Source organism: Corynebacterium renale, assembly GCF_002563965.1.
Classification (GTDB): domain Bacteria; phylum Actinomycetota; class Actinomycetes; order Mycobacteriales; family Mycobacteriaceae; genus Corynebacterium; species Corynebacterium renale.
Genome location: NZ_PDJF01000001.1, coordinates 1,436,316 through 1,667,001, shown reverse-complemented (window position 1 = coordinate 1,667,001; position 230,686 = coordinate 1,436,316). Strand labels below are relative to the sequence as shown.

General features: G+C 57.6%; 219 protein-coding genes, 3 tRNA genes and 1 other RNA gene (2 of these 223 only partly in view). 64 read left to right on the top strand and 159 right to left on the bottom strand.

The window, feature by feature from the left end; all coding sequences use genetic code 11:
* The 5 genes from ATK06_RS07795 to rimM all read right to left on the bottom strand — a co-directional run.
* Positions 1-82, bottom strand: the 5' portion of a protein-coding gene (locus tag ATK06_RS07795) for an IS30 family transposase (protein ID WP_048379854.1). The gene continues 1,559 nt to the left of window position 1, outside the view; 82 of the gene's 1,641 nt are visible here — the first part of the coding sequence; it begins with the start codon at positions 80-82; its stop codon lies beyond the left edge, outside the window.
* A gap of 106 nt (positions 83-188) precedes the next feature.
* Positions 189-623 carry a cupin domain-containing protein gene (locus ATK06_RS07790; protein ID WP_048379278.1) on the bottom strand — a complete coding sequence of 145 codons (435 nt, stop codon included), beginning with the start codon at positions 621-623 and terminating at the stop codon, positions 189-191.
* Between the two features lie 154 nt (positions 624-777).
* Positions 778-2,163, bottom strand: coding sequence for an anaerobic C4-dicarboxylate transporter (locus tag ATK06_RS07785; protein ID WP_098389140.1), 1,386 nt, complete (start codon positions 2,161-2,163; stop codon positions 778-780).
* A 250-nt stretch (positions 2,164-2,413) separates the two neighbouring features.
* Entirely contained in the window at positions 2,414-3,259 is an 846-nt protein-coding gene (gene trmD, locus ATK06_RS07780) for a tRNA (guanosine(37)-N1)-methyltransferase TrmD (protein ID WP_048379279.1), read from the bottom strand.
* Between the two features lie 18 nt (positions 3,260-3,277).
* Entirely contained in the window at positions 3,278-3,784 is a 507-nt protein-coding gene (rimM, locus tag ATK06_RS07775; protein ID WP_098389139.1) for a ribosome maturation factor RimM, read from the bottom strand.
* Positions 3,785-3,882: 98 nt separating this feature from the next.
* On the opposite strand from rimM, the gene ATK06_RS07770 reads away from it, so the two are divergent.
* Positions 3,883-4,218, top strand: coding sequence for a hypothetical protein (locus tag ATK06_RS07770; RefSeq protein WP_145980656.1), 336 nt, complete (start codon positions 3,883-3,885; stop codon positions 4,216-4,218).
* 52 nt (positions 4,219-4,270) lie between these two features.
* Here ATK06_RS07770 and rpsP read toward each other — a convergent pair whose 3' ends face one another.
* The 13 genes from rpsP to gdhA form a co-directional block, all read right to left on the bottom strand.
* Positions 4,271-4,804: a 30S ribosomal protein S16 gene (gene rpsP, locus ATK06_RS07765; RefSeq protein WP_048379283.1), complete on the bottom strand. Its 534-nt coding sequence runs from the start codon at positions 4,802-4,804 to the stop codon at positions 4,271-4,273.
* 273 nt (positions 4,805-5,077) lie between these two features.
* A complete protein-coding gene (gene ffh, locus ATK06_RS07760; RefSeq protein ID WP_048379285.1) occupies positions 5,078-6,667 on the bottom strand; it encodes a signal recognition particle protein in 1,590 nt (529 codons plus the stop codon).
* Positions 6,668-6,842: 175 nt separating this feature from the next.
* Complete coding sequence (locus ATK06_RS07755; RefSeq protein WP_048379287.1) at positions 6,843-7,181, bottom strand: P-II family nitrogen regulator; 339 nt, start codon at positions 7,179-7,181, stop codon at positions 6,843-6,845.
* 113 nt (positions 7,182-7,294) lie between these two features.
* Positions 7,295-8,980 (bottom strand): signal recognition particle-docking protein FtsY, encoded by a 1,686-nt coding sequence (gene ftsY, locus ATK06_RS07750; RefSeq protein WP_048379289.1) that lies wholly within the window; start codon positions 8,978-8,980, stop codon positions 7,295-7,297.
* 42 nt (positions 8,981-9,022) lie between these two features.
* The gene (locus ATK06_RS07745) at positions 9,023-12,514 is read right to left on the bottom strand and encodes a hypothetical protein (protein ID WP_098389137.1); all 3,492 of its coding nucleotides are present in this window, start codon (positions 12,512-12,514) and stop codon (positions 9,023-9,025) included.
* A 155-nt stretch (positions 12,515-12,669) separates the two neighbouring features.
* Positions 12,670-16,161, bottom strand: coding sequence for a chromosome segregation protein SMC (gene smc / locus ATK06_RS07740; protein ID WP_048379292.1), 3,492 nt, complete (start codon positions 16,159-16,161; stop codon positions 12,670-12,672).
* Between the two features lie 19 nt (positions 16,162-16,180).
* Positions 16,181-16,459, bottom strand: coding sequence for an acylphosphatase (locus tag ATK06_RS07735; protein ID WP_048379294.1), 279 nt, complete (start codon positions 16,457-16,459; stop codon positions 16,181-16,183).
* The gene (locus tag ATK06_RS07730) at positions 16,460-17,983 is read right to left on the bottom strand and encodes an alanine/glycine:cation symporter family protein (protein WP_048379296.1); all 1,524 of its coding nucleotides are present in this window, start codon (positions 17,981-17,983) and stop codon (positions 16,460-16,462) included. It lies immediately after the preceding gene.
* Between the two features lie 87 nt (positions 17,984-18,070).
* On the bottom strand, positions 18,071-18,937 hold the full coding sequence (gene mutM, locus ATK06_RS07725) for a bifunctional DNA-formamidopyrimidine glycosylase/DNA-(apurinic or apyrimidinic site) lyase (protein WP_048379298.1): 867 nt from the start codon (positions 18,935-18,937) through the stop codon (positions 18,071-18,073).
* A complete protein-coding gene (rnc, locus tag ATK06_RS07720) occupies positions 18,930-19,769 on the bottom strand; it encodes a ribonuclease III (protein WP_408608310.1) in 840 nt (279 codons plus the stop codon). Before rnc ends, mutM begins: the two co-directional genes overlap by 8 nt.
* On the bottom strand, positions 19,766-20,314 hold the full coding sequence (locus ATK06_RS07715; RefSeq protein WP_098389135.1) for a YceD family protein: 549 nt from the start codon (positions 20,312-20,314) through the stop codon (positions 19,766-19,768). Before ATK06_RS07715 ends, rnc begins: the two co-directional genes overlap by 4 nt.
* A gap of 116 nt (positions 20,315-20,430) precedes the next feature.
* The gene (locus tag ATK06_RS07710; RefSeq protein WP_048379656.1) at positions 20,431-21,174 is read right to left on the bottom strand and encodes a DivIVA domain-containing protein; all 744 of its coding nucleotides are present in this window, start codon (positions 21,172-21,174) and stop codon (positions 20,431-20,433) included.
* Between the two features lie 153 nt (positions 21,175-21,327).
* Positions 21,328-22,671 carry an NADP-specific glutamate dehydrogenase gene (gene gdhA / locus ATK06_RS07705; protein ID WP_098389134.1) on the bottom strand — a complete coding sequence of 448 codons (1,344 nt, stop codon included), beginning with the start codon at positions 22,669-22,671 and terminating at the stop codon, positions 21,328-21,330.
* A gap of 218 nt (positions 22,672-22,889) precedes the next feature.
* On the opposite strand from gdhA, the gene ATK06_RS07700 reads away from it, so the two are divergent.
* Positions 22,890-24,002 carry a glycerate kinase gene (locus tag ATK06_RS07700; RefSeq protein ID WP_048379658.1) on the top strand — a complete coding sequence of 371 codons (1,113 nt, stop codon included), beginning with the start codon at positions 22,890-22,892 and terminating at the stop codon, positions 24,000-24,002.
* On the opposite strand, the gene ATK06_RS07695 is transcribed toward ATK06_RS07700, so the two are convergent.
* Positions 23,999-24,442, bottom strand: coding sequence for a hypothetical protein (locus ATK06_RS07695; protein ID WP_231913515.1), 444 nt, complete (start codon positions 24,440-24,442; stop codon positions 23,999-24,001). The two genes, ATK06_RS07700 and ATK06_RS07695, sit on opposite strands and share 4 nt — an antisense overlap.
* On the opposite strand from ATK06_RS07695, the gene ATK06_RS07690 reads away from it, so the two are divergent.
* Complete coding sequence (locus ATK06_RS07690) at positions 24,441-25,691, top strand: amidohydrolase (protein ID WP_098389133.1); 1,251 nt, start codon at positions 24,441-24,443, stop codon at positions 25,689-25,691. The two genes, ATK06_RS07695 and ATK06_RS07690, sit on opposite strands and share 2 nt — an antisense overlap.
* A gap of 81 nt (positions 25,692-25,772) precedes the next feature.
* Here ATK06_RS07690 and pyk read toward each other — a convergent pair whose 3' ends face one another.
* The 16 genes from pyk to ATK06_RS07610 all read right to left on the bottom strand — a co-directional run bounded on the left by pyk (position 25,773) and on the right by ATK06_RS07610 (position 39,589).
* Positions 25,773-27,227, bottom strand: coding sequence for a pyruvate kinase (gene pyk, locus ATK06_RS07685; protein WP_098389132.1), 1,455 nt, complete (start codon positions 27,225-27,227; stop codon positions 25,773-25,775).
* An 80-nt stretch (positions 27,228-27,307) separates the two neighbouring features.
* The gene (lgt, locus tag ATK06_RS07680) at positions 27,308-28,201 is read right to left on the bottom strand and encodes a prolipoprotein diacylglyceryl transferase (protein WP_048379662.1); all 894 of its coding nucleotides are present in this window, start codon (positions 28,199-28,201) and stop codon (positions 27,308-27,310) included.
* A gap of 68 nt (positions 28,202-28,269) precedes the next feature.
* Positions 28,270-28,986 (bottom strand): hypothetical protein, encoded by a 717-nt coding sequence (locus ATK06_RS11115; RefSeq protein WP_111704145.1) that lies wholly within the window; start codon positions 28,984-28,986, stop codon positions 28,270-28,272.
* Positions 28,987-29,071: 85 nt separating this feature from the next.
* Positions 29,072-29,719 (bottom strand): TIGR02234 family membrane protein, encoded by a 648-nt coding sequence (locus ATK06_RS07670; protein ID WP_231913516.1) that lies wholly within the window; start codon positions 29,717-29,719, stop codon positions 29,072-29,074.
* Positions 29,712-30,086, bottom strand: a complete 375-nt coding sequence (hisI, locus tag ATK06_RS07665) for a phosphoribosyl-AMP cyclohydrolase (RefSeq protein WP_048379304.1) — start codon at positions 30,084-30,086, stop codon at positions 29,712-29,714. The genes ATK06_RS07670 and hisI overlap by 8 nt, the downstream gene beginning before the upstream one ends.
* A complete protein-coding gene (gene hisF, locus ATK06_RS07660; protein WP_048379306.1) occupies positions 30,083-30,862 on the bottom strand; it encodes an imidazole glycerol phosphate synthase subunit HisF in 780 nt (259 codons plus the stop codon). Before hisF ends, hisI begins: the two co-directional genes overlap by 4 nt.
* Before the next feature lie 84 nt (positions 30,863-30,946).
* Positions 30,947-31,714 (bottom strand): inositol monophosphatase family protein, encoded by a 768-nt coding sequence (locus ATK06_RS07655; protein ID WP_053072615.1) that lies wholly within the window; start codon positions 31,712-31,714, stop codon positions 30,947-30,949.
* Positions 31,715-31,719: 5 nt separating this feature from the next.
* Entirely contained in the window at positions 31,720-32,463 is a 744-nt protein-coding gene (priA, locus tag ATK06_RS07650) for a bifunctional 1-(5-phosphoribosyl)-5-((5-phosphoribosylamino)methylideneamino)imidazole-4-carboxamide isomerase/phosphoribosylanthranilate isomerase PriA (RefSeq protein ID WP_048379308.1), read from the bottom strand.
* A gap of 63 nt (positions 32,464-32,526) precedes the next feature.
* Positions 32,527-33,168: an imidazole glycerol phosphate synthase subunit HisH gene (hisH, locus tag ATK06_RS07645; RefSeq protein WP_048379310.1), complete on the bottom strand. Its 642-nt coding sequence runs from the start codon at positions 33,166-33,168 to the stop codon at positions 32,527-32,529.
* Between the two features lie 48 nt (positions 33,169-33,216).
* Positions 33,217-34,641, bottom strand: a complete 1,425-nt coding sequence (locus ATK06_RS07640; protein WP_098389129.1) for an MFS transporter — start codon at positions 34,639-34,641, stop codon at positions 33,217-33,219.
* A 1-nt stretch (position 34,642) separates the two neighbouring features.
* The gene (locus ATK06_RS07635; protein ID WP_048379312.1) at positions 34,643-34,855 is read right to left on the bottom strand and encodes a hypothetical protein; all 213 of its coding nucleotides are present in this window, start codon (positions 34,853-34,855) and stop codon (positions 34,643-34,645) included.
* Positions 34,856-35,028: 173 nt separating this feature from the next.
* The gene (gene hisB / locus ATK06_RS07630; protein WP_048379313.1) at positions 35,029-35,631 is read right to left on the bottom strand and encodes an imidazoleglycerol-phosphate dehydratase HisB; all 603 of its coding nucleotides are present in this window, start codon (positions 35,629-35,631) and stop codon (positions 35,029-35,031) included.
* A gap of 16 nt (positions 35,632-35,647) precedes the next feature.
* Positions 35,648-36,757 (bottom strand): histidinol-phosphate transaminase, encoded by a 1,110-nt coding sequence (locus ATK06_RS07625; RefSeq protein ID WP_098389427.1) that lies wholly within the window; start codon positions 36,755-36,757, stop codon positions 35,648-35,650.
* A 35-nt stretch (positions 36,758-36,792) separates the two neighbouring features.
* Complete coding sequence (gene hisD, locus ATK06_RS07620) at positions 36,793-38,103, bottom strand: histidinol dehydrogenase (protein ID WP_098389128.1); 1,311 nt, start codon at positions 38,101-38,103, stop codon at positions 36,793-36,795.
* Between the two features lie 158 nt (positions 38,104-38,261).
* On the bottom strand, positions 38,262-38,843 hold the full coding sequence (locus ATK06_RS07615) for a hypothetical protein (RefSeq protein ID WP_143341410.1): 582 nt from the start codon (positions 38,841-38,843) through the stop codon (positions 38,262-38,264).
* A 95-nt stretch (positions 38,844-38,938) separates the two neighbouring features.
* Positions 38,939-39,589, bottom strand: a complete 651-nt coding sequence (locus ATK06_RS07610) for a hypothetical protein (RefSeq protein ID WP_053072619.1) — start codon at positions 39,587-39,589, stop codon at positions 38,939-38,941.
* A gap of 171 nt (positions 39,590-39,760) precedes the next feature.
* On the opposite strand from ATK06_RS07610, the gene ATK06_RS07605 reads away from it, so the two are divergent.
* The 5 genes from ATK06_RS07605 to ATK06_RS11260 all read left to right on the top strand — a co-directional run bounded on the left by ATK06_RS07605 (position 39,761) and on the right by ATK06_RS11260 (position 43,873).
* Positions 39,761-40,291 carry a TetR family transcriptional regulator gene (locus ATK06_RS07605; RefSeq protein ID WP_048379318.1) on the top strand — a complete coding sequence of 177 codons (531 nt, stop codon included), beginning with the start codon at positions 39,761-39,763 and terminating at the stop codon, positions 40,289-40,291.
* Between the two features lie 162 nt (positions 40,292-40,453).
* Positions 40,454-41,920, top strand: a complete 1,467-nt coding sequence (locus tag ATK06_RS07600) for an exonuclease domain-containing protein (protein ID WP_048379319.1) — start codon at positions 40,454-40,456, stop codon at positions 41,918-41,920.
* Between the two features lie 102 nt (positions 41,921-42,022).
* Positions 42,023-42,637, top strand: coding sequence for a hypothetical protein (locus ATK06_RS11110; RefSeq protein WP_143341409.1), 615 nt, complete (start codon positions 42,023-42,025; stop codon positions 42,635-42,637).
* 24 nt (positions 42,638-42,661) lie between these two features.
* The gene (locus tag ATK06_RS07595; protein WP_098389127.1) at positions 42,662-43,666 is read left to right on the top strand and encodes a GTP pyrophosphokinase; all 1,005 of its coding nucleotides are present in this window, start codon (positions 42,662-42,664) and stop codon (positions 43,664-43,666) included.
* A 69-nt stretch (positions 43,667-43,735) separates the two neighbouring features.
* Positions 43,736-43,873, top strand: coding sequence for a hypothetical protein (locus ATK06_RS11260; protein ID WP_169916275.1), 138 nt, complete (start codon positions 43,736-43,738; stop codon positions 43,871-43,873).
* Positions 43,874-43,928: 55 nt separating this feature from the next.
* On the opposite strand, the gene ATK06_RS07590 is transcribed toward ATK06_RS11260, so the two are convergent.
* Genes ATK06_RS07590 through ATK06_RS07570 form a run of 5 tightly spaced genes read right to left on the bottom strand, consistent with a single transcriptional unit; the run spans position 43,929 to position 46,607 of the window.
* Positions 43,929-44,327, bottom strand: a complete 399-nt coding sequence (locus tag ATK06_RS07590) for an RNA-binding S4 domain-containing protein (protein ID WP_048379321.1) — start codon at positions 44,325-44,327, stop codon at positions 43,929-43,931.
* A 3-nt stretch (positions 44,328-44,330) separates the two neighbouring features.
* Positions 44,331-44,570, bottom strand: a complete 240-nt coding sequence (locus tag ATK06_RS07585) for a hypothetical protein (protein WP_048379323.1) — start codon at positions 44,568-44,570, stop codon at positions 44,331-44,333.
* 5 nt (positions 44,571-44,575) lie between these two features.
* Positions 44,576-45,223 carry a YigZ family protein gene (locus ATK06_RS07580; protein ID WP_048379325.1) on the bottom strand — a complete coding sequence of 216 codons (648 nt, stop codon included), beginning with the start codon at positions 45,221-45,223 and terminating at the stop codon, positions 44,576-44,578.
* Positions 45,220-45,456 carry a HypC/HybG/HupF family hydrogenase formation chaperone gene (locus ATK06_RS07575; protein ID WP_048379327.1) on the bottom strand — a complete coding sequence of 79 codons (237 nt, stop codon included), beginning with the start codon at positions 45,454-45,456 and terminating at the stop codon, positions 45,220-45,222. The genes ATK06_RS07580 and ATK06_RS07575 overlap by 4 nt, the downstream gene beginning before the upstream one ends.
* Positions 45,447-46,607, bottom strand: a complete 1,161-nt coding sequence (locus tag ATK06_RS07570) for a hypothetical protein (RefSeq protein WP_048379330.1) — start codon at positions 46,605-46,607, stop codon at positions 45,447-45,449. The genes ATK06_RS07575 and ATK06_RS07570 overlap by 10 nt, the downstream gene beginning before the upstream one ends.
* A 37-nt stretch (positions 46,608-46,644) precedes the next feature.
* Between ATK06_RS07570 and ATK06_RS07565 the strand changes: the two genes are divergently transcribed.
* Positions 46,645-46,989, top strand: a complete 345-nt coding sequence (locus tag ATK06_RS07565) for a hydrogenase maturation nickel metallochaperone HypA/HybF (RefSeq protein ID WP_048379332.1) — start codon at positions 46,645-46,647, stop codon at positions 46,987-46,989.
* A 13-nt stretch (positions 46,990-47,002) separates the two neighbouring features.
* On the opposite strand, the gene ATK06_RS07560 is transcribed toward ATK06_RS07565, so the two are convergent.
* From ATK06_RS07560 to ATK06_RS07535, 6 genes are all read right to left on the bottom strand, one after another.
* A complete protein-coding gene (locus tag ATK06_RS07560; RefSeq protein WP_048379334.1) occupies positions 47,003-47,500 on the bottom strand; it encodes a hydrogenase maturation protease in 498 nt (165 codons plus the stop codon).
* Between the two features lie 3 nt (positions 47,501-47,503).
* Positions 47,504-48,697, bottom strand: a complete 1,194-nt coding sequence (cybH, locus tag ATK06_RS07555) for a Ni/Fe-hydrogenase, b-type cytochrome subunit (RefSeq protein ID WP_098389126.1) — start codon at positions 48,695-48,697, stop codon at positions 47,504-47,506.
* Complete coding sequence (locus ATK06_RS07550) at positions 48,694-50,448, bottom strand: nickel-dependent hydrogenase large subunit (protein ID WP_048379336.1); 1,755 nt, start codon at positions 50,446-50,448, stop codon at positions 48,694-48,696. The genes cybH and ATK06_RS07550 overlap by 4 nt, the downstream gene beginning before the upstream one ends.
* Positions 50,449-50,450: 2 nt before the next feature.
* The gene (locus tag ATK06_RS07545) at positions 50,451-51,659 is read right to left on the bottom strand and encodes a hydrogenase small subunit (RefSeq protein ID WP_048379337.1); all 1,209 of its coding nucleotides are present in this window, start codon (positions 51,657-51,659) and stop codon (positions 50,451-50,453) included.
* A gap of 189 nt (positions 51,660-51,848) precedes the next feature.
* Entirely contained in the window at positions 51,849-52,649 is an 801-nt protein-coding gene (hypB, locus tag ATK06_RS07540) for a hydrogenase nickel incorporation protein HypB (protein ID WP_048379339.1), read from the bottom strand.
* A 23-nt stretch (positions 52,650-52,672) separates the two neighbouring features.
* Complete coding sequence (locus ATK06_RS07535; protein WP_048379341.1) at positions 52,673-53,002, bottom strand: hydrogenase maturation nickel metallochaperone HypA; 330 nt, start codon at positions 53,000-53,002, stop codon at positions 52,673-52,675.
* Positions 53,003-53,049: 47 nt separating this feature from the next.
* On the opposite strand from ATK06_RS07535, the gene hypF reads away from it, so the two are divergent.
* On the top strand, positions 53,050-55,278 hold the full coding sequence (hypF, locus tag ATK06_RS07530; protein WP_098389426.1) for a carbamoyltransferase HypF: 2,229 nt from the start codon (positions 53,050-53,052) through the stop codon (positions 55,276-55,278).
* Here hypF and hypE read toward each other — a convergent pair.
* Entirely contained in the window at positions 55,275-56,378 is a 1,104-nt protein-coding gene (hypE, locus tag ATK06_RS07525; protein ID WP_048379343.1) for a hydrogenase expression/formation protein HypE, read from the bottom strand. The two genes, hypF and hypE, sit on opposite strands and share 4 nt — an antisense overlap.
* A gap of 81 nt (positions 56,379-56,459) precedes the next feature.
* Here hypE and ATK06_RS07520 point away from each other — a divergent pair, with 81 nt between their 5' ends.
* Together ATK06_RS07520 and hypD are read left to right on the top strand one after the other, a co-directional pair.
* Positions 56,460-56,729 carry a HypC/HybG/HupF family hydrogenase formation chaperone gene (locus ATK06_RS07520; RefSeq protein ID WP_048379346.1) on the top strand — a complete coding sequence of 90 codons (270 nt, stop codon included), beginning with the start codon at positions 56,460-56,462 and terminating at the stop codon, positions 56,727-56,729.
* A 76-nt stretch (positions 56,730-56,805) separates the two neighbouring features.
* Positions 56,806-57,948 (top strand): hydrogenase formation protein HypD, encoded by a 1,143-nt coding sequence (gene hypD, locus ATK06_RS07515; protein ID WP_098389125.1) that lies wholly within the window; start codon positions 56,806-56,808, stop codon positions 57,946-57,948.
* A gap of 61 nt (positions 57,949-58,009) precedes the next feature.
* Here hypD and ilvA read toward each other — a convergent pair whose 3' ends face one another.
* On the bottom strand, positions 58,010-59,308 hold the full coding sequence (gene ilvA / locus ATK06_RS07510; RefSeq protein WP_048379350.1) for a threonine ammonia-lyase IlvA: 1,299 nt from the start codon (positions 59,306-59,308) through the stop codon (positions 58,010-58,012).
* 139 nt (positions 59,309-59,447) lie between these two features.
* On the opposite strand from ilvA, the gene ATK06_RS07505 reads away from it, so the two are divergent.
* Complete coding sequence (locus ATK06_RS07505) at positions 59,448-59,984, top strand: hypothetical protein (protein WP_098389124.1); 537 nt, start codon at positions 59,448-59,450, stop codon at positions 59,982-59,984.
* Positions 59,985-60,081: 97 nt separating this feature from the next.
* Here ATK06_RS07505 and ATK06_RS07500 read toward each other — a convergent pair whose 3' ends face one another.
* The 6 genes from ATK06_RS07500 to lspA form a co-directional block, all read right to left on the bottom strand.
* Positions 60,082-61,287 carry a cobalamin-independent methionine synthase II family protein gene (locus ATK06_RS07500; protein ID WP_098389123.1) on the bottom strand — a complete coding sequence of 402 codons (1,206 nt, stop codon included), beginning with the start codon at positions 61,285-61,287 and terminating at the stop codon, positions 60,082-60,084.
* A 545-nt stretch (positions 61,288-61,832) separates the two neighbouring features.
* Entirely contained in the window at positions 61,833-65,396 is a 3,564-nt protein-coding gene (dnaE, locus tag ATK06_RS07495; protein WP_098389122.1) for a DNA polymerase III subunit alpha, read from the bottom strand.
* A gap of 101 nt (positions 65,397-65,497) precedes the next feature.
* Entirely contained in the window at positions 65,498-65,647 is a 150-nt protein-coding gene (locus tag ATK06_RS11255; protein WP_161795980.1) for a hypothetical protein, read from the bottom strand.
* 88 nt (positions 65,648-65,735) lie between these two features.
* Positions 65,736-66,329, bottom strand: coding sequence for a hypothetical protein (locus tag ATK06_RS07490; protein WP_098389121.1), 594 nt, complete (start codon positions 66,327-66,329; stop codon positions 65,736-65,738).
* Entirely contained in the window at positions 66,326-67,243 is a 918-nt protein-coding gene (locus ATK06_RS07485; RefSeq protein WP_098389120.1) for an RluA family pseudouridine synthase, read from the bottom strand. The genes ATK06_RS07490 and ATK06_RS07485 overlap by 4 nt, the downstream gene beginning before the upstream one ends.
* Positions 67,244-67,248: 5 nt before the next feature.
* Complete coding sequence (gene lspA, locus ATK06_RS07480) at positions 67,249-67,782, bottom strand: signal peptidase II (RefSeq protein ID WP_048379356.1); 534 nt, start codon at positions 67,780-67,782, stop codon at positions 67,249-67,251.
* 60 nt (positions 67,783-67,842) lie between these two features.
* Between lspA and ATK06_RS07475 the strand changes: the two genes are divergently transcribed.
* On the top strand, positions 67,843-68,913 hold the full coding sequence (locus tag ATK06_RS07475; RefSeq protein ID WP_111726342.1) for a hypothetical protein: 1,071 nt from the start codon (positions 67,843-67,845) through the stop codon (positions 68,911-68,913).
* Positions 68,914-68,967: 54 nt separating this feature from the next.
* Complete coding sequence (locus ATK06_RS07470) at positions 68,968-69,516, top strand: hypothetical protein (protein ID WP_098389118.1); 549 nt, start codon at positions 68,968-68,970, stop codon at positions 69,514-69,516.
* A 335-nt stretch (positions 69,517-69,851) separates the two neighbouring features.
* Here ATK06_RS07470 and ATK06_RS07465 read toward each other — a convergent pair whose 3' ends face one another.
* Complete coding sequence (locus ATK06_RS07465; RefSeq protein WP_048379358.1) at positions 69,852-70,451, bottom strand: WKL family lipoprotein; 600 nt, start codon at positions 70,449-70,451, stop codon at positions 69,852-69,854.
* A 180-nt stretch (positions 70,452-70,631) separates the two neighbouring features.
* Here ATK06_RS07465 and ATK06_RS07460 point away from each other — a divergent pair, with 180 nt between their 5' ends.
* The gene (locus ATK06_RS07460) at positions 70,632-71,591 is read left to right on the top strand and encodes an asparaginase (RefSeq protein ID WP_098389425.1); all 960 of its coding nucleotides are present in this window, start codon (positions 70,632-70,634) and stop codon (positions 71,589-71,591) included.
* Positions 71,592-71,598: 7 nt separating this feature from the next.
* On the opposite strand, the gene ATK06_RS07455 is transcribed toward ATK06_RS07460, so the two are convergent.
* The 24 genes from ATK06_RS07455 to ATK06_RS07345 all read right to left on the bottom strand — a co-directional run bounded on the left by ATK06_RS07455 (position 71,599) and on the right by ATK06_RS07345 (position 99,548).
* Positions 71,599-72,990 (bottom strand): DNA polymerase IV, encoded by a 1,392-nt coding sequence (locus tag ATK06_RS07455; protein ID WP_048379673.1) that lies wholly within the window; start codon positions 72,988-72,990, stop codon positions 71,599-71,601.
* Positions 72,991-73,000: 10 nt separating this feature from the next.
* Positions 73,001-73,858, bottom strand: coding sequence for an EamA family transporter (locus tag ATK06_RS07450; RefSeq protein ID WP_053072687.1), 858 nt, complete (start codon positions 73,856-73,858; stop codon positions 73,001-73,003).
* Positions 73,859-74,012: 154 nt separating this feature from the next.
* Positions 74,013-77,225 carry an isoleucine--tRNA ligase gene (gene ileS / locus ATK06_RS07445; protein WP_098389117.1) on the bottom strand — a complete coding sequence of 1,071 codons (3,213 nt, stop codon included), beginning with the start codon at positions 77,223-77,225 and terminating at the stop codon, positions 74,013-74,015.
* 153 nt (positions 77,226-77,378) lie between these two features.
* Positions 77,379-77,636, bottom strand: a complete 258-nt coding sequence (locus ATK06_RS11535) for a hypothetical protein (RefSeq protein ID WP_428839364.1) — start codon at positions 77,634-77,636, stop codon at positions 77,379-77,381.
* A 123-nt stretch (positions 77,637-77,759) separates the two neighbouring features.
* Complete coding sequence (gene wag31, locus ATK06_RS07440) at positions 77,760-78,632, bottom strand: DivIVA-like cell division protein Wag31 (RefSeq protein ID WP_098389116.1); 873 nt, start codon at positions 78,630-78,632, stop codon at positions 77,760-77,762.
* Between the two features lie 270 nt (positions 78,633-78,902).
* Positions 78,903-79,193, bottom strand: a complete 291-nt coding sequence (locus ATK06_RS07435) for a YggT family protein (RefSeq protein WP_048379364.1) — start codon at positions 79,191-79,193, stop codon at positions 78,903-78,905.
* A gap of 143 nt (positions 79,194-79,336) precedes the next feature.
* Positions 79,337-79,765: a cell division protein SepF gene (locus tag ATK06_RS07430; RefSeq protein WP_048379366.1), complete on the bottom strand. Its 429-nt coding sequence runs from the start codon at positions 79,763-79,765 to the stop codon at positions 79,337-79,339.
* Positions 79,766-79,829: 64 nt separating this feature from the next.
* Positions 79,830-80,552, bottom strand: coding sequence for a YggS family pyridoxal phosphate-dependent enzyme (locus ATK06_RS07425; protein ID WP_048379367.1), 723 nt, complete (start codon positions 80,550-80,552; stop codon positions 79,830-79,832).
* Entirely contained in the window at positions 80,553-81,275 is a 723-nt protein-coding gene (gene pgeF, locus ATK06_RS07420; protein ID WP_098389115.1) for a peptidoglycan editing factor PgeF, read from the bottom strand. It lies immediately after the preceding gene.
* Positions 81,276-81,331: 56 nt separating this feature from the next.
* Entirely contained in the window at positions 81,332-82,558 is a 1,227-nt protein-coding gene (gene ftsZ, locus ATK06_RS07415; protein ID WP_048379369.1) for a cell division protein FtsZ, read from the bottom strand.
* A 193-nt stretch (positions 82,559-82,751) separates the two neighbouring features.
* Positions 82,752-83,414 (bottom strand): cell division protein FtsQ/DivIB, encoded by a 663-nt coding sequence (locus ATK06_RS07410; RefSeq protein WP_098389114.1) that lies wholly within the window; start codon positions 83,412-83,414, stop codon positions 82,752-82,754.
* Positions 83,415-83,460: 46 nt separating this feature from the next.
* Positions 83,461-84,930, bottom strand: coding sequence for a UDP-N-acetylmuramate--L-alanine ligase (gene murC, locus ATK06_RS07405; RefSeq protein WP_098389113.1), 1,470 nt, complete (start codon positions 84,928-84,930; stop codon positions 83,461-83,463).
* A gap of 81 nt (positions 84,931-85,011) precedes the next feature.
* Positions 85,012-86,133, bottom strand: a complete 1,122-nt coding sequence (murG, locus tag ATK06_RS07400; protein WP_231913517.1) for an undecaprenyldiphospho-muramoylpentapeptide beta-N-acetylglucosaminyltransferase — start codon at positions 86,131-86,133, stop codon at positions 85,012-85,014.
* Positions 86,134-86,142: 9 nt separating this feature from the next.
* Positions 86,143-87,651, bottom strand: coding sequence for an FtsW/RodA/SpoVE family cell cycle protein (locus tag ATK06_RS07395; RefSeq protein ID WP_098389112.1), 1,509 nt, complete (start codon positions 87,649-87,651; stop codon positions 86,143-86,145).
* A gap of 241 nt (positions 87,652-87,892) precedes the next feature.
* On the bottom strand, positions 87,893-89,320 hold the full coding sequence (murD, locus tag ATK06_RS07390; protein WP_098389111.1) for a UDP-N-acetylmuramoyl-L-alanine--D-glutamate ligase: 1,428 nt from the start codon (positions 89,318-89,320) through the stop codon (positions 87,893-87,895).
* Positions 89,321-89,324: 4 nt separating this feature from the next.
* Positions 89,325-90,452: a phospho-N-acetylmuramoyl-pentapeptide-transferase gene (gene mraY / locus ATK06_RS07385; RefSeq protein ID WP_048379373.1), complete on the bottom strand. Its 1,128-nt coding sequence runs from the start codon at positions 90,450-90,452 to the stop codon at positions 89,325-89,327.
* Positions 90,453-90,549: 97 nt separating this feature from the next.
* Entirely contained in the window at positions 90,550-92,067 is a 1,518-nt protein-coding gene (locus ATK06_RS07380; RefSeq protein WP_098389110.1) for a UDP-N-acetylmuramoyl-tripeptide--D-alanyl-D-alanine ligase, read from the bottom strand.
* A gap of 9 nt (positions 92,068-92,076) precedes the next feature.
* Positions 92,077-93,645, bottom strand: coding sequence for a UDP-N-acetylmuramoyl-L-alanyl-D-glutamate--2,6-diaminopimelate ligase (locus tag ATK06_RS07375; RefSeq protein ID WP_048379376.1), 1,569 nt, complete (start codon positions 93,643-93,645; stop codon positions 92,077-92,079).
* Positions 93,646-93,725: 80 nt separating this feature from the next.
* A complete protein-coding gene (locus tag ATK06_RS07370; protein ID WP_048379675.1) occupies positions 93,726-95,600 on the bottom strand; it encodes a peptidoglycan D,D-transpeptidase FtsI family protein in 1,875 nt (624 codons plus the stop codon).
* Between the two features lie 78 nt (positions 95,601-95,678).
* Positions 95,679-96,449 (bottom strand): cell division protein FtsL, encoded by a 771-nt coding sequence (gene ftsL / locus ATK06_RS07365; RefSeq protein WP_048379378.1) that lies wholly within the window; start codon positions 96,447-96,449, stop codon positions 95,679-95,681.
* The gene (rsmH, locus tag ATK06_RS07360; protein WP_098389109.1) at positions 96,446-97,507 is read right to left on the bottom strand and encodes a 16S rRNA (cytosine(1402)-N(4))-methyltransferase RsmH; all 1,062 of its coding nucleotides are present in this window, start codon (positions 97,505-97,507) and stop codon (positions 96,446-96,448) included. The genes ftsL and rsmH overlap by 4 nt, the downstream gene beginning before the upstream one ends.
* 110 nt (positions 97,508-97,617) lie before the next feature.
* Positions 97,618-98,052: a division/cell wall cluster transcriptional repressor MraZ gene (gene mraZ / locus ATK06_RS07355; RefSeq protein WP_048379380.1), complete on the bottom strand. Its 435-nt coding sequence runs from the start codon at positions 98,050-98,052 to the stop codon at positions 97,618-97,620.
* A gap of 581 nt (positions 98,053-98,633) precedes the next feature.
* Positions 98,634-99,038, bottom strand: a complete 405-nt coding sequence (locus tag ATK06_RS07350; protein ID WP_048379382.1) for a DUF3040 domain-containing protein — start codon at positions 99,036-99,038, stop codon at positions 98,634-98,636.
* An 87-nt stretch (positions 99,039-99,125) separates the two neighbouring features.
* On the bottom strand, positions 99,126-99,548 hold the full coding sequence (locus tag ATK06_RS07345; protein WP_048379677.1) for an SAV_6107 family HEPN domain-containing protein: 423 nt from the start codon (positions 99,546-99,548) through the stop codon (positions 99,126-99,128).
* Positions 99,549-99,704: 156 nt separating this feature from the next.
* Here ATK06_RS07345 and ATK06_RS07340 point away from each other — a divergent pair, with 156 nt between their 5' ends.
* From ATK06_RS07340 to ATK06_RS07330, 3 genes are all read left to right on the top strand, one after another.
* Positions 99,705-100,244, top strand: a complete 540-nt coding sequence (locus ATK06_RS07340) for a GNAT family N-acetyltransferase (protein WP_048379383.1) — start codon at positions 99,705-99,707, stop codon at positions 100,242-100,244.
* A 124-nt stretch (positions 100,245-100,368) separates the two neighbouring features.
* Complete coding sequence (locus ATK06_RS07335) at positions 100,369-101,478, top strand: polyprenyl synthetase family protein (protein ID WP_098389107.1); 1,110 nt, start codon at positions 100,369-100,371, stop codon at positions 101,476-101,478.
* 90 nt (positions 101,479-101,568) lie between these two features.
* On the top strand, positions 101,569-103,149 hold the full coding sequence (locus tag ATK06_RS07330) for an alpha-(1->6)-mannopyranosyltransferase A (RefSeq protein ID WP_282957063.1): 1,581 nt from the start codon (positions 101,569-101,571) through the stop codon (positions 103,147-103,149).
* A 93-nt stretch (positions 103,150-103,242) separates the two neighbouring features.
* On the opposite strand, the gene ATK06_RS07325 is transcribed toward ATK06_RS07330, so the two are convergent.
* Complete coding sequence (locus ATK06_RS07325; RefSeq protein WP_249026786.1) at positions 103,243-103,605, bottom strand: Rv2175c family DNA-binding protein; 363 nt, start codon at positions 103,603-103,605, stop codon at positions 103,243-103,245.
* A 60-nt stretch (positions 103,606-103,665) separates the two neighbouring features.
* Here ATK06_RS07325 and ATK06_RS07320 point away from each other — a divergent pair, with 60 nt between their 5' ends.
* The gene (locus ATK06_RS07320) at positions 103,666-106,026 is read left to right on the top strand and encodes a Stk1 family PASTA domain-containing Ser/Thr kinase (protein ID WP_048379387.1); all 2,361 of its coding nucleotides are present in this window, start codon (positions 103,666-103,668) and stop codon (positions 106,024-106,026) included.
* Positions 106,027-106,144: 118 nt separating this feature from the next.
* On the opposite strand, the gene ATK06_RS07315 is transcribed toward ATK06_RS07320, so the two are convergent.
* Together ATK06_RS07315 and ATK06_RS07310 are read right to left on the bottom strand one after the other, a co-directional pair.
* Positions 106,145-107,533, bottom strand: a complete 1,389-nt coding sequence (locus tag ATK06_RS07315; protein ID WP_098389106.1) for a class II 3-deoxy-7-phosphoheptulonate synthase — start codon at positions 107,531-107,533, stop codon at positions 106,145-106,147.
* Positions 107,534-107,645: 112 nt separating this feature from the next.
* The gene (locus ATK06_RS07310) at positions 107,646-108,161 is read right to left on the bottom strand and encodes a polyadenylate-specific 3'-exoribonuclease AS (RefSeq protein WP_098389105.1); all 516 of its coding nucleotides are present in this window, start codon (positions 108,159-108,161) and stop codon (positions 107,646-107,648) included.
* A 297-nt stretch (positions 108,162-108,458) separates the two neighbouring features.
* Here ATK06_RS07310 and ATK06_RS07305 point away from each other — a divergent pair, with 297 nt between their 5' ends.
* The gene (locus ATK06_RS07305; RefSeq protein ID WP_169916272.1) at positions 108,459-109,631 is read left to right on the top strand and encodes a glycosyltransferase 87 family protein; all 1,173 of its coding nucleotides are present in this window, start codon (positions 108,459-108,461) and stop codon (positions 109,629-109,631) included.
* Positions 109,632-109,822: 191 nt separating this feature from the next.
* Here ATK06_RS07305 and ATK06_RS07300 read toward each other — a convergent pair whose 3' ends face one another.
* From ATK06_RS07300 to ctaC, 12 genes are all read right to left on the bottom strand, one after another.
* Complete coding sequence (locus ATK06_RS07300) at positions 109,823-111,001, bottom strand: acyltransferase family protein (RefSeq protein WP_048379684.1); 1,179 nt, start codon at positions 110,999-111,001, stop codon at positions 109,823-109,825.
* Between the two features lie 192 nt (positions 111,002-111,193).
* A complete protein-coding gene (locus ATK06_RS07295; protein WP_048379391.1) occupies positions 111,194-111,943 on the bottom strand; it encodes a lysophospholipid acyltransferase family protein in 750 nt (249 codons plus the stop codon).
* A 34-nt stretch (positions 111,944-111,977) separates the two neighbouring features.
* Positions 111,978-112,952: an ROK family protein gene (locus ATK06_RS07290; RefSeq protein WP_048379393.1), complete on the bottom strand. Its 975-nt coding sequence runs from the start codon at positions 112,950-112,952 to the stop codon at positions 111,978-111,980.
* 58 nt (positions 112,953-113,010) lie between these two features.
* Positions 113,011-114,183, bottom strand: coding sequence for a glycosyltransferase family 4 protein (locus ATK06_RS07285; RefSeq protein ID WP_048379395.1), 1,173 nt, complete (start codon positions 114,181-114,183; stop codon positions 113,011-113,013).
* A 65-nt stretch (positions 114,184-114,248) separates the two neighbouring features.
* Complete coding sequence (locus ATK06_RS07280; protein ID WP_098389103.1) at positions 114,249-115,313, bottom strand: C40 family peptidase; 1,065 nt, start codon at positions 115,311-115,313, stop codon at positions 114,249-114,251.
* Positions 115,314-115,512: 199 nt separating this feature from the next.
* Positions 115,513-116,154, bottom strand: a complete 642-nt coding sequence (locus ATK06_RS07275) for a C40 family peptidase (RefSeq protein ID WP_048379399.1) — start codon at positions 116,152-116,154, stop codon at positions 115,513-115,515.
* 1,113 nt (positions 116,155-117,267) lie between these two features.
* A complete protein-coding gene (gene qcrB / locus ATK06_RS07270; protein WP_048379400.1) occupies positions 117,268-118,896 on the bottom strand; it encodes a cytochrome bc1 complex cytochrome b subunit in 1,629 nt (542 codons plus the stop codon).
* A complete protein-coding gene (qcrA, locus tag ATK06_RS07265; RefSeq protein ID WP_048379402.1) occupies positions 118,896-120,116 on the bottom strand; it encodes a cytochrome bc1 complex Rieske iron-sulfur subunit in 1,221 nt (406 codons plus the stop codon). The genes qcrB and qcrA overlap by 1 nt, the downstream gene beginning before the upstream one ends.
* Complete coding sequence (gene qcrC, locus ATK06_RS07260) at positions 120,113-121,003, bottom strand: cytochrome bc1 complex diheme cytochrome c subunit (RefSeq protein ID WP_172607462.1); 891 nt, start codon at positions 121,001-121,003, stop codon at positions 120,113-120,115. The genes qcrA and qcrC overlap by 4 nt, the downstream gene beginning before the upstream one ends.
* Positions 121,004-121,052: 49 nt before the next feature.
* Positions 121,053-121,667 carry an aa3-type cytochrome oxidase subunit III gene (ctaE, locus tag ATK06_RS07255; protein ID WP_048379406.1) on the bottom strand — a complete coding sequence of 205 codons (615 nt, stop codon included), beginning with the start codon at positions 121,665-121,667 and terminating at the stop codon, positions 121,053-121,055.
* Positions 121,668-122,260: 593 nt separating this feature from the next.
* The gene (gene ctaF, locus ATK06_RS07250) at positions 122,261-122,692 is read right to left on the bottom strand and encodes an aa3-type cytochrome oxidase subunit IV (protein WP_048379408.1); all 432 of its coding nucleotides are present in this window, start codon (positions 122,690-122,692) and stop codon (positions 122,261-122,263) included.
* A gap of 17 nt (positions 122,693-122,709) precedes the next feature.
* On the bottom strand, positions 122,710-123,798 hold the full coding sequence (ctaC, locus tag ATK06_RS07245; protein ID WP_098389102.1) for an aa3-type cytochrome oxidase subunit II: 1,089 nt from the start codon (positions 123,796-123,798) through the stop codon (positions 122,710-122,712).
* Positions 123,799-124,208: 410 nt separating this feature from the next.
* Here ctaC and asnB point away from each other — a divergent pair, with 410 nt between their 5' ends.
* A complete protein-coding gene (gene asnB / locus ATK06_RS07240) occupies positions 124,209-126,131 on the top strand; it encodes an asparagine synthase (glutamine-hydrolyzing) (protein WP_048379410.1) in 1,923 nt (640 codons plus the stop codon).
* Between the two features lie 69 nt (positions 126,132-126,200).
* Here asnB and ATK06_RS07235 read toward each other — a convergent pair whose 3' ends face one another.
* Entirely contained in the window at positions 126,201-126,545 is a 345-nt protein-coding gene (locus ATK06_RS07235; protein ID WP_048379412.1) for a HesB/IscA family protein, read from the bottom strand.
* Positions 126,546-126,871: 326 nt separating this feature from the next.
* Here ATK06_RS07235 and ATK06_RS07230 point away from each other — a divergent pair, with 326 nt between their 5' ends.
* Together ATK06_RS07230 and ATK06_RS07225 are read left to right on the top strand one after the other, a co-directional pair.
* The gene (locus ATK06_RS07230; RefSeq protein WP_053072638.1) at positions 126,872-127,585 is read left to right on the top strand and encodes a DUF3043 domain-containing protein; all 714 of its coding nucleotides are present in this window, start codon (positions 126,872-126,874) and stop codon (positions 127,583-127,585) included.
* A gap of 1 nt (position 127,586) precedes the next feature.
* Positions 127,587-128,459 (top strand): nicotinate-nucleotide--dimethylbenzimidazole phosphoribosyltransferase, encoded by an 873-nt coding sequence (locus tag ATK06_RS07225; RefSeq protein ID WP_098389101.1) that lies wholly within the window; start codon positions 127,587-127,589, stop codon positions 128,457-128,459.
* Positions 128,460-128,465: 6 nt separating this feature from the next.
* Here ATK06_RS07225 and ATK06_RS07220 read toward each other — a convergent pair whose 3' ends face one another.
* The gene (locus ATK06_RS07220) at positions 128,466-129,575 is read right to left on the bottom strand and encodes a branched-chain amino acid aminotransferase (RefSeq protein WP_098389100.1); all 1,110 of its coding nucleotides are present in this window, start codon (positions 129,573-129,575) and stop codon (positions 128,466-128,468) included.
* 110 nt (positions 129,576-129,685) lie between these two features.
* Between ATK06_RS07220 and ATK06_RS07215 the strand changes: the two genes are divergently transcribed.
* Positions 129,686-131,239 (top strand): leucyl aminopeptidase, encoded by a 1,554-nt coding sequence (locus ATK06_RS07215; protein ID WP_098389099.1) that lies wholly within the window; start codon positions 129,686-129,688, stop codon positions 131,237-131,239.
* Positions 131,240-131,354: 115 nt separating this feature from the next.
* Here ATK06_RS07215 and ATK06_RS07210 read toward each other — a convergent pair whose 3' ends face one another.
* Positions 131,355-131,768, bottom strand: coding sequence for a hypothetical protein (locus ATK06_RS07210; protein ID WP_048379416.1), 414 nt, complete (start codon positions 131,766-131,768; stop codon positions 131,355-131,357).
* Positions 131,769-131,894: 126 nt separating this feature from the next.
* Between ATK06_RS07210 and sucB the strand changes: the two genes are divergently transcribed.
* The 4 genes from sucB to ATK06_RS07190 all read left to right on the top strand — a co-directional run bounded on the left by sucB (position 131,895) and on the right by ATK06_RS07190 (position 136,508).
* Positions 131,895-133,613: a 2-oxoglutarate dehydrogenase, E2 component, dihydrolipoamide succinyltransferase gene (gene sucB / locus ATK06_RS07205; RefSeq protein WP_098389098.1), complete on the top strand. Its 1,719-nt coding sequence runs from the start codon at positions 131,895-131,897 to the stop codon at positions 133,611-133,613.
* Between the two features lie 143 nt (positions 133,614-133,756).
* Entirely contained in the window at positions 133,757-134,527 is a 771-nt protein-coding gene (lipB, locus tag ATK06_RS07200; protein WP_048379419.1) for a lipoyl(octanoyl) transferase LipB, read from the top strand.
* A 10-nt stretch (positions 134,528-134,537) separates the two neighbouring features.
* A complete protein-coding gene (lipA, locus tag ATK06_RS07195; RefSeq protein WP_098389422.1) occupies positions 134,538-135,590 on the top strand; it encodes a lipoyl synthase in 1,053 nt (350 codons plus the stop codon).
* 135 nt (positions 135,591-135,725) lie between these two features.
* On the top strand, positions 135,726-136,508 hold the full coding sequence (locus ATK06_RS07190) for a DUF4191 domain-containing protein (protein WP_048379420.1): 783 nt from the start codon (positions 135,726-135,728) through the stop codon (positions 136,506-136,508).
* A gap of 100 nt (positions 136,509-136,608) precedes the next feature.
* On the opposite strand, the gene ATK06_RS07185 is transcribed toward ATK06_RS07190, so the two are convergent.
* Positions 136,609-137,082 (bottom strand): RDD family protein, encoded by a 474-nt coding sequence (locus ATK06_RS07185; RefSeq protein ID WP_048379422.1) that lies wholly within the window; start codon positions 137,080-137,082, stop codon positions 136,609-136,611.
* Between the two features lie 135 nt (positions 137,083-137,217).
* Here ATK06_RS07185 and glnA point away from each other — a divergent pair, with 135 nt between their 5' ends.
* From glnA to ATK06_RS07150, 9 genes are all read left to right on the top strand, one after another.
* The gene (gene glnA / locus ATK06_RS07180; protein ID WP_048379424.1) at positions 137,218-138,654 is read left to right on the top strand and encodes a type I glutamate--ammonia ligase; all 1,437 of its coding nucleotides are present in this window, start codon (positions 137,218-137,220) and stop codon (positions 138,652-138,654) included.
* Between the two features lie 490 nt (positions 138,655-139,144).
* On the top strand, positions 139,145-140,584 hold the full coding sequence (locus ATK06_RS07175; protein ID WP_331850826.1) for a DNA methyltransferase: 1,440 nt from the start codon (positions 139,145-139,147) through the stop codon (positions 140,582-140,584).
* Positions 140,585-140,671: 87 nt separating this feature from the next.
* Complete coding sequence (locus ATK06_RS11510) at positions 140,672-141,301, top strand: hypothetical protein (protein WP_346190150.1); 630 nt, start codon at positions 140,672-140,674, stop codon at positions 141,299-141,301.
* Positions 141,301-143,904, top strand: coding sequence for a DEAD/DEAH box helicase (locus ATK06_RS07170; protein WP_048379428.1), 2,604 nt, complete (start codon positions 141,301-141,303; stop codon positions 143,902-143,904). The genes ATK06_RS11510 and ATK06_RS07170 overlap by 1 nt, the downstream gene beginning before the upstream one ends.
* A gap of 203 nt (positions 143,905-144,107) precedes the next feature.
* On the top strand, positions 144,108-144,203 hold the full coding sequence (locus ATK06_RS11450) for a PaeR7I family type II restriction endonuclease (protein WP_231913518.1): 96 nt from the start codon (positions 144,108-144,110) through the stop codon (positions 144,201-144,203).
* A 178-nt stretch (positions 144,204-144,381) separates the two neighbouring features.
* Positions 144,382-144,939, top strand: a complete 558-nt coding sequence (locus ATK06_RS07165; RefSeq protein WP_098389097.1) for a DUF4365 domain-containing protein — start codon at positions 144,382-144,384, stop codon at positions 144,937-144,939.
* Positions 144,936-146,153 carry a hypothetical protein gene (locus ATK06_RS07160; RefSeq protein WP_098389096.1) on the top strand — a complete coding sequence of 406 codons (1,218 nt, stop codon included), beginning with the start codon at positions 144,936-144,938 and terminating at the stop codon, positions 146,151-146,153. Before ATK06_RS07165 ends, ATK06_RS07160 begins: the two co-directional genes overlap by 4 nt.
* Before the next feature lie 351 nt (positions 146,154-146,504).
* Positions 146,505-147,455, top strand: a complete 951-nt coding sequence (locus ATK06_RS07155; protein ID WP_231913519.1) for an Ldh family oxidoreductase — start codon at positions 146,505-146,507, stop codon at positions 147,453-147,455.
* Between the two features lie 15 nt (positions 147,456-147,470).
* Positions 147,471-147,920: a hypothetical protein gene (locus ATK06_RS07150; protein WP_143341407.1), complete on the top strand. Its 450-nt coding sequence runs from the start codon at positions 147,471-147,473 to the stop codon at positions 147,918-147,920.
* Positions 147,921-148,003: 83 nt separating this feature from the next.
* Here ATK06_RS07150 and ATK06_RS07145 read toward each other — a convergent pair whose 3' ends face one another.
* The 4 genes from ATK06_RS07145 to ATK06_RS07135 all read right to left on the bottom strand — a co-directional run bounded on the left by ATK06_RS07145 (position 148,004) and on the right by ATK06_RS07135 (position 151,146).
* Positions 148,004-148,537, bottom strand: coding sequence for an NUDIX hydrolase (locus tag ATK06_RS07145; protein ID WP_048379436.1), 534 nt, complete (start codon positions 148,535-148,537; stop codon positions 148,004-148,006).
* Positions 148,538-148,540: 3 nt separating this feature from the next.
* Positions 148,541-148,687 (bottom strand): hypothetical protein, encoded by a 147-nt coding sequence (locus ATK06_RS11245; protein ID WP_169916269.1) that lies wholly within the window; start codon positions 148,685-148,687, stop codon positions 148,541-148,543.
* A gap of 24 nt (positions 148,688-148,711) precedes the next feature.
* Positions 148,712-150,154: a threonine synthase gene (thrC, locus tag ATK06_RS07140; RefSeq protein WP_098389094.1), complete on the bottom strand. Its 1,443-nt coding sequence runs from the start codon at positions 150,152-150,154 to the stop codon at positions 148,712-148,714.
* 110 nt (positions 150,155-150,264) lie between these two features.
* Positions 150,265-151,146: a hypothetical protein gene (locus tag ATK06_RS07135; RefSeq protein WP_143341406.1), complete on the bottom strand. Its 882-nt coding sequence runs from the start codon at positions 151,144-151,146 to the stop codon at positions 150,265-150,267.
* Between the two features lie 236 nt (positions 151,147-151,382).
* Here ATK06_RS07135 and ATK06_RS07130 point away from each other — a divergent pair, with 236 nt between their 5' ends.
* Positions 151,383-152,699 (top strand): MFS transporter, encoded by a 1,317-nt coding sequence (locus ATK06_RS07130; protein ID WP_231913520.1) that lies wholly within the window; start codon positions 151,383-151,385, stop codon positions 152,697-152,699.
* A gap of 5 nt (positions 152,700-152,704) precedes the next feature.
* Here ATK06_RS07130 and ATK06_RS07125 read toward each other — a convergent pair whose 3' ends face one another.
* From ATK06_RS07125 to ATK06_RS07115, 3 genes are read right to left on the bottom strand one after another with little or no spacing between them, the layout of a single operon-like run.
* Positions 152,705-152,998, bottom strand: a complete 294-nt coding sequence (locus tag ATK06_RS07125; protein WP_048379440.1) for a hypothetical protein — start codon at positions 152,996-152,998, stop codon at positions 152,705-152,707.
* 20 nt (positions 152,999-153,018) lie between these two features.
* Positions 153,019-156,171: a bifunctional [glutamine synthetase] adenylyltransferase/[glutamine synthetase]-adenylyl-L-tyrosine phosphorylase gene (locus ATK06_RS07120; protein ID WP_098389092.1), complete on the bottom strand. Its 3,153-nt coding sequence runs from the start codon at positions 156,169-156,171 to the stop codon at positions 153,019-153,021.
* Between the two features lie 45 nt (positions 156,172-156,216).
* Positions 156,217-157,563 carry a glutamine synthetase family protein gene (locus ATK06_RS07115; protein ID WP_098389091.1) on the bottom strand — a complete coding sequence of 449 codons (1,347 nt, stop codon included), beginning with the start codon at positions 157,561-157,563 and terminating at the stop codon, positions 156,217-156,219.
* Between the two features lie 542 nt (positions 157,564-158,105).
* Here ATK06_RS07115 and ATK06_RS07110 point away from each other — a divergent pair.
* Together ATK06_RS07110 and ATK06_RS07105 are read left to right on the top strand one after the other, a co-directional pair.
* Entirely contained in the window at positions 158,106-158,717 is a 612-nt protein-coding gene (locus ATK06_RS07110; RefSeq protein ID WP_048379442.1) for a hypothetical protein, read from the top strand.
* Between the two features lie 119 nt (positions 158,718-158,836).
* Positions 158,837-160,468, top strand: coding sequence for a CYTH and CHAD domain-containing protein (locus ATK06_RS07105; protein ID WP_169916267.1), 1,632 nt, complete (start codon positions 158,837-158,839; stop codon positions 160,466-160,468).
* A 103-nt stretch (positions 160,469-160,571) separates the two neighbouring features.
* On the opposite strand, the gene ATK06_RS07100 is transcribed toward ATK06_RS07105, so the two are convergent.
* On the bottom strand, positions 160,572-160,766 hold the full coding sequence (locus ATK06_RS07100; protein ID WP_048379448.1) for a hypothetical protein: 195 nt from the start codon (positions 160,764-160,766) through the stop codon (positions 160,572-160,574).
* 164 nt (positions 160,767-160,930) lie between these two features.
* Between ATK06_RS07100 and ATK06_RS07095 the strand changes: the two genes are divergently transcribed.
* Positions 160,931-162,244 (top strand): galactokinase family protein, encoded by a 1,314-nt coding sequence (locus tag ATK06_RS07095; RefSeq protein ID WP_169916265.1) that lies wholly within the window; start codon positions 160,931-160,933, stop codon positions 162,242-162,244.
* Between the two features lie 18 nt (positions 162,245-162,262).
* On the opposite strand, the gene rnpB is transcribed toward ATK06_RS07095, so the two are convergent.
* The 4 genes from rnpB to ATK06_RS07075 all read right to left on the bottom strand — a co-directional run bounded on the left by rnpB (position 162,263) and on the right by ATK06_RS07075 (position 165,809).
* Positions 162,263-162,670: RNase P RNA component class A (gene rnpB / locus ATK06_RS07090), an RNA gene on the bottom strand.
* 16 nt (positions 162,671-162,686) lie between these two features.
* Entirely contained in the window at positions 162,687-163,883 is a 1,197-nt protein-coding gene (locus ATK06_RS07085) for a bifunctional RNase H/acid phosphatase (protein ID WP_048379451.1), read from the bottom strand.
* Entirely contained in the window at positions 163,884-164,600 is a 717-nt protein-coding gene (locus ATK06_RS07080) for a zinc ribbon domain-containing protein (protein ID WP_048379453.1), read from the bottom strand.
* Between the two features lie 54 nt (positions 164,601-164,654).
* Complete coding sequence (locus ATK06_RS07075; protein WP_048379455.1) at positions 164,655-165,809, bottom strand: Nif3-like dinuclear metal center hexameric protein; 1,155 nt, start codon at positions 165,807-165,809, stop codon at positions 164,655-164,657.
* Positions 165,810-165,948: 139 nt separating this feature from the next.
* Here ATK06_RS07075 and ATK06_RS07070 point away from each other — a divergent pair, with 139 nt between their 5' ends.
* The 3 genes from ATK06_RS07070 to ATK06_RS07060 are packed head-to-tail and all read left to right on the top strand — an operon-like array spanning position 165,949 to position 168,089.
* Entirely contained in the window at positions 165,949-166,611 is a 663-nt protein-coding gene (locus ATK06_RS07070; RefSeq protein WP_098389421.1) for an HAD-IA family hydrolase, read from the top strand.
* A complete protein-coding gene (locus tag ATK06_RS07065; RefSeq protein WP_048379457.1) occupies positions 166,586-167,071 on the top strand; it encodes a low molecular weight protein-tyrosine-phosphatase in 486 nt (161 codons plus the stop codon). Before ATK06_RS07070 ends, ATK06_RS07065 begins: the two co-directional genes overlap by 26 nt.
* A complete protein-coding gene (locus ATK06_RS07060) occupies positions 167,064-168,089 on the top strand; it encodes an SURF1 family cytochrome oxidase biogenesis protein (protein WP_231913521.1) in 1,026 nt (341 codons plus the stop codon). Before ATK06_RS07065 ends, ATK06_RS07060 begins: the two co-directional genes overlap by 8 nt.
* A gap of 44 nt (positions 168,090-168,133) precedes the next feature.
* Here ATK06_RS07060 and ATK06_RS07055 read toward each other — a convergent pair.
* Positions 168,134-168,206, bottom strand: a tRNA-Val gene (locus tag ATK06_RS07055).
* Between the two features lie 96 nt (positions 168,207-168,302).
* Positions 168,303-168,698 (bottom strand): DUF3052 domain-containing protein, encoded by a 396-nt coding sequence (locus ATK06_RS07050; RefSeq protein WP_231913577.1) that lies wholly within the window; start codon positions 168,696-168,698, stop codon positions 168,303-168,305.
* A gap of 304 nt (positions 168,699-169,002) precedes the next feature.
* Between ATK06_RS07050 and aceE the strand changes: the two genes are divergently transcribed.
* Positions 169,003-171,741 (top strand): pyruvate dehydrogenase (acetyl-transferring), homodimeric type, encoded by a 2,739-nt coding sequence (gene aceE, locus ATK06_RS07045; protein ID WP_098389088.1) that lies wholly within the window; start codon positions 169,003-169,005, stop codon positions 171,739-171,741.
* 48 nt (positions 171,742-171,789) lie between these two features.
* On the opposite strand, the gene ATK06_RS07040 is transcribed toward aceE, so the two are convergent.
* The gene (locus tag ATK06_RS07040) at positions 171,790-172,740 is read right to left on the bottom strand and encodes an alpha/beta fold hydrolase (protein ID WP_098389087.1); all 951 of its coding nucleotides are present in this window, start codon (positions 172,738-172,740) and stop codon (positions 171,790-171,792) included.
* A 34-nt stretch (positions 172,741-172,774) separates the two neighbouring features.
* On the opposite strand from ATK06_RS07040, the gene ATK06_RS07035 reads away from it, so the two are divergent.
* Both ATK06_RS07035 and ATK06_RS07030 read left to right on the top strand, forming a co-directional pair.
* Positions 172,775-173,113, top strand: coding sequence for an acyl carrier protein (locus ATK06_RS07035; RefSeq protein WP_053072643.1), 339 nt, complete (start codon positions 172,775-172,777; stop codon positions 173,111-173,113).
* 32 nt (positions 173,114-173,145) lie between these two features.
* Positions 173,146-173,982 (top strand): HAD-IIA family hydrolase, encoded by an 837-nt coding sequence (locus tag ATK06_RS07030; protein WP_048379467.1) that lies wholly within the window; start codon positions 173,146-173,148, stop codon positions 173,980-173,982.
* 24 nt (positions 173,983-174,006) lie between these two features.
* Here the strand turns inward: ATK06_RS07030 and ATK06_RS07025 are convergent, their stop codons facing one another.
* The 18 genes from ATK06_RS07025 to ATK06_RS11495 form a co-directional block, all read right to left on the bottom strand.
* Positions 174,007-174,366 (bottom strand): hypothetical protein, encoded by a 360-nt coding sequence (locus tag ATK06_RS07025; protein WP_098389086.1) that lies wholly within the window; start codon positions 174,364-174,366, stop codon positions 174,007-174,009.
* Between the two features lie 221 nt (positions 174,367-174,587).
* Entirely contained in the window at positions 174,588-175,406 is an 819-nt protein-coding gene (locus tag ATK06_RS07020) for a serine hydrolase domain-containing protein (protein WP_048379469.1), read from the bottom strand.
* A gap of 35 nt (positions 175,407-175,441) precedes the next feature.
* Positions 175,442-176,017: a nucleosidase gene (locus ATK06_RS07015; RefSeq protein WP_048379471.1), complete on the bottom strand. Its 576-nt coding sequence runs from the start codon at positions 176,015-176,017 to the stop codon at positions 175,442-175,444.
* A gap of 69 nt (positions 176,018-176,086) precedes the next feature.
* The gene (locus ATK06_RS07010) at positions 176,087-176,998 is read right to left on the bottom strand and encodes a cation diffusion facilitator family transporter (RefSeq protein WP_169916263.1); all 912 of its coding nucleotides are present in this window, start codon (positions 176,996-176,998) and stop codon (positions 176,087-176,089) included.
* Between the two features lie 463 nt (positions 176,999-177,461).
* Positions 177,462-177,956 carry a hypothetical protein gene (locus ATK06_RS07005; RefSeq protein WP_098389084.1) on the bottom strand — a complete coding sequence of 165 codons (495 nt, stop codon included), beginning with the start codon at positions 177,954-177,956 and terminating at the stop codon, positions 177,462-177,464.
* A gap of 131 nt (positions 177,957-178,087) precedes the next feature.
* Positions 178,088-178,339 carry a hypothetical protein gene (locus ATK06_RS07000; RefSeq protein WP_048379473.1) on the bottom strand — a complete coding sequence of 84 codons (252 nt, stop codon included), beginning with the start codon at positions 178,337-178,339 and terminating at the stop codon, positions 178,088-178,090.
* Positions 178,336-178,674, bottom strand: coding sequence for a hypothetical protein (locus ATK06_RS06995; RefSeq protein ID WP_161795986.1), 339 nt, complete (start codon positions 178,672-178,674; stop codon positions 178,336-178,338). Before ATK06_RS06995 ends, ATK06_RS07000 begins: the two co-directional genes overlap by 4 nt.
* A 359-nt stretch (positions 178,675-179,033) precedes the next feature.
* Positions 179,034-179,519, bottom strand: coding sequence for a VG15 protein (locus tag ATK06_RS06990; protein WP_098389082.1), 486 nt, complete (start codon positions 179,517-179,519; stop codon positions 179,034-179,036).
* Positions 179,516-179,749 (bottom strand): hypothetical protein, encoded by a 234-nt coding sequence (locus ATK06_RS11105; protein WP_143341405.1) that lies wholly within the window; start codon positions 179,747-179,749, stop codon positions 179,516-179,518. Before ATK06_RS11105 ends, ATK06_RS06990 begins: the two co-directional genes overlap by 4 nt.
* Positions 179,712-179,873, bottom strand: a complete 162-nt coding sequence (locus ATK06_RS11240; protein WP_161795987.1) for a hypothetical protein — start codon at positions 179,871-179,873, stop codon at positions 179,712-179,714. Before ATK06_RS11240 ends, ATK06_RS11105 begins: the two co-directional genes overlap by 38 nt.
* A gap of 51 nt (positions 179,874-179,924) precedes the next feature.
* Positions 179,925-180,317 (bottom strand): hypothetical protein, encoded by a 393-nt coding sequence (locus tag ATK06_RS06980; protein ID WP_053072648.1) that lies wholly within the window; start codon positions 180,315-180,317, stop codon positions 179,925-179,927.
* A gap of 91 nt (positions 180,318-180,408) precedes the next feature.
* The gene (locus tag ATK06_RS06975; protein ID WP_048379475.1) at positions 180,409-180,729 is read right to left on the bottom strand and encodes a hypothetical protein; all 321 of its coding nucleotides are present in this window, start codon (positions 180,727-180,729) and stop codon (positions 180,409-180,411) included.
* A 3-nt stretch (positions 180,730-180,732) separates the two neighbouring features.
* Positions 180,733-182,307 carry a hypothetical protein gene (locus tag ATK06_RS06970; RefSeq protein ID WP_098389081.1) on the bottom strand — a complete coding sequence of 525 codons (1,575 nt, stop codon included), beginning with the start codon at positions 182,305-182,307 and terminating at the stop codon, positions 180,733-180,735.
* 21 nt (positions 182,308-182,328) lie between these two features.
* Positions 182,329-182,742 carry a hypothetical protein gene (locus ATK06_RS06965; RefSeq protein ID WP_143341404.1) on the bottom strand — a complete coding sequence of 138 codons (414 nt, stop codon included), beginning with the start codon at positions 182,740-182,742 and terminating at the stop codon, positions 182,329-182,331.
* The gene (locus ATK06_RS06960) at positions 182,739-183,176 is read right to left on the bottom strand and encodes a hypothetical protein (RefSeq protein WP_098389080.1); all 438 of its coding nucleotides are present in this window, start codon (positions 183,174-183,176) and stop codon (positions 182,739-182,741) included. The genes ATK06_RS06965 and ATK06_RS06960 overlap by 4 nt, the downstream gene beginning before the upstream one ends.
* A 117-nt stretch (positions 183,177-183,293) precedes the next feature.
* Positions 183,294-183,551, bottom strand: coding sequence for a hypothetical protein (locus ATK06_RS11100; protein ID WP_143341403.1), 258 nt, complete (start codon positions 183,549-183,551; stop codon positions 183,294-183,296).
* A gap of 98 nt (positions 183,552-183,649) precedes the next feature.
* Positions 183,650-183,723 (bottom strand) — tRNA-Ile (locus ATK06_RS06950).
* Between the two features lie 105 nt (positions 183,724-183,828).
* Positions 183,829-184,038: a UDP-N-acetylglucosamine 2-epimerase gene (locus tag ATK06_RS11495; protein WP_048379480.1), complete on the bottom strand. Its 210-nt coding sequence runs from the start codon at positions 184,036-184,038 to the stop codon at positions 183,829-183,831.
* 101 nt (positions 184,039-184,139) lie between these two features.
* On the opposite strand from ATK06_RS11495, the gene ATK06_RS06940 reads away from it, so the two are divergent.
* Positions 184,140-184,212, top strand: a tRNA-Asn gene (locus ATK06_RS06940).
* Positions 184,213-184,275: 63 nt separating this feature from the next.
* Here ATK06_RS06940 and ATK06_RS06935 read toward each other — a convergent pair.
* Entirely contained in the window at positions 184,276-184,959 is a 684-nt protein-coding gene (locus ATK06_RS06935) for an AAA family ATPase (RefSeq protein ID WP_169916261.1), read from the bottom strand.
* Positions 184,960-184,999: 40 nt separating this feature from the next.
* Here ATK06_RS06935 and ATK06_RS06930 point away from each other — a divergent pair, with 40 nt between their 5' ends.
* On the top strand, positions 185,000-185,272 hold the full coding sequence (locus ATK06_RS06930; RefSeq protein ID WP_048379484.1) for a hypothetical protein: 273 nt from the start codon (positions 185,000-185,002) through the stop codon (positions 185,270-185,272).
* A 3-nt stretch (positions 185,273-185,275) separates the two neighbouring features.
* Here ATK06_RS06930 and dnaG read toward each other — a convergent pair whose 3' ends face one another.
* Positions 185,276-187,168, bottom strand: coding sequence for a DNA primase (gene dnaG, locus ATK06_RS06925; protein WP_048379486.1), 1,893 nt, complete (start codon positions 187,166-187,168; stop codon positions 185,276-185,278).
* Positions 187,169-187,293: 125 nt separating this feature from the next.
* Positions 187,294-189,156, bottom strand: coding sequence for a glutamine--fructose-6-phosphate transaminase (isomerizing) (glmS, locus tag ATK06_RS06920; protein WP_098389076.1), 1,863 nt, complete (start codon positions 189,154-189,156; stop codon positions 187,294-187,296).
* A gap of 143 nt (positions 189,157-189,299) precedes the next feature.
* On the opposite strand from glmS, the gene ATK06_RS06915 reads away from it, so the two are divergent.
* Together ATK06_RS06915 and ATK06_RS06910 are read left to right on the top strand one after the other, a co-directional pair.
* The gene (locus tag ATK06_RS06915) at positions 189,300-189,791 is read left to right on the top strand and encodes a guanyl-specific ribonuclease (protein WP_048379488.1); all 492 of its coding nucleotides are present in this window, start codon (positions 189,300-189,302) and stop codon (positions 189,789-189,791) included.
* Positions 189,784-190,020 carry a hypothetical protein gene (locus ATK06_RS06910; protein ID WP_048379490.1) on the top strand — a complete coding sequence of 79 codons (237 nt, stop codon included), beginning with the start codon at positions 189,784-189,786 and terminating at the stop codon, positions 190,018-190,020. Before ATK06_RS06915 ends, ATK06_RS06910 begins: the two co-directional genes overlap by 8 nt.
* Here ATK06_RS06910 and ATK06_RS06905 read toward each other — a convergent pair.
* The gene (locus tag ATK06_RS06905) at positions 190,017-191,300 is read right to left on the bottom strand and encodes a deoxyguanosinetriphosphate triphosphohydrolase (RefSeq protein ID WP_048379493.1); all 1,284 of its coding nucleotides are present in this window, start codon (positions 191,298-191,300) and stop codon (positions 190,017-190,019) included. The two genes, ATK06_RS06910 and ATK06_RS06905, sit on opposite strands and share 4 nt — an antisense overlap.
* 116 nt (positions 191,301-191,416) lie before the next feature.
* Between ATK06_RS06905 and ATK06_RS06900 the strand changes: the two genes are divergently transcribed.
* A complete protein-coding gene (locus tag ATK06_RS06900; RefSeq protein WP_098389075.1) occupies positions 191,417-193,453 on the top strand; it encodes a TPM domain-containing protein in 2,037 nt (678 codons plus the stop codon).
* Positions 193,454-193,466: 13 nt separating this feature from the next.
* Here the strand turns inward: ATK06_RS06900 and ATK06_RS06895 are convergent, their stop codons facing one another.
* Genes ATK06_RS06895 through ATK06_RS06885 form a run of 3 tightly spaced genes read right to left on the bottom strand, consistent with a single transcriptional unit; the run spans position 193,467 to position 195,916 of the window.
* A complete protein-coding gene (locus ATK06_RS06895) occupies positions 193,467-193,967 on the bottom strand; it encodes a hypothetical protein (RefSeq protein WP_098389074.1) in 501 nt (166 codons plus the stop codon).
* A 36-nt stretch (positions 193,968-194,003) separates the two neighbouring features.
* A complete protein-coding gene (locus ATK06_RS06890) occupies positions 194,004-194,531 on the bottom strand; it encodes a hypothetical protein (protein ID WP_048379498.1) in 528 nt (175 codons plus the stop codon).
* The gene (locus ATK06_RS06885; RefSeq protein WP_048379500.1) at positions 194,531-195,916 is read right to left on the bottom strand and encodes a glycine--tRNA ligase; all 1,386 of its coding nucleotides are present in this window, start codon (positions 195,914-195,916) and stop codon (positions 194,531-194,533) included. Before ATK06_RS06885 ends, ATK06_RS06890 begins: the two co-directional genes overlap by 1 nt.
* 326 nt (positions 195,917-196,242) lie before the next feature.
* Between ATK06_RS06885 and ATK06_RS06880 the strand changes: the two genes are divergently transcribed.
* Both ATK06_RS06880 and ATK06_RS06875 read left to right on the top strand, forming a co-directional pair.
* The gene (locus ATK06_RS06880) at positions 196,243-196,560 is read left to right on the top strand and encodes an ArsR/SmtB family transcription factor (RefSeq protein WP_048379502.1); all 318 of its coding nucleotides are present in this window, start codon (positions 196,243-196,245) and stop codon (positions 196,558-196,560) included.
* Between the two features lie 101 nt (positions 196,561-196,661).
* Complete coding sequence (locus ATK06_RS06875) at positions 196,662-197,093, top strand: Fur family transcriptional regulator (protein WP_048379504.1); 432 nt, start codon at positions 196,662-196,664, stop codon at positions 197,091-197,093.
* Here ATK06_RS06875 and ATK06_RS06870 read toward each other — a convergent pair.
* From ATK06_RS06870 to ATK06_RS06790, 17 genes are all read right to left on the bottom strand, one after another.
* Positions 197,083-198,135, bottom strand: a complete 1,053-nt coding sequence (locus tag ATK06_RS06870; protein ID WP_231913578.1) for a VIT1/CCC1 transporter family protein — start codon at positions 198,133-198,135, stop codon at positions 197,083-197,085. The two genes, ATK06_RS06875 and ATK06_RS06870, sit on opposite strands and share 11 nt — an antisense overlap.
* A gap of 141 nt (positions 198,136-198,276) precedes the next feature.
* Positions 198,277-199,020: an isoprenyl transferase gene (locus ATK06_RS06865; RefSeq protein ID WP_231913522.1), complete on the bottom strand. Its 744-nt coding sequence runs from the start codon at positions 199,018-199,020 to the stop codon at positions 198,277-198,279.
* Positions 199,021-199,057: 37 nt separating this feature from the next.
* Positions 199,058-199,810: a DNA repair protein RecO gene (recO, locus tag ATK06_RS06860; RefSeq protein WP_048379508.1), complete on the bottom strand. Its 753-nt coding sequence runs from the start codon at positions 199,808-199,810 to the stop codon at positions 199,058-199,060.
* Positions 199,811-200,728 (bottom strand): GTPase Era, encoded by a 918-nt coding sequence (gene era / locus ATK06_RS06855; RefSeq protein ID WP_098389073.1) that lies wholly within the window; start codon positions 200,726-200,728, stop codon positions 199,811-199,813. It abuts the gene before it with no gap.
* Between the two features lie 55 nt (positions 200,729-200,783).
* Positions 200,784-201,638, bottom strand: coding sequence for a pyridoxal kinase PdxY (pdxY, locus tag ATK06_RS06850; RefSeq protein ID WP_098389072.1), 855 nt, complete (start codon positions 201,636-201,638; stop codon positions 200,784-200,786).
* A gap of 57 nt (positions 201,639-201,695) precedes the next feature.
* Positions 201,696-203,021 carry a hemolysin family protein gene (locus ATK06_RS06845; RefSeq protein WP_048379512.1) on the bottom strand — a complete coding sequence of 442 codons (1,326 nt, stop codon included), beginning with the start codon at positions 203,019-203,021 and terminating at the stop codon, positions 201,696-201,698.
* 11 nt (positions 203,022-203,032) lie between these two features.
* Positions 203,033-203,695: an rRNA maturation RNase YbeY gene (gene ybeY / locus ATK06_RS06840; RefSeq protein ID WP_048379514.1), complete on the bottom strand. Its 663-nt coding sequence runs from the start codon at positions 203,693-203,695 to the stop codon at positions 203,033-203,035.
* An 8-nt stretch (positions 203,696-203,703) separates the two neighbouring features.
* A complete protein-coding gene (locus ATK06_RS06835) occupies positions 203,704-204,660 on the bottom strand; it encodes a PhoH family protein (RefSeq protein ID WP_408608303.1) in 957 nt (318 codons plus the stop codon).
* Positions 204,661-204,767: 107 nt separating this feature from the next.
* Positions 204,768-205,508 carry a 16S rRNA (uracil(1498)-N(3))-methyltransferase gene (locus ATK06_RS06830; protein WP_098389071.1) on the bottom strand — a complete coding sequence of 247 codons (741 nt, stop codon included), beginning with the start codon at positions 205,506-205,508 and terminating at the stop codon, positions 204,768-204,770.
* A complete protein-coding gene (dnaJ, locus tag ATK06_RS06825; protein WP_048379518.1) occupies positions 205,508-206,644 on the bottom strand; it encodes a molecular chaperone DnaJ in 1,137 nt (378 codons plus the stop codon). Before dnaJ ends, ATK06_RS06830 begins: the two co-directional genes overlap by 1 nt.
* A gap of 163 nt (positions 206,645-206,807) precedes the next feature.
* Positions 206,808-207,836 (bottom strand): heat-inducible transcriptional repressor HrcA, encoded by a 1,029-nt coding sequence (gene hrcA, locus ATK06_RS06820; protein WP_098389070.1) that lies wholly within the window; start codon positions 207,834-207,836, stop codon positions 206,808-206,810.
* A gap of 20 nt (positions 207,837-207,856) precedes the next feature.
* Entirely contained in the window at positions 207,857-209,107 is a 1,251-nt protein-coding gene (hemW, locus tag ATK06_RS06815) for a radical SAM family heme chaperone HemW (protein ID WP_098389069.1), read from the bottom strand.
* Between the two features lie 21 nt (positions 209,108-209,128).
* On the bottom strand, positions 209,129-209,818 hold the full coding sequence (locus ATK06_RS06810; protein ID WP_048379520.1) for a hypothetical protein: 690 nt from the start codon (positions 209,816-209,818) through the stop codon (positions 209,129-209,131).
* A gap of 245 nt (positions 209,819-210,063) precedes the next feature.
* Positions 210,064-211,899, bottom strand: coding sequence for an AMP-dependent synthetase/ligase (locus ATK06_RS06805; protein WP_048379522.1), 1,836 nt, complete (start codon positions 211,897-211,899; stop codon positions 210,064-210,066).
* 86 nt (positions 211,900-211,985) lie between these two features.
* Positions 211,986-212,183 carry a hypothetical protein gene (locus ATK06_RS06800; RefSeq protein WP_053072655.1) on the bottom strand — a complete coding sequence of 66 codons (198 nt, stop codon included), beginning with the start codon at positions 212,181-212,183 and terminating at the stop codon, positions 211,986-211,988.
* Between the two features lie 13 nt (positions 212,184-212,196).
* Complete coding sequence (locus ATK06_RS06795) at positions 212,197-212,469, bottom strand: hypothetical protein (protein ID WP_098389068.1); 273 nt, start codon at positions 212,467-212,469, stop codon at positions 212,197-212,199.
* 10 nt (positions 212,470-212,479) lie between these two features.
* A complete protein-coding gene (locus tag ATK06_RS06790) occupies positions 212,480-214,597 on the bottom strand; it encodes a M3 family metallopeptidase (protein WP_048379524.1) in 2,118 nt (705 codons plus the stop codon).
* 1 nt (position 214,598) lies between these two features.
* On the opposite strand from ATK06_RS06790, the gene ATK06_RS06785 reads away from it, so the two are divergent.
* A complete protein-coding gene (locus ATK06_RS06785) occupies positions 214,599-216,044 on the top strand; it encodes a carboxylesterase family protein (protein WP_053072659.1) in 1,446 nt (481 codons plus the stop codon).
* Here the strand turns inward: ATK06_RS06785 and idi are convergent.
* Positions 216,041-216,616, bottom strand: a complete 576-nt coding sequence (gene idi, locus ATK06_RS06780) for an isopentenyl-diphosphate Delta-isomerase (protein WP_048379527.1) — start codon at positions 216,614-216,616, stop codon at positions 216,041-216,043. The genes ATK06_RS06785 and idi overlap by 4 nt on opposite strands.
* Before the next feature lie 35 nt (positions 216,617-216,651).
* Positions 216,652-217,200, bottom strand: coding sequence for a hypothetical protein (locus ATK06_RS06775; protein WP_231913523.1), 549 nt, complete (start codon positions 217,198-217,200; stop codon positions 216,652-216,654).
* 156 nt (positions 217,201-217,356) lie between these two features.
* On the opposite strand from ATK06_RS06775, the gene ATK06_RS06770 reads away from it, so the two are divergent.
* From ATK06_RS06770 to ATK06_RS06755, 4 genes are all read left to right on the top strand, one after another.
* Positions 217,357-219,234: an ABC transporter ATP-binding protein gene (locus ATK06_RS06770; protein WP_048379529.1), complete on the top strand. Its 1,878-nt coding sequence runs from the start codon at positions 217,357-217,359 to the stop codon at positions 219,232-219,234.
* Positions 219,235-219,320: 86 nt separating this feature from the next.
* The gene (locus ATK06_RS06765; protein ID WP_048379531.1) at positions 219,321-220,451 is read left to right on the top strand and encodes a MalY/PatB family protein; all 1,131 of its coding nucleotides are present in this window, start codon (positions 219,321-219,323) and stop codon (positions 220,449-220,451) included.
* A gap of 180 nt (positions 220,452-220,631) precedes the next feature.
* Positions 220,632-222,062, top strand: a complete 1,431-nt coding sequence (gene brnQ / locus ATK06_RS06760) for a branched-chain amino acid transport system II carrier protein (RefSeq protein ID WP_083985909.1) — start codon at positions 220,632-220,634, stop codon at positions 222,060-222,062.
* Positions 222,063-222,225: 163 nt separating this feature from the next.
* On the top strand, positions 222,226-223,233 hold the full coding sequence (locus ATK06_RS06755; RefSeq protein ID WP_098389417.1) for an LLM class flavin-dependent oxidoreductase: 1,008 nt from the start codon (positions 222,226-222,228) through the stop codon (positions 223,231-223,233).
* Here ATK06_RS06755 and ATK06_RS06750 read toward each other — a convergent pair.
* Together ATK06_RS06750 and ATK06_RS06745 are read right to left on the bottom strand one after the other, a co-directional pair.
* Entirely contained in the window at positions 223,230-223,769 is a 540-nt protein-coding gene (locus tag ATK06_RS06750) for a hypothetical protein (RefSeq protein WP_053072665.1), read from the bottom strand. The two genes, ATK06_RS06755 and ATK06_RS06750, sit on opposite strands and share 4 nt — an antisense overlap.
* 28 nt (positions 223,770-223,797) lie before the next feature.
* Positions 223,798-224,937, bottom strand: coding sequence for an HNH endonuclease signature motif containing protein (locus ATK06_RS06745; RefSeq protein ID WP_143341402.1), 1,140 nt, complete (start codon positions 224,935-224,937; stop codon positions 223,798-223,800).
* Between the two features lie 643 nt (positions 224,938-225,580).
* On the opposite strand from ATK06_RS06745, the gene ATK06_RS06740 reads away from it, so the two are divergent.
* The 4 genes in view from ATK06_RS06740 to ATK06_RS06725 are tightly spaced (at most 16 nt apart) and all read left to right on the top strand, a layout consistent with a single transcriptional unit that may run on beyond the window.
* Entirely contained in the window at positions 225,581-227,509 is a 1,929-nt protein-coding gene (locus ATK06_RS06740; RefSeq protein WP_048379710.1) for a solute carrier family 23 protein, read from the top strand.
* Complete coding sequence (locus tag ATK06_RS06735) at positions 227,493-229,058, top strand: ABC transporter substrate-binding protein (RefSeq protein WP_048379536.1); 1,566 nt, start codon at positions 227,493-227,495, stop codon at positions 229,056-229,058. The genes ATK06_RS06740 and ATK06_RS06735 overlap by 17 nt, the downstream gene beginning before the upstream one ends.
* Positions 229,059-229,074: 16 nt before the next feature.
* Positions 229,075-230,034, top strand: a complete 960-nt coding sequence (locus ATK06_RS06730) for an ABC transporter permease (protein ID WP_231913579.1) — start codon at positions 229,075-229,077, stop codon at positions 230,032-230,034.
* Positions 230,031-230,686, top strand: partial view of an ABC transporter permease gene (locus ATK06_RS06725; RefSeq protein WP_048379538.1) — the 5' portion only. The gene runs 169 nt beyond the window's last position; only the first 656 of its 825 coding nucleotides appear in the window; it begins with the start codon at positions 230,031-230,033; its stop codon lies off the right edge, out of view. The genes ATK06_RS06730 and ATK06_RS06725 overlap by 4 nt, the downstream gene beginning before the upstream one ends.

Genomic DNA, 230,686 nt, shown 5'->3' with positions numbered 1-230,686 from the left:
TGCGACCGCGTGTCACTAACGCGATTAGTCGTACACGATCAGACTCGGATAACGAATGATAAGGCCCATAACTGGTAGTCATTGCCACACTCCTTAGGGAAAGTGTTGCAACGACCCTCTGAACTTAAGACTAGGAGCTGATACAAAAAGGCCACCACGGGTTTCCGTGGTGGCCTAATAACGCGCCTTTAGACCAGGTCGGTCTCCTGAGGATCATTCTTTGCATCCTCGAAGGTCTCATGGTGAGTGCCGTGCTTGTGCTCCGGTGCTGCATAAATGGAGTACAGCTTCACGGTCTCTTCGCCTTCGTTAACAAAGTTGTGCCACTTGCCAGCTGGGACGAAGATTGCGTCATCGTCTTCGGCGATCTCATCAATTTCCAGATCGTCTTCGGAAGCACCGATCATCACGCGGATACGGCCACCTTCGAGACGGAGGAACTGGTCATGATCGTCGTGGATTTCGGCACCAATCTCGCCGCCGGCAGGAATGGCCATGACGGTGAGCTGCATGTACTTACCGGTCCACAGGGTGTCGCGGAAAGCTTCGTTATCTAAGGTTGCCTTCTCAATATCAAACTTGAGAGGGTTGGGGCCATGGTCTTTGCCGAGTACGTCCGACATATTCATTTCCTTTCGTAGTGTTCTCTGTAAAACCGGGCTGTGGCTCGCACCTCCAGTAGTGGCAAACAACAGCCCAAGTGCTACGTCCCACTGTAGTCAAACTGTAGTTTTGTGCTAGGAACTCAAGCCTGACCTAACTGGCCCTAGGGCGCTTTTAAAGGATGACTTGCGCCAGCAGCGAACCCACCACACAGGACGTAAACACGCTGATAGCACCTGGAATCAGGAAGGAGTGGTTGATCACGAACTTGCCGATGCGGGTGGTACCCGTCGTATCGAATCCAATACATGCAAGATCTGATGGGTAGGTTGGCAGAATCCAGTAGCCGTATGCAGCACCGTAGAAGCCGATGATGACGGCTGGGTCAATGCCCAAGTGCAAACCAATGGGCGCAATTGCGACCAAGGCCGCGCCCTGCGAGTTCACCAACTTAGACACAATCAGCAGGACAACTGCATACATCCACGGGTAGGAGGAGACGACGTCGCCAAGCGTGTTCTCCAAAGCATCGATATGTGCATCGAAGAAGGTGTCCGCCATCCACGCAACACCGAAGACCGAGAACACTGCCGTCATGCCGGCTTTGAACACCGGGGTGGAGGAAATCTTGCCGTGATCAGGACGGCACCACAGCAGGATTACAGCACCAGCGACGAGCATGAGCATCTGGATAACCAGGTTCATGGACAGAGGCTTTTCGACGCCATCATCGTTCGGGAACACCGGGCGCAGGGATTCAACCGCCCCGAGAAGCACCACCAAAGCGATCGCCGCGAAGAAAATCCAGACTGAACGGTAGGCGGTCTTCGGGAAGACCTGACCGATGAGCGTCTCACTCTGGGAGTGGATGCGCTCTGCGAACTCTGGGTCCTTCATCTTCTCCTGGAACACAGGATCTTTATCTAAGTCCTTGCCGCGGCGAACTGACCACAAGGCGGCGAGCAGAACACCAGACAACGACGCTGGGATAGCAACCGAGAGAATCTGTGGAATCGAATATGAGTGGCCGATGGCTCCAGAGTTTTCCGCAAGGATGGAGGCCAAAGATACTGTCGCGACAGACACGGGCGAAGCGGTGATACCCATCTGGGCCGCAGTCGACGACACCGCCATCGGACGTTCCGGTCGGATTCCCTTCTTCAGCGCAATGTCTTGGATAATCGGGAACATGGTGTAGACCACATGCCCAGTACCACACAGCACCGTCAGCGACCACGTGGTGATAGGTGCCAGAATAGTGACCATTTCCGGCTTCTTGCGCAGGATTTTCTCCGCAAATTGCATCATCACATCTAGGCCCCGGGCTTGCTGCAATGTCGAAGCGGCACCAATCACCGCGACGATTGTGAGCATCACGGATACCGGTGGCGTGCCCGGCGCCAGTCCAAAGACAAAGACGAGGAGCAGCAGGCCGATTCCGGAGATCAGGCCAAGCCCGATTCCCCCGAAGCGTGTACCCATGAGTAGGCAGGCAAGGATGATGAGGATTTGCAGGACTATAGCGATCCCGCTGGTGGGATCGAGGATGGAGGCTAACATCAGGCGGCCTCTACCTTTCCGTATTGAATCGAATAATCACATCAATAGGAATTTTATTGGCCCGTAAACTGCAACAAAGAACTGAAATGGTGTGATAAATCTCTTGCCCGGGCGTGTCCGATTCAACAAAGTCAAATACGTCCGTCCGTTTTAAGGGTTAGCCAGGCTCACCACATAGCCGTCCTATTTTCCCAGCGCACCGTCATGCGCTGTCAGGGATCGCTTTAAATTCATATCTTGTGGTTGGCGCTTACTTTTCATTGATCTGGTCGAGGAAGGTACGGTCCTGCGGGCTCAATTCCGCGCTCACAAGCAACTCAGGTCGGCGCTCAGCTGTAATTCTCAGCGACTGCTGCCGGCGCCACGTTGCAATGGCCGCGTGGTTACCAGAGGTTAACACCTCCGGTACGTCGAGGCCGCGCCAGGACCGTGGTTTCGTATAAGAAGGGCCTTCCAACAGCCCGTCAGAAAAACTGTCTTCCTCGTGGGAGCAGGTATTCCCTAAAACTCCTGGGATGAGGCGCACCACTGCTTCCGTAATTGCCAAGACAGCCACTTCCCCACCGATGAGAACGTAATCTCCGATGGAAATCTCTTCAACGCGGTAGCGCTCTTGCGCGTCCTGGAATACTCGGGCGTCGATGCCTTCGTAACGACCACAGGCAAAAACGATGTGATCCTCGGAAGACAAACGTTGAGCATCTTCTTGTGTGAACGGCGCGCCTGTAGGAGTAGGCACAATAAGAAGTGGCTTGTCACTAGTCGCACCCGATGATTCATAGGGTCGCGGGGCAACACCGTGAACATCGTCATGCCGGGCCTTGTCCAGATGCGGTTGCGCTGACTGAAGGGTTGCTTTCGCTAAGTCTCCACGGGCCACCGCATCGAGTGCGTTGCCCCATACTTCCGGTTTCATGACCATTCCTGGCCCACCGCCGAAGGGGGAATCATCAACAGATTTATGGCGGTCAGTAGCCCACGCCCGCAGATCATGAACCCCAACTTCCATGATTCCCTGTTCAATAGCTTTGCCCAGGAGCGCATGGCGCATGGGCTCCAAGTACTCAGGGAAGATGGTGACAACATCGATACGCATGGTTGCCTACTTTAACGCTTAGAGATCCAACAATCCCTCTGGAGGGTCAATGACGATAAAACCTTCATCAAGATCAACTTCGGGGACAATGTCTTCCACAAACGGAATCATGGCCTCACGACCGTCGTTAAGCGAGATATCCAGCAGCAACCGATTCGGCATATGGGTTACACCGGTGACGTCGGCAATCTTGGTTTCCAGATCGCTGTGCAGATATACTGCCAGCCCTTCGAGCTGGTAATCATAGTAGCCGTCCTCTTCCTCCACGGACTCTGCGTAAAAGCGCATGCCACGAAGTGAATCAGCGGCAGTACGGTCGGCTATCTCCTCGAAGCTGACGAGCAAACGTCCCTGGTGCGGGCGCGCTGTCTTGATCGTCAGATTCTGCTGTTTTCCGGCCTGCTTTCCCGTAAGGACTTGCCCTACGGCAAACCGTGACGCCGGGTCATCAGTCGTGGGTTCGATGGCAACTTCGCCGCGAATTCCGTGGGACTTGACCACTCGGCCGATGTGTACTTCAGACATGGACCACATTCTATAGGGCGGGCGCAAGGCGGGTATGGTTGGAATCTGATCCCACATTGTGGTGCAGACATTTGCACCCACGCTTTATCCCGGAAAAGGTGATCACGATGCACGGCATCCTGTGCAACCTGACAGCCCTCGACCCTACCTCCAGCCACCAAGCCGGGGACATCACAGTTCACGCCATCTGCCCCGGCGATGACGTCCCCCGAAGGCGACGCCCCGAGCCCACAGCATTAATCTGCCACCGTGGTCCGGTCACCGTTTTCTCCACTGACCCGCGAGGAACACGCATGGAAGAAACGCTTTCCTCCGGCGATGTCTACATGATCGCGCCGCATGCGCCATTTTCTTTACACTGCGGATCCGAAGCAACCGCCGCCGCATTGATTGTAGAAGTAGCGACTACACTGCAGCCGCTTGCTACCTCATAAAGAAAACGCCGCCAGGAAAACCTGGCGGCGAAGAATGTAGAGGTGGTGAGAATTAGTTCTCCTCAGCCTCTGCAGCTTCCTCAGCTGGGGCTTCCTCTTCAGCCTTTTCTGCTTCTGCCTCAGCCTTTGCAGCCTCTTCAGCAGCAGCCTTCTCAGCTGCTTCCTTCTCCTTAGCAGCCTTAGCCTCTGCTGCTTCCTTCTCCTTCTGGCGTTCCTTCAGGAACTCCTCAACGGACTGGCCGTTGTTAGCCTCTGCGAGAGCAGCGTTGAACAGATCCAGCTTGGAAGGCTTCTCTTCAGCCTTCTTGACCTTGTTCTCTGCACCTTCGAGGCCCTTAGCAGCCTGCCAGTCGCCGGTCAGCTTCAGCAGTGCCATTACAGGCTCGGTTGGCTGTGCGCCAACCTTGATCCAGTACTGTGCACGCTCGGAGTCAATCTCGATGACAGATGGCTCTTCCTTCGGCTGGTAGATGCCGATGGATTCGATGACCTTGCCGTCGCGTGGCTTGAGTGCATCCATGACAACGACGCGGTAGTGAGGCGTACGGATCTTACCGAGGCGCTGCAGCTTAATCTTGACAGCCATAGTGGCTCCTTTTCTTCTGGTCACTGGGCAGTTCTGGCACCCGCCCCCAAAATATTTCGAGGCAGGCGGGCCGGTTCAACCCTTGGTTTAACCTGCGAGTGATCAGGGCGGGCGACCGTGGTCGCTGACGCCAATTCGCAGGAAAGTCTTTACTTGTTAGTGTGCACACATTCGCACGCACAACCTGTAGAACTATACAGCACGTACATAAACAAGGGCAAACGCCCTACCCTGCTCATCGCACGGTAAGGCGTTCACTCCGAAGGGCGTGTTCTATTTCTTCTTCTTGGAGAAATCCAGATTGTTCAGATCGATGTTTTCAAAACCTTTAGGCAGCTCGACGTCTCCCAAACCACCTTGGCCTAAGCCACCCATCTGACGCTGCATCTGCTGAAGCTGGTTCATATCCATTCCCGGCATTCCTGGCATGTTCGGCGAACGCTTCGGAGTTGCGCGCTTGCCGCCTTTACGCTTGCGGCCCTTCTTGTGTTTCTTCGTAGCCGAGCGACGCGACATACCACCCATACCAAACTGGCCGGCCATCTTGCCCATCATCTTTTTGGCTTCGAAGAAGCGCTCGACAAGCTGATTGACGTCCGATACTTGAACACCCGAACCGGCGGCGATGCGCTTGCGTCGTGAAGCATTAAGAATCTTCGGGTTAGCACGCTCGGCAGGAGTCATACCGCGGATGATCGCCTGGATGCGGTCCAGGTGCTTTTCATCGACCATGTCCGCCATCTGGCTCATCTGCTTGCCACCCGGCATCATCTTAAGCAGGTTGCCGATCGGACCCATGCGGCGAATCATGAGCATTTGCTCAAGGAAGTCCTCAAGTGTGAGCTCGCCGGACATGATCTTGGTCGCGGTGTCCTGTGCTTCTTCTTGGTCGAAGACTGTCTCGGCCTGCTCAATCAGAGACAGCACATCGCCCATACCCAAGATTCGGCTAGCCATGCGGTCTGGATGGAAAACGTCGAAGTCATCGAGCTTCTCGCCGGTCGAAGCGAACAGGATCGGGCGACCCGTGACCTCTCGGATAGACAGCGCCGCACCACCGCGGGCGTCACCATCGAGCTTGGTCAGGACTACGCCAGTGAAATCGACACCGTCGCGGAAAGCTTCCGCGGTGGTCACGGCGTCTTGACCAATCATGGCGTCGATAACGAAGAGGACTTCGTCAGGGTCGATCGCGTCACGAATGTTACGTGCCTGAGTCATCAGGATTTCGTCGATGCCCAATCGGCCGGCGGTATCCACGATGACTACATCATGCTGGGTACGGCGAGCTTCCTCCACACCAGCGCGGGCCACAGCAACCGGGTCACCGTGCGAAGTTCCCATCTCATGCTCTGTGGAATCCGGGGCGGTTCCTGGGTCTGGAGCGAAGGTGGGGACTCCCGCGCGTTCACCAACGATCTGCAACTGCTGTACTGCGCCTGGGCGCTGCAAGTCACAAGCCACCAGCATCGGGGTGTGTCCCTGCTTGACCAAATGCTTGGCCAACTTACCTGCCAAGGTAGTCTTACCCGCACCCTGCAGGCCAGCAAGCATAATCACCGTCGGCGGGTTCTTTGCCAGGCGCAGGCGCCGGGTTTCTCCACCGAGGATCTCGGTAAGTTCTTGGTCAACAATCTTGATGACCTGCTGCGCCGGGTTGAGCGCCTGGGAAACCTCTGCGCCCATTGCGCGTTCTTTAATCCGCTTGATAAAACCGCGGACAACGGGCAAGGAGACGTCGGCTTCTAGCAGCGCAAGCCGTATCTCGCGGGCAGTCGCGTTAATGTCTGCCTCAGTGAGCTTGCCTTTGCCACGAATACCTTTGAGTGCGCTTGATAGGCGATCAGATAGTGACTCAAACACGTAAAGTTGCACTCCTTGCGCGAATAAAAATTTCCTCAGCGCCTGCGCTACCTACCACGCGACGCCACACATAACTACCCCATGGTAGCCAGCGCCGTCCAAAAATTACAGTTGCACCCCGGATTCCAGGCTCTAGCCCGACCGGGGGTGCAGAAGCTTCTTCAGCGACGCGTCCTTAAATTGCGGCATCGTCTTCTTCGCCGGTGCGGACGCGAATGACGTGATCGATCGTGGTGATCCACAGTTTTCCGTCGCCAGGTTTCCCTGTCCACGCCGCCTTGCAAATAACATCGGTGGCTGCTTCCACGTCCTTATCTGCAACCACGATCTCAACTTTTGCCTTGGGCACGAATTCTACGGCATATTCTGCGCCTGTCGAGGGCCCTGTATGACCACGCTGCTGGCCGTATCCGCGAACGTCGCTCACCGTCATTCCGTGATGGCCGAGCTCTTCTAGTCCATCGCGGATTTCAGACAACGTAAAGGGCTTCACAACAGCAGTAATCAGCTTCACGGGAGTTCTCCTCACCTCGATGTGGTGTTATGGGAAGCACAGAACGCACAGAGTGCGGTGTATGCCAAAATATATTTCCAGCATACACCGCACCCACCAGCGTTTTACAGGTTTTAGCCCAACAATGCGTCTACGAAGCCTTCGACCTCAAACGGCGCCAAATCGTCAGCTCCTTCTCCGAGTCCGACAAGCTTCACCGGCACACCGAGCTCTTCCTGAACTTGGAAAACGATTCCGCCTTTGGCGGTACCGTCGAGCTTGGTCAGCACCACACCTGTGATGTCGACAACCTCAGCGAAGGTACGTGCTTGCATGAGGCCGTTCTGCCCTACTGTCGCATCGAGTACTAGAAGGACTTCATCAACCTTGGCACGCTTCTCGACGACGCGCTTGACCTTGCCCAGCTGATCCATGAGGCCACGCGACGTGTGGAGACGGCCAGCGGTATCGATAAGGACGACATCCGCGTGCTGTTCAATACCCTGTGCTACGGAATCGAATGCAACAGAAGCTGGATCTGCGCCTTCAGCTCCGCGCACGGTCGTTGCACCTACGCGACGACCCCAGGTTTCGAGCTGGTCCGCTGCTGCGGCACGGAACGTGTCCGCGGCTCCTAGGACCACGTGGTGCCCCATAGATACAAGTACTCGGGCAAGTTTGCCCGTTGTCGTTGTCTTACCCGTACCGTTGACGCCTACAACTAGGACAACGGCTGGTTTTCCTTCGTATGGCATCGCCTTCACCGAACGGTCGAGTTCAGGGCGACCGGCTTCGATGAGAGTCTCACGCAGCATCGCACGAGCTTCTTCTTCAGAGGACACACCGCGTTCGGCGATCTTGGTTCGCAGTGCATCTACGACTTTCATCGTGACCGGCGTACCTAAATCTGCCATGATGAGGGTGTCTTCAATCTCTTCCCACGCGTCCTCGTCAAGGTCACCGGCAGAAAGAATGCCCAGCAACGAGCTGCCGATCATATTCTGCGAACGCGAGAGACGACCGCGCAAACGTCCTAGACGTCCTGCGGCTGGGGCAATCTCTTCAATATTTTCTGCCGGCTGTGGGACTTCGGAAACATCAGGAACTGCCGGCGCTTCAACCTTATCTAGCGCTGCCTCTGCGCCGTCGACAATTTCTGCGGCGACCTCGGCTGCCTGCGCAGCCTCTTCTTCACTGGTAAGCAGGGCCGCTTCTGCCTCGCTAGGCGCCGATTCTTCCACGACCTCGACGGCCTCATCCTCAGTTTCCACGATGACGGGTTCTTCAGGTGCGTTCTCGTCGACGACCACAAGCTCTTCGGCTGCTTCGGCTTCTTCGGTAGCTACAGGTTCTACGACCTCGGTTGGAACGTCTTGTTCCTTCGAAGGAACCGGTTCAGTGGTTTCTGGAACAACGTCCACTGGTGTGTTCTCGCCGGGTGCTTCTGCCTCAGTAAGTGGCTGATCTTCTTCAGCGGTAGGCTTCGCAGTTGGGATAGTTGGCTCAGGTTGTGGGGTCGGTGCTACTTCCGGAACTTCGCGTACAGGCTCGGGGGCTTGTGCTTGTGGCGACTTCGGCTCTGGAATATCTTGGCCTGCGGCAGGAACCGGCTCCCGAGAAGCGGGGGCGAAATTAAAGCCACCCGTAGCCTGGTAATTACCCGACTTCTCTTGTTGGGTTAGCTCCTTAGGCTCTTCTTTCTGCTCAAAACTAATCGTCTTGGAATCTTTACGCTTGCGCCCGACAATCACCAGTGCTGCGATGATGACCACTGCGACGGCAAGAATAATGCCACCAATAAGAAGAAGATTGTTATCCATCATGACCTCCATGGTTCCAGGTTTTGTCAGTAGGTGCAGAAATTACCCACGCGCAGAATGGCGCACCGCAATAACCATCGCTTCAGCCGAGACCACGTCCGCTGTCACAAGTTCGGGCACGATATCTGCGATATGGCTCCACCCGGCTGCCGCATTTTCCAGAGTTGTAGATTTACCCATCATGCCGTGCGCATTCATGCGAGCAGAAAGTGCAAAAACCAGGGACACAACTGGCGTCAGCGCCCACGCGTTGGCCTTATCTTCAGTGTTCACGCCATCAAGTTTGTCGAAGCGAACACGCGCAGCCGCATACAAACCGCGATTATTCGAACGCAAAGCTCGAAGGAGAGAGACAGCTGGGGCAATCAATCCTTCTGTCGCTACCACGGAATTAAGCTGAACGCGTTTCTTAAACGTGTCGAGGACGCCAATCAGGCGAGCGTTGTCATCAAGAATTGGCCCGGGGACAATGTCGGCGTTCGCAAAAAACATCGCCATGAGCTGATCCTGCTGCGCCTGGTCCATGTGGGCGATGCGGACCGTCGAAGAATCGATGACCGCGGTGTCCAGCGTGGCATCGCGCCCAGTAAGAAGCGTATCGACGGCTCGCTGGCCAGCCACGCTCCTCAGGTCGTCGAGAAGTGCCTTGACGTCCGGGGTGCGGCCTTCTTCGCCGGCGGCAGTGAGCTCTGCGTCAATATCGGAGAGGATGACAAGTGCCCGGATCCAGTCGCTGGTCAGCTCGGCCCCTTGAGCTGGGGCATCGAACTTCTGGTGAATCAGACCAGAACTAATGATGCGCCCTGGCTGCAGTTCCAAGGGAACCAACGAGGTGGAAAGAGCCTGCAACGCAGCCGTGGGGTTTTCTGCAAATACCGCTTGGGCAACTGCCCGTTGGTTCTCTGTCGAACCGCAATGGTCCCACAGGATAGGCAAAATCTCGGGAGAATCAGGCGCTGCTTCTGCTTCCCCGCCGAGGAATGCAGAAAGCTGGGTCAGGGATGCTCCCTGGTTCTTGAAGTATCCATCTTGGTGCGCAGTGACAGCGCTAGCCGCCGGTTCCTGTGGGGACCGCAAGGTACTGAACGGATCCGCCGAGTGCAACTGGATTGTCAGGTCACCGGCGTTGACCAGATCTTCGGGGAGTTCGGTGCGTTCCGTGATACGAGGCAAAGTGCGTGCTGCAGCCCATGGTGCAGTCGCCGGCCAGACCCATGCAGCCAATTCCCGATCCGGTGCCAAGTCTGGGAACGTTACATCTCCGCCGTCGATGATTGCCTCCGTCGCATGCGGCGTGGAGCTAATTAACGCCAGCGCAACAGAAACCCGATTGCGGCTTTCCACATCATCCCATTCCAAATCCAAACGGCCCTGCGGCAGAATCGCGGCGGATTTGGCGATCTCGGCTGTCGGGCACGAGAACGTGATCGGATCTTCGGGTTTCAAAGCAATCGTGCGAACGGGGGAACCATGGTGGTTACGCAGGGTCACGCGTGGTTTACCAAGCGCATTGTGTGCGCGCACACGGATATCACCCGTGGGATCTAGGTCCCGAGAACCCATGTACAGGCGGCTGACTCGCCATGTTGGCGGGTATGTCACCAGAGGAAGCTCAAATTGGAGCGCTGGAGGTGTGTACGTCAGAGGAAGGCTGTCACCAGCTTCCGTACTAATGACCACCTGAGCATGTGCTTGGTCGGAAGGTACGGTCACCCGCGCCGGCTGCGCCGTAAACGGCTTTTCTCCGCTGTAGACGCGCATAGTGGCAGGTGACAAACCACCCTCACGCGGAATACGTACGGAGGTGGACTGCCCCTCCAGCTCCGTGGTCACGGTCATTCCTTCCACCAAGCCATAGCGGTGGCGGAATGATTCATTGCGCGGGCCTTTGACGCGGACTAGGTACTCGCCTACCCACGGGTCTTCGTAGGCCTCGGGGTCGAAGAGTACGAACGCGCCACCATCAGCCGGGACCTCGAGAATTTCAGGTTCAGCAATTTCCTCGGCCGGCTCCCCGATACCGGCGTATGCGGAGATAGACAGGGTCCAATGTTCATCGCGGCCAGATACAGTGGGCGGAAACTCAGCAATCAGCGAAGCGGCATGGACTTCCAGACGGCCGTGGGTGCGCACACCGCGCACTGGTGGCTCAGGGTGAATGAAACGCACGCGCTGTCGCGGATCAATGGAACGTACCGTGTCGTTCGGTCCCGGCTGCTGTCCAGGCCGCACGACCTGAAGTGAAGCGCTCGCGCTGGCATCAATTTTGCGGGCTGTCCACCCGTCCCAGCCCTGGATCTCAAGGGTTTCTATGACGGGCAGGTTTTCGGACCGGACGACGTCGAAAAGCGTGGCATCCGCAGGCGTAATAACCCACAGAGTGCTGTGGTGCAAAGACGCCTTATCGGTGACGTTCTGTCCGTTGGAAGCAAAAATAAGGACGGGGTCCTCGGTCTCTACCACTGGGACGTCCCACGTGATTGAGTTTGTTACATCCATCACCGATGCGGACCGTACCTGGTGTTCCAGAGCAACGTCGAGAGCTTCAGCATACGTTTCCTCACCCCATGGGCGGGCAGTGCGGAACTGGCGAGTTGTGCCCTCAACACTCACGCGCCATAGGACCTCCGCCTCGTGCTCAGGCGCACCGATGGGCTGTGCGACGCGTTGTTCTGGAAGGCGCACACATACGCGACCACGGAACGTGTCCAAGATCAGGCGCGGGCGTAGTTCACGGGTAGCGACACCGACGGCAGTTTCCCTCTCCTCTGTGCCCACTGGACGCTCTCGGAGTTCTGCAACGACCTCTGCCTGCAGCATCGCCGGAAGCTGCGGCTCAAGCTGCCCCAACTGCTGGACACGGTCCACCCACGAAGAAGGGTCCTCCACGCTAAACGCCCGCAGCGCTTGGATGCCGGCGGTCAGCTGAACCAGTCGCTCACGCCCGAAAGCTGCCACAGCGGTCAGCATGGGAAGTGTTGGCGCCCAGTCGGAGTCTGGGGTCAGGGCGTCCACGATTGTTTCAGGGGCTGTAGAACCATCAGTGTCGAAAGCATCGCACAGTTCCAAAAAGGCGGGGATTTCCGCAGCGCAGATACACGCCTGGTAACCCAACTCGCACACCGGATCTTCAGTGCCGTCTGGGACATCGAGTCCCGTTCGGTCTAGCAAGGGTTCAACCAGATGCCTAATTTCAGCCTGGTTGTCTGCACTTGGATCAATGCCTAAACCCGCTAAGTATTCGGCGAAAAAGGCGTCCGCCTCCCCTTCTTCTTCGGCAACCGCGGTGGGAACGGCTTTGCGCGAAGCGTGAGTGATTAAAGAGGTCACGGTCAACGACGGGGTCACTGCCAAGAGTTCGGCAAGATCTGCTCCTGCTGCCAGCTGCCGAGACAAGAATATGCCAAAGAATCGCTCGTAGCGGTCAAGGACGTCAGGACTCAAACCGGCGTCCGGGAAATAGCTTTGATCATTTAAAAGTTCGCCTAACCGCAACTCTGCGGTGGAAGCCCACCCCAGCAGCGAATCAGACATGTCTTTAAATGGCGTATTCAATGTCGAAGACTCCCCTTGGTATCACCCCGCACACCGGTGCACCGGTGAACGGATTGACTGGTTAACAACAGATCTTAGGCACGCCCGCAGCAGTGACTGGCCGCGAATGTTTACCTCTATGTGAACGTATCAGACTACTCCGATACCCTATGCTCAGGTTCCTCAGCCACCACGTCCGGTGACATTCTTTGGCTAATCACATGCGTGACACCGTCGCCACGCATGGTGACGCCGTACAGTACGTTGGCGATGTCCATCGTGGGTTTTTGGTGAGTAATAACGATGAGCTGCGAATCCTTACGTAATTCTTGGAAAAGATTGATAAGGCGCCGGAGGTTGACGTCGTCAAGCGCTGCCTCAACCTCGTCCATGACGTAGAAGGGGCTCGGGCGGGCCCGGAAAATGGCAACCAGCATGGCCAGTGCTGTCAAGGATTTCTCACCGCCGGAGAGCAGAGACAGTCGCTTCACGCGTTTGCCTGGTGGCCGTGCTTCCAGTTCAATGCCTGTGGTCAGCATGTCGCCGGGGTCGGTGAGCAGCAGTCGGCCCTCGCCACCGGGGAACAGTGTGGAAAACACGCGTGGGAATTCTGCCTCCACGTCCTTCCACGCATCGGTGAACAGTTGCAGGATGTGGGCATCGACATCCTTAATCACGCCGGTGAGGTCCTCGCGGGCCTGTTCCACATCCGCGAGCTGGGTAGAGAGGAATTCGTACCGCTCTTCTAAAGCCTTGAATTCCTCTAGAGCCAGGGGGTTGACCTTGCCCAGCGAGCTCAGTGCCTTTTCTAATTTGCGAAGTTCGGCGGTCGCGGCTTTGCGGTCGAAGTCTGGGCCGGGGCTGTGATGCTCGATGAGATCGGACACCGCGATGCCCAACTGCTCTGCTACCTTCTTCTCGACTTCGTCAGCGCGCGTCTGCGCTTGGGAGAGTTCGATCTCCGCTGCATGCGTGGCTTTTCCGGCTTGGTCGCTATGGCTGCGTGCAGCGTTTAATTCGGTCCCCAATCGGGAGGCCTCAGCCCGCACTGCCGCGTGTTCCGCTGTCAGTGCTTCACGACGCACACCTGCCTTCTCTAACGCCAGGGAGCAACGATCCGCTAGTTGTGCCGCCAAGTGGGACACCTTTTCAGCGCGCGCGGCTTCCTCACGTTGCCGTGCTGCAGCCTGTTCGTGGCGCGCGCGTGCCTGCTTTTCGTGAGCAATCTGACGCGTTAGTGCTCCCACCCGATCGCGGGCTTGACGCTGCGCTTCTTCTGCTGAACGCACTGCCAACTGTGCTTCCATGTCCATCGCTCGGACCTGTTCCACAGCCGCGCGGGTGTGATCACGATTCGCAGTCGAAGGCTCGGACTGAACGTCATCGACGTTGACGTGCGCAATGCGCTGTTCGATGGACTCCAACTCCACGTGAGTGTTTTCTAAGCGCTCTTGAGCAGCGTTCGCAGCGACTTCTGCGCGTCGCAACGTTGCGTCGGCTGCCTCCGCAGCTTTTGTGGCACGGTCTGCTTCGCGGCGCCACGAATCTAGAGTGGCGTCGATTTCAGAGACCGCCGCTGCCGTCGAGGCCGCATGCACGCGTGCGTCATGCGCGGCCTGCTCTGCACCAGTAACGGTGCCGGCAATATCGTCGACCGCACGTTGCGCGGCTTCCAATTGCGCGCGTGCTTCCTCAATCTGGCCGCCGACTTCAACAGCGGTCTGTTGCCCATGCCCGGCGATAATCCACCCATCGCCGATAAGCTCACCCGATGGTGTCACGGCGCGAAGTCGGGGGTCCGCTGCGACAACTTCCACCGCGCGCTCCACCGTCGGTGCCACGATGACATCGGCAAGTAAACGCGTTAAGGCTGGAGCTACACTGCTGTCGACGGTGACGTCGTCGAGAAGCCATGAACAATCCGCCGGCACGCTGCCGTCGAGCCGCCAAGAATCGAAATGATCACTACGCGCGCGGGTATACACCACGGTCCGTGCTGCCTGTTCTAGATCTTTAACCACGGCTGTGGGGTCTGCGTGCAGCGCCACCCCCGAAGCGAATATGCCCAGGGCTGCGGCCAACGCCGTGCCCAAGTGCGGAGGAGCGCCCAACAATTCCGCCACCGGTTGCGCGTCATCGCCCAGACGATCACGCGCAGAATCCTTAGGCATCGACTGTTCGAGCGCCGAAATCTTAGCTTCAAGCGCAAAGACTGCTTTCTCTAATGTGCGCTGTTCCTCACGGACTTGGCCCACACGCTGCTCCGCTTGAGCAAGTTCACCACGCGCATTCTCATCCGCAGCGACAGTAGGCTCACGATCCGCAGTTAATTCCTGGATCGTATCGGCAGCAGCCTGGGCTGTGGTCCTGGCTTCCTGCGCGCGTTCCATTGCCGCCGCGGCCTCAGCACTTTGGCGTTGCATCTCGGCTGTCGCCGTGGCCACCTTATCCTCGAGCGCATCCCGCTGGGACATCAGCCGCGCAATTCCTGCGCGCTGGTCGGCGATAGCCTGTACCGCCGCGGTATGTTCCTGCTCTGCTTCACGTGCAGCTTCCTCGCGTGCCTCACGCTCCTCACGGACAGATTCGGCACGTTCGCGTGCCATCTCCAAGGCTTCCTCAGCCTCTTCGGCTGCCTCGGCGGCCTCCTGTGCTCGGTCCTCGAGGACTTCGATGTCCGGCCCGCTATAGCGCGCGACAGCTGCAGCATTATCGGCACGCTCCGATGCTATTCGACGTGTCGCGGCTACCCGTTCAGCCAAGGTAGACAAACCAAACCACACGTTTTGGGCAGCCTCCACATCCGGCTCCAGCTCCTGCCGGCGCCTTTCGGCCTTGTTGTGCTGCTCCGTTAACTCCGCGACTTTCTCAGCAACTTCGCGCTGCTTCGCAGCCTGTTGTTCGTACGCAGTCTGAGCGTGCGCCACAGCTGCTCGCAAACGGGTGACCTGCTCGCCGGCGAGCGATAAACGCGCATGTCGCACATCTGCCTGCAATGTCGCGGCCTTCTGAGCGGCCTCTGCCTGCCTGGCCAATGGGCTTAACTGCTTACCCAACTCATCGGTTAAATCACGCAGCCGGTCCAGGTTTGTCTGCATGCCGGTGAGCTTGCGCTGCGCTTTTTCTTTCCGACGCCGGTGCTTGAGCACACCAGCGGCTTCCTCGATGAAAGCGCGACGCTCCTCTGGCCGGGAATCCAGGATTTCTGCAAGCTTCCCCTGCCCGACGATAACGTGCATTTCCCGACCGATACCCGAATCAGACAGGAGCTCCTGGATATCCATGAGACGCGCTTTGGAGCCGTTGATTTCATATTCACTAGCCCCGTCACGGAACATCCGTCGGGTCACCGAGACTTCCGAGTATTCAATGGGTAACTTCCCATCGGAGTTATCGATTGTCAGCGTTACTTCCGCCCGGCCCAACGGCTTGCGGTCGCCCGCCCCGGCAAAAATGACGTCCTGCATAGATCCACCGCGCAGCGTTTTGGCGCCTTGCTCCCCCATCACCCACGCCAAGGCGTCCACCACGTTAGATTTGCCAGAGCCGTTTGGGCCGACGACGGCGCAGATGCCCGGCTCAAACTTCAACGTGGTGGCAGACGCGAAAGACTTAAAGCCTTTGAGCGTCAGCGATTTTAAGTGCATAAATACAGGATTCTAACGGTTAGCCCTCAACGAAACCCACTTCACCCCGCGGTTCCAGCCACTGCTCTACGACCAGGTCCACAGTCCCCGGACGGCGATGCGTCGACGGCTCCTCACGAAGGCGTTGCAAGAGCTCGCGGCACGTATCTTCAGGGCCTTCGGCTACGACGCACACGCGGCCGTCGGCAAGGTTTTTTGCAGAACCCGCAAGGCCTAGCTCCTTAGCTTGAGAGCGGGTCCACCAGCGAAACCCTACCCCTTGGACATGCCCGAGAACGTGCGCAACAAGGCGGGTCATCTACTTTCCTTCCTCAGCATTCTTGGCAATCGATGCCGCGTCGGTTTTCCAACCGTAGTCCAAGCCTTCGTAGCGGTCATCGCGGGAGGTGATGGCGTCATCGCCATCCCAGCACTGCATCTTGTCCCATCCTATGGTCCTCTTCGGGAGGTCCCGCCGCAGGAATACCGGGTTGAGCCCCTGCCTGCGCTGCACTGCGTAGTGCTTGAGCAGCAAAATCGCAACACCGGACAACGGCAGGAGCGATATGAGGTTGACGGTTGCCATGAGCCCCGAGAAGACGTCGGCAAGTGCCCACACCAGCGGTACAGAACCGATAGCACCACCGAAAACACACAGTGTGACCAAAGCGCGGAAACACTTCAGCACAGTGCGGTTGTTATTGGTCATGTATTCGATGTTGGATTCGCCGTAGTAGTAGTTACCCACAATCGAAGAGAAAGCCAAGAAGATAATGACCAAGGTAAGGAAGTGAATGCCCCACTGGCCCACCGAATCGGCCAAAGCATTCTGCGTTAGGGCCATGCCGCCTTCGCTTGCAACGAGGTCCGGCTGTGCCAGCAAAATGATAAACGCCGTGGCAGTACACACGACCCACGTGTCAAAGTACACGCCCAAGGTCTGGATCAGGCCCTGCTTGACTGGGTGCGAGACACTAGCCGTGGCGGCAGCGTTAGGCGCAGAACCCTGGCCGGCCTCGTTGGAGAAGAGGCCACGACGGATACCCTGCATGATCACAGTGCCTAGCGTGGCACCAGCAAACTCACGGATACCAAAGGCATGGCTGAAAATCAGGCTGAACATTGCGGGCACTTTGTCCAAGTTCAGGACAATGACAACGAAAGCCAACACGATGTAAAGCACTGCCATGACAGGAACAACGGTCTGCGTGACCACCGAAATCCTGCGCACACCACCGGAAATGATAATCGCTGTCAAGGTAGCCAAGATAAGCCCGACGATAACCTTCACGCTCATCGACGAGTTACCGGTCGAAGTTTCTACCGCCGCGGTAATCGAGTTCGACTGGACAGCGTTGAATACGAAACCATACGTCACGCAGATAACCACCGCGAAGAGCACGGCCATCCACTTCCAACCCAGCGCCCTGGACATGTAGTAAGCAGGACCGCCCCGGTACGAATCTATGTCGCGAACTTTATATACCTGAGCCAAAGTGGACTCCACGAAGGAGGTTGCGCCACCGACCAGGGACATCATCCACATCCAGAAGACGGCGCCCGGACCACCGATAGCTACGGCCAGAGCCACGCCTGCGACGTTACCGGTTCCCACGCGCGATGCCGCCGAGATAGTAAACGCCTTGAACGCGGAAATACCTTTTTGGCCTTCAGAAATGTCCGAAGGCTTTTCGACGACCGCCTTGAACATGTCAGGGAGATAGCGAACCTGTACAAAGAAGGTCCTCCAGCAGTACAGAAGGCCGGACCCGATAAGCAAAATAATGACCAGGATCCAGAAGTATGAGTTAAAGCCTTCGACGGCTGCGACCAATTTATCCATGGTCTAAAAATAATCCTCATTATGGGTGCGGGGAAATCGGAAACGCCACGATTGCTAGCGCGGTGCCGTTGCATCGCTTCCGGGTACCTAGTATCGGCGCTGGCAGTGCGGGCAAAAGTGGCTTGATCGCCCCATGAACTGTTCCCGAACCAGAAGGGTCCCGCACCTTCTGCATGGCCGGCCATCTTGGCCATATGCGTTGAGGGACCTGTCGAAGTATCCCGATTGACCATTGACATTGACGTATAGGGCATCAAAACTAGTGCCCCCTTGTTCTAGGGCGTGTGCCATGACGTCGCGCCCGGCGTCGAGAAGCTCTTCGAGGCGGACCTGGCTGACCCGATCAGCTCTCTGCCGTGGGTGCAATTGCGCCCGCCAGAGCGTTTCATCAGCGTAAATATTGCCGAATCCAGATATCACAGTCTGGTCCAGGAGCACGCGCTTAAGCTCTGTTTTCTTCGCTTTTATCCGGGTAGCCGCCGCCGCGAGATCGCAGTGTTCGTCAAAAGGGTCGGGTGCAATGTGAGCAGCGCACGCGGGAATAACGCCACTACCCCACTGGTCCGCGACGAGCGGTTCGTACCTCCAGTAGCCGAACGTGCGTTGATCCACGAACCACACCTGGTCCCCGGTGTCGAGTTCTAGGCGCGCCCGAAGATGAGTAGTCCCAGAGTTTTCTGGTGTTGCGTTGGCATCTTTGATGAGCATTTGTCCACTCATGCCTAAGTGAACTTGCAGCGCTGCGTGGCCACTGAGTTCGAGCCAAAGGAATTTCCCGCGCCGGCCCGTGCCGAGAATCCGCGAACCGCGCAACGCGCGCGCCAGCTCCTGGCCACCGCCTGGGGTGTGCCGGGCAGCACGCGGGTGCAGCACTTCGGCGCTTACGACCCGGTGCCCGCTGACGTAGTCGTCGAGCCCGCGGCGAACTACCTCAACCTCAGGCAATTCAGGCATCGCGCACGCCTTGGCCTTCGTCTGCTTCGTTGGCGTTCTGCTCTTCTGCAGCCGCACGCAGCGTGCGTGAAAGCCCCTTCCACCCGGATTCGGTCAACGCTAGGTAAGCCTGATGTGCTGCGTTTTGTTCCGCGAACTTCTTGTTACGCCCTTGTCCTTGGCCGAGGTCATGGCCGGCAATTGCCACCGTGGCGGTGAATGTGAGGTCATGCTCGGGGCCTTCTTTAACCGCAGAGTATTCCGCCATAGGAAGTTCCAAGACCGCGGCGCGCTCTTGGAGCGCGGTCTTCCAGTCCTCGTACATGCCACGGGTATGCGCACGGGAGATGAGGTCGGCGAACAGCCGCAAGACCACTTCGCGCGCTACTTCGAAGCCCCACTGACGGTAGACCGCGCCAAGCACGGCTTCTGTAGTGTCGGCCAAAATCGATTCTTTGGACCGACCGCCTGTGGACAGTTCGCCACGTCCCAGCAGAAGGTGTGCTCCCAGATTGATGTTCCGGGCGACTTCAGCACATCCGTAGCGTGAGACTACCGAGGCGCGCATCTTAGAGATGTCAGACTCTGGACGATCCGGGTGGTCGACGTAAAGTTTTTCAGCAACCACGAGCCCTAATACGGCATCGCCTAGGAACTCGAGGCGCTCGTTATGGGGCAAGCCTTCGTGCTCGTGGGCAAAGCTGCGGTGCGTCAACGCGAGTTTCAAGAGTTCACAGTCGACGTCTACGCCGAGTTCTCTGCACAAGCTCGAATGGTCAATCTGCGCAAATGCGTCATCCCACCGCTGCTGGGCGGTGGCGCAATCTTCAGGCTTTTTCTTCCTCCGGCTCACAGGAACTTCTCCAGGCCAGCCCATCGTGGGTCGAGGAGTTTATCTTCGTCTTCGCCAGATACCCCGTCCGGTTGCGGCACGTCAGTGCCTTCGTTATCGCAACCATCAGGGCAGGTCGGATTAAACGGAAGAGTAAGACCTACTTCGTCGATAACGGCCTGGGTCAGGTCGATGGTGTTGTCAACGATGGTGCCCAGGCCCGCGTCGGCATCGTCTTCCTCATCAGTGTCTATGTCCTCGCTCTCCGACGTGATGAAGTCCGGCGAGGAGCTAAACACCTGGTCAATGGTGAAAGTCTTGTCCATCTGCAGGTCGTTGAGACAGCGGACGCATTGACCGGTCAGCTGCGCTTCGACGGTGGCGTGGACCATGACGCCTTCGCCAAGAGGGGTGACCTGTGCTTCCGTCCGCACGGGGGCACCTTCCGGGATAGCAATCATTTCCAGCCCGATGCGCTGTGGGCTGGGGCCTTCGTTGACCAGGGTCTCGGTTCCGTTGTGACTGTCTGCTACGGAGGCAATGTCAAAAATAAATGGTGAACTCATATTGCGCCAAAGTCTACTCCAGGCTGGTAACTTCCGCCGAGCCGTAGTCCCACATGCGGTGCATACAAGCAAAACCCAGGCTCCCACACTCAGCGGGGGCCTGGGTTCTTCTTGGCTTATCGACGTTCCTCACGGTCATAGTCCTGGGACCGACTGTAGCGGGCTTCCCCTCCAGCAGCGCCCGCTCCCCGACGTAGTGCGGCGCGGTCGCGGGAAATGGTGCGCAGAACTCCAGAAAGTGACTCTTCAAATTCCGCCAATTTAGTGTCCACGAACTGGTCGCAGTCACTGCGTAGTTTCTTGGAATCCGCGTGCGCCGCATCGACAACGTGGCGTGCTTCCTCGTTAGCCCGGCGAACGACCTCGGATTCGGAAACCAAACGCTCCTGCTCCGCTAGACCATCATCGACGCTGCGCTGGTAAGCAGCGTTACCTTCATTGATCAGGCGGTCAGACTCAGCGCGCGCACGCGCGACTGCATCATCAGCATCGTTGTGTGCACGCTCGAGAAGCGCATTGGAGTCTTCCTCGGCCCGGGCTACGAGGCTGGTAGCACGTTGTTGGGCGTCCGCGAGCATATCTTCGGACTCATTGTGAGCTGCACCGACGATGTCTTGGGCTTGACGTTGCGCATCGGCGACCGTTTGGTCAGCCTGCTGCTGTGCATCGCGGAGAATCTCAGCTTGCTTGTCCAAGACGTCTTGAGCGTCATCGATTTCCATCGGCAGTGCGTTGCGGAGATCATCTAAGAGTGCCAGCACTTCATTTCGAGGCACCATGCAGTTGGATGTCATCGGCACGCCGTACGCCTGCTCGACAGTTTGGACGAGTTCATCAAGGGCTTCAAAAACGCGGTACATGGTCTTGTATCCTACCTGCATCAGAATCCTGCTGTCTGGACTGCGTGACGCGTGTTGGCACAGTCAAGCCACTCTGCCCTTGCCGCCCCTGCTGTCGCGTGCACAAGCAAACCCAGGGCACCACTACTGGCCCCTGGGTTTTAGTGACGGTTTTTAGATAACGCCTTGGTGCAGCATCGCGTCGGCTACCTTCTTGAACCCGGCAATGTTCGCACCAGCCACGTAGTCCCCCTCGCAATCATATTCACGGGCGGTACGTTCCATGTTCTTAAAAATGTTGGACATGATGCTGTGCAAACGGTCGTCGGTGTACTCGAAGGACCACGAATCGCGCGAAGCGTTCTGCTGCATTTCCAGCGCGGAAGTTGCCACTCCGCCAGCGTTAGCAGCCTTGCCCGGCGCGAAGTTCATGTTTTCGCGGCGGAAGACTTCAATCGCTTTTGCAGTAGACGGCATATTTGCGCCTTCAGCGACGTACTTGCAGCCGCCGTCGACAAGCTTCTGTGCTGCAACATGGTCGAGTTCATTTTGGGTTGCGCACGGCAGGGCCACGTCGCATTCAAGGTCCCAGATACTGCCTTCGGTATGCAATGTGGCGCCAGTGGTGTCGTTCACGTAATCGGCGACGCGGCCCCGACGCTTTTCCTTGACGTCTTTGAGCAAATTCACGTCCACACCATGTGGCGTGTGTACGTAGGCTGAAGAGTCCGAGAAGCCGACCACAGTTGCGCCTAGTTCCTGCGCTTTTTCGATGGCGTAGATGGCCACATTTCCGGAGCCTGAAACGAGTACTCGTGCTCCCGCCAAGGATTCCTTATGGGTACGCAGCATTTCCGCGGTGAGGTATACCAAGCCGTATCCGGTGGCCTCGGTCCGCACGAGGGACCCGCCCCACGTCAGTCCTTTGCCGGTGAGGACTCCGGATTCGTGGTTGTTAGCTAGGCGGCGGTATTGGCCGAAAAGGTAACCAATTTCGCGTCCACCCACTCCGATGTCGCCTGCAGGGACGTCACGGTATTCGCCAATGTGGCGGAAGAGTTCCGTCATGAAGGATTGGCAGAACCGCATGATTTCCATATCGGAGCGGCCCTTCGGGTTGAAGTCCGAGCCACCCTTACCGCCGCCGATGGGCAGGCCGGTCAGCGAGTTTTTAAAGATCTGCTCGAAGCCCAAGAACTTGATGATCCCCAGGTTGACTGACGGGTGGAATCGAAGACCGCCTTTGTAGGGGCCGAGTGCCGAATTGAACTGGACGCGGAAGCCACGGTTGACTTGGACCTGTCCGGCGTCATCAATCCACGGCACGCGGAAAATAAGTTGGCGTTCTGGTTCACAAAGACGCTCCAGAAGGGCATTGTCTGTGTAGTGAGGGTCGGTACGCAGCACGATCTTCAGGGATTCCAGGACTTCACCTACTGCCTGGTGAAATTCAGGTTCCCCTGGATTGCGCTTCCGTAGTGTGTCGTAGATGGAGGACACTGTAGCGTCAATATTCATGAGGGGATCCTTTCACGCGGGTCAGCGACGGGCTGAATGTCCGCCGCGTGTGCTAACGAAGCGTAATTATGCCACAGTACAAATGTCCCATATCGCAATTTGCGCGCCCAAATAAATATTTGTGTTCCACTTCACATTTTCCCAACCTGCTGCACAACGGGCCTGCGAATCACCACCTCACACGTCGCCATTCAGCGGGATAAGGCACAATGTTGACCATGGAAAACACCGGAAGCAACGGACCACGTATCGTCATCGCCCCTGATTCTTTCAAAGGAACCGCCACCGCCGAGGAAGCCGCGACATGGCTGGGAACCGGGGTGCAAAAGGTGCTCCCGGATGCGGACATCCATATCACTCCGATGGCAGACGGCGGCGAAGGAACGTCCCTGGCTTTTGGTGGACAGCGGATTACGCTGCCAACAACAGACGCAGCCGGCCGTCTCACCGAGGCCTCCTATACCTGGGACGAAACCACGGCAACCGCATATATCGATGTTGCCGCAGCCACCGGTTTACCAGCGGTCAGCGACGCTCCTGTCCCCCTCACCGGCGATACCTACGGCACCGGTGTCCTCATCGCGGATGCCCAAACCCGTGGCGCCCACACCATAGCGTTGGCCCTCGGCGGTTCTGCGACCGTCGATGGCGGCTCCGGCATCCTTGTCGCATTAGGAGCTCAACCCCTCAACCCACATGGGTACGCCGTCCCCCACGGCGGCGGCTACTTAGGCGCAGTCGACCGGGTTGACACCGCACAGCTCAACGTAGCGGCTGCGAGCATGAATTGGGTACTGCTCAGCGATGTCAACTCCCCCGCTACGGGGCCACAGGGTGCCGCTGCCGTATTCGGCCCACAAAAAGGTGCCGAGCCCGAAGACGTTGAACTTCTCGACGCCGCACTGGACCACTGGTGCAAAGTCCTGGAGGTAGATCCTTCGATCCCCGGCATGGGGGCGGCGGGCGGTATCGGCATTGGCATCACCTGGCTGTCGCGCCTTATTCATGGCGACGACACCCACGTTCTCATCCGACCAGGTGCCCCCGTCGTGGCGGCATCGCTTGGCATTCCCGAGCTCCTGGAGACCGCCGACCTCATCATCACCGGCGAAGGCGCACTGGACAGCCAGACCGCGACCGGCAAAGTAGTCCACACAATTAACCAACTAGCCACACAACGCGGCGTTCGCGTCGCCATCGCTGCCGGCACAATCGCACCAGAGGCCCGCATCCCTGGAGCCCTCCACGCTGAGCTCAAAAAGGACACGCCAGTCAAAGAGCAGCTTATCGACGCCGGCGAGCGCCTAGCCCGCGACTTCCTTGCAGGTTAAGGCCGAATATTTACGGTCCACGGGTACGTGGCTGCCTGCTCGAAGGACTGCTCGTCGTGCAGCGCCACTGGATCTGCCGGCAGAACAGCCTTAGGCGTGAGGAATCCAGCGAGCGCCATGGCAAGACCGTTCAGTGAACCCGTAGCTCCCTCAATCGTAAAGATATAGCGAGCTACCGAAGGCGACTCCATATCCTGACCGTCATGTTCTTCTCGGTACGTCGCCTCGAGTTGCTTCACGACGTCGTTAAGCACCTGTGGCGCGGCGTCAAAATCGACAGACACTGCAGATACCTTGTCGGCTGCGAGTAGTTTTGCACACGCCCGCTGAAATGTGGCGTGTAGGTTTTCGCCATAACCATGCGGAATGAGAACATCAAACTGGATAGTTGCCATGGCTCCACACGGTAGTCGAAAACCGCGGTCTATAGTTTTAGCCATGAGAATTGCGCACCTCCTTGCCACGACCACGGCCGACTTGAGCTTCCAGAAACCCCTCTACGAGCATCTGCACGCCCACCCCGAACTCTCGGGAATGGAGCGCGCAACCGCTGAAGTGATTGCCCAGCAGCTGGAGCGCTTCGATTGTGAAGTCCTGACCGGAATCGGCGGCTTTGGTCTGGTAGCTATCTTCCGCAACGGTGAAGGCCCCACGGCGTTAATGCGCGCAGACTTTGATGCCCTGCCGGTGCAAGAAACAACTGGAGTCCCCTACGCTTCAACCCGTATTCAGGCTCGTCCTGATGGCTCCACGACCCCGGTCATGCACGCGTGTGGCCACGACATGCACGTCACCGCGCTCTTAGGAGCGTGTGCAATCCTTGACCACGAACGCGATGCATGGCAGGGCACCTTCATCGCTTTATTCCAACCGGCCGAAGAAACCGGAGTCGGCGCAGACGCCATGATCGCCGACGGACTCACCCAACGCATCCCCACCCCTGACGTTTGCTTTGGCCAACACGTCATGCCCGGGCGCGCCGGCGAAGTACAAACTTTGCGCGGACCACAACTGGCAGCGGCAGATTCAATCACAATCACCATTCCTGGCGTGAGTGCCCACGGGTCCATGCCTCACAAGGCAATCGACCCCACCCTGGTAGCGGCCATGATTATCATTCGCCTGCAAGCAATCGTGGGACGCGAGGTAGACCCGAACGAATTCGCGGTAGTCACCGTCGGATCGGTGCAGGCCGGAACCACGAACAACATCATTCCGGACTCCGCACGGCTACTCCTGAATTGCCGTTTCTACAACGATGAAGTTAAACAGCGAGTCTTAAGCGCCATCGAACGCGTAGTCCGTGCAGAATGTCAGGCTTCGAACTGCCCCGATGATCCGACCTTTGAATATTGGTCGCATGCCGAACTTACAGACAATACCCCCGCGGTGTTTGATGTCGTTCGCCCCAACTTCGACGAAGTCTTCGGGAAAGAATCGACTACCGCAATCAGATCTACAGTCTCTGAAGACTTCTCCCACATCCCACGTGCTTTCGGTAGTCCCTACCTTTTCTGGTTCATCGGTTGCACACCCCAGGCACTGTGGGACCAGGCAGTAGAAGCCGGCACTACCGACACCGATGTCCCCGTGAATCACATGTCTACATTCATCCCCGAATACGAACCCACCGTCAAGGCTGCAACCCACGCCGGCGTGGTGGCAGCACTGTCATACCTCGGGCGCTAAAACCTAACACGGCATGTGCCGGTGCAGCGCAACAGTAAAGCCGTGGCATGGAAACATGCCACGGCTTTCAACGTTGAGTTCTTAGCGACGTTCGCCTACAGCGCGGTCATTGCTAGGAACCTGGGTGAAAGAATCACCCAACTGGTGTACGTGCACCATGTTGGTGTTGCCTTCGATTCCTGGAGGCGTACCTGCAACGACGACAACCATGTCATTCTGGCTGTACTCGTCCATAGCCAACAGCTGATCGTTGATAGCTGCCATCATGTCATCGGTGGTGACAACATCGCGGCTCTGGAAAGCCTTGGTACCCCACGTCAGGGCCAGCTGGTTGCGGACCTGAAGGTTCGGGGTGAAGACGAGCAGCGGCAGGTGAGAATGCAGGCGTGCAACACGACGCGCCGTGTCACCAGAGGTGGTGAACGCTACGATTGCCTTCGCGTTGAGGCGCTCTGCAATGTCGCGAGCCGAGTAGCACATGACACCACGCTTGGTGCGCGGGATGTGGCTCAGCGGAGGAACGGTTGCGCCGTTCTCTGCCTGGCGGACGATACGCGACATGGTGCGCACAACGTTGTGTGGGTCCACGCCGACGGAAGTCTCGCCGGAGAGCATGACTGCGTCAGCGCCGTCAAGCACAGCGTTAGCAACGTCGGATGCTTCCGCACGGGTTGGGCGGGAGTTGGTGATCATGGAATCCAGCATCTGGGTTGCCACGACTACAGGCTTAGCGTTCTCACGAGCAATCTGGATTGCGCGCTTCTGGAACAGCGGGACCTGCTCAAGCGGAACCTCGACACCCAAGTCGCCACGAGCAACCATGATGCCATCGAATGCCAGAACAATGGACTCGACTGCAGAAACAGCCTCTGGCTTCTCTAGTTTTGCGATGACCGGGATGCGACGGCCAACCTCATCCATGATTTCGTGGACCAGGTCAACGTCAGCCGGCGAACGGACAAACGACAGCGCGATGATGTCGACACCGAGTTCGAGCGCGTAGCGCAGATCCTTCTTGTCCTTCTCAGACAAAGCTGGAACGGAGATATCCATCCCGGGCAGGGAAACACCCTTGTGGTCAGAGACCGGGCCGCCTTCGACAACCTCGCAGACGACATCGTTGCCGTCTACCTCGAGGCATACAAGGCCGACCTTGCCGTCGTCGACAAGCAGGCGATCCCCAGGCTTCGCGTCCTTAGCCAGGTTCTTGTAGGTCGTTGAGACGCGGTCATGGGTGCCTTCCACGTCATCAACGGTGATACGGACAACCTCGCCGTTAGCCCAGTTGACCGGGCCTTCAGCGAAGGTGCCGAGGCGAATCTTTGGACCCTGAAGGTCAGCGAGGATACCTACTGGAAGTCCAGTCTCCTCAGACGCTTCACGCACCCATTGGTAATTCTGGGCATGGTCCTCGTGAGTACCATGCGAAAAGTTCATTCGGGCAACATTCATGCCATCTTGCACGAGGCGGACGATAGCGTCCTTGTTGGCAACTGCTGGCCCGAGCGTACAGACGATCTTGGTTCTTCTATCCACGAGTTCCAACCTAGTACTTTATTGGTGTTATCTCTAGGTTTTGGGAATATTTTCCGATTTATTCCGAAATTCGGACATCTTTATGGTTGCACGCCTTGCGGGGTCTCTTCAGAATCCTTTTTCGCCACTTGAACAGGGGTTTCTCGACCACGAGGAAGCTTGACAAATACCGTCACAGCAATAGCACACGTGATGAAAGACACGATGGTGTTGATTCGGAGACCGGCGACATGCATCGCGGCGTCATCACGCATGAGTTCCACACAGAACCGTCCTGCACAATACAGCGCTACGTACAGAGCAAATACCCGGCCATGTCCGAGCATGAATCGCTTGTCAGCCCAGAGCAGCACCACGCAGATAACCACATTAAGGACCAGCTCATACAAGAAGGTCGGGTGGACAGTAGCGATAATTTCGCCTGTCGAGTGCCCGGTGACCGGCGCATAACGGCCGTTTTCATCAACCCTGTAATACAGCTCCAAAGCCCACGGCACATCCGTAGGCCTACCGTACAACTCCTGGTTAAACCAGTTACCTAAACGGCCAATGCCTTGAGCAAGCACAATGCCCGGAGCAGCGGCATCCGCAAAAGGAGCAAACCGGATGCCCTTCACGCGGAAAAGCACCCACACGCCAAGCGTTCCAAGAAGCACTGCACCCCAGATGCCTAGCCCACCTTGATTCACTTTTAACACATCCCACGGATTAGCCCCGGGCCCAAAGTACTTGGGCCAATCCGTGGCCACGTGGTAGGCGCGGCCACCGATAATTCCGCAAATAACCACCACGATCGCTGCATCCCACACGTCATCGGCGTTACCGCCGCGAGCGGTGTATCGGCGCAGTGTCAACCAAATGGCGACCACAATACCGATGATGATGCACACCGCGTATGCCCTAATTGGGATGCTTCCCAAGTACCAGACACCCTGCGACGGCGATGGGATATTTGCCAGAAAGTAGGTTTGCACCCCACTAGTGTGCCAGCCCACTGGCTAAAACGCACGACCGCCTAGCCCTTTACAGTCCAGACGTGTTGTTAGCGGAACAAGACCGCCGGATGGGTACCCATAGATTCGCACGTACGAAGGCGTTGGACGGCCGTAATATCATCCTCATCAGGCAGGCGCGCAGGTACGCACACGGTTTTCACACCCTCACGGGCGATTCCTAACACCTCGCGTGGCTGCGCCACACCGCCGATAATTGTGGTTACTAAACCCAACTCTTCAACAGTTTCCTGCAATTGAGGAGCAGTCACGACGTCCGTAGCAATCGCTCGCGCCCCTGCAGCATGTGCGGCATGTACTTCTCTAATGCAGCCCACACCCACTAACGGATACAAGCCTAAAGAAAAAGCCCGCTCCACAAGGCCCACCAACTGACTCTCCATCGTCCAAGCAGCAGGGATAAATACCGCAGACGTTCCAGCGGCACGGTGCTCATGTAACTGATAACTGGTCAGCACGGGAACCAAGGACATGTCCGGGCACCATGAATCTTCGCCTTCCACTGGGGTGTAGTCATTACTCACCACGCACGGAACGCCTGCCGTGCGCGCGATGGCGAGGTCCCGTGGATTACTTACCGTCGCACATACAGAACAACCGGGAGAATGCACAAGATTCTCCCGGTGAGACAACGCACAATGAGCGCCACGTGCCTGGACGGTTTCCAAGGGAACGTGGACTTGGCGCTGTTGGACGTCACGCAAAATATCCCCCGGACGCCATCTGCCTAGCATTGCATTATCCATAGCCCCTCACTACTGCGTAGTACGACGAACAAACACAAAGATGTGATATCCGCAATAATAATGACGGCCCATGTCAAGTTACTAATTAAGGGGTATGGCGGGGGTACTGTTCCGTAGGATCAATATCCGCATCCAGCGCATCCCACAAAGTACGCCCAGAATCAGGTTCACGCTGCAAGTCGTCCAGAGCTTTTTCTTTACGCGTTGTCGCGCGCTCATATTTTGTCCCGACGGCGTCGACGCCAGGGCGCATAGCTAACACGATCGCAGACACAAAAGCTACGGCCGCCCCGGCAATCGCAAGCGCTGGACCACCCGTGTGAGTATGCAGCTCGGTCAACTCTGCCCACGCATTAAGATTTACCGGCGCACTGGCACGCTGACTGGTCAATCCGGATGTCAACAACTCATGCACGCGGGTAGGGTCGACTCCCCTCGTCAACACCGAAACAGGCACCCAGGCCACAGCAGCTGCGGCCACTGCACACACCACGCCCACTATGCGGCGGCCCAGACGTCGCAAAGCAAATCCAGCCACACACCCGGCGGCTAGCAGCAACGCCACCGCGGTGAGTTCTGTTGACCATGCTGAACCAGACACTGTCTGTTCCACGGTGCCGGCTTTATCATCGAAAGCGGTGACCGCGATCCAATCCATACCCGCGCCAAACCACAAAGCAAGTGCGCCGATTCCCAAACCCGCCGCAGCGATCCTGGATTGCTTCTTACTCACTGATCGGGTCCTCCAGAATGAGACCGGCATCAAAGCACGTGCGATCGCCGGTATGGCACGCGCCACCAACCTGATCGATGAGGAGCAACACGGTATCCCCGTCACAGTCGAGACGTACTTCATGCACCTTCTGAGTATTGCCCGACGTGGCGCCCTTAACCCAATATTCTTTACGGGATCGCGACCAATAGGTCCCCTTTCGGGTCGCCAGCGTGAAGGCAAGCGCGTGCTTGTCCATCCACGCCATCATGAGCACCTCCCTGCTTTGGGCGTCCTGGACGATGGCCGGCACCAAACCGTCCGCGTTGAACTTCACACGCTGGGCAATTCCAGACGGCAATACGGCGTCCTCGGGTTGTAATGTCATTTCGTCCTTACCTCATATCCCGCTTCCGCCAACGCTTCTTTTACTTCACTGATGGATACTTCTCCGAAGTGGAAAATAGACGCCGCCAACACGGCCTGGGCACCAGCTGCGACTGCCGGTGGGAAATGTTCTGCTGCCCCGGCCCCACCAGAGGCAATCACAGGGACGTGGACGGCAGCGCACACCTTCTCTAACAACTCGATGTCGAAGCCATCCTTGGTGCCGTCCCCGTCCATAGAGTTCAAGAGGATTTCGCCAACCCCATACTCCTGGCCTTTAACCGCCCACTCGACAGCATCAATGCCAGCAGATTTAGTGCCACCGTGCGTCGTAACTTCGAAACCACTCGGCTGGGGCGTGCCCCCCTCAGGTACGCGGCGCGCATCCACGGACAAGACGATGCACTGGGACCCGAACTGCTGCGCCAATTCTCGCAACAGCTCCGGACGGGCGATCGCAGCAGTGTTTACGGATACCTTGTCGGCGCCGGCTGCAAGGAGTTCGCGGACATCGTCAACGCTGCGAACACCGCCGCCCACAGTCAGTGGGATGAATACTTCAGCTGCAGTACGGCGCACCACGTCGACCATCGTCGAGCGCCCTTCCTTAGACGCAGAGACGTCGAGGAACGTCATCTCATCAGCACCTTCAGCGTTATAGCGTGCAGCCAGCTCTACCGGATCGCCAGCATCACGCAAGTTTTCAAAATTAACGCCCTTGACAACACGACCGTTGTCCACATCCAAACACGGAATCACACGTACAGCGACCGCCATGGGTATCTCCTTTGCTCAAAGTAATGATCTACGTCTACGCGCCTGAAGCTAAAACACAGGCCCACGCTGGGGGCTAGTATTCGGTCAATGGTGCTGAGCACGCATCGTATCGAGTACCGTTTCAACGGCCTCGTGGGTGCCTGCAACTAGGGGCCCGGAACGTGGCGTCCACTCCTGCCCGTCAAGTGCCCGGACTTCCAGTCCAGCGCTTTCACATAGCAATGCGCCCGCGGCGTTATCCCACACGTGCGGTGACGTGGATACTGCTGCGCTGAAAATCCCTTGCGCAGCATAAGCCAAGTTCACGCCGACCGAACCTGTTACGCGCGGACGCAACGTTGTCTGTGCTAAATCAAACGCCAACTGGTTAATCGCCGAAAGCCCGACTACTTCGACTGTGGGATCGCAGCGGCGCGTACCCGTCTGCGGTACGCCATTGCGAACCAACTGGCCGCCGCGAACTGCGGTGTACCGCAGGCCACGCTGCGGAATGACTGTGACGGCAACTTCGACACGGTTATCCACAACTAAGCTAATGAGGACCGCACAATCGGGATTACCGGTAATGAAGTTTGATGTCCCGTCAATAGGATCAATGACCCACGTCGGTTCAGCGCCCAGTTCGCCACCTGTTTCTTCGCCCATCACGGCAAACCCAGTCGCAGTGTGCAGCCGCCGACGTAAGCGGCGTTCAATTTCCACGTCCACGTCAGTAACCACTGCCCCGGGCGCTTTCTCGTAACCATGCGCCAAGCCGAAGTGATCCATGATCATGTGGGCAGCGTACGACGCAGCATCCGTGGCGGTAGCCAAAAGCGCAGAATGGTTGAGTGGGTTTGAAAGCGTAGACATGGGTTTTAGCGTCCTAAGGCAGCGACGGCTTCCAAAGCGTGGCTGAGCGTGAAGCGGTTCTCATACAAAGCCTTGCCGATGATCGCAGAATCGATACCTTCATCTGCATATTCAGCAATCGAGGTGATGTCTTGGATGCTAGAAATTCCACCTGACGCAGTTACCAAAGCATCGGTGGCAGCGGAAACGTCGCGAAGCAGTTCTACGTTCGGTCCGCTGAGCGTACCGTCCTTTGAGACATCGGTGACGACGAATCGGGTACAACCGGCAGCGTCTAAACGCTCGATAACCTCCCACATATCCCCGCCGTCAGAGACCCAGCCGTTCGCCTTTGTCCGCCACTGTCCATCTTCGAACCGCACAGCAATATCCACCGCAACGCGGTCCCCATATTCCCCGAGGACGCGCGCAATCCACTCCGGTTGCGTCAGGGCAGCTGTCCCAATATTGACACGTTTCGCGCCGGTAGCAAGGGCACGTTCCAAAGACTCGTCGTCACGGATCCCGCCGGTCAGCTCCACCGCAATGTCAAGCTTCCCGGTAATCTCAGCCATCAAATCATGGTTGGAACCACGTCCAAACGCAGCATCCAGGTCGACAAAGTGGAGCCACTGCGCCCCCTGTTCCTGCCACTGCAGAGCAGCACTTAAGGGATCACCATAAGATTTCTCGGTGCCGGCTTCACCTTGATCAAGGCGTACTGCCTGTCCACGGACAACATCAACTGCAGGAAGCAAGGTAAACGTCATAGGTCGGTAGTCTACATGCTTGTGACAGGCCACACGTCACTGACGGTGGGGTCTACCCCACTTTTACAGTCGGCTAATCCAGTTGCGCAGGAGCTGCGCGCCTGCCTCGCCCGACTTTTCGGGGTGGAATTGTGTCGCCCAGAGGGTACCGTTGTCCACTGCAGCCACAAAGCGGTCATCTTCGTGCTGCGCCCAAAAAACCTCCGGGGCGCGGGTGAGACCGTCGGTTTCTAGCTCCCACGTGCGTGCTGCATACGAATGCACAAAATAGAAGCGTGTCTCCGGGTCAATGCCTGCAAACATCTCGGATTCAGCGATGCCTTCGACAATGTTCCAGCCCATGTGCGGCAGGATGCGGGTCTGGAGCTTCTCGACGACGCCAGGCCACTGCCCGCACCCCTCGGTAGTAACTCCGTGTTCGGTACCGGCGTCGAAAAGCACCTGCATCCCCACGCAGATACCTAAGACCGGGCGACCGCCAGCAAGGCGCTGGCCAATAATACGCGGACCGTGAATCGCGCGGAGATTCTTCATGCACGCCTCGTAGGCGCCAACGCCTGGAACAACTAGGCCCTCTGCCTCGAGTGCTTGATGCGGATCAGCTGTAAGGAAAACCTCTGCCCCAGCCTTCTCCAAGGCTCGAGCTGCAGATCGGATGTTACCTGCGCCATAATCCAGCAGCGCTACTCGTGGAGTTGAAATCATACCGTCATACTAACGGCGACACAGGCGATGAGCGTATTTAGACCCGTCCTACTGCCGCGGGCCAGGCCGTTGGGGGCGGCGGGCTTTACCACGGAGACGACGCGCCCCCTGGACAGCCTTGTACGCTACGGGAATCCGGCGCAAGCGTGCGCGTGTGTTGTTCGTCTCGGCGATGCGGTACTTGCCACCGATTTTGTCCAAGCACGTCACGACGAGCCCGGCAACAATAATCGCGGAACCCACTCCAAACGCACCCGCATAGGCTGCCTGTGCTGCGACCGCACCCAGGATGAAAGAACCAATGCCCGTACCCGCGTCGTAGGAAGAGTTCCAGTAGGCCGATGCCGAAGAAATCTGACTGCGGGGCAAGCGCGCGAACATAGTCAGCAGGGACTCGTTCTGAACAAACCCGAATCCGCCGCCGAAAAGAATCGCAGCAAGAACGAGCCACCACACGGACCACCCCTGTGCAAGGACGAGCGCCATGAGCCCGATACCCACCAGCCCCAGGATTTGTCCGGGGATCATGGTGCCACCAGCAACGCCACGCTTATCGGCGATAATTCCCGAGCTGTACCGGAAAATCATGCCCGCGCCACCCACAACTGAAAGCATGAGTCCGGCGAGCACCGCGCCGGTGACCGGATCAAGTTCACGAACGGCAGCCGGCAGGAATGAGGAGACCGCGCCGAAGCTCATCGACAGTGAGCAGATTGCGATGGCAGGGACAGTGACCAGCTTCCACGCCGGCGTATGCGCGGCCATGGTTGTCTGCGGTTGTCTAGCCTGCGAAGGACGAGCTTGGCCTTGGTGATCTTCCTGCGGGCCCTCTGGGATTGTGGCATTCGAATCGACTTCCACTTGGGTGGTTGGACGGATCTTGGGAATGCGCATGCACATCGCACCGGCAGTCAATCCGATAATCGCAGCCAGCACGCAGGCCGCCGGAAAACCCAGCATAGAGTCCACGATAAATAAGCCAAGAGGAAGGCCAACCATCTGGGACAGGCCAACGAGTAGGCCCATGGTGCCCGTGGCTTTACCTAGCAAACGATGCGGCACGAGCTCGGCAATCAGCGCAGATTGCGCCACTGTCAGTGCACCGAACCCCACGCCGCGGATTGCGGAGAACAGCAAAGCAGGCCCAGCCGTCATACCAAGGAGGTACCCCAACGCGGGCACGCCTAGCAACATCGCGGACACGACCATAACGGGGTTATATCCAAACTGGCGCAGTAGGCGTGGTGTAAATATCTGGGTGACCACGGTGGTCGCCATAAAGATGCCGGTTGTTGCGCCAGCTAGGGTGTTGGAACCGCCAGCGTCGAGAACAGCGGTGGGGATGACAGGAAGGAGAAGTGACCACGCGCCGAATGCACACGCGACGGCGATGATGGCTGCCAAATAACCCGGGCTTTTCCAAATACTGTCGAGCTTTTCTAGCTCATCGCGGTTCAGTGCCCGGATCGCCATGCTACGTCAAGCCTCCTACCATCCACAGAACTCCGCCGAGTGCTGCCATTACTCCCAGCACCCCAGCTATTACGGTCCATAGTTTCGATTCCGCCTGGTACGCGGACCAAGCGCCACCGATGAGAAGCCCACCGACGGCAAAAAGCGCGTACACCAACCATCGGTTTGGTTCGGCGTTAGGCGCTTCTTGCGCCACTGTAGCAAAAAACTCCACTGCTTTAACCTCTTTTTCTTCTCCTCGTGCGACGAATCTTGCAACCGCTCGCGGGCCCTATCCGGAAATACTTCCACTGTAGTGCGCTGTCCAGCAGAGCGGGCACAGCTCGCAGTACATAGGGCGCAGCAGGACTGTGTGCCTACTGCGCCCTATGTCCGTGCTAAAGATGCTTATAAGGCGCCCTTGGTCGACGGGATGCCGTGGACACGGGGATCGCGTTCCACTGCCTGACGCAAAGCCCGTGCAACGGCTTTGTACTCGGCCTCGGTGATATGGTGCGGGTCGCGGCCGTAATGGCAGATAACGTGCAGCGTAATACGCGAATTAAGAGCCAAGGATTCGAAGAAATGGTGGTTGATCACAGTGGCGTAGTGGCCACCGATGATTTGATGCACCATATGTTCGGGTTCGCCAGTCATCACGAAGTACGGCCGGCCAGAAATGTCGAGCACTGCTTCGACGAGGGTCTCATCCATGGGCAACTGCTGAGAGCCAAACCGGCGGATGCCGTTCTTGTCCCCAATAGCGTCGGCTAACGCGGTACCGAGCACAATCGCGGTGTCTTCGACGGTGTGATGGGCGTCGATATGCGTGTCGCCCTTCGCATGGACGGTGAGATCGAAACTGCCGTGCACGCCAAAGGCGGTGAGCATATGGTCAAAGAATGGCAGTCCCGTGTCGATGTCCACCTTGCCAGTTCCATCGAGGTTGATGGTGACGGTGATGTCGGACTCGCTTGTGGTGCGAGTTGCCGTCCCAATGCGCTCTGTCATTGTCTTGATCGTCTCCTTAACGTGCCGAAATGTATCCGACGAGCTGTTGCGCGGCGTCCAGGAAGGCATCATTTTCTTCCGGTAAACCGATGGTTGTCCGCAGGTGGCCATCCACTCCGACGTCACGGATGAGGATCCCACGGTCCAAAAATTCTTGCCACACTGCGTGTTGGTCGGCGAACGTACCAAAGAAAACAAAGTTCGATTCGCTGGGCACAACGTAGTAGCCCAATTCACTGAGGCGTGCAGCTACACGTGTGCGCTCTTCAGACAGCTTATCGACGGTCGCAAGCGTATCTTTACTGTGGCGCAAGGCTACCGTCGCTGCTGCCTGCGAAAGCACTGAAAGGTGGTATGGCAACCGAACGAGCATGACGGCTTCCACGAATGCTGGTGCTGCCACGAAGTATCCTAGGCGCCCACCGGCGAAATCGAATGCCTTTGACATAGTCCTCGACACGACCAACTTAGTGGGGTATTTCTCCAGCAAAGTTACCGCTGAGGGGCTGGCAGAAAACTCCATGTAGGCCTCGTCAACGATCACAATGCCGGGTGCGGCTTGCACGATGCGTTCGATGTCAGCGATGTCCGTGACATCACCGGTCGGGTTATTGGGCGTCGTGATGAACACGATTTCCGGTTGTTTGTCTGCGATCGTCTCCAGCGCGGTAGCGACGTCGATAGTGAAATCCTCACCGCGGGGGCAGTTCAGAAACTCGGTTTGCGTCCCCGCCGCCAGAATCGGGTGCATGGAGTAGCTGGGCTGGAAACCCAGCACGCTGCGCCCCGGCCCGCCAAAGGCCTGGAGCAGCTGCTGGAGGACCTCATTTGAGCCGTTCGCCGCCCAGAGATTATCGACGGTCACGGCAACACCAGTTTGCTTGCTCACATAATCTGCGAGCGCGGTGCGCAGTTCCACGGCATCACGTTCCGGGTACCTGTTCAAGGTCCGGGCAAGCCGAGCGACCTCTTCAGTGAGGTCTTTGATGAGCGCGTCGGATGGTGGATACGGGTTTTCGTTCGTATTCAGCGCTACGGGAACGTCCAGCTGAGGTGCTCCGTAAGCACTCTTGCCCCGTAATTCGTCTCGGATTGGGAGTTCGTCGAGGGAGATTTGGCCAGCCACTGTGCCGGGAGTGTAGTCAACCACAGGTAATCGCCTTACTTTCCTTCAAAACGGGCACGGATTGCTTCACCGTGCGCGGGGAGCCGTTCTTCATCTGCCAACGCGATAATCGCTTCTGAGACACCGTGCAGTGCCTCGCGATCATATTCGATGAGGTTCACCGGCCGGAGGAAGGTGTGCGTCGATAAGCCGGGATTAAACCGTGCGGTCCCGGATGTTGGTAGAACGTGATTCGACCCGGCCGCGTAGTCACCAAGAGGAACCGGTGAGTAACCGCCGACGAAAATTGCGCCCGCGTGCCGAATCTTTTCGGCGTCCTCCCGAGCGTTGCGGGTGATAACCTCAAGGTGCTCCGAGGCATAGGCGTCGGCGACTTGACGTGCAATATCCTGATTGTCCACAAGCACGATTCCTGACTGTTGGCCCGTCAAAGCTTCGTGGACGCGCTCAGAGTTAAGCGTCACTGTGTAACGCTGCTCGATTTCCTTGTCCACGGCTTCTGCAAGTTCACGTGAGTCCGTGATGAGGACACTCGCCGCCATCGGATCATGTTCTGCCTGGCTAATCAGGTCGTAAGCGACCCACACTGGGTCCGCGGTATCGTCTGCAAGAATCGCGATTTCTGTTGGGCCGGCTTCAGCGTCAGTCCCCACAACTCCCTGAACAAGGCGCTTTGCCGCTGCAACGAAGATATTGCCGGGACCGGTAATCATATCTACCGGTTCCAGGCCTTCAGCATCGTCACCGTACGCCAGCAACGCAACGGCCTGTGCCCCACCGACGGCCCAGACCTCATCCACACCGAGCAGACCACACGCAGCCAAAATTGTCGGGTGTGGCAGTCCGCCGTATTCAGCCTGTGGCGGCGAAGCCACAACCAACGAGGTAGCTCCAGCTTCCTGAGCTGGAATGACATTCATCAAAACACTCGACGGGTACACCGCTTTACCGCCCGGAACATACAGTCCCACGCGTTCAATCGGGAGAAACTGTTCGGTGACGGTTGCTCCCGGCGCGAGAGTCGTTGTGTGTGGGTCCGGCTTCTGGTCTGCGTGGACGGTACGGATACGGCTGATCGCAGTTTCGAGCGCGACTTTGAGATTTGGGGTAAGGCCGGCGACTGCGTCGTCGATAGCCTGCTGAGAAACGCGGACGTGCTCGGGACGGCAATGATCGAATTTTTCCCCAAGTTCGAGAGCTGCGTCCGCTCCGCGTTCTTTAACGCTGTCGATGATGGGGGCTACGGTCCCCAAAACAGCAGTGACGTCCGTGCCGCCGCGTGGCAGGGAACGGCGAATCTCACTTGCCGTCGGGGTTGTGCCGGTCAGGTCGATGAAGTTGAGCACGTGATTTCTCCTCTACTGCCTGTCACAAAAACACCGCAGCACATCACCGTGTGGTGTGCGCTGCATTGTCTTCGAGATTCTGTGTGAGTCTCACTATACCCACGGTGTGTATCCATGCTCCACTGAGGCGGGGACTGTGGTTTAGGCTACAGGGGCCTTTACTGCTGTGTGGGTCCATCGCCGACATCGTGGACGGCATCGGCGTCGTCGCGAGTGTTGAGCACCCATGCTGTCCAGTACGTCAACGCGCCGACGAATGCCGAAAATAACGGCACGGCTGCGCCCAGCGGCACGGCTCGCATAGCGCTAAAAGTGTCCCCCTCCGCGGGATCAAAGCCTGCAGGAACTCCGTATATCTGCGAAGCAACCAGCGCGCCAGCGCTATACAAAGCCATCGCACCAATCGCGCACGCAACAGCTACCCACAACACCATCCCGACACTATTGCGTTCCCGCAACCGCGTGGCGAGGAAAGCGCTCGCCACAATGCAGATAACTGCGCTGATGACAACCACGAGCGCCCACCAACGGAAGACCGAGTTATCTCCTTGCGCCGAAGACGGCACCACAGCACCATCAGACACCGTGACGTCCATCCGCGGCCAGCCTAAGCCCCACACCACCCCAGCAAGGGAATGGATGAGCAATACCGCAACGAGGAATCCCGCAGCAGAATTGACCACTCGCTGCCGTTCCGAACGACCTGGCCGGCATAGGGAGGTATGCAAAGTCTGTGTCATCGATATTCCCGCATTAAAAGAAGGGCCACGCCTTTACTCCACTCGTGGTGGGCTAAAGACGTGGCCTTCGTATCAACTGTGAACCGGCGCGGAGTTTACTGCTGGGAGCAGAACTGCCACTGGCCGTTGCCATTCTTGGTGAAGTACATGGTTTCGGTCACGCTCTCGGTGCCGTTTGGCCCCTGAATCTGCGAGGTAACGCTCGCGGTTGCAGAGTTACCATCAGATTTCACGTCCGTAGCCTGTCCCACGTTCATGGCGGCGATGCCTGTCTGCTCCAGCGTGAGATCTGGGATTGCTTCAATCTGCTGGCGAATACCTGCTCCGCCAGCGGCTTCCTGGGTTGCCGGACAGCTGTTGTCCAGCATGTAAATCGACATCCCCTTAACGGATTTCTGCTGGGCCAGGCCACCGAGAAGATTGTTAATCTGCTGGATATCCGCCTCAGAGGCAGCAGGCGCTTCGAGTGGTTTAACCGGCTTCGCCGTAGCGCTCAGAGCAGCAATCGGGTCCTGGATAGTTGGAACCTGCTGTTCACCTTCTGGGCGTGGCTCCTGGCCATCAGGGTTTTGCCCGGTGGTCTCTTCGGTCGAGGACTCTTCGGAGCTCGTAGCGGAAGTAGAGGTAGAAGTCTTAGTCGACGTTGCGGTCGCAGTTTCGGTTGCGGCCGAGTCCTCGTTATCGTTGCCACACGCAGTGAGCGCCAAAGGCAGGGTCAAGGCGACGGCCATGGCGGACATCTTCATAGTTGAGATTTTCTTCACTGAATTTTCAACTCCCAGAGTAGCGGTCAATGTTTAGGAGTTTTTATATTATCAGGGCTTTCTGAAAACGTACTGTTAACTCCCCTTGAGCTCAGTACATCCCGGTGCGCATAGGCCTGAGACGTAAGTACCCACCTTGCTAAGGTGGAACCTGTGCAGCTAACTCGTCACAGCATCGTTGATGCAGCGTTTACAATCCTTCGCCGCTACGGCCTAGGAGACGTGACTATGCGCAGGGTGGCATCGGATTTAGGGGTCGCGCCGGGTGCTTTGTACTGGCATGTTGCAAATAAGCAGGAACTGCTTAGAGCTTTAAGTTCGCACATCATCCAGCCGGCTCTCACGACGGATTACATGTCACCGGCCGATCGGGCGACTGCTTTTCGACGTTGCGTGCTTTCCGTACGCGATGGAGCAGATGTCGTATCAGTCGGCCTGGCAGACCCCATTGCGTTGCGCGGGATTATCGAAGTATGGACTTCCTCGTTTACCGAGGCGGGTCAATGCGCCCCCGAACGCGGAGCCCTTGGCGCTGAAACGCTTCTGCACTACTGCGTTGGAGCGGTATTGAACCAACAAACTTTGGAACAGTTGGGGCAGGAATCTTTGGCAGACCAAGATGCAAGTTTTAACGCTGGCGTAGAGCTCATCGTGAACGCAACGTTGCTACATAGGACGTCGTAATCGCGTGAACTGCGGTGTTCGAATGCTTTGCTAGCGTCACACCCACGTGTCTAGGCAGCCGACTACACTACGGAAGAAATCGACTTAGCCCGTACCCCGAAAGCCGGTGAGTAATCGAACTTCCTGGTTCGGGCAAGCCATACGAAAGGACTCAAGGCACAAGTGATTACGGCACATGGAGCTCACGTCAACGTCAGCGCCGAGGCTATCGACGTGCACTACGGCGCATTGTTAACCGCATTGCGCGGTACGCCGGAAGCGCATATTGCGGTCGAGGACCTGTCTGCGGTGACGCTTCAGTCCCCCACTTCTGCCGCACTTGGGCACCTGAGCGTGGAGTTTTCAGACGATTCCCGCGCACCCTTCTCTATTGCGTTCGCGCCCGGTCAAGAAAGCTCAGCACAGCTCTGCCGTGAAGCCATTGAGGCAGCATTGAAGGGCGAGGACATCCCTGGGCTTGGCGCAAACGTGGCCATTCCCGGCCTCAACTTTGTTGCGGTAGACGTAGAGACTGCTAATTCTGACTGGGGTTCTATCTGCCAGATAGGAGCAGTCAAGGTCCTCGATGGCGTAGTCAGCGAAAATTCTTACGTCACGCTGTGCAAGCCTCCGAAGCCGGTCGACAACTTTGATAAATCCAATATCGCGATCCACGGGATTCAGGCTGAAGACGTCGCTGAAGCTCCTCAATTCGCAGAAACGGTTCAGGACTTAGCATCATTCGTTGGCGATCTCCCCTTGGTAGCACACAATGCCCAGTTCGATGCAACAGCCCTCACACGGGCGGCGCAATACTCCGATGCACAGCTGCCCCCGTCCTATTTCGGCTGTTCTTTAGCTCTGGCACGTAGTTTGAATCTGCAGGTAAAAAACCACAAGTTACCCACAGTCGCTAAAGAATTCGGCTACGACCTCGAACAACATCACGATGCGCTAGCTGACGCCCGGGCGTGCGCGGAGATTGTCCTTGGAGCTGCACGAAGGGACCGTTTCTCGGGTTCATTTGCCGAATTATTCTTCGACCACTACCTCACGCTGGGAACCATGGCCAACAAGAAAGTATTCCCAGTACTGAAAGACCGGTCAGGCGCAGGTGTGGCGACACAACGCACAACCATTGCCCAACATCCCACCCCTCCGCAAGATGAAACCGCTCCGGGTGCCGAAATACAGGAGGCATTGCTGAGCTACTCCGAGGTCAAGGACGGACCGCGCAGTGGAACAGACGCCACGTCCGCACGTGGGAAAACCGGGTCATCAAAGTCGACTGGCGGTAGGGCTCCGTGGCAAGCCGTAGCCACCCCGGACACGGTGCCCGATGCCAATAAAGAAGCAGACCCCTCCTCTCTGCTCTACGGGCAGAACGTGACGCTGACAGGCGATTTCGAGCCGTGGGATAAAGGCCAATTGTGGAACCTCATTGCGCAAGCTGGCGGCCACGTAGGTAAGAACGTGACTAAGAAAACCACCATCCTTGTTGCAGGAGCGTGGCACTCTGTGACCTCGAAGGAAAAGAAAGCGCGTGAGTACCAACAAAAAGGTCAGGACATTGCCATCTGGTCCGCAGAGGATTTGTACAACGCGCTCGGCGTAGATGCATCACCACAAGAGGAACAACCACCCTTCTAGTCTTCCCGCCCATCCTGGTCAAAAATTTCGGAGACCAGGGAACCTCCCGAACACGTCCGCGCGTCTATATACGCACAGACTAGAACCTCGGGAGGTTTTTCCATGCACACTTCACTGACTCACACAGCAGAAACCCTAGAGCAGGCTTCCGCGCACTCATGGCAACCGATTATCGTCCCAGCTGATTACGCAGGACCGAGCGTTGCATTGTCTACCCAAGCCCGCGTGGCCATAGGAATCGACGGCCAACCGCTCACCCCCAAAGACATGGCAGTCCACGGCTATTCCCTACTCCAAGCATGGGAACGCGCCGCACTCAATGTAGAACGTCGGGCCCGCAACCACGCAGGTATTGAGTTCCTCAGCCGCGGTGCGCATAACATCCCCGGTTTTCCCCGCGATGTCACAGCAATGCAATGGACAGTGCGCGGGAATTACATTGCAGCCTGGTTAACGCATCCACGCACATGGTCTCGCCTCCACCACCATATCTGCGGGATACTTACCCCCGACTGCGGCCATTCTTCTGAGGACTGGATCCCGCAAGCCTGTCCTGTCAGATATTTCTGCCCGCGTCTAGACACACTCGTAGCGGTGGATAGCAGAGACACCGTAGCTTTGGCCTGTACCGCAGATTGGTCGCGCATGATAACTGAAACGCCCTTTACCGGTCCCCTGCGGTATTCCTATGGATTCCCCATCCCAGCTCCCTGGTAGGTGGCACAGCTACAATTGCCTGCGATGTCTGAAAACGTGATTGCTAACCTGGGAAACACCTACCACGCGTGGATCCGCAAACACCCGGATGCGGCTACTCAGCTCGCAGCCGAAATTGAGGATCTGCTTGGCGACGCCGGTGTGACTTTCGATCGCGTGACCGCACGGATCAAAACGTGGGAATCGTTGAAAGCCAAGGCGAAGAAAACTACGCCTTCTGGTGAAAATGTGTACCCCGAACCGTGGACCGATATCCACGACATCGTGGGGGTTCGCGTGACCACGTTTCATTCCACAGAAATCCCGATTGCCGTGGACGTTCTTACCCGCTCCTTCACGTTACTGCGGTCGGTAAATAAGACCGCCCAAACGCAGATTGCCGGTGATTTCGGGTACGGTTCCCACCACCTGATCCTGGAAATCCCCGAGGGCACCGATGGCCTAGACGACCTTGCAGGAACAGTCTTTGAGGTCCAGATTCGCACCGTCCTGCAGCACGCCTGGGCAGAATTTGAACACGACATCCGGTACAAACGTGGCGCTGAAGACCTCGACCCGAAAATCGACCGGGCCTTCACTCTCGCCGCGGGTCTTATCGAACTTGCCGACCAACAATTCGACCAAATCGCCGCCCTCCAACAACCGGGAGGCACCGGAACCTCCGATGATGTTGAGCTCACACCAGAAACACTCCCGGGTGTTCTTTCCATGTTGATGGGAACCAAGTTTGCGCCGTCGAGAAGCGATTCCTACCGGTGGCTCCATCAACTCCTCGAGCTCAACGGGATTACCACTGTGAAGCAACTGCGTGAAGTGCTTACCGTAGAAAACCTCAATGTAGTGTCGCAGGCCATGAAATATCGGTATCAACCAGGACAGGTTCGCATTATCGACGACATCCTTCTGTACCTCTTCGGGGACAAGCACATTGAGCGCACCGCGGATACAGGCAATCGGCCTAAAGCACGCGCAGATAGGTTGCCCGCGCGTCTGCAGCTTCTCCAGGATGCAGGCGTCACGAGCCCATAACCGCATCGTGCGAATGCTGTATGCTGGTCCCGTAATCCAATTCTCCACGCGTAGGAAGGTTCACAGCTCATGAACTCTAGCTTTGGTGGCTCCTCCATCACCGATAACCCACAGGTCGCAGACTTTATCCACGTGTGGGCTCTGAGCATCGCAGATTTCTTCCGCCCACTGGGAATCAACTTCCCGCCCGCGAACTGGGGAATCTAAGACACCCACAAAAGCGCAGTACCTCTCGACGGTACTGCGCTTTTTAATCTCTGACCTATGAACTCGAACGCCCGCGAAGCCGATCCAGCGCGCGGCGTTCTTTCTTCGTAGGGCGTCCACTGCCTCGGTCGCGCACGGGCGGAGCTACAAACAATTCCTTCGGCGGAGGTGGCGGAGTGTGGTCGATATAGCACCGCACCGCAACCGGGGCGCCGACGCGTTTGCGTACCGTCGCCGCCACTTCGACATCTTTTTCGTGGTGGTTCGCCCATACTCGCACCCGGTCGCCGGGTACCACTTGCTGTGAGGGTTTGACCGACTGCCCGTTGAGTTTCACGTGCCCTGCGCGAACGGCTTCGGTAGCAGCCGAACGCGTTTTAATCAGGCGGACAGCCCACACCCAGACGTCAATCCGTACGGGCTCGCCATCAGGTTGCGTTGCTGGATTAGCCATAAATTACTGCTGATCTTTGTAATTAACGATCTTGCGGACTTTGGCGTAGTTGTAGCCGCCGGCAATAACGGCGACGACGAACCCGATAATCAGCCACGTGAAAAAGCTGTGCGTAGACAAAAGGCCAAAAACGATGCCTACGCCAATGGACCCAGCACTCCAGACGACGGCGTTGCGACTGTACTTTCGCACAGCTTGCTTACGGGCTTCAATTGGATTCGTGGGGCGTTGGCTCAAAGTCATAGCAGTTAGTCTACCGCGGGATACTCCACCCAGGCCGTGCCGGCACGTTTCAGGGTTGCTTGGCCCGCAGTCAGTGCAGCGAGGGTGTCCTCTAGCACGTCAAAGCTGCCAGGCTCAGTAGCCATTGTGATGGTGACCGCAGCCCCATAGGACACATCGGTGACGGTGATGCCACGGGCACGAATATCGGCTTCAAGTTTTCCGGCCGCTGCGTGCGGGGCGCTGGTTTGTGCAAGTTCCTTTTGCGCGCGGACATACCGCGTCACCTTAGGCAACGTGTCCCCTACCGCATTGGAATAGGCGTGGACCAGGCCGCCAGCGCCAAGTTTGATACCGCCGAAATAGCGCACCACCACAGCGGCGATGTCTAGCATTCCTGATCCCTTCAGCTGCTCGAGCATCGGGGCTCCAGCCGTCCCGGACGGCTCCCCATCGTCTGACGAGCGTTCTACGGGCAACGCGTCCTCAACATGGTGGATGAAAGCACTGCAGTGATGCCGCGCGTCAGGATATTCGCCTTTAATCTCGTGGATGAAAGCCCGTGCTTCCTCCGAATTGCTCACTCGTCGAATGAAGGTGATAAAGCGCGAACGCTTAATTTCCACTTCGTCGGTAAACGTAATCTCGGGTGCCGGTAGCTGGTAAGAGGTCATCTGTTAAGCATGTCGAAGGAACGCATGGTGTGCAAGGTGGCGTGTGCGTCCTCCTCCGCCACGATGTCGATGGCGAAGCCGTGTTGGAATAGGACGTAGTTGCCTTCTTCTACCTCGGGTACGTAGGCGAAGCAGCAAGGACGTTCTTCGCCTTCGACGTCAATGGTGCCCATCGGCATAGGGCTGGTTTTATCACCGGTAGTGAGTACTTTGCCTGGAACTCCTAGGCACATGGTTCCTCCTTAAACTCAATGTTCATCATGCCAGGGGGCATGGAAGCGCACGGCATGCAGGGGTCTGCGGCGCGAATTGCCGCTTCCGCCCGTGACGTGCGTTCGTTGTCTGGCCCAGAGCATGCTTCCGTGAGCAGCTCAGCGAGCCACGGTTCGTTCTGCGCTGTGGGGGTAAGCACGTGAGCGGCGGTCACCACTTCGTTCTCGTCGACTTCGTAAGCGTGGGCAAGCACACCGCGGGGGCCGTCGACAAGGCCGACGCCAGTCCGGGTGGGTTCCTGGGAGGGCGTGCCGACGAGCTGTGCATCAGTCTCCGCGATCTGCGAAAGAATTCGCAGGCTCTTGGATAGCGCTTCCACGATCCCCCATGGGTCTTCCCCGTCGCCAGCATGGGTACGCGGTCCGACGCGGTACAAGGCCTTACCTGTGGGGGTGTCTATGTACGGGCGGGGAACAATCTCCCCGGGGTGGCGTTCATGGACGCGGTCGAAGAACTCCTCGACAGGGAAAACTTCGCAGTGCGCGCTATCTGCGTAGCGGACGTGGCTTCCAAGCGGGTCCCAGTTACCTGAGGCGTCGCTTTGGAAGAGGTCGCCACCACTGCACGGGATAGGTTCAGCTACTGGCAGCGCGCGGGCTACGTCCAGAGCTTCTTCTACAATTGCACGCAGTTCGGGGGTAACGGTGACGTCGTGAAGCACTCCGCCGACGGTGGCTACATGCGGGAAGTGACCTTCCATCCCCGCCGCACGTTGCAGTGCCTTGCCGGCTTTCTTGATGGTCACTGCTGCTTGCCGGTAGGTCATTATGAGCTTGGGTGCGACGGTATCCAAGACGGAACCGTAATGCAGAAGCGTGCGCACAGCCTGGGCGCGCGGTGGGATGTCAGCGGGCCGGAAGCCTCGCATATGTTCCCACGCTTGGTAGACAGCAAGATGATGCGTCACCGGGCACAGCCCGCAAATTTTAGTAACGATGTCTGCAATGTGCTCCATCGGCAGGTCGACAAGCATGCTTTCAATCCGCGGAAAGCTGCTCAAATCGAAACGGGCCTCTACGCCTTGAGGGGCCGTGGTGCCAGTGGGTTGGCTGATGAAAACCGTAGCAAGTCCTGGGTCGACGGCCTGATTCAATTGAATTTTCTCGCCCAACAGAGGGCCTCCTCTACCACGAACTACTATAGATTTTATGCATGAATTGAGTTTGCTCACCGGAGTTACCCGCACCGCCAGCGAAGCCGCCGAAGGCAAAACCATCCGTGCAGTCGGCTTGACCGTGGGAAGTTTTTCCGGCGTAGTCATCGACGCACTCGACGGCGCTTGGTTCCTAGCCCGACAGGGTACAGCCTGTGAGAACGCCGAGCTGCACATCGAACCCGTCACCGCAACCGTGTGGTGCCCAACCTGCCAGCGCGAACAGCCCATCGACGAATACTTCGACCTGTCCTGCCCCGTATGTGGTACCGGAACGGCTGAACTGCGGCGCGGCAAGGAATTCGATATTTCCTACATTGACGTAGATACCGACGAATAGCCGGCACGCGCACTCACGTTTCTGGCAGCCCCGCGTTACCTGCAGCCCACCATTCGAGTTGGAGGCGAGCACGCTCCACCGCGGCCGCGATTCCAGACTGTGCTGCCCCGCTGAGCCCCACGCGCAGGTCCACGGTCTCGGCAACCACACCGACCAGTGCCAGATCTTCCGGTTCATTTCCAAGGAGCCTGCTCGCTGCCAGAAGATCCATCACACCGACCTGGTGCGGGGACACATTCTGGGGAATTACGCGGGGAATATCGGCCCCGGCGACGTGCACCACGGACCCGGGGGCTCCTGGGCCGGCGGTGGCGTCGAGAATAAGCAGTTTGTCTGCATCCTCGAACTCTCCGAGAAGTTCGAGTCCGGCGATGGCGCCATCGTGGTAGTACACCGAAGTCGGGCCAACGGCTTGTAACTCCGTCAAAATGGCCTGCCCGATGCCGTCATCGCCCATGATTGTGTTACCCACCGCTAAGCAGGTAATCGCAGGAACAGAAGCAGTGTCCATGGCTTAACCGATGCGTGGCCCGTCGACAGGATTACCACCACGGTGCAGCCACAAGCCACCGTTGAGCATGGCAGACAGACCGGAGTACTTCTCGACGGAGTCTGCGCGGATCACCAAGTAGACGTGGATGACCACGAATACCCAAATAATGAACATGATCAACGCATGCCCTAGACGAACCCACGGGACGCCAAACCAATCCACTGGTAGGCGCACAATATCCCAGTACCATGTAGCTGGCTTAGCCAGTGCGTACAATGCCATGCCGCTAATGATCTGCAGGATGCACAAGCCATAGATACCGCTGTAGGAAATTTGCTGGAGGCCGTTGTGCCCGATGTACAGCGGAGGTTCTTCCTTACCCAAGAACAGGTAATGCTGCGCGGTGCGCAAGATATTCTTGGCGTCTTCTTTGCTGTATATCGGCCACAGCGAACGCCACTGGTTTTGGCGCTGCTTGGATACGCAGAGCAGCCAGACTCTCCAGAGCGCAAGCACAATCCAGGCGAATCCAGACGCGATATGTGCGAACCGAATCCAGCCCATCAGGTAGCCCGTGTCTTGTCCGGGTTGCTGGCCGAAGAACGGATCCATGATGTAATAGCCGGTGAGCGTCAGCAAAATGATCAAGAAAAGGTTAATCCAGTGCTGCCAGCGCAATGCCGCAGGCCACAGTTCGACACGTACCCAGTCGCTGGGGTTGTCGTTGACGTCGGCCGCCAGCTTTCCTGCACTGACCGGGGCTAGTGCGACAAACCCCTGGAGGCGCATGTCCCCAACGTTGCCTAGGAGATCCTTTTCGGCAACTGCGACACCTAGGCAGCGCCACCCTAGTTTGTGCATCGCCCGTGCGTTTTTGCGCAAGAGGGCACGCTGCGCGCGGTTAGACACCGAAGCTTCAACAACAGAATCCATGTCACCACGAATGATGTCGGCGGTGTCCGTGTGCGCGACGGAATACCGACGCTCTGGCGTCGCTAATTCGAAGTGCGCCGCATCCACGTACTCAGGCGTCAGGTCAGGCCGATTGGCCTTCAGGGAACCGACGAGTGCCTGGTCCACAGGGTCTTGGGACCCCTTGGGGGCGACTGCAGCGGCGGCCAGGATTTCCGTCGGCGAGAGCGTATCGACGGCGAAAGCCTGGTACACCCGAATCGCCATGTCTTTGGCGTGGGTTGGTTGGAGTGTGTTACTCATTGTGTCATCACCTGGAAAAGTTCATTTCCCTCAGGGTCGAAGACGTGCACGCCACACGACATGCACGGGTCGAACGAGTGGATGGTGCGCAGCACTTCGAGTGGCTGTTCCGGGTCGACAAGTGGGTGGTCACCGCTGCCAGCGAGAGATTCTTCGTACGGGCCACGATTACCTTCTGGGTCACGGCCACCCGCAAGCCAAGTGGTCGGGACAACAGCCTGGTAATTGGCCACCTTCTTGTCCTTAATAGTGACCCAGTGGCTGAGCATGCCACGAGCTACCTCGACGACTGCGAAACCGGAGCATTCCTCCGGCCAGCTGGATGGCTCCCACTTCGTGGCATCGAAGACGTCGAAGTCCCCTTCGCGCAAGTTCTTCACAAATTCTGGCATGATCACGTCACGCAGCTTTTCGGCCACGGTAACGCTTTCTACCGCGCGGGCTAGGGTGCGACCGCCGGTCGAATTCAGCTTATCTACGCCAATACCGTACTTCTTCAACGCAACATCGACGAGTTCACGGGTGCGCTTATGGTCCTGAATGTAGGCCGACAGAACGCGGGCGATGGGGCCAACCTGGGTGGATCGGCCAGCGTAGCGTGGCGCCTTGGAGAACGTGTAGCGTCCGTCTTCCGCGTCGGATAGCCAGCTGTATGGAGGCTGCGGCCCGGTGTAGTCCGGGGTGGTCTCCCCGACCGTTGGGTGCAGGCCTTTGTCATTTCCTTCTTCGTAGTTGAACCAGGCCGAAGACACGTATTCCAAGATTTGGTCAGTGTCTAGCGGATGGATCTTGGTGTAGTCGCCGTCGAGAATTGCTCCCGGCATAACCCCGTCATTTCCGAAGGAGACTGGATGATCCAGATCCTTGCCCACATACGCGGCGCCCGCGGTGCCTACTGCGAGGAAGTTTGGCGCGGCGGCGCCGATCTCGAAGTAATCCTTGTACACATCCATAATTGCGAGGGCGTCAGGCAGGTAGCAGTCGTTGACGAACTCGTAGATTTCATCAATCCACTGCTCAATCTTGTCGATCTGAACTTGGTTGACGGTCTCTGACTTCTCCGTATCGATCGAACATGCCATGCCGCCGACAAGGAAGTTCGGGTGCGGGTTCTTTCCGCCGAACACAGTGTTGATGCGAATGATGGAACGCTGGAACTGCAGCGCATCCAAGTAGTGGGATACCGCCATGAGGTTTGCCTCAGGTGGAAGGCGGTAGTCGGGGTGATCCCAGTAGCCGTTAGTGAAGATGGACAGCTGCCCGGAGCTCAGGACGTCCTGCAGCGTCTTCTTGACCTGGGCGAACTTTTCTTCGGAGTTGAGCTTCCACTTCGAGCCAATGGACTGTGCGAACTCGACGGCCTTCTTCGGATCCGCTTCGGCAGCCGAAACCACGTTAACCCAGTCGAGAGCGTGGAGATGGTAGAAGTGCACGACGTGGTCGTGAATCTCCTGGGAGGACAATACGAGGTCACGAATCAGCTGCGCCTGGCGTGGTGGTTTGGAGCCAATGGCATCTTCCACGGCATGCACGGAAGCAATCGAGTGCACTGCCGTGCACACGCCACAGATACGTCCGACGAATGCCCAGACGTCACGCGGATCGCGGTCCTTGCAAATTTCTTCGATGCCACGGTATTGGGTGGACTCACTCCAGGCTTCGGTGATCTTCCCGTTGCTGGCCTCCAACTCCATACGCAGGTGGCCCTCGATGCGGGTGAGCGGGTCTACAACGATTCTTTCAGTTGCCATGCTTATTCTCCTTCAGACTGCTGAGTCGTGGCCGTGGTGGGTGACGCTGTGCGGGTTCCTTCCGCACCTGGTTCATCGCCAAATGCTGCGAGGAGTTCCACCTCACCCGTGGAGTTACGCACGCCGATGGTCTTGAACGTGGTAATCGCACCATGAACAGCTACACCAGCGCCGGCGACACCCAATAGTCCGAGGCCAATTTGTTCCGCACTGGCCTCAATCCCGAAGCCCTTAACGTTTGGAAGCGTTTCGTAGAACGGCGTGAACTTGTCAAAGAAATCTTTTTCCGTGCAGCCGATGCAGGGGTGTCCTGCGCCAATGGGCCAGCTGGTCTTCATGTTCCACTGCACGATTGGGCATGGTGCGTACGTCGATGGGCCCTTACAGCCGACTTCGTACAGACACCAGCCGTTGCGGGCACCTTCGTCGTCGAAGGTGCGCACGAACTGCCCGGCATCGAAGTGCGGACGACGCTCGCAGGAATCGTGGATGCGCTGATCATAAGCGAACAGCGGGCGCCCCTGCGTGTCCACCTTTGGTGGTTTGCCATAAGTGAGCAGGTACGTAATGGTTGCGGTGATTACTTCGCCGATGGGCGGGCAACCGGCAACCTGGACAATCGGCTTGTCTTTGATGATCTGGTCGATGCCCACAGCACCCGAAGGGTTCGGGTTCGCTGCCTGGACGCTGCCCCACACTGCGCACGCCCCGACCGAAAGCACCACGGTTGCGTTTTCAGCAGCCTCGCGCAGGACCTGCTCCGCACTCTTACCGCCGATGGTGCAGTACGCGCCGTTTTCCTTGAGAGGGACGGAACCGTTGACCACAAGGATGTGTGGTTCCTGGTTGAGGTCGTGCAGAGCCTTTTCAGCCGCTTCACCCGAAGCTGCCATGACGAGCTCGTTGTAGTTCATGGACATCTGGTTAAGCACCAGATCTTCTACCGTTGAGGAACCAGAACGCAGCAATGATTCCATGCAACCGGTGCACTCCTGGAGCTGAAGCCAGGCAACGTTCGGCTTCTTCGCCCCACCGAGGGCCTCACTAATCTTTTCGGTCTCAGCATCAACGGCATAGGCGGGGTCCGGCTTGCCTACGGCAAACAGTCCAGACATTGCGGCACACATGCCCATGAAACTACGGCGGCTAACCCCCCGTGCTTTCAAATTGTCCCAGAGTGTAGACCCAAGCCATGCGTTTTCAAGATTCATTAATCAAGATCCTCACACTATTTCCTTAAGGCCTCAGTCAGCCATAGAAATACGCGCCCGGGCCTTCTGCCACTGGAGAGAACCGCAACTGGTCAGTCCTCTTACCTATTTGAAGAATAACACTATGAGCACCATTAAGAGAAACGATATTTCCGCACCATTAATGTAGCGAAATACCTTTAGCTGCGCTTATGCCAAACGCGCGTCAATCCACTGCAGGAAAGGTTTAACCCCTTCTCCCGTATATGCAGACATCTCGAAGATCTCCGCAGTGGGATTCACCTTCCGAATGTTTTCCTTAAATTGCTCGATATCGAACGGAACATAAGGCAATAAATCAATCTTATTGATGACAATTGCATTAACACTGCGGAACATGACCGGGTATTTCAGAGGCTTATCTTCGCCTTCAGTTACTGAGGCAATCATTGCCTTACGGTGAGCACCGACCTCAAATTCCGCAGGACACACCAAATTGCCCACGTTTTCAATAATCACGCAATCGAGATCATCAAGGTCTAATTTTTTTAAAGCATGCGACACCATTGGAGCATCCAAGTGGCATTCCCCGCCGAAACCGTCGCCGGTATTAAGCAACGCAATTTGCGCACCCAAGCCTTCAAGCTTGTCTGCGTCAATGGATGTTTCAATATCGCCTTCGACAACTCCCATGCGAACGACGCCCTGGGCAGCCTCAAGGACTTTACGGAGCACCGTCGTTTTACCTGCCCCCGGAGAGCTCATAAGGTTCACGCACGTCACCGAATGGTCGTCGAAAAGCTTTTTATTGGAGTCCGCGCAGGCATCATTTTCGGTGAAGATGTCCTCTAGAACCTCAACGCGCTGCGAGCCAGTGGCGTACTTGGAGTGGTCGCCGTGCTCGGACACAGGATTGGTGTGACTGTGTTCGTGGCTGTGGTCATGCGCGTGATCGTGGTCGTGATGGTGCGCGTGGACAGTTCCGTCATCGTGGCGGTGGAATCTACCCATTGGGATCTACCTCTCTTGAGCGGTTACTCGACATCAATATCAAGCACACGAAATTCCTCACCCGCCACCACGGTCGTCGGCTCCGGGCACTGGGGGCAGCGTACGTCAAGCTCACCAGACAGGGTCGTTCGATGTCCCGCCGCGCATTCGACGACGGCAGGAACCCGAATAATTGTGAGCTCTACGGGATTGAGCCCGCGCGTCGGGGCGACGAACTGCCACGCCCATTGCAACGTTTCGGGCACCACTTGACGCAGTGCCCCGACTTCAAGACGGACTCCCACTACGCAGCGCCCTGCTGCTGCCCGCGACACCACGGATGCGAGTTGGTGACTAAGGGCGACTTCGTGCATGCCCCTCATTCTAATAGGTAATTGTAAAACCATTAATGTGGGTTCTTATGGAAAGCATTCGGCGCAGGTACACAGTTTCTGGCATCGTCCAAGGGGTCGGATTTCGCCCCCACGTCGCACGTACTGCCGCACAGTATCCGCTCACCGGATTCGTGGGCAATAACGACGTCGAAGTCTTCATAGAAGCCCAAGGCACCCCACAATCCATCGATTGCTTTTTCGCCGACATGGTCGACACCGCCCCGGCTATCGCAAAAATCAACGGGCACACAGTTCGCGAAATACCGCTAGTAGACGGCGAATCCGCATTCCGCATCGTCGAATCCGACCACGTCGCCGGCACTCCGACGCTCATCCCACCGGATACGGCCATGTGTGACAACTGCCGCGCGGAATTCCACGACCCCGCCAACCGCAGGTACCACCACCCTTTCATCACGTGCACCGAATGCGGGCCACGGCTGACAATCATCACCGACGTGCCCTATGACCGCCCCGCAACAACTATGGCAGGCTTTCCCATGTGCCCCGACTGCGAACGGGAATATACTAATCCGGTTGACCGGCGCTTTCACGCCCAACCGATCAGCTGCCCCAATTGCGGGCCACGCATGTGGATCGAAAACGCGGACGGCACTCGTGTCGACGGCACCCCCGACGTGCTCGCCGCCCGCGTTCACCAGTTATGGGACGAAGGAAAGATCGTCGCGGTTAAAGGTATTGGTGGTTTCCACCTCATGGCCTCTGCTTACGGCCCCGGCGCGCAGACCTCGCTGACGAACCTGCGGGAGCGCAAACGTCGACCAGCGAAGCCCTTTGCGGTGATGTCGTCCACTCCGGAAGACATTGTTGAACTGAGCCCTGAGCTGTCGTCAATTATGCACGGGACTGCGGCTCCGATTGTTATTGCTCCGCGGAAGGCCGCGTTGGATCCACTTGTTGCTCCCGGCCTTACAGAAATTGGGGTTATGGTCCCCTATTCGCCATTGCACGAACTCTTGGTGGATCGTCCGGTTGTGGCGACGTCGGGTAATCCGTCGGGGCAGCCGGTGTGCATAGATAATGGGCAGGCGCGGGAAAAGTTGGGCGGGTTTGCGGATGCTTTTGTCATGCACGATCGGCCTATTTATCGGGCGGCTGAGGATTCCGTCATGCGTGGTCGTCGAATTATTCGGCGTGGTCGTGGGATGGCGCCCATGCCCATCGATATCGCCTCCGATGCTTCGGATCGCGCGATTGTTGCCGTGGGCGCTGAGTTGAAGAATGCTCCGGCTCTCATGGTGGGCCAACGGGTGCACCTTTTCCCACACATCGGCGACCAGGAATCGTGGGAGGGGCGCAAAGCCTTGAACCAGGCCGTCGCGGATTTGGTGCGTATGCATCGCGTAACCCCCGACGCGGTGGTTGCTGACCTCCACCCCAGCTACTCGACGGTAGCGTGGGCCGAAGATTACGCAGCGGACCACGATATTGCGCTTATCCAGGTCCAGCATCACCATGCGCACGCGCGGGCATTGCTGGCGGAACACCAGGTGACCGAGGATGCGGTCGTCGCAGTTCTTGATGGGACAGGCTATGGCACAGATGGAACGATCTGGGGCTGTGAAATCCTGCACTGCTCCCCTGGCCCAGAGTGGACTCGTGAGGCATACATGCCCACTTTCACGTTGGCTGGCGGCAACCAGGCAGTTGTGCACCCGTGGCGGTTAGCCCGCGCTCTCGTTGGCGATCGGGCTGATTTTTCTTCCGTTGACCCGGTGGCGCTCCAGGTTGTGGATTCGCAACTGCGTCACGGCACTGGGACTGTGCAATGCAGTTCTCTGGGAAGGCTTTTCGACGCCGCCGCCTACCTCATCGGCGTCTATCGCGAAAGTGTCAGCTACGAAGGCCAAGCCGCGATGGAGCTAGAGGCGTGCGCGGCAGCAGAAGCCGCCCCTTCCCACTACGACCCGACGTGGTCTCAGCTCGTTGCAGACTGTCTCGATGACAGCCTGCCCGCGAGCGTGCGGGCGCGCAGGTTCCATACTGGATGTGCAGCGCTCGTCGGATCAGAGATGGTCAAAGCTGCCCGGAAGCATGGCACCACCGTGGTGGGTGTGAGCGGAGGGTGTGCCCTCAACCAACTTCTCGTGGGAGACCTGCGCGCATACCTTTCCCAGCAGGGCCTGGACTTGCTGGAGCATGAGGTAGTTCCGGCAAACGACGGCGGCCTCGCTCTAGGACAGGCCGCCGCTGGCGCTTTAGGCGTGGACGACGCCGCGCGCCTACGCGTTTAGCAGATTCGTGGAAGCGGATCGCCGGCAAGCTTGTCCACCATGCGGGCGCCACCGAAACCGGTTACCAGAACTACGGAAGCTGCTGGTTCTTCACCGATGCGGCCAATCTTGGCAGCCCCCGGTGCGCCTGCTTCGCGCAGGGCTTCGACTGCAGCATCTGCTTCATCTGCGGCGACGACCGCAATGAACGTGCCCTCATTGGCTACGTAGAGCGGGTCGATACCCAGGATGTCACAGGCTGCGCGCGTCATCTGATTGACAGGAATGTTTTCGTCTTCGAGGATCACGGCGAGCCCGGTGTCGTCGGCAAGCTCATTAGCAACTGTTGCCACACCACCACGGGTGGCGTCGCGCATCCAGTGCGTATTCGGCGCTGCCTTGAGCAGTGCTTCAACCAGGCCGTTAATGGAGCGGGTGTCAGACTCAATCGGGGCGTCTAGAGCGAGATCGCCGCGGGCCATCATCACGGACATGCCGTGGTCAGCGATTGGGCCGGAAACGATAATCGTGTCTCCCACCTTCACCTGATCCTGCCCCACGTGGCGACCTTCAGGAATGATGCCCACACCGGCGGTGTTGATATACAGCTTGTCGGCGGCACCGCGCGGGACAACCTTCGTGTCACCCGTTGCGATAGTGACGCCTGCCGCGTCCGCTGCTTCCTTCATCGACTCCACGATATGACGCAACGTCTCTACCGAGAGTCCTTCTTCCAGGATGAAACCCACAGAAATAAGCTTCGGGACAGCACCTGCGACCGAAAGGTCATTCACTGTGCCATTGATAGCTAGCTCACCGATATTTCCGCCCGGGAACTCGATGGGGTTAACCACGTAGGAGTCAGTAGACATCGCCAACTTGGCGCCGCCTGCGGTTAATTCGGCCAAATCAACGACTGCCGAATCGCCCCCCTGGCCGAGAAGATCATTGCCGTAAACGTCGAAAAAGAGCCTGTCGAGCAGCGTGGTCGACTGCTTGCCACCAGCGCCGTGCGAAAGCGTAATGAATTCATCCTTGAGCCGCGCCGGGTGCCTGCGGACCCGAGCAATGTTGGAATTAACGCGACCCTGATCTTCGTTGAGCCTATTTTTCGGCTCCATGATAAACCGCTTCCTTTCCAGAAAATCCCATAGATGGTGTTACATTTGACGGTAGTACACGAAGGAGAGAGTTTTAAAGCCATGTGTCTTGGAGTACCCGCTCAAATTGTAGAAATTCCGGAACCGACTCGCGCAACCGTCAGCATCGGTGGCGTCCAGCGTGTCATTTCCACTGATTTATTGGTCGAAGAGGGCCTGAGCGTCGGTGAATGGGTTCTGGTCCACGTCGGTTTTGCATTGAGCAAGATTGATGAAGACGAAGCAAATGTGACACTGCAACAAATCAAACAACTCGGCGCGAATACTTATGAAGACGAATTGGAATCCTTCATAAGTTCCGAAATTAGTTAAAACATTTTCGATTGTTTTAACTACAAAGCATTCATACGTCACATCCCATAGTAAAGATTCCGAGGAGTTTTCACCCGTGAAATTCGTCGACGAGTACCGCGACCCCGCCGCCGCCCGCGCCCTACTGAAGCGCATTACCCACGATGCCGAAAAGCTTGACCACCCCATCAAGATCATGGAAATCTGCGGTGGCCACACCCACACGATCTACCGATACGGCATCGAGAACCTGTTGCCCGATTCCATCGACCTGGTCCACGGCCCCGGCTGCCCGGTCTGCGTGATTCCGATGGGACGCGTCGACGATGCCCTCTGGCTGGCGGAACAACCCAACGTCATTCTGGCAACCTTCGGCGACATGATGCGTGTACCCGGCTCCAACGAATCCCTGCTACAAGCACGAGCACGTGGCTGCGACATCCGTTTCGTCTACTCCCCCCTCGATGCGCTCAAAATTGCTGAAGACAACCCCGACAAGCACGTGGTCTACTTCGCGGTTGGCTTCGAAACCACAGCACCGTCCACCGCAGTCACCCTGTTCACCGCCAAGAAGCGTGCGCTCAAGAATTTCAGCGTCTTTTCCAATCACGTCACCATCGAACCACCACTCCGCGCCATCGCCGACGGTGGCGACACCGAAGTCGATGCCTTCATTGGGCCAGGCCACGTAGCAACCGTCGTAGGCACAAAGGCATTCAACTTCCTCGCAGAAGAATTCAACCTCCCCGTCGCCGTCGCAGGCTTCGAACCATTGGATATCCTGCAATCCGTCGCGATGCTGCTCGAACAATTCGTCTCCGGCGCGATTGAACGCGGCGAGGCGCGAGTAGACAACCAGTATTCGCGCGTCGTCGGTGAAGAAGGAAACCCAACCTCCTTGGCGCTTTTCGACGAAGTCTTCACCATCCGCGACACCTTCGAATGGCGCGGCCTCGGTTGGCTCGACAACTCCGGCTTCGGAATCTCCGAAGCGTACGCCGACTACGACGCCGAGCGCCGCTTCACCCTCCCCTCCAAGCGCGTGGCAGACCCTGTCGCCTGCGAATGCGGTTCCGTACTTACCGGGCGCATCAAACCCTGGGAGTGCAAGGTCTTCGGCACCGCGTGTACGCCGGATACCCCGATCGGTACCTGCATGGTCTCCCCAGAAGGTGCCTGCGCCGCATACTACAACTTCGGCCGCATCGATAAGGCAGCCGCTGTTGCATTAGGTAACTAGAAACAGACAATCCCCCGGACGCTGGCTTGCGTTCGGGGGATTTCTGCTGCGCGTCTACACGCTAGATCAGGAAATCGTACTCCGGCGTACCCGGGTGCAGTTGTTGAATGTGCAGGCTGGACGCGTCCATGCGCTCTAGCAGGCCCTCGAGACCGGCAGCAGAACCTAGCTCGAGGCCAACGAGTGCAGCACCAGTGTCACGATTGTTGCGCTTCAAGTATTCGAAGCGGGTGATGTCATCGTCAGGGCCAAGCACCTCTGTCAGGAATGCCCGCAATTGGCCTGGCTCCTGGGGGAAGTTCACCAGGAAGTAGTGGCGCAGCCCACGATGAACCAGGGAGCGTTCCATGATCTCGTTGTAGCGCAGAACGTCGTTGTTACCACCCGAGATGATGCACACCACGGTCTCACCCGGGGAAAACTTCAACTCCTTAAGCGCAGCCACAGACAGCGCACCGGCAGGCTCCGTGATGATGCCCTCGTTCTGGTACAGGTCCAGCATCTCTGTGCACACCGCGCCTTCGGAAACCACGAGCGGATGGATGCGGCCCTTATTCCGTTCGATGATGGCAAAGTTGATGTCGCCGGTGCGTTTGACTGAAGCGCCGTCGACAAAGTTGTCAACCTCATCGAGTGTTACCGGGTGGTTTGCTTCAAGCGCTGCATGCATGGAGGCAGCACCTGCCGGTTCCACCGCAGCAACAGCGGTTAACGGGGCCATATCGGCAAGATAGGAAACCACGCCAGCAAGCAAGCCACCGCCCCCGACGGGCACGGTAATCATGTCCAAAGATTTGCCCATCGACGTCAACTGGGACAGGACCTCCGCTGCCACGGTGCCTTGACCGATAACGGTGTCGCGGGCGTCGAAAGGCTCCACCATTGTCGCCCCGCGCTCCGCAGCGTCCTTCCGTGCAGCTTCTGCGGCCTCGTCGAAGTTATTGCCGGTCACCACGAGTTCCACGGCGTCGCCGCCGTGCACCATAATGCGGTCACGCTTCTGCTTCGGAGTGGGATTCGGAACGAAGATCTTTCCCTTGATCCCCATAGCCTTGCACGCATACGCCACGCCCTGGGCATGATTGCCTGCCGACGCCGCCACAACACCGGCTGCGCGCTCGCTTTCAGAGAGGCGGCTAATGGCGTTGTACGCTCCGCGGATCTTGTAGGAACGCACATCCTGCAAGTCCTCACGTTTGAGGTAAATATCAGCTCCGGTGGCCTCCGAAAGACGTGGGCAGTATTCCAAAGGTGTAGGTGCAATCACAGTTGAAATACGGGCCTGGGCCTGCTGAATGTCTGCAGCATGCACCTCATCAGTTGGTACAACAGGCTGCTTTTCGGAGTGCGTATTTGTCATGAAACGTAATCATAGTCAGTGCACCCGCATTCCGGTGCACTAGCATGGAGCAGTTTTGGCTGCTAGATTATTCACAGATTATGAATCTGGCACCCAGCCAATTCGTATGTATATGTCCTAATCCGCTGAGGAGTACCACGTGAAGCGTCGCCTACTTGCCGCTACCCTTGCTTTTGCTACCGCATGCAGCATTACTGCACCAGCAGTAGCTGCTGAAAACACCACCGCATCCGGAGATTCAGCCCCGGTAGTTTCCACTGAACCAGCAAGCGACAAGAACTCTGATGTGGAGACCGACGCGCAGGTTGAGGGGGCCAAGAAGAAGGAAGATGACAAATCTTCCAAGAAAGAACAGGGTAAGGAATCGTCAAGCGGCAGCTCCGTTCCTCCGATGTCGGAAGAGCGCAAGAAGGTGTGCAACCCGCTCTTTGAAAAAGACCGCAAGAACAAAGAGCTCACCGACCAGGAAGCTAACGAGCTGCGTAAGTGCAACAATGAACGGCTGCCTGAGTGGGCACGGCTCACACCTGAGGCTGAAATGTTCTTCACCGTCGTCCAAGGTATCTTTTCGATCCTTTACGGTTTGGTCTCCCTGGGCACCGTGATTCTGAAGTTTGATCCGAATGCAGCACAGGCTGTGCGCAATACCCTCGCTTCGTGGGGTGTACGCATCTAAAAAAATTAGGTTGGCGGGGATTCTCCCCGCGCCTAGTGATAAGCAAAGGGCAGGCCCTCGGATTCGAGTCCGAGGGCCTGCCCTTTTTGCTCTGGGTTTAGAAGAGCTCGCGGGATGCGATGCGTGCGCCTTCGACGAGCGATTCCAGCTTTGCCCATGCAATCTGGTGATGCAGGCGGCCACCGAGACCGCAGTCAGTCGATGCAACAACGCGCTCCGGGCCGACGAGTTCAGCGAACTGAACGATGCGGTCAGCGACCAGACGTGGGTGCTCAACGGCGTTCATCGAGTGCGAGATAACGCCTGGGTAGATCAAAGTGCCCTCAGGCAGAGTGTGTTCCTGCCAGACACGCCATTCGTGTGCGTGGCGTGGGGAGGCACCTTCGAAGGAGTAGGCACCGACTTCAGCGCGCAGAATCTCCTCGATGATGTCACCGAATGGAACGTCGGTGGTGTGCGGACCGTGCCAGGAACCCCAGCAAATGTGGAGACGGGTCTGCTCCTTAGGAAGCCCCTTGAGAGCATCGTTGATTGCGTCGATCCGGATGCGGATCCATGCGCGGTAATCCTCGATGGTGGGCTCTGGGTTAATCTGGTCCCACGCTTCTGCCAAGTCAGGAGCGTCGAGCTGGACGGTCAGGCCGGCGTCGGTAATTGCCTTGTACTCGTGGTGCAGGGCCTTGGCTGCAGCGTTGACCACAGCGGTGTCGTCGCCGTAGAACTCGTCCTTGAGGCGCGCTGCGGAACCTGGGGAAATAGCAGCAACGAAGCCGTCCTTAACTCCGGCCGCGTTCATGGCGTTCTTCAGAAGTTCGACGTCGGTGTCTACTTCCTTCTGGCCGATGTAAGTGATTTCCCCGGTGAACTTGGGATTGCCCACTGCTGCCCGTCCGGTGAAGATACCGGAGTCGGGGTCGCTGTAGGCCTCGTTAAACTTCACGCGGTCACGGCGGTCAGCAAACGAGGTCAGCTGAATGTTGCCCGGAGTAGAGCGGACGATGTCCTGGTTTGCCCAACGGTCTTCGTCAGTCATTGTCAGGCCACCGAGGCGGGTGAAGATGTAATTCCACCATGCGCCGTAGTCGACAGCACCGGAGGTCACGTGACCGTATTCGCCTTCGTTGACGATATCAATGCCTAGGTCTACCTGGCGCTTGACGACCTCATCCACGGACTTCTGCAGAATCTCAAAGAACTGCTCCTCGGTGATGTCACCAGCAGCGCGCTTGAGGTTCGCATCCAGCAGCTCTGGGGTGCGTGGCAAAGAACCCACGTGGGTAGTACGGATGTGATCGACTGACACAGTCTCTCCTTCTCTATAGCTGTAACACCGGGGCTCCGGGGACGCAAAGTCTGCAATCCCGAACCATTGTAGACAGCTCAGTCCATTTCGGGAACTTTGCTAGGGAATTATATTCAGACACTTACGATGCCTACGTATTCACAAGAGGCTCGGGTATCCCGAGCCTCAATGTATCCGTGTCAGATGATTCGCTCTCTTCAGCGTCGACAGCAGAGCGGATACTCCTGCCCGCGCCTATGCGATTTTTGAACCCTCGCCGTACGCTGCCATTTTGCGAACGCGGTCAGGAATAGGGATTGTCGCCTTCCCTTCTTTTTCGCGGTTGAGCAGAAGTTGAGCTGCTGAAATTGGGCCCGGAGTGTATTTCTCTGACTTTTTATTACTATTCATGTACCCTTTACCTCCAACGCAATCTTTGGTGCATTTGTTTCCACCACTGTCTGTAGTGTCAGTACATGGAGCTTTCAGGAGCGGTAACCGAAGACAAAACGGCATCGATCAAACGTTGATTCTCCACCGAAAGCCCGACAGAATCGTCGAGCACATCAGCCCAGGATCCCCGGCCCCATGGTGGCTTTGAGGTCCCCCATCAGCGAACCAGTGCGGTTAACGCGGAGGTGTTCGCCGAGCACCATGAGCGCTTTCTGGTCACCATTAATGAGGTTGAGGTAGACGTCAGACTCGCCGTGGTTAGCAAGCAAAACGTCCTTTAACAGCTTGATATTTTCTGGCGTGCATTGCTCGGTGCGCAGCGTCAACCGCAGCGGAAGACCCTGCCCGTTACCAGCGCCCAGGTCAGGGACTTGGAGGTCGTTACAGAACAGGCTCATGCGATCGTCGCGTATGGAGATCGTGGCTTTGGCGATGATGATGTTGTCTTCGACGATCTGGGATGCAACCAGAGCGTAGACGCGGTTAAATACCAGAAGCTCGCAGGAAGCACCGTTGTGGTCTTCTACCGTGACAATCGCCCACGGCGAACCATCCTTCTTGGAGAACCTGCGGTCCACACCGGAAATAATGCCACCGATGATTACTTCCTGGCCATGTCGCATTTCGCCACTCACGACGGTGGTGATTGGCGTATCGGTTTGAGCCGCAATCGCCTCCTCGAAGCCATCAAGCGGGTGGCCGGACACGTACAATCCGAGCATTTCGCGCTCGACTGCGAGCTTGTGTTTGCGGTCCCACTCGGTATCAGGGACCTCGATTGCGAACACATTGTCCACGCCTTCGGCATCATCACCAGTCAAACCAGCGAAGAGGTCGAACTGTCCCTTGTCCGCAGCCTTCTTAGTAGAGGTCACCGCATCTACAGCGTCCTCGTGGATAAGCATCAAACCCTTACGCGGATGCCCCAAAGAATCGAAGGCACCTGCTTTAATCAGCGATTCGGTGATGCGCTTATTACAGGGCAGGAGGTCAATCTTTTCTAGGTAGTCACCAAAGTCTTTGAAGTCACCCTTGGTTTGCCGCGTTTCGACGATCGATTCCACAACTTCGTGGCCCACATTGCGAATAGCGCCAAGGCCGAAACGGATATCGTTGCCGACGGCCATAAAGTCATTTTCGGACTCATTGACATCCGGAGACAGCACCTGAATCCCAAGGTGACGGCAGTCCGACAGGTAAATTGCAGACTTATCCTTGTTCGACGCCACCGACGAGAGTAGCGCAGCCATGTACTCCGGCGCGTAGTGTGCCTTCAAGTACGCGGTCCAGAAGGACACCAGACCATAGCCTGCAGCGTGTGATTTGTTAAACGCGTACGACGCGAATGGCTCAATGGTCTCCCACAGCGCTTTAATAGCGCCGTCGGAATAGCCATTTTCCTTCATTCCGGCTTCGAAAGTGACAAATTCCTTCGCCAGGACTTCCGGTTTCTTCTTACCCATCGCTTTACGGAAACCATCTGCTTGGCCTGCCGTGTAGTTTGCCACCTTTTGGGAGATACGCATGATCTGCTCCTGGTACACGATCAGACCGTAGGTCTCATCCAGGATCTCCTTGAGTGGCTCTTCAAGCTCAGGGTGAATCGGAGTGATCGGTTGCCGCCCATTCTTACGATCGGCATAATCCCAGTGAGCGTTCACGCCCATGGGGCCGGGGCGGTAGAGTGCAAGCGACGCGACAATATCGTTGAACCCCGTAGGCTGCATGCGCTTGAGAAGTTCCTGCATACCACCACCGTCGAGCTGGAACACACCCAAGGTATCGCCACGAGACAGCAGCTCGTATACGCCGGCGTCGTCGGTAGTCAGTTCTTCGAGGTGGATATCCTCGCCACGGTTTTTCTTGATGTTTTCGATGGCGTCACCGATCACCGTCAAGTTACGCAAGCCCAGGAAGTCCATCTTCAGCAGGCCGATGGCTTCACAGGCGGGATAATCCCAGCCGGTAATAATTGCGCCATCTGCTGCACGCTTCCACATTGGGATGTGATCCAGCAGGGGAACAGAAGCCATAATCACGGCACACGCGTGGACACCGGCCTGACGGACAACGCCTTCGAGGCCACGGGCGGTCTCGTAAATCTGGCGGACATCAGGGTCGGTCTCGATGAGGCTGCGCACCGCACCTGCCTCGCCGTAACGTGGGTGCTCTGGGTCAGTGATACCGCTTAGCGGGATATCCTTCGCCATGATTGCTGGTGGCAGTTCCTTGGTAATCCGGTCAGCGATTTGGTAACCAGGCTGCCCGAACTGCACGCGAGCAGAGTCTTTCAGCGCCTGCTTCGTCTTCACCGTGCCGAAAGTAATAACCTGTGCAATTTTGTCCTCGCCCCAGCGTTCGGCTGCGTAACGAATCATCTCGCCACGACGACGGTCGTCAAAGTCGATATCGATATCCGGCGCTGAGGGACGCTCCGGGTTCAAGAACCTCTCAAAGAGGAGGTCATGTTCCATCGGGTCGATGTTGGTAATCGTCAGCGCGTACGCGACCAACGCACCTGCAGCAGAACCACGGCCAGGTCCCACACGAATCCCCACAGAGCGGGCGTGCTTAATCAGCTCCGCGACGATGAGAAAGTACGAAGGGTAGCCCTTCATATCAATAACACTGATCTCATACTCCGCACGATCAATGTATTCCTGCGGAACATCCTTACCAGGGAAACGGTCCTGCAAGCCGGCCATCACCTCATGGTGCAGCCAGGTAGTAGGCGTGTAGCCCTCAGGCACGTCGGCGATAGGCATACGGTCATGGGGATGAGATTCCCAAATCTCGCCGTAGTCCCCTACTCGTTCTGCAATCCACAGAGTGTTGTCGCAACCATCGGGAACTATGTCGTCGAAAATCGTGCGCATCTGTTCAGCGGACTTAATGTAATATCCCGTGCCGTCAAACTTGAAGCGGTCAGGATCGTGCAGCGTTTTACCGGTCTGAACGCACAGCATCGCCTCGTGGGCTTTAGCCTGCGATTCCAGAACATAGTGGCAGTCATTAGTCACCAGTGGCGGCAAGTTGAGCTTGCGGCCAATCTCAAGAAGCTCACTGCGCACGCGGGTTTCAATGTCTAGCCCGTGGTCCATCAACTCGAGGAAATAATTATCCTTGCCGTAAATGTCCTGCCACATCGCAGCAGCTTCGAGAGCTTGGTCAAACTGTCCGAGACGCAGGCGCGTCTGGACGTCGCCAGACGGGCATCCGGTGGTGGCAATGATGCCTTCACTGCGCTCAGCGATGAGTTCCGCATCCATACGTGGCCATTTACCCAACTGGCCTTCGTAGGATGCCATGGAAGAAAGATAGAACAGGTTTTTTAGACCAGTAGCATTCTCAGCGAGCATCGTCTGGTGCAGATACGCACCCGATGCAGAAACGTCGTCGGACTTCTGGTGCGGCTCACCCCAGCGCACACGGTTCTTGTTGAAGCGAGACTCAGGCGCCAAGTACGCCTCGATACCGATAATCGGCTTCACGCCGGCAGACGTCATCCTGCGGTAAAACGCATCGGAACCGTACATGTTTCCGTGGTCGGTAATACCGACAGCTGGCATCCCCTGGCGTACTACCTCTTCGGCCAACATATCCACTTTTGCCATGCCATCGAGCATGGAAAATTCGGTGTGGTTGTGCAGGTGGACGAAGGAGGAGTTTTTGGCCATGCACCACACTGTAGCCCAAGTTTTAAAACCGCGAAAAAAGGCTGGTCAGGTGCCGTCGAGAAGCAATTGCTTCTCCGGTGGCCTCTCTTCTAGTTGAGCGCTTAGAGGATCAGTCCGATGAGAACGCACAGGACCACAAGGATCCCCATCCACAAGATGATTGCCCGTCCAACCGGCCCTTGTGTGGAGTGAACGAGGCCAAGGCCGCGTGCCGGTCGACGGTTGGTACTGGGAGGTTCTAGCGTCGTCATGCGCGCCATGGTACATCAGTTAAACACTCCCCCGCTAAGAGTACCCCCAACCCTGATAAACACACTGGACACATTCGCGATGTGAGTTTTACACCCCTGGCACCGATTCCGCTGCCCCCGGAATAGGGACTGGCCGGATACCGAACTGGCCCCACGCCGCATCGGGCGGCAACGCTTCCACCGCCAGAACCTCCGCATTATTGGCCAGCTCCCGGAGCTCTGCTCCGCCGTCCCACACCACTACGGCTGTCATCTCCTCTGGGGCTGGGACCGGGAACTGCCCAGTTCCCAGCGCCTGACCAATACCATTAAACGTACGGTGAAAGACCGCGTCCCGGCCCTCCCCTGCGAGGGGCTCGGGTAACGCGATGGGAGCTCCCCGTCCGATAATCACGGCAGAGACGCGCTGGACGTCGCCTAGAACCGTAGCGGCGTGACCAGCATCGATGGGGCGAGTGAACGTCACTAACGCAAAACGTTCTTCCGCGCCAGCCTCTTTCATAGTGGCATCGGCACGGGCAACGTAGCTATCTAGTGATTCCCCATTCTCAATGCCTACGGTATCGCCGTTAATACCGGGACTGGCGTGCGTGCGCGTATCAAAAGAGGCCACCCACACCACAAGTGCGACAAGGATAATCAGGATCGTCGCGGCCCATACATGCACCGTCGACCGGTTCATCGGCGGATAATCTCCAATGCGTGGGCTAGGTCCTGGGGGTACGGCGCCTCAACTTCCACCCAGTGGCCGTCCGGGTGGTAGAAACCCAGTTTGTAGGCATGCAACCACTGGCGGTTGAGTTCGAGTCGCTGCCCTAGCGCAGGGTCAGATCCGTACATTGGATCCCCCACACAAGGGTGCCCTAGCGCAGACATGTGGACGCGAATCTGGTGTGTGCGTCCAGTCTCAAGTTCGACGTTGAGCAGGGTCGCCTCGGGGAAGGCTTCCAGAGTGGTGTAGTGCGTTATGGCTTCTTTACCGTCGGTGGTGACCGCGAACCGCCACCCAGCAGAAGGATGCCGGCCAATAGGCGCGTCGATTGTCCCTTCGAAAGGATCAGGGTGGCCCTGGACCAAGGCATGGTAGGTTTTCGCCACTTCACGGTCCCGGAAGGCCCGCTTAAGCAGCGAGTAAGCACGCTCAGACGCTGCGACAACCATAGCCCCGGATGTTCCGACGTCAAGGCGGGAGACAATCCCCTTGCGCTCCGGCGGGCCCGAGGTTGAAATGCGGAATCCGGCTGCCGCCAGACCGCTGACTACGGTAGGCCCTTCCCACCCGACGGTAGGATGTGCCGCCACGCCAACGGGCTTATTCACCACAATGATGTCCGGGTCGGAGTACAAGATATCCATGCCCTCAACTTCTTCGGGCAAAATTTCTACGGGCTCAGCAGCAGGGATCGTGACCTCAATCCACGATCCTGCTTCGAGGCGGGCGGACTTTTGGGCCGGATGGCCGTCGATAAGCACATCACCTTGCCCGGCAATCTCTGCGACGCTGGTACGCGAAATCCCGAGAAGTTTGGACAAGGCGGCGTCCAAGCGCATGCCGACGAGACCTTCTGGGACAGGGAGGCTGCGGAAATCACCCATGTTCTTTATGCACCTCCGTTGTTGTGTCCTGCCCTACGCCCTTCAATAAAAATACCCACGATAAACACAATAACACCGCACGTAATAGACGCATCAGCGATATTGAATACCGCAAAATTGCCCACGGAAATGTAATCCACAACATGACCGATGAAGAATGCCGGCTCACGGAAAAGACGGTCGATAAGATTACCCAAGGCGCCGCCGGCGATCATCGCAAGCCCTACTGCCTGCCACTTTTCGGTGACTTTCGGCGCGTAGACGGATACCCCCACCACGAAAGCGATTTGAATGCAGGTGAATAACCACGTGGAATTCTCGCCCATTGAAAACGCCGCACCGGGGTTAAAAAGCAAGCGGAAGCGGAACCAATCTCCGATAACTGCAACGACCTCACCTGGGTTCAACCAGTTGAGCATCAGAGCTTTAACGGCCTGGTCAATGGCAGCAACAATAATGATTATGGCGGCCATCATTCCCACATAATGGCGTGGCGTGGGCAGCTTGTGCGTTGTGCGCGCAGTCTCCTGAGATTCCATCACCGGACTATTGTGGCCTACCCAGGGCCATTTACGCCACATGGCGGTAAGTTAGTGCCCATGACTTTTCGCGCTTCCCGTCGTCCTTATACCCGCCTGGCAGCATTAATGCTTGCCACCGCCACGGCGCTGTGCCTGTCCGCCTGCGCCCAGGAGGAGGAACGCCAAGAGATCATTTCCGGCCCCGAGGTGGATGGGCTAGCGCTCGCCGATGTTGACGCGCCCAAGGTCACGCTTATCGACGCCGGCGTGAACCCCACTCACGTACTGGAGTACAAAGATGCAGCTGGTGGATTACCGGAGGATTCCCAAGGCCATGCGTTCACGGTGAAAGTCTCCGATGGTTTCAATCAGCAGGTCCTGGCTGCTTCCGCAGTGAACCGGGAGGCGCCCGCCGGCGGTGATGTCAACAGTGTGACCCTGCCCCTGCGTGCGGCAACCGTGCCGGCCAGCGCACCTGCGGCCGCCTCGGACGACAGCCCAGTCCAAGAACGTGAGGCGGACCGAGATGTAGAAATTCGCGTCGGCGTTCCGCGTTCTTCTGACCCACAACATCAGGAGGCCCTTAATTCTGCTGAAGGTTTCCTGGTGGGTTGGCGGGCCCTGAACTCTGGCGAGCAATCTACGCTTCGTCTTGGTGCCCCGGCTACCGCGACTGAACAAGGCAGAGCACTGACCGAAGGCATGATTATGCGGATGCTCAACCTGCCGATCGTCTTCCCTACCCAAGCCGTTGGCACCGGCGCGGTATGGCAGGTGGATAGCCGCGTGACCGGTGAATCCACCTTGCTGCAAACAACAACGTATACCCTGAAATCTGTGGACGGAAACCGGGTGGAGCTAGACGTTTCCGTCGAGCAACGCCCGGCCGTGAGTGCCCTGGATTTGAGTGCCGCCCCTGGTTCCGAATCCACCGCGGAGGAGCCCTCTGGACAATTGGTGGTTACGGATTCTTCGACGACAAGTACCGGGCGGCTGACCCTGGACCTCACCAAACCGCTGCCAGTCGGGGGCCAGGTGGCGTGGACAACGCGTGTGATTTATGGCGGCGACAACGCAGGTACGCAAGAACGGGATATCCGGGTAGTCCAAGACACCACAACCGGTTTGGAATTTAGCGAAGGCAACTAGCATGACACTGTATTGTTAGGACATAGAACATGCTTCCCCGGGAAGGATCTCTTTATGGCTGACGCTACTTTTCCTGCATCCCGACGCGCCAGTGCGTGGTACGCTCTCACGGTTCTCTCAAGTGGACTTTTCTTGAGCGCCTGCAACGGCGAGACCCCAGCGCAAACGACGTCTACGGTGGCGTCGACCATAACGCACACGTCAACACATGCGTCCCCGGACACCACAACGATGACCGTAGAATCACGCCCCACTTCTCCGGTGCCTGCGCCACCCACAACGGAACTGGATTACACTGTCCAGCCGGGCTCACGCACAACTATCAACGGCAACTCGGCCACGGTATGTATTAATGGTGACGGTTTCGGCCTGAATGTGGTGGCGGCCGGTGACAACACCAGTTGCGATTTCGCGAGCGCGGTCATGCGCACACTGACCGATGGTCTCAACGCGACTTACGACAGCGTGCTGCAGCGCATCCCCCAGACAATTACCGCCGTTAGCCCAGTGACCGGGCAGTCCTATCAGATGGACTGCACCCAACCCGACCCGACGTATCTGGTATGCACCGGTGGCGCGGGCGCGGCGGTCTACATGTACTAGCCCGGGAGATTCGCAGCCTCACAAGGCTCAAACAGTCATCCGCTTTTCCCAGTGAGCTATAACCGCTCTACGTTCCGGCGCACCGACTGACCACAACTCCCTAATTTTAGCATCCGTGGCGCCCGTAGCTGGGGAGCATGGGCTTGGCAACAATATGAAAAAGACATTCTGTGGTCATCTGGGAAAATTCACCTGTGGGTTTAACGACCCCAAACTAGCAGAATGTCTTTTTATTATCATGCGCTACAATCGGCGTATAGCCAAAACCCGCCAGCGTGACGCGGTAACTAAAAAGGCCTGGCACGAGTGACGCGCCAGGCCTTAAATATACGGGTCTACGGAGCAGGTGCTTCTGCTGGAGCCTCCGGTGCAGGCTGGTCCGCAGGTGCTTCCGGTGCAGGAGCTGGATCCTGCGCGATTGGCGCGGATACCTTGTCGTTGCACATTGCCGGGAGCTGGTCTGGGACGGTCGAAGAGATTAGGGTGCATGCCCACGAATCGGAGAGTTTCCAGGTGCCATCTTCGTAGACGAATTCCACGTTGTCAGCAACCTGAGCAGGCCGGTCTGGGAGGGTGAAGTTCACGGTCGCCAGTACTGACTCGGTGGTGTAGCCAGGAAGAACTGGGTCGACAACCTGGAAATCCGCGCCAGATTCAGCCTTGGAGGCGGTCATCACCTCGAAGAGTTCAGGGGCGGTTTCACTGCCTTGGACGGTGGCAACCTTCTGCTCCACGGTTGCGTTCGGGTCCGTCGCGGTGGCCAGAACCGCGTTGAGATCAGCTGCCGTTGGCATTGGAGCGGTTGCTGCTGCGCTGGTCGTCGCCGAGCTCGACTGAGCGGTGGTGGTCTTAGAGTCGTCGCCACCTCCACAAGCGGTCAGGGTGAGGGAAAGGCCTACGACAGCTGCGGTAGCACCGAGGGCAGAAATTTTCACGTCATTCTCCTTTGCTGTTTACTTACGACGTTGCGCTGGGACGCGTAGGGCGACCGTCGTGAAGCAACCTGAAAGCTGACGCCGCCTTCAGGGCTTCTCGTCTAGTACACCCATGTTACACGTGTGACTATTGAAACCTATTCAGCCCACCCTGCCCGCGCTGTGAAACAATTGACAGCCATGGGCACACCACACACGTCGGACCACACGCCGAGCGCACACATCGCGGTGATCACCACTGGCGGGACCATCGCATGCACCCGTGACGCGCAGGGCGCCTTAATCCCCACTGTCAGCGGCGAGGATGTAGTCCGTGAAGTCGCCAGCCACTTCGACGCGGAGCACGTCCGTTTCACGGTCAACGACGTAGCGCACCTCGACTCCTCCTCGCTCACCGTGGAAGACATCGATCGCATCCTGCAAGCGATAGCCACTGCGTTAGCAGACCCCACTGTGACAGGTGTCGTAGTCACACACGGCACTGACTCCATGGAAGAAACAGCCTTGGCCAGCGACCTCTTCCACCACGACCCGCGTCCCGTAATTTTCACCGGAGCGATGCGCCCTGCCGACGACCCATCCGCAGACGGGCCTCGCAACTTAGCCAACGCCGCCATGGTGGCCATGGATCCTTCCGCACGTGAGATGGGTTCGCTCATCGTGATGGGCACGCACGTCCTACCTGCCCGCGGGACCACGAAAACGCACACCATCGCAGAACCCGGGTTCACGTACGACGGCCCTGCCGAACCCACGAGGCCGCAGGCACTCCCCCTGGCCCCACTTGGCGGGCGCGGTGACGTTGACATCATCTATTGCTGGCCGGGCGCGCCAGGAACGCTCATCGAAGCTGCAGTCCAGCGGGGTGCGGCCGGCATCGTGCTCGTAGGAATGGGCGCGGGCAACATTGGTACTGCCTGTGGTGCCGCCGCAGAAGCCGCGGTCGAAGCCGGTATCCCCGTAGTGATGACCTCCCGCGCTGCTTCCGGGCCGGTAGTCGCCGAATATGGGGGCGCCGGTGGTGGCGCTGAGCTAGCCGCACGCGGCGTCATCCCCGGCGGTATCTTGAGCGCGGGACAAGCCCGCATCGCCCTCCTCGCAGCCTTAGCCACCGGTAGTGATCCCCGGACACTGTTCTAGCGGCCGGTTACAGACTTTCGCGCTGTGCGATCCAGTCTTCCCACGCAAGTGAATCTATGGGATCAGCGGGCTGTAATTCTTCCGTGTCCAGGGGAAAGGTTTTCGCAGGCCCGGGTCCCGTAGCGCGAGTTTCAAAGCGGACCGACACGACGCCCGCTCCCGCCCCCTGCACCCACCCGTGACCGTACTGTTCGTGGTAAACATCATCGCCAGGCTGCCAGCCTTCGTGGGTTTCTTCTACCTCGCTGGTGATCTCGAAGCCGGCTTCAATAGCCTGCCCTGCGACGCCAACCTCGTAGTCGTCGTCGGCAGTCACGGGGGTATGCGCAATGAGATCCAACTCCGGGAACATCACGTCCTGCCGGTCGGCTTCCAAACCGGAGTACCCCACACCCACCAGGCGGATTGGGCCGACTTCATCGGGGTAACGGGTGAGCTTGCCGGCAAGAGCAAGAAGGAGTTCAGCGTCATCGGTCGCGTACGGCAGCGTGGCGGAGCGGGATTCGATGCGGAAATCGTTCATGCGCAACTTCACAGTGACCGTCCTCGCGCCACGCCCATCCTTCAGGAGGCGCATATGGGCGTCGTGCGCTGAACGCTCGACGGCTTTGTCTACCTGCGCTTTCGTCGTTAAATCACGGGCGTAGGTGTGCTCAGCGGACACCGACTTTGCTTCAGCGCGCTGCTCGACGGGACGCTCATCGATGCCCTGCGCCAGCTGCCACAGTTGCAGCCCCACCGAATTACCCAAGATGATCTCTACCTCGGGGCGCGTCAATGCTGCAAGGTCGCCGATGGTTTCTACGCCAGCAGCCTTGAGTTTTGTGTGGGTCACCGGTCCCACACCCCACAACTTGTTCACTGCAAGCGGGTGCAGCCACTCTAATTCTTTCTCATGCTCAATCACGAACATGCCGTCGGGTTTAGCTTCATCCGAACCTATTTTGGCGAACTGTTTGCCCGACCCCGCCCCGATCGAAGCGGTCAGGCCCGTCTCTTGGAATACTTCGGCGCGGAGCTCCTCACCCCATGCACGCACCTCCTCGGCGCTGGCTCCCTGCAGTACCTCAGGTTCGATGAAGCCTTCGTCGATAGACAGCTTTTCAATCACACCAGCCTTGCGCTCGATGACCTCAAAAATGCGTGCCGACGCCATCCGGTACACCACGTGGCGCCCCGGGACAGCAATTGCCTTGTAGCCCACTAAGTTCAGGGCCCGGTACATCGGCATTGCAGAATGGGCTCCATACGCGCGTGCCTCATACGATGCGCCAGCAATCACTCCCCTACCGCTACGCCCACCGACGAGCACCGGACGTCCCCGAAGCGTAGGCCGAGTGAGCTGCTCACACGATGCGAAGAACGCATCCATGTCAATGTGAAGAACCCAACGCCGCATAACCGCCACCTTATGCGCTTGGCTGTTTTGGTTCTACTTCCTCAACGGTCTGGCTCTCTGCGGCGGGCGGAGTGCGCAACAGTACAGCAATCACGACGAGCACCATGCCCACTATCTCTGCGGCAGAGAGCATCTGCCCCAGACTGAGCGCTCCCACAACAGCACCCGTGACCGGCAACAGTGCAAGCAAAACAGAAAAGTATGCCGGGCCTGCCAGACGCAAGATTATCAGGTCCATGCCGTACGGAATAACCGCCGACAAAATGCCTAACCCCAACGCGATCGCCAGCACAACCCAGTAGCTTATCTCCGTCTGACCATGAGGCCATCCTGCTATCGTCGCCGGCGACGCTAGCACACCAGACATAATCATCCCGGCCGCCATCGACTGCCACGTACTATCTTTATCGCCGGAAATCTTTGCCCCCACCACGACGTACGTGGCCCACAAAATAGCTGCGAGCAGCGCGAATAGCACCCCAGATGCGGAGCCACCCCACTGGGCACCGCTGAGCACCACGACGCCCACCGCTGCCGCGATGACTGCAGCCCAGTCACGCACGTTGCGCGACGTTACTGCAGCCAACACCACGGGTCCAGAAAACTCAATGGCCACCGCCGTACCGATTGGTAATTGCGCAATCGCCTGGTAAAATGCAGCGTTCATTCCCAGAGTGGCCACCCCATAAATCAAAGCTTGCAGCCCGGCGCGCCCGGTGAAATGGGTCAACTTCGGCCGGAAAAGGATACACAGGATGACACCGGCCGCGGTCATACGCATCCAGGCGACAATCCAGGGTGGGAAGACGTCGAAAAGCCCCACTGCCAGCGCAGCACCGAAGTAGTTGGATGAGCCTGCAGCAATCATCAGCAACGGGGCGGTCCACACTACATGGCGCACGGCTGTCTCCTTTTCATTTCTGCGGAAGCCAAAGGTCTCATTGTAATAAGCCACGCCCCGGTTGCTCACACTGGAGCAACCGGGGCGCGTGGTAGCCACGGCGTGGCGACTAGGCCGGTGTTTAAGCCTTAGCCACCTGCGCGGTTACGTTCTTGATAACCTCGTGGGTTTCACCTTCCAGGGCGTCGGTGGTCACCGTGAACGAGGTTGCCAGTACCTCGCCTGCGATGTAGTCCTGGTGGCGCTGGGCCCACTCAAGGGACTCAGCCGGTACGGAAAGCACGACCTCGATGCGGTCGGAGACTTCGAAGTCCTCCGCCTTGCGGGCGTCTTGCAAGCCACGGACGACGTCCGCTGCCCAGCCTTCAGCTTCCAGTTCCTCGGTGACAGACATGTCTAGGACGACCAGGCCACCTAGGCCCTCAACGCGTGCGGTTGACTCCGGGTCCTCCGCAACGAGGCGTTCGGTGTATTCATCTGGGTTCAAGACGATGCCGTCAGCGACGACGTTTTCGCCATCACGCTCGTAGTTGCCGGACTTGACGGCCTTAATCGCACGTTGCACGTCCTTGCCCAGGCGAGGGCCAGCAACCTTAGCGTTGACGACGACGTCGAAGCTGCCGACGGATGCGACGTCGTCAGTCAGCGAGACTTCCTTCACGTTGACTTCGTCGCGAATGATGTCCGCGAACTCCGCCAACGATTCCGAGTTTTCCAGAGCAACCGTCAGGCGCGGCAGCGGGAGGCGGTTGCGCAGCTGATGAGCTTTGCGTACCGACGACGCCGCGGAGCATACCCCACGTGTCGCGTCCATGGCTGCCACGAGGTCTGGGTCTGCCGGGAAGTCTTCCGCGTTCGGGAAGTCGGTGAGGTGGACCGAGCGTTCGCCGGTCAGGCCGCGCCAGATGACTTCGGAAATCATCGGAAGCAACGGGGCTGCCACGCGTGTCAGGGTTTCCAGCACGGTGTACAGTGTGTTGAACGCCTCTGGGTGCTGGTCGTCGCCAGCCCAGAAACGCTGACGGGAACGGCGCACGTACCAGTTGGTCAGGGCGTCGGCGAAGAGGCGGACCTCATCGCAGGCACGCGAGATGTCCGTGTCGTCGAGAGCCTCGCGGACGTTGCGGACGAGGTCGTGCAGCTTGGCCAGGATGTAGCGGTCCAGTACGTCGGTGGAGTCCACGGACCAGGTTGCAGGCTTACCGGAATACAGCTGCAGGAAGGAGTACGCGTTCCACATCGGCAGCAATGCCTGGCGCACGCCCTCCCGGATGCCCTGTTCGGTGACAATGAGATTGCCGCCGCGCAGGATCGGAGAACTCATAAGGAACCAACGCATAGCGTCCGAGCCATCGCGGTCAAAGACCTCGTTGACATTCGGGTAGTTGCCCTTGGACTTGGACATCTTCAGGCCGTCGTTGCCCAACACGATGCCGTGAGCCACGACCTTCTTGTAGGCCGGGCGACCGAAGAGCGCAACCGACAGCACGTGCATGACGTAGAACCAGCCACGGGTCTGGCCGATGTACTCCACGATGAAGTCGGCTGGCGAATGGGATTCGAACCAGTCCTTGTTTTCGAACGGGTAGTGCTTCTGTGCGAAAGGCATGGAACCGGAATCGAACCACACGTCGAGGACGTCTGGGACGCGGCGCATGGTGGACTTGCCCGTCGGGTCATCTGGGTTCGGGCGGGTCAGTTCGTCGATGTATGGGCGGTGCAGGGATTCTGGGCGCACACCGAAGTCAGCTTCCAGCTCGTCGAGGGAGCCGTAAACGTCCACACGCGGGTACTCGGGGTTATCCGACACCCACGCTGGGATTGGGGAACCCCAGTAACGGGAACGGGAGATATTCCAGTCGCGGGCGCCTTCTAGCCACTTGCCGAACTGGCCATCACGTACGTGCTCGGGGATCCAGTCAATTTCTTCGTGGTTGAGCTTGACCATAAGGTCGCGGAACTTGGTCACGGAAATGAACCAGGATGGCAAAGCCATGTAGATCAGCGGGGTTCCTGAACGCCACGAGTGTGGGTAGGAGTGCTCGATAGTCTGGTGACGCAGTACACGGCCCTTGGCCTTAAGATCCTTGATAATCTCCTTGTTTGCATCGAAGACCAGTTGGCCTTCGTACTCAGGGACCAGGGAGGTGAACTTACCGTCCATGTCGACGGGGATGACCAGCTCGATGCCGGCCTCGTTGCACACGTTCATATCGTCTTCACCGAAAGCTGGGGCCTGGTGAACAACACCAGTACCGTCCTCGGTAGTGACGTAGTCGGCACCCAAGATCCGGAAAGCGCCACTTTCTGCGCGATCGGCAAAGTAGTCAAAGATCGGGGTGTAGGTCAGGCCGACAAGCTCGCGGCCTGGGAAGTTGGCCACGACCTCGGCGTCCTTGCCCAATTCCTTGGCGTATGCGCCCTGCAGATCTGCTGCGAGCAGGACCTTCTTTCCGGCGAATTCTGGAACAGAAGATTCAGAACCGATGGCTACCAGTACGTAGTCCACCTCAGGGTGGACAGCCAGAGCCAAGTTCGACGGCAGGGTCCATGGCGTAGTAGTCCAGGCGATGGCGGCGGCGTCGTGAAGCTCTGGGTGCTTCTCCCACGTTTCGACTGCAGCAGTTCCTTCCCATGCACCAGTCAGCGGCATGGTGACGGTCAGGGTTGGGTCCTGACGCATCTTGTAGGAGTCATCCAGGCGAGTCTCCTGGTTAGACAGCGGGGTGTGCTCAGCCCAGGAATATGGCAGCACGCGGAAGCCCTGGTAGATCAGTCCCTTGTCGTAGAGTTGCTTGAACGCCCAGATCACGGACTCCATGTAGGTCATGTCCATGGTCTTGTAGCCGCCCTCAAAATCGACCCAGCGGGCCTGGCGAGTGACGTACTCCTGCCATTCATCGGTGTACTCAAGAACCGACTTAGCGCAATAAGCGTTGAACTCTGCCAAGCCCATAGCCTCGACCTGGCCCTTGTCGGTGATGCCAAGCTGCTTTTCTGCCTCCAGCTCTGCTGGCAGGCCGTGAGTGTCCCAGCCGAACACGCGTGGCACGTGATAGCCACGCATCGTCATGTAGCGGGGAACAATGTCTTTGACATAGCCGGTCAGTAGGTGCCCGTAGTGTGGCAGGCCGTTTGCAAAAGGTGGGCCGTCGTAAAAGACGTAATCTTGCGCACCTTCACGCTGCTTGAGCGACGCCTGGAAAGTATCGTCTTCCTTCCAATACTCCAGAACGTTTTCTTCCATCTCGGGGAACTTGGACGATCCGCCGGTCATATCCACCTTGGGATAGGCGTGGCCTACCCCTTCGCCCGCGCGCTGATCATGCGCCATGTTTTCTTCCTCCACTTGTGTCGGCTTGAGAGCTACTGCAGGGACGCACGGATTCGCACGCGGTACCACCCTGCTTGCCCTGGCACCACAACAAGTGCCATGACCGCTTCATTTGTGGAGAAAGATAACGGTTTCCACCCGTCCGGTTCTACTTCAGCCCGAAGGCTGGTTCTTCCGGAAGCTCCCCGGTGATAGCCGGATCAAAGCCCATGGCAGGTAGTATAGCCCACTTCTTTTGGCTAGGTGTAGCAATCCCCCGCCTTTTGATGTGCTTATCGACGCTTGCGCAGAACGTCTGCAACCCAAAGCACTGCGGCCACCGCCAACAGTGCGAAAAATGTGATTCCCAGGGCGGTATGCCCCACGACGACCCACAGTACGAAGACGATAAAAGCTGCCACGAGTGTGCACAACAGTGCAATGACCATGTCTTTTATTTCTCCTCTGGGGCCGAGTACCAATCTGTAAGAAAAGTATGCCATACGCAAAAACTGCCACGCCCAGAGGACGCGGCAGTTTTCGAGTGTGTGAAAGCTATGCTTTCTTTTCGCCGGTGTTCGGTGCAGCGGACGGACGGGACTCGAGTTCCTCGAGCTGGCCTTCCAGCATCGTCTTCAGGCGGGTACGGTACTCGCGCTCGAAGGTACGCAGTTCCGCAATGCGGGTCTCCAGAGCGTTCTGCTGTTGCTTGACCGTATTCATAATTTCGGTGTGCTTACGCTCTGCTTCGCGCTGCAGGTTCTGAGCCTTCTCCTCAGCCTGGCGGACCTGAGCCTCTGCACGGGAGTTTGCATCGTTCAAGGTCTCCTGAGACTTCTTTTCTGCCTCAGCGATCTTGTTCTTAGCAGTGGTATCTGCTTCAGAGAGCTGCTTCTCGGCGGCCTGGCGTGCCTCATCCAGCATGGACTTGGACTCGGACTGCGCCTCGGAGGTGAGGCGGTCGGCCATCTCCTGAGCCAGGCCCAAGACCTTGGCTGCCTGCATGTGGGTATCTGCGGTAGCAGCGCCCGGTGCTGCGCCAGCGGTAGCGGCCGTAGCGGCAGCGGCTGGCTGGGACTTCTTGGCTTCCTCAGCCTGCTTACGAGCTTCTTCGGCAGCCTTCTCAGCCTTTTGTGCCGACTGCTCTGCAGCCTGAATCTTGGCCTCGTACTCCTTGCGGAGCTTAGCCTCGATGTCCTTGCGCAGTGCGGCCTCATCGGCGGTGCCGGATGCTGCGACTGGAGCGCCACCAGCCTTCTTAGCTTCCTCTACTTGCTGACGCAGCTCGTCATTTTCATCTTGCAACTGTGCAAGAGTGTCTTCTACGAGATCGAGGAACTGGTCAACTTCGTCCTCGTTGTAGCCCCGCTTACCGATAGGCGGCTTGCTAAAGGCGACATTGTGCACGTCTGCTGGTGTAAGCGGCATGTGGCGTTCCCTTCAATTGCATTTACGCCCGAAAAGGCGACTCTGTAGGCATAATACCCACGGGTACGATATCTACTTTACTTGTGTACTTGGCCATTGTAGCCGGAAGGTTCACTTTTGTAAGTATTTACCTTCGATTTCACGTGTTTAAATCCAGATTTTGCTATATTTTGCGCCAATCAGCCCCGAACTGTGCCCGATATTGCGTACCTGCTCCTAGCTGCGTAGTACCTGCTCCCAGCGACTTCGTCGCTGGGAGCAGCATGAGGACTAGAAAAACACTAGCTGGACCACAATTTGCAGAACAATAATAAGGAAGAACAGGACTAAGACCGATACGTCTAGGGCAACCCCTCCCATCCGCACCGGAGGGATAAGTTTGCGCAACAACTTCACTGGCGGATCCGTGATGGTGAAAATCACTTCACCAATGACTGCAAACCACCGTGGGGGCCGAAACGACCGCGAGAAAGATTGGATCATCTCGATGAGGATGCGCCACACCAAAATCATGCTAAACAAGCGCAAAAGGATAAGAAGTATCGAGCCTAGTTCATTCACAGAGACCACCCTATAGGATTCGTCGTTGCCATACAGAAAACCTCACCACAGTCAGCCCGGCAGGCTTGGCGTGGTGAGGTTTGGGTTTCCAGGCCGTTTTGGTGGCCTAGAGTGTCACAGTGGCGTCACTGAAGGTGAGTGGACTAGCGGATGTGAGCAGCGCGCTTCAGTTCGTGGGTGCTTAGAGGTGCACCCTCTGGAACGAGAGCGAAGACGCGAGCTGACAGCTGCTCCATCTTCCCGCGCAGGGCGTAGCACAGGCCAGCGGCGAAATCGATGACGCGACGTGCCTCAGCTGTGTCCATATCTTCCATATCGATAATGACGGCGTCGCCGTCACGGAATGGTTCGCCAACTTCAGCGGCTTCCTTGTAAGTGCGCAGGCGAACGAGCGCGATAGCCGGGGCAGGAGTTGGCTCATACGGCTCACGCTCGTATTCGTAGGAGCGTGGTTGGTAGGCAGCCGAACCCGAGGTCTCGTAGCGTGGAGACTCTGCGTAGTATGCGTCGTCGTGCTCGTCGTCAAGCGGTGCCAGTCCGAAGAATTCCTTCGCGTTTTTCAGGATTGACATGTGATTCTCCATTCCCTTGTGAAGTGACGGTTCACTGCGTATGACACTGTGTGTGCGTTCTTGTTTAGGCTAACGGCCGCGCACCCAAAATATCGGTTCCGACACGCACACAATCCGACCCGTGTGCAATCGCCACATCCATATCGCCGCTCATCCCCGCAGAAAGCTGCAACTCTACGCCATATTTTTGGGCCAGCTCGTCACAGTACTGGCGGGTTTGGGAAAACACTCGCGCAGGATCTGCATCCAGTGGCGGCACAACCATGAGCCCAGCGAACTGCACGTGCTCTCCTTCAAGGAGCGCTTCCGCGATTGCCGGGACGTCCTCCTTCAGTGCCCCACCGCGTGCGGTGTCCCCGTCGGCACTGATTTGGATAAAGCAAGGCACACTTTCACGACGCTCCCCAGTAGGCACGCGGTCGCCCCTCTCCAGAGCTAATCCGATACCCCGATTGATGCCGGTGGCTAATTTCAGCGAGTCGATAGAGTGCACCGCCGACGCCCAACGTCCAACCGCGTTGGCCTTTTTGGATTGTATTTGTCCGATCATGTGGAATTCCACGCCTGGCAGTGTGTGCGCCTTCTCCCGGGCCTCTTGCTCCCGGTTCTCCCCCACGGCTGTCACACCAAGTTCATGGAGGCGTGCGATGTCTTCGGACGGGTGAAATTTGGTAACGGGAAGCAGTCGCACGCTTCCGGGTTCACGCCCACTCGCCTTTTCAGCTGCAGTAATCTTTGCGCGCACCGCTTCCAGGTTGCGGGCAAGTTCTTCGGTTCTGCTGTCCATTTATTTATCCATCCAAATCAACCCCACCTGGCGTCCGGTAGTACCTTCGCGCCGGTGAGAAAAGAAGTCGTGATCAGTAATCGTGTCTCGTGGGTCGGCATCGATAGCCGTAATCCCCAACGACATCAGCTGGCGGACAAGACCTGCACGAATATCTAGTGCTGGCGTGCCCTGCGCAGTACGAGTCCGGGAACCTGGCAGGTGCTTCTCGACGTCTGCTGCCATCTGTTCCGGGACCTCATAACTTTTGCCACCTGCTGCCGGACCAAGCAGGGCATGGATACGGTCCGGTCGTGCGCCACGATCTTCCATGACATTGACCGTTGCCGGAACAATCCCGTTACGCGCACCCATGCGCCCTGCATGAACAGCGGCAATGACACCGGAGGTTTCGTCGGCAAGCAAAACCGGTACGCAATCCGCCACCATCACCGCCAACGCAAGACCAGGAGTAGTGGTGACCACTGCATCGGTTGCCTCAATCGGCTCGCTTATAGGCTTATCGACGACCGCCACCGTGTTTGTATGCAACTGTTCCAACCACACGAAATTCTCTTCTGGGACGTCAATCACTTCCGCCAAACGGCGCCGATTCGCGGCCACGGCGGAAGGCTCATCCCCTACGTGGTATGCCAGGTTAAAAGAGGAATAGGGATGCGAAGACACCCCGCCCGCGCGAGTAGTGAATACTCGGCGGGCGGGGTGTTCATGCGTGTTAGTCATGTCCGCCAACTGTAGTACACGCCACGATGAGTGTGCCGCGCCGCGTACTCCAGGGTTTAGCGCAAGAAGTCCGGAACGGAAAGCTCGTCGTCCCCGCGATCATCGCGATAGGTCTCACGGGAGCGTGGCTCGTATGCATCCTCGCGGGAGGTAAACAAGCCGCTCGAACGTGAGGGCTCTTCGTCAAGGTGACGGCCCGATCGGTCTTCGTCGCCAAAGATGGAACGGCCAGCATCAGCCTGCGGAGCTGGTGTCGGGTTAGATTCAGCCGGAGCAGACTCCTTCGCAGGCTCGGCTGCCTTCGATTGCTGAGACTGCTGGGGAGCCGGAGCGCTATTGTTCGGGTCAAAACCAGTAGCCACAAGCGTCACTCGGACCTCATCACCCAGGTTGTCGTCGATGGAGGTACCGAAGATGAGGTTGACGTTGTCGTCTGCCTTGCTCTCCACCAGGGTCGCGGCTTCGTTAACCTCTGCCAAACCGATGTCCGAGCCACCAGCAATAGACAGCAGTACGCCCGTAGCACCGTCCATGGTGGATTCAAGAAGCGGCGAATTCATCGCCTGCAAGGCGGCGTTGACCACGCGGTCGTCGCCACGCGCGGAACCCACACCCATGAGCGCGGAACCTGCGTCCTGCATGACAGAACGAACATCGGCGAAGTCCACGTTGATCACGCCGGGGTCGGTGATGAGCTTGGTGATGCCCTCAACACCATTGAACAGAACCTGGTCCGCAGCACGGAAGGCTTCCATCATGGAGAGGTTTGGGTCACCCAACTGCAGCAGGCGATCGTTTGGAATCACGATGACGGTATCGCAGACCTCGCGCAGCGCTTCGATGCCGTCGAGAGCCTGGCGCGTGCGGCGCTTACCTTCGAAGGAGAATGGGCGGGTCACCACACCAATGGTTAGGGCCCCAAGCTTCTTTGCGATCCCCGCAACGACAGGCGCGGCACCAGTACCCGTGCCACCACCTTCACCGGCGGTCACAAAGATCATGTCCGCACCCTTAATAGACTCTTCGAGTTCGGTCTTGTGGTCTTCAGCAGAAGTGCGTCCAACCTCAGGATTAGCGCCAGCGCCCAGACCGCGGGTAGCTTCACGTCCGATATCCAACTTGGTATCAGCGTCAGAGAACATCAAAGCCTGGGAGTCCGTGTTGACGGCGATGAACTCGACGCCCTTGAGGCCTTCTTCAATCATGCGGTTCACGGCGTTCACGCCGCCACCACCAACACCAACAACCTTGATGTTCGCAAGTGAAATATCGGGGGAAGTCATAGACAACTTGCCTTTCGCGGATGGATTCTTTACGGGGCTAACACAATTCACAACGGTGCTCACATGCCACACACGGGGCGAGAAACAGCGTTGCGCGTTGGCTCTATCATCTGTGAAAAATGGCCAAATGTGGGCGACATTCCGCCGGTGTGTTGCACCCTAAAGTACTAGTTTAGACTTTGTGACCTGCCGTTTAACGCACCGTGACCAGGTTCGGGTTGGAGACATTCCAGTGCTGTCCCTCACGCGTCAACACGGTGCGCATGGCTAAACCTTTGTCGTGATTATTTTCCGGGGCGCCCCAAAAGACGGTGCGACCGTCGTGAAGCTCAAACTCGATCTCCCATTCACTGGGTACATTGACCCGCGCAACCTGGACACGGACCTCAGGGTCGATTGCATTGACGACGTCCACCAGCTGCTCCATAATCGCCGGGGCATCAACAGCCGCGCCGGTGACCTCCATCGTTCCCTCGGGTGCTTCCCCGATGGCAAAAATGTGACCGGTGGAATCGATGAGGTGGTCCCCGTCAGGTTCGCGGATGAACATGACCGGTTCGCGCTCCTGAATTTCCACCCCCACGGTAGATGGGAAAGAGCGTTCCACGGTTACGGTCCGCACCCACGGCAGTCCGGCAACCGACTGCGCGGCTGACGCCGTGTCCAGGCGCATCATGTTGTCCCCGACCGAAATGCCAGTAGCCTGTTGGACTTCCTCAACGCTGGTGTTCTTTGTCCCCGTGATGTCAAAGTTTTTCACCGCAAGGACAGGAGTGGACCACAGCACCACGCCTATGCTCACGCACAGCACAGCGGCAATGACAACGCCAATAATGATCTTTTTCGTGGTAGTCATGAATTTTCCGATCTACTGTCCTGTGCCAGCACGACTGACTTATGGCTTATTCTGCCGACGCCGCAAGGCGCTCAAGAATGCGCGGCCCCTGAGCTGTAATAGACCCCGCTCCCATGGTGAGCACAACGTCGTGAGGTTGCGCTACAGACGCGACTAGTTCTGGGACTTTTGCTTCGTCGAACTCTACTATCACCTGGGTGCTTTCGGACGAAATCTCCCTGGCGATAGTGGTGGCGTCAACCCCGTCGACCGGTTCCTCGCGTGCTCCAAAGACATCGAGGCAGATAGCCACATCAGCCAACCCCAGTGCCTGACCAAACTCGTGCGCGAACTCCTGCGTGCGCGAGTACAGGTGCGGCTGAAACGCCACGATAACCCGGCCACCTTTACCTTGTGCCGCAACGGTTTGCTGGGCAGCTTTGAGGACCGCGGTTACCTCAGTCGGGTGATGCGCGTAGTCGTCTACCACCCGGACGCCCTCGAAGGGGCCTGATTCCACAACGCCGCGCACGTCGAATCGCCGACGCACGCCACCGAAAGCGCTCAAGCCTTCGGCTAGCTTGTGCACATCTCCACCAGCGCGGGAACCTGCCACCAGCGCGGCCGTCGCGTTCAGCGCCATGTGCTGGCCCGGAAGGTGGATGTCAAACTCGACGCGCTCGTCTGCAATGTCGACAACCACGTGAGAGCCATTCGCAGTTGGCTCAATAGTCTGGATACGTGCAGCACACGGGATCAGTGGGTGTTCCGCAATCGCTTTATGCGTGCCGTACAATACTGCGTCGATGCCTGCGTCGTGAGCACGTTGTGCGAGTCCTGCCGCGTGACCATCATCCGCGCACGCAATGAGCGTTCCGCCTTCGCAGATGCGCCCCACAAAGGCTTCAAAGACGGCGAAATACTTGGCTGGGGATTCAAAGAAATCCAAGTGATCAGGCTCGATGTTGGTCACGATGGCAATACTCGGCTCGTAACGTAACAGCGAAGCATCAGATTCATCCGCTTCAGCAACGAAAGCTGCCCCAGACCCGTGGTGTGCGCCCGCGCCCGTAGCGGTTAACTGCCCGCCGATAGCGAAACTAGGGTCCAAATCCGCATGCGTCATCGCGGCAACCAGCAAAGACGTCGTCGACGTCTTTCCGTGCGTTCCAGCAACCAGAATCTGTTGGTAGTCCGCCATCAACTCGGCCAATAAATCCGAGCGTCGAATCACCGGAATTCCAGCTTCCTGCGCCGCAACAAGCTCAGGGTTGTCCTTCGGGATTGCAGCAAAAGAAATGACGACGACCGTAGGCAGACTTTCCGACAGTTGGAGGTTCTCCGCAGCGTGGCCTATCGCAATGTGTGCCCCGCGCCCGCGCAGAGATGCCACAACCTCAGAGTCGTTTCGATCCGACCCCGACACCACCGCACCTCTATCCAAGAGAATGGAGGCTAGCCCACTCATGCCGGCACCCCCGATGCCGATTAGGTGAACGCGAGAGATATCAATTCCAGGATGCGCAGTGGTACTCATATCCCTAAAATCTACCCCATCTGTGCGACACGATGGCGAGGGCGGGCGCACCTACTGCACAGTACGACACAAGCAGGGAATTTACTCTGCCGCGTTAAGGTCCGTCACAATGCGGCGCGCAATCACATCTGCTGCTGGCTCACTGGCATGCCCTGCAGCAGCGTTACGCATCTCCGAGTACACGTCAGGTCGGTCCAAAATGCTCGTTACCTCGGCGACCAACCGCTGACCGTCCAGCTCTCGGTCCTGCACAATTCGGGCGGCACCACTTGCGACGACCTCCCGCGCGTTCAACCCCTGCTCACCATTACCGTGTGGCAATGGGACATAGACTGCGGGCACACCCGCGGCCGTGACTTCTGCAACCGTCATCGCACCAGAGCGGCACACGATAAGGTCTGCAACGGCGTACGCGGCAGCCATATCCGTGATAAAGGGAACCGCTGTGTAATGCTCGTGGCGTTCCGGGGCAGGGTTCTTCTTCCCGTAAGCGTGCAATACCTGGTAGCCGGCGTCGGTGAGGTCCACGATGGCGTCGGCAAGTGCTTCATTGAGCGAGCGAGCACCCTGCGAGCCGCCAGTAACCAGAATCGTCGAGCGGTCAGGGCTGAGGTCCCACTCTTCACGTCCGCGGTCAGCTGCGCTGGAGTCCCTGTCCCCCGTCAAATTCTTGCGGATTGGGATCCCCACAACCTCGCCCGGGATGCCCGAATCACTCACCGCATTAAAACCGTGACCACCGAGCTTAATTCCCAGTTTGTTGGCCATTCCAGCCTTGGCATTGGCCTCATGCACATAAAACGGCAGACCCAGCTGACGCGCGGCCAAATACGCCGGTGCAGACACGTAACCGCCGAAACCAATCACGGCATCAGCGTTAACATCACGCAAAATATCCTTCGTCTGTGAAACCGCTTTCACTACACGCAGCGGCAACTTCACCATATCGAGAGAAGCCTTGCGGGGCACCGGGACCGGGTCAATCATGCGCAACTCGATGCCACGCTCAGGGACGAGTTCCCCTTCCAGGCCTTTCGGCGTCCCTAATGCGGTGACGCGCACATCACCAATCTCACGTAGAGCATCAGCGACGGCTAGCGCCGGCTCAATATGCCCCGCCGTGCCACCGCCAGCGACGACAACCGAATACGGGCGAAGCGGGCTTACTTCAGCGTTGTGCGTACTTATGGACCTATCATCCACGAGCAGAACTCACTTTCGTTGTGAAGGCCGGGGGCTACTTGGGCGACGCGGGGCATCCGCGCTGGAACGCGATCGATATGCACTCTGGCCACCTTCTGGATGCCGACCCCGGCTTGAGGACTGTGTCGAAGTGTAATTCACCGGCTTCGGCGACCGCGCATCACGGGTAGAACGCTCCGTAACCGGAACGCCGAAACGCGCTTCGCGCTCAGCACGTGCAGCCGACTCCCTGCCACGGAATCCGCGTTCTCGCACTGGGTGGGCCACTGAAGGCGTCCGGGTTTCCGCGGGAGCCAAAGGCTCGCCAATCATGAGGAGGCGGTCAAAGAATGGGCGCCCATATGAACGCACAGCCGACACGGCCTCTGGTTCGTGGCGGGCAATATTTGCCAATATTCCCATAGCGACCAGGGTAATCACCGCAGAGGTACCACCTGCAGAAATCATAGGTAGCTGAATACCAGTCACCGGCAACAGCCCAATGACGTAGGCAATATTGATAAACGCCTGTGCGACCACACCGATGGTCAATGTCGCTGCCAACAAAGACTGAAACTGGTCCTGTGCACGCATCGCGGTACGCAACCCGAAGAATCCCAGCAGGAAGAACAAGATGATTACTAGTGCTCCGCCCCACAAGCCCAGCTCCTCACCCACAATGGCGAAGATAAAGTCATTGCGCGCCTCGGGGAGGTAGAACCACTTCGCGCGGGACTGTCCCAAACCGACGCCGGTCACGGATCCGTCGGCAAGCGACAAAAATCCCTGATAAGACTGGAACGCGGTGCCACGTGTATCTTCAAAGTGGCCAAACAGGGCATCGAAGTAAACGTGGAAACGATGCGAACGGAAACCGCCGCCCACGATGAGCAAAACGGCACCCACTAAACCAGCGACAACAGCCGCGATGATCCAGCTTCGGTGCATGCCCGCGAAAAACATGAGTGCCACCGCGGTAAGCGTCACCGTCGCTGCCATGCCAACATCACCCTCGAGGAACACCAAAAGGATAAAAAGCACAGCGATAGCGCAGAATTGGTTGAAGCGCGACTGCAGATTCTTCACTGCATGGACCCGGTTGGCCAAGAATGACGCACCGAAAATAGCTAAGCCAATCTTCGCGATCTCCGAAGGCTGGAACTGTACAGGACCCAACGCAATCCACGACTGTGAGCCAACCTCTTCCCTACCGGTGCCGATACCCGGGATAAGAACGGCAACCAGCAAAACTAAGGACACAACAAGCGCAGTACCAGAAAACCTACGTACCACCTGGGGAGGAATTTTCAACGCCACCCAAAAGCCAACGAGGCCCACGAATACCATGATTGACTGGCGTAGCGCAGCGCCCCAGACGTCTGAATTTTCCAGCACCGACCAGGTCATCGAACTGGACATCACCATCACGACGCCAATACCAGTCAGCAGAAAAACGATGATGCGGATCATCAAGTAATCAATGCCAGGGTTAGATTCCAGCCACTCAGAAACCCGCTTGATGGTACGGGAAATCCACATGGTCCCTTCGGCATCTTTCGTGGGTTTCGCACCACTCGGTCGGGTACTGGGGCGTCGCTCAGTAACGGCGGTGTTGCTACGCGCTGCGTGGACGCGACGGTCGCGGGAGGCGTGTGTTTTACGTGGGGGTGTCACTAGCTGCGCTCCTGAGATGTACCCTGCCCCCTTGTACCTCGATGGACTGCCCGAGGCGAGAGGCTATACGGCTAAAGTTGTTCCAACTCTAGTCGCTTTTACCCCATTAGTCACAGGCGACACACCACTTACGCGCTGCGCGGGCAAATTCATCGCCACGTTGCCCCATGCCGGTGAACATATCTAAGGAAGCCGCCGCCGGTGCAAGTAACACCACATCACCCGGCTGCGCATGTTCACCGGCCCAGTGCACGCACTCCTCCATCGCGGCGACCGGGTTCGTTGTAGTCACCTCATGAATCGGAATATCACGTCCCAGAGCCTCGACCGCAGCAATGATGTCCTGTCGGTCTACACCCAATGCGACAACACCACGCAAACGATCCGCATGTGTCTGCACCAAGTCCGTCACATGCGCACCTTTGAGCTGACCACCAGCAATCCAGAGAACCGAGTCGTATCCTGCCAGTGCACCATCCGCAGCGTGGGGATTGGTGGCTTTCGAATTATCAACCCACGAAACCCCGCCTGCCTGCGCGACAGTCTGACCGCGGTGACCGGCTACCTCAAAAGTGCGCAGCGCACGTTCGATGGCGTGGGCATCCACACCACATCGCAGGGCTACCGCCATGGCAGCGGCAGCATCATACGCTCCCGCGGGACCAGCCGGAGAAATCTCCGATAGGTCCACCACAGGGGTCTCTTCCCCATCGATTCGGGAAACCAACCGGCCCTCTAAGACTCCAACGCCGTTGTCACCATACGAATCTGGATCCGATAGACCGGTCTTCACCACCGTTGTGTCATCAGCTACTACTCCCGGCTTTCCGACGGTCGTACGTACCAACCGGTCGTCCCAGCCCACGACAGCAATCGGTCCACGCAGGGCACGTGCTTTCGCTGCCGCATACGCATCCATGCCACCATGCCAATCCAGATGATCTTCCGCGAGGTTCAGAAGTATCCCCGCGTCTGGCGTCAGCTGTGGCGCCCAATGCAACTGGAAGCTGGAAAGTTCCGCCACGACGACGTCGATCCGCGGATCCTCACGCACCACGTCAGCGATACCTACCCCGATATTTCCGGCCGCGCGAGCACTGACTCCCCCTGCCTTAAACATCGCTTCCAGCATGCCCGTGGCAGTAGTCTTACCGTTAGTGCCCGTGACCACGCACCACGTCCGCGGAGCACCGAACTGTCCCGACTGGTCAAGTCTCCATACCAGTTCCACATCTCCAATGACTTCGCATCCAGCTTGGGCGGCTGCAACCAAAAATGGTGTATCAGGGCGCCAGCCGGGCGATGTCACCACAAGATCTCCCGAACGCAGCTGCATTTGTGCCTCAGCTGTCGTAGCGATCTGGAAATCGGTGGCGGGGTCAGCTAAAGCTTTCACGGTTTCCGCAGCGGGCGTCGAGTCGTCGACAAGCACTACGGGCACCTGCAAGGAATTCAACAGCAGAGCTGAAGATTTGCCCGACACACCTGCGCCGGCAACAAAAACACGCTCGTGGTGGGCAAGAAGGTTCTCCATCGAACTACGCTCCCACGCCCATGCTGAACAGTCCCACGGAATCGGTTGTACTCAACCATTCGCCGTAGAACAGTGCCATGCCGATCCCTGCGGCTAGGCCGGCGATAATCCAGAAGCGGATAGTCACGGTCGTTTCGGCCCAGCCACCGTTTTCAAAGTGGTGGTGGAACGGCGCCATACGGAAGAACCGCTTACCCGTGGTGCGGAACACAGCGACCTGGATCACCACCGACACCGCCTCAAGGACGAACAGTGCAGCCACAATAACCATGAGCAATTCCGTGCGCGACGCAATCGACAAGCCAGCAACCAAACCACCGAGTGCCAGCGATCCGGTATCACCCATGAAAATCTTTGCCGGCGCAGCGTTCCACCACAAGAAACCAACACATGCACCAAAACCTGCGACTGCCAGCACCGCCAAGTCCAGCGGGTCGCGCACAATGTAGCACCCCGCGGCGGCATCGATACTGCAGGAGTTTCGGTACTGCCAGAACGTCATCATCGTGTACGCACCCATGACCATGGCGGTAGAACCAGCAGCCAGACCATCAAGACCATCGGTGAGATTCACCGCATTCGACCACGCGGCAATGACGATGATGATGAAGATGACGAACAGCGCGATGCCAATTCCGCCACCTAAAGCCAGATCAATCGTGGGGATGTCGCGGACAAATGAAAGATTCGTTGATCCCGGTGTAATCCCAGATTCATTTGGGAACTGGAGAATAAGCAGTGCGAACCCAATCGCCAGGACCAGCTGGCCCACCAATTTAGCAGTCTTATTGAGCCCCAGATTGCGGTTCTTGAACAGCTTGATGAAGTCGTCTGCGAACCCCAACCCGCCCAGGCCCAGGGTCAGGAGCAGTACTAACACGCCCGAGGCGGAGAAACCACCGGTCCCGGTGGCAGCCCCGTAGATAACACTGCACAAATATCCTGCCGTGATACCCAGCAAGATTGCGAGTCCACCCATCGTCGGCGTTCCACGCTTGCGCATGTGGGACCGCGGACCATCCTCGCGGATCTCCTGCCCCAGGCCTTCCGCCGAGAAATAGCGGATGAGCAGCGGAGTGGTAAAGATTGCAACGAGGAAGCTTACGGCTCCGGCGATAATTATGTTCGTCACGACAGATCAAATAATCCTTGCCAGGGTACGGAGTCCGCGCGGTCTCCGGAGAGTCCGCGCGGTGAGGTTAACAGTCACTTACTTTAGCGCCCGGGTACTAGGCACCCGAAACGGAGGTGTTTAAGGCTTCGGCGACTTCCCACAAGTGTGAGGCATTCGAAGCTTTCACCAGAACCACATCACCGGGACGGATATGTTCGTGGAGGTACCGCACAGCCGCGTCTTTATCCGCGACGAGGAACCCGGTTACCCCGGGGCTGCTGTTGGCGGTCACACCGCTCACAAGCGCGTGCGAGAGCTCGTCCTCACCAACACCAATGGTCACAGCAACGTGGCGCTGGGTAATCCACTGGCCTAATTCCCGGTGTGCGGTGGTGGCTGCGGATCCAAGCTCCCCCATCGGACCAAGCACTGCGTACACCCGGGCATTCGGGTAGTCCTGTGCCCGTGACCGCGCGGACTGCACAGCGGACTCGATTCCTGCGCGCATCGACTCCGGGTTGGCGTTGTAGGCATCATCGATGATTGTTACACCATCGTTTCGGGTAAACGTGGCCATCCTGTGTGGGGAGACAGCGCGGTGTTCGCACAACGCCTGCGCTACAGTCGCCAGATCCAGCCCTACTGCTAGTCCGCCAGTGGCGGCAGCCAGAGCATTCGCGACCTGGTGCTCGCCTGCGATACCTAGTGCAATTTCTGTGATTCCATCTGCTGTATTCAGACTAAATTCGGCGCAGCCGTCAGCGCCGACCGTGATGTCTGTAGCCCATACGTCCGGCTTCGGTGCCCCCTCCACCGGATGCCCGGCCGAATACCAAAGGGTCCGCGCCTCGGTACGGGGCGCCATGCCCGCAACGAACGGGTCATCTGCGTTGAGGACCGCTATACCACCAGCTCCAGCGTCCGGCAGAGCCTCAACAAGCTCCCCTTTCGCCACCGCGATATTTTCCCGCGAACCAAACTCACCAACATGCGCACTGCCCACATTCAGCTCGACGCCAATCCGTGGCGGTGCAATCTGCGCAAGGTGCGCGATATGACCAATACCACGAGCCGACATTTCCGCGACGAGATAGCTAGTCTCTGGGGTGCAGCGCAGCGCCGTGTACGGGTGGCCCAGTTCATTATTAAAACTTCCAGGAGGCGCTACGGTTGGTCCGGCCTGCGATAACACGCTGGCTAGTAAATCTTTCGTGGATGTTTTTCCAGCTGACCCAGTCACCCCAACGACAGTCAAACCATCTGCGGCGAGACGATCAATAACCTCGCGAGCCAACGCGCTTAAAGCGTCGATAGCCGCAGCCATAGAACCATCTTCATCGTGGGCATACACGTCAGAGGTCGACTCCGAGCGACCTTGAGGGGCCACCAAAATCGCCGGCATGCCAACGTCATGGGTCACAATCGCGGCAACAGCACCGTGCTTCTCGACGGCCTGCCGGACAAAATCGTGCCCATCAACCCGAGCCCCCGGCAGCGCAATAAAGAGGTCTCCCGGGCCAATCTTGCGGGAATCGAATTCGACATTCCCGGTTACCGCTGCATCCGGATCTGCACCTCCGACGAGGGTTCCTCCAACGATGTCGGCGATTTCGCGCAAAGATAGTTCAATCATGGCTTGTCCTTATGCCTGGTTATCGTTTGCTGTATTTTCGGTGCCGTGGCCTAAGCGTCGCTGCAGCGCGGCACGCAGCGATTCACGGTCATCGAACGGGTGCACAGTACCTGCCACAAGTTGACCGGTCTCGTGCCCTTTACCCGCAACGATGATGGCATCCCCTGGTTGTGCCCATGCAGCCAGCGCTTCAATAGCAGCACCTCGTCCGTCGTATTCGCGAATCTCAGCAGACGTTCCGGCGGAATGCGCACCTGCCAGGACGTCTTTACGGATGTCTGCTGGGACTTCATCGCGAGGATTATCGTCCGTAACTATGACCAGGTCTGCACGCTGGGCCGCAGCTTCGCCCATGAGTGGACGCTTCGAATGGTCACGGTTGCCACCCGCACCGATAATGATGCCGACGCGGCCGGCAACTTGGCTGCGCAACGTATCGAGCACTTCTGCAATCGCCGCAGGTTTGTGCGCGTAATCCACAACCGCGATGAAATCTTGGCCTTCATCTATGCGCTGCATTCGTCCGGGTACGGCTACTTCAGCAATACCGGCGACGAAGGCCGCAACGTCTACATCAATGCGATCTGCGATGGCAATCGCAACAGCGGCATTAGCCACATTGAAACGCCCGGGAAGCGGAAGGTGTACGCAGTGGTGGCCGTCAGCATGAGGAAGGCTCACTGTGAAATCCTGCTCGCCGGTTACAGCCACCTGAGTGCGCGACGCCGTAACGTCCCCGGGCTGCCCGTGCGTTGCCACAGTCCACGTATCCGGGTTGAAAGCCGCCATCTTCTCGCCCCACGAGTCGTCGACACAGACCACAGCTTTCTCCGCTGCGACAGTCGAAGCTGGATCAAACAGCAATGCCTTAGCGGCAAAGTAGTCGTCCATCGTCGGGTGAAAATCCAAGTGGTCTTGGGAGAGATTCGTGAAAGCCCCCACGGCAAAGTGCGTGCCCTGCACACGACCCAGTGACAAAGCGTGGCTGGACACTTCCATAACCACGTGCGTCACGCCTTGGTCACGCATATCAGCAAAGAGGTGCTGCAGAGTTGGTGCCTCCGGAGTGGTCAGGCTGGTAGGAACAGGAGTTCCGTCAATACGGGTGCCCGTAGTTCCGATCAAGCCTACCTTGGCGCCGGTGGCCATCAACCCGGTCTCTACGAGGTAGCTAGTCGTCGTCTTCCCCGAGGTTCCTGTAATACCGATGACGGTCAAGTCCTTGGTCGGATCGCCATAAATCAAGGTGGATGCGGTACCCAGCACATCGCGGATGTCTGGGACTACCAAAACCGGGCGCTGCTCTGCAGCTTCGGCGAGCAGCTGGGCGCCGGCGTCGTCGGTAAGCACTGCAGCGGCCTGAGTCTCCGCAGCGAATTTCGCCCCATGTGTTTTAGTGCCGGGAAGAGCAGCGAATATTTCGCCATCCCCGACGGTTGAAGAATCGAGGCTAATGCCAGAAATCCGTAACCGGGCGAGCTCCTCAGCGGACTGAATGGAGCGCACCTCGGCCGAGACCGCATGGGCGACATCGTGAAGGGTAACGGAAGAGCTAGCGGAGCTTTCTGCTGGTGTCATACGGTGGGCCTCTCTGTGATTAATAGGGACCTGCGCACAGGTTCTGAGGATGGGAAGCAGCGCGCAATGGCGGTGCCATTCTACCCCGCTTGGAGAATGAGCTTTTGGTCCATCGGAGGCGAGAGCGGCACGTTGTCGCGGTCAAGCAGCCAGCTGGCAACTTCTCGGAAGATTGGAGCCGCGGATTGGCCTCCTGAACCACCGGGTTCGACACCGCGACCTGGTTCATCGACCATGACTGCAATGACGTAACGGGGATTATCCGCTGGGGCAACACCGGCAAACGTGATCCAGAAGCGGTTCATGGAGTACGCTCCGGTAGCTTCCTCGACCTTCTGCGCAGTACCCGTCTTACCGGAAGTTTGGTATCCCTCAATGCCGCCGTTGGAGCCGGTACCGGACTGCATTCCCGAGGGATCTGATTGCGTGACTGCACGGAACATATCGATGACTGTGCGGGCTGTCTCTGGGCTGACTACCTGGGTGGTTTCTGGGGCTTCCAGTTCCACCTCTTCGCCTGAAGAGTCCACGACCTTCTTCACAATGCGTGGCTCGATACGCTGCCCGCCGTTAGCCAGCGCTTGGTACACTGACGCCATCTGCAGCCCAGTCCAGGACATACCCTGCCCAATAGGAAGGTTCGCGAAAGTACCGCCGCCCCAGTTCTCCAGCGTTGGGTAAAGACCTGCTGACTCATTAGGAAGTTCGACACCTGTCTCCGACCCGATGCCGAAGCTGCGAACGTAATGGTCAAACTTCTCTTCACCAACCCGCTGCGCGATCATCAGAGTACCCACGTTCGACGACTTACCGAAGATACCGGTGGTGGTGTACGGGACAACCCCATGCGCCCACGCATCGTTGACGGTCACGCCCGCCATGTTGATCGATCCAGGTACCTGGTGTACCTCATCAGGGGTGGTCACGCCCTCTTCAATGGCAGCGGCAGCAGTAATGATCTTTGCGACGGAACCGGGTTCGAACGGCGCGGAGATGGAGGGGTTGCCAAAGTCTTTGCCGTCCTCCAACTGTTTATCTATGTTCCCGTTCGGATCAATGGTGTCCGTGTTGGCCATCGCCAGGATTTCGCCGGTCCGCGAATCCAGCACGACTGCTTCCGCCCCCTTGGCGCCTGAATTTGCTTTCGCTTGCTCGAGCTGCTGCTGGAGGAAAGTCTGTAGATCGACGTCGATAGTCAGTTGGACGTCCGAGCCGTCGACTGCTTTGACTTGGTCGCGCAAGGTGCCAGGAATGACTTGCCCGTTGGTGGATACGTCTTCTGTGAGGCGTCCGTTTTCGCCGGCAAGCAGTTCGTCGCCAGAGAGCTCGAAACCGAATTGGCCTTGACCGTCCATCGACACCTTGCCGATGATGTTTTCGCCCACTGCCCCGTTCGGGTACTGACGAATGTCTTGGTGGTCAGCAGCCACACCATGGAAGGTCTGGGCGATTTCGGCTGCGACATCTGGGTCGACGTTGCGGACCAACACCTCGTAGGTGCTATCAGCCTTGAGCTTATCGAGGATCTCCTCGCTCTTGACGTCCTGGTCTTCGGTGGTAGCGTCCTCGATCATTGTCGGGATTCGCTTAGCCATATCCTCCAACGTGGCAGTGACGGACTTATCCAGGCGTGAGTTGCGTTCCTCTTCACTTAGACCGGATACGTCTTCATTAACACGCATTTCCAGCCAGTCCTGCTCGCGCAGTTCTTTACGTAGAAGATTAGGCGACACCGTTAAAGAACGCGCCTGCATAGTAAAGGACAGCATGTTCCCATGGCGGTCTGCGATGTGTCCACGTCGCGCTGGTTCCGTGTAGATACGCGCACGTTGATTTTCAGCTTGTGCAGCAAGGTCTGGGCCCCACACGACCTGGACCCAGGCAAGGCGCCCAACAAGGATGACGCACACCGCTACCAGCAATGCGACAACTTTCTGGAGGCGACTGCGCGTAATGAAACGCTGCGTTGGGCGTTTTTTTGGTGCACCCGGACGCAGCGTTTCGCCACTGTATTGCTGTGTGCTCACCACACCCTACCTCTGCGCGTAAGGCTGCTCCGCGTATGGCGGCGCCGCAGGGTTACTTGGGATCTGTGCCTGTCCGGATGGGACGGGGGCAAGGGTATCGCCAAGTTCTCCTGTGCGCTGCGGGTTACTGGAAGCAGCGTTTGGACGTGCGAATTCGTCATTGACGTCAATGACTTCGCGTACTCCTCCTTCTGGAGCGCGGTCTTCGCTAATCTCCCCATTTTCATCTACTCGGAGGACACCCGGTTGTACCGGCACACCCATGCGCTCATTGTGTGCGTACGTGGCCAGGCGGGACGACGCCTGCGCAAGCTCTACGTCCCGGTGCAGCGTTTCCAGCTGATTGTCAAGCTGGTTTTCCTGCGCCTGCAATTGTTGCAAGGTAAAAGTCTGGTCGGTGGATGCGCCAGAGAGCCCGATGGCTAGGAATACACCACCGATTAATCCGGCGACAGAACACAGTCCAACGCGGAACAGACGAGTCTGCTCCTCGGATTTCACCGTGCTCGCTACCGCGATACGTCGACCGCGCTGCGAAACCACCTGCTGTGAGCCGAGACGGCCACCCGGCTTGGTGACGAAGGCACGGAATCCTCTCGCCCGCGTAGGAGTAGCCGCTTCACGGGGTGGCTTCCGTGGCGCGGTGACAGGTGCACCGGAGGCGTCGTACACGGTGTAATCGTGACTCTGAGTGCGCTGTTCACGGGTCGCCTGCGAATAATCGCGGCTCGCTCCGCGAACCCTGCCACGACGACGCTCCGTCAAGTTGCTAGTCATGATGTGTGCTCCAATGCCGCCGGTTTAATTCTTTCTACAGCCCTGACGCGCACCGGCGCCGAGCGTGGGTTTTGTTCAATTTCTTCAGGTGTAGCCTTCTCGGCGCCACGGGTAAGCAGAGCAAAGTCTGGTTCCATGCCGGGAAGCGGAACGGGCAAGCCCGAGGGGGTTTTGTCTTCGGTAAGGTCTGCGAAGGCTTTCTTCACGATCTTGTCTTCGTGGGATTGGTAAGCCATGTACACCACACGCCCTCCGACACGAAGGCTGTGCGTAATCGCAGGGATCGAACGTTCAATGGCGTCGAGTTCCTGGTTCACCTCGACGCGCAGAGCCTGGAACGTACGCTTTGCGGGATGCCCTCCGGTACGGCGCGTCGCTGCTGGGATGACCGCATACAGCAATTCCACCAACCGAGCTGACGTAGTGAAGGCCTCCTTCTCCCGTTCCTTCAGCACAGCTGATGCAATCTTTCCGGCAAACCGCTCGTCGCCGTACGTTTTCAAGACATGGGCCAGTTCGCCGTGGCTGTAGGTGTTCAAGATGTCCGCAGCCGTAATCCCCTTGGTAGGGTCCATGCGCATATCTAGTGGGGCGTCCACCTTGTACGCGAATCCTCGCTCAGCTTGGTCGAGCTGCATAGACGAGACCCCAAGATCGAACAGGGCACCCGCAACTCCATAGTCGCGGGCGCTTGCCGACGCTTCACCTGATCCTTGCTCGACCGCATCTTCGAGCTCATCGAAGCGGAATTGTGCAGGTTCGAATCGATTCCCGAAACGGGCAAGCCTTTCGGTTGCGTTTGCTAGCGCGATGGGGTCCCGGTCAATGCCTAATACATAAAGATCCGGGTAGGTTTCCAGAAAGTGTTCTGTGTGACCGCCGGCTCCCAAGGTGGCGTCGATAAGCACCGCTCCGGGCATGCGCAGTGCCGGGTCGAGCAGCTCTGTGACACGGTCGCGCATGACTGGTACGTGGCCATGGTTGACGGTTAACGCCTCATCGTAGTGATCCGCCACTACCTGCCCCCTTCTTGGAAAAGTTTCCGCCTGGTCGACCATGCTAAAAGTGCATATAGGGCCCTACTCGATGTCATAACTCTGATATCGGGGAAGTACACCAGAGCGTCCCATCGAGCAGAGTCCTTACATGCACCTGCTTGTGTGCACTGCTACAACAACCCGCCTAAAACATCGTCAGCGTCCGCAGCAGAGAATGCGTCCTCCGTCTGCTCTTGGTACTCCGCCCAAGCTTGTGCGTCCCAAATTTCCAGGAAATCCACGGACCCGATGACCACGCATTCTTTGCTCAGGCCAGCGTATTCACGGTGACCTGGGGACAATGTGATGCGCCCGTGGGAGTCAGGCCGTTGCTCGTCAGCGCTCGCCGCCAAGTTACGAATGAACGCACGTGCCTGTGGATTCGTTCGTGACACAGCAGCTGCCTTGCGTGCGCGAGCCGCGAACTCTTCTCGCGGGTACACCGCTAGAGAGTGATCCTGGCCCTTAGTGACCATCAACCCGCCGGCAAGTTCCTCACGAAATTTCGCCGGGAGCGTCAGACGTCCTTTGTCATCGAGCTTGGGAGTGTAGGTGCCGAGGAACATCGGGCCCGTACCCTCCTTGAACTAGATGATGTGGACTTATCACTTCGGTTTCCGCTGGTATTCACAAAAGAATCCCAAGCTAGAAGCTCACGATGAGTCAGTCATTTTGTTGTAGTGCGGGGCTGAAGTTTCGATCGCACAATCTCCACTTATCAACCACTGGCCCCCACTTTACCCCACTTCCCCCCACAATCAACCCATGAAACTACGTAGGCCCCTACTAAAATCTGGGTTAGCGCACGTCAGGGCTTATAAATGTGGTGGGGAAATTTCCCCGAATTTTCCGGCCAATGCGGCTTTATACGCCCCTCACCTATTCGCTCCGCACGCGCAAACCCAAACGCCACCCCAACAGAACTTCCCATTCGCGCAGGATAAGAGCGTTTACAGCAAATAGAACCCCCGCTTTAAAAAAATTCAAGACACGTTTCCCCGTGCCACCCCTGCGCTAGTGGGGGAAAGTGGGGATGTGGGGTGAGAGTGGGCGAAAGTGGGAGGGAAAGCCCGACGAGCCTTTTTAGACATCAAAAAAGCACCTCGCGCTTTAAACGAGGTGCTTAGGTAAATAAGACGGCTACATTCTACTGCTCGAAGCGCTTCCTGAACTTCTCTTCCATTGAGGAACCTGCAGACTTGCGGGAGGACGCCGAACCACGCCCATCAGATAATGGACGAGATACAGGACGTGACCCGTGAGAAGGCTGCGCGCCACCACCCTTGAGCATCCACACACCAGCACCGAACATAAGAATAAAGCCCAGCACGCTGAGAATAATGAACCACAAGGACGCTTGCGCGAGTGCAACACCGGCTACGAGAAGCACAAGCCCCACCGCAATAAGAGCAACGCCCTGTAGGGTAATCGCACCACCAGAGCCATAGGAGGCATGCTCGGATTTCACTGATTGGCCAAACTTGGGATCGTCTGCCAGCAGGGATGCTTCAATCTCGCGGAGCGCCTGTTGCTCCTGCTCTGATAGCGCCATAGTAAGCCACCTTTACGTCACACTGAAAGCCGTCAGTAGTAGTAACGCCTAGCTTATCCCGAAAGTTCCCGGGAGGGCCAAAAAACTTTATGCAGCAGCTCCCCACATTTGATCCATTGCAACATTCGCATAGAACCGCTCAGCATCAGTTACGAGCGCTTCCACCCATTCGCGGTCTGGGTCATGGTCGATACCCGAGAGCAGCCGAGAGCGTCGTGCCGAATCTGCCGCAAAGCGCTGTGCCCATTGCACAGCTTCTCCACCCACCAACTCCAGCTGAGCCCACGCCCCGCGAGGCTTACGCTTGCGTTTCCCAACAGAGGAGTCTGCTACCCATGCCCCTGCGGTACGCAAAGCAGCCTGGTAGGCAAACTCGACAGCTTCCCCCATCCTTCCAGCTGAGTACGCGTCGCGCGCTTGCCCCAGCAGGACTTCGGCGCGCGCAATGAGGTGACCCCTCCCCTTGGCCGGCAGGGTGTACCGCGAAGTTGCAGATATTACGTGTCCCATGGCCATCACCATTTCCTTTCTTCTCATTTCAATGTGATCTCAGGTTAGAAAATAGGTCCGACACAGGATCACATCCTACGAACCAATTTTAGCACACATGTTCTACTCAAGGCGTGCAGTTAACACTCACGGCCTTAGACGTGGTTCGATACGGACATGCGCTTTTCCACCCTCACCCTCTCCCCCGCGGAGTTTGCTCTAGCGATGCCCACACTCATGGATATCCACCTCGATGCGATGGGCTACAGTGATCAGCTCCGCGAGCCCAGGCTGCGCTCCTGGCGGGAACATGTGAGGCGCCCCGGATTTCGCTGCGTTGTCGCGCACGACGAAGATCACGTCATCGGTTTCGCTTTCGGGTTCCTTGGCACCCCGGAAACGTGGTGGCACCGTCAAGTTGCCCGCGCAATTCAGATACATGGTGGCGACACGTCAGTGTTGACGAACTATTTCGAAGTAGCAGAAGTTCACGTCAGTCCGACGTACCAGGGTTTTGGAGTAGGCACCCAGATTCTCACCGAAGTTCTACAGGAAGCTCCCGGCACACTGGCACTGCTTTCCACGCCAGAGGTTGCTGGAGAATCCAATGGGGCGTTTCATCTCTACCGTAGGTTCGGCTTCTACGACGTAGTGAGAAACATGATTTTTCCTGGCGACTCGCGGCCCTTTGCGGTTTTGGGTCGTCGTTTAGCGTAGTTGTGCCGGACCTTGTCGCCGAGTGCCCGCCCAAACAACTAGGGTGTAGGGAACATCGTTATTCATTGTGGTGGCGCGTCGCGCTGCTTTCTTTACGGTTACAACAACAGGTTAAGGTCCATCTATGAATCTGCAGGAAATTCAATCCAACCCAGAACTCCTGACGCCGGAGACTATGCCAGCTGCGGTACATGCAGTACTTACTGAGTACATGGATTCGCGAGCTGCTGATGTGGCCGCTATTGGTTCTCCTGTCGTGGAAGCCGTCGAATATCTGCGCTCCTTCGTACTCGATGGCGGCAAGCGCGTTCGCCCGATGTACGGGTGGGCAGGTTTTGTGGGTGCTGGCGGCTTGGACGGCGAAGAGGATCCACTCGCAGTTTTGCGGGCAGTGAGCTCCCTGGAATTCATCCAAGCATGTGCACTCATCCACGATGACATCATTGATGTCTCAGACACGCGTCGCGGCAACCCTACGGTGTACCGTGCCGTCGAGAAGCATCACAGCGCAGCCGGGTGGTTAGGCGACTCAGAGCACTTCGGCATTTCCGCAGCGATTTTGATTGGTGATTTGGCACTCGTCTGGGCTGAGGACATGCTTCACGACGCCGGCCTCTCCCCCGAAGCCTATTCACGAGCTTGGGCCCCATGGCGTGCTATGCGCACCGAGGTTATTGGCGGCCAGCTTTTAGACATTTCTTTAGAGGCCGCGGGGTCGGAAGACATTGCTCTTGCTAACGCTGTTAACCGATTCAAGACTGCCGCCTACACGATCGAACGTCCGCTGCATATCGGAGCAGCGATCGCCGACGCTTCGCAGGAAACGATCGATGCGTTCCGCGGTTACGGGCACGATATCGGGATCGCATACCAGTTGCGCGACGACCAACTCGGAGTTTTCGGTGACCCTTCTGTAACCGGCAAGCCCGCCGGCGATGATCTTCGTGAAGGCAAGCGCACGGAGTTGCTTGCCACCGCGTTGCCTCTCGTCGAAGCATCCGCACCCGAAGATGCACAATTATTGCGCTCTCACGTGGGGCGAACTCAGGACACCGATACGATTGCCCGCATGACGGCCATCATTGAAGCTTCCGGTGCCGTTGCGAAAATTGAGGAGCGTATCGACGCATTGTTTGCTTCCGGCGTGGCGCACTTGGAGCGCGGGGGTATCAAACCGGAGGTTATTGCGTCGTTAAGCCAGCTTGCTCACGCTGCTACTCAACGCCGCGCATAGGATAAAGTAACGTCACATCGAGCACGGGCGCATCAGGTAAGCGAAGGGAAAAGCAAGGTGGTCGGTTCTGACATTAAACATGCGGACATTGTGAACACGTCACAGCCGACTTCAATGGTGCCCCGACGCTGGCGCTCCCCTAAGTTCGTGCTGTGGAGCGGGGTCGTGGCCTCCACGCTAATTTTCCTCGGTTCCTTCGGCGGCGGTGCGATTCGTTACCGCGATGGGGTACTGCGGGCGCTTCACCTCGATTTCCTGTCGTACGGCCACGGTGCCGGCATCTCCAACACTGTGATTGCGCTTGGAATTATTAGTGTCATATTCGCCTGGGGCGTTATGGGCCGTGCCATGGTCTTCCGCCTTGACGTCGACGAACGTTGCCATTGGCAGCCGCTTACCAAGATCTTGGCTGCTTGGCTAGTACCACTAGTGTTTGCTGCGCCGATTATGTCGCGGGATGTGTACTCCTACCTCATGCAGGGCGCCATGCTTCGCGACGGCCACAACCCGTATTCGGAAGGCGCAGCAGCAAACCCGGGCCCCATGCTGCTCGAAGTTTCCCACGATTGGCGTAACACCACCACGCCCTACGGGCCGCTCCATTTGTGGTTAGGCGAAGGCATCACTCGCATCGTGGGTGATAGCGTCACTGCCGGCGTTTTCCTGTACAAGATTGTGTCACTGGCAGGGTTCGCGCTCATCGCATGGTCAGTCCCCCGTATCGCGGAACTACTCGGCGGAAACCCTCGATTGGCACTGTGGCTTGGTGTTGCTAACCCCGTCATGGTCCTGCATCTCGTCGGGGGGATGCATAACGAATCGATCATGGTCGGCTTGGTCAGTGTCGGCCTGTACCTGGTTCTGCGCGGACGATTCTTTAGCGGTGTAGGGCTCGCAGCCATCGCCGTGGCGCTCAAAGCTACGGCTGCTATCGCTTTGCCTTTCTTCGTGTGGATTGCGATGCATTACTGGGCCCGCGCGTGGGCACAGAGGTCTGGGCGTGATAAACCTAGCCGGTTCCAGTGGGCTGGAAGTTTCTTCGCGGCAGCTATTGCCGGAGCTGTAGAAACGCTTGGTGTCGTTGCCGTGATTACGCTAGCCTCCGGCACATCGTGGGAATGGATCGCGGAGATTTCCGGAAACTCAAAGGTGATCAACCCGCTGGCTTTGCCTACTTTCTTCGCCGGGCTCATCACGGATTTCGTGACTATCTTCAACCCTGACTTTGCCTTCAACGCCCCATTATCTTTGCTGCGTACCGTGTTCTCTGTACTCATGCTTTTAGGGCTCGCCATCGTGTGGTGGTACTTCCGTACCTCCCCCACACAGGCAGTTCGGGGCATAGTTTTTGCTTATGGCGTCGCTTTCCTGTGCAATTCCGTGACTCTGCCGTGGTACTACGCCAGCCTGCTCAGTCTCATTGCCGTCGCCCCGATCCGACGCACACCCGCAATGTGGGCTGCGGGGCTGTCAATGGTGGTAACGCTCGCGTTCACCGGCTCAGGCAACCACCAGCTATACAACGCGGCCTGGATGTTTGCTTCATGCGCATTCGCTTGGTTTTTCACTGTATGGACGTTCACTGAAACTTCACAGACCAGTAGGGACACCCAACAGTGGCGCGGGGTTACCCCAGAAAGGTTACGCGAGGAACCCGCGTTGCAGTCCTAAACGTTAAGGCCCTGGAGCACGCTCTCTGTCGAGCGCACTCCAGGGCTTAAAACGTGCGTATCTAGCGGAAGGAAGGCGTCTAGCGGAGGACGCTTAGAACGCCATCGCCTGAGCGCGACGCATGACTTCCCGTGCCAGGTGTCCATGTAAGGCGTCTACAGGGCGCCCCGGCAAGGTCTCATCTTCGGTGAAGAGGTAAGCAATAATCTCCGGATCTTCGTAGCCTCCATCGCGGAGCAACGAGACCACACCGGGGACAAACTTGTTCACGGTGTTCTTGTCGCTAAAGAAGCGCTCTGGGATGCGATTGGCTCCGTCGATAAGCACTGCCACGAGTTTGCCTTCGCGGACCATGTCCATGACACGCGTTACCGGCAGTCCTAAGCGGTCGGCGGCTTCGGGTAGCGTCAACACAGGTTCGTCATCGGGAAAAGTAAATGATTCTGAAGAAGTCACGCCCGTAGTATAGCGCCTGACACTTGGCGCGCGCGGGGGCGCTCGTCCATACTAGTAGCCATGAATTCACAGCAACCGAACACTGAAAGGGCTGCCCTGAAAGTTGGGGACGTCCTCGACGGGCGCTACCGCGTCGACCATCCGATTGCACGCGGTGGCATGTCGACGGTCTACCGTTGCGTGGACTTGCGCCTGGGACGCTCGGTCGCTGTGAAAGTTATGGATGAGCGCTTTGCCTCCGACCCCATGTTCGTGCAACGCTTTCAGCGTGAAGCACGAGCCATGGCTCGTCTTTCACACCCCAACTTGGTGGGAGTCTACGACTTCAGCGGGGTCACTGGAATCTCGGATGGGCAAGCTCACAACGCTCCAGTGTTCTTGGTTATGGAGCTGATTACTGGAGGTACGCTTCGCGAGCTTCTTCGCGAGCGCGGTCCCATGCCCCCTCATGCGGTAGTCGCTGCTATGCGACAGGTCCTCACTGGGCTGCAGGCTGCGCACGCGCAGGGGTTGGTCCACCGGGACATGAAGCCGGATAACGTGCTGATCGCAGCCAACCATACGCTCAAAATTGCAGACTTTGGCCTGGTTCGCAGCATCGATTCCCGCACGGGGCACTCGGAACAAATCGTGGGCACGGCAGCCTACATCTCCCCCGAGCAGGTTGCCGGTGAGCATGTAGGTCCGCCGAGCGACGTGTACTCGACCGGAATCATGGCTTTCGAATTGCTCACCGGTGAAGTGCCGTTCGTCGGGGATACCCCCCAGCAGCAGGCCTACGCACGTCTCCACGATGATGTGCCTGCACCCTCGGATTTCATCGCCGGGGTTCCTCCGCTTATCGACGCCCTCATCGCCTCTGCAACCGCCCGCAACCCAGAGGCCCGGTTCGCTGATGCCGGTGAGTTTTTGAGTGCGCTCGACGATGTGGCTCGCGAACTGGAGCTTCCTGACTTCACAGTCCCAGTTCCTGTGAACGCTGCAGCGCATCGCGCGGCCGCAGTCCCCACGGATACGTCGGTGCTCCCCCGTGTGATGGAAGCAACTGGGATTATTGAAGCCCCGACCGTCATCGACAACGCCGGAAAGACCGCTGCACTTCCGACTTTAGAAAACGACCCAGATTCCGATGCTTCCCACACCCGCGTGGAGACCTGGGACGACGGGCTGTTTCCGCCCCCGGGCCCGGACATAAACCCCGACACTGCGCTGCTTCCTCACGCTTCCTTCGACGCGCACCCGCCCGCTGGCGGCCCGATGGAGCCGCAAGCCGTTCCGGAGGCCTCAACACCAGCTAATCCTGCCTCTCAGGATGGGCGCACCGACAACAAGCGGCCGGTGAGTAACCGATCAGGTCTCACTCTGGCCATCTGGTGGATTGTGGTCCTCCTTCTTTTGGGCGCGATTGCTGTGGGAGGCTGGTGGTTAGGGTCAGGCCGATATGGGGAGATTCCCTACGTCGTCGGTATGGACAAAGTTCGTGCGGTAGCTGCCGTCGAGGACGCTGGTTTTCACGCCACAACGCGCGAAATCTATTCCAATGACGTACCGAAAAACGCCATCGCTGGCACTGATCCGGCCCCCGATAGCAAAGTTGTGCGTGGCAACGACGTGGCTGTCTTAGTTTCTCAGGGCAAGCCCACGGTGCCGGAGATCCAGCCTGGTAACAACCTCACCCGCTACCAGGACATTCTGGAATCACGGTCCCTGACTTGGGAGATAGGAGAAGCCACCTACTCCGACGACGTACCCGCGGGAGATGTCGCCTCAACTACCCCGCCAGCTGGCGTGGAAGTTCCCGTGGGCTCCCAAGTAACGCTCCACCCCAGTAAAGGTCCCGCTCCAGTGGAGATTCCCGACGTCTCCGGTATGAGCGAAGAACAGGCACGCGGTGTCCTCGAACGTGCTGGTCTACGCATCGGGGACGTGTCTGAAGCTTTCGATGACAGCACTGATGCTGGCAAGATTATTTCAGTGTCACCAGCCGCCGGAGACGACGTCCCGCGAGGCACCAAAGTGCATCTCATAGTCTCCAACGCGATCAAAGTTCCCAACGTGCAGGGGCTCAGCCAGGAAAAGGCTCAGCAAAAACTTGCCGACGCCGGCCTGACCATCGCAGAAACCTCGCGCGGAGAACGCACCGCGGACACTGCCGATACCGTGACGGCAGTGTCACCCAAGGCTGGAACGCTCGTTGATCCGGCTGAGCCGTCTGTAACTGTGGAGCTAGCAGGCCGAGTTTCAGTACCGAGCCTGGTCGGAAAGAAAGTCGGCGAAGCTCAGCGCATCGCTTCTGACGCTGGCCTTCGCCTTTCCGTAAGCGATAATGGGGATTCGGATAGCCGAATTATTTCCCAGTCCCCGCGCCGGAATAAAGAAGCAACCCCGAATGCCACGATTGAAGTGCGTACGATAGGTTAACCAGTTCTAGAATGCGAAAGGCCGGTAGGAGGTTTTCCTACCGGCCTTTTAGCGCTGGACTTTCATTGCTGTTGAGGTGCGAACACGCTCTTCATCATGACCGCACCAGCGGGTGTGTTTAGCGTCGCAGCATCTCTGCCACGAGGAACGCCAATTCAAGCGACTGCTGGGTGTTCAGACGCGGGTCGACTGCCGACTCGTAACGACCTGGAAGGTCGATGTCGGTGATGTCCTGAGCACCACCGAGGCACTCAGTGACGTCTTCACCGGTGAGTTCGATGTGCAAACCGCCCGGGTGGGTGCCCAATGCGCGGTGTACTTCGAAGAAGCCCTGGACTTCGTCAATAATCTTGTCGAAGTGGCGGGTCTTGTAGCCGTTCGAGGCGGTGAAGGTATTGCCGTGCATTGGGTCACACTGCCAGACAACCTTGTGCCCGGAATCCTCAACGGCGCGCACGATACCCGGAAGCACTTCGCGAACCTTGTCGTAGCCCATGCGGGAAACGAAGGTGAGGCGGCCCGGCTCGTAGTTGGGATCAATCTTGTCCGCGTAGGCCACTGCTTGTTCGGCTGTGGTCGTTGGGCCAATCTTAATGCCCACTGGGTTGGCGATCAGAGCTGCGAAGTTGATGTGGAAATCATCCAAGTCACGGGTACGTTCGCCGATCCACAGCTGGTGGGCTGACAAATCAAAGAGCGCGGTTTCACCGTGCTCATTCTTGCCCAGGCGAAGCATGGCGCGCTCGTAATCAACCAACAGCGCCTCGTGAGAGCAGTACACGTCAGCCGTGCGCAGGGAAGTATCGTCCACCTGGCAGGCTTGCATGAACTTAAGGCCCCGTTCGATTTCCTTCGCTAGCGCTTCGTAGCGGGCACCTGCAGCAGATGAGGCCACGAACTGCCGGTTCCACTCAGTAACGTTGTACAGATCAGCGGTACCCGAGGAGGTCAGTGAGCGCACGAGGTTCATCGCAGCGGCCGCGTTTGCGTATGCGCGGACCATACGAGCAGGGTCGTGGCGGCGTGCTTCTTCGGTGGGTTCAACACCGTTGACAATGTCGCCACGGTAGCTCAGCAGGCCGCTGGATTCACGGTCAGCAGAACGAGGCTTAGCGTATTGGCCTGCGATACGGGCTAGTTTAATGACCGGCGTCGATGCTCCGTATGTCAACACGACGGCCATCTGCAGCAAGGTCTTAATGTTTGCGCGGATGTGTGGCTCAGTGTTGGATTCAAAGGTTTCCGCACAGTCCCCACCCTGCAGGAGGAAAGCTTCGCCGTTGGCGACGTCGGCAAGCTGCTTCTTCAGCTTGTAAATCTCGGGGGCGACAACAACTGGGGGCACAGATTCCAAAATCTTGCGCACGTTGTCAGCTTCGGCGCGGTCCCACGACGGCTGTTGTTTCGCGTCACGGGAGAGCACGTCTTCCCACTTTTCCTGGATGCCGTCCGGGAGAGGTGGCAAATCAGGAAGAATTTCCTTAGGTATGTCTACAGTCCAGCTCATGTACCTATTAAACCATGATTGGCGCGGGTGTATGGCTTCTTGCCACCTCATCCCACCCAGTGGAACTGGAATACAGGTTGGAGCGGGCTAGATATTTGCAGGTCGTGCGGCCCTACCAGGGCGTGCGTGCCATCGATTCTTCGTCGAGAGCGAGATGCTCTAGGCATATTTTGAAGCGTGTGATGTTGAACTTGGCGTCGACAAGCGCGTCATGATTCCCCTTGGGCGGCTTGGGGAGGCGCGGCTTCCCAGCATGCACCCACAGCTGTTTTAATTCATTCGTGTAATGCGGAAGTTGTCTTGGCATGTGAGACATATCGCCCCACAATTGCGCTAAAACTACATGGTCGTACGCACCGACCCACGCCCACAACTCCACCGGTTCGCCTGCAGCAGTAAAAAAATCCAGGAGCTCTTCGCGGATCTGCTCGCGGCTCTTCCACACAGGGTCACTCGGACTGGGTAGCTTGTTCAGCACGTTCTCGCGCACCCAAGGGTTAGCCTTACGACCATCAAAATCCGTGGATACTGCGTAATATTCGCGGCCATCTTCGGACACAACACCAATCGATACGAGATCGATGGTGCGGCCGTCTTCTATAAATTCCGTGTCATAGAAGAATCGCACGGTTGCTAAAGTCCCTTCCAGCTTCTTACAGCCCTGCTTTGTACACGCATAGCAACGGGAGCTCTCTGCAAGATAAGCACGACGTCAACGCCTGTAGTAAGTGTAGCGTGCCCAGTGTCACTTTCCCACCCCCTGCCAAGCACTGCGTATAGCCGGAGCGCGAGGAAGCCTACCTAGAAATAGACGGACGGCCATGCAATACTACGGTGCGTGAAAGCTGCTCCTTCCCCTGCTGCGCCCCTCCCTTGTTGGGCACGCCACATGGCGCCGCGTTGGGCCTACTGTGGCGGCGCAGTCGTGTCTTCTGTCGTGGTTTTGTGTTTAGTCCTCGACCCGTATGTGCTTTCCGACGACCACCCCATCGGTTTACGGCACTTCACCGATTATCCCGTCTATGTCGGTGGCGGCCGCGCATTTCTGCAGGGTGAAGATATTTACGATATCTCCATTCCCACCGGCGACATATCCCTCCCCTTTACCTATCCGCCGTTTGCGGCGCTGCTCTTTGCGGCACTCTCCCCGCTTCCGTTAACGTTCGGCGCGATCGCCCTCGTAATACTGAACGTGCTGCTCATCCTGTGGGTGGTATCGATCGCATGGCAGGCGTGCGTTGGAGCTTCACGTGCTGCCGCATGGAGTTGGACGCTTGTTGTTTCTCCGCTCGTCCTTCTCACCGAGCCGGTTGTGGATACGATCACGTTTGGCCAGATAAACATCATTTTGCTGGCCTTTGTCATTGCTGACACTTGCGTGCCACGGCTGCGGGGCGCCACCTTGCTGGGGATCCCTTCCGGTGTCCTGACGGGCGTAGCTACGTCAATTAAGCTGACTCCGGCTGTATTCGGATTGTATTTCCTCCTTCGACGCGACTGGAAAGGATTAGGATGGATGGCGGCATCTACCGTGGGCTGCACGGCGCTCGCCGCGTTTATCCGCCCAGATTTATCGGCCCAGTACTGGGGTACAACCTTGGGTTCCCCGGAGCGGATAGGAAATCTTGCTTACGCCACAAACCAGTCGTGGCAGGGGGTGCTCAGCCGCTCGGGAATTGGTGAAGCCCGGTGGCTATGGGGAGGTTTGGTCGTCGTCAGTATTGTCATTATTGCTGCTGCGATGCGGGGCCAGATTGTTCGTGGCAACGTCGTTTCTGCTGTTGCGCTTAACGGGCTTATTGCCCTTGTGTGTTCCCCGGTGGCATGGACCCACCACTGGGTGTGGGCGATCGTGTTGATTTTACCCATGGTGCTTCGCCCACCCATAGCTTTCGGAACCGTACTGGGCCTAGCGCTCGGGGTGGCTCTGATAATTAGGCCACATTGGCTCGCGAGTCCAGGCGACCCCTACGAGGTCGTGTGGTCCCACTGGCCTGTCAGCAACAGTTATGTTCTTCTCGCAATGGTTATTGCGATTGTTGCTGCTTTCTGGCCGCAGCTTTTTGCCCAGGAACCGGAACGAACAAAACAGCAATGATGGCAATCGTACACACCATCGCAGTAGTAGTCCCGCCAATGTCCAGCCCGGTGAGCACGACATACGCAATGATGAGCAGAGCCACAAGGATCACGCGGACTATCAGGATCTTTTTCACAGGCAGAAATACTACGCCGAATTAAAAAAGAAGCAACACCGTACTGTTTTAGCTTCTCGACGACGCTCTTCCGCTACGCCACAAACCTACGAAGACGATCCGGCAGCGTGTAAATGGCCGGAGGGGTCAACGTCGACCCCACAACAGGCACACGGCTCAGCAACCACATGCCCAGACCACCAAGGGCACTGACACAAAGCCCATACGTAATCCACGTCGTGGTATGCCCCCATAGAACAGTACTCTCTGGGCTAATTTCCAGATTCCACAGCACGCTCACCGGGAAGTGGTAGAACAAGGTCAGCGCAATCGGGTGGCCAATATAGATAAAAAGCGTATGCCGGCCCAAGAACTGCAAACACTGGGAAACGAACGGAATTTTAGATAGGCCATACGCAGCCAGAATCGCTACCGGAAGCATCAGCAACTGCCCGACCATCCGCACGACAATCCACTGTGAAGCCGGAGTAACTACCTCCCCACCCAGGAATGGCCACGCAATGTCTCCAGTCCGCCCAGTCTCGACGAGGAAGTACCAGCTGGCGAAAGCCGCATAACCCACGATGTAGCTTCCCGCTGCAAAGACGATACGGCGGGGCTGCGTCCAAGGATTCGGTGCAGCCGCAAAAGCGCGGATCGATTCGGAGAAATAGCAGCCAATAATGAATACCGGCAGGTACTGCACCATCTTTCCGATAAAGAGAATCTCAACCTCAGCAGGAAGAATGAGCAGTGGCGCAAAGCTAGCGGCAACAGCCACCGGCCGCGGTAACTTTTTCGTAGCCCACAGGACCAAGTTAAACACCACAAGGGCGTGAAGGAACCAATACATCGATTCCCCATTGAAAAAGATACGCGCGTACCCCTCTTCGAATGTGGGCATTGGCTTGTCGTAGGAATAGGACCACTGCCAGTACTTCAGCGCCTTCTCGACGGGCATCCAGAAAACGAAGGGAATAATAAAGAACCAGAGTCTCTTACTGAAAAGCTCCCACAATGTCATCCTGAGCACTTTGCCGGAAAAAAGGCCGGAAACCAGGAAAAACAGCGGCATCCGCAATGGGTCAAGAAGGCTGTTTATAGAGGCCAGCCCCGTTTCCATACCGAATGGAACGTCCAAGCAAACATGCAGGACAACAACACCGACAATGGAGAGGCCCTTTGCAACATCTGGCCAAGCTAGGCGCTCACGCTGCACAGTCGGTACAACCTGCTGCGCTTGAGAATTCTGGGTTCCTGGCGAAGACGGCACGGAAGGTAATGAAGACTGCGACTTCATACCATCTCCGATTCAGATTCCCTTAAGACTATTCTCCTGCACGCAGAGAAAAATACATTGTGCAGGCATAATGTCCACTCACGGTAACCAGCCGTTTACCACGGGTTCAACTTGGGTGAGGCTACCCTATTCAATCAGGGCTAGGGATTCCGCGGCCGCAAAGCGCTAGTGAAAGTACATTTCGTCGCCGGGACGCGCGCCTTCGGGGTACCCCTCTCCCGCTTCCAATGACTTCTTGACGTCCGAAGCATAAACGTCCACATACGGGTACCCGGTAAGCCGGGCTAGTTCATGCATCACATGATCAGTGAAAGCCCGTGCAGTTTCATGGTCGGATATGTCATATCCGTTTTCATGGGCCCACGCGTGAGGGTCAATTGGCTCACCGATACGCACTTCCACCTTCTTGGGACGAAGAACCCACGACCCGATGGGATTAGCATCACGCGAACCGACCATACCCACCGGTATCACCTGCTGGCCCGTAGCCATCGCAATCCGGGCCATGCCGGTGCGTCCCCGGTAAATTCGACCATCCGGAGATCGGGTTCCTTCAGGGTAAATTCCAAAAAGATCGCCACGATCTAATACTGTTTGCGCCGCTTCCAGCATTCTGGCGCCAGCGTCCTCTGAAGTGCGCTCCACGGGGACCTGGCCGACTGCTGTAAAAAACCATCGCTGAGCAGCACCCACTACCCCAGTGCCGGTGAAGTATTCGGACTTTGCGGGAAATGTCAATTGCCTATCGCAGACGAGCGGGAAAAAGAAAGAGTCTGCTACTGACTGGTGGTTCGAGGCCATAATTGCCGCGCCGTGTTCTGGAATATTGTCACCGCCAACGAGCTTCGGCCTGTTGTACACCCGCAAGAAGGGACCAACTATGCCTTTAATGACGGAATACCATTTATTCTGCATGGTGCTTTCCTTCCTTGGGGCGTCCAGGGATTGCTTAAGCTCGGGCGGTGTCGCGAGCTAAATCCGCTACACCAATCATTCCAGCATCGGGTCCAAGTTGCGCCACTTCGATGCGCGCCAAGGGCCGATATCCAGTTCCCACAATACTGGAGGCAAATTGTGATGTAGCGTCTGGGAGGTACAAGTCAGCGTCAGACGACACACCACCTCCAATGACGATCAGTTCGGGATCAATCACATCAGCGACGATAGATAGACCTACCCCGAGCCATTGCGCAAAATCTTCAACAACAGCTAGAGCTGCATCATCCCCGCTACGGGCTGCCTGCATGACGCACTTGCCCGTTACTTTCGTCGGGTCGCGGCGTACCTGGGCGGCGAATTCACTCCCCGGGAAATGACGCTTGTGCACAATATCTACGGCGCTCGAGACCAAAGCGGTGCCAGAACAGTAGCGCTCAAGGCAGCCCAATTTTCCGCATGGGCACGGTCGCCCACCAGGAACCACGGTGAGATGACCGAACTCGGGGGCAGTACCGTATGCTCCCCGAAAAATCTCCCCACCATGCATGATGGTTGCGCCAATGCCAGTACCCACGGCAAAAAGGACCCAGGTGCCCACACCTTGCGCAGTACCGAAACGGTACTCACCCCAGGCAGCAGAGTTGGCGTCATGCTCAAGCCGGACTGGCAGTTGAAGCGCATCTTGCAAAATCGAATGCACGGGGGCATCGCGCCACGGCAGATGTGGAGCAAACCGCACCGTGGTGCACGTGGAATCTAAGAAGCCAGCGATCGCAACACCGACACCGCAGATGTCATGCTTTTCACGCAAGGTTTCCACGGCCGAAACGATGCCGGCTGTCATGCCTTCGGAAGTGCGCGGCGATGGCACCGTCACGGAATCAATGATGTGGCCGGCTGAGGTCACGACGCCGGCACGCATGTTCGTGCCGCCGATGTCGAACCCAATCGCCAAATCACTTTGAGTCGGTGCGCTCACACTCATCCGGTGTGCTCCCTCGTTGTTGAAAACAGTAACTGCCTAATTATAGATAAACCGGCGCCTACGCGTTTTCCGCACCGGGAATACGCATGACATCTCGCACAATTGAGGCCATATTTTGCCACGTCCACGTGTTTTCAACATGCTTTCGGCCGGCCTTGCCCATGGCTGCTCTTCGTGTCGGGTCGGCGATGAGCTCCGAAAGGACGTCGATAAGCATGGAAATATCCTGCCCGTCAACCACAACCGCACTATCCGGCACGACTGTTTCCGGGGCGCCACCGGACGATCCCACGACCACGGGTACGCCACACGCTTGCGCCTCAAGGTAAACAATTCCCAGGCCTTCTACATCCAAGCCCCAGCCCCGTGTCCGAGCCGGCATGGCGTAGATGTCGGCTGCGCCTAAGACGTCGACCAAACAATCCAGGGAGACTTTTCCGGTGAAGTGCACTCGGTCTGCGACGGGCTTTGCTAACGCTTCCAGCGCGTCTCGGTAACGCCCCTCCCCCACGATGATGACGTGCGCATCGGGGATGTGCTGCAACGCCCGGATCAGAGAATCCTGGCCTTTCCGGGGTACCAACCGTGAGCTGCAAACAATAAGTGGGACACCTTCTGCGAGCCCGAACTCTGCGCGAACACGGCCGACTGTCTGCTGGCTTGCGGGATGGAAGGTTTGCGTATCGACGCCCGAAGGCATCCACACCCACTCCAGAGAATGAGACGGGTCGCGATAGGCCTCGAAGGCCCTCTTGAAGCGCGTTTGGGTGTACTGGGCTATGTAGGTGATGGCATCAGCGTGCTTGCCGATGAGCCCTAAAATGTGGCGGGCTCCCGGAATCATCGACCATCCGACTTCATGACCGTGCGTCGTAGCCACTACACGCTTAGCCCCGGCAGCCCTCGCAGCTTTCCCCAAAAGTCCCAAGGGGGCGGCGGCACCGAACCACACGGTATCAACCCCATAGTCCCGAATAAGCGTACGCATTGTGCGTTGTACGTCAGGGGTGGGAAGCATGACGGAATGGGGATACCGTACGACTGTATAAGGTACTGTCGAATCCCATTCACGGGCTTGGTCAGCGTCTTGGGTAGACGCGAAAACTATCGTGCGTTCTGGGTCGAGAAAAGAAATGTAGTCACGCAAGTAGCTTTGGATACCACCGATGCGCGGGGGAAAATCGTTGGTCACGAGCAAGACAGTCGGGGAATTCTGCTCCTGTGAGTACATGGGGTTTCCTTCCCTCCTCGACGGCGAGCCCGCAGGGCCTAAGCCCTATATCTGGTCGCTGAAAACTAGTAGCGCACTGCTCCGTACCATGGCATCGAATCTACCGGAACGACCTGGACAGGAATCCCATAATCGGAAGCATGCACTAACTGGCCGTTGCCGATATACATACCAACATGTGTCGCTCCAGGATAGTAGCCGACGATATCGCCAGGCTGCAGCTCTCCACGGCTAACTGGAATGCCTCCCGCCATCTGCGCCTGCGAGGTACGCGGGATAGACTTACCCTGCTGCTGGTATGCCCACACCATCAACCCTGAGCAGTCGAAAGCACTAGGACCAGCGGAACCCCACCCGTACGGAGAACCGAGTTTGGACATCGCCGCACCTACAGCAGCCATACCCGATTCGGATCCCACAACACCGGCAAGATCTGCAGCGATAGGCCCATTCTTGGATTCCCACCTAGCTCGCGACACTGCGTCCAAAGCCTCTACCTGACGGACAATATCTTCTGTCCGCTGGTGTAATTCATCCGATTCTTTGCGCAGCCGATCAAGGGTGTGATTGAGCTCGTTACGCTGAAACTCAGCTGCGGCCGCAGCGCGGGTAGCCTCGTCATGTTCCCGAGCAGCCTGGGCAGTTGCGTTGGATAGCGATTCAGCCACGGCCTCAGCGTCGCGAGATAGCGTCGCAAGATAGGCAGCACGGTCGAGGGCATTCTGCGGGTTGCTTGCCCCTAACGTGGCAACAGCTGGATTCTTGACCGTACCCCGGTACTTAGAAGCAGCAATCTTGTTAATCTCCGAGCGGTAGTTATTTTCCGCCGCCAAGGCTTCGTCAGCACGCACCTTTGCGTCGTGTGCGCGCCCTTTTGCGGAGTCCATGTCGTGCTGCTTAGCCTCAACTTCGACTTCGAGGCCTTTCACCTCTTCATTCAGGGCGGCGGCATGGCGGGAAGCTTCATCCATCTCAGCAATCAGCCGATCAATATCGTCTGCCCCAGCTCCAGGGATTGCTAAGCATCCACACGCAAGAACCGGGGCCATCAAGGTAGTTAAACGGCGCCGCAAGATCGCTTTACGACGCTCACCTCCGGACCGAGGTCCTCGCGCTTTGGTATGAGCCATGACTATCCCCTTAGTGTTTTCTTAACAACCGTCTGTCGCAACAATAAGACCATTAGTTTATAGGGTTCGGACATGCCTATTCAATGAGCGCAGGACAGGTGAAACGCACGTGATTAATGTGAACAATGGTATCTAGTTGGTGTCCGCAAATGCGAAATGGCCCCGGAAATACCGAGGCCACTAGATGAAGAATTGAAACCTAGTAACGCACTGCAGAGTGGAAAGGCATGAGCGACAATGGACGCTCCGCCACTGGCGCATTAGAGTTCAACGCATCGATGATTCGGCCATTGCCGATGTAGATGCCAACATGGGATGCGCCACCGTAGAAAGCGACGATATCGCCCGGCTGAAGGTCGTTATAGCCAACCTTGGTGCCACCGCCAACCTGAGCCTGCGAGGTGCGTGGGATAGCCTTGCCAACCTGAGAGTAAACCCAGGAGGTGAAGCCAGAGCAGTCGAATGCGCTAGGGCCAGCCGCGCCGTACACGTACGGGGCGCCAATTTTGCCACGAGCAATGTTTACAATCTGCTCACCAATGTTCTGTGCAGGCGCCGAGGACATAGGGCTAACCTGTCCAGGAACATTGACGTTCGCTCCAAAGTTTTGAGCAGCACCCTGGGAAGACAGGGATGGAATCCACTGCTCGACACCAGGCACAGAAGCGATGCCAGGAATGTTTTCCACGCCTGGAACTTCTGCGGAAATACCGGTTCCGGGAACAACGACCGGTGCAGCCTCAGCCACAGCTGGGGCGACAACAGTTGCACTCACAGCAAGTGCGGATGCAGTTGCGAGACGACGTGCGGTCGTGTTCTCTTGACGGCGGTGCTTAGCCATAAATCTCCAAATCGTCGGGGCTACCTTCCAGGAACTTTCACGCGCCGGTAGCGACGCGCCGCAGCCAATGAGAACCATTGACGCAGAAAGCCTGTTTCCTAGATTTTTTGTTGCGCGATGTGCGCGATCTGGGAACGGTAATCGATCTTCGGTTATCTCTGCGATTGCCCTGTGCAACCGCAAGGTCTCAATTAGGTTACGAAATGGATACAAAGATGTCCAACACGAACGCGATAAAAGCAAAGTTACCATGCTGTTATCAAGCTGTTATTTTTACAGGATAGAAGAAGCCCGTTCGGTATCGAAACCTAATCAACTGAGACAAACCCTCTCTATGCTGGTGCTTTAACGAGCGTTTAACAATTTGCATCGAGCACTATTTTAACCGTCAAGTGCCTTACATCACCTTGTCGATTTTTAGTAACGTTACCTTTACGTTATTCACAATTCCCCCAATTAACGCTTGCGTAACACCTACAACATTGCAGATTCTTGCTTTACTTGTTCAAACCGGATGCTTGAAACGCGTAGCTGCGTAATGGAACGCAAGCACCTTGGGCTTTTGCCTCTTGACAGATGTCTTCTCAAGTTCGGGTTCGGCAACTCCCCAACGCGAGTATTATCCGCCACAAACGCCATCAGTGCTCATATATGTCGAATATGCACTGCAGGTCCCCGGCACGCACACGTAGATGTCAGCCCCTTACGCTGATTGCACTGGACCTGACCGGCTGAGGAGGAGCTCTACCAAACGGATGGCCACCATGATGATCATGAAAGCATCACGCCGCACGCTTCCCCCCACCTAGTGCCCCACCAAGGGACAGAATGAGACAAACAGCATGTCCATCCCCATCAAAGAAACCAACGCGCGGAAGAACCAAAGCTGGCAATCACAGAAAATGATGTTTCCCTGCCGCAATACTGAGCACGACTGCAAGTTGAAACGCTTTACACACTGACAGCAAACGTGGCCGGTCCCGCAATATTTAGGCACTCGTCGCTCACGTGCACCTAGAGCCACGCTATGAAATCATGTTGTCTTCCTTGAGCAAAAAGAAAACCACCCGCACAGAGTGCGGGTGGTGAGATCTGCGAGCGCAGCAGGTCTACTTAGTCGAGTTCGCCCTTCTTGCGATCGATTTCCTTGTTTGCCTCATTGAGGTTGCGCAAGGTCTCGACTTCTTCTTCGTGGTTTTGCGCAGCAATGCGACGCTTCTTCTCCTGAATGTGCTCAGGATCAGCCTTGATGAGAGAGCCGTAGGTCTCTGGATCGGCGAAGCCGAGCTCGTTCATTTGGTGAGGAACCTTCGCGCCCTGGTAGCGCAGTGGGATTGGATGACCGTGTTCATCCACAGGGCCCAGTGGCTGGTGAACTTCAACGAAGGCGCCGTTTGGCATCTGCTTGATTACACCAGTTTCGATACCATGCTCCAGGACTTCGCGGTCTGCACGCTGGAGGCCGATGCAGATGCGGTACGTCATGAAGTATGCGATAGGAGGCAAGACGATCAGGCCGATACGACCGAACCACGTCATCGCGTTCAACGAAATCTGGAAGTGGTAAGCGATCAAGTCGTTACCGCCCGAAATTGTTGCCAGGATGAAGAAGGTTAACGCCATAGCGCCCAGACCAGAACGAACTGGGACGTCGCGTGGACGCTGCAGAAGATTATGGTGAGCCTTGTCGCCGGTAATCTTGGCTTCAATGAAAGGGTAAGCAATCAGCAAGCCGACCATGAGGCCAGCCAACAAGGCTACCCAGAACACTGCAGGAACCGTGTAGTTGCCCAGGTAGAGCTCCCAAGCGGGCATGATACGTGCGAGACCGTCCGTCCACAGCATGTAAATATCCGGCTGCGAGCCAGCAGAGACCTGCGATGGGTTGTACGGTCCGATGTTCCAAATGGCATTGATGGTAGTGAGACCAGCCATCAGTGCAAGAACGCCTGCGGTCAAGAGCCCGAAACCAATGGCCTTAATACCGAAGACAGGCAGAATACGGATACCTACAACATTGTTTTCGATGCGACCAGCACCTGGGAACTGGGTGTGCTTCTGGTACCACACCAGCGCCAAGTGCGCTGCGATAAGACCAAGCAAGATGCCTGGGATAATCAGCACGTGAGCGATGTAGAAGCGGTCCAGCATCAATTCGGATGGGAAGTCGCCACCGAAAATCAGCCAATGTAGCCACGTACCGATGATTGGGAGGCCGACCACAATCGCGGACATAATACGCAGGCCCACACCGGAGAGCAGGTCGTCTGGAAGTGAGTAGCCCATGAAGCCTTCAGCCATGCCGAGGAGCAGCAAAGTGCAACCAATAATCCAGTTGGCTTCACGTGGCCGACGGAATGCACCGGTGAAGAAGATACGGAGCATGTGCGCAACCATGGCGAACATGAACATCAGTGCAGCCCAGTGATGCATCTGACGGACGAACAAGCCGCCACGGACTTCGAAGGAGATATCAAGTGCAGTGTGGTACGCGCGTGACATCTCGACACCGTTCAACGGCAAGTAAGCGCCGTCGTAGATCACCTTGGTGATAGAGGGGTCGAAGAACAACGTGAGGTAGACACCGGTGAGCAGCAGGATGATGAAGCTGTACAGCGCAACTTCACCGAGCATAAACGACCAATGGGTCGGGAAAACCTTGTTTAGTTGAGCTCGCATGCCCTTCGCGGCAGTGTAGCGCGAATCAATGTTGTTGCCGATTTCGGCGAGTTTGTTACTCATTATGACTTACGCTCCCAGAATGCAGGGCCAATGGACTCCACAAAGTTGTCCTTGGCGATAAGGTAGCCATCTTCGTCGACAGTGATCGGCAGCTGTGGAAGTGCACGGGCTGCAGGTCCGAAGACCGGCTTGCCGTAGTGCAGAGCGTCGAACTGCGACTGGTGGCATGGGCACAAGATGCGGTTGGTCTGACCTTCGTACAGCGAAGTTGGGCAACCAATGTGCGTACAAATCTTGGAGTATGCGTAGTAATCGCCGTAGTGGAAGTCTTCCTGGCCTTCGCGTTCGACAACCTTGGCGGCGTCGTCCGAGCGAAGACGAATCAGCATGACTGCATTACGAGGACCGTGGATGGAGTGCATGTGATTCTCGTAGACGTCCTTCTTCGGATCGTAGAGATCACCGTCGTTGACGTCTTCTTCAGCAAGCGGGAAGACAGTTTCCATTGCAGCTGCGGCAAGATCTTCTGGACGCATACGAACAAGACGCGAAACGCCTTGCGTCGTGAAGTGAGTACCGGACTGGCCGGTGTGTTCTTCAGCGATAGCGCCGGTATCGCGGCCCAGGTACAACTTCACGCCGTTCTCGTGGAGCGTCCATCCCGAAGTCCACAGAGTGCCGTCGCCGTTGTAGGTCAATTCACCACGCTTCCATGGGTTCTTAACCATTCCGCCAAGTGGTGCGATAACTACCAGGCCGAACAGTGCACCGCCGACACCCAGAAGACCTTGCATAGCCTTACGACGTCCGAGGGTCGAGGTGGTCCACGCATCGTTGAGTAGCGCGGTAATGGTACGGCGGTCAACTTCGTCGGAAGGACCATCATGGCGACGCTGGACTGCGATTTCTTCCGGAATCATCGTCTTAACAAAGTTAACAATGAAGATACCGAGAGAAAGGATTGCGATACCAGCGGACAAGCCCAAGAGAGGCGTGTAGAGAGTGTACTGAAGCAGTCCCTCATCTCCGTGGCCCTTGTAATGCCAAGGCCAGAAAAGGTAGACGCCCAAGAAGCACAGCGCTGCGATGATCGAGATGATCAGCCAGATGTTGAGCTTGCGCTCAGCACGCTTCTCTGCCGGATCATTCTCTACTGGAAAACGTTCCTTGCGGTAAGCAACGGTAACGTCGTCAAGCTCAGTGCCAAGACGAGCAAGCTCGTCGTTGTTCATAGCTTTGAGCTCAGTTTCGGTGTAATTCTTCTTCATATCGTTACTCATGACCGTGTTCCAATCCAGATAGCAGCGAAGATGAGAGCCACGATGCCGACGAACCACATGAAGAAGCCTTCAGCAACTGGACCAAGGCCGCCGAGACTCCAACCGCCTGGGCTTGGGGTCTCAGAAGAACTCTTAATGAACGCGATGATGTCCTTCTTTTCATCAGCGGAGAGCTGACGATCGGAGAACTTCGGCATATTTTGCGGACCAGTCAGCATTGCCTGGTAGATTTCCTGCTCATTCGCAGGATCCAAAACCGGCGCATACTTACCGGAGGACAATGCACCACCGCGACCTGTGAAGTTATGGCAGGAGGCACAGTTCAGACGAAACAGTTCAGAACCGCGAGCAATATCGGCGGGATCCATCTGTCCGTCATAATTTGCACCGCGAAGCTCTTCCATCGCGATGGAACCGTCTTCGTTGTATACAAGTTCCGGACCACCACCATTGGCAGCAACATAGGCAGCCATGGCAAGGGTCTGGCTTTCGGTGTAGCGCGGAGCCTTGCGCTCAGCCTGAGCGTCGTTCGACATCATAGGCATACGACCGGAATGAACTTGGAAGTACACAGCACCTTCGCCGACACCGATCAGGGAAGGTCCACGGTCGGCAACACCCTGAAGGTTCTCACCGTGGCACGTGATGCACGCTACGTCGTACAGGTCCTTGCCTTCTTGAATCAGCGCTTGGTCATCGCGCTGTGCGGTAGCAACCTGAGCGTCAGGGGTTAGAGCGCTAGCCAAGAGACCAGCGCCGGTCAGGCCGAAAGTCAGTGCCATCGCACCGCCGACTGCCCGACGCATCTTGCGTCGGTTACGACGCTTAGGCGTCGAGGCGGAGGCTGCGGCACCCCCTTCGATCTTCTTTGGATTCTTTTCCATGATTACCCTTTACAAAATTTCGTTATCGCTTAATCCGAACACCACACTGGTGTTACTGGATGACGTACACGACGAAGAACAAGCCAATCCAGACAACATCGACAAAGTGCCAGTAATACGACACTGCCATCGCTGCAGTTGCCTGAGCAGGGGTGAACTTCGCCTTAGTTACGCGAAGGAGAACAATCACGAAGGCAATAACGCCTGCAAGCACGTGCAGAGCGTGGAAGCCCGTGAGGATATAGAAGACCGATGCGAAAACGGAACTTGGGATTGTAACGCCGTGGAGAATGAGCTCTGTGTACTCATACATCTGGAGACACAGGAACACGACACCGAGGCCAATGGTGGCCAGGTACCACATGCGTAGCTTGTAAACGTCACCTCTTTCTGCTGCGAAGACGCCGAACTGTGAGGTCACGGAAGAAGTCACCAGCACGATGGTGATGATAAGAGCGAACCACCAATTAAGGTGCTCGGTCTGCTCATTCCAGTCTCCCGACTGACCGTTTGCTCGCGCCGTGAACCACATTGCGAACAGTCCGGCGAAGAACATCAATTCCTGAGCAAGGAACGCCATAGTTCCCACACTGACCATGTTTGGGCGGTTCAGTGCGGGAACACGTGGGGCTCCTGCCGTGTTTTGGTTTGAAATTGCGCTCGTCACGCATTCAAGTATGGTCGGTTTGCTGCAAAAAGTCACCTTGTTGCCCCCGCCTTTTCTAAGGTCACCGCAAGTTTTTGCACAGCCAACACAGACCACTTCAAGGATTCAAAACCTACAGGAAAGATTGTTGCACCTATCCCTGAATTACCTTTTAGTTATTAATGCTGTTCACCCAATATGGTTTTTTGATCCTGGGACGCTTGTGACGAACGCTCCAGATGCCGAAGTTGTCGTAAGCGGAAAACCTTTAGTTCCCCAACCTTCGGTATTGTGGCGCGATTCACATTTTCTTAAGCGTTCACGCCAAACCCGCTCCAACTTTCGGATAACCCTACCCCATCATCCTTTTGGTTAGCCGGAAGACAGTCCACTCTCCGCGTTCCATTTAGGCTTTTGAACAAACGATCCGTACCAACGTCGCAGGCGAGTACCGGAGGGAAGAAAACCCCATTCACCGCTCCGGATCTTTTCTCGGTCCATCTTTCAGCCTGACTACTTCCCGCCCAGTCTCATCGTCTTGCTTTCGCAACCAGAAATACGTGTAGCCCCGCTCTATATGAGCGGGGCTACACGGAAAGACAGGAATGAACTTTTTAGTGCTTCTCGCGAGGAGTCGAGTACTGCAGGTTCATCTTCGCCGTGGAAACAATGAGGCAAGCAGCGCCGAGGGCAATCATCCACCAGTGCAGGTAAATCACACCAAGACCCAGGATGAAAATCGCACCAGACATAGCCGCTGGCCAAATGGAGCTCGGGCTGAAGAAGCCCAATACGCCAGCTTTGTCCTCAACTTCAGCCTCTTCCCAGTCTTCGGGAAGGACATCGATACGGCGCTCCGTGAAGTGCAGGTAACCACCGAGCATAAAAGTAAGGGTGGTCGCAAGAACCAGGCCGACGATACCCGCCCACTCAGTGCCGTGAAGGTATCCGTCATCTTTAACGTTGGTGGTTCCCACCGTGTAGACGATTGCCATCACGAGGAGGAATGCACCAAGTGCATACATAATCCGAGATGTGGATTTCATGTTACTTCTCCTCTTTCTTATGCGTTCTGGTTATGGTCGACAAAGTTGCCGCCATCCGCAGTTTCGCGGTCAGAGTTGAACGGGTGGGTGGATACTGCGTACGGTGCTTCGCCGATGTGCTCGAGGGCAGCAGAGTTTGGCGCCTCCGGATTCGCATCGCGGAATGCGATGTATTCAGCGAACTTTTCTGGGCTGACTACACGCAATTCGAAGTTCATCATCGCGTGGTAGGTACCGCACATTTCAGCACAGCGGCCAACAAATGCACCTTCGCGCTCGATCTCAGAAATCTGGAACGCACGTTGCTGCTGGTTGGTCTCCGGGTGTGCGTAGGCGTCACGCTTGAAGAGAAACTCCGGAATCCAGAAGGAGTGAGCAACGTCGCCAGAAGCGAGGCGGAACTCAACTGGTGCACCGGACGGAAGAACCAAAACTGGAACCTCTTCGGTCGTGCCCAGAGTCTCAATCTGGTTGTAGTTCAGGTAGGACAGGTCCTTGATGGAGCGTCCGTGAATTGGCAGGTTCCCGTTCGCATCAAGATCATTGACTGTGGCATCAGCCTGCGCCTGACGTTCTGCATCGGTACCGTCATACGCGCCGTTGGTTGGAGAGAAACGATCAGAGAGCTCCGCGTAACCAAACTTCCAGTTCCACTGGAAAGCGGTGACGTCGACAGTAACCTCTGGGTCCTTGTCTAGTGCGGTGACCTTGTTCTGAGTCTGGACGGTGAAGAAGAACAGTGCCATAACAATGACGATCGGTAGACCGGTCAAAACCAGTTCCAACGGAACGTTGTACTGCAGCTGCTTGGGGAACTCGCCCTTGCCGTTCTTCTCTGCACGTTTGGCACTCCAGCGGAAGATTGCCACCAGGAAGATGCCCCACATGACGATACCGATAATCCAGGCTACTACCCAGACCCATACCCAGAAGTTGCCCATCGCTTGAGCTTCTGGGGTAATTCCTTCTGGCCAGCCCATGCGCAGGACCTTATCGAGCGCAGCAGGCGGTTCGACGTCACAACCCGCGAGGGTGAAGCCACCAGCTGCAAGCAGGCCGGCTAGGCCAATCTTGCGGCCGAGGCCGTGCGTGTTTCGCTGTTCCACGTGTGTCTGCCTTTCCATTCCACACAATTACTCAGTAAAACGACAGCGACACCCAATGAGGGCACGACTGTGTTCACTTTCCAATAAAACAATAGCCGATATGCGAGAATAGACTTCGAAGATTCCAGGCCGGCCGAGGTTTAAAAACCTGTGCTTTACTGGCCTAATTCGTGGGTTGACCCCAATCGCACAGGCCGGACGCCTTTTAAGTCACTGGCAGGTTCTTCACAGCTCCTGAAGGTCCATTTTGACATCATCCGAAAGTAGCCACCCGTTTAGGGTTAATCGCTCGTGGGCTGCCCAAATACGGTTTTGAGAGCTCTCGGTGTTTCACTCTGGTGTAGGGTTCGTGGGAACATAGAGTGTATTAATCGTCCCTATCCCCGCTTATGAAGGAGTGGTCACCACTTATGTGTGGACTTCTCGGCTTGTTAACCGCCGACGCCTCGGCAGGCTCATATGTCGCTGGCATCAAGCATGCACTTCCGTGTATGCGACACCGTGGTCCGGATGATTCCGGAACGTGGAATGACGCCGACATGGTTTTCGGCTTCAATAGGCTTTCCATTGTCGACCTTGCGCATTCTCATCAGCCGCTTCAGTGGGGCCCTGAAGGTGAAGAAAATCGTTATGCACTGTCTTTCAACGGTGAGATTTATAACTACATCGAGCTTCGAGAAGAGCTCCAAGGCTATGGGTATCGGTTTAACACGCAAGGCGATTCCGAAACGATTGTCGTCGGCTTCCACCACTGGGGGCCGGACGTTGTTCATCACCTTCGCGGCATGTTCGCGTTCGCGGTATGGGACACCAAGGATAAAGAATTGTTCCTGGCCCGCGACCAATTTGGTATCAAGCCTCTCTTCATGGCGACCACCGATAAGGGCACAATTTTCGCATCGGAAAAGAAATGCATCCTTTCCATGTCCGAGGAATTGGGCATCGACACGACCGTAGATCTACGCACCGTAGAGCACTACGTTGATTTGCAGTATGTGCCAGAACCAGAGACGCTACACTCTGGGATCACCCGTCTTGAGTCTGGTTCATACGCCACTGTAAAACCGGGTGGGCCAGTCGAAGAAAAGCGTTATTTCCGGCCACAATTCAATACAGTCCCTGTTGCGAAAGGGCAAGAGCAGGAACTCTTCGACCGGATCGCTCGGGTGCTTGAGGATAGCGTCGAGAAGCATATGCGTGCCGACGTCACCGTGGGCTCTTTCCTCTCCGGCGGCATAGACTCGACGGCCATTGCTGCTTTGGCTAAGCGGCATAATCCGAATCTTTTAACCTTCACCACAGGGTTTGAACGTGAGGGCTACTCCGAAGTAGATGTAGCTGCCGAGTCTGCAGAAGCGATTGGTGCCGAGCACATCGTCAAGATTGTTTCACCCGAAGAATATGCAGACGCCGTGCCAAAGATTATGTGGTACTTGGACGACCCAGTAGCCGACCCTTCGCTGGTTCCGCTGTACTTCGTTGCAGCTGAGGCTCGTAAGCATGTGAAGGTCGTTCTTTCGGGCGAGGGAGCTGATGAGCTTTTTGGCGGCTACACCATTTATAAGGAACCGCTGTCGCTGGCGCCTTTCGAGAAGGTTCCGTCACCATTACGTAAAGGCCTGCGCCAACTTTCCCAGCTCCTGCCAGACGGGATGAAAGGCAAGTCGCTGCTCGAGCGAGGAACGATGACCATGGAGGAGCGCTACTACGGCAACGCACGCTCCTTTAACTTCGAACAAATGCAGCGGGTAATTCCGTGGGCAAAGCGCGAGTGGGACCATCGAGAAGTAACCGCACCAATTTACGCACAATCTCGTGACATGGATCCGGTGGCGCGTATGCAGCACCTTGACCTGTTCACGTGGATGCGCGGCGATATCTTGGTCAAGGCGGACAAGATCAATATGGCGAACTCCTTGGAACTTCGCGTCCCATTCCTAGACAAAGAAGTCTTCAAGGTCGCTGAAACCATCCCATACGACCTTAAGATTTCTCACGGCACCACCAAATACGCGTTACGCAAGGCTCTGGAACAGATTGTTCCGGCACATGTTTTGCACCGGAAAAAGTTGGGATTCCCGGTGCCTATGCGCCACTGGCTGGCCGGCGATGAGCTTTATGGTTGGGCCCAGGATCAGATTACCGCTTCGCAGACAGACGACATCTTTAATAAGAAGGCCGTTTTGGAGATGCTCAAGGAACATCGCGACGGCGTATCAGATCATTCCCGTCGCCTGTGGACTGTTATTGCATTTATGATTTGGCACGGCATTTTTGTCGAGGATCGTATTCACCCTCAGATTGATACCCCGGATTACCCGGTAGATATCTAAAGGATGAGCGAAAAGGCCGGGAGGACGTCGATTAGCGACGCCCTCCCGGCCTTACTTCCTGCCTAGTGCTTAGTTGAAAGAATCACCGCAGGCGCAGGAACCACCAGCGTTTGGATTATCGATGGTGAAACCCTGCTGCTCGATCGTGTCTGCGAAATCGATGGTCGCGCCCATGAGGTATGGGACAGACATCTTGTCTACGACGAGGCGTACACCACCGACGATATCCTCTTTGTCACCGTCTAGGTCGCGGTCGTCGAAGTAAAGCTGGTAACGCAAACCTGCACAGCCACCGGGCTGAACTGCAATGCGCAGCGAAAGGTCATTACGGCCTTCCTGATCAAGCAGTGCCTTGGCCTTCGCAGCTGCAGCTTCTGTCAAGATCACACCTGTTGCTGTTGATGGTGCAGTCATAGTGAAAGAGCTCCTCACATTCGTTTTGGGGTTATGTACCTGCAGTACGTATATCCCGATACTGCGACACCGGCGTTTACACACCGTAATACTTTAAGTGTCCACCACTGTACTCCCTGGCGCACGTGATGACTAGGCCCGGTACCCATGCCATATACCGCAAGGATAATCACCCACATTGGAGAGCGCGCACAATGGATTCCGGATCTATAGAGTCATAACACCGCACGCGCTTTGTTCATTCCCCGGCCCTCCCCTTCCTGGATTCCGTCCGACCGGCGTGGGTGAGGTCCACTTTTGGCGTCCACCCTTGTACCCTAGTAGGCGTGAAGAATCCGTGGAAGAAAGATGAACAGCCCGCTGAGAAGACCCAGGACTCCCCTACTTCAGGCGAGTCCGTTGGTTCTCATGCGACGGCTCAGGAAGAAAAAACGCACCTGCCAAAGGGCTATACCCCGCCTAAGGGTCGTCCGACTCCGAAGCGTCGCGACGTAGAAATGGCTAAGGGCGTAATCCGCGGAAAAGAGCCAACTGATCCTGCCACTGCACGTCAGAAGCGCAAGGAACTCAAAGAGTCCATGTCCAAGGGGGAGTGGAAGGACTACAAGCGCAAGGAACGCGAGGAGACACGCGCGCGACGCATGGAGATGCAAGAGGCCATGGACCGCGGCGACGAGCGCTATCTCCTTCCTCGCGATAAGGGCCCCGAGCGTGCCTTCACCCGTGACTGGGTCGATGCGCGCCGGATGCTGAACAACGCAGTTATGCCAACGGCGTTCGTCCTCTTGATCATTATGTTGATCGGCAACGCCATGCCACAGGTCGCCACCATCGCGTCGGGTATTGCGATGATTATGATTTTGCTCTTCGCTATCGAAGGCTTTATTAATGGGCGCAAGGTCAATAAGGAAGTGCGCGCACGCTTCCCAGGCACCACTGCGGCTGGGTGGGGCTTAGGCTTTTACGCATACTCGCGTTCTACACAGCCGCGTCGTTGGCGTACTCCTCGCCCGCGCGTAGAAATCGGCGATTCGATTTAGCATGAACCCGACTGAGCTTTTCGCGCCGGTCGAACCACCGCACGGCCCTACGACTATGCGCACAGATATTCCTCGCGACCGACTTGGCGCCCTTGGCCAGGTTGCTGAGTTCCTGAGCCGCTGCGGAGTGCAGCGTGGCATCCCGGATGTGGGTTTCGTCGGGTGCGGGGTGGGACCGGCTAGGCAATCGCTTATCGACGCCTCCGGGCCGATTTCCGCACTTGCAGATGTCCCCGGTGTTCGGCAGTACTTCCTCCCCGAGCACGCAGAATCTGAAAATACACAGCAGTCTCCTCTGGATCGGCAGACTATGATGGCCGCGCTGGCGGAAGGCGCTCAGTGCGCCGATGCCCTCATCGATTCAGGCGTTGACATCATCATCCCCGCTTCGGTGTCCACGCGGACCGAGTTACCATCGACCGCAATTTTAGGCACTCTGACAAGCACTGAACCTGTTGCAGTGTGGGGTTTCCACGGTGTTGATGACGAGCAGTGGGCCAAAGACATCGCGGAGATTCGCGATTTGATGTTCCGGGGTCGCGAGCACGCTCACGCGGCAGTTAATCTGGTGGCTTCGATAGGTGACGCAGACATTGCGCGTCTGATTGGGGTTATTGTCCGCGCCGCTGGTCGCCGGACCCCAATTTTGCTTGATACTCTCACTACGACCGTCGCAGCACTAGTGGGCGAACGCATGGCACCGGGAACTAAATCCTGGCTGCTCGCAGGGCAACTTACCCGTATGCCGGCTCATCTTCAGGCGCTGAGAGCGCTTAATATAACCCCCGTTTTTGCCCTCAATATGCCCCTAGGCTACGGGGCCGGTGCGCTGGCAACGCTCCCCCTCGTTCGCGCCGCCAGCCACCTGTACTAGGCAGGCTTAAGCCTCGACCAATGTGTAAATCCAGCCGTGGGTGTCTTCCTTGTCCCCGTGCTGGATACCGGTCAGGGTTTCGCGCAGCTTCATGGTGACGTCACCGGCTTCGTTATTGTTAACGGTGAATTCGCCGTCGTTGCTCAGGACGCGTCCCACTGGGGTCAATACCGCTGCCGTGCCGCAGGCGAGGACTTCGGTCATCGCACCACTTGCGACGTCCTCACGCCACTGATCCACGGAGAGGTGCACCTCGTCGGTGTCGTAACCCAAGTCCTTGGCAACCTGCAGCAGGGAATCGCGGGTGACGCCTGGCAGCAGTGAGCCGGATAGCGCTGGGGTGACAACCTTCACGTTCCCGTCTGCTTCGGAACCGTAGACGAACATGAGGTTCATGCCGCCCATTTCTTCGATGTACTTGCGCTCGATAGCGTCCAACCAGACAACTTGATCGCAGCCCTTTTCAGCTGCCTGAGTTTGGGCCAGAAGCGATGCTGCGTAGTTACCGGCGAACTTGGCGTCACCGGTACCACCCGGAGCGGCGCGGACATAGTCTTGGGAGATCCAGACGGACACGGGCTTGACTCCACCCTCGAAGTAAGCACCCGATGGGGACGCGATTACGTAGAAGGAGTAGGTCTTAGACGCGTGGACACCCAGGGTCGCTTCCGTCGCAAACATGACTGGACGCAGGTACAATGCAGCTTCGCCACCGGCCTCGGGAACCCATTCCTTATCAGTTTCAACGAGGACCTGGATTGCCTTCAGAAAATCCTCTTCCGGCAACTCTGGCATGTTCAAGCGGCGTGCAGAATTCTGCATACGCTGTGCGTTGCGCTCAGGGCGGAAGGTTGCGATCGAACCGTCGGGACGTCGATAAGCCTTCAATCCCTCGAAGATTGCCTGGCCGTAGTGCAGAACACTCGAAGCGGGAGACATTTCAATCGGACCGAACGGCATCACCTGGGCGTCATGCCAGCCCTTATCTTCAGACCAATTGATGCGCACCATATGGTCCGTGAACACCTGGCCGAAAGCCGGGTCCTTTAGAATTTCATTCCGCTCAGCTTCGCTGCGGGGATTTTTTGATACGTTAATCTCAAAATTCAGTGCCATGACTACACACTACACCCGGGGCCTTCTAGTATCCCCCACCCGCGCCTATTTTCTTGGCTAGGGTGGGGCCCACAGAACACATCACACATTCTTATTGGAGGTCCATAGCTATGGCATCGTTTACTCTGCCAGCAACCGGGACAGCAGCAACTGCCAAACTGTCCGTCAAGATTCCAAAGAAAACTCCGGATGCACTTGTCCTCCCAGTTTTTAATGCTGGTGACAGCACCGAAGACGCAAAGGAATCAGGGCTCGAGCTTCCTGCCAGCGATGTCCTCTCGACGGAGTCTGCACAAGAACTCCTGGAGGCACTCGAGGCCATCGGCGCACGCGCATCGGTTGGCGAACATACGTTGCTGGCTGCAGGGCCGAAGGCACAGAAGGAAGGCTTGCCCTCGACAATCATCGCTGTTGGCTTGGGCGCGGTAGAAGACCTTGATGACGAAACACTGCGACGCGCTGCAGGCGTCGTCGGACGGCATCTTAGCGCGCACTCGCCACAGTTAAAGACTGTGGCCACCACCTTGAACCAGTTTGGTCTCCGCCCAGCAGTCGAGGGCTGGATCCTAGGTTCCTACCATTACGCCGGCCTAAGCTCCAGGAAGTCATTCACTGAAACGGAAGTCATTTTCTTGGATCCGGACGCGAAGAAAAAGGAACCAACCACCGAGTTCAACACTGCAGTTATCACCGCAGAAGCTGTGAACACTACACGCGACTGGGTCAACACCCCATCAAACTTCCTCTACCCCAAGGTGTATGCGCAGCTCATCGAGCAGCACGCCAAAGATACGGGAGTCGAGGTCACCGTATTGGATAAGAAGGAACTCACGAAGCAGGGCTTCGGCGGTGTTCTTGCGGTGGGCCAAGGTTCGGAGCACTCGCCACGGGTTGTCCAGGTGCGTTGGCAGCCAAAGAAGGGGTCCAAGAAGCCAGATCTGGCACTCGTGGGCAAAGGCATCACTTTTGATACCGGTGGAATCTCATTGAAGCCACCAGCAAACATGGAAAACATGATCTCTGACATGGGTGGTTCCGCTGCAGTAATCAACGCCGTACTTGCCGCAGCCCGCCTCAACCTGCCCATCACAGTGACCGGCACAGTGGCCCTGGCAGAAAACATGCCAAGTGGATCCGCAACCCGTCCCGGTGATGTGATTACCCACTATGGCGGCATCACCAGCGAAATTATTAACACTGATGCGGAAGGCCGAGTTGTGCTTGGCGACGCCATCGCCTTCGCATCCGAGGACAAACCAGCAAAGCTGGTGGAGACCTCTACCCTGACGGGCGCACAAATCGTGGCTCTAGGAAATCGCACCGCAGCCGTCATGGGCACCGATGAATTGCGCGATACCGTAGCAGAACTCGGCCGTGAGGTGGGTGAAAACGCGTGGGCTATGCCACTGCTCGAAGAGCATGACAAGGCTATCGAATCCCCTATCGCCGACATCCGCAATGTGCCGAATTCCCGCGACGGTGGAATGCTCTACGCAGGCACCTACCTGGAAAAGTTCGTCGGCAATGGCATTGAGTGGGCGCACGTGGATATCGCCGGCCCATCGTTCAACACCAAGGCCCCCTACGGGTACACCCCGGCACGTGCCACCGGTAACCCAGTGCGTACGTTCGTAGCCCTCATGGAGAAGATCGCAGAAGCCTAACCCAACTTGAGGAACCTTTGGTTCCCGCAAGGCGAAAAGCCGTGAACACTGGTAGTCAGTGTTCACGGCTCAACCTTTTTACTACCCCTCGGTATGTACGCTGCGTGCGAAGTGTTTACTTATCCGTATCCCCTGCGTCGCCGAGGGATTCGTCGGACGCAAAGCGGGCCCTGCGCTCTAGCTGTTCTGCACGCTTGCGCAGGATACGGTCACGTTCGATACGTTCGCGCATCCGCTGCGGGTAGCCGGTTTCTTCAACGTCGTACACCGAACACCCGAGGAGTTTTGCTACGGCATCAATGCCTTTAGGTCCCCCAATGCGTCGGCGAACGAATTCACCCGTTTCGCTGACCACGACGACAGACATTTCATTGACTAGAGTCTCCGGCTCAATATAGGCCTCAATAAACGACTTGTTCGCAGCCCATTCACGCAGGTAGGCAGCATCCTCGGGACGGATGGTATCTCCTGGTCCGCGCGGGGGCTTTATATTGCTGGCGCGATTCTTCCTGCCGAATAAGTTGAACACGGTATCCAATCCTATATGTATCCCGCTGAAATGCTTTCCCCCCGTCGGGCAAAAAACGCGGTATGCGGGTACTGTGAGAGGTATTACTGTCCCTTTTACTAATCGACTTGCGAGGAGTCTAAGCACATGGCGCACTCCGTAGAAATGCCCGAGTTGGGCGAATCCGTCACCGAAGGCACCATCACCCAGTGGCTAAAGTCCGTGGGCGATACCGTCGAGGTCGATGAACCTTTGCTCGAGGTTTCCACCGATAAAGTTGACACCGAAATCCCATCTCCAGTGGCCGGCGTGCTGCTCGAGATCAAGGCCGAGGAAGATGACACTGTCGACGTCGGCGGGGTCATTGCAATCATCGGTGATGAGGGAGAAAAGCCGTCCTCCTCCGACGATTCTTCGTCCGCTGAAGCCGAGCAGGAAAAGGAAGCGCCAAAGGAAGAAAAGAAGGAGACGCCTTCCGCAGCTTCCGGCGACGCAACCGACGTTGAAATGCCAGAACTCGGCGAATCCGTCACCGAAGGCACCATCACCCAGTGGCTCAAGTCCGTGGGCGACACCGTCGAAGTCGACGAACCTTTGCTCGAGGTTTCCACCGACAAGGTCGACACCGAAATCCCATCTCCAGTCGCCGGCACACTGATTGAAATCCTGGCTGACGAAGATGACACCGTCGACGTCGGCGCCGTCATCGCACGCATTGGTGATGAAAACGCCGCCCCAGCCGGTGCCTCCTCCTCCGACGATTCTTCTGCTGCTAACGCAGCCGAAGAAGAAAAGCAGGAAAAGGAAGAGCCCAAGGAAGAAAAGAAGGCTGAACCGGAAGAGAAGCCTGCTGAAAAGAAGGAAGAACCTAAGGCTGAGCCAAAACAGGAAGAGAAGAAGTCCTCGACCTCCGGCAAGGTTCCTTACGTCACCCCACTGGTACGCAAGCTCGCTGAAAAGCACGGTGTAGATTTGAGCACGGTTGAAGGCACCGGCGTTGGTGGACGTATCCGTAAGCAGGATGTCGAAGCCGCAGCCCAGGCTTCTAAGGAAGCGCCTGCTTCGGCTCCTTCTGAAACTGCCGCACCTGCAGCAGAGTCCGGCGACCCACGTTCCACCGTCGGCGTTGATCCTTCAAAGGCAGAGCTGCGTGGCACCACCAAGAAGGCAAACCGCATCCGCCAGATCACCGCGACGAAGACCGTCGAGGCCCTGCAGACTTCCGCACAGCTGACCCAGCTGCACGAGGTCGATATGACCCGCATCTCTGTTCTGCGCAAGGCTTCCAAGCAAGCCTTCCAGGACAAGTACGGCGTCAACCTGACCTTCCTTCCGTTCTTCGTCAAGGCAGTTGTGGAAGCCCTCGAGGCTCACCCGAACGTCAACGCGTCCTACAACAAGGACACCAAGGAAATCACGTACCACGCAGACGTCAATCTCTCCATCGCAGTGGATACCCCGCAAGGTCTGCTCACCCCAGTCATCCACAAGGCTCAGGAGAAGACCCTGCCGGAGCTGGCACAGGCTATCGCGGACCTGGCTGAGCGTTCCCGCAACAACAAGCTCAAGCCAAACGATCTCGCCGGCGGTACATTCACGATCACGAACTTCGGTTCCGTCAATGCACTGTCCGATACCCCGATTCTGGTCCCACCACAGTCCGGCATCATGGGAACCGGCGTTATCACTAAGCGTCCGGTTGTCATCACCGAAGGCGGTATCGAGGCCATCGCGGTACGCCAGATGGTGTACCTGCCCCTGACCTACGATCACCAGATCATCGACGGCGCAGACGCAGGCCGGTTCATGATGACCGTCCGCGACCGTCTCGAGCGCGCACAGTACGAAGGCGACCTCGCGCTGTAAAAGCCATCGCACACTAGAACCACACTCCCCTGGCAACCCACTGGTTGTCAGGGGAGTTCTGCGTTGCGGGCCGGAGGACGTCGAGAAGCAGTGTGGAGGGGCAAGAACCCACTAACAGTACGGTTCTACTACTGTGAAGAGACATGACCGCACCGCGCAAACCTTTCTATCCCCCAGACAAATCTATTCGCGCTCAAGAGTCCCCTGCTGAAACTCACTTCATGGGCGTGGTTGATTACAAGGAAACCTGGGACACTCAAGCTCGCCTGGCAGCCAGCCGGTATGCCGGCGAGACCGGTGATCACATCCTCGTGCTGGAGCACCCAGACATCTACACCGCGGGCAAACGGACCCAGCCGGAGGATCGTCCCACTAACGGATTACCGGTCATCGACGTGGACCGCGGCGGACGCATTACCTGGCACGGACGCGGGCAACTCGTGGTCTACCCCATCATTCAGCTGGCTGAGCCTATCGACGTCGTTGATTATGTGCGGCGTCTTGAAGAAGCAGCTATCGAGGCACTGCGCAGAATCGGGCTGACGGAATGTGGGCGCATCGAAGGTCGGTCTGGAGTCTGGCTCCCGGAAACAGCAACCCAGCCAGCCCGGAAAGTCGCAGCCTTAGGCATTCGAGTGACCCACGGCGTGACCATGCACGGGATGAGCGTGAACTGCAACAACACCCTCGATTTCTACGAGCACATCGTTCCATGCGGTATCGCAGATGCTGGCGTGACAACAATCAGCAACGAACTCAACCGTACGATTACCCCCGACGATGTGGCCCCCGTGCTGCTCGAAGCGTTAAACCAAGCGCTTGATGGCACCCTTCAAGTGCAAAACCATACAATTGGCACAGCCCCGGATCCCACAAAGAATCTGCCGGCGCGCTCTGCAACCAAGAAAGGCTAGGGTGAAGGACATGCCTGTAGCTCCAGAAGGACGCCGACTACTGCGCGTCGAGGCCCGCAACTCCCAAACCCCCATTGAGACCAAGCCTCGATGGATTCGCAACCAGGTTAAAAATGGTCCCGAGTACCAGGACATGAAGAAAAAGGTCTCGGGCGCAGAACTGCACACCGTGTGCCAAGAAGCCGGTTGCCCGAATATTCACGAATGCTGGGAATCCCGCGAAGCCACCTTCCTTATCGGCGGAGCGAACTGTTCGCGCCGCTGCGACTTCTGCATGATCAACTCCGCCAAACCAGAGCCCCTGGACCGCGATGAGCCACGTCGCGTGGCTGAATCAGTACGCGAGATGCAGTTGAACTACTCGACTATTACGGGCGTTACTCGCGACGACCTCCCGGATGAAGGCGCATGGCTCTACGCGGAAGTGGTGCGTAAGATCCATGAACTCAACCCGCATACCGGTGTAGAAAACTTGACCCCAGATTTCTCTGGCAAGCCAGACCTCCTCGAGGAGGTCTTTGAAGCCCGCCCAGAAGTCTTCGCACACAACGTGGAAACGGTGCCGCGTATTTTCCGTCGCATCCGTCCAGCGTTCCGCTATGAGCGGTCTCTGGAGGTCATTCGAGCTGCCCGCGACTACGGTCTAATTACGAAGTCCAACCTGATCTTAGGCATGGGCGAAGAACGTGAGGAAGTTCTTGAAGCCCTCGAAGACCTGCATTCCGCCGGTTGCGACATCATCACGATTACCCAGTACCTACGCCCAGGTCCCCTATTCCATCCCATCGCGCGTTGGGTGCGCCCGGAGGAATTCGTCGAATTCGCCGATGCAGCTAAGGAGATGGGCTTCGGTGCCGTCATGTCCGGCCCACTGGTGCGTTCCTCCTACCGTGCAGGCAAGCTCTATGTGGAGGCTATGCACGCGCGCGGTCTGGAAATCCCGGAGAACTTGAAGCACCTCGAGGAAACGTCAATGGGCAGCACCGCCCAGGAGGCAACGACGCTTCTAGATAAGTACGGCCCATCCGAGGCCAGCCAGGTCACGCCCGTGCACGCACGGTAGGGCGCCCCGCAAGGCCCCATGGCTTACTGCCCCGCGCACAATGCGCGGGGCAGTTTTGTTTACGGGAGTTGCCATTCGGCGCTCGCTGTGGGGCCAGCTTCGCGTTTAATCGTGTGGCCCTCTATTGTGGAGGGCATGGCTGATCCGAAGAAGAGCGCTGATAAAGCAGCGAAGAAGCAAGAGCGCGCCGCTAAGAAGGCGAAGCGTAAGCAGAATTATTCCCAGATTTGGCAGGCGTTTAACCTGCAGCGCAAGCAGGATAAGAAGCTTGTCCCGCTGATGTTGCTTGCCGTGGTCTTGTCTGCGGTCGTTTTCTTCCTCATCGGTTCCCTGTGGGGTGGCCAGTGGTTCATGCTGATTTTGGGCATCCTGGTCGGTGTTCTCATCGCAATGTGGATCTTTAGCCGTCGCATCGAAAGCAGCATGTACGACAAGATCGAAGGCCAAGCAGGTTCCGCTGGTTGGGCTTTGGAGAACATGCGTAATGGCGCTGGTGCGGTCTGGTTCGTCAAGACTGCGGTTGCTGCGAACACAAGCATGGATACTGTGCACCGGGTCATCGGTCTCCCAGGCATCGTCCTGGTGGGTGAAGGAACCCGTCACCGTCTTCGCCCGATGATGCAGCAGCAGCACAAGCGCCTCAACCGCCTGGTGGCAGATGTCCCGATTTACGAGGTTTACGTTGGCGACGGCGAAGATGAGGTCACTCTCAAGCAGTTGCAGCGCAAGCTCATGCGCATGCCACGTAACTTCAAGAAGAATGACGTCTACTCCATCAACAGCAAGATTGAGGCAATGGACGCACAGCGCGGCCCCGGTGGCGTGACTGGTCTACCCAAGGGGCCGCTGCCTAAGGGTGGCCAGATGTCTGGCATGAACCGTCGCGCGCGTCGCGCAGCAGAGCGTCGTAACCGCTAGTTTTTACACCACGCTCTTCGTAGACAAAAAGCTCCTGGAGGAACTTCTCCAGGAGCTTTTTCATGCTTTGCGACGCCCCCTCCGGCCTCGCAGCGTGTGGTTATCGGGTGCGTAGAACTGCGGTTCCCGTCGCGCGGTCGTGCATGCCACGCCCGTCGGTATCCACCAGGGCGGCTGGAAGGATTACACAGGTCAGTAGAGTGCGCACGAGTGCGCGCCAGAGGCCAACGCGTTCTTCGGCGTCAACGCGGGCAATACCCATGCCCAATGCCATCTGGCCGGGCGTTGCAGCAAACAGCCAGCCGGTGATGATGCCGATAAGTGCAAAGAGGATGAGGGTCAAAGTGGCGACGTCGCCAAGCACAGAAGTAAACATGGCGATGAAACCTGCGATAATCCAGGCAATCAGCCAGTCAATAGCAACACCACCGGCACGCCGTGCTACTGAGGCCAGCGATCGGGGACCTGCAGGTGGCAGACCCAATGATTCGCCGGGGTAACGGCTTTCTTCCGTGCCGTCAAACTCTGACGGTATTTGTGGGCCATCAAGCCAGCTTCGCTTCTGTTGAGACATGCCCACTAATCTAGCCCACAGAGGTGTGAAAATCCCTGTTCCCCTCATGTGTGGGGAAACTACCTAGAGTTACCAGTACGCGTTGTATACTTAACTTCCATCTACCGACCCCCTATTCATACAAGGAGATGCGCCGTGGCATTGAGCTCCCGGGAGGAACTACTGCAGTTTATTAAAGAAGAGGGGGTGGAATTCATCGACGTTCGGTTCACCGACCTGCCAGGCATCGAACATCACTTCAGCATTCCTGCTAACCAAATCGATGAAGATACCTTTGTTGACGGCCTCGCTTTCGACGGTTCTTCTATTAGCGGTTTTACCTCTATCGACGAATCAGACATGGCGCTGATTCCGGACATTACAACCGCGAAGATTGACCCATTCCGCTCCACTAAGACCCTGAACATGCAGTTCTTCGTTCAGGATCCTTTCACCCATGAGCCGTTCAGCCGCGACCCACGCACCGTGGCCAAGAAGGCCGAGGAATACTTGCTATCCACCGGTATCGCAGATTCCTGCTCATTCGGCCTCGAGGCTGAGTTCTACCTCTTTGACAAGGTCAAGTACTCCACTGACACCAACTCCAGCTTCTACGAACTCGACAGCGACGAAGGTTGGTGGAACCGCGGCAAAGACACCAACATCGACGGCACCCCAAACAACGGTTACAAGAACCGCGTCAAGGGTGGCTACTTCCCTGTTGCACCTCACGATCATTCGGTAGAAATCCGTGACGAAATGGTCCACGAGCTGACCAAGACCGGCTTCGAGATTGAGCGCTTCCACCACGAATGTGGCACCGGTGGCCAGCAGGAAATCAACTACCGCTTCAACACTCTGCTCGCTGCGGCTGACGACGTCCAAACCTTCAAATACGTAATCAAGCAGGTGGCCGCCCGCCACGGCAAAGCCGCTACCTTCATGCCGAAGCCACTCGCCGGCGACAACGGCTCCGGTATGCACGCTCACCAGTCGCTCTGGAAGGACGGCAAGCCGCTCTTCCACGACGAAGCAGGCTACGCAGGTCTGTCTGACATTGCCCGCTACTACATTGGCGGCATTCTGCACCACGCGGGTGCCGTGCTGGCGTTCACCAACCCAACGCTGAACTCCTACCACCGTTTGGTCCCCGGATACGAAGCACCTATCAACCTTGTGTACTCGCAGCGCAACCGCTCTGCGGCCGTGCGTATCCCCATTACCGGATCCAACCCGAAGGCCAAGCGCATCGAATTCCGCGCACCAGACCCAAGCGGCAACCCCTACCTGGGCCTGGCCGCCATGATGATGGCTGGTATCGACGGCATCAAGAACCGCATCGAACCACACGCCCCCGTGGACAAGGACCTCTACGAACTCCCACCAGAGGAAGCTGCTGACATCCCGCAAGCACCAACCTCCCTGGTTGAAGCTCTCGAGGCGCTGCGCGAGGACCACGAATTCCTCACCGAAGGTGACGTATTCACCGAAGACCTCATTGAGACCTACATCCAGATGAAGTACGACAACGAAATCACCCCAGCCCGCGTCCGGCCGACGCCACTGGAATTTGAGCTCTACTTCGACTGCTAATTTCTAGCGGACTTTTGCAGATTTGACCTGCTGCTTATTTTCCATTGATCGTGGAAACACCTGACACAGAGTTGGGTGTTTCCATGATCACTAGGATTCAAGCGGTCCTCACGTGGACACGGCCAACACACCGCACGCGCGCCCCTACAAACCACCACCCCTTTTCTTTCGAGACAAGCCTGGTAGTCTCGAGAACATGATGGGAAACACGATAGTTCTCCATCCAGAGACACCGCTCACACCACGCGTGGCCTGATGATAGTAACGCCGGGTGTGCACACCCCCTGGTAAAGACGTTCATGCGAAGTCTTGCCGAGGTGGCTGAAGAACGAGCAGGTCACAGCTTATCCCCGTCGGACTTAGTCCAGCGTGCCGACCCTGCCAAAGCCACGCTGAGCAAAATGCTACGCGGCGATGTGTGGCCTGATTCTGTCACTGTCGCCCGTCCACCCCCGGCGACACCGACACCGATTAAGCGAGAACGAACAATATGTCACGACTCAACGACCTGATTGCACAAGCCAAGAAGGAAAACCCACGCCTGGGCGCCGCCCTTGAGCAAGAGTTCCACGCGCGAACCTCTCGCACGTTTGGTCTGGTGTTTGAGCGACACCTACCCGAAGAAGTCGAGTTACCGGGCCGTCCCGTGCGACGCGGCGACAACGTACATGTACTCCCACCGCGCGGGTCCAACGACAAGCCGGACCCGCGTACCTGGCGCGTAGCCGGTATCACCCGCACCGATGAGGGGCGTGTGGCCAACCTGGTCGAAGCTCACCCGGTAACAGACGAACAGCCAGACACGATGGACGCAGTACCCGTTGCGGACCTCGTTGTCACCGCAGAACATGATGACGTGATTTATCCCGGCCTGGTACAGACCGGCGAGGTAATCGGCAGCGACGACGAAGACGCACCGTTTCACAGCGTGATTAACGCAGAAAACTACCACGCGCTGAAAATGCTGACCTACACGCACTACCACTCCATCGACTGCATTTACATCGACCCTCCATACAACACTGGCGCGAAGGACTGGAAGTACAACAACGACTACGTTGACGGTGAAGACGGCTACCGCCACTCCAAGTGGCTGTCGTTCATGGAACGTCGTCTTTTGGTTGCGAAGCAACTGCTTAACCCAAACGACTCCGTGCTCATTGTCACCATCGATGAGAAGGAATACCTACGCCTTGGCCTGCTACTAGAGCAGACATTCCCAGAGGCGACGATTCAGATGGTGAGCAGCGTGATTAATCCAAAGGGTGCATCCCGCCAAGGCTCTTTCGCAAGGGTTGACGAATATCTTTTCTTTGTTCGACTAGGTAAGAGCGTTGCCAGCCCCCAAGCCCTTTCTGATGAATGGAAAATTAGTGAGGACAAGCGAGCGAAAAAAATAAGGTGGGCTGAACTTCTTCGCTCGGGATCTAATTACCGCCGGAGTGACAGCGAAAACCAGTTTTATCCGATTTTCGTACGCCAAGGTGATAACGGGCCCGAATTTGTTGGCGTGGGAGAACCGTACTTCGGAAGCGATTTGAAAGAGGTAGAAGCACCAGAGGGAACCAGCGTAATCTGGCCTATCCGCCAGAATCGAGACGAGGGGAATTGGCAGATTTCGGCAGATAACTTAAGGAAAAAAATTGAAAGCGGTTATGCGAAGTTAGGAAAATGGCGGGGAGAAAACACTACTGTCTACTATCTAAAGCGCGGTGAGGAGCGAAAGGTAGTCTCCGGTTTTTACAAGGTGATTGGACGCAGTTCCGATAATTCTGTGGTAGTTGACACTCGGGACCTTAAGCCAACATTTATTCCGGGAACCCAGTGGCGAATAGAGTCTCATAATGCAGAGCAGGGCGGGACAGGTATTGTTCAGGCGATGTTGCCTCGCAGGAAGTTCCCCTTCCCCAAGTCCCTTTACGCCGTTTAAGACACGCTGCGGTTCTTCGTCAACGACAAACCCAACGCAACCATATTGGACTTCTTCTCCGGTTCCGGCACCACGGCGCACGCGGTAATGCGGTTGAACAAGCAGGACGGCGGTCGCAGGCGGTCCATCTCGGTGACGAACAACGAGGTCTCCGCCGACGAGCAGGTGAAACTACGCAAGCACGGGCTGCGGCCTGGCGACCCGGAGTGGGAGCAGTGGGGTATCTGCGACTACGTAACCAAGCCGCGCGTGGAAGCGGCGATTACAGGACGAACCCCCGCCGGGGACCCGATTAAGGGTGACTACAAGTTCACCGACGAGTTCCCCATGAAGGACGGGTTTAAGGCCAACGCGCGGTTCTTCACGCTGACCTACGAGCCACTGACACGAGTGCGGCACAACCGCGCATTCAAGGAAATTGCGCCGATGTTGTGGCTGCGCGCGGGCCAAACTGGCCGGATCATCGACCATATACCTAAGCGGGGTTGGGACCTCACCGACGCCTACGGTGTGATTGAGAACGTGGCTGCGTCTGTCGAGTTCGTTGCAGCGGTGCAGCAGCGCGATACGGTGCGTGTGGTGTATATCGTGACTAATGACGACCTAGTGTTTGAGTCTATGGCGCGAGAACTGGCTGACACCAGGGCCGAACTGGTTCGTCTTTACTCGACCTACCTCAACAACTTCGCTTTCCAGCAGACACGGGAGAATTACTAATGAAGTACACGCTCATGCCGTACCAGGAAACTGCGTCCGACTCCATCATGGTCCAGCTCGACAAGGCTGCGAGGTCCCGAAGCATTGGACAACAGGCCGTGTTCGCACTGTCTGCCCCAACGGGCGCGGGTAAAACCGTGATTGCGACCAGCGTGTTCGAGCGCATTTTAATTCCCAGCGACGACCGCGTGGAGGACGAAAACGCCGTCATTTTATGGTTGTCGGATAACCCTGATCTGAACGAGCAGTCGCGCTACCGTATCGAAACCGCGTCAAGCGACCTCGCCACACGCACAGTCACGTTGGATAGCAGTTTCAATCTGCCCACGTTCGAGCGCGGCTGCATTTACTTCCTCAACACGCAGAAGTTGGGCAAGGGCACCAAACTCACGGGCGGGCGCAAGGATACCCAGGACCCGCTATTTGCACGCGGCGACACCGCACAGGTGACGTTCTGGGACACGCTGCGCAACACGATTAACTCCGAGACACGCAACCTGATACTGGTCGTCGATGAAGCCCACCGTGGCGCTGGCAGACAGCGCAAGGACAAGGCCACAATTCTCGCCCGCATGATTGAGGGACACATCCCCGAGGGTCACACAGAGCCGGTGCCGCCGATTCCGACGGTGATAGGTATTTCGGCCACTCCTGGCGCGTTTAAGGAGATGGTTCAGTCTATGTCGGGTGACAGGACGGTGCTGGGTGACGTGACCGTGCCTGTGGCTGACGTGCAAGAGTCGGGCCTGATTAAAGACATTGTTGAGTTGCGTATCCCAGGTGAGGAAGGCAAGTCGTTTGACGGTGTTTTCGTCCAGGACGCGGCCCGTATCCTTGCCGAAACCACGGCCCGGTGGGACGCCTACCACGAGGAACAAGGCGGCGACGGTGAGCGCGTCGTCCCCCTGATGGTGGTGCAGATGAAAGACAAAGCCACGCCCGAGGACATGTACCAGGCTATTTCGGCTATCCGTAAGGGCTGGCCACAGATTCCACACGACTGCTTTGCCAACGTCTACGGCGAACACGACAACATCATGGCGGGCGACACGCTGGTGCCCTATATCGAACCACAGCGTGTACAGGAACGCACCGATATCCGCGTGCTGTTCGCCAAAACCGCTATCTCGACCGGCTGGGACTGCCCGCGCGCCGAGGTCATGGTTTCCTACCGCCCGGCGAGCGATGAAGCCCACATCACGCAGGTCATCGGCCGGATGGTTCGGTCCCCTCTGGCACGCCGGATTGAGGGCAACGACCTGTTGAATTCGGTGCTGTGTATCCTTCCGCAGTTCGACCGTACAGCGGCCAAGCACGTGGTGAAGAAAATCAACCAGGATAAAGAAGTTGGTTCTGGTAGTGATGGTGGGGACGTACCAGTGGGTGAGATAGTGATTGATACCGAGTCGCTTACCCCTGTTGAAAATGAGAAGGTGTGGGACGCTTTTCGCGCAATCAAGCGTATGGTTGCTCCAAAGCGCTCGGATAAGCCCATCTCCATGCTTCTTAACTTAGGTATCGAGTTGCAGCGCGACGGACTGATGGATGACGGCATGAAGCAGGCTGAGGACGAACTTATCTCCATTGTCAATGGTTACCTCACCCGCTACGAAAAGCAGGTTGCCGCCAAGCGCGAGGATATTCTAAAAATTGAAACCCAGCGCCTTGTGTTCGGCTACGCTGATCGTGACCTGGCACTGGCCGAGTCCAGCAACGACCTGTACGCCGATCGCCACGTGATTGAGGAAGCCTACCGGGCAGCAATCCCTGTGTTCACCCGCGCGCTGGCCGATATGTGGGTGAACGCGCGCACCGACGTGCTCGCGGCCGCTGACCCCGACGCGGACGAGGAAGAGTGCATCGACGAGGCCCGGCTGCAGCTGGCAGCTCTGGCCGGTGTCACGGACATCGCGCAGTCGGTATCCGACAACGCGGACGACGTGGCCCAGGACTGGTTTGCCAAATATGCCGCCGAGTTGGCCGCGTTGCCTGATTCGCGCAAGGCCGCGTACCAACCGCTGCGCGAAATGGCGATTCACCCAAGCCACGAGCCATTGACCAAGCCAGCCAACCGGTCGGTGCCACCGGGCACTGCGGATAAGGACGGCAACCTGCTCCCGTTCACCCGCTACGACGACCACCTACTTGCCGCAGACGATGGCACCGCCCCGTTCGATCTCAACGAGTGGGAAGCCCACGTTGTAGCTACCGAGGCCACGCGCAGCGGTGCGATTGCCTGGTACCGCAACCCCTCACGTGCCAGCGCGGAGGCACTGACTGCGGTGTACTACGACAGTCATGCAGAGCTGTGGCGCAATATGCAGCCGGACTTCATCTTCTTCCGTGAGGTTGGAAACGAAGTTCGTCCCTCGATTATCGACCCGCACGGTCACCACCTTGGCGACGCGCTCGACAAACTACGCGCCCTGTCCAACTACGCTGCGCAGTTTGGCGACCAGTTCGTCCAGATTCTCGCGGTGTCTGGCAATGACGTGGACTCGCTGCGGTCGGTGGACTTGAAGAACAAGAACACCCGCGAGGTGATTGAAAAGGCCGAGACCGCTGCCGAGGTCTACGAGCGGGAAGGCCAACCGTACAAGTAGTGCGCGGGAAAACCGGCAGGGGTCCGCCGGGAACGGGTTTAGAACCAACGTCACAGCGGGCGCCCGCTCGGTTCCGTAAACGCTCCTCCAGTGGGTGCATTCGCACCACTAACCTGCGATTATTTGTATAACTACTAGGAAAAGGTGAAGCCCTCGACTTTCGGGGGTTAGTTCACCTTTAGGCATACCCAATTCTCCGCGGTATGCAGTATATTGACCGCTACCAGATTTTCTTCGAGCGTATGGTGGCCGAGTCCGACTACGACGCGGCAGCCTTCATCACCTCCCTAGTCTGGTAAAGCGAGTGTTCCGAGCCATCGCTGCGACTGTTAGTGGCGAATCACGAAGCGACTATCATGGCGAAACTTGCCTGCATTAGGACGCTACCCGACGACGTTTTCGATATACCGACTGTGTTAACACCTTTTTCACTCGAACTCTGGCTAAACCCGTAGAAACTCACTAAAATTTCCGAACATGACTGCATTGCAGGTTAAACCTGGGTCCGAGGAAGTGTGGAGACGCGGTCGCCCCACCCGTTATGCAGAGCTCAAAGAAGAGTTCCAGGCTGGCGTTATCTGCGCTATCGCGGGAGCCGCAGGGTGCGTTGCAAAAAACGAGAGAATCGACTCCGGCATTGACATCACTGTCACCCACGAGATACAGGGCGTTCGTGATCGGAGAACGATTAACCTGCAACTCAAATGCACCGAAAAAGGCAGCGTCAATGACAGGTTCGTCAAAGTAAAAGTATCCAAGCAACGCTACGACGAATACCGTTTCGTGGGCAAGAACGAGCCGCTAATCCTTGTCGCCCAACTCGTTCACCCGGAAATGGCCGAATGGGTCAGCCATGAGGAGGCGCTCACCCAACTCAAAGCCCGCAACTATTGGATCAACCTCACTGGCGCGGTTCCGTCCAATGCGGCTAACGGCGGTGACGTTACCGTCAATATTCCGACAAGTAACGTTTTCGACGACGCTGCACTCGTAGAGCTTTTTGCCCTATACCGCCTAGGGAAGCTTGCACTATGAATAACTTACCCCTGAGCATTAAAGCCCTCGAACTGACGTTGACCGAGCTAGCCTGGATTAAGCAAAAAAACAGCAACAATCCGCGTATGTCGCTGTGGGTCCCCTCCCCCACAGCGAAGCTCGAACCAACGGTTATTCGGGAAGAAGCTGGCGTTTTCCTTCCCCACAATCCCGAGGCACCTGACTTCCTGCGAATTATCCATCGGGCGCTAACCGAGTTGGCGGACCTCAGCGCCGTTAATGTGGTCGAAGAATTTGCGACCTCCCAGCTTCGCATTCAACGCTCCCTCGATAAGTTCGTCGTGTCGACTGACGGACCGGCGGTACGAAATGGTGTCGTCGACTGGCGTATGGGAACACGCCTTTTGAAAGGATTAGGAGAAGTACTGAAATCCGGTGCCCGAGTCAGCCAAGATCCCAAACGTTGGTATCAGAGGTCTAACCACGTTATTGCCGACAACTACCTTGACTCATGTCTCATGGGCCAAACAGAAGTAGGAAGTTACGTTGTCAAAGCCTTCGTTCCTGCGAATGTAGCCTTGTCTATGAGCAACAGCGCGAAGATGAAGAAAAACTCCCAGGTGTCGTCCCGCGAAGTCACTGAGACGGTGTTTGCTTCTGTACAAGCAACAAAGGACGTTCTCGAAGAATTCCGTAAGGACAAAAACCCAGATGCTTTCGGATGGGCGGTAACCCAGGGAGTGTCCGTCGAAATGCTATCGGCTTTCCAAGATCTAATTGGCCAGGACGACACAGAAATCTCGGTCGAATTTATTGAAACCGGAGCTGACGAACCGTCCCTCGAGCCGTACCGCGGAGCGGTTGTTCTCCAACCAACATTAATCGAGGCCGTGGAAGTCGGCATTGCAACACTAAAGGCTGCTCCGCAGCCCACCAAAATGGTTGTTGCAGGGGAGGTTATTGGACTAATGCGCAAGTGGGATGCACCGGATTCACGACGGATCAAGATGCGAGGTGCGGGACGAGATCGCAGGACGCGCGTATTTACCGTCCACCTCAACGCATCAGACTACGACAAGGCGTTGGAAGCGCACGGTCGTGGCGTGCTTCTTGAGGTCAGTGGTGTCGCTGAGAAAGCAGAGTTTCTTGAAGTCGAGAGTGTTCGAGTAACCAACGCACAAGTCAGTAGGGAAAGCAAAACAGAGTCACGAAGCGGTTCCCCAGAGCAACTAGACCTCCTACAACGCCGCTGAGTTGCCAGCGGTATCAAGAAAGGCTCACGGCCTGCCATCGTGGTTTACGGCAGACCGTGTGCGGGCCACGCAATCAAAGGGTCTCTTTCTCGCAACCATCACATTCGGGAGAGCCACCGGTTAGGTACATCACTACCTTTATCCAGGACGCGTTACGTGCAGCAGAGAATCTCGAAATCGAGCTTGTTCTCAATGTTTTCGACGCATATCAGTATTGAAACATACATGACCGGCCTAGCTGCCCGCCACACTCATCCACCTCAGCCCTCCGCTGCCCATCAATCTGCAACCGGCACTGCTACTCTGGTTCGCATTAACGTAAAGCAACCGGAAGGATCCGTCTTGGTACGTGTGCCTATAACCACAGCATCGAACGCTTTCTACGCTGCCCTGACCGCCCACGGGATGAGTCCGGAGCAGGCGAAGTCTTCGGCTGCATTCTTTCTGGACGCTGAACGTTTTGGTAAGACGAGTCACGGCGCATTCCACATGTTGGATTACCTGAAAGCCATGGATGAAGGCCGAATCAATCCAACTCCACACCCCACTATTCATGCTCACGGGGCGGTTATCCGCGTGGATGCAGACCACGGCCTGTCCCAGTTTGCTTTCCACCAAGCTTTAGACACCGTACTGGGCACCGCACGCGATCAGGGCCTTGCCGTGTGCGCCATTTCGAACACGTACACCACCGGCGAGTTGGGCTGGTATCCCCGTGAACTTTCGCGCCACGGCATGATTAGCCTCACGACTACTAACTCGCCTGCGCTTATTGCCTTGGGTAAAGATGGCCGGCGCAGCGTCGGAACTAACCCAATCGCCTTTGGCATCCCCGGCGAACTCAACATTGACCAAGCTATGAGTAACACTGCGTACGTCTCCGTGCGCCAACGTGCTTCCCGCGGCCAAGATCTTCCTGAGGGTTGGGCGGTCGACAAGAATGGCAAGCCCACGACATCTTCGGATGCCGCCGTCGAGGGCGCCCTCCTACCGTTTGGCGGGCAGCGTGGCGGCAATATTGCTCTCATCGCGGAAATGCTGGCAATGCTCGCCGGAGGTGTTTCGTCGACTGAAGCGTCCACGTCTCCGAACGGTTCGCCGTCTGTGGGACTTTTCAGCCTCGTTCTCAACCCTGGGGCTTTTGGGGAGGGGGTCGTCGATAAGCTGTCTGCTCAACTGGGGCTGCTTCACGACGACTTCGAGGTCTACATCCCCGGGCGCGACCGAATGCACGCGCCACTTCCCGACCAGATCGAAATTGATGATGCTGTGTGGGAACAAGTATTTCAGGCTGGCAAGTAACGTACACTTGTGGACATGGCCCCAACGAGTCCCGCTTTAGACAAGTACAGTACTGCAGACGCCCACATGGTGGACCACCACATCGTGGAATTCGGCTCCCCTTTCGACGCTGAACCGCTGACCTATCTGATCTGCATGGTGCTCGGCGTGATCCTTATTCTCGCGGGCGTGGGGGTTGTGTTGAATTACGCAGCTAGAGGTAAGGATCCGAAGGCGTTCCAGCCGATCCTGTCCACCGTTCTGCTGCTCGGTGGTTCGGTACTGGCGGTGGCCAAACTCATCGCAGCACCGTTTGTTGTTGGTGGGATTATGAACGATTCAGAACTGTACGGCTACGTGGTGCGTTACTACTTCCACGCCTTCGGTGCACTGGCATGGACAGCGGTGGCGATTGCTGTGATCGGTGTCGGTATATGGATTGCGCACCTTCTCAACCGCCCTCGTGGGGCCCGAGTCTCGGCGTAAACACCCAGAAACAGCAGTGCCCGTACACCGTGCAGGTGTACGGGCACTTTAGCGTAAGTAGCCGCGTCCCGCTCGGGGTGTGCTTAATCGCGTGGGCGTTTATGGAAGCCCATGCGTGGCTTGAAACCGGCCGGGTGGCGCAGCTGAGCGACAGCGTCAGCACAGACGAGTCGGAATCGTGGCTGCATCGGCGGGAGCTGCGCGACTTCAAACCAACCGACCTCGGTGGATTCGTCGTCGCCAACAACCGCGTCGGCGTTGCCGGTCACGGAAAGCCGGTACGCGGTGTCCACGTAACTGCTAACGTCGCCGTTAGAGTACTCAACCGGCCCCACTGCCCCGACTCCCAGGAGAGCCTCTACTGTGGCTTCGACGCGGGTCTCTTCGAACACTTCCCGAACGGCGGCATCGTGTGGCTGTTCGTCTGGGTCAACGATCCCGGTGACGGGAGTCCACTGGCCGTCGTCCGCTCGCTTAACCAGAAGTACTTTCGGAGTCTCCCATGCCGGGGCGCCCTCGGGTACGTCGCGTACCACGACAGCGGTCACGCCAGGCAGCCACAGTTGATCGTGACCGATCTTTTCGCGCAACTTCAGGATGAACTCGGGTGTCGCCATAACTTAGGCCTCGTCGCCTGCGGATTCTGCGGAGTCCGTATCGGTTTTCTCGGCGTCCTTCTGAGCAGCCTGTTGCTTAATCTGGCGGGCAAAAGCTTCCGGATCGAACTCGGTCGAGTAGTCCATTGGGGCGAATCGTTCTTGTGCCATTCTTCCTCCTCGTTGTGGGCGTTTTTATACTTCAGTTGCTGCGATGGAATCGGTGATGAACTGCTTCACGGTGTCAGCATCGTTGGGCAGATCTGTGACGTGACGGTCTGCTTCCATGATGCTGCGGAAACGCTCTGGCGTCTCAGGTTGCTGACCTGTGGCTTCCTCAATGGTGCCAGCAAACTTCACAGGCAGTGCGGTTTCCAAGCACACGATGGGACCCTCGATGTGTTCGCGCCATCCGCGTGCCACGTGTACGCCATCGGCGGTATGCGGGTCGAGCATCACACCCAAACGCTCGAAGCAGTCGCGGATAGTTGCCAGACGATCAGCATGGGTGGAACTTCCGGAGGCAAAGCCGTAAGCGGTGGCAATGTGTGCGAAGGATGGGTCGTCGGCGAGCGAGAATCCACCCTGTTTTACATCCTTGCCAAAGAGCTTTGCGACGCGCTCCGCATCCCGATCCAAAAGGTCAAAAATGAAGCGCTCGAAATTAGAGGCGCGCGAAATATCCATGGACGGGCTGGAGGTCTCTGCGGTTTCCGCAGAGCTGCGCGGGCGGTATTCCCCGGTGCGGAAGAATTCGTCGAGGACGTCGTTTTCGTTGGTAGCGACGATGAGCCGGTCGATGGGAAGTCCCATCTGGCGGGCGATGTGGCCTGCACAAATATCGCCAAAGTTGCCGGTGGGGACGCTAAAGCTCACCTTTTGATCGTTGCTTTCAGTCACCCGAATCCAAGAGGAGACGTAGTACACGATCTGGGCCATGAGACGCGCCCAGTTAATAGAGTTCACAGCTCCGATGCTGTTGTTCTTCTTAAAGTCTGCATCGGCGGACACTGCCTTGACTACGTCCTGGCAATCATCGAAAACGCCGTCGAGGGCGATGTTGAAAATGTTCGGGTCATCAAGCCCGAACATCTGGGCCTGCTGGAAAGGTGTCATGCGCCCTCGTGGGGTAAGCATGAACACGCGGATTCCGTCTCGTCCACGCATGGCGTATTCCGCGGCGGAACCGGTATCGCCGGAAGTTGCGCCCAGAATGTTAAGTACCTCGCCGCGACGCTTCAGTTCGTATTCGAAAAGCTCGCCCAAAAGCTGCATCGCCATGTCTTTGAATGCAGCCGTAGGCCCTTCAGACAGGTGGCCAATAAACAGGCCGTCGTCAAGCGCGGTAACTGGAACGATGTCTGGGTGCGCAAACTTGTCGGTGGTATAAGCGCGCGCTGTGATAGCGCGCAGATCTTCGACAGGGATGTCGTCGACAAAAAGCGCGAGTACCTCGGCTGCTAAAGCTGGGTAGCCATCTTTATCCAAGACGTCACGGAAGTGGTTAAGCCTGTCCTCGTCCAGGCGTGGGTATTCCTCAGGCATGTAGAGGCCACCGTCGGGAGCGAGACCGCCAAGGAGAATATCGGTAAAGGAGGCTGGGGTACGGGAAGCATCACGCGTAGAAATGTATTTCACGTGCCCTACCTTACTGTACGGCCCAGACAACCGAATATGTCCAGGCCACATAGGGGCACCCCCGGGGCACGCACTCGCGCGTGCCCCGGGGGCGTAAACGTCGTGGCGGTTTAAGCGCCCTGCGGTTTCGACTTGCCCGGGATGGTCAGGAAGTACTGGCCACCCTTGATCTTGCATTGAATGCCACGGGAGTCCTCGGACTCATCACTCTTGCTCTTGGTTCCTGGGCCAACTTTGCATACCCAGTTTTCACGCTCGACGCGCCCGTCGGCAGCCGCGGAGTCCCCTACTGCGTCGTAGCTGTCGATGACTTTGCGGGCGTCGTCGCAGTTGAGGCCATCGGCGATGGCGACGATAGACCACCCCACGGCGTTGGACGGAGCACTGGCAAGCGCGCACGATGCGCCGGTGTCAACGGGGTCGGAGTTGAATCCGCCGGAACCGTGCCACGTGTCCGATTCGAAGGTGCGGTCGTTGAAAGTAAAGGAGTGGCTTCCGTTGTCTACTGTGAGTTCGGCCTCGGCTGGGCGCGTGACGGTGACACCTGCGAGTTCCACGGTTGCGCCGACTTCCAGCTCCGGGAGATTTTCGGGAATCGTTTCAGCAAGTGTCACGGGCCTAAACCCGAATTCGCCTGGCCACACAGCAGTGCCGTCCTGTGGCCCGCGGAAGTTCGGGTGCTCCGCATTGACCTCTGTTGGTGGGAGTGCGTAGTCCAGTTCGCAGAAAACGCGCTCTGGCGATTCCACCACGCACCGAGCATCCGACGTGGCGAACCCGAACCCTGTGCCGTCGGAAAGCGCGAGTTCCTCAGCAGTGGCGGCGGTGCGGACTGCGCTTGTCGACGTCGCTTCGGTGGTCGTTGCGCTTGCCGTGGAAGTGCTCGTGGAGCTCGTTGTTTCCTGGGTGGTTGCGGGTTCCTCTGAGCAAGCCGTGAGCGCCCCCAGGGCGAGTACACCGGCTGCAGCTACTGCGCCGATTCGGGTGACCAAGCAGCGGCTTCGAGGGGGGTCTACGAGGGATGTGTGCACTTTCTAAAACTCCTCATCACACGTGGAATTCGCTTCGCTTCTTTCACCGTACTAGATATGGTTATTCCTTCTACTTTTGGCTAGTTATCTGGTATTTCCGCCCCTAGTCTCTGGAGACAGCGTAAGGTCATATCAATTGGGCGTGTTTGGCACCCTGCCTCAGTTGGTTGTGCCGAGCAGGTCTACCCTATGAATACGTGAATGCTGATCCGCGAGAAAAAGTAACTAGCCACGCCCTGATTGTCTGGAGTGCTGCGGTCTGCGTCTATATCGCCGCGATCTTCTCACGTACGTCCCTCGGCGTGGCGGGCGTCGAAGCTATGGATCGATTTTCCATCGACGCCTCACGGATCGCAGTGTTTACCGCCGTGCAGGTCGGTGTGTATGCACTTGCACAGATTCCGGCGGGCATCCTCATCGACCGTCGTGGACCACGCTTCATGCTGTGCGCTGGTGCCCTGATTATGGGAATCGGGCAAGTTATCGTCGCAGTGACCACGTCGTTCGGGGTCGCAGTGGCTGCCCGAGTATTGATTGGTGCTGGCGACGCTACAACGTTTCTGTCCGTGATGCGCCTGCTGCCCCTCTGGTTCCCGCCAAAGAAGGCACCGGTGTTCTCCCAAATGTCAGGTGCCTTAGGCCAGATTGGCCAGTTCCTATCTGCGGTTCCCTTCATCGCCTTGCTGCATCATCAGGGGTGGACGCGTTCGTTCTTACTACTGGGGTCGTCGCTATTCTTCGTCGCGTTGGCTGCGATTTTCTTAGTCCGCGATAAGCCAGCCATAGTTGAGCAAGAATTGCAGGAAGCCCGCTCCGAGGACCCTACTGATGGTGTTCGACGCATCCCGCTGGGACGCTCCCTGTCGTTAGTTATTTCGAATCCCGCTAGCTGGTTAGGATTTTTCATCCACTCGACGATGATGACCCAAAACCTGCTCACCTTATTGTGGGGCGTTCCGCTGGTGACCCTAGGAATGGGTGGCTCATCGGCTCAAGCGGGGTTGATGCTCACTCTCAATACTGTGGTCATCATTATTTCAAGCCCCCTGCACGGGGTTTTATCCAGTCGATTGGGTAATAAGCGTGCGTGGTGGATTCTTTTCGGCATGTTAGGCATAACCGCTGCATGGATTATTTTCTTCCTGCCTGCAACCCCACGTTCCATTGGCGCAATCATGGTGGTCAACACCTTACAAGCAGCGATTACGCCGATGAGCAGCTTTGCTTTCGACTTCGTCCGCGAAAACACCGACACAGCAGTCATGGCTACTGGCACCGGTGTGGCCAACATGGGCGGATTCGTTTTCACGATGCTAGGAGCCCAAGTCATGGGCATCGCGATGGATCATTCTGCGGTGGGCGGAAACTACACCTGGTTAGACTTCCGCCACGGCTGGTTGCTTGCACTGTGCTTGTGGATAATCAGCTTCGCAGGTTTTATCCTTTTCTGGATTTGGTGCCGCCGACGTGGCGGTTCCGGGGTTCGTGTTATCAACCAGGAACCCCCGCGTTAGCCGCTCTAGCGGGGTGGTTCCTGCTTTCCGGTGAGGATGTCGATCACAGAACGGATAGCTTGCTCCCCAACAACACCCGGGATACGGAATTCCGAGGTCGGTGTGGGGTCGGTGCCCTTGTGGGACGTGCTGGACTTCGGCAGTGCTTCTTGCACACTGTGGGTGTGCAGGTGCACGACACTTCCATCAAGGCTTAAACGCGCGCCGGATTGGACGCCAGCATTTTCTGCGGTAGCGACAAACTGTTGCAGATCGCGCAGAGTCGCATCGTTGAGGTCAAGAGATAGCTTTAATTCCATGGCACCTAGTGTAGGAAGTTTTAGGGACGGGTGTCGTACTCCGTTTCTCCCCAGAAAACCTTATCCACGACCTTGCGGGCCCGGCGCGTGATTTTGAGGTAATGCTCTAGGAACTCCTGATACTCTTCGGGCGCCCATCCGGATGCCGCCGCGACGAGCGCTAAAGCGGGCCCGGGGCTGGGGAGCTGATCGGTACGTTTTCCGCGTACAAGGACCAGTGCGTTGCGGGCGTGCGTCGCGGTCAACCAGGCGTCGAGAAGCGTTTGAGCCTCACTCGGCGCAATTATTTCCTCATCGCGAATAACGTGCAGTGCCTCTACCGTTGATGGTGTCCGCAGGTTGGGGTGCGTGTGGCCATGCATCATCGTGAGTAGCTGCACGGTCCATTCAATGTCTGTCAGCCCGCCGCGGCCGAGTTTGGTGTGGGTGTTGCGGTCAGCTCCGCGAGGTAAACGTTCGTTATCCACCCGGGCTTTCATGCGGCGCACTTCGGTTACGTCGTGGTCGCTTGCCCCACCCTCGGTGTAGCGAATGGGATCGATGGCCTCAATAAACTGTTGGCCAAGCTCCTCGCTCCCCGCGATGGCGTGCGCACGCAAGAGGGCTTGCTTTTCCCAGGGCTCACCCCATTGCGTGTAGTAACGCACATATGAAGCAACGGTGCGCACCATAGCCCCGCTTCGACCTTCAGGACGCAGTCCTACGTCAACTTCCAATGGCGGGTCCTGGGAAGGCCGCGACAGGCGCGAACGCATACTATCCACCACTTCGGTGGCCCACACTAGGGCTGCATGTGTGTCCTCTTCCGAAGGATTTTCTACCGTAGGTTCAGCAACAAACATCACGTCGGCATCTGAGCCGTAACCCAATTCAAAACCACCGAGGCGCCCCATACCGATGACCGCTATGTGCGCGGGTGCAACACCGCCTTCGGGAGTGCGGGCATCGTATTCTGCCATAAGCGCAGCGTGCAAGACAGCAGCCCATACTGTGGACAACCCAAGGCAGACTTGCGTAACTTCACGCATCCCGAGGAGGTCAGCAGACGCGATGCGAGCCAGTTCAGCGCGACGCAGCCCACGTGCAACTGCGATCGCTTTATCGGGGTCACGGTGCCGCCGCGCGGAATTGACCAAGGCATGGCCGACCAGTTTGCTCGATGTTTCCAACAGTTTAGGTCCTTGAGCGCCGTCACCCAACTGCTTCACGACGTCCGGCGCCGCAATAATGAGACCTGACGCATAGGGAGAAGTACCCAAAATGTGCATCAGCCTCTGCCCTGCTACTCCCTCGTCGCGCAGGAGGCGAAGAAACCACGATTCTTCGTACGCCGCCTCGGAAAGCTTGCGGTAGTTGAGCAGACCCGCGTCAGGATCTGCAGTATTTCCCAGCCAGTTCATCAGCGTAGGCAGAAGCATCGCCTGGATCTTGGCCTTACGCGAGGTTCCTGCAGCGAGTGCGTGAAGATGTTGCACCGCACGCGCCGGGTGCTTGTAACCCAGTGCTGCCAACTGTGTCTCCATGGACTCACTAGACAAGCCTGTCGCGGTGGTGTCCAGGCTCGCGACAGTCTTGAGCAGCGGGCGGTAGAACAGGCTGGAATGCAACTCCGACACGTGCAGCTGGACCCGCCGGATTGTTTCACGTAACTGTTGTACGTCAGTGCGCGATTTCTGGGCAGTGAATCCGCAGGCCGCTGCCAGCCATTCCCACGCTTGCCTATCTTCTTGCTCCGGCAGCATGTGGGTGCGCCGTAGTCGCTGCAGTTGAAGCCGGTGTTCAACAAGGCGCAAGAACTCGTAGGCATTACTTAGTGCAGCGCCATCTTCACGGCCGACGTAGCCCCCACTGATAAGAGCATCGAGAGCCTCCAAAGTTGCGGGCGTGCGCAGGACCTCATCAGTGCTGCCGTGCACCAGTTGCAGGAGTTGGATGGCGAATTCAATGTCACGCAGTCCCCCTTTCCCGAGCTTGAGTTCACGCTGACGGTCACGTTCGGGCACATTCGCAAGGACTCGGCGACGCATGGCTTGTACATCTTCCACGAAGGAAGGTCGGCGTCGTGCATTCCACACCATCGGGTTCAGCGCCTGGTAATACTCCTGCCCAAGCGGCAGGTGTCCAGTCATGGGGCGGGCTTTGAGCAAGGCTTGGAACTCCCAGGTGTGCGCCCATTTTTTGTAGTAAGCCACATGAGACTCCACAGTGCGTACGAGCGCACCAGATTTGCCTTCCGGGCGTAAATTGGCGTCCACTTCGAAGAAGGCCCGGGTTGCCACTCGGGAGAATTCAGCTGCGATGCGCGTGATGGTGGGGCTTGCATCGGTACCAACGAAGATGACGTCGACGTCGGAGATGTAGTTCAGTTCTTGGGCGCCACATTTCCCCATGGCGATGATGGCGAGAGCGTCGTCGAGAAGCGGTAGCTCCGGTTGCCCATCCTCACCTGCCCGGGTGGGAAGGACGTTTGTGATGGCGACTGCCAGCGCTGCGGTGAGGGCCGCGTCAGCAGCATGTGAAAGCAACGCGGTGATCGTGCGAATCCCAACAGCGTTACCACCTTGATGGCGCTTCGTTTCGGGGAATGTGCCTGCGAGGTCGTAGGCCGCGATACGCATGATGAGCGTGGTGTAGCGTTCCTTGACAGCACGTATAGCTTCCGGCCCAGAGATCCCGGCGCGATACGTCCCCGCGGTGTCGAGGCGTTCTGTTGCAGTGTCTGCGGCATCGAGTCCAGGATCGCTGAATGCGGCCGGGCGCGCTTGAATACAGGCCAGCATCTCATGCATGAGCTCTGCTGCGGTGGGCAAAGGTAAGTCCAATTCCCGCCAGCTGTGCGGGTGTGCGGCTAAGAAGTCTCCGAGCGCGCGTGATCCGCCGCATAGAGCGAGGAATCGGATGCGCAGTGCTACGTCGCCATGCACGGCCGTGTTGAGTTCGTCCCATCCGTCTGGTTCTTGTTCGTCCCAGGTGGTTAGCGATTCGTGCAGGCGACGGACAACGTTGAGCGCTTGGTCAGGATTGCTCGTATTAGACAGTGCCCATAGGACGTCGATGGAGTCAGGGGTGTCCCACCCGATTGTGCCCAGATCTTCAGCAGCGCGTGGGTCGTGGAGCCCTAAGACCGCAGGTGAAGGCACAGTAGAGCGTGCGGGGTGTGCGGCACCAAACATGGTGGGTTTCCTTCAGATCAGGCGCATCGGGGCCAGTGGACGGGTTTAGAACTTGAGCGTGCTTTCAATCTCCCATGGGGTGATCTGTTGCTGGTATTCGCGCCATTGGCTCCATTTTGCACGGAGGAAGTACTCGTAGACATGCTCGCCCAAGATATCGGCGATTAGTTCCGATTCTTCTAAGTGGTGTAGTGCGGCATCTAAGCTATTAGGGAGGTCAACATAGCCGAGCGCACGACGTTCCCGCCGCGTCAGTGCGGAAATGTTATCCTCAGCTGGCTCGGGAAGTTCGTAGCCTTCTTGGATGCCCTTTAGTCCTGCACCAAGTAGAACTGCGTAGGTCAGATATGGGTTGCATCCAGTGTCAATGCTGCGCACTTCAATGCGACGCGACTCCTCTTTGTGCAGCCGGTAGATGGGGACGCGGACCATCGCAGAGCGATTTGAAACACCCCACGTCGCCGCAGTCGGAGCTTCATCACCGAATGCAATGCGCTTGTACGAGTTGACCCACTGGTTCGTGACAGCGGAAAGTTCAGGTGCATGGCGCAGGATGCCCGCTACAAACTGGCGCCCAGTTTCTGACAATGCAATTTCGTCATCTGGGTCGTGGAATGCATTTACCCCACCCTCGAACAAGGAAATGTGCGAGTGCATGCCTGAGCCCATGTAGTGACGGAGTGGCTTGGGCATAAAACTAGCTAGCACGTTGTTTGCGGACGCTACCTGTTTAATCACGTAGCGGAAGGTCATGACGTTGTCTGCCATAGTCAGGGCATCGGCGTGCCGGAGATCAATCTCCTGCTGGCCCGGCGCGGTCTCATGATGGCTGAATTCGGTGGCAATACCCATCTGCTCAAGGGCGCGCATCGCTTGACGACGGAACTTGGGTACCGCGTTGCGCGTGGATTGATCAAAGTATCCGCCGTTGTCGGTGGGCACTGGCTCAATTCCGGTGGCCCCATCCTTCACAGAATCAAAGAGGTAGAACTCAATTTCCGGCGAAATCATGCAAGTAAAACCTTGTTCTGCGGCCTTGTTCACCTGGCGGCGCAGCACGTGGCGGGGATCAGCCCAGGAAGGTTGGCCGTCCGGCATCGAGATGTCACAGAACATGCGTGCCGTACGCATAGTGGGATCATCCTCATCAAAAGGCATAATCTGGAAAGTGGACGGATCCGGGAGTGCAATTGTGTCCGCCTCAGACAGCCGGGCAAAACCTTCGATCGAGGAGCCATCGACCCCCACACCTTCTTCGAAAGCGCTCTCTAGCTCCGATGGAGACATCATGATGGCCTTAAGCGAACCTAGGATGTCAGTAAACCACAAGCGCACAAAGCGGACGTCATGTTCCTCCACGCTGCGAAGGACAAACTCGTGTTGGCTGTTCATGGATTTACTGTAACAGAGGTAGCTGGAGGGCTTAGAGGAGTTTTACCCTGCTGGAGGGCTGTATTTACGTGGGAAGCACCCCTGGAACTCCCTGCGTACGCGTGTTCAAAGTTCATGGTTTCTAGGTATACACCACAAGCAAGACACCGTCTAGAGTATGTGTTCGAACACTAAAATCTCGCACCTCATCCCCACAATGTCGGGGGTGGCAATGCATTTTAAGAAAAAACTACGACCACCTGCGAAGTTAGAAATTCTTTTCGAACACATGGGGGTGGTAAATCTGCGACGTATCTGAGGTTCTTGGTCGAATACTTGCCATGCCCACGTTCACTGCACGCCAATATTCAACAGACTGCACACCAGATTTTTCTATCATCGACAAAGCAATAAATGCCGCACTACACGGGTGGTTGCCCACAGATCTTGCGACACACCGTTTCACCCTATCCCCTGCCATAGTCCAACAGACTGCTCAAAGACTGTATGACTTTGGGCATACCCATATCGCTCAACTATGGGAAAGTGAGATCCCATCGCTCATGGCGAACCAGCCCGCTTTCGATCCCCGAGAGTTTCCCGAGCGTTGGCTGATCCTCCCTGGAGTCCACGCCCTACAACCTCATACTGAGCCGATTCTTCCCGACTCTCTGCACTGCACGGTTGATGATTTTGAAGGTCTTTACGCTCTCTACGGCTTGCTCCTAGGCTCACGAAACGTAGGCCCAGGGCCAGTCGTCGTAGAGCGTCTGCGCATACCAGAATTCTTGGCCTACCCCGAGGAACAGTGGGATGCTGTCGCGGGTGAATTCGCCGCATGTTTCCAGGTGTGCCTTGTCAACCTGCCAGCTCCCGGGATAGCTGCGCTTGTGGGCACCTCCGAGGATTGTCTCTTTACGCGAATGCTTCTGGCTGCAGCCGGCCCCGTCATCGCCGACCTCACGGATTACGCACAGTTCGTTGACCACGGTGAAGGAGAAGAGACAGCGCCCCCACAGCCACTAGATTATGCGCGCATGTTCGTAGCCTTGCTTGCCGAAGGCGTCTTATCCCTCATTGAAACCCTGCCGGAGATCGCTGAAGATATCGCCACACGGTCACAGCGCGCCGCTCACCATGCTGAGGAAGTCTTTCCAACCCTGCAGACTTCTTAGAGCCCGGGGTATGGTTAGCACACAAGCAACAGCGCTTACCAGCATCGCGGGGTGTGCCCCGACAAGTGGCACAATAGAGCAATCGACACATGAAAATAAAAGGCCGAAAGGACAGTTCAGTGACGCCTACTACGTCAGTAGAAGTGGAAACGAAGTTTGCCGTCCAGGATTCAACAGTGGTCCCTGACCTGACCCGCATTTCGGGCGTTGCATCGGTCGCTTCGACGGAAAAGTTTTCCCTCCACGCGGTCTACTTCGATACCGCCGATTTACGTTTGACGCGCGCCAAAATTACTCTTCGCCGCCGGACTGGCGGCAAGGACGAAGGCTGGCACATCAAACTTCCTGACACTGGAGCAGGCCGCCAAGAAATCGCAGTTGATCTCAACGAAGATGACTACACTTCGCCCGACCAACCGTTTACCGTGCCAAAAGAATTACTAGGCGAAGTCCAAGCCATTATTAGAACAGAGCCACTCAAACCAATCGCCACAATTGATAACACCCGACGAGAATCTGTCCTCACCTCCGACGACGGCACCCCACTGGCTTTCTTCTGTGACGACCGCGTCACAGCCAAGGCGCTTATCGAGGGCGGGCGCAAGAAATCGTGGCGGGAGTGGGAACTCGAATTAGCCCCAGGGCTGGCCGGTACTCACCGAGGCGACCGGGTATTAGACACCTCCGAAGAAATCCTCCTTGCCGCTGGGGCCACCACATCAGCGCTCCCCTCCAAACTCTTGGTAGCTTTGGGCACAGCCGTTGACACCGCTCCAGAACCAGCATTGCCATTGGAATGGCGCCCAGTAGAACGCTCCGACGAAGCATTCGCGATCCTGTTGCAGCAACTACGGGACCGCCGCGATGCCATCATCTCCGCTGACGCACAAGCCCGCGCTGGCGAGCTCGACGCGCTGAAACTTATCGTCGAAAACTCGAAAGATTTGCGCTTCCTCTTTTCCATGCTGCGCGATCTCTTCGCCCACGATGCATGGGATGACCGCCTTGACAACATCCCAAGCCTGCGTGCCCAACTTAAAGCACTGAACAATGCGTGTCAGAAAGCAGTCGCAGCAGACCTAGAGCACACCCTGCTGCACGAAATTGTGCTCGGTAACCCCACGGGGCTGATCGACAGTTTTGCCGCCAACCGCCTCAAAGACGGCGCCCTCATCCGTCGCGACCGCGAAACTCGCCGCGCTCACGTAGCGCTGACATCAACCCAATACCTAGATTTGCTCGACGACATCGACGCTTTCCTAGCAGACCCTCCAGTGCCGTCCCGTTCTGAGCGTCGCAAAGCTGTGGCGATTGCGGTACGCGCAGTAAAGCGAAGCTGGCGCGATCTTTCGAGTCTCATCGAAAGCGTCACCGAAGACATGGACAACACCGGTCTTACACCAAACGAATTGCAGCACGCGGTCAACCAGCTGCGTAAAGCTTCGCAACGGCTATACATGTCCGCAAACATTGCCGACGCCGTCACTCCCTACAAGGCACGCCGACTGACCAAACAAACCCGCAAGCTGTTGCACGAAGTTGAACAAGCGCAGGCTTACGTCGATTCATGCAACACAGTCTTGCAGCGCGCACGCCAGGCTAACCGCCACCGGGAAGATACCTTCTCCTACGGCATGGTCTACGAAACCTGCCGGCACGCGGCAATTTATCTACTCACCGGCGCAGAAGAACGCGCCCAAGAAGTGGCCGCCGCCTACAAACGTTTCACCAAGTCAGTCCGGAAATCTTAAGCGTCTTACGCTCGCACCTTGGGATCAGATACAGATATGGGCCCCTGAACTGCACTGTCAGGGGCCCACCACATGATTCCGTCACACGACGTGTCACGCTAGGTTAATCTTCATCTTCCCATGCTTCGTCTGCTGCATCAGCAGCCTCATTACGAGCCTCCGCACGCTCTAATGCCTGGGACGCGGCCTCCTTAGACTCGTACGGCCCCATGCGGTTTTCCCAACCACGGACTTTGCCCTGGGTAACTTCGCCGGTTTCAGGGTCGTAGTACCATGCGCCTTCTGTTTTATCAGCCACGAGTGCCTCCTTATTTTCACAACAAAAATTAAGTTCGCCCCATCCACGATACCTATTTCTCCGAAACCAGTGCAGCGTCCACTTGTATAACGGCTAGACTCGCTCTAGATTGCCAACGCATTCGGCTCCCCCTGTACGCCAATACAGTAAAGGATTAAATACCTGTGTCACACGAGTTCCCCACCCCGGATTGCCTCACACGTGCTGCCAACATTCACGAAGAAACATACGGCACCCCAGGCACGATCAGCGGGCACGCACCAGGTGTGTGGGTAACTATTGGAGAACACATTGACACATTCGGTGGCCTAGCCTTGCTGCACCACGTCGAACAACGAGTGGCCGTAGTAGCCAGCCCCCGGGAAGATTCAACGGTGGCGGTAACGGCAAGCTTTGCTGCGTCGTTAAGCGATTCCAGCACTCAGGGCACTACGGTCTCGGAGTCCGCTACCTTCAAGGAAGCGACACACGCCATTCAGGAGCAGTCCCCGCACGCTGACGAGCACGGTCAGCGGATTGAACCGCCCATGCCGAAGGGCGGGTTAGCGTTGCGCCTTGCTGCGGTGGCGCTGAACCTCATGCAACGTGGTGTCCTGAGTCGTGAGTCCACAGGGTTCAACATCACTGTGGTCTCCGAACTGCCCCAGGGTTCCGGTTTCTATGAACTCGCAGCGATGGATGCCGCGTTCGCTGTGGCTGCAGCTAGCCGACTGAATGACCGCAACGAGCCACCGATTCGCCTCAAGTTGGCAGAGGCCTGCATCAGCGCTGCCGATAGCATTGCTGCATTCCCCGCCGTGTGCAGTGTTTATCATGTGTTGTTGCGCTCGCAGGGCACCGGCATGAGCGTGATGAATCATGCAGACGGTGCGTTGACGCAAACACCGTCAATGGTTGGCCGCAATTTCTCACTCGTTGCAGCACGCAGCCCTGAAGGCGGTCTCTTGGATGTCCCCGAGGAGGAAGCTGCTGAACAGCAGCGCATCCGCCAGCGTTTCGTATCAAAGGCCAGTCACGCATTCGGGGTCGACTATGTGAACTTGCTTCCCGACGCCACCGCGCGAGTCATCCAATGGCTCGAAGCAAACCACCAGGTCTTAGGCCCCGAGGGATGGCCAAGCACCCACGAGGCTGCTGCGTGGCTACGTTTTTGGGGCGGTGAATCCGAACGCGCCTCCACTCTGCTCTCGGCAATTCGGGCGTTGGATTTCCCCACTGCCAGCAGGCTCATCAACGCATCGACGGAAGCTTTGAACACAGATTACGGCATCGCGGGAACCGCTATACCGCTGGGGCAACTCTTGCTCAAGCAGGGCGCAGATAGCGCACGTCCAGCAGCACCCGGAAGGTCGCGGACTGTTGCCGCGGTAGTGCCTAACGAAAACGTTACTGAGGTCTTGGATTATCTAGCAGACGCAGGCATTGAGGCCACAAAAGTAGCTACACTGTCGACGTTATGGCGGGCTACAGAAGCCTAAAGTTAAAGCGTAAAAGGGCGCATAAGTTGGCCTATAAGCCGGATTCTGTCCACCCACCTGAGGTGGGTTGGGGCGACATCCATCTAGGCCACCAATCGCTTGGTGGCTCAAGCAGCTACCTGCGGACTTAGGCCAGCTGCCGTTAACGTCCGCTCCCGGCGCACCAGTGGTGCACCTCGTTGCCTTGCTCCCGGTGGGGTTTACCTGGCCACACCAGTCACCTGGCATGCCGGTGCGCTCTTACCGCACCCTTTCACCCTCACCTACCGCGAAAGGGAGGCGGTCTGCTTTCTGTTGCACTTTCCCGCGGGTTACCCCGGGTTGCCGTTAGCAACCACCGTGCTGTGTGGAGTCCGGACTTTCCTCGGTGGCCCGCTTGCACCTAGTGGTGTAGTTCGGGCCAACGCGTACGCCCCAGCCAACTTATGCGCAGCCTGCAACCTTACTCGCTGTTGCTGCTTGGCTCCAAGTATGGGACGTGGTTGACTGCCCGGATCACACCAGAATCGCCGGTGAAGTCGATGATTGACCAGCTGGCTAGGTCGAGGAAAAGGTTGCGGAATACTTCCGGCCCACAGCCTAGGCCTTGGCGGATAAGAGATTTGATGGGGTGTACGTGGGTGACCACGGCCACCGTCTTTCCAGGATGCTGTGCGACGACCTCTTTCCGCCACGCGGTAACCCTGCGGTGGAGCGCCTGGATGGATTCTCCGCCGGGTGGACTTACTGCGGTATCGGTGGTCCATCGTTCATGAAGTTCGGGGTCCCGTTCGCGGGCCTCCTGGAAGCTCAGTCCGTCCCACGTACCAAAGTCGATCTCGAGCAGGCCGTCGTCCACGGTGACGTCTACGCCTGTGGCTGTGCTGAGGTACCTGGCGGTTTGCCGGGCCCGCGCCAGCGGGGAACTTAAAATCACGTCGATTGTTTCCCGGCGCGCCAGATCTTTGGCAAGGACACGGGCTTGTTCATGGCCGTGGTCTGTGAGTTCTTTGTCGTCGTGACCGGCGTAGAGTTTGGCCGCGCTACTTGGGGTTTGGCCGTGGCGGACCGCGATGATTCGTGTGACTGGCACGCTTTCCGCCGTTTGCGTGGAAAAGTCGGATGGTTGCGCTGCCTGGGTGTTCTCAGAGACGGTGGGTTCGAAGAGGCCGTCTTGCGGGCCTGGGTTTTCTTCCGAGGCAGTCTCCCCGCCACCCAAGGGTCCTTCAGGGGCTCCTTTGGCTGCAGCGTCCATGGCTTCGTTGGCTAGGGCGTCTGCTTTGGCGTTGCGCTTGCGGGGAACCCATTCGAAGTGGACTTTCTGGAAGCCGGACATGAGGTCGCGGGCTTCGAGAGCCAGTTTCTGCATATCGGGGTGTTTAATTTTCCAGCGTCCGGACATTTGCTCGACGACGAGCTTGGAGTCCATGAATACGGTAACGGTCTGTGCACCCAGCTCAGCGGCAGCGCGCAGCCCGTTAATCAGGCCCCGGTATTCGGCAACGTTGTTCGTGACTTTGTCCGCGAAGACCCACGCTATTTCACGGAGAACCTTCTTGTGGTCTCCGGTGTACACGACTGTCCCGGAACCGGCGATGCCTGGGTTGCCGCGAGAGCCGCCGTCGGCTTCGATGATGACTGCGTCTTTATAGACGTCCATTTACACGGCCTTTCGCACCAGGTAGGAACCGCAGTCTGGGCATTCGGGGAGTTCGTCGGCAGGCGCCAGGTTGATGGCGGAGCGGTCGGCTGCTGGTAGGACGATGTGGCAGGAACCGCAGGTGCGTCCGTTGAAGAGGCCTACTCCTACCCCGTTGACGGCGCGTTGTTCGTGGTAGGCCTCCACGACGTCGTCGGGTAGTTGTGCTTCGAGTTCTGCCACGTGGGCGCGGGGATCTTCGGATTCTTGTGTGGACGCGGCTTCAGCGGCACGCTGAGCTACCTCGACCTTGCGCTCTAGGTCAGAGATTTTCGCACCATGGATATCGCGGTTTTGGCGTAGCGCGTGGACCTCATTGTGTGCTTCCATCAGTTCAGCCATGAGGTCAGCGATGCGGGACTTGGTGGCGTAGCGGTCGTGCTGCAAGTCCTTGCGCTTTTCTTCATCAGTTTCGGTAGCCAGTTGGGCCTTGTTGTCGCGGTCCCGGGCGCGGAGTTTGCGCTCGTCGTCTTGGATGCGCAGGATCTCGTTTTCCATATCATCAACGGCCATCTGGGCTGCGGAAGCGGCGCTACGCATCTGGTCGAGTTCGGTGCGCAGGGTGTTGAGCTCGGCTTGCTCTGGGGTTTCGGTGGTTTTGGCACCTGCGGTTGCTAGGCGACGTTCCAGGGTGGAAAGTTCGAGAAGAATTGGCTGCAGGTTTTCGGCAAGTTTCATGGCTTTTCCTACGGTTGTATGTGGTGTCCGGGTGGGCCGGAGGGGCGTTTTATTCTACTGCGCGGTACGTGGGTGTGCCGATAGGGTCCAGGGGTCGGTGCGGATATCGATGATGTGGGTACCTACGCCGAGTTCGGCGACGAATCCCGCCGCTTGGGTGGTCCAGGGGAATTCGCTGGCCCAGTGCGCGGTATCGATGACGGCGGGCCCTCCGGCGCGGAGGTGTTCGTCGACTGGGTGGTGTCGTAGGTCCGAGGTGACGTACACGTCCACCCCGAGCTTGGTGACGGTATCGAGGAAGCTATCCCCGGATCCAGAACCAACCGCCACAGTCTGCACCATTTGGCCAGGGTCGCCGGCGGCGCGAACTCCCCACACGGTTTCGGGCAGGGCGTCAGCGACCTGTTGGGTAAAAGCACGCAAGGTCATCGGTTCCGGCAATTCGCCCACGCGTCCCAGTCCATAAGCCTTGCTCAGGTCGCGTTCGCGGTCGGCAGCGAGCTCCACGATGGAAAACGCTGGTTCTTCGTACGGATGCGCCCCACGGACCGCCTTAATCACGTGTGCTCGGCTGGTCCTCGGCGCCACGAACTGGACTTGCTGTTCTGCACCAGTAAAGAGCTTTCCGACGTCGCCTTCGGCCGGATGTGCGCCCTCTTTGGGAAGGAATTGCCCATGTCCGGTGAGGGTGAAGGCACAGTGCGAGTAGTCCCCGATTGCGCCTGCCCCGGCTGCGAAAGCTGCTTGCATGACTACGTCCGCGGAGTCCTCGGGCACGTTCACAGTCCACTGGTCTAGTGCTGAGGAGCCGTCATCATCCTTGGGGGCGATGGGCCGCCCTGGCGTGATGCCGACAAGTTCCGCGAGGACATCGTTGACGCCGGGGCGGGCAGAATCCGCATTCGTGTGGGCGGCGAACAGCGCTACCCCACCGCGGATCAAGGTGTGGAGGACCTTGCCTTTTGGTGTATCCGCTGCGACCGTAGACGTGCCGCGCAGGAGCAGCGGGTGGTGTACTACGAGCATGTCGACACCAAGGCGCACGGCTTCGTCGGCAACCGCTTGGGTGCAGTCCAATGCAAAGGCGACGTTGGACACCTCAGCGTCGGGATCTCCGCAGATGAGTCCCACTTTGTCCCAGCTTTCGGCCAGGTGGGGCGGGTAAGCCTCTTCTAGGCGGGCGCGCACTGTTCCTACTGTGTGAGTCACTAATCCTCCGTTGCGTTCAACTGTTGGGGTATGACTTCTACAGTGTAGCCACCATCCCAGACACAGCATGGTGGCCGCACGGCAAAGTCTCGCGCCGGTTCTCACAAAAATCTCACATGCTTCTGGCACCCTTGACGATGTGACTGTTGTACTCCTTGACCTTGATGGAACGCTGGCCGACTCCTACCCCGGCATCCGAGGCGGGCTGCTCCACGCAATCGACGCCGTGGGCGAGCCCCATCCGCCTGAAGATTTTCTGGCCACAATCGTGGGCCCGCCAATGGAACATACTCTGGGCAGGCTGGGCATTTCGGGAAAGCGTCTCGACGCCGCAATGGCCGCGTATTACCAGTATCAGAATGCGCAAGGGTTTGAGGATGCTCGGCCGTATGCGGGCGTCGAGAAGCTTCTTGAGCGCTGGCGAGCTGCGGGCTACAGGTTGGCGACCGCAACATCGAAGTCTGAAAACGGGGCAATGACTGTACTGCGCAAGTTCGGGTGGGTGGACTTGTTCGAGTTCATCGGCACCGCTCACAATGACCACAAGCATCCGCGACGCGGAAAAGTACCAGTGCTCAAACACGTATTTAAGAACATGAATCTGGACCCGGCCGGGGAACCCATCATCATGGTTGGCGACCGCCATTACGATTTCGAAGGCGCACGTACCATGGGTATTCCAAGCGTGGCCGTAACCTGGGGTTATGGTCAGCCCCAGGAATGGGAGGACGCAACGTGGACCGCGCACAACCCCGCGGAACTAGGAAGGATTATCGATGACGCAGCACAACGTAGTAATTAGCTTTGTGTGCACCGGCAACATTTGCCGCTCGCCGATGGCCGAGGCCATCCTGAAGCACACGCTCTCCGAGGAAGGGCGCACGGACGTGGAGGTGGTCTCGTGCGGGACAGGTGGCTGGCACATCGGGCAGGCTCCAGACAAGCGTGCTCTTGCCGAACTGTCCGCACACGGCTACGACGGCTCCGCACTGCGGGCCAGCCAGTTCGCGCAACGCGACGCTGACGCTGACCTCCTCATCGCCTTAGATAATGGGCACCGGTCCCACCTGATCGCCAGTGGCGTTCCTGAAGAGAAGGTTGCCTTGCTGCGCGATTTCGACCCCAACTCCCCCGACGGCGCAAACGTGGACGACCCTTACTACGGCGGCCCTGAGGGTTTCACCGTGACCCGAAACCAGATTGAAGCAGCAATCCCGGGAATCCTGAAGTGGGTGAACAGCTACACTGAGGGCCGTGAATAAAGTCATGGAAGAGCGCTACGGTTCGCGGTCCGCCCGCACGTCTGGCTGGAGGCAATTTCTGACCCCCGGCTGGATCCTAGGCGCGATCGTAATCGTGCTTTTTTCGTATTTTGCCTTTACGTGGCTAGCCCCGTGGCAGTTGGGTAAGAACTCGGAGATTAACGAGCGCAACGCCCAAATCGAGGCCGCTTTCAATACCGATCCGGTGAACTACCAGGAGATTTTCGGCCCCGGTGGCACCCTGGATCCCAAGGATGAGTGGCGCCGTGTGACAGCGACCGGACACTTCCTCGCCGACCACGAATCACTGCTGCGGATGCGCCCTGCCGGAGGCGGGCCGGCTGTCCACTCGCTTGTGCCCTTCCAGACAACCGCTGGCGACACAATCTTGACCCACCGTGGCTATGTGTCTTCAGAGGGCAACACGATTCCAGAGATCGCCCCCATCCCCACCGGCGAGGTCACCATCACCGCTGTCGCCCGCGTCAACGAACCGCGCCCCGACCGTCAACCGCTTCACGACGACGGCTACACCCAGTTCTATGGCATCAACACTGAGCAGATCGCTGAAACACTCGGAGTGGATTTGGGTCGTGATACTTTCCAGCTTGTCGACGACCAACCCGGCGTTCTGACTCCGCTGCCCATCCCGAAGCTCGATACGGGTTCGCACCTGTCCTATGGGCTGCAATGGATTGCATTCGGAATAATGGCCCCACTTGGTTTGGGCTACTTTATCTGGGCTGAACTTCGTGAACGTCGTCGTGCCCGCTCAGAGGCGGAAGAAATCTACGCATCCGAAGACGCAAGTGCTTCCGCCTCTGCTGAATCTGCCCCGCGCAGCATGCGCGAACGTTTGGGCTTCGACAACGATGAGGACCTCTCCACCGCCCCACCACCCAGTATTTTCAGCCGGCACCGCACAGTGGAGCATTCCCGATCCCTGGCAGACCGCTACGGAGATACCCCACGGAACCAGTATCGCAAGATTATAGAAAAAGAGGAAGACCGCTTCTAGAAACCCGAAAGCCCTTGACCGAATGGTCAAGGGCTTTCACTTTGTGCGTCCCGACGGGTTCGAACCGCCGACCGCTCGGGTGTAAACCGAGTGCTCTTCCAGCTGAGCTAGGGACGCTCACGTGTACGTTATAGCAACCAGTTGCTTCCGAACAACGGACATAACACTAACATACACTCTACAGTTAAAGGCAAATCTGCAGGCCAAGTGCCATTAACGGATGGTTCCGCGCTGCACCAAGCAGGAGGCTTGCCAATCCCCTAAACGCTCAGCCTTCGTTTGTGTCAGGCCAGCCAGCTGCGCAGACTCTGGGATAACTCCGGGGCCAAGTGCACCTTCGCGGCCGGTGCCTGGGGTCAGGAGCCAAATTTGACCATTGTCGGCAAGGGACCGGAGGGCGTCGACAAGCCCATCAACTAGGTCCCCGTCTTCGTCGCGCCACCACATCAGGACGGTGTCGCACAGCTCATCAGTATCTTCGTCGAGTAACTCTTCACCGATATGAGCTTCGATAGCCTCGGAGATACTCGAATCGGCATCTTCGTCCCAGCCCAATTCCTGGACTAGATCGTCCTTACCAATTTCCAGCGTGGAAATCAGATCACGGATTTTGTCGGCGCCTGCGGCGTCCACCACTTTTGTGCATCCTCCTGATGTAACGGCCCACGAGACACTCGCTGTACACGATGCCAGATGCGGCCTGCGAATAACTTATACGTGCAGGATACAACGAATTAGATACCGGGTTCCGATTTACCCCATATTCGCTGCGAAAATCGTCCGAAAGAATGGCCCCGGAAACTATCTGTCTGCAAAGTACGGCCGTACTGCGGTAGTTTAGGTACAAAGATGAACCATCCTGATTGCCCTCCACCGCGAGGGATTTGAATCACCGACACCAATGGAGGTGCACATGGCTGAAGAAAAGGGCCACGGCGTGCGTAAAGACGACACCAACTTCGCAATTATTCGCGACGGTGTTGCGTCCTACCTGAACGACTCCGACCCGGAGGAGACCCAGGAGTGGATGGACTCACTCGACGGGTTGCTCGGCAACGCCAGTCCAGAGCGTGCCCGCTACCTCATGCTGCGCCTCCTGGAGCGCGCCAGCGCCAAGCGTGTGCCGCTGCCGGCCATGCTGTCCACGGACTTTGTGAATACGATTCCAACCTCTTCCGAGCCGGAATTCCCTGGCGATGAGGAAATTGAGAAGCGTTACCGCCGGTGGATGCGCTGGAACGCTGCAATCATGGTCCACCGCGCGCAGCGCCCAGGCATTGGCGTCGGTGGCCACATCTCCACCTACGCGGGCGCAGCTCCTCTCTACGAAGTTGGATTCAACCACTTCTTCAAAGGTAAGGACGCCCCAGGAGGCGGCGACCAGGTCTTCTTCCAAGGGCACGCATCGCCCGGCATGTACGCACGCGCCTTCCTCGAGGGTCGCCTGACCGAGGATGACTTGGACGGTTTCCGCCAGGAAGTCTCCCGCCCACAAGGGGGTCTGCCCTCCTACCCGCACCCGCACGGCATGCGCGATTTCTGGGAGTTCCCCACCGTTTCGATGGGCCTGGGCCCAATCGATGCCATCAAGCAGGCTCGTTTCAACCGTTACCTGCACAACCGTGGCATCAAGGACACGTCCCAGCAGCACGTGTGGGCATTCCTTGGCGACGGCGAAATGGACGAGCCGGAGTCCCGTGGTGCACTGCAGCAAGCAGCCGTGGACAACTTGGACAACCTGACCTTCGTTGTGAACTGCAACCTGCAGCGCCTCGACGGTCCAGTCCGCGGTAACACGCAGATTATCCAGGAGCTGGAGAGCTTCTTCCGCGGCGCTGGATGGTCCGTGATCAAGGTGATTTGGGGCCGCGAATGGGACCAGCTCTTCGAGAAGGACGACGAAGGCGCACTGGTGGAAATCATGAATTCCACCCCAGACGGCGACTACCAAACTTTCAAGGCTAACGACGGCGCCTACGTCCGCGAGCACTTCTTCGGACGCGACCCCCGCACTGCGAAACTCGTCGAGGACCTCACCGACGACGAAATCTGGGCGCTACGCCGTGGCGGCCACGACTACCGCAAGATTTACGCTGCCTACAAGCGTGCGCTGGAGACCAAGGACCGCCCAACGGTCATCCTCGCGCACACCATCAAGGGCTACGGTTTGGGCCACAACTTCGAGGGCCGCAACGCGACCCACCAGATGAAGAAGCTCACCCTGGACGACCTGAAGCTCTTCCGCGACAAGCAGGGCATCCCAATTTCTGACGAGGACTTGGAAAAGGACCCAACCCTGCCGCCGTACTTCCACCCGGGTGCTGATTCCCCAGAAATCAAGTACATGCTGGAGCGCCGCAAAGAATTGGGTGGGTTCCTGCCGGAGCGTCGCGAGAAGTACGAACCACTGCAGGTACCTGGCATCGACAAGCTCAAGGGCCAGCGCAAGGGTTCTGGCAAGCAGTCCGTTGCAACCACGATGGCGCTGGTGCGCACGTTCAAGGACTTGATGCGCGACAAGGACCTCAAGGATCGCATCGTTCCGATTATCCCCGACGAGGCCCGCACCTTCGGTATGGACTCCTGGTTCCCTACCTTGAAGATTTACAACCCACACGGGCAGAAGTACGTTCCGGTCGACCACGACCTCATGCTCTCCTACCGCGAGGCGACCGACGGCCAGATTCTGCACGAAGGCATCAACGAGGCCGGCGCCGTAGGCACATTCATTGCTGCGGGTAGCTCGTACGCTACCCATGGCGTTGCCATGATTCCGTTGTACATCTTCTACTCGATGTTCGGCTTCCAGCGCACCGGCGATTCCATCTGGGCAGCCGCGGACCAGATGGCACGTGGCTTCCTCATCGGTGCAACCGCTGGACGTACCACCTTGACCGGTGAGGGCCTCCAACACATGGACGGTCACTCGCAGATCATTGCGTCCACCAACCCGGGTGTGGTCTCCTACGACCCGTCCTTCGGCTACGAGGTTGCCCACCTGATTCGCGAGGGCATCGACCGCATGTATGGCGAAGGTCGTGGCGAAGATGTTATCTACTACATCACCGTGTACAACGAGCCCACCCCGCAGCCGGCTGAACCGGAGAACTTGGACGTCGAAGGCCTACACAAGGGTATCTACAAGTACTCGACCGCGGGCAAGGGCTCGCACAAGGCCTCCATCCTGGCGTCCGGCATCGGTATGCAAGCAGCACTCAAGGCCCAGGAGATCCTGGCAGAAGACTTCGATGTAGATGCATCGATCTTCTCGGTCACCTCGTGGGTGGAATTGGCTCGCGACGGCGCCGCGAAGGCAAAGGACGCCCTGCAGCACCCTACCCTGGAAAACGAAGAAGCGTTCGCTACCAAGCAGCTCAAGGGCGAATCCGGCCCCTACGTTGCGGTGAGCGACTTCGCAACTGACCTGCAGGAGCAGATCCGTCCGTACGTTCCTGGCCAGTACATCGTGCTGGGTGCCGACGGCTTCGGCTTTGCAGACACCCGCGAGGCCGCACGCCGTTACTTCAACATCGACGCCGAGTCCGTCGTAGTTGCAGTGCTCATGGGCCTGGCCCGTGAAGGCGAGCTGGATATTTCCGTGGCACAGGAAGCCTCGAAGAAGTACAAGTTGGATGACCCAACGTCTGTCTAAGCTCTAGCCCTCCCGTAGTGCCCGTCGAATTCTTCGGCGGGCACCCTTTTATGCCCGCGTAATTAACCGCGAAATAGCGGTGTTGACCATCTCGGGGAAACTCAGTGGAATCATGTGCCCAGTGTGTGGGGCGGTCTGCCGGTAGGCATCGGGCCACAGTTCCATGATGCGATCAGCTTGTTCATCGGGGGTGACAGCATCGAGTTCCCCATCAATGACGTATCCAGGTATCCCCTCCAGGGCTGCTGCTGCGTGAACTTCGGTGTGCTGCTGCAGGTCGTCGAAGAAGCCCACGAACGTTTCTAGCGGGGTGTTGTTAATCATCGCGGCGTGGAACTGGATGAGGTCGTAGTCGATTGGCCGGCGGAACACCCCCACTGCCAAGCCCGGCGCGATGACCGATGTTACGGCCTCGCGGAATTCGTCGGCTTCCTCAGGTGCGGCTTCGACAGCATCATAGACGGCCTGGGCTGCGGGCAGTGCGAGGATTTGCGGAATCCCTTGAGAGGACAGGGGTTCAATAGAAGCTGCGACAATCACCAGCCCGGCTATGCGGTCACGCAGTTGCGTCGCGCGACGCACCAGGTTGAATGCTGCCATCCCACCTAATGAATGGCCCACGATGATGAGGTTGCCCGTGGGTGCGTGGCGTTCGATGACGGCGAGGGCGTCGTCGGCAAGCCCGTCCACGGTGCATTCTTCTGGCGGGAACGCCCCAGTTTCCCCGTGTCCGCGCAGGTCCATGAGTAGAGATTGCACCCCTGGATGATGCTCACGCAAGTACTCGGTCTGGAGGTAATAGCCTTGTGCTTCGAGGGTGAAACCGTGGATGAACACAACAGTGGTATCAGCAGTGGCGGGGCCGACGGCATAATAGCGAATCTTTCCTACCCAGCCGTCACGGTCCACGTGCCAGGGACCGGGCCGGGAGGCGTCGTGAAGCGCAAGCCTGCGGCGGCCGCGGGCAGTAAGTCGGTCAAGGACGGTGCGGGGATCCATGTCTGGCTATCCTAGCCGGCTAGGATGGTCCACTATGAGTGACCTCGCAGCGCAACTGGCAGCCAAGTTCAACACGGACATTCCGCTCGGCGACGAACCCGCCGCCAGCACCTCCCAGAAGGCTGATCCACGTGCTGCTGCCGACCCAGACCTGGCCAAGTTCGCGGCACTGGTCCACGATGTGACGGGAATCCCCGTCGAGGAAGTGCAGCGCGAAAAGTCACTGCGCGACACCGGGGTCGACAGCCTGCACATCATCAGCATTGTGGTGCGCACCGAGGAAGCCACAGGGGTCATGCTTGACGACGCCGACGTGGCCCCCTTAAGCACCATCGGGGAGTTCCTTGACCTGATTTCTCAGCGACGTTCCTAGCAGGGCTGTGAAAACTGGTGCATGATGGGGGCATGAACGCTCCCATTTCTTATTTGACCGACATGGACGGCGTCCTCATCAAAGAGGGCGACATGATTCCTGGCGCCGACAAATTCTTGCACACGTTGCGCGACAACGGCGTGGAGTTCATGGTTTTGACCAACAATTCCATCCACACCCCACGAGACTTGTCCGCGCGCTTGAAAGCCACGGGATTGGACGTACCTGAGGAACGTATCTGGACCTCCGCAACCGCGACCGCAAGCTTTTTAGCTGACCAGCATCCTGGCGGTTCGGCTTATGTTGTTGGCGAATCCGGGCTGACCACGGGATTGCACGAGGCCGGATTCATTCTGACTGACGCTGATCCAGACTTCGTTGTGCTTGGTGAAACACGCACCTACTCCTTTGAAGCTATTACAAAAGCAATCAATCTGATTTTGGGTGGCGCACGCTTTATCTGCACCAACCCAGATGTGACGGGCCCCGCGCCGACAGGCATTTTGCCGGCAACCGGCTCTGTCGCAGCGCTGATTACCGCGGCGACGGGTGCGGAGCCGTACTACATCGGTAAACCAAACCCTGTGATGATGCGTTCCGCGCTGAACACGATTCGTGCGCACTCCGAGTCCACGGTCATGATCGGTGACCGCATGGATACTGACGTAAAGAGTGGACTCGAAGCAGGTATGCGCACCATCTTGGTGAGCTCGGGTATTTCTGACACTGCAGAAGTCGAACGCTACCCGTTCCGCCCCACGCGTCGCATTGGTTCCGTGGCTGACCTGGTGGAGATTTGGGATGACCCGTTCGAGGACGGATCCTTCCACGCAGCGGCCACCGCGCGCGACCTCACAGCGGAAGCTTAACGGCACCCTCTGCATGCAAGCGCTTTAACAGGCCTTGAGCCCCACAGTCGCCGTTGGGGCGATATCGGCCAAGGCTGTGCGGAACCGCGCGAGTTCTTCTGCTGGCGCGGTGAGCACCTGCCGGCAACGTACGCATCCCGGCACGTCTGAGCGTTCCCAGCGCGTAAACCACTGTGCTTCCAGCACGTCCGTGCCCGGCGCAGCCGGAAGTGCGTCGCTTGGAAGGTGTTCCACCATCGCCGTTTCTACGTCCATCCGCAGGTGGCGTGGCAAGCGGTCGATAAACAACACAGCGTGTGCGTAGGCACGCTGTGTGACCTGCTGCCAATGCGCACTGTTTCGCGTGCGTGTCTGCGCGGGGCGGGCAGGGGAAATAATCGTCATAACAGTATCCTTGCGGTATTCATGGACGCGCACCGATTAGCTTCTGGTGCGCGAAGACGAGCTTCGTCTTCCCCAACGACCTCGACCATGTTTCGCATGTTCTGTTTGAACGTGGTCCCGATTTTGGTCAGGTCACCAGGGCCCTGCAACCCTCAAGTACTACTTTTACCCCCGTTTATTAAAGCTCAAGTTCAGCTTGAGCATCTGCACGTACAGCGTGCTTAGGCCGTTATCGTATCCCACACCTGAGCATTAGTGTTGGACCACAACGGTTTGGCCCAGTCTCCGAAATCCCGATCAGTGAGGGCGACCATCGCAATCTTGCGCTCTGGAACAATCCACACGTACGTGCCGGCCATGCCAAAGTGCCCCACCGTGGAAGCGGGCATGTTCTCACCCAGCCAGTGCGGTTTCTTCGCACCATGAATTTCAAAACCCAGCCCCCACGGGCACGGATTCTTCATTCCATAACCGGGTACAAGACCCCGCACGTCACCGTATTGGTTAGTCAACGCTTCTGCGACCGTGTCTGGGTGTAGGAGTTTGGGGTCCATGACTTCCGTGACGAATGCTGCAAGATCACGGCACGTCGATACTGCTCCGTGCCCGGCCGAACCCCGCAACTGCGTCGAGTTCATCCCTAGCGGAGCAAAAACCCCTTCGTAGAGATATTCCGGGAAGTTAAAACCAGTTTCCGCAGCAACAAGATCCGCGAGAATCTCGTACCCCGCCGAGGAATAAATTCGCCGCTCGCCCACCTTTTTCTGCGCATCACGAGAATCAAACCCGACACCAGAAGCGTGTGCCAGCAAGTGGCGAACTGTAGCGCCATCTGGCGCACCATGTCCCGCCTGTTGGTCAAGCTCGATTGCGCCTTCTTCAACCGCAAGGAGCACCCCGTAGGCGGACAACAGCTTGGTCACGCTGGCGAGCTCATAAACCTTGTCCTGATCCCCACATTCCGGATTCCCTTCAGCGCCGATAATGGTCGCAGAAACGGAGTCGACAGGCCACGTGCGCAGGGAATCTAGAACAGTCATGCCCCACATCCTACGCAACCTGCAGGAAGGGTGCGCTAAGGCTGAAGCAGCTCAGGGTGGTCCGCCAACGCCTGGGCCAGCTGCCGTGCCCCTGCGTCGACGGCACCTGCCCAGGAGGAACGTGCGGTGTCATCAGCGTGATCCGATACCTGCTTCAACACCGTCACCGGTACGCCCGCATCCCGTGCAGCAGCGACGACGGCCGCGCCTTCCATATCCGCCAAGTCCGCAGTGCGCGCCAAAATGTCACGCTGGGTTGCATCACCGATGAACGTATCCCCGCTAGCCAGCCGTGCTTTCGGCAGCGAACTGCGAGACTTCAACGTGAAATGCGTCGGGTGCGGCTCACCCGTAATCGCAGTAAGCGCACGCTCATCGACGTCGTGTTGGAAAACTTCACATACCTCGTACACGCCATTCATGTGGGTATGCAATCCACCCGCCGTCCCTAAATTCACCACGATACTTGGGCGCTCCTCAGCGATTGCGCGGGCAACTTTTACTGCAGCCGGAACCAGGCCGATGCCCGTGACTAGCAGCCGCGATCCTTCCGGAATATAGGCGGCTTCCCCTGCGACAGCGGCGACAAAGAGTGGGCGTGGTGTATTCATGCCACCACAATAAAGCACCCCACTCGTTTGCTATCGAATGGGGCGTACGCAGGTGACGTCGAGAAGCAATCAGCACACAATCTCGTGGTCTTTATGGGACTTCTGCTCAAGTTGAATAGTGGAATGCTCGATGCCGAATTCGCGCAACTTTTCTTGGGCGGCGTCGAGGACGCGACAATCGCCGATGTGTGTTGGCTCCTCGAGCACTAGATGGCAAGTAGCTAGAGCTTCGGTGCCGTCGGTAGACCACACGTGGAGGTCGTGAACCGAATACACGCCAGGGAGGCCAGCGAGCGCAGCCTCGATTTCTTCAGTATCCATATTCTCAGGGGCGCGGTTAAGCAGCACAGACAGCGAAGTCCACAACATTTTCAGCGCGCGAGGCAACACCAGTGCCGCAATCAATAGCGAGGCGATTGTGTCGGCAGCCGTCCAACCAGTGAACGCTATGATAATACCCGCGATAATCACCGCGACCGAGCCCAACAAATCCGAAAGAACATGCAGGTAAGCGCCCTTCATATTGAGGCTCTCATGCTGACGACGCATCAGGATAAGCGCAGACACAGCATTGGCCAGCAAGCCGACGATCGCAACAATCAGCATCACGCCGGTTTCAATCTCATGATCGCCCCCGAGGCGCCCCAACGCGCGCACAACAATCCACACCGAGACGCCCGTCACGACGACCGCATTGACCAGGGCCGCGATAACCTCAACGCGCCGATACCCGAATGTAGCCTGCGCAGTGGCAGCCTTGCGACCGATAAGGATCGCTACGAGCGCTATGAGCAAACCCGTGGAGTCGGACAGCATGTGCATCGCATCCGACAACAGAGCTAGCGAGCCAGACCACAAACCACCTATGACCTGAGCAACAAAAATAGTTGCCGTCATCGTCAGCGTGACGGTTAGCGCCTTGAGCGAACCATTGAAGGAGTGGTTGTGATCGTGGTTGTGGTTGTGGTTGTGGTGATCCACGCCGTGCGAATGCGAGTGTTGTTGTCCTGGCCCGTGACTGTGCGTGTGGGTGTGTTCATGGGTCCGCTGCGGTGGATAACTCTGGTAGACACGGGGCCGCTGCGTCGCGGACTGAGGCCGACCCTCGGAGTGATTTTCATCCTGGCGGCTGTTTGTTGGGTCTCCAGGGTTACGGGGATCGGATATGCTGTTCATAGCAAAAAGCTTAGCCCGCTTAACACTTATTGGCAACTAAATGAAAATGGGTGGCGCTGGGTTCGGAACCTCAGTTCGCGTTACGCCGGAAATACCGATCGGTATCCCCTCGCCTTCAATGCGCGCACACTCGTGTCTTGGCCGTGAGTCAACACACGATAAGGTGCTAATCCGGAGAATCAAGCGGCACACTACAGCCTCGCTCCCCTGCGGCCAGAGTTATCCCCTCGGGCTTTCGGGTTGCGTCCGCCGCGAGAGCGGTGCGCTATTAAATTGGCAATCCGAACTGCGCGTCACGGTCACTGACGCTTACGTCAGCGCCCGCAGCACGGCTACCCGGCAAACTCTTCACATCGGGCTCATGCTTATTTGCCCATTCAACTAACGCCTTAGCTGCCTGTGACAGTGATTCTTCGTCACCCTCAGCCGGCAGCAACGCAGCGGGAACACCATGAGCTACCGCAACCTTCGAGCGCAGCACCTCCAACTCGGAAGCCTTCTGTAACGCCTCAAGTTCGGCGATACGTTCCTGGGCTTTCTCCAGATCCGTTTTGTTGACTTCCTCAAGCTCACGCATCTTCTGCGCCATAGGCTCAAGCTCCTTGGCCTTATTGCGGTACTTCGCGTTCTCAGCGCGCAGCTTCTCCACATACGCACGGTCAAATGTGTCCTGCTCGCCACCATTGTTTTCGGTGGTTTCTAGGTTTCCAGCCCGGTTAGCGTCTGGCTGTGGGGCTGAATCTGGTTGATTAGTGTCCATCATTCCTCCTGGGAAATCACATGTTTTGGGCATAAGAAAAACCCCACACCCTTGGTGTCTTTCCCTCCTGGAGAAAAACATCAAGAGTTGGGGTTTCGTGCGCCGACCAGGACTCGAACCTGGCCACCACCTACCTAGGCGACGCTATTGTCTCTAAAATCTGATTCCACCAAATCTAGAAGCAATTCATATGGCGAAGATAAGTCCAGCTTTCGGGCGAACTCAAGCATTTGCCACGTAAGCTCACGCTCAGTCATCGCATCCTCGATTAATGCTAAGATTGCACCTTCTGGTGCCCCCGCTTCAAGCGAATCCTCTGCTGCCTCCCGAGAAACAGTAGGCGGGGTCATTGCTTCCAAAATACGATAGGCCTCTTGGAGTTTCATCCCACGACCTTTCTTGCCCGGGGTGGAATTCTGCCGACTGTGTAACCTTCCACAAACTTTTCCCTACCTTTGACTTTAACATATTTGGCGTACACAACTTCGCCATCGATCTCTGACCAGACCTCTCTGGAATAGTCGTTGAATGCTGTAAACTCTGGACTCTCGATAGCATCCCGCACAGCATCGGCAATCTTCTGGTCAGACCACTCTTTGGAAAACTTCGATGCTCCTTCACGCTGTGTGTCCCAGCGGTGCCCATCACGCAGACTCTCATCATGCGGCCGCCCCTGAACAGGTTCACCCGCATCACGACGCTTGCGGTCACCATCACTCAAGTCCCGCCAACCATGAAGCACATGACCCGGCATCTTATCTAACGGCGGACTTTTTCACCGGGAAAGACAGTCGAATACCCATCACCCTTGTAACGCGGTATCCGGCAATACTGCAGCCTGGGTCACTCCACGTCCTGGCCTGCTTGCTCACGCCGAGCCGTGATGTATTGACGCCAATCCTGCACACTAGGGGACTTTCCGAGCTCATGATTCAACGTGGCACCCGCAGTCGCCAAATCCCGATTAAGCCGCGGCAAATCAGCATCCGTTTTCACCTCAATACCTAAACACCGGCAATTATCGTGATACCGCCGAAGCTCACCACCCTTACCCTTTTTAGGCAAAGACTCCGCCCCACCCTAAGCAACCATCAAACACCACGCACACGCACCAGGCTCCGGCACACGCGCATACCGCGTACCGGCTTGAGCAACACCTAATTCCACAGTACGACGCCCAGGCACAACAACAAGCCTGTTCGTAATAGCCTGCAGCTGGGTCTTTGCGCGCTCCCGCTCGGCGACACTTCCCACATCATCCACCCGCATCGCATACCTAAACGATGCCCGAGCCTTCTCAAACCCAACTGGGTCAGCAACCTCCGGATACTCCAACTCTCGCAGAGTGTCATCAAGCGAACGCTCCAAAAACAGGTAATCCGCGGCAGCATATGCGGCCTGCTCGCCGTATGTTTCCGCAATCGCAGCAAACGGGTCTTCCAAAAGCCTCTTCTGCTCGATAAACCCCAGGCCTTCTGTCTGCTTCCACCACGCTAAAAGATCCCGTCGCACCAACATGCGAAGCCCATCAAGCGACCGTGCATAATCATCCCGGTACTCACTCATACTCCGCATCCAGGTTCACGATTAGCACGCGCAGCAACAACAATCTGATCAGCAATCCGACCCACTTGAGTGTCACCCGCGATCCGCGCCAACGCACCAGCACGATCCGCAGCCTGCACACGACGAACTTCAGACTCCATCAAGCGTTGCTCCTCCGGGGTATACCCCAACCGGTCCCACACCACACGCGAATTACCCGGCGCGATACCGGCCTGGACTTGTTTGACCATTGGTTCGGTTATTGCCGCGTGTAGCGTTGAAGCCCAGTGCTTCGGCCAAGGTTTTGGCGTCAGCGGCGAGTTCTTCTTCGGTCTCGCCGCGTAGTCGGTCCGCCATCTCGGCGGGGAGTTTCACGTCAGCAAGTACCTTGGCCACCATCTGCTGGCGGGCCTGCTGCTCTTGCGCCTACTTCAACGTGGCAATCTGCTCGTGGGCTTTTGCAAGCTCTGCTTGGGTGCGCTCCAGCTCGGTCATATTGGCCTTATCGATTTCATCAAGGCGAGCCTTGTACTCATCGCGAGCGGCTTCAGCCTCCTGTCGCTTATCGCGTTGGCGTGCAAGATCAGCGAGCACAGCACGGTGGCCACCGCGACGGTTAGGGTTATCGTCCTCGCCATCGTCGCTATCGGTCTCACCATCAGGATGAGTATCAGTTTCAGACTCTTGGTCTGACTGCGCAGCAGATGCGTCGTGCTGTGCTGATGCGGTGCCAGCGCAGCCTTGAGGTGCTTCTATACCTTGGCCGGTATCTGCTTCAGCAGCGAACATCCGAACCCACGGACGCATACGGTTTTTCATACTTATTTCTCCTTATATACGAACACCCACCGACGAAGGTGGGCATAAAAAACCCACCACACAAAGTGATGGGTGAAACAGACTTATGCCACTAGTGACTTCGGTAAAGGTCCATGTCCTCGATAGTAGGAAACTCTAGAGGCACCACAGGTTCCATCTCAGCAAATTCCTCCGCTAAAGCGAAAGCATCTCGCACACCAATCTCACTATAAAAATTCTCTTCGTAGTAGATAGGCTCCTCAAAAATTCCGAGGAATTCTCGCTTTGCCTCGAGATTCGTAACTTTTCTTCCACACTTCATCGCATCAATGTACGCAACGAGAAGACGTTCTTCATACCTCGGGCTAAGTAAATTGTGGTCGAAAGCACCAAGTTCGACGCTAAGTTGATCTATTGCTTCATGAAAAAGCACTTGCTATCCCTCCCAGGGAACATCCACAATTTGTCCATCACGAGTGATGCTCTTCACCTTATCACCATGGCGAGCAAAGATCGTGGCCTTCTTCCACGAATACTCTTCATTTGCACGGTTAGCCTGAATAATCATTTCAAGACGCATGCGGTTTCCCACCGCATCAACAACACTCTTCTGCAACAGCCACCCATCATTACCAGTACGGTCAAGAAAATCGGGATAGTTAAGAACATCAGCGCTTACGTCTTCAAGCCATCGAAGCAATTGTTCATCGGGCTGGGGAGGGAAAAATGACTTTGGCGAACTCAAACGAGCGTTAGGAAATTCCCTCAGAAGATGACGCACTGAACTGACAGTTTCCTCCGAGCACGCTGAAGTATGACCACCAGTGACATAAATCAAACCTCGTTTTGGTACGTAACGCGCTCCCCCTGCTTTCGTGATGTGCTCCAACGGTAAAGCGGGATCAATCAACGGCACAATCTCCGCGAACTCCTCAAACAACGCCTGCTGACGCACACGAGCTGGATCAGCAACCAAGTCAAACACCTCACGAGGCAAAACCCCAGGTTGTACCGACCTGATATACCCATGCTGAAACAGCAAAGCAGTACGCGCCCTCGCATCCCCCTGGGTCTGCCGGATTATCTCCGGCACGCTCAACCGCGGCACACGCGCCATACCACGCACAGAACCAGTCGGTTTCCCGTAGTAATACCGCATCGTCTGCGACCGCTGCGTCGTCCCAACAGTGGTAAACGCCGAGCCTGCCGCACTCATGCCAGAGCGTGAATTCACAACCTGATTAATGTCAGCACCCGAACGAATCGCCGCAGCACCAGCCTTACCAAACACCTTTTCCTGGTCCCGAGCACTTAACGAATCCCAATACGCTTGGACACTAAACTCCGGGGTCTTGGGAGGTGCACCAGTTCCCTCTGGTACCGCAATCTGCGTGCAATCACAGCCTGGATGACGTTTAAACGGCTTGTCCCAGTACCCGCGCTTGCCGGCTAAGATCGCACACCTCGCCCAACACGGCACATTCGCTTTTCGGACGTACAACGTCTTCGGTCGCATCAGCTCCGCCACCGACTTAGCCATACGTTGAGTATCAATTAACGCGGTTTGGGCAATAGTGGCAAGAAGCTTGCCGCCTGATTCCCACGCTTGACGCCGCTGCTGCACACTCGGTTCCTCATACAGGGCTAAGCGCTCACGAACATGCTTAGCCACGGCACGAGGAATCATCTCCAGTGGATCACCATCAGGCGTAAAACCAGCAAAACCCTGCGGATTAAGCACCCCAATCGGCGTATCCTGCCAACCGTTAGCCATCAGCTCAAGATTCATTGTCTTATCAACCAACGCTGCATTCGCAGCCTGCGCTTCAGTAATAAGAGGCACAATCCCTTGTGCAAGTGTTTGCTCCCAAAGATCAATATCCATCGGCTCAGCCCGCGGCATCACCTTAGTGTGTAAGGTGCGCAAAACTTGCTGCACAATCTTCGACCGAGCAATCGCTTCCTCACGCATCTCAGGAGGCAAAGGACGAAATGACCACGTAATACTCATGGCTTAACACCTCCTATGCGTTTATAGACTGCCGCGCTCAAGCTTCGTGTCGGTGACATCGAAATAGCCCTCACGCTCCTGGGCCAACCACTGAAGTTCCTTATCAATACGTGCCTGAGTAAACCCAAGCTCGAGCAACGCGCCACGAACCGAGAGCACTGGCTTACCGCCGGTCTTCTTCGATAGCGCGTCCGCACGCTGCGCCTCTGTCGGGGTACCAGGGTCATGCCACAGGATGGAAATCTTGCCGTCAGACTCCCACGAATGGCGCCGAATACGTTCAGCCACACCAAGCGACCACCCAAGGGCAGCACCAATCGAACGGCCAACACGCTCGACGTGTTTAACCAAGCGAGACTCGTCAGCACGGATAGAACCTTGTGCTGCGGGATTGGCTGTGTTTTGCCCCATCATGCGCACCGGAAGACCAGTCACGGTGGCCGCCTGCTCGGCCAGCATCGTGATGGTCTTTTATGAAACCCGGCTAGATCTGCACCCGGCAACTGCTTCACGTCAGCGCCTTTGGTAGAAATCGCCCACACTGATCCCAGATAGGTATCCCAGTCATCAAGCGGGTTGCCGAACTCGTCCTGGAAGTCCGTGCAAGCAACACCAAGAGCAATCTTTTGCGGCGTGGAGACCGTTTCCATGGCCATCTGCAGCTGCAGCATGACACGACCTGCCATATTCACCAATGGTTTCAGCTCCGAGAATTGTGTTTCGCCAGCCCACACATCATCGGAGGTGTCTTGGTTGAACGCCATGACAATCGACACACGCCCTAAACCATGCTCGATACGCTCTATGGCCTCCCACTTGCCTGCCCGGCGCGAAATCAGGATGGTTTCGTTGGGGAGGTAGAGGGTCATGTGTTCGGCGTGGCCGGTTGCTGCGCGGTAAAAGCGCAGTGCTGCCTCAAAATCCGCCCCAGGAAGGTGGCCATGAAAAGCTGCCGCATAAACACAAGGGGTTGCATCTACGAGTTTTTAAACATCGTATTCGCGAGTCGTAGGAAGCTCATACCAGGCCTGAACTTCTGGGGCATGTCTAATATACAACTCCTGAATTTTACCAGATTCCTTAAACACCCAATAACAAGGTAAACCTTCAAGTTCCTCGTTTTGTGGCATCACATGAAATCGATCTTCTCCGTCGCATATTCGGCGAGAGAAAAACGATTCCTCATACCCAGTTGCAGCGCTTAGCAAGCGAATAGCATCAGACCCAGTTTCAATTGCTGACATAACCGCCCTCTTAATTTCCCTCCACAACCACTAAAGTAGTCGACCCTGCGAAAACTTGAAACCCCCAGGTTATCACTAACCTGGGGGTTTCCTTACCGTGGGGCCACCGGGGCTCGAACCCGGGACCAATGGATTATGAGTCCACTGCTCTAACCGACTGAGCTATAGCCCCAATACCTGCCGCTCAACACCAGCACGGTGTGGGCAACAGGAAACATTATACAGAGCCGTCCCAATCGGAGAAATACCGCCAACAACGAACGGCACCCTGCCGTCACTAGGCCGTAAAATCTGGCAATCGCTTTCCGACGCCGAGGAGTTCAGCAATCGCAGCCACTACACGCTTTGCGGCCTGGCCGTCCCCGTATGGGTTCACAGCGTTGGCCATGGAGTGGTACGCGTCCTCGTCGGTAAGCAATTCAGTCGTGTGCGCGACAATGTCTGAGTATCCTGCACCGAAAAGGTCACCTCGATCAGCAGTGCACACATATCTCCTTTTACGGCTCCCACCTGCGGATTTGCCACTATTTAAAGTTACTTGTATAGTTTCTACTCGTTGCCAGGGAGTACAAACTCCGGGTTACATAGTCCTCCATAGCTCAGTTGGCAGAGCATTCGACTGTTAATCGAAGGGTCACTGGTTCGAGCCCAGTTGGAGGAGCAAGATTTTAGGCCCCTGCTTTTCGGAGCAGGGGCCTAAGCTATTTCCAGCACTACTTCTTACTTAATCCCCCACCAAGTATGCGGCCACCCCCTCTGGGTCCGCGAAGAATTCGGCATAGTGCCTAAATGGTTGGCTCTCCCGGTAGCTCACCTCAGTAATCCCATCCTCATGAACTTCCAAGATGTGGGCGCCCGGGGTGGCGAGCAGGATCGGTGAATGGGTGGCCACAATCCACTGGGCGCCAGCTTCTACCCCGTGCGCGAACTGAGCCAGCAAAGCCATCTGAGACACCGCTGATAAGCCGGCTTCAGGCTCGTCGAGAATGTACACCCCAGGTTGCGTGGATAGGTAGCCGGTCATTTCGATAATCGATTCCCCATGCGAACCAGGAGTGGACATGCCCAGTGCGTTCACCGTATCCAGGTACGTTTCCCCGCGCAGGAAGAAGGCCTGGGGAATCGGGTCAGTCTTGCGGATCAGCAGACTTCGATATGCGTTTGAGGTGAAATCGTCACCGGTTCCCATGAAACGCCGCTCCGCGCCACCAGCACCATGTAATCCCAGCACGCGCGCCAAACTTTCAACGAGCGTAGATTTCCCTGCACCATTTTCACCCGTGATGAAAGTGATTGGGGCACGGAAGTGGAGGCGGTGGCCGTCGAGAAGCCAACGGAATACTGGCATGCCCACCCCATAGTCCGGGTCCTCCACATGCTGGGCGGAGACAGAGCGCAGGAAAATCATAGTTCTAGGGTAGCCACCATTTTTAGGTAGGGTTGGACCCATGATTCAATTTGTTATCGGAGCAGCAGCAGGATACGTCTTTGGCACCAAAGCTGGCCGACGCCGCTACGAACAAATCAAAAACGGCTACCAGGCAATGGTCAACTCCCCCGCCACAAAGGCCGCTGTGCAGGCCGGTCGGAAGGCAATAGCCAACAAACTCGATCCCCAACCACGCATGCGCGAAGTCAAAGACCTTAGTCGCGGGCGCGAGAAAAACAACGGCAAAAACAATCCTGACCAGCCGATAATCCTTGAGCCCGACGACAACTAGTAGTTAACGGAAGGCGCGCTCGTTGAGTTCCCGGCGCGCCTGCTCCAGCGCCACGAGGTCCGCGAACATCGCGTTATATGTGACCTCATCGTCCGAGGGGCGCATCCGCTGCAACTGGCTTTTGAGCAGCGAAATTTCGTTGCCAATGCGCGCCTCCTGCAGGCGCGACAATACTGAATCGACGTACTGTTCCAGTTGGTCGTCGTCGACACGGATCTCTTCGACGGCCAGTTCTGAAACGAACTGCCGCCCGCCGAGATCCAGCATGTGGTCGGCTACGTTACTAATCCAATTGGCGTGATCACCAGCCTGGGCGCAGCCACCGGCCTCCTCAATGGCCTTACGCACAGCCTGATAGGCCTCATGCGTGTAGCTCTCTTCCGAGAGGCCATCAAAATAACTCCCCGCCAACTCTGGGTACTGTAGCGCCAACTTCAACGACTCACGCTGTGGCCACAACGACGGGGTGCGGGGGTCAGGTAGCCGCAACGCTGGCGCCGTCTCCACCGGTTGGGAAGACGCGGAATCGAAACGCTTCGCTCTCCGTGGCTCGGGTGCTTTGGGTTTGCGGGCCTCCTCGCGGACTTGCCGGATAACATCGTCGGTGTCAGCCCACCCGACCCAGCCGGCAAGCATGCGGGCGTACTCCGTCTGCAGTGGAGTATCGCGAATCGTGGCCACCACCGGAACGGCGCGGCGGAGCGCCTGCAAGCGCCCCTCTACCGAATCCAGGGAATAATCCTTCAGTGTTGCCCGAATAACGAACTCAAACATCGGGATACGCGTGGCAATAAGCTCGCGGACCGCAACATCGCCCTTTTCCAAGCGCAGGTCGCACGGGTCCATCCCGTCCGGGGCGACTGCTACGTACGACTGGCCTGTAAACTTCTGATCGCCTTCAAACGCGCGCATTGCAGCCTTTTGGCCTGCTTCATCACCATCGAAGGTATAAATCAGTTCGCCACGGAAAAAATTGTCGTCGAGCATGAGGCGGCGCAAAATCTGCAGGTGATCCGCGCCAAACGCCGTGCCGCACGAAGCCACCGCCGTCTTAATGCCGGCCGCATGCATGGCCATCACATCGGTGTAACCTTCCACGACCACGGCTTGGTGATCCGTGGCGATATTCTTCTTTGACTGATCCAGCCCGAACAACACCTTCGACTTGTGATAAAGCATCGTATCGGGGGTGTTCATGTATTTGCCCAGCTTGTCATCGTCAAAGAGCTTGCGAGCACCGAATCCAATCACGTCACCGGACATGTTCTTAATCGGCCACAACAGCCTCCTGTGGAAACGGTCGATAGGACCGCGACGGCCCATCGTCGATAAGCCTGCTGCCTCCAGCTCCTTAAAGTTAAAGCCCTTCTTGAGCAAGTGCTTCGTCAGCGTATCCCAGCCAGCCGGCGCGTATCCGCATTCGAACTGGTAAATCAGGTCCTGGGAAAACCCGCGGTCCAAGAGAAATCGGCGGCCTGTCTCCGCTTCAGGGGTCTCCAGCTGCTGACGATAAAACTCGTGCGCAGCCTTGTTCGCCGCAATCAAACGCTGACGCGTGCCGGGCTCCACCCGACGGCCTGTGCCACCACCCTGATAATTGATGTGATAGCCAATCTTTTCTGCACACGCCTCGACGGCCTCCGGGAAAGTCAGGTGTTCCATCTCCATGAGGAATGTAAAAACATCCCCGCCCTTACCCGTTGAAAAGCAGTGGAAATACCCGCGGTTCGGACGCACATGGAACGACGGAGTCCGCTCATCCTTAAACGGGCTTAAACCCTTCAACGAATCCGAACCACCCGGAGTGAGCTGCACATACTCCCCCACAATCTCCTCGATTGGGGTGCGCTCACGAATCGCAGCGATATCGCTCTCCGGGATCCTACCTTTAGCCATGCCCACAACCTTAGCGCGTATCCGAGTTCCTCTTCGCCACCGCGTTGTTTGCGCTTTACGACGCCACGTAGCGCGAAAATGCGCCGCCGGTATAAAGCCAGCGGCGCATTTTCGTTGCGCGGAAACTATTCCACGGTCACAGACTTCGCCAGGTTGCGTGGCTGGTCAATGTCGTACCCCTTCGCTCCCGCGACCGCACACGCGAAAATCTGCAGCGGAACGGTCGCCAGTAGCGGTTGCATGAGCGTCGGCGACTGTGGAATACGGATCACATGGTTGGCGTACTGCTCCACAGCATCGTCACCGTCTTCAGCAATCACGATGGTCACCGCACCGCGGGCACGAATCTCCTGAATGTTGGAGACAACCTTAGCGTGCAAAGAATCACGACCCCGCGGGGACGGCACGATCACGAAGACCGGTTGGCCCTCCTCTACCAGGGCGATCGGCCCATGCTTGAGCTCGCCAGCGGCGAAACCCTCCGCGTGCAAGTACGCGATTTCTTTCAGCTTCAGCGCACCCTCAAGCGCAACGGGGAATCCCACGTGACGGCCTAGGAAGAGGACCGACTGCGCGTCCTTCATGTCCTTGCCCAGCTGCTTAACCTGGTCTTCATTATCGATGACCTTCTGGATCTTGTCCGGCATGGCGCGCAGGTCGTCGAGGATTGTGGCGATCTCATCATCAAACTTGTTGCCGCGCAGCTGCGCCAGGTAGAGGCCCAGCAGGTACGCAGCAGTAATCTGCGCCAAGAATGCTTTCGTCGACGCGACGGAAATCTCTGGCCCGGCGTAGGTGTACAGGCACGCATCCGACTCACGTGGGATGGAGGCACCGACAGTGTTACAGATCGCAATAACCTTGGCGCCCTGCTCCTGTGCGTGGCGCACGGCCATGAGGGTGTCCATCGTTTCACCGGACTGGGACAATGCGACGACGAGCGTTTTCTCGTTGACAATCGGATCGCGGTAGCGGAATTCGTGCGCCAATTCTACCTCGGTAGGGATGCGGCACCAATGCTCAATCGCGTAGCGGGCAACGTGACCGGCATAGGCTGCCGTGCCGCACGCGATGACAATAATCTTGTCCACGCTGCGCAGGATGGATTCATCAATCTTCAGCTCGTCGAGGACCAGCTTGCCGGACTCATCAAGACGCCCCAAGAGGGTATCGCGCACAGCGGCAGGTTGATCGTGGATTTCCTTCTCCATGAAGGAATCAAAACCGCCCTTTTCAGCGGCAGCAGCGTCCCACTTGACCTCAAAGGGCTTACCTTCGCTCGGTTCACCGGTGAAGGAGGTGACCTCGTAGCCGTCAGCGGTGACGGTAACAACCTGGCCGTTGTCCAGTTCCACGGCCTGCTTGGTGTAATCGATGAAACCGGAGACATCCGAGCCTAGAAACATTTCCCCCTCACCCACGCCAAGAACGAGTGGGGAGTTTTCACGGGCAGCAACCACTCGGTCCGGCTGGTCCGCACTGATAGCAAGAATCGTGAACGCACCCTCAAGACGCTGTGCGGTCAGCTGCATGGCGCGGGTAAGATCGCCGGCGGCCTCACCGTGGTAGATGCTAGCCAGCAGAGTTGCGGCAACTTCTGTGTCGGTCTCGGAGATGAAGGTGGCGCCGGCGTCGAGAAGCTCGGCCTTAAGCTCCGCAAAGTTTTCAATAATGCCGTTGTGTACCACACCGATGCGGCCACCATCAACTACGTGCGGGTGCGCATTCGCGCTGGTAGGACCGCCGTGAGTAGCCCAACGGGTGTGGCCGATCGCCACAGCTGCTTCCGGCAACGGATCGGCTGCGATTGCATCTTCGAGTGCCTTGACCTTGCCGGCAGTCTTGGCAAATTTAATGCCACCGTCAAGGCTGACCGCAATACCGGCGGAATCGTATCCACGGTATTCCAAACGGCGTAGCCCTTCGATGACAACTTCTTGGGCTTTCTCGGACGGTTGAGGTCCTACATATCCTACGATTCCACACATAGTCCACCATTTTAAAACACCACGGCCCTGGACGTCAGGTCACGCGCCTGGCTAGGAAAAATGCTCGATCGCGCTTTCTTCGAGACTGATTTCGAACCCACAGTTCGAACCCATGTCTGGAGAGTGTGCCACAATGATGAACCATGGCAGGAAACCAGGGCAAAAATTCCCGGAAAGCACCGATAACCGGCGGGATCGCAGGCCTTATTATCGCGCTCCTTGCGGGCTTCTTCGGCTTTGATGCGCTTAACGACGACCCCAGCAGCACAACCACCTCTACCCCGAGCAGTAGCGCCAGGGTGGTTTCCACCCCGCCCTCCACACGTATTCAGGAATTAAACGGGGGGCTGTGCCCGCTGGCCACGCTACCCAAAAACGCCAAGGGCGTTATCTCCGATATTTATTCCGGCGGTCCTTTCGAGTACCCCGACAATGACGGCGCACGCTTCGGCAACTACGAGGGCAACTTGCCTGACAAACCTCGAAATTATTACCGGGAGTACACCGTAGAAACCCCGGGCCTGAATCACAGGGGCGAGCGGCGCATCGTCACCGGTGGCCCCGCAACTGACCCGGATGTTTTCTACTACACCGATGACCACTACGAAACCTTCTGCGAGGTCCCCGATGCCTAAAACCGTCATTATTACGGCACCCGTATTCACACCAGCACAGGTGGTGCGTGCAACAGCTCTCCGCCTCTACCCCGACGGCCGGCGTGCCCCCTCCAACCTGGATGCTTTTGCCGACATGCTGCGCGAATACCGCGTAGATCGCCTTGTACTGCGCCACAACCGCTTGAGCGACCTGCGGCCGGTAGCACTCGTGTGTGAAGACTGCGGAGTGGAACTGCGCGCCGACTAGCCGTAGAAGGTAAACAGGTCCGCAGCCTCCTGCGCGATGCGCCCTAAGCGCTTCTCCGTCATGGACGCCATCTGATCCACAACAGCCCGGCAACGCTGCGCATCGGTGTCAGCTTCCATCCACATCGCGGCGTACATCGGGTCCAAGGCGCCCGGTGCGCCCGCAGCCAAGAACTCGTACACGCGGAAGATGCGGTCACGCTGCAAAGCCTGCTGGTCTAAGTGGGTGCGCTGGTCCATCACGTAAAGCACCGCGACCGTTTTCAGCAGGATAACTTCCGCCTTAATCTCCGGAGGAACTATCAGGTTTCCTTCCATCCGGCCCAGCGTGCCCGGGTACTTTGCGCGGGTCGCCTCAATCGTGGCCCCCACGAAACGGCCCACCAGCTCCGAGGTCAATCGTTTCAGCGTGACCAACCCGCTGAGGCTGCCGGTGAAATCGGCGGCCTTATTAATAATGTCCAGGTCGCGGAGGCGGGCGGCGGCGTCGATAAGCAATTCCGGGGTACTGCCAAATTTTTCCGCACCTGACTCCGCCAACTTGGCCAGCGCGACCAAATCCCACAAAAGTTTCAAGCTCACGCGCCCTGACAAGATGGCGTCCTCAACGTCATGGACTGAATAGGCGATGTCGTCGGACCAGTCCATGACCTGGGCTTCCATCGGTGGACGCAGATCAGTATGCCCGGCGCGCACCCACGTGAGGATGTCAGCGTCTTCATCGTAAGCGGAGTATTTTTTGTTCACGGTCCCATCGCCGGCTGTGCGTGGCCACGGGTACTTGCATGCCGCGTCGAGGGCTGCGCGCGTCAAGTTCAGCCCCACGGACCGGTCCCCGACCAGAACTTTTGGTTCCAGACGGGCGAGGATACGCAGCGTCTGCGCATTGCCCTCGAACCCACCGGCTTCCTCCGCAACCTCATTGAGTGCCCGCTCCCCGTTATGCCCGTACGGCGGATGCCCAATATCATGCGTCAACCCGGCCAAATCACAGATGTCCGGGTCTAGGCCCAGACCTGAGCCCATGCCTCGGGCAATCTGGGCGACTTCCAGTGAGTGTGTGAGCCGTGTGCGCGGGGTATCCCCCTCCCCTGGCCCCACGACCTGGGTCTTATCCGCCAGTCGACGTAACGCCGCACTGTGCAATACGCGGGCACGGTCACGCGCAAACGCGCCACGGTGTTCCCCGTGTTGGGAAAATTGGCTGCCTTTTTGCCCCTCATCTGCAAAGCGTTCGAGATCTGCGGCCTGATATTCGTAGTCCCCACCAGAAGTGCTCATGGTTTTTCACTCTACGCACGCTGAACAACTAACGACGACCACGGCACGCCCACTTAGCGTCGCCGTAAAAATTGACGCCGCGCCAGCAGCCCAGGTTGACGGTATTGTGAGGAACTATGAAATACGTCTTGCGAAACCGCCGTGCACCCATGCCCCTGACCGCATTAGCTGTCGCTGGCTTAACCGCTGTGGCCGTGCCGTGGCTTCCCACGATACCGGCTACCGCGCAGACACACGCCGCCGAGGCGCATGTTCTGGCGCAGGCTCCGCAGGCGTACCCTTCGGCTGTCAATGACTTTTCCGGAGTGCTCTCCAGCGAGCAGATCACCCAGCTGGAGCAGGCAATCGAGGGCTACCAGCTGGACACCCATAACACCCTGCTTATTGTGTTCCAGCCCAGCTTCGAAGGTCTTACTGCCGACGCTTTCGGAGAAGCTGTGGTCAAGGCCAACGGTGGCGCAAACGTAGCCGTCTTGGCGGTTGCCACCTCCGACCGCCTCGCAACAGTCGCGACCGGAACCCAGTTTTCTGAGTCCACCCGCCAAGACCTATTTGATGCCGTATACCCATACCTCACCAACGGCGACTGGCCAGGCGCTGCCGATACTTTTGTAAGTAGCGCCCGTAACGGCGGTAGTTCCTCTACTGAGTCCCTCGGATGGCTTGGTGGCGGTGCCGTTGCTGTCGCAGCCGTCGGCGGTGGGCTTTTCGCATGGAACAGACGCAAGAATTCCAAGCAGGATGAACAGCTTTTGGAATCCGCCCGTGGCCTGGATTTAAGCGACGGCCAGGCGGTCTCCCAGCTGCCCACGCATATCTTGGAGGAGTTGTCTCACGACGGCGTGGTAGCCGTCGACCAGTCCGTGCGCACCGCTACCGAAGAGCTAAAGATCGCCGACTCCGAGTTCGGGACCGCACGCACGCGTCCGTTCCACCAGGCTGTGGCCCGCGCCAACACTGCCCTAGGCCGCGCGCAAGCAACGTTTGCGCAACTTAACGACGCCATCCCGGAAACCGAGCCGCAAAAACGCGACATGCTCATCGGCGTCATTACGCATGCAGCCCAGGCGCAGCGCGAACTCGACGAGCAATCCCAAGACTTCGCAGACATGCGCAACCTTCTCCTCACGGCCGACAGTGCCCTGGACGACATTGCCCGTACGATCGTGGACCTACGCACCCGCGTTCCGCATGCCCGCACCCAGTTGGAAACCATGCAGAACCAGTTTGCGGCGTCCGTCTTGGAGCCCATCGCAGACAACGTAGACCTCGCCGAGGCTGCACTCACCCACGCCGACAACTACCTCGCGCGTGGTCGTGAACTCGCCGCCCTGCCGGCTGGCCAGCAAGGCGAACTCGTCCCGACGATCCGGGACGCGGAAAACGCGGTGGATACAGCAGACAAGCTCATTACGGCTATCGAGCACGCTGAAGAAAACATCGCTGAAGCAAAGCGGGCGCTCCCCTCACTAATAGCTGAGATCGAAGAAGAAATTGCCGAGGCCCAAGAACTCAAAGATCGTGGGCAACGCAACGGCGCTCCAGCTGACTGGGAAGCACTTGATGCCCTCGTAGCCTCCTCACAGGACCGTTTACCCAGTGCCCGTGCCGAAGCAGCCGACGAGCCACTACGCGTTTACCAGGAACTCACTGATCTGGACGCGCAGATTGATGAGCTCCTGGACCACGTCCGTGAGGTGACCGCTACTCAAGAACGCCTACAGTCACTGTTTGCTCAGCACATCACCGCGGCACGCGCAGCAATACAGGGCGCAGATGACCTCATCTCCAGCCGTGGCCGTATCGTCGGCGCTACCGCCCGCACCCGCCTCGCCGAAGCCACCCAACTTTTCAATCAAGCACAACAGCGCCCGGCCCCCGACGTTAGCACCGCCATCAGTGAGGCTCGTGAAGCAGCAAATAAGGCGCAACAGGCAGCACAACTGGCGCAGAACGATATCCGCGATCACCGCCGCCAACAGCAACGCAATTCCGGAGGCGGGTCCGGTTCCATGCTCACCGGCATGATTATCGGTTCCATGTTGGGCGGCAACAGTGGTGGCGGATTCGGCGGAGGATTCGGCGGCGGTGGTTTCGGGGGCGGATCCTCCAGCGGAGGCGGCTTCGGAGGTTCCGTATCCGGCCGCTTCTAGGCCCTGCCCTAGCCTAAAACTCTGTAGGGTGCGCTTGCCGGGGATGCGTCAACGGTGAATCCGCGAGCACGCACCCCCAGGAGAGGAAGACGGCATCGATAAACGGGGCCGTCGCCGTGACACCCGGCTGATCAACGATCTCCACACGCCCCGAAATCAACGGACGTACCACAGCCATGAGCCCTCCGTCAGCTGTATAGATGGCACGTTCTTTACGCCACAGGCTGGTCCGAGGCAGACGGTAATGGCGATCGCCACACTGGGCTTCCAAAGAATTCAGGGTTAAACCGGGCTGGTAAATGGTGAACACTTCCCCGAAGTTGCTCGTAGCCCGAGCCCGAAAGCGCAGCGTACCTGGCGTGTGTTCAATGAGCAGCCGGTGCTGCCCCACAATCAGGACATCCGTGTTGACGTTGGCGATGTCCTGATTATTGGCGTCGAAAAGCACGTTACCCCGCCATTCCCAATGCCCCGCCTCAGAGGCGGAAAACAAACGGGATGACGGGGTACTCATAATGCCCAAGACTACACCAGCCCCAGGGTCAGGGGCCTAGACAAACAACGCCAAAATCGCCAAGATAGATGCCGCGACGAGCGTGACAATCAGCATCATCGACGAACGCCCGAGGCGGCTTTCCAAGATGATGCGAGCAAACCAGCTCAGCGCTGCCAACTCTTCTGGCGTGAGCTCAACCTGCTGCTCTGGGTTTTCGGGGACAATTTCCAGGATGGCCTTGCGCACTCCCCGGTTCGCGCCGGAGAACTGGGCAATCTTGGTGCCGGTGGCGTCCTCGATGATCCAGTTGCTGGAATTCTCGTTAATGAACATGAATACTCGGCCGGCGATGTCAGCACGGAGTTTCTTGTCCTTTGTGAGGTTCCCGTTAAGCAGGAAGGTACGTCCGTCGGCAAGCGTTGCTTTGGCGCTCTGCTTGTCGTCGACCTTCAAAGCCCACGGCGCGCCCATGACGGTAGCCCGCTCCAGGTTGAAAATACCCAGGACATCGGGGCCGTCCCCGAGGTACAACGGGGTGTCGCCGTCGCGTACGCCCCACGAGGTGTAAGTGTGTTCCTGCATTAGCAACCAATCAGACGTGCAGCCAAGTAGCTTTCTAGGTCTTCGATCTTGACGCGTTCCTGCTCCATGGTGTCGCGCTCGCGGACGGTGACCGCGCCGTCTTCGAGAGAGTCGAAGTCGTAGGTCACGCAGAATGGAGTACCGATCTCATCCTGGCGACGGTAACGGCGACCAATCGCACCGGAGGTGTCGTAGTCAATGTTCCAGTGCTTGCGCAGCGAATCAGCCAATTCCTGAGCCTTGGTAGCCAGGGGTTCCTTCTTGGACAGTGGCAGCACCGCGACCTTGATCGGGGAAAGGCGTGGGTCCAGCTTCAAAACCACACGGGTGTCTACCCCACCCTTGGAGTTCGGAGCCTCATCTTCGGTGTACGCGTCGACCAAGAACGCCATCATCGCACGGCCCAAGCCGGCGGCAGGTTCAATGGTGTACGGAATCCAACGCTCGCCGGACTCCTGGTCAAAGTAGGACAAATCCTCGCCGGAGCCTTCGGAGTGAACGCGCAGGTCATAGTCGGTACGGTTAGCGATGCCCTCGAGCTCGCCCCACTTGTTGTTCAGGAAGTTAAACGCGTATTCGATATCGACGGTGCGCTTGGAGTAGTGCGACAGGTCCTCTGGCTTGTGCTCGTACAGGCGGAGGTTCTCTGGCTTGATCCCGAGGTCGATGTACCACTGGTGGCGATCGTTGATCCAGTACTCGTGCCATTCTTCGTCGGTTCCTGGCTTGACGAAGAACTCCACTTCCATCTGCTCGAACTCGCGGGTACGGAAGATGAAGTTGCCCGGGGTGATCTCATTACGGAAGGACTTACCGATGTTTGCGATGCCGAACGGTGGCTTCATGCGCGCTGCGTTCATCACGTTCTTGAAGTTGATGAAGATGCCCTGTGCCGTCTCCGGACGCATGTAATGCAGGCCGGACTCGTCATCGACAGGTCCCAGGTAGGTCTTCATCAAACCCGAGAATGCTTTCGGCTCAGTCCAGTTACCAGGCTGGCCAGTCTCCGGGTCGTTAATGTCTGCAAGGCCGTTCACTGGTGGGTGGCCATGCTTTTCCTCGTACCACTCGATCAGGTGGTCAGCCCGGTAGCGTTTGTGCGTGTGCAAGGATTCCACCAGCGGGTCGGTGAACACTTCGACGTGGCCGGAGGTGACCCACACCTGGCGGGGCTGGATGATTGAGGTATCAACGCCAACGATGTCTGCGCGGGAAGTGACCATGTGGCGCCACCATTGGCGCTTGATGTTTTCCTTCAGCTCGACGCCCAGTGGACCGTAGTCCCACGCCGAGCGGGTACCACCGTAAATATCGCCAGCTGGGAACACGAACCCGCGACGCTTACACAAGTTCACTACGGTATCGATGACAGTCTGCTTCGCCATGTGGGCAAACACTCCTTGGGTTTTGGGGACCTCCCGTACGCGCTGGATGCGCGTGGGAGCATCTCACAATAAAAATGCCACGGATAGTCTATCGTCTCGCCTTCGCGATTTTTACTCGGGGGTAAACCTTAGAACTGGTCCGGGGCTGTTTGCCCATAGTAGCAGGGCAGCTTTTACCCCCACCAGAAATTATGGCTTCCGCATAGTACAATCTGGACCAATGCTTTTCAGGCATATCTTATAATTTGCATCGTTTCACCTGGGTGCTCGTGTGCGCTCGCATATCTGGCCGCCGCTGACGCCACGGTGGCTCAGAACGGAGACCTATGCCTTATTCTTCACGGGGAGATTCTGTGAGCCCAGCTTCAGTTCTTCTTTCGGCGATATCATCTCCTTTACGCATGCAGTTGATCTTTTTGCTTGCCGACGGCAACCGCACTGTCGGCGAGATGGTGCAAGCTGTCGCAAAATCTCAACCACTGGTGAGCCAAAATCTCAAAATCCTCAAAGAGACCGGCGTGGTCACCTGCACACGCCAGGGCCGGGCAATGATTTACCACCTGAACAAGACCAGCGTGCTGGACCTTATCGCCCTGGCACACAAGATTGCAGTCGAGGAATCGCCTTCGTTGGAAGACTTTTAACCCACGTTTCCACAGGAGAACACCTGATGGGATATGCACGTTCCTGCTAGAGTTTCATTAAGCATTCAAAAAGTCCCGTGCCCGAAAGTGTGTGAAGTCCGGTGAAACCTTTAGCCCAGCGCAATACGCCCAAACTTGGCCAGCGCAACACCAAGCAGCGCGAAGCCGTCATCGACACTCTGAAGAATCTCAATGCGTTTGCGTCAGCGAAAACTATCCATGAAACCCTCACTGAATCGGGGCACACCGTAGGCCTGACCACGGTGTACCGAACCCTCCAGGCACTGGCGGAAATTGGTGCGGTCGATGAAATCACAATGGCCGGCGGGCAGACCCTCTACCGCCATTGCTTAAGCGATGAGCATCACCACCACTTGGTGTGCACCCGGTGCGGGCGCACGGAAGAAATCGACGGCGGCCCCGTGGAAACGTGGGCCCGGACCGTGGCCAAGGAACACGGGTACACCGTGCATTCCCACGACGCTGAAGTGTACGGTTACTGCCCTTCCTGTCAAGAAGCGCTTAACCAATAACCAGGCCGAAAAGCAACCCTAGAACATACGTCACACCTGCGGATGCCAAGCCGATGAGCAGCTGGCGCAACGCCCGCTTAGCCGGCGGTTTGCCAGACAGAATACCCGTCAGACCACCGGTAATCAGCAGCGCAATAGACACCAGGACCAGCGCCACAACACCTCCGAGCGCTGGTGAAGCCCCAAAGATGAACGGAATCAGTGGGACAAACGCGCCGGTACCGAAGCACAGGAAGCTGGACACCGCCGCGGACATTGGCGAACCCCCAGCCTCTTCTTCCTCTTCACCATTCTGGTTCACGGCCTCCAAGACGTCACCGGCACGTTCCCATTGATGCAGCGCCTGCGCAGCCCGCTCGCTGGCCTCTTCCTTATTCAAGCCACGCGCCTGATACACCAGAGCCAGCTCATTAGCATTGACGTCCAATTGTGGCAGCAATGTCTGCGCGGGCAGCGCTGGGCGCGAGGCTTCCAACAATTCCTGCTGTGAACGCACGGAAATGTATTCGCCCGTAGCCATAGACAAAGCGCCAGCGAGCAACCCCGAGATACCAGTCAGCAGGATGACGTCCGCCGGCATGCCGGAACCCATGACGCCGATGACGAGGGCGACGTTAGACACCAGGCCGTCGTTTGCCCCAAAAACTGCCGCACGGAAATCGCCACTGATACGCTCACGGCCCTTCGCAGCCAGACCGCGCACTACTTCCGCGTGCACGTTTTCGTCTGCAGCAATCTGTGCCGGAGCGTCCTCGTCATCTTCGTAGGGATTCCCAGACTCCGCATTCTGCATGAGCGCCAACACGAAGACGGAACCGAAGTTCTTGGCCATCCACCCCAACATGCGCGTGTACAAACTCGGCGACTGTGGCATGCCAACTTCTAACCCCAGCTTGTCACGCCAATATTTTTGGTGACGCGTCTCGGCCTCAGCTAGAGAGAGTAGAATCTCGCGTTCTTCCCCAGTGCGCTTGCGCGCCAACTCGCGATAGACGGCAGCCTCTGCCAACTCATTAGCCAGGTATTTGCGCCACTTCCTAATCTGCTGCGGCGTTGGTTGGCTCGCCCCATCCGCGGTTGCCGAACCCTCACGCGGACCGCCGTTAGGTGTAGAAAGTCCATCCGAATTACTCACAAGTGGTCACTATAGCCTTTCCACCTAGAAAGCAAAGTTTAGGAACAGTTATTTTTTAACCCCACCGAAACGACGGTCCCGACCCGCGTATTCAAGAACGGCGTCGTACATGTCGTGCGGGGTGAAATCTGGGAACAGCTTGTCCTGATAAATCATCTCCGCGTACGCCGACTCCCACAACAAGAAATTTGAGGTCCGCTTCTCCCCTGACGGGCGCAAGAAAAGATCCACATCCGGCATATTCGGAACATATAGCTCGGAGGAAAATAATTCCTCGGTGATCTGGTCAGCCCGCAATTCTCCAGCGGCGACACGCTTAGCTAGGCTGCGGGTGGCGTCGATAATCTCTGCCCGACCCCCGTAATTAATACACATCACGAGCGTCAGCTTCGTATTGTCTTTGGTGAGTTCCTCGGCCGCTTCCAGCTCACGGATAACAGATCGCCACAGTCGTGGCCGGCGGCCCGCCCATAGCACGCGCACGCCCTTGCGGTGCAGTTCGTCGCGGTCATTGCGCAGAACGTCGCGGGAAAAGCCCATGAGGAAGCGCACCTCCTCAGCACTACGACGCCAGTTTTCGGTGGAAAATGCGTAGGCGCTGAGCCACGGCACGCCCATCGCTAAGCACGCGTCCACGGCATCCATGAGTACTTTCTGTCCACGCTTGTGCCCTTCGGTGCGTTTCATTCCGCGTTCTTGGGCCCATCGGCCGTTGCCGTCCATGACAAGGGCGATGTGCTCGGGCAGGAATTCGGCCGGAATTTCTGGGGGCTGTGGGATCGAAGCATTCACGCTAAGTATTGTGCCACGTTGGTACCTGGTGGAATATTTAACCTTGGTCTAACACCTGCAATGAAGCGAGTTTGCGCTCGATGAAAGTAGTAACGTGCTGGCGAGTCAGACTATCGACGACGCCCGCAAGATGATCCGGCGCATCGGTCGCAGAAATAACCTGCGTTGCCCCGGCCACGTCACCACGTTCCAGGTACCACATCACGCGCAGCGCTTGCTCCGGTACTTCGCGCGCCCCGGACGGCCGGCAGTACACACACAGTGCGCCGCCGGAGGGAGCGTGGAATACGTGGTGTGGCCCTGGCCTTCCGCATTGCGCGCAATTGAACACAGATGGTGCCCACCCGGCGTGGGCCATGGCCTGCAAAAAGAAAGCGTCCATGTGGAGCAGCGGGTGCTGAGCGGTCTGCAGGGTACGCAAAGTCGTAGCGGTCGAGGTGAAAAGCCAGGGGTCTTCTCCCCCTTCGGCCAGAGCGAGCCGTTCTGCGGCTTCGAGGACGGCACACGCAGCAGAGTAGCGCTGGTAATCGTCGATGATGCCGGAACCAAAGTACTCCACGGTGTCTGCGGCCGTGATTGTTGCAAGGTTGCGGCCTGGGTAAAGGTGGACGTCGAGAAGCACAAAAAGTTGCACGCGGGAACCGAACCGAGACTTTGCCCGGCGTACCCCTTTGGCGACACTGCGCACAATGCCATGGTTTTCGGTCAATAAGACAACCACGCGGTCGGCTTCGCCGAAATCGTAGGTGCGCAGGACCAAGGCGCGGTCGCGGAAACTGGCGCGCCGCACTTAGAACCCTAGACGCCCCAATGCCTTGGGGTCTTCCTGCCAGTTTTTGAGCACCTTGATGCGCAGGTCAAGGTACACATTGCTGCCGAGAAGCTCGATGATCTGCGGGCGTGCGGCGTGCACGATGCGCGACAGGCGCCGGCCACCCGGACCTTCGATGATTTTCTTCTGACCTGGGCGCTCTACGTAAACGATGGCATGGACGTTGAGGACTCCTTCGCGTTCGTCGTCAGGCAGGATTTCGTCCACCTCAACTGCGACGGAGTGCGGCAACTCATCGCGCAGCCCCTCGAGTGCGGCTTCCCGGATGGTCTCGGAGATACGGTCGTTGGTGGACTCGTCCGTGACGTGGTCGTCAGGGTAGAATTTGGGGCCTTCCGGCAGGTAGCTGGTCACGACGTCGAGCAGAATCTGCTGCTGCTGTACGTCCATGCTTGCCACGGGCACCACGTCGGAATCGGGGCCAAGCATCTCGTGGACGGCAACGAGCTGCGCTGCCACCCGGTCACGGCCCACCTTGTCCGTCTTCGTCACGATGCCAATAATCGGAGTCTTCGGGCTGACCCGGCGCACCTGCTCCAGGATGTAGCGGTCGCCAGGACCGATCTTTTCATCTGCGGGAACGGTAAACCCGATGACATCAACATCCGCATAGGTGTCCTCCACGATGTCGTTAAGGCGCTCGCCTAAGAGGGTGCGCGGACGGTGCATACCAGGCGTATCGACGACCACAATCTGCGCATCCTCGCGGTGCACAACACCGCGAATCGGACGGCGCGTGGTTTCCGGCTGGTTCGCGGTAATCGCAATCTTCTCCCCTACCAGGGCATTGGTCAGCGTCGACTTACCCGTGTTTGGGCGGCCAACGAAACTCAAGAAACCAGAACGGAACCCCTCTGGGGTATCACCAAAGTTCACACAAACTCCCTTAATTCTTCATTGAAGTACCGCCCCTTAGCGTACCCCAGCCAGGTTAGCCCAGTTTGCGGACCTGGAATTGCAGCCGCGGATTCGCATATGCGTCCTGCGACTGCACAAGCTGCAGCTCACGGGCCCCAGCCTGGTAAGTCTTCTCCAACAGGTCGAACACAGACGACGCGGTCCGTGCCAGAGCGGTTTCCGCACTGCCGGTCTCCACGTAATGGCCGGTAAAAAGAGCCGCCGTCACATCGCCCGAACCGTTGATTTTGAACGGAAGGTACGGGGTCTGGACGGCCCACACGCCACTGTCATCCACAGCAATCATCTCGATCGTGCCCTCGGGGCGATCAGGGCGCTCGACGGACGTCACCAGCACACACTTCGGGCCAATCTCGCGGGCCTTATCGACGGCTGCCAGAGTCTGCTCAAGCGTTTCCACAGGCATTTCCGTGAGGTATCCCAACTCAAACTGGTTCGGCGTAATAATGTCAGCCACTTCGAGAACATCGCTGCGCAGCAAAGGTGGGATTTCTGGGGAAACAAAGCACCCGGACTTCTCATTCCCCATCACGGGGTCACACGCATACAGGGCATTCGGGTTCGCTGCCTTGACGTCGCGCACCGCCTGCACGATGGCGCCCACGATGTCGGGGCCACCCTGGTATCCGGACAAAATGGCATCGATGTGGGGGAATGCGCCACGATCACCCACGCCCTTAATGATCGCCGAGACTTGCTCAGCGGGAATGACGGGGCCTTCCCACGCGCCATACCCGGTGTGGTTGGAATAGTTGACCGTGTACACCGGCCATACTTCATGTCCGGCGCGCTGGAGGGGAAATACTGCTGCTGAGTTGCCTACGTGCCCGTAGGCAACTGCGGATTGGATTGAGAGAATAGTAGCCACGCACCCATTGTGCACCCTTGCTTAAGCAATTACCCACACGCGGGTGGGGTGAGTCGCTTATTCAGATTCAGTGTCAAGGGGTTCCGGGACGTCTTCAACAGTGACGATGACATGGCGGACCTTTATGCGGCCCCGTCGGTCGTGCCCGGACTCAGTGCGCAGATGCAAACCATCGATCGTGATCTCTGAGCCAGGAAGCGGAATCCGGCCGAGAGCGAACGTCGCTAAGCCTGCAACCGTGTCCACCTGGTCTTCGACCTCGTCGGAGAAGTCCACCCTGTAGTCCAAGTCATCTTTGAGCACTGTGGCAAGGTCCTCCAAGGAGGTACGCGCCATAACGCGGTACGTGCGGGGCGCAATCTGCTCGATGGGGTCGCCGTCTTCGTCGTCGTACTCGTCCGCGATCTCACCGACAATCTCTTCGAGAATGTCTTCCATAGAGACCATTCCGGCGATTCCGCCGTATTCATCCACCACCATGGCCAGGTGGTTGCGGGTGGATTGCATATGGTGCAGTAGCTCATCGAGGGGCTTGGAATCCGGGACAAAGAAGGCGTCACGCATGACCTCCTCGACCTGGACACTGCGCCCACCATCGGTGTGCTGGTACGTCTTGGCAACCAAGTCCTTGAGGTATACCACGCCTTTGATGTCGTCCACATTCTCCCCGATGACAGGAAGTCGGGAATAGCCGGAGCGCACGCACAAACTGGTGGCCTGGCCCGCGTTCTTGGCGCCCTCAATCCAGACCATTTCCGGCCGTGGCACCATGACCTGGCGGGTGGTAGTGCCGGCTAGATCGAACACGTTCTGGATCATGCGGCGTTCTTCAATTTCCACAATGCCGTGCTCTTGGGCAATGTCCACGAGCTCCCGAAGCTCAATCTCCGTGGCATACGGCCCGTCGCGGAAGCCTTCGCCCGGTGCGAAGATGTTTCCGACCTTGATAAGCAGGCGGGCAATCGGCCCCAGGACCGTGCCGATAGCCCCAAGCACCACGGCGACGTTCAGGGAAATCGTGTACGGGTTCTTCCGCCCCATCGTCCGCGAAAATACGCCAATCACCATGAACGAAATCAGAGAGACCACGGCAATCGCCGCAAAAATCGCCCACCCGTTGGGGTCGATGACGTGGACGAAGAAAGAGGTAGCAAAAACTGCTGCAGCAACATCGAGGATGGTGCGCAACAACACCAGCAAGTTGATGTGGTCGGCGCGACGGTCGAGGATGCGCAGCAATTCGCTGGCGCCGCGACGTTCTTCTTTACGCAGCTCCTCAGCACGGGCTCGGGAGACAGCACCGAGCGCGGTCTCAACGGTGCCAATAAGGCCAGATAATAAAAGTGCTACCACCGTGATGGTGGCAAATATGACTTCGTCCATAAGTGAGCGGCCTAGTTTTCTTGGTTTCCTGCTGCGTATTCTGTGTCTTCGGTATCTTCCGTGTCTTCCCTGTCATCGCTGGGCTCAGCGATAACCGGGATGCCACCACCAGGGACTAATTTGTCTAGTTCCGCACGGTCTGCAGCGGATGGGAAGGCGTGGCGGCCAGTCGGCTTGGGTTGGAAAGTAGTTCCTTCCGCTGCGAGGTAGTCATACCAGTTGGCCAGGATCTCGTTCTGCAGGGCGAACATTTCGCGCTCTTCCGCTGGTTGTTGATGGTCGTAGCCCAGTAGATGCAACACGCCGTGGACGGTGAGCAGCGCAAGTTCGTGCCCGAGGTCATGGCCGGCCATGTCTGCCTGGCGACGTGCAAATTCGGGGCACAAGATGATGTCACCGAGCATGGAGGGACCCACGGGTGGGGTGTCGGGCCGCCCGTTGGCGCCGTGGCCAGGCGTGATTTCATCCATGGGGAAACTCATCACGTCGGTGGGGCCTTCAAGCCCCATCCACTGGACATGGAGGTGGCTCATGGTGTCGTTATCCACCAGGGAAATTGTGGTTTCCGCATCCGGGTGGATGTCCATCTGGCCCAAAGCATAGGACGCCACGGAGATTAGCATTTCTTCATTAATCCCCGGGTACCCGGATTCGTTGACAATCTCAATGCTCATGGCGCTTATTATCCCCGCTCTTTCGTTTTCTTTTTCTTGTTGCGCTTGATTTGCTCGGTTTCGTAAGAATCGTAGGCGTCGACGATCCGGCTGACCAGCGCGTGGCGGACCACGTCTTGGCTGCTCAACTCAGAGAAGTGGACGTCCGGGACGCCACGAAGAATGTGCCGTACCGCGCGCAACCCGGACCGTGCTTCACCGGGGAGGTCCACCTGGGTGATGTCGCCGGTAACTACCATCTTGGATCCGAATCCCAGGCGGGTGAGGAACATCTTCATCTGCTCTGGCGTGGTGTTTTGGGCCTCGTCGAGGATCACGAAGGCGTCGTTCAGCGTGCGCCCACGCATGTAGGCCAGCGGCGCAACTTCCACGACACCGGATTCGGTGAGCTTTGCGACGGCCTCGGGGTCCATCATGTCCTTGAGGGCGTCATAGAGCGGCCGCAGGTACGGGTCAATTTTCTCATCGAGGGTGCCAGGAAGGAAGCCAAGCTTCTCCCCTGCTTCCACTGCGGGGCGCGTCAAAATGATGCGGGTGACCTGCTTGGCCTGCAATGCTTGGACTGCTTTCGCCATCGCCAGGTATGTTTTGCCGGAACCGGCCGGACCGATGCCGAATGTAATCGTGTTCTCGTCGATTGCGTCGACGTAGGACTTCTGTCCTGCCGTTTTGGGGCGAATCACTTTGCCGCGGCGTGCCACAATATCCGAACCAACGAGCGTGTTCACGCTTTCCGGAGACTGCATCGTCACCATATTGACCGCGTGTTTGACGGTATCGCTCGTGATTTCTTGCTTCCGGCGGGCCATCGACACGAGTTCTTTGAGCACGCGTTTTGCTCGCTGGACTTCGTGGCCGGGACCGGTGAGCCGGACCTCTGAGCCACGGGCGAAAATATCAGCGTCGATGAGGTTATCGAGTGTGCGGAGGTGCTTTTCTTCTGGGCCGAGGATGCGGGGCGCCAGGTCGTCGTCAAGCTGGACCGCGGCCGCAACGACTGGTGTTGCCGAACGTGGAGCGTCTATTTGTCTGCCTTCTTTCAAAAATGCTGCCCTGTGTTCTTCACCTAAGGCTACCAGCGTGAGGTCACCATGCCGATGGCGCTCAGGGCCACCATCGCTGCCGACGCCGTTCGCAGCACCTGAGGACCAAGTACGACGGGCATAGCGCCAGCTTCTTTCAGCTTGTCTGTTTCCGCAACGCCGATACCTCCTTCGGGGCCGATAATAACCACGACGTGGCCCGCGGCGTCTAGCCCTGACAGGTCCTTGACCTTAAGCTCAGCGTCCTCGTGGAGAACAAGTGCCGTGCATTCTTGGCTCCGCAGCCAGTCACACAATTCTGGCGTGGACAGTGGGCCAGAAACGTCTGGGACGTACGCTCGGCGGGCCTGCTTCGCTGCCGACTGCGCGGTTGCGCGCCATTTTTCCACCGCCTTTGGCGCTTTGGCCGCGTTCCACTGGGCAACACACCGGTCCGCCTGCCAGGCGATAATCGCATCCGCGCCGGCTTGGGTTGCCAGATCAACCGCCAGCTCGGCGCGCTGCGCCTTGGGGATCGCCTGCACTACAGTCACGCGTGGCTGTGGTTCGGGTTCGGCAACCTTCGCATCAACGGTCACCTCCACCCCCGTCTTGCCCACCACCGCGGTAATCGTGCATTCCGCGCGGGTGCCCAGAGTGTCGACGAGCTCAAGGTTTTCGCCCACCCGCATTCGCTTCACGACGGCCGCGTGCCGCCCCTCAGGGCCATCCAGAAGATAAGTGGCGCCGACATCAGGAAGATCTGGTGCGATGAAGACGGGAAGTGACATTATTTACCCTTGAACTTGTTCTTAATCTTGCTGAAGAATCCGCCGTCTTCATCGTCTTCGCGGTGAACGCCGGCGTGCTCGTCGCGGTGTGCGCGCACATCTTCAAGCAGCTTGCGGGTGGTGTCGTCCAAGTCGGTGGGGACAGTGACGTCGATGTGCACGATGACGTCGCCGGTGCCTTCGCCGCGTAGTTTTGGCATACCCAAGCCCTCCTCACGCAACTGCGCCCCAGGTTGCGTGCCGGCGGGGATGGTGACGGTGTGGGTTTTTCCACCCAGATCCTCGATGGTGAACTCGGCGCCCAAGGCGGCGTCGACCATGGGGACGCGCGCCTTCATGTGCAGGTCACGGCCGTCTCGAGTAAATACCGGGTGGCGGGTGACGGTGATTTCTACGTACAGATCACCAGCCGGTCCGCCGCCGTGGCCGACCTCGCCATAACCGCTCATACGCAGGCGCATGCCGGAATCGATGCCGGCAGGGACGTCGATAGTGACCGTACGGCGGTCGCGGATACGGCCGTCGCCATCGCACTTGTGGCAGGGATCCTTAATGACTTCGCCGAAGCCTGAGCACTTCGGGCATGGACGCGAGGTCATTACGTTGCCGAGGAAGGAACGCTGTACTTCTTGTATTTCACCGGCACCATGGCACTGATCGCACATGACAGGGTCCGCCTTTGATTCAGAACCGGTAGCGTCGCAATGATCACACACGATGGCCGTGTCCACCGTAACTTCCTTGCGGGTACCCGCAAACGCCTCCTCAAGGCTAATCTTCAGGCGCAGCAGCGCATCGTTACCCGGCTGCACCCGCGAGCGTGGCCCTTGGGAGCCGCCGGCAGCGCCGAAGAAAGCCTCAAAAATATCGCCTAAACCGCCGGTACCAAAGTTGCTGTAACCGCCGGCTCCCCCACCACCCTGGGCCATGGGGTCCCCACCCATGTCCACAATTTGCCGCTTTTGAGGGTCGAGCAACACTTCTTGAGCTAAGGAAATTTCCCGGAACTTGTCGGCGGCTTCCTCATTATCGGGATTCACGTCCGGGTGATACTTGCGGGCTAATTTACGGTAGGCCTTTTTAATCTCCTGATCCGTCGCGTCTTTAGATACGCCCAGCACGCCGTAATAATCCACTGTTTTTCCTTCGCTCTTTCTTGTCTCATTGCGTTCATCGTTTATCCCCGCGAACCACCCCGCGGGGTTTATAACACTGCCACCTTATACCCACGTAAGCACTCGCGACCATCGGGTGCCAGGTTTTCGGCTGTCTCCCCTGCTAGCGAGGTTTCCAAAACGGCTACTGTGCGCCGAGGATACGGGACACGTAGCTGGAGACTGCCGCGACTTTCGCGATTGTCCCCGTGTAATCCATGTACGTCGGCCCCAGCACGCCTAACCCGCCCAGGGCGGTGTCGCCAGCTCCATACGCAGACGTCACCACCGAGGTCCCGTGCAGCTCTTCCGTATCGTTTTCTTCCCCAATAAGAACGGAGACATTGCCCAAGTCGGGAACATTCGTGAGAAGACGCAGCACAACAACTTGCTCCTCTAACGCATCCAACATCTCCGTGATGTTGAGCCCACCGTCGCGGGCCATCCGGGTCAGATTCGCAGCACCGGCCAAAATCATGCGGTCATTCGGCTTCTCGACGAGCGTCTCCACTAAAACCGTCGCCGTGGCCTCCACCGCGTGCCGCAACCCCGGAGGGGTCACCTCAGTCAAGCTCTCGAGCGAAATTTGGGCGTTCCGCAACGTCTTCCCCTCAAGCACGTTGTTGAACACATCGCGCAGCACCACCACATCGTCTTCTGCCACCGGCGTCATCAACTCGACATTGCGCTGCTCTACTCGGCCATTGTCCGTAATCAACACGAGCAGTAGGCGTCGCGGGGACAGCTGCACTATTTCACAGTGCTTAACTCGCGAAACTTTCAAGTTTGGCAACTGCACCATCGCAGCCTGGTGCGTGAGCTGGCTCAGCAATTGCGCAGAGCGACGCAACACATCCTCCAGATCGACGCCATCTTCCAAAAACTTCGCGATCGCCCGCCGCTCAGGCCGGGATAGTGGTTTGATTTCAGAGATCGAATCGACAAAAACCCGGTATCCCTTTTCGGTAGGGATACGCCCCGAACTGGCATGCTGCTGGGCGATGAGCCCCTCAGACTCCAACACAGCCATATCGTTACGAATCGTCGCCGAAGACACTTGCAGCTGGTGGCGCTCCAATAGTGCTTTCGACCCCACCGGCTCCTGGGAGGCAATGTAGTCTGCGACAATCGCACGCAACACTGCTTGCCTGCGCTTATCAGTTGCTCCTGCCACGCGATCACCTCAACTGCGGTCTAATTTTCTTCTGCCAGTAATAAGTCGGTCACGATGCCGTCGGCAAGCAACCGACCAGCACCCGTCACTGCCACCCTATCCCCAATCCGGTGCAGGGTGCCGGCAGCGATATTGCGCTCCACGACGGACGCGGCTGCCGGATAGAGCCACCGTTCCGGGATCCCCTCGCGGCGGCGCAAGCCCAACATAATTTTCTCCGTGTGGCGATCCGCATCCGTGAGCACTTCCCCATCTTTCACCGGGAACAGGCCCTGGCTGACCATCGATGCATACCGGGCCGGATGCTTCACGTTGAAGAACCTGGTCCCGCCGATGTGCGAATGCGCTCCCGGGCCTGCACCCCACCAATTTCCGTCCAGCCAATAAATATCGTTGTGCCGGCAATATCCGCCAGGCTTAGCCCAGTTAGAAACCTCATACCAGGAGAAACCATCTGCGCTTAGCGCCGCATCAATGAGTTCATAACGGTGGGCTAGGACATCCTCATCCGGCATCGGCAGTTCGCCACGGCGAACCTTACGCGCCATAGCCGTCCCGTCCTCAACGATGAGCGAATACGCGGAGACGTGGTCTACACCCGCATTGACGATTGCGTCCATGGTGGCGCGCACGTCGTCATCCGTTTCTCCCGGGGTACCGTAAATCATATCTAGGTTGACGTGCTCAAACCCAGCCTGGCGAGCCTCACGCGCAGCCGCAACAGGACGACCCGGGGTGTGCTTACGGTCCAAGGTAGCTAGCACGTGCGGGGCCACCGACTGCATGCCCAAACTCACCCGGGTGAAGCCGGCGGCACGCAAATCAGTGAAAAATTCTGGGCTCGTGGACTCCGGGTTAGACTCCGTGGTCACCTCAGCACCCACGGCTAGGCCAAACGTATCGCGCACGAATCCAAGAATCTCGCCCAAACCCGCCGCCCCCAGAAGCGATGGCGTGCCGCCACCCACAAAGACGGTGTCCGCCGGACGCAGCTGACCACGCGCCTGCATGAGTTCTGCCGCACGCTCAAGTTCCCCGCCTAAAGCGGTGATGTAGCTCTGTGGCGAGGCTGCGGTACCCAACTCGCCGGCGGTGTACGTATTGAAATCGCAATACCCGCAGCGCGTGGCACAGAATGGCACGTGCAAATACACCCCGAAAGGGCGGTGCGCAAAGTCTTCTTGCTGCTGCGCGCTCGCGTGCCCGAGGTGTTTCTCGACGAAATCAGACTCGGGCCCTTCACGGAGGGTTAAGGGGTGTGGTGCGTTCATCGTGGCACCACCTTACCGCAGTTAGCCGGCGACGATTCCGCCAGCTGCTTGCTTACGTTTAGCTACGACTTTTGCCACGACAGCGTCAATACGGGCGCGTTCGGCCAAGAACTCCGGCGGATTATGCCCGCGCCGGGCGCGCGCATACGCGGGGTGCGTATCAACAACAGTGGTCAGCCATCCCCCAGCGGCGGCATGGACTAACGCCTGCACCCGATTGAGAACGTGCGGGTAGGACAAGGCTTCAAGGTCGTTGGCAACAATGTCCGTCCGTTCCAAGAGCCAGTCCACGAGGCGTGCCAGGTAGTTACCGACCGCTTCGGTCCGAGCGTCGAGGGCACCTGCAAGCTCTGCGACGACCACGGGAGTAGCGGTCAACGGGAAATCAGTTTCCAGGCTGGTTGCGGTGACCGCGACTGGCTTCTCATACTTCGGCTGGCCGGTATGTGCGCGTGCTGATAAGCTTCCGGCTTTCAGTCCGGTTGTCAAAGCGGTGCGCAGGCCGATGAGCTCGCCAAGAACATGGCGGGCGTCGACACGTGCGTCTTCAATAATCTCATCTAACTCGGAGAGGCAATCAACGGTGAGTTCCCCGTCCCAGTCGGCGATTGCTTCGGCGATATTTTCGATGTAGGAAGCTACCTCATCACCGATGTCGTAGAGCTCTTGTGTGAGCTCACGGTGGCGCAGATGCGCGGCAGACCGTTGCATGGCGTTGTGGCCACTCCCTTCAACCATTTATCCCTCGTGCAGGCTGGTCACCACCCCGTTGAGCAGCACCGCAGCCCGCAAACCTCAAGTACAACTTCAAGGTTTCCTTTGCTGCCTTCACACTCTATTGCACTCGCCGCGCAAATGTTGCGCGGCGCGCCGAATTACCCCAACCGCTTTCTCAGCTCCACCACAGCGCGCACACATGAGGCCCCGCATCTCAGCGGAGCCGTGCGGTATGCACGCTAGCGGCGCCGGTAAATCTGGCTGATAGCGTCTTCGTAACGAGCAGTGACAACGTTGCGCTTCACCTTAAGAGTTGGGGTGAGTTCCCCTTCTTCTTCGGTGAGATCTTGGTTGAGGATGTAGAACTTCTTGATTCCCTCAGCGTGCGACACCGTGGAATTAGCAGAGTTGATCGCGTCCTGAATATCAGCGCGCAGGCGCGGGTCTGTAGCCACATCCTTAGGAGTCTTATCCTCCGGGATAGAATGCTCGGCCTTCCACCGGGCGAACATGGCGTCGTCGAGAGTAATCAGCGCCCCAATAAACGGCTTGCCGTCGCCAACGAGCAGCGCCTGAGAGATCAGCGGGTGTTCACGCAGGATGTCTTCCATCGGGCCAGGCGAAACATTCTTGCCACCAGCGGTGACGATGAGGTCTTTCTTACGTCCCGTAATGGAGACGTATCCGTCCTCGTCGATGTCGCCCAAGTCGCCGGAGTTGTACCAGCCTTCGCTATCGATGGCGGCAGCGGTGGCTTCGGGGTTGTTCCAGTAGCCAGCGAAGAGGCAGTTGCCGCGCATGAGCAATTCGCCTTCGGCGTTGGCCTTGATCTCCATTCCGCCGACGGGTCGGCCTACGGTACCAATTTTCTGGTCCTCGAAGTCCACGGCCACAGCGGCGGCGGTCTCGGTCAGGCCATATCCCTCGTAGACCGGAACGCCGATGCCACGGAAGAAGTGCAGCAGGTCCTGCCCCATAGGTGAACCGCCGGTGATGCAGTATTCCACCTGACCACCGAGCGCATCCTTGATCTTGGAGTAGACGAGCTTGTCAAAAGCTCTCCGGCGCAGTTCCAAGCTTTTCGACGGCCCCTCCGGCGTATCGAGCGCCTTGGACCATTCAATCGCCGTGCTTTCTGCCAACGCAAATGCCCCCTTCTTCAGCGCACCACCATCGGCAGCGTTGGATGCGGCGGCGTTGCGCACCTTTTCAAAGACGCGTGGAACGCCGAGCACCAGATTAGGGCGGGTACGCTGCAGTTCCACGGTCAGGGTGCTGGTGTCAGACCAGTGCGACTGCATCGCACCGGCGATAGCCACCGCGAGAGACACTGCACGAGCAAGGACGTGAGCCATAGGCAGGTAGGTCACCACAACGGTGCCAGGACGGGCAATGGCACCGATGGGGTTCGTCAGGAGGGCACGAATCTGCGACAACCAGTTCTTGTGAGTGAGCATGCACCCCTTAGGTCGGCCAGTCGTACCGGAGGTGTACACCAACGACGCCAGATCCGTCAGTGATGTGTTCGCGATGCGCTGATCAATCTCTTCCTGCGGAACGTCACGGCCTTCAAATTTCAGGGTGTCGATAGCCGAGGAGTTGATTTCAAGTACGCGACGCAGTTTGGTTGGTGAAGCCGCTAGCGGCGCTTTCCCGTCGGAGCCAAGAACCAAGCTTTGCACCATTTCGGTGTGCTGACGGGTTTCCGTGACGGCCAGTACCGCACCGGAATCTTCGATAATCCACTGAATCTGCGATGCAGAGGAAGACGGGTAAATAGGGACCGACGCGGCACCGGCAGCCCAGATAGCAAAGTCAAGCAGGCTCCACTCGTAGCGTGTAGCAGATAGCAAGACCACGCGGTCTCCTGGTTCGACGCCCATAGAGATCAGGCCCTTGGCTACTTCGAAGACTTCGTCGAGGAATTCCTGGGCGGTGACGTTGACCCACTCGTAGTTTTGTGGGCGCGTAAAAATAACCCCGAATGGCCGGGCTTTCACCTGGTCGATGAGGGCGGTCAGGCAGGTTTCGCCTTCCTTGACGGTGTATTTCGCCTTGGTGGAGGAAATGGTCACACTGTCTCCTTAGGTTTGTGCCCACCACCGCGCCGGTGCGCGCCGGTGGCTTTTAAGACTATCCCCCTACCGTAACAGCGAAGTGGTTATAGGAGGGAAACCAACCAGGCGATGACGACGATTGCGATGAGCAAGTACAGGGCTTGGGTAACCCGGGACGCAGGATAACGGCGGCGTTGTCGCGGCAGTTTTTGATCTGCTTTACGGAGTGCTTCGGGATTGCCATCCGCGCCAGGTGGCACAATCCCGTCCCCGTTTCCGGAGGTAATTTCGTGATCACTCATAAGGGTTCCTAGCCTAGCCCACTTCCGAATCTTTGTATGACCGGGGCTCTTCCTCCTCGACGATGACTGCACCCTCGGTCGGACGGCTGACCCGTCGCATCGACACCGCGGCGTTCCTGCTCCTATTCCTGGCGCGGAAGCCCACTGCGAGGAAATCGGTGACTCGGACCACGATCACACCGCATACTCCACAGATAGGAATAGCAATGGCCAGCACAACCAGAACCTGCACCAGCATCGGCGCAGAAATCAGCCACTGCGCGAAGGCGTCGTACCAGGATGACATGTTGATTAACCTACAGTGCTCCGGCGAGTCCGCGACGGCGCAAAAGTGGCCCTACTTCCTTGTCGCGGCCGCGGAATGCACGGAATGCCTCTTGATAGTCGCGGGATGCGCCACGGGAGAGGACAAGGTCACGGAACCTCTGACCAGCAGCGCGGGCTTTCTCATCACTTTCGCTGGGACCAGCTGCACCGTGTTCAGTAAATCCGTCGAAACCATCCGCGTCTAAGGCTTCCGCCCACAGGTAGGAGTAGTACCCGGCCGAATACCCACCAGCGAAGATGTGGTTGAAGTATTGGGAACGGTATCGTGGCGCGATTGCGGCTTGGGTGGTTTCGTCCACCCCCGCTTCACCGAGGATTTGGGCCTCAAAGTCCGCTACTACGCGATCCGCACCACGTTCCTGTGCGTCAGCAAGGATTTCTTCCACCTGGGATGGGCTCAGGCTATGCCAGGCTAGGTCGATAAGAGAGGCTTCGAGATATTCGGTCGTCGCAAAGCCTTGACCATCTTGCTGTGCTTGGCGCAGGGCAGAGAGCGTGGCGTCGGGGAGCACTTCCCCAGTGTCGACGTGGCGGGCATACTTCGCCACGATTGCGGGGTCGAAAGCCCAGTTTTCATTGATTTGGGAGGGGAATTCAACCCAGTCACGTGGCACGTTCGTGCCGCTCATCGTGGGGTATCGGACGTCGGAAAGGAGTCCGTGGAGCGCGTGGCCGAACTCGTGGAAAACGGTGGTGACTTCGTCGATGGTGAGAAGCGGCTGAGTGCCATCGGCTGGTTTACTCATCCCCATGACATTGACTACCACGGGCTTGGTGTCCAGGAAACGGGATTGGTCGACAAAGGAGCTCATCCACGCACCACCGCGTTTCGAGGGCCTACCAAAGTAGTCAGTCAGCAGCAGACCAATTCCGCTGCCATCAGCATCCTTGACTTCCCATACTTCGACTTCTGGGTGGTAGCCGTGCAGGTCTTCACGCTTGTCCACGGTGATGCCGTAGAGGCGGTGGGCAGCGTAGAAGACGCCGTCCTCGAGCACTTGATTCAACGGGAAATATTGGGCAACTTCTTCCTGATCCAGCGCCAGGTCACGCTCGCGGACCTTAGCCTGCCAGTAAGGCCAGTCCGCAGCGGTAAAGTCCTCTCCTGCCGCGGTGGCTGCTTCTGCCAAGAGTTTGTGCTCGCCGGCAGCATTGGTCACGGCCGCCGGAGTGAGGTCCTCCAGCAGGGAACGCGCAGCCGCGGCTGAGCCCGCCGTTTCCTCAGAAATGACATAATCGGCATGCGTGTCGTAGCTCACCAGTTGCGCCCGGCGCGCCCGCAACTGCACTAGCTCAAGGAGCGTTTCAGCGTTCTCCCCTTCACCGCGCTGCGCTGCGGCATTGTATAGCCGGGCGCGGGATTCTGGGCGGGTGAGGCGCGTCTGTGCGGACTGGACAGAAGGCAATTCGAGAGCCACGAGGTAGCCTTCTTTACCTGCGTCTTTGGCCGCCTTCCGGGCTGCCTCAATCCGGGAAGCCGGTAGACCTTCAAGTTCCTCGGCAGTGTCGAAAAGGACCGCGAGCTCTTGAGTGTCCGCCAGAAGTTTCCGGCCGAACTGCTCGGAGAGGGAAGCCAGACGCTGGTTAAGGGCGCTGAGCTCTTCCTTTTCCTCAGGGTTTAGCTCTGCACCGTGGCGTACAAAGTTGCGCTTTGTCTGATCGAGGAGGCGCACGGCTTCTGGGTAGTCCTCGCCAAGGGAGTCCGGCACCTGGAGTCCTTTAATTCGGTCCCACAGTGCCGGGTTGTGGTACACGGCGTCGGAAGCTGCGGACATTTCCGGTACTACTTGAGCTGCGATTTCGTTGAGTTCCGGGGTGGAATCGGTGCCTTGGAGGTTGAAAAAGATGGTGGCTACGCGGTTGAGCTCTTGCCCGGCACCCTCGAGGGCTTCCATAGTGTTGGACCAAGTGGCCGGTTCCGGGTTACGCGCAATGGCGTCGATTTCTTCTCGGTAGGTGGCTAAAGCCTGGTGGAAAGCCGGAAGGAAATCTTCGGTGCGTACGCGGGCGAAGTCGGGTAGTTGGTAAGGCAGCTCGGATGGGTCGAGCAAGGCGCTAAGGTCGCGGGTGTCGTCTACGTTCTCCATAATGCTGACGAGCCTAGCCGTCACCCCGGACACCGTGCACCCCACCCGTTCGAACATCGTCCGGTTGCTAGAGTTAGTGCCCATGACAACCGTGCAGGCCCGTTTCCAAGACGCAACGATTACAGGGACCGCTACCGGCAGCGCTGATGTGTACCATTCGATCCCCTTTGCCCACGTTGATGGGCCTTTTGCAAATGCCACCCTGGCCCTGCCGGTCGGTGATATTGTAGCCACGGAGCCACGCCCGGAGGTTACCTTGGCGGTAACAATTTCTACTCCCGCTGGCGCAAAAGCGGGTGCAGACCATCCAGTGCTGGCCTATATCCATGGCGGTTCCTACATTGAGGGAACCCATGCCGATCCCCGGATTTCCCCGGAGGTGTGGGCACAGGCAGGTTACGTTGTGGTCACTCTCGGATACCGGCTGGGTATGGAAGGTTTTGTTCCTTTCCATGATGACGAGCCCGATCATTACCGGGGCATCGACGATTGCGCGGTGGCGCTCGAGTGGATTCAGAAAACTATTGAGTCTTTCGGCGGCGATCCAACGAACATTACGCTCGTGGGGCATTCGGCAGGTGCCGCGATGGCGTTGTGGCTAGCAAGGAAGGACCACTACAAGGGCGCTTTTCGACGCCTCGTGGCCCTCTCCCCCGCGTTCCCCCGGGAGAATTTTTCGAAGCGGAAGGCCCTCCTGCGCCAACTTCTGGATACGCCGGTGACCAGGCGCCACCTGACCGCGTTACTGGCGAAGAATCCCAAGAAAGCACGTCGCGGTTTCCAGCGCTTTACCAAGGCGTATTTCACCGATATCGCACTTGGCCCTGCGATCTTCGATCCTAAGGAACTAGCCAAGGTTCCTATGTTCATCACGGCCACGAGTCACGAGTTGTACACGGGTGTTCCGGCTATCGATCGCGTGGAAAATTCCATGTTCCGTGGCCTGATTATGCGCTTCCTGCGCAAGAAAGTGGGTCTCCGGGTTCCCGTGCAATCCTTCATCGATGCTCTTGACCCGAAGGACCAGGACCACCGCTTTGCACGCCTCATGGGGGATTCCCTGATTCGCCGGTGGGCGTCGATGGCTTTAGAAGAAACACATAGTCCACGTTGGTATGCAGAATTGGCGGGGAGCCGGAAACACCCGGCTGTGCACAGTGCGGAGCTTCCCCACCTCTTCCCTAGCGAAGGGACCCCGGAAAAAGCCAGCGCATTGTTCCAGGCAGTAGCCACTTTTGCTGCGGGTGAGGAGCTGCCGTGGCCGGCGTACCGAAAGGGCACGTCGCGTGTGGGCCGCATCATCCCCATTGCTGGTCCGAACGCGGGCCATGCGCGGAGCATTTTTCTTGACGAATCACTTGCAGACGATCCGCTCAAGACAGCTCGCGTGAGCTTTACTACCCCACAGTTCTTGGGCGCAAAGTTGGGCCCAATTTCGCCGCGTTAGCTCGCAGCCAGTGCCCGACGCAGTTCGGGGTGGTCGAGTTCTTCGACCAGCCACGGGGAGAACGCGAAACCGGTGGCGTCGACAGCCGCAATGACATCCTTCGGATCAGCCCACACGAAGCTGTCAATCTCATCCGGTACTGGTGTAAACTGCGCGCCCTGCGCGATTGTGACGGTGAAAACGGGGCAGATTTCATATTCGACGATTCCGGAAGAATCCACGGCGCGGTACTGAAAGTCTGGCAACACGCTTACGACCGGCCCCAGGTCGGAGGGATCGATACCCAACTCTTCGTGGGCGCGCCTCACGACGGCTGCCTCCGGTGTTTCGCCTTGCCCGGGATGTCCGCAGAAGCTGTTCGTCCACACGCCAGGCCATGTTTTCTTTGATAGGGCGCGCCGGCTCATCAGCAAGCGCCCGGTGCCCTCCTCGAGAAGGTACGCAGAAAACGCGAAGTGGAGTGGGGTATCAGCGGTATGGATGGTTGCTTTGGGGGCTGTGCCACAAGGGTTGCCGTTTTCGTCGGCAAGAACAACCATCTCTTCGGTAGCAGCGGAAGGCGCGTGAGTCATGCGTTCACCCTACCTGGCTACGGGCGCAGGGGTGTTTAGCGGTTCAGGTTGCCTTCGAAGAGCACGTTGCCAATCTCTAGGCTGGCGTTCCACAGGTTGCCGGGGGCCACGTTGAAGGGGTAGCGCAGGTTGGTCGACGCTCCGGCGCCCAGCGGAAGGTCAAGGCCGTCTTGGCCTGCAACTCCGGCTGCTTCTGCGTCAAGGCGCTCGACGACGGTGCCGTCGGAAAGCTTGAGGACAGGGTCACCGATGGCTTCTGGGGGTAGCGGTGCCTCGTTGTTATTCGTCACCAGAAGAGTAAGCACAGAGCCCCCGGCATTGCCACCGACCGTGCCCTGAAGTTCCCAGGTCACGTTCAGGCCTTCGTCTTTGACGGGTTCAGTAAGAACCTCCGCCTTCTTGACGGGGACGTCCTTCTCTTCAAATGCGGGCGCGGCAGAGGTTGTCACCTCTAGTGATTGCGTCGGGGTGCCCGGAGTGGTGCGGGCGTCCTCGGAGGAACAGCCAGCGAGGGCCACCAGGCTGAGGGTTGCCGCAAGACAGCCTGCTGCACCGAACCGTCGAGTTGTATGCGTGGTGGTCACCAGGATTCTCCCTTATCTCTGCTGGACGTTTCTTCCTTACTGCATTAGGCATTCTAGCGTGTAGGTTCCAATTCCCCGAAGTATGCGCCCGGTGGCATAATGGCTAATCCCGTAACTTTTGGTGACATATCCACTCAAGTACTCGCTAGGACCCGTGTGAATTCTTTAACCCGTATTGTCCGTTCCACCTCAGCACTCTGGCCGTACTACGTCGGTGTTGCTGTGACCTCTATTATTACAGCGCTTCTTGCGTTGGTCAGCCCGTTTATTCTCCGCGAAGCCACCGACACGATCGTCGCGGTAGTCTCCGGAGAACTGACAGCTCGCGACGTCGCTCAGACAATTGTGTGGTTAGCACTTGGCATGTTTGCCGCCGACCTCGCCCGAACTCTCATGACGAACGTGGGCGGGTACATCGGTGATGTCATGGCAGCCCGCATGCAACAGATTCTGGCGTCGCGGTACTTCGCTCAACTCCTGGCATTGCCGCAGCGTTACTTTGATAACCAGGTCACCGGGACGATCATCGCACGCTTGAACCGCTCCATTACCTCGATCACGCAATTCATCCAATCCTTCGCCAACAACTTCATGCCCATGCTCGTCACCGTGGGCGCCGTGCTGGTCATCACTGCTGGCTATTATTGGCCGCTGGCGATCCTCCTCTTCGCATTGTTCCCGCTGTATATGTGGTTGACCACGCTGACTAGTGCGAAGTGGCAGAAGATTGAACGCAAGAAGAATGAGCACATTGACCTCGCCGGGGGCCGCTTTGCCGAAGTCGTCGGTCAGGTGAAAGTGGCGAAGAGCTTTGTCAGCGAAACCCGCGAGCTCAAAGACTTTACCCACCACTATGGTTCCACGATCAGCCTGACCCGCACGCAGTCCCGCTTCTGGCACATGATGGACAGCCTCCGCGGTGGTGCGATGAACGTGATTTTCTTGTTCATCTACGGTCTCCTCTTCTGGAAGACCCTCCACGGAGAATTCTCGATTGGCGACATGGTCATGCTCCTGCAGTTGGTCAACATGGCTCGCCAGCCGGTCCACATGATGAGCTGGATTGTGGACTCTGCCCAGCGCGCCATCACAGGTTCCCGCGACTACTTCGAAGTCATGGCGGAAACCCCGGAACCCACTGCGAATAGGCAACTCGTCGCCGCTACCCGAGCCTCCGATCTGCCTCAGCTAGACGTCGATACCGCCGAACCGCTGAGCCCACGACCCGATACCCCGACCCTGGTGCTGGATCACGTGAGCTTCGAATATGAACCTGGCAAGCCTGTCCTTCACGACGTGAGCTTCCATGCCAGCCAAGGCGAGAAAGTAGCGCTCGTCGGCGAATCTGGAGGCGGCAAATCCACGATCGTGAATCTCCTGTTGGGCCTCTATCAACCGACCGCGGGCGCACTCGAGGTGTGCGGTCATGACACCGCTGACGTCCCGAACGAACGTCTGCGCGCCTCCGTCGGCGTAGTGTTCCAAGAACCCAACCTGTTCTCCGGAACCATCCGCGAAAATATTGCCTACGGCAAGCCCGCGGCCACTGACGAAGAGATTTATGCCGTAGCGCGCCGAGCAAACGCGCACGATTTCATCATGGCCTTCCCCGACGGCTACGACACGATCATTGGCGAGCGTGGCCTGCGCCTATCCGGCGGACAGAAGCAGCGCATCTCCGTGGCACGCGCCATGCTCAAGGACGCACCGATCCTAGTCCTCGACGAGGCAACTTCCGCCCTGGATAACAAGTCCGAGCGCGCGGTCCAGGTGGGCCTCGATGAGCTCATGCGCGGACGCACCACACTGATCATCGCGCATCGCTTATCGACGATCGCCGGCGTGGATCGGATCGTCACCCTGGATTCTGGCCGGGTGGATGAGGTTGGTTCCCCAGCGGAGCTCGCTGCCTCTGGCGGTATTTATTCACAATTGTTGGCGTTGACGGCGTCCGATTCCGCGGCGGATAAGGCACGGTTGAAGGCCTTCGGTTTCCACGACGGACGCACCGATGACGAGGGCGAAGAAGACTAAGCTCCGGGCTCCTGTGCGGGGCACGTGGGCGTCGATAAGCAAGAAAGTAGACGGCATTGTCTACTTCCCGGCGGTAGTGTGGACGTATGCATTTTCCAACTCGCGAAGAATTACGTGCCCGCAACACCCGCAAGTGGACTGTCCACCCTGACGACGTCCTCCCCGCTTGGATCGCCGAGAGTGATTTCGCCACCTGCGAACCCGTCAAGGACGCGATCCGCGACGCTGTAGAAAAGGAGTCCTTCGGATACACCCCCGCCACCTCTGACCTGCCCGATGCGGTGGCGGACTTTTATGAAGAACGGTACGGCTGGCGCCCCAATCCGGACTGGATTACATACGTCCCTGACGTGGTGCGCGGCATGCTGCTGGCCGCACAGTACCTCACGCGCGAAGGTTCCGCTGTGATCGTGCCAGTGCCTTCCTACCCACCGTTTCTTGAAATCCCCAAGACAGCAGGCCGCGAAGCCGTGTACGTGGGCGCCGAAGGTGGCTTGGACTTAGCTGAGATTGAGCAAGCCTTCGCCGACGGCGCCGGCTCGATCCTTATCTCCGCGCCGAACAATCCGATGGGCTATGTCTACGAGGCAGATTTCTTGAACCAGCTCGTGGACCTGGCGGACCGCTATGATGCCCGCTTGCTCATGGATGAGATCCACGCTCCCCTGGTCTACGACGGGAAACACGTTGTCGCCGCCGGCCTCTCCGAAAAAGCGGCGCGGGTCTGCGTAACCGTCACTGCGACGTCGAAGGCGTGGAACATCGCTGGCCTGAAGTGCGCGCAGATGATTTTCTCCAACGAGCAAGACTGGAACACGTGGAAAACCCTGACCGGCGTGGCCAAGGACGGTACGTCCACCCTAGGGATCGTGGGTGCCACAGCGTGCTATCGCGAAGGCGTGCCTTTCCTGGACGAGGAAGTCGATTACCTGCGCGCTAACCGCGATTACCTCATCGAAGAACTTCCACAGCGCCTGCCGGGCATCAAGGTGACGAAGCCAGCCGCCACCTATCTGCTGTGGCTTGATTTCACGGATACCCCTTTGGCCGCCGACCCGGCTGGGCTGTTGCTCAAGCATGGCAAAGCTGCGCTTAACGACGGCTCTTTCTTCGGGCCGGGCGGCGCGGGACATGCGCGTCTCAATTTTGCTACGTCTCGTGAGATTTTAGAAGAGGTTGTGGAGCGTATGGAAAAGGCCTATAAAGCTGTTTCCTAGCCCTTTACAGGTGTTTTTACCTGCGCTTTTACCGTAACTTGTTGTGTTGCGCACCACGTTCGTTCTATCCTGTCAGGTATTCATAAATTCTATGGATCACCTCGACACGTGTACTCCCGCTCCATATGTTGAGAAAATGCACCTCACGGAGTGGGACAGATAGAAAGCGCAGGCTTCATAATGAGCGCGACGGATAACACTGCCCCGGCATCCCGCCGCGGCGGTGGCATGTCAGCAAAACTGCTGGTTGTCACCGCCTTCATGCTTTTCTCCATGTACTTCGGCGCCGGCAACCTTATTTTCCCGCCGTATCTTGCCGTAGAGGCTGGAGAAAACTTCACCCCCGCGATCCTCGGGTTCCTGGGTACCGCAGTGGTACTTCCGGTCGTCGCCATTATTGCGATTGCAATTTCGGGCTCTAACGTGCGTGACCTTGCCGCACGTGGTGGCTACGTCTTCGGCCTAATTTTCCCGATTTTGGCGTACCTGTCTATCGGTGCTTTCTACGCACTGCCCCGTACTGGTGCAGTGAGCTTCTCGACGGCCATCTCCCCGTTGACCGGCTGGGACTCTGTCGCGGCCAGTGGCGTATTCAACGTCTTGTTCTTCGGTATCGCTTTGCTGCTTGCGTACAACCCGTCCGAAATCGTTAACCGGCTGGGTCAATGGTTGACTCCTCTCCTGCTGATTCTTCTGGCCCTCCTGGTGTTCTTTGCGTTCATGAACTTTGATGGCGCGAACAACACCCCAGCGGCGGAGAAGTATGCGTCCGCGCCCTTCGCTGGCGGCCTACTTGAGGGCTACCTGACCATGGACTCGATCGCTTCCCTAGCGTTCGGCATCGTCGTTATTAACGCGCTGCGTTACAAGGGCGTGTCCAAGGGTAAGCAGCTGGTCACCGGGACAATCCAGGCCGGTGTTATCGCCGGTGTCATCCTGGCGGTTATTTACTTGGGCCTGGGCTTCATCGGCCACACAATTCCACACCCAGAGAAGTACTCTGACGGTGCCGGTCTGCTGGCGGGTGCCGCCCACCTGACCATGGGTACTCCTGGCCAGATCATCTTCGGGCTTATCGTTCTTTTGGCCTGCATGACCACCGCTGTTGGTCTGATTGCTGCGACATCAGAATTCTTCAACTTCCTCATGCCAGGTATTTCTTACCGCGTCTGGGCGATTGTGTTTGCGGTTGCGTCGGCAGCCATGGCAACCATGGGCCTGGAGACTGTGCTTTCGATTGCCGCACCTGTCATTGGCTTCATCTACCCACCAGCTATCGCCTTGGTCCTGATCACCTTGATCGAGCCACTGTTCCGCGGAAAGCCTGCGTTCTACTGGACGTACCGCATCGGTATTTGGGTTGCTGTCATCTGGTCCGCCATTGAGACCATCACGAGCCTTGGTGTACACGCGCTCGGCCCTCTGACCGAGTGGGCACCGATGGCCGATCTTTCGCTCGGCTGGGTACTGCCGACTGTCATCGGCGTTGTGGTCGGTTTCGTCATTGACCTCATTAAGCCGCATCCTCACACTCCTTCCCCGCTTCTCGACGAGCTGGCGGCCGAAGACGCTGAAAAAGCTGCACGCGATGCAAACGCAGCGAAGGCTTAAAGGCTAAGCCTGACGCTTCGCCCGTTACCGATTTTGGTAACGGGCTCTTTTTATGCACCCGTGGCCACCGCAGATGTGGCTGCTGGAACAGATTGCGGGCGGATTGGTTATACCTGTTAGACCCTAAAACCAATGAGCATGTATTGAAGGTTTGGTGATGTTCATGTCAACCCCTAGCCAAAAACTATCGTTGATCGATTTCTGTACCGTCTACGAAAACGAGCGCCCCGCGCAGTCGATCGCGCGGTCAGTGGCGCTTGCGCAAGAAGCGGAGGCGTTGGGCTACCACCGCATGTGGTACGCCGAGCACCACAATATGAAGTCCATTAGTTCTTCCTCCCCAGCCGTGTTGATTGCGCACGTAGGTGCCCAGACGTCCTCGATCCGTTTGGGTGCAGGTGGTGTGATGTTGCCGAATCATTCGCCATACGTTGTGGCGGAGCAGTTTGGCATGTTGGAAGAGATGTACCCAAACCGCATCGATTTAGGTTTGGGCCGTGCCCCGGGCACGGATCAGCACACGTTGGGCCGTGCGCTGCGCCGCGATCCACATGCTGCGGAGAATTTCCCGAATGATGTCGTCGAGTTGCAGGGATATTTAAGTGATAATTCTGTAATCCCAGGCATTCGTGCGGTGCCGGGTTATGGCACGAATGTGCCTCTGATTATTTTGGGTTCCTCCATGTTTGGCGCCCGGTTGGCAGCACAGTTGGGTTTGCCCTATGCGTTTGCTTCTCACTTTGCCCCGTCTCATTTGGAGGCTGCGACCACGTGGTACCGCGAAAATTACCAGCCTTCGGAGCAGTTCCCGGAGCCGTATCTGATTGCGGCGTTGAATGTGACTGCGGCGGAGACACAGGAGGAAGCTGAGCAGCAGCATCACGACATGCGTCGCATGTGGGTGCGCCAGATGGCGGGTCGTGGCCGTGGGCAGTTAACGGAGGAGCAGTTGGATCAGGTGATGGATTCTCTCGCTGGCCAGCAGATTTTGGACATGCGCCGTTACACGGCCGTGGGTGATGGTCCGACGGTGCGTGCTTACCTGGAGAACTTTGCTGAGCGTATCCACGCGGACGAGTTGATGGTGGCTCTGCAGGCTCCGACGGGTGAGAAGATGTCCACCACGATGGAGATCCTGTCGGATGCGTGGGAGTTGGAACGCCGGAGTTAGATATTCCCCAGCTTATCGACGTCTAATCCTGGAACTCGGCGGGCCAGTTCTTGACCGAGTTCAAAGGGTTGGGGTCGCGCTCCCACTGGGAATTCGACTATGTAAGGGTCCACGCTGTGCAGATCGGCGGGGACCCTTCCCTTTTCGTGTTTAGGAAGTAGGGCGATGTAGCTTGTTCCTCCTTGGTTGAATATTTGGGCGCATCCTAGTTCGGGGAGGGCGTAGCGCACTCCGGTGCGTGGGATCCGGATGAGAGCGTCGACGAAGAGCGCCGGTTTGCGGACGTGACTGGCCCAGGACCACCATGCCGACCACGCCATGATTATTCCAAGTAGTGGCAAGGCGGTGGCGGCCCAGTAGAGGGCGGAAATACGCCCGCTGGTTGCTGCCGCGCTGCTGGTGAATATGGCGCATAGTGCCAACATCGCCAAGGTGAAGATGATGGCAAGTATGGAGGTTTTGCGCCGCCAGACTGTGGCCCAGGTGGTGCGCAATTCAATGGGCCCGGATAGTGATGTGGTCGCCGTTGTTGCCATAGTGGTCCTATTGTGCCCCAGGTTTGTACTAGACGGTATTTGTGGGGGTACCAGTAGTGTGGGTGGGATTTGCTTCGGTGTTCAGGCGCCGTTTATAGGCTCGTTGCGAACTTTCTTTCATGTACTGCGCAATGGTTTTCGCTTCCCACTTTCCTTGTGGTGATAGTGGGCCGGTTGCAAGCCCAATTTCGAAGGTGCCGTCGGTGTGCAGCCAAATTGTGGTACCGGTTTCTGGGTCGAGAACGTAATGCAAGCCGCCGTTTGTTTTGTGATTGTGGTCGAAGGAACAGACGTCGACGAGGTTACGTGTGCTGGTTTCTCCACCCTCCGCGTATTCAACGCGGTGGTCTTTCTGGCAGCGGTGTGCCGGAACAGTGCAGCCCGGAACACCGCAGGAACCGTCGCGGCCTTCAAGGTATGCTTTCACGCCTTCACTAGGCCGGTATGAGTTCGATACGGCATCTTTGTAGTCGGCGAGGTCACGAGTTTTGGTCACGTTGGCGAGGAGTCGGTCACGTAGTTCGCCAGTGATCCACCCGACCCCGGATATCCAGGCAGGAGCATCGGGAATATCTTGTGCTTGATAAATATTGAGCGTGAGTTTGACCTCAATGTTTTCAAAGATCAGCTTGTAGAAAGCATCTTCCCTACTGCAGTGATGCTCATGTGCGATGGAACGTAGCGCTTCATCTAATATCAGCCCGTCGGGCTTAGAAAACTCAGCGTGTAGTTCGGCCAAACCTTCTTCATCTTGGTCGGGTAAATCGAGGTCGAAAGGTGGCTGCAGGGCGGGATCCGGGTCGGCCTTTAATTTTGGATTGACGGTAATCAGAATTTGGTTGATCCGCTTACGGAACGCTGTGTGATCCGGGAAACTTTGAGCTGGCATAGTCGGGGTCAGAAGATGCTCGAGGAGTTCGTCGATGGCCGCAAGTGATTGTGATGGTGCGGCTTCCAGGATTGTTCCAATCATCTTGATGTGCTGCGCGTCAAGTAGCCATAGTTCCCGCTGCAAAGCCAGTGTCTTGGGCAGCTTGTGAAGAATCACCATCCCCTTAATTACTACTGACTCCGTGTGGCCCCTACTGAAATTAGTGATCCTCCGGCTGTTCTTGAGCACGTCGCGCTTGGGCTCATGCCCCTTGGGCATGAAGTGTTCCAAAGCCATGAATTCCAACCGCCGAGCGGTTTCAAGCATCACGGCCTGCGGATTAGTTTGATCGCTTCGACAAAAGTACGCCGGAGGATTGACATCTGGGCGCCTACGAATGTGTCGCGGAAGTTCAGTGGTGTGCACTGCCGTGCCCCCCTTTTCTGGCCCACCCCGGGGCCGAAGCAAAATTCACAAGTTTGATCGCTATAAAAACACTGTACAGGGTTCGCACATATGTGTCAATACTGCCATATAATTCCCCGCACACGCGTAATTAAAACACTCACCTTTTCGAACCTCATGGAGACGTCGAGAAGCATTCTTTTCATAGTTTTATTCACACCCCGAAGGAATCTAAGGTGGCATTTGCCCACTTCCCCGCAACCGGAGCACACCCTACGCCCGACCACTTTTCACTTTGTGTCGCGGAGCACTACCCTATGTCATACACGCGCCACACAGAGGATGAACATCGTTCACCATGGCTAGGTTTCCACACCCAGACGGTGGGGAAGCACTGTGACGCGGGCTAAAAATAATATTTGAATCCACGTCTGTTGTTTGTTGCCTTGGGCAGCGAACACTCTTCTTGAGAAAGAACCAGTAAGAGACAGTGTCTTTCACACCAGCTTCATCAGGCCCCCATCCATCGACCGGAATCGCTGAACAGCCGAAGGCAGTCCACCCTGTCGACCGCGTCCCTTCCCCGGGGAAGCTCACCGCCCTAGGCTTGCAGCACGTCCTAGCGTTCTACGCGGGCGCTGTGATCGTGCCACTGCTTATCGCGGGTTCGCTGAACCTGGACACGGAAACCACCATCCACCTCATCAACGCGGACCTTTTGACCTGTGGCATCGCCACCCTGATCCAGTCTGTCGGTATTGGTAAGTGGGTCGGTGCGCGCTTACCGATTGTCCAAGGCGTCACCACTACTGCGGTAGCACCGATTATTGCTATCGGGCTCGGTGTCACAGACGGCCAAGGCGGAGTGGAATCACTTCCCACAATCTACGGTGCAGTCATTGTTGCTGGTCTGTTTACTTTCTTCATCACGCCAGTTTTCGCCCGCTTCCTCAAATTCTTCCCCAGCGTGGTCACCGGTTCAGTGCTGCTGGTCATGGGTACTTCCCTCCTCGCTGTTTCCGCGAATGACTTTGTGAACTACGCCGAAGGTATCCCCAGTAGCCGGGACCTCGCTTACGGCTTCGGCGTCATCGCCGTCATCGTGCTGGTGCAACGCTTCTTCAAGGGCTTCCTCGGTACCCTGGCTACCCTCATCGGCCTGGTCCTAGGCACCGCTGTTGCGCTTCTGCTTGGCGACGCCACCTTCGACGCCGTTGGCGAAGCTGACGCCTTCGGCATCACTACCCCGTTCTACTTCGGTCTGCCGGAGTTCAACATTGGTGCAATTCTGTCGCTCATCATCGTCATGCTGATCACCATGGTGGAGACCACTGGTGACGTTTTCGCTACTGGTGAGATTGTGAAAAAGCGTATTCGCCGCGACGACATCGTGCGTGCAATCCGCGCAGATGGTATTTCCACAGTCATCGGTGGCGTCATGAATTCCTTCCCGTACACTTGTTTCGCACAGAACGTGGGGCTGGTCCGTATCACCGGCGTAAAGTCCCGCTGGGTCGCCGCTGCGGCTGCCGGTTTCATGATTGTCCTCGGTCTGCTGCCGAAGGCCGGCGCCATAGTTGCGTCCATCCCGTCGCCAGTGCTGGGGGCGGCTTCGCTCATGCTTTTTGCCAACGTGGCGTGGGTTGGCCTGCAGACCATCGCTAAGTCGGATCTCTCGGATAACCGCAACGCTGTCATCGTGACCACTGCCCTGGGCATGGCCATGCTCGTTACCTTCAAGCCAGAGATCGCACAGGCCCTGCCAGAGTGGGCACGCACTTTCTTCTCTTCCGGCATGTCAGTCGGTGCGATCACCGCAATCGTGCTGAACATCGTGTTCTTCCACATCGGCCGCCAAGATGGTGCGGACGTCGCGCGTAAAGATGGCGAAGGCGTCAGTTTAGACGCAATCAACGCGATGAACCGCGACGATTTCGTGGCCACCTTGCGTCCCCTGTTCAACAACGTGACCTGGCCACTCGAGACCGCGTGGGAATCTCGCCCCTTCGAGTCTGTATCTGATCTGCGCGAAGCAATCCAAGTCGCGGTTCTCACCGGCAGCGATGAGGACAAGGAAACGCTCATCCACGACTACCCGGATATGGCCTCCCTACTTTTCGCCGATGACGAATCCTACGCGGACCTTTCCGCCGAACGCGGATCCATCGGCCTCGACGACCTCGACGACGTGGAGATGGAAGCAATCCAGAACATCTCCACCGAATACCGCGCCCGCTTCGGCTTCCCCTATGTTGCTTACCTAGACACCACCGATACGATCGAGCACGTCATCAACGAAGGCGTGCGCCGCCTCGCAAACTCAGATGCGCAGGAACGCCGCGTCGTGCTCAGCGAAATCGTAGAAATTGCTAACGACCGCTTCGACATCGTGCTAGCTGACGCCAACCCCATCCGCTCTTCCTGGGACCGAAAGTTCACTGAAATCGATGGAAACCTGGGCTAAAGCAACCGTCTTGGCCGCTCCCGTTTTAGGGGCGGCCGTCGCGTTAAGCGGGTGCAATGCCGGGCACACCGCAACTACCGGCGTGCACGCAGCAGCCTCCGAAGGCACCGGGACTCTACGGGTAGCCACCGGCGCACCCCCGGCGTCGCTAGACTTCACCACCACCGGCGGCGCCGCCATCCCGCAAGCACTCATGGGAAACGTGTACGAAACGCTCGTGCGTATCGACGCCTCCGGCAACGTCACCCCCGGCCTGGCAAAAACGTGGGACATAAGCCCCGACCGCCGTACCTACACCTTCCATCTGCGCGAGGGCGTGCGGTTTAGCAACGGTTCGCCGTTTAACGCCAGCACCGCAGAGTTTTCGATTCATCGGGTGAAGTCTCCAGCATGGTCCAACGGGCAGAAAAAAGCGATGGACCCGGTACAAGCGACGCGCGTGATCGATGAACATACGCTTGAAGTCACGTTAGACGAGCCTTCACAGTCGTGGTTGTGGAACATGGGCACCCTTGTAGGGGCGATGATGACACCGGATGGCGTCGATAAGCTTGCTGAACAACCGGTAGGAACCGGACCATACCTGGTCGACCGCTGGGCAGTAGGTACCTCACTGAGTTTTACGGAAAATCCCGACTATTGGGGTCCTGCGCCGCGGCATTCCCGCGCTGAGCTGCGCTACTTTCACGACCAGACCGCTGCAACGAATGCTCTGCGCACTGGGGACGTGGACGTGGTGTGGGCGATGAGTGCACCCGAGCTTATCGACGCCGCCACAGCCCGCGGGGACGTCGGCGTGGAAGTTGGAACCTCGAATGGCGAACTGCTGTTGAGTATGAATAACCAGCGCGCACCCTTTAACGATGTTGCTGTGCGCCGCGCCGTTTTCCTCGCCGTGGACCGACAAGGCATTAACCAGGCGGTTTTCGAAGGCCACGGCACTGATACCGGGGGTACGCCCGTAGCACCAGCTGACCCGTGGTTCGATCCACGAGCGGGTATCGCCCCAAACCCAGAGCAGGCACGCCGCATCCTCGAAGAGGCCGGGTACGCCACCGATGGTTCTGACCCGCGCCTAGCCGTCACGTTAACGATCCCCATCCTGAACTACGCGCAGGACACCGCAGAGATCCTTTTCTCCCAGCTACGTGAGGTCGGGTTCCAACCAACGATAGAGTCCGCCGAGTTCCCTTCGGTGTGGTTAAGCCAGGTTATGGGTGCTCACGATTATCAAATGTCGTTGATTGCGCACGTGGAACCTCGCGATATTACCCGGCTTTTTGGCGACCCCACCTACTACCTGGGATTCGACTCCCCAGCGGTGCGCGAAGCATTCGCAGCGGCTGATTCCGCGCCGGAGGACCAGTCGGAACAGCTCATGCGCCGAGCGGTGAGCCTCATCATGGAAGAAGCCGGAGCCCTGACCATCGTGAACGTACCAAACGTGGTGCTTCACACACCGGGTGTAACCGAAATCGAGGCCAATGTTGTCACCGATTCCATCCCACTGCCTCGCATCGCCGTGGAACAGGGGGCTAGCCGTGGATAAGCCAGTATCTACCCGAGTGCCTACTCAAGTGGGAAAACTCGTGCTCCGCACCCTCGCGCTTGCAGTGGTTGCGTCGCTTATCGTCTTTACCGTCCTCCGCGCAATTCCCGGTAACCCGGCGCGCGTGGCGCTCGGCGTGACGGCGACAGAAGAAGAGGTCGCAGCCCTCACTCGGGAGATGGGACTCGATGCCCCATTGTGGCGGCAATACCTGGATTGGATGGGTGGCGTGCTGCGCGGGGATTTCGGCGTCTCGCTAGCAAGTGGCACGAACATCACTGCCCAGGTGTGGGATCGGGCGCAGGTTTCGTTGATTTTGGTGGCGGTGTCGATGCTGCTGGCCGTAATAATCGCACTCGTTGTGGGCACGTTCGGTGCGCGCGCGGGCGCGTGGGGATCGGCGGTGTCGGTGGCTAGCCAGGTGGGTATCGCTGTCCCCAGTTTCTTGGTCGGTGTGCTGCTCGTGGCTGTGGTGAGCGTGCGCTTGGGGTGGTTGCCGTCGGGAGGTTGGGTTCCTCCGGGTGTGGATTTCTCCGCATTCGTGCAGCGCCTCATCCTGCCGGTCATTGCGCTCACTTTGGTGCAGGCGGCCGTGCTGATTCGCTACGTGCGCTCCGCGATGCTCGAGGTCATGGCGTCAGATTTCATCCGCACGGCCATCGCGTTCGGTGCGTCGTATTGGGGTGCCGCGCTGCGTCACGGGCTGCGTTCGGTCGCGGTGTCCTTAACCACGGTGATGGGTATTCAGCTGACCACGCTCGTGGTGGGCGCGGTTGTCATCGAGCGCGTTTTTGTGATTCCAGGTCTTGGTTCTTTGCTTCTCGACGCCGTCGCCTCCCGCGACCTCGTCACGGTGCAAGCTGTCGTCTACCTTTTGGTCCTCTTCTCTTTGCTCGTCGCATTCGTCGTAGAACTTCTCGTCTTAGCCATCGATCCCCGTCTTCGGGTCCCAGCACGTAAGGAGATCACCGCATGATTCGCCGTCTTCCTCTCGCTGGAAAAATTGGCCTGGGCATGGTCCTGGTCGTGGTTGCGGTTGCGGCGATTTCCTTGGTGTGGACTCCCGCCGATCCTCTCTTCGCAGCCCCGGCGGAGCGTCTTGCGGGGCCTAGCCCGGAGCATTGGTTGGGTACTGACCGTTTTGGGCGTGATACCGCGTCCCGGATTATGGTGGGTGCGCAGATTACGGTTCTGGTGGCCTTAGCTGCGGTGGCACTCTCTGCTTTTGTCGGCGTGCCCTTAGGTATCGTGGCTGCGCAGCGTGGCGGAGCGCCTGGCGCAACGATTATGCGCGGGGCGGACCTACTTCTGGCTTTCCCTGCACTTTTGCTGGCGATTATGTTTTCTGCAGTGTGGGGTGCGTCGACGTGGACGTCGATTATCGCGATCGGTATAGCAGGCATTCCCGGATTCATACGTGTTGCGCGCGCTGGATCGCTGCAGGTGTTGGGCACTAATTACGTTGCGGCGGCGCGCCTGTCCGGCAAGAGCTCGGGGTGGATTGCTCGCAAACACGTCGTCCCGAACATCGCACCGGTATTGATTGTGCAGGTAACAGTGGGGTTGTCCATGGCTATCCTCGCCGAAGCTGGCCTGAGTTTCTTGGGTGTAGGGACTCCTCCCCCGTA

Coding starts and splice junctions, on each gene's coding strand:
- ATK06_RS07455 (WP_048379673.1), bottom strand. CDS start 72,990: ATGCGGCGTTGGGTTCTTCACATTGACATGGATGCGTTCTTCGCATCG.
- mutM (WP_048379298.1), bottom strand. CDS start 18,937: ATGCCTGAATTGCCTGAGGTTGAGGTAGTTCGCCGCGGGCTCGACGAC.
- ATK06_RS06930 (WP_048379484.1), top strand. CDS start 185,000: ATGATTCAATTTGTTATCGGAGCAGCAGCAGGATACGTCTTTGGCACC.
- ATK06_RS07710 (WP_048379656.1), bottom strand. CDS start 21,174: ATGTACCGCGTTTTTGAAGCCCTTGATGAACTCGTCCAAACTGTCGAG.
- ATK06_RS07215 (WP_098389099.1), top strand. CDS start 129,686: ATGGCATCGTTTACTCTGCCAGCAACCGGGACAGCAGCAACTGCCAAA.
- ATK06_RS07695 (WP_231913515.1), bottom strand. CDS start 24,442: ATGGCTAAAACTATAGACCGCGGTTTTCGACTACCGTGTGGAGCCATG.
- ATK06_RS07235 (WP_048379412.1), bottom strand. CDS start 126,545: ATGACTGCACCATCAACAGCAACAGGTGTGATCTTGACAGAAGCTGCA.
- lipB (WP_048379419.1), top strand. CDS start 133,757: ATGACCGCACCGCGCAAACCTTTCTATCCCCCAGACAAATCTATTCGC.
- ATK06_RS06910 (WP_048379490.1), top strand. CDS start 189,784: ATGCCTAAAACCGTCATTATTACGGCACCCGTATTCACACCAGCACAG.
- ATK06_RS07285 (WP_048379395.1), bottom strand. CDS start 114,183: ATGTACTCACAGGAGCAGAATTCCCCGACTGTCTTGCTCGTGACCAAC.
- ATK06_RS06765 (WP_048379531.1), top strand. CDS start 219,321: ATGCATTTTCCAACTCGCGAAGAATTACGTGCCCGCAACACCCGCAAG.
- ATK06_RS06785 (WP_053072659.1), top strand. CDS start 214,599: ATGCTGACGAGCCTAGCCGTCACCCCGGACACCGTGCACCCCACCCGT.
- ATK06_RS07785 (WP_098389140.1), bottom strand. CDS start 2,163: ATGTTAGCCTCCATCCTCGATCCCACCAGCGGGATCGCTATAGTCCTG.
- ATK06_RS07475 (WP_111726342.1), top strand. CDS start 67,843: ATGACTTTTCGCGCTTCCCGTCGTCCTTATACCCGCCTGGCAGCATTA.
- ybeY (WP_048379514.1), bottom strand. CDS start 203,695: ATGAGCATTGAGATTGTCAACGAATCCGGGTACCCGGGGATTAATGAA.
- ATK06_RS07020 (WP_048379469.1), bottom strand. CDS start 175,406: ATGACTGTTCTAGATTCCCTGCGCACGTGGCCTGTCGACTCCGTTTCT.
- ftsZ (WP_048379369.1), bottom strand. CDS start 82,558: ATGACTTCCCCCGATATTTCACTTGCGAACATCAAGGTTGTTGGTGTT.
- ATK06_RS07690 (WP_098389133.1), top strand. CDS start 24,441: ATGAGAATTGCGCACCTCCTTGCCACGACCACGGCCGACTTGAGCTTC.
- priA (WP_048379308.1), bottom strand. CDS start 32,463: ATGACGTTTACCTTGCTTCCTGCAGTTGATGTTGTCCGTGGACAGGCA.
- dnaE (WP_098389122.1), bottom strand. CDS start 65,396: ATGGCCAAAAACTCCTCCTTCGTCCACCTGCACAACCACACCGAATTT.
- ATK06_RS07585 (WP_048379323.1), bottom strand. CDS start 44,570: ATGACTTTGAGCCAACGCCCCACGAATCCAATTGAAGCCCGTAAGCAA.
- ATK06_RS07315 (WP_098389106.1), bottom strand. CDS start 107,533: ATGAGCTGGACTGTAGACATACCTAAGGAAATTCTTCCTGATTTGCCA.
- wag31 (WP_098389116.1), bottom strand. CDS start 78,632: ATGCCGCTTACACCAGCAGACGTGCACAATGTCGCCTTTAGCAAGCCG.
- hisH (WP_048379310.1), bottom strand. CDS start 33,168: ATGATTTCAACTCCACGAGTAGCGCTGCTGGATTATGGCGCAGGTAAC.
- ATK06_RS07520 (WP_048379346.1), top strand. CDS start 56,460: ATGTGTCTTGGAGTACCCGCTCAAATTGTAGAAATTCCGGAACCGACT.
- ATK06_RS07560 (WP_048379334.1), bottom strand. CDS start 47,500: ATGGACACTGCTTCTGTTCCTGCGATTACCTGCTTAGCGGTGGGTAAC.
- hypB (WP_048379339.1), bottom strand. CDS start 52,649: ATGGGTAGATTCCACCGCCACGATGACGGAACTGTCCACGCGCACCAT.
- ATK06_RS07700 (WP_048379658.1), top strand. CDS start 22,890: ATGGAAAACACCGGAAGCAACGGACCACGTATCGTCATCGCCCCTGAT.
- ATK06_RS07175 (WP_331850826.1), top strand. CDS start 139,145: ATGTCACGACTCAACGACCTGATTGCACAAGCCAAGAAGGAAAACCCA.
- hypF (WP_098389426.1), top strand. CDS start 53,050: ATGGAAAGCATTCGGCGCAGGTACACAGTTTCTGGCATCGTCCAAGGG.
- ATK06_RS06915 (WP_048379488.1), top strand. CDS start 189,300: ATGGCAGGAAACCAGGGCAAAAATTCCCGGAAAGCACCGATAACCGGC.
- hisF (WP_048379306.1), bottom strand. CDS start 30,862: ATGGCGGTCGCTGTACGTGTGATTCCGTGTTTGGATGTGGACAACGGT.
- qcrA (WP_048379402.1), bottom strand. CDS start 120,116: ATGAGTAACGATATGAAGAAGAATTACACCGAAACTGAGCTCAAAGCT.
- ATK06_RS07375 (WP_048379376.1), bottom strand. CDS start 93,645: ATGACACCAGCAGAAAGCTCCGCTAGCTCTTCCGTTACCCTTCACGAT.
- ATK06_RS06750 (WP_053072665.1), bottom strand. CDS start 223,769: ATGGCAACAACGGCGACCACATCACTATCCGGGCCCATTGAATTGCGC.
- hisB (WP_048379313.1), bottom strand. CDS start 35,631: ATGACAGAGCGCATTGGGACGGCAACTCGCACCACAAGCGAGTCCGAC.
- ATK06_RS06935 (WP_169916261.1), bottom strand. CDS start 184,959: ATGATTTTCCTGCGCTCTGTCTCCGCCCAGCATGTGGAGGACCCGGAC.
- ATK06_RS07340 (WP_048379383.1), top strand. CDS start 99,705: ATGCGCTTTTCCACCCTCACCCTCTCCCCCGCGGAGTTTGCTCTAGCG.
- cybH (WP_098389126.1), bottom strand. CDS start 48,697: ATGAGTAACACACTCCAACCAACCCACGCCAAAGACATGGCGATTCGG.
- ATK06_RS07595 (WP_098389127.1), top strand. CDS start 42,662: ATGTCTGAAAACGTGATTGCTAACCTGGGAAACACCTACCACGCGTGG.
- ATK06_RS07145 (WP_048379436.1), bottom strand. CDS start 148,537: ATGGCGACACCCGAGTTCATCCTGAAGTTGCGCGAAAAGATCGGTCAC.
- ATK06_RS11260 (WP_169916275.1), top strand. CDS start 43,736: ATGAACTCTAGCTTTGGTGGCTCCTCCATCACCGATAACCCACAGGTC.
- hemW (WP_098389069.1), bottom strand. CDS start 209,107: ATGAACGCACCACACCCCTTAACCCTCCGTGAAGGGCCCGAGTCTGAT.
- asnB (WP_048379410.1), top strand. CDS start 124,209: ATGTGTGGACTTCTCGGCTTGTTAACCGCCGACGCCTCGGCAGGCTCA.
- ATK06_RS07590 (WP_048379321.1), bottom strand. CDS start 44,327: ATGGCTAATCCAGCAACGCAACCTGATGGCGAGCCCGTACGGATTGAC.
- ATK06_RS07615 (WP_143341410.1), bottom strand. CDS start 38,843: ATGACACAGACTTTGCATACCTCCCTATGCCGGCCAGGTCGTTCGGAA.
- ileS (WP_098389117.1), bottom strand. CDS start 77,225: ATGGCGCATGATCAGCGCGCGGGCGAAGGGGTAGGCCACGCCTATCCC.
- ATK06_RS07640 (WP_098389129.1), bottom strand. CDS start 34,641: ATGGCGATCCGGGCACTGAACCGCGATGAGCTAGAAAAGCTCGACAGT.
- ATK06_RS07115 (WP_098389091.1), bottom strand. CDS start 157,563: ATGAACAGCCAACACGAGTTTGTCCTTCGCAGCGTGGAGGAACATGAC.
- ATK06_RS07335 (WP_098389107.1), top strand. CDS start 100,369: ATGAATCTGCAGGAAATTCAATCCAACCCAGAACTCCTGACGCCGGAG.
- rsmH (WP_098389109.1), bottom strand. CDS start 97,507: ATGGTCGACCAGGCGGAAACTTTTCCAAGAAGGGGGCAGGTAGTGGCG.
- ATK06_RS07470 (WP_098389118.1), top strand. CDS start 68,968: ATGGCTGACGCTACTTTTCCTGCATCCCGACGCGCCAGTGCGTGGTAC.
- ATK06_RS06905 (WP_048379493.1), bottom strand. CDS start 191,300: ATGAGCACTTCTGGTGGGGACTACGAATATCAGGCCGCAGATCTCGAA.
- ATK06_RS07320 (WP_048379387.1), top strand. CDS start 103,666: ATGAATTCACAGCAACCGAACACTGAAAGGGCTGCCCTGAAAGTTGGG.
- ATK06_RS07030 (WP_048379467.1), top strand. CDS start 173,146: ATGAACGCTCCCATTTCTTATTTGACCGACATGGACGGCGTCCTCATC.
- ATK06_RS07730 (WP_048379296.1), bottom strand. CDS start 17,983: ATGGATAAATTGGTCGCAGCCGTCGAAGGCTTTAACTCATACTTCTGG.
- glmS (WP_098389076.1), bottom strand. CDS start 189,156: ATGTGTGGAATCGTAGGATATGTAGGACCTCAACCGTCCGAGAAAGCC.
- ATK06_RS07735 (WP_048379294.1), bottom strand. CDS start 16,459: ATGACCCGCCTTGTTGCGCACGTTCTCGGGCATGTCCAAGGGGTAGGG.
- ATK06_RS07150 (WP_143341407.1), top strand. CDS start 147,471: ATGGCCCCAACGAGTCCCGCTTTAGACAAGTACAGTACTGCAGACGCC.
- ATK06_RS07425 (WP_048379367.1), bottom strand. CDS start 80,552: ATGGACAGCAGAACCGAAGAACTTGCCCGCAACCTGGAAGCGGTGCGC.
- ATK06_RS07065 (WP_048379457.1), top strand. CDS start 166,586: ATGACGCAGCACAACGTAGTAATTAGCTTTGTGTGCACCGGCAACATT.
- ATK06_RS07535 (WP_048379341.1), bottom strand. CDS start 53,002: ATGCACGAAGTCGCCCTTAGTCACCAACTCGCATCCGTGGTGTCGCGG.
- pgeF (WP_098389115.1), bottom strand. CDS start 81,275: ATGACTAACACGCATGAACACCCCGCCCGCCGAGTATTCACTACTCGC.
- ATK06_RS06735 (WP_048379536.1), top strand. CDS start 227,493: ATGGAAACCTGGGCTAAAGCAACCGTCTTGGCCGCTCCCGTTTTAGGG.
- ATK06_RS06830 (WP_098389071.1), bottom strand. CDS start 205,508: ATGTCACTTCCCGTCTTCATCGCACCAGATCTTCCTGATGTCGGCGCC.
- ATK06_RS06970 (WP_098389081.1), bottom strand. CDS start 182,307: ATGAGTATTACGTGGTCATTTCGTCCTTTGCCTCCTGAGATGCGTGAG.
- ATK06_RS06745 (WP_143341402.1), bottom strand. CDS start 224,937: ATGGCTTTGGAACACTTCATGCCCAAGGGGCATGAGCCCAAGCGCGAC.
- trmD (WP_048379279.1), bottom strand. CDS start 3,259: ATGCGTATCGATGTTGTCACCATCTTCCCTGAGTACTTGGAGCCCATG.
- ATK06_RS07295 (WP_048379391.1), bottom strand. CDS start 111,943: ATGCAGAATAAATGGTATTCCGTCATTAAAGGCATAGTTGGTCCCTTC.
- ATK06_RS07395 (WP_098389112.1), bottom strand. CDS start 87,651: ATGTGGATTTCCCGTACCATCAAGCGGGTTTCTGAGTGGCTGGAATCT.
- ATK06_RS07290 (WP_048379393.1), bottom strand. CDS start 112,952: ATGAGTGTGAGCGCACCGACTCAAAGTGATTTGGCGATTGGGTTCGAC.
- ATK06_RS06800 (WP_053072655.1), bottom strand. CDS start 212,183: ATGAGTGATCACGAAATTACCTCCGGAAACGGGGACGGGATTGTGCCA.
- ATK06_RS06890 (WP_048379498.1), bottom strand. CDS start 194,531: ATGCAGGAACACACTTACACCTCGTGGGGCGTACGCGACGGCGACACC.
- lipA (WP_098389422.1), top strand. CDS start 134,538: ATGCCTGTAGCTCCAGAAGGACGCCGACTACTGCGCGTCGAGGCCCGC.
- ATK06_RS07110 (WP_048379442.1), top strand. CDS start 158,106: ATGGCGAACCAGCCCGCTTTCGATCCCCGAGAGTTTCCCGAGCGTTGG.
- ilvA (WP_048379350.1), bottom strand. CDS start 59,308: ATGACAAATACGCACTCCGAAAAGCAGCCTGTTGTACCAACTGATGAG.
- ATK06_RS06795 (WP_098389068.1), bottom strand. CDS start 212,469: ATGTCATCCTGGTACGACGCCTTCGCGCAGTGGCTGATTTCTGCGCCG.
- ftsY (WP_048379289.1), bottom strand. CDS start 8,980: ATGGATAACAATCTTCTTCTTATTGGTGGCATTATTCTTGCCGTCGCA.
- ATK06_RS06900 (WP_098389075.1), top strand. CDS start 191,417: ATGAAATACGTCTTGCGAAACCGCCGTGCACCCATGCCCCTGACCGCA.
- ATK06_RS11110 (WP_143341409.1), top strand. CDS start 42,023: ATGCACACTTCACTGACTCACACAGCAGAAACCCTAGAGCAGGCTTCC.
- sucB (WP_098389098.1), top strand. CDS start 131,895: ATGGCGCACTCCGTAGAAATGCCCGAGTTGGGCGAATCCGTCACCGAA.
- ATK06_RS07170 (WP_048379428.1), top strand. CDS start 141,301: ATGAAGTACACGCTCATGCCGTACCAGGAAACTGCGTCCGACTCCATC.
- ftsL (WP_048379378.1), bottom strand. CDS start 96,449: ATGACTAGCAACTTGACGGAGCGTCGTCGTGGCAGGGTTCGCGGAGCG.
- ATK06_RS06845 (WP_048379512.1), bottom strand. CDS start 203,021: ATGGACGAAGTCATATTTGCCACCATCACGGTGGTAGCACTTTTATTA.
- ATK06_RS07165 (WP_098389097.1), top strand. CDS start 144,382: ATGACTGCATTGCAGGTTAAACCTGGGTCCGAGGAAGTGTGGAGACGC.
- ATK06_RS07190 (WP_048379420.1), top strand. CDS start 135,726: ATGGCTGATCCGAAGAAGAGCGCTGATAAAGCAGCGAAGAAGCAAGAG.
- ATK06_RS07380 (WP_098389110.1), bottom strand. CDS start 92,067: ATGATTGAACTATCTTTGCGCGAAATCGCCGACATCGTTGGAGGAACC.
- ATK06_RS07715 (WP_098389135.1), bottom strand. CDS start 20,314: ATGAGTTCACCATTTATTTTTGACATTGCCTCCGTAGCAGACAGTCAC.
- ATK06_RS11510 (WP_346190150.1), top strand. CDS start 140,672: ATGCGGTTGAACAAGCAGGACGGCGGTCGCAGGCGGTCCATCTCGGTG.
- ATK06_RS11255 (WP_161795980.1), bottom strand. CDS start 65,647: ATGACGACGCTAGAACCTCCCAGTACCAACCGTCGACCGGCACGCGGC.
- ATK06_RS07545 (WP_048379337.1), bottom strand. CDS start 51,659: ATGAATCTTGAAAACGCATGGCTTGGGTCTACACTCTGGGACAATTTG.
- ATK06_RS07080 (WP_048379453.1), bottom strand. CDS start 164,600: ATGAAACTTGCCGAAAACCTGCAGCCAATTCTTCTCGAACTTTCCACC.
- qcrB (WP_048379400.1), bottom strand. CDS start 118,896: ATGAGTAACAAACTCGCCGAAATCGGCAACAACATTGATTCGCGCTAC.
- ATK06_RS07015 (WP_048379471.1), bottom strand. CDS start 176,017: ATGAATACACCACGCCCACTCTTTGTCGCCGCTGTCGCAGGGGAAGCC.
- ATK06_RS07225 (WP_098389101.1), top strand. CDS start 127,587: ATGAACCCGACTGAGCTTTTCGCGCCGGTCGAACCACCGCACGGCCCT.
- ATK06_RS11115 (WP_111704145.1), bottom strand. CDS start 28,986: ATGGATAATGCAATGCTAGGCAGATGGCGTCCGGGGGATATTTTGCGT.
- aceE (WP_098389088.1), top strand. CDS start 169,003: ATGGCTGAAGAAAAGGGCCACGGCGTGCGTAAAGACGACACCAACTTC.
- ATK06_RS07550 (WP_048379336.1), bottom strand. CDS start 50,448: ATGGCAACTGAAAGAATCGTTGTAGACCCGCTCACCCGCATCGAGGGC.
- ATK06_RS07125 (WP_048379440.1), bottom strand. CDS start 152,998: ATGGAATTAAAGCTATCTCTTGACCTCAACGATGCGACTCTGCGCGAT.
- ATK06_RS07220 (WP_098389100.1), bottom strand. CDS start 129,575: ATGGCACTGAATTTTGAGATTAACGTATCAAAAAATCCCCGCAGCGAA.
- ATK06_RS07490 (WP_098389121.1), bottom strand. CDS start 66,329: ATGAACCGGTCGACGGTGCATGTATGGGCCGCGACGATCCTGATTATC.
- ctaF (WP_048379408.1), bottom strand. CDS start 122,692: ATGAAATCCACATCTCGGATTATGTATGCACTTGGTGCATTCCTCCTC.
- brnQ (WP_083985909.1), top strand. CDS start 220,632: ATGAGCGCGACGGATAACACTGCCCCGGCATCCCGCCGCGGCGGTGGC.
- murC (WP_098389113.1), bottom strand. CDS start 84,930: ATGAGTACCACTGCGCATCCTGGAATTGATATCTCTCGCGTTCACCTA.
- ATK06_RS07745 (WP_098389137.1), bottom strand. CDS start 12,514: ATGTCTGATTCGCTGCTGGGGTGGGCTTCCACCGCAGAGTTGCGGTTA.
- ATK06_RS07790 (WP_048379278.1), bottom strand. CDS start 623: ATGTCGGACGTACTCGGCAAAGACCATGGCCCCAACCCTCTCAAGTTT.
- ATK06_RS07450 (WP_053072687.1), bottom strand. CDS start 73,858: ATGATTGCTGCAGGCTCATCCAACTACTTCGGTGCTGCGCTGGCAGTG.
- idi (WP_048379527.1), bottom strand. CDS start 216,616: ATGACTCACGCGCCTTCCGCTGCTACCGAAGAGATGGTTGTTCTTGCC.
- ATK06_RS06755 (WP_098389417.1), top strand. CDS start 222,226: ATGTCAACCCCTAGCCAAAAACTATCGTTGATCGATTTCTGTACCGTC.
- rpsP (WP_048379283.1), bottom strand. CDS start 4,804: ATGGCTGTCAAGATTAAGCTGCAGCGCCTCGGTAAGATCCGTACGCCT.
- hisI (WP_048379304.1), bottom strand. CDS start 30,086: ATGACATTACAACCCGAGGACGCCGTATTGCCGTCTGGAATTGCCCAG.
- ATK06_RS07185 (WP_048379422.1), bottom strand. CDS start 137,082: ATGTCTCAACAGAAGCGAAGCTGGCTTGATGGCCCACAAATACCGTCA.
- ATK06_RS11245 (WP_169916269.1), bottom strand. CDS start 148,687: ATGGCACAAGAACGATTCGCCCCAATGGACTACTCGACCGAGTTCGAT.
- ATK06_RS07280 (WP_098389103.1), bottom strand. CDS start 115,313: ATGGCTCATACCAAAGCGCGAGGACCTCGGTCCGGAGGTGAGCGTCGT.
- ATK06_RS07040 (WP_098389087.1), bottom strand. CDS start 172,740: ATGGATCCCCGCACCGTCCTTGACCGACTTACTGCCCGCGGCCGCCGC.
- ATK06_RS07120 (WP_098389092.1), bottom strand. CDS start 156,171: ATGTTTGGTGCCGCACACCCCGCACGCTCTACTGTGCCTTCACCTGCG.
- ATK06_RS07345 (WP_048379677.1), bottom strand. CDS start 99,548: ATGGGACACGTAATATCTGCAACTTCGCGGTACACCCTGCCGGCCAAG.
- ATK06_RS07655 (WP_053072615.1), bottom strand. CDS start 31,714: ATGTCTACGCTTTCAAACCCACTCAACCATTCTGCGCTTTTGGCTACC.
- hypE (WP_048379343.1), bottom strand. CDS start 56,378: ATGGAGCCGAAAAATAGGCTCAACGAAGATCAGGGTCGCGTTAATTCC.
- ATK06_RS06990 (WP_098389082.1), bottom strand. CDS start 179,519: ATGAGTGAGTACCGGGATGATTATGCACGGTCGCTTGATGGGCTTCGC.
- lspA (WP_048379356.1), bottom strand. CDS start 67,782: ATGGAATCTCAGGAGACTGCGCGCACAACGCACAAGCTGCCCACGCCA.
- ATK06_RS07025 (WP_098389086.1), bottom strand. CDS start 174,366: ATGACGATTATTTCCCCTGCCCGCCCCGCGCAGACACGCACGCGAAAC.
- ATK06_RS07160 (WP_098389096.1), top strand. CDS start 144,936: ATGAATAACTTACCCCTGAGCATTAAAGCCCTCGAACTGACGTTGACC.
- ATK06_RS06790 (WP_048379524.1), bottom strand. CDS start 214,597: ATGGAGAACGTAGACGACACCCGCGACCTTAGCGCCTTGCTCGACCCA.
- ATK06_RS07580 (WP_048379325.1), bottom strand. CDS start 45,223: ATGACCTCTTACCAGCTACCGGCACCCGAGATTACGTTTACCGACGAA.
- gdhA (WP_098389134.1), bottom strand. CDS start 22,671: ATGAATATTGACGCTACAGTGTCCTCCATCTACGACACACTACGGAAG.
- ATK06_RS06880 (WP_048379502.1), top strand. CDS start 196,243: ATGCCTTATTCTTCACGGGGAGATTCTGTGAGCCCAGCTTCAGTTCTT.
- ATK06_RS07485 (WP_098389120.1), bottom strand. CDS start 67,243: ATGGGTGATTTCCGCAGCCTCCCTGTCCCAGAAGGTCTCGTCGGCATG.
- ATK06_RS07410 (WP_098389114.1), bottom strand. CDS start 83,414: ATGACTACCACGAAAAAGATCATTATTGGCGTTGTCATTGCCGCTGTG.
- ATK06_RS11450 (WP_231913518.1), top strand. CDS start 144,108: ATGCAGTATATTGACCGCTACCAGATTTTCTTCGAGCGTATGGTGGCC.
- ATK06_RS07275 (WP_048379399.1), bottom strand. CDS start 116,154: ATGGCTAAGCACCGCCGTCAAGAGAACACGACCGCACGTCGTCTCGCA.
- ATK06_RS07430 (WP_048379366.1), bottom strand. CDS start 79,765: ATGTCAATCCTGAAAAACGCGAAGGAATTCTTCGGACTGGCACCGCTT.
- ATK06_RS07350 (WP_048379382.1), bottom strand. CDS start 99,038: ATGGCGCTATCAGAGCAGGAGCAACAGGCGCTCCGCGAGATTGAAGCA.
- dnaG (WP_048379486.1), bottom strand. CDS start 187,168: ATGGCTAAAGGTAGGATCCCGGAGAGCGATATCGCTGCGATTCGTGAG.
- ATK06_RS06895 (WP_098389074.1), bottom strand. CDS start 193,967: ATGAGTACCCCGTCATCCCGTTTGTTTTCCGCCTCTGAGGCGGGGCAT.
- ATK06_RS07565 (WP_048379332.1), top strand. CDS start 46,645: ATGCATGAATTGAGTTTGCTCACCGGAGTTACCCGCACCGCCAGCGAA.
- ATK06_RS11100 (WP_143341403.1), bottom strand. CDS start 183,551: ATGTCAGCAATTGAAACTGGGTCTGATGCTATTCGCTTGCTAAGCGCT.
- rimM (WP_098389139.1), bottom strand. CDS start 3,784: ATGTCTGAAGTACACATCGGCCGAGTGGTCAAGTCCCACGGAATTCGC.
- ATK06_RS11105 (WP_143341405.1), bottom strand. CDS start 179,749: ATGGTCAAACAAGTCCAGGCCGGTATCGCGCCGGGTAATTCGCGTGTG.
- ATK06_RS07460 (WP_098389425.1), top strand. CDS start 70,632: ATGGGCACACCACACACGTCGGACCACACGCCGAGCGCACACATCGCG.
- smc (WP_048379292.1), bottom strand. CDS start 16,161: ATGCACTTAAAATCGCTGACGCTCAAAGGCTTTAAGTCTTTCGCGTCT.
- ATK06_RS07575 (WP_048379327.1), bottom strand. CDS start 45,456: ATGTGCCTAGGAGTTCCAGGCAAAGTACTCACTACCGGTGATAAAACC.
- ATK06_RS06960 (WP_098389080.1), bottom strand. CDS start 183,176: ATGACCCTCTACCTCCCCAACGAAACCATCCTGATTTCGCGCCGGGCA.
- ATK06_RS07005 (WP_098389084.1), bottom strand. CDS start 177,956: ATGATGGACACTAATCAACCAGATTCAGCCCCACAGCCAGACGCTAAC.
- ATK06_RS06810 (WP_048379520.1), bottom strand. CDS start 209,818: ATGCAACGGTCTGCCGCGCATCTGCGCCACCGTGAGCTCACACAAGAG.
- ATK06_RS07085 (WP_048379451.1), bottom strand. CDS start 163,883: ATGGACGTCTATAAAGACGCAGTCATCATCGAAGCCGACGGCGGCTCT.
- mraZ (WP_048379380.1), bottom strand. CDS start 98,052: ATGTTCCTCGGCACCTACACTCCCAAGCTCGATGACAAAGGACGTCTG.
- ATK06_RS07000 (WP_048379473.1), bottom strand. CDS start 178,339: ATGAAACTCCAAGAGGCCTATCGTATTTTGGAAGCAATGACCCCGCCT.
- ATK06_RS07610 (WP_053072619.1), bottom strand. CDS start 39,589: ATGAAGATGTCCGCCATGGCCGTCGCCTTGACCCTGCCTTTGGCGCTC.
- ATK06_RS06885 (WP_048379500.1), bottom strand. CDS start 195,916: ATGGCGAAGCAGACTGTCATCGATACCGTAGTGAACTTGTGTAAGCGT.
- ATK06_RS06980 (WP_053072648.1), bottom strand. CDS start 180,317: ATGAAAAACCGTATGCGTCCGTGGGTTCGGATGTTCGCTGCTGAAGCA.
- ATK06_RS07035 (WP_053072643.1), top strand. CDS start 172,775: ATGAGTGACCTCGCAGCGCAACTGGCAGCCAAGTTCAACACGGACATT.
- murD (WP_098389111.1), bottom strand. CDS start 89,320: ATGGAGAACCTTCTTGCCCACCACGAGCGTGTTTTTGTTGCCGGCGCA.